The 229,515-nt window shown below is 63.3% G+C and carries 202 protein-coding genes, 1 tRNA gene and 1 pseudogene (2 of these 204 only partly in view); 96 read left to right on the forward strand and 108 right to left on the reverse strand.

The features are described 5' to 3' along the window. The 8 genes from PDMSB3_RS16235 to PDMSB3_RS16270 all read right to left on the reverse strand — a co-directional run. Positions 1-388, reverse strand: the beginning of a protein-coding gene (locus PDMSB3_RS16235) for a M55 family metallopeptidase (protein ID WP_007180653.1). It extends 446 nt beyond the left edge of the window; the window shows 388 of its 834 coding nt (coding positions 1-388); it begins with the start codon at positions 386-388; its stop codon lies off the left edge, out of view. After that, the gene (locus tag PDMSB3_RS16240; RefSeq protein ID WP_007180652.1) at positions 385-1,479 is read right to left on the reverse strand and encodes a DmpA family aminopeptidase; all 1,095 of its coding nucleotides are present in this window, start codon (positions 1,477-1,479) and stop codon (positions 385-387) included. The genes PDMSB3_RS16235 and PDMSB3_RS16240 overlap by 4 nt, the downstream gene beginning before the upstream one ends. Beyond that, complete coding sequence (gene gsiD, locus PDMSB3_RS16245) at positions 1,476-2,381, reverse strand: glutathione ABC transporter permease GsiD (protein ID WP_007180651.1); 906 nt, start codon at positions 2,379-2,381, stop codon at positions 1,476-1,478. Before gsiD ends, PDMSB3_RS16240 begins: the two co-directional genes overlap by 4 nt. 7 nt (positions 2,382-2,388) lie before the next feature. Then, entirely contained in the window at positions 2,389-3,309 is a 921-nt protein-coding gene (gene gsiC / locus PDMSB3_RS16250; protein ID WP_165186959.1) for a glutathione ABC transporter permease GsiC, read from the reverse strand. A gap of 124 nt (positions 3,310-3,433) precedes the next feature. Further along, on the reverse strand, positions 3,434-4,996 hold the full coding sequence (gsiB, locus tag PDMSB3_RS16255) for a glutathione ABC transporter substrate-binding protein GsiB (RefSeq protein WP_007180649.1): 1,563 nt from the start codon (positions 4,994-4,996) through the stop codon (positions 3,434-3,436). 109 nt (positions 4,997-5,105) lie between these two features. Beyond that, on the reverse strand, positions 5,106-7,028 hold the full coding sequence (locus PDMSB3_RS16260) for a dipeptide ABC transporter ATP-binding protein (RefSeq protein WP_007180648.1): 1,923 nt from the start codon (positions 7,026-7,028) through the stop codon (positions 5,106-5,108). Between the two features lie 72 nt (positions 7,029-7,100). Next, positions 7,101-8,093, reverse strand: a complete 993-nt coding sequence (locus PDMSB3_RS16265) for an isoaspartyl peptidase/L-asparaginase family protein (RefSeq protein ID WP_007180647.1) — start codon at positions 8,091-8,093, stop codon at positions 7,101-7,103. Continuing rightward, entirely contained in the window at positions 8,090-9,073 is a 984-nt protein-coding gene (locus tag PDMSB3_RS16270) for a MurR/RpiR family transcriptional regulator (protein WP_007180646.1), read from the reverse strand. The genes PDMSB3_RS16265 and PDMSB3_RS16270 overlap by 4 nt, the downstream gene beginning before the upstream one ends. Positions 9,074-9,282: 209 nt before the next feature. On the opposite strand from PDMSB3_RS16270, the gene PDMSB3_RS16275 reads away from it, so the two are divergent. Then, the gene (locus PDMSB3_RS16275) at positions 9,283-9,993 is read left to right on the forward strand and encodes a pseudouridine synthase (protein WP_165186962.1); all 711 of its coding nucleotides are present in this window, start codon (positions 9,283-9,285) and stop codon (positions 9,991-9,993) included. Positions 9,994-10,160: 167 nt separating this feature from the next. Continuing rightward, the gene (locus PDMSB3_RS16280; protein WP_007180644.1) at positions 10,161-10,349 is read left to right on the forward strand and encodes a hypothetical protein; all 189 of its coding nucleotides are present in this window, start codon (positions 10,161-10,163) and stop codon (positions 10,347-10,349) included. Positions 10,350-10,476: 127 nt separating this feature from the next. On the opposite strand, the gene PDMSB3_RS16285 is transcribed toward PDMSB3_RS16280, so the two are convergent. Beyond that, a complete protein-coding gene (locus tag PDMSB3_RS16285) occupies positions 10,477-11,502 on the reverse strand; it encodes an NAD-dependent epimerase/dehydratase family protein (protein ID WP_165186964.1) in 1,026 nt (341 codons plus the stop codon). Between the two features lie 95 nt (positions 11,503-11,597). Between PDMSB3_RS16285 and PDMSB3_RS16290 the strand changes: the two genes are divergently transcribed. The 3 genes from PDMSB3_RS16290 to PDMSB3_RS16300 all read left to right on the forward strand — a co-directional run bounded on the left by PDMSB3_RS16290 (position 11,598) and on the right by PDMSB3_RS16300 (position 14,772). After that, the gene (locus PDMSB3_RS16290) at positions 11,598-12,629 is read left to right on the forward strand and encodes a CDP-6-deoxy-delta-3,4-glucoseen reductase (protein WP_007180642.1); all 1,032 of its coding nucleotides are present in this window, start codon (positions 11,598-11,600) and stop codon (positions 12,627-12,629) included. Between the two features lie 466 nt (positions 12,630-13,095). After that, on the forward strand, positions 13,096-14,280 hold the full coding sequence (locus PDMSB3_RS16295; protein WP_007180641.1) for an acetylornithine transaminase: 1,185 nt from the start codon (positions 13,096-13,098) through the stop codon (positions 14,278-14,280). 18 nt (positions 14,281-14,298) lie between these two features. Further along, positions 14,299-14,772 (forward strand): GNAT family acetyltransferase, encoded by a 474-nt coding sequence (locus tag PDMSB3_RS16300; protein WP_007180640.1) that lies wholly within the window; start codon positions 14,299-14,301, stop codon positions 14,770-14,772. Positions 14,773-14,854: 82 nt separating this feature from the next. Here PDMSB3_RS16300 and PDMSB3_RS16305 read toward each other — a convergent pair whose 3' ends face one another. The 7 genes from PDMSB3_RS16305 to PDMSB3_RS16335 all read right to left on the reverse strand — a co-directional run bounded on the left by PDMSB3_RS16305 (position 14,855) and on the right by PDMSB3_RS16335 (position 21,890). Beyond that, a complete protein-coding gene (locus tag PDMSB3_RS16305) occupies positions 14,855-15,571 on the reverse strand; it encodes an ABC transporter ATP-binding protein (RefSeq protein ID WP_165186966.1) in 717 nt (238 codons plus the stop codon). Then, on the reverse strand, positions 15,571-16,344 hold the full coding sequence (locus PDMSB3_RS16310) for an ABC transporter ATP-binding protein (RefSeq protein WP_007180638.1): 774 nt from the start codon (positions 16,342-16,344) through the stop codon (positions 15,571-15,573). Before PDMSB3_RS16310 ends, PDMSB3_RS16305 begins: the two co-directional genes overlap by 1 nt. A gap of 18 nt (positions 16,345-16,362) precedes the next feature. Further along, the gene (locus PDMSB3_RS16315) at positions 16,363-17,532 is read right to left on the reverse strand and encodes a branched-chain amino acid ABC transporter permease (RefSeq protein WP_007180637.1); all 1,170 of its coding nucleotides are present in this window, start codon (positions 17,530-17,532) and stop codon (positions 16,363-16,365) included. An 18-nt stretch (positions 17,533-17,550) separates the two neighbouring features. Further along, positions 17,551-18,501, reverse strand: a complete 951-nt coding sequence (locus tag PDMSB3_RS16320; RefSeq protein WP_007180636.1) for a branched-chain amino acid ABC transporter permease — start codon at positions 18,499-18,501, stop codon at positions 17,551-17,553. A 230-nt stretch (positions 18,502-18,731) separates the two neighbouring features. Further along, positions 18,732-19,931, reverse strand: coding sequence for a branched-chain amino acid ABC transporter substrate-binding protein (locus PDMSB3_RS16325; RefSeq protein WP_007180635.1), 1,200 nt, complete (start codon positions 19,929-19,931; stop codon positions 18,732-18,734). A 541-nt stretch (positions 19,932-20,472) separates the two neighbouring features. Beyond that, the gene (ispH, locus tag PDMSB3_RS16330) at positions 20,473-21,432 is read right to left on the reverse strand and encodes a 4-hydroxy-3-methylbut-2-enyl diphosphate reductase (protein ID WP_007180634.1); all 960 of its coding nucleotides are present in this window, start codon (positions 21,430-21,432) and stop codon (positions 20,473-20,475) included. 2 nt (positions 21,433-21,434) lie between these two features. After that, positions 21,435-21,890, reverse strand: a complete 456-nt coding sequence (locus PDMSB3_RS16335) for an FKBP-type peptidyl-prolyl cis-trans isomerase (protein ID WP_007180633.1) — start codon at positions 21,888-21,890, stop codon at positions 21,435-21,437. Between the two features lie 197 nt (positions 21,891-22,087). Here PDMSB3_RS16335 and radC point away from each other — a divergent pair, with 197 nt between their 5' ends. The 4 genes from radC (at position 22,088) to nadB (ending at position 25,348) form a co-directional block, all read left to right on the forward strand. Next, positions 22,088-22,849 (forward strand): RadC family protein, encoded by a 762-nt coding sequence (gene radC / locus PDMSB3_RS16340; protein ID WP_007180632.1) that lies wholly within the window; start codon positions 22,088-22,090, stop codon positions 22,847-22,849. Positions 22,850-23,090: 241 nt separating this feature from the next. Then, on the forward strand, positions 23,091-23,324 hold the full coding sequence (gene rpmB / locus PDMSB3_RS16345; protein WP_007180631.1) for a 50S ribosomal protein L28: 234 nt from the start codon (positions 23,091-23,093) through the stop codon (positions 23,322-23,324). Between the two features lie 10 nt (positions 23,325-23,334). Continuing rightward, on the forward strand, positions 23,335-23,502 hold the full coding sequence (gene rpmG, locus PDMSB3_RS16350) for a 50S ribosomal protein L33 (protein ID WP_007180630.1): 168 nt from the start codon (positions 23,335-23,337) through the stop codon (positions 23,500-23,502). A 247-nt stretch (positions 23,503-23,749) separates the two neighbouring features. Continuing rightward, positions 23,750-25,348 carry an L-aspartate oxidase gene (gene nadB / locus PDMSB3_RS16355; protein WP_007180629.1) on the forward strand — a complete coding sequence of 533 codons (1,599 nt, stop codon included), beginning with the start codon at positions 23,750-23,752 and terminating at the stop codon, positions 25,346-25,348. A gap of 88 nt (positions 25,349-25,436) precedes the next feature. Here the strand turns inward: nadB and nadC are convergent, their stop codons facing one another. The 6 genes from nadC to purN form a co-directional block, all read right to left on the reverse strand. Beyond that, complete coding sequence (gene nadC / locus PDMSB3_RS16360) at positions 25,437-26,336, reverse strand: carboxylating nicotinate-nucleotide diphosphorylase (RefSeq protein ID WP_007180628.1); 900 nt, start codon at positions 26,334-26,336, stop codon at positions 25,437-25,439. Continuing rightward, positions 26,336-27,475 carry a quinolinate synthase NadA gene (nadA, locus tag PDMSB3_RS16365; protein WP_007180627.1) on the reverse strand — a complete coding sequence of 380 codons (1,140 nt, stop codon included), beginning with the start codon at positions 27,473-27,475 and terminating at the stop codon, positions 26,336-26,338. Before nadA ends, nadC begins: the two co-directional genes overlap by 1 nt. Before the next feature lie 130 nt (positions 27,476-27,605). After that, on the reverse strand, positions 27,606-28,802 hold the full coding sequence (locus PDMSB3_RS16370; RefSeq protein WP_165186968.1) for a DesA family fatty acid desaturase: 1,197 nt from the start codon (positions 28,800-28,802) through the stop codon (positions 27,606-27,608). A gap of 203 nt (positions 28,803-29,005) precedes the next feature. Continuing rightward, positions 29,006-30,361: a mechanosensitive ion channel family protein gene (locus PDMSB3_RS16375; RefSeq protein WP_007180625.1), complete on the reverse strand. Its 1,356-nt coding sequence runs from the start codon at positions 30,359-30,361 to the stop codon at positions 29,006-29,008. An 81-nt stretch (positions 30,362-30,442) separates the two neighbouring features. Beyond that, positions 30,443-31,702: an RsmB/NOP family class I SAM-dependent RNA methyltransferase gene (locus PDMSB3_RS16380; protein ID WP_007180624.1), complete on the reverse strand. Its 1,260-nt coding sequence runs from the start codon at positions 31,700-31,702 to the stop codon at positions 30,443-30,445. Continuing rightward, positions 31,699-32,352 (reverse strand): phosphoribosylglycinamide formyltransferase, encoded by a 654-nt coding sequence (purN, locus tag PDMSB3_RS16385; protein ID WP_007180623.1) that lies wholly within the window; start codon positions 32,350-32,352, stop codon positions 31,699-31,701. Before purN ends, PDMSB3_RS16380 begins: the two co-directional genes overlap by 4 nt. A gap of 117 nt (positions 32,353-32,469) precedes the next feature. Here purN and PDMSB3_RS16390 point away from each other — a divergent pair, with 117 nt between their 5' ends. The 7 genes from PDMSB3_RS16390 (at position 32,470) to PDMSB3_RS16420 (ending at position 42,813) form a co-directional block, all read left to right on the forward strand. Further along, entirely contained in the window at positions 32,470-33,465 is a 996-nt protein-coding gene (locus PDMSB3_RS16390; protein WP_007180622.1) for a bifunctional riboflavin kinase/FAD synthetase, read from the forward strand. 172 nt (positions 33,466-33,637) lie between these two features. Next, positions 33,638-36,475 carry an isoleucine--tRNA ligase gene (gene ileS, locus PDMSB3_RS16395; protein WP_007180621.1) on the forward strand — a complete coding sequence of 946 codons (2,838 nt, stop codon included), beginning with the start codon at positions 33,638-33,640 and terminating at the stop codon, positions 36,473-36,475. An 11-nt stretch (positions 36,476-36,486) separates the two neighbouring features. After that, positions 36,487-36,996: a signal peptidase II gene (gene lspA, locus PDMSB3_RS16400; protein ID WP_035518496.1), complete on the forward strand. Its 510-nt coding sequence runs from the start codon at positions 36,487-36,489 to the stop codon at positions 36,994-36,996. A gap of 112 nt (positions 36,997-37,108) precedes the next feature. Next, the gene (coaBC, locus tag PDMSB3_RS16405) at positions 37,109-38,323 is read left to right on the forward strand and encodes a bifunctional phosphopantothenoylcysteine decarboxylase/phosphopantothenate--cysteine ligase CoaBC (protein WP_165186969.1); all 1,215 of its coding nucleotides are present in this window, start codon (positions 37,109-37,111) and stop codon (positions 38,321-38,323) included. Between the two features lie 79 nt (positions 38,324-38,402). Further along, a complete protein-coding gene (locus tag PDMSB3_RS16410) occupies positions 38,403-39,422 on the forward strand; it encodes an LLM class flavin-dependent oxidoreductase (protein WP_165186970.1) in 1,020 nt (339 codons plus the stop codon). Positions 39,423-39,435: 13 nt separating this feature from the next. Continuing rightward, positions 39,436-39,882, forward strand: a complete 447-nt coding sequence (gene dut / locus PDMSB3_RS16415; RefSeq protein ID WP_007180617.1) for a dUTP diphosphatase — start codon at positions 39,436-39,438, stop codon at positions 39,880-39,882. Between the two features lie 420 nt (positions 39,883-40,302). Then, the gene (locus PDMSB3_RS16420) at positions 40,303-42,813 is read left to right on the forward strand and encodes a hypothetical protein (RefSeq protein ID WP_007180616.1); all 2,511 of its coding nucleotides are present in this window, start codon (positions 40,303-40,305) and stop codon (positions 42,811-42,813) included. 66 nt (positions 42,814-42,879) lie between these two features. Here PDMSB3_RS16420 and clpA read toward each other — a convergent pair whose 3' ends face one another. Next, positions 42,880-45,177: an ATP-dependent Clp protease ATP-binding subunit ClpA gene (gene clpA / locus PDMSB3_RS16425; RefSeq protein WP_007180615.1), complete on the reverse strand. Its 2,298-nt coding sequence runs from the start codon at positions 45,175-45,177 to the stop codon at positions 42,880-42,882. Continuing rightward, a complete protein-coding gene (gene clpS, locus PDMSB3_RS16430; protein WP_006050100.1) occupies positions 45,174-45,488 on the reverse strand; it encodes an ATP-dependent Clp protease adapter ClpS in 315 nt (104 codons plus the stop codon). Before clpS ends, clpA begins: the two co-directional genes overlap by 4 nt. A gap of 550 nt (positions 45,489-46,038) precedes the next feature. On the opposite strand from clpS, the gene PDMSB3_RS16435 reads away from it, so the two are divergent. Next, entirely contained in the window at positions 46,039-46,245 is a 207-nt protein-coding gene (locus tag PDMSB3_RS16435) for a cold-shock protein (RefSeq protein WP_007180614.1), read from the forward strand. Between the two features lie 274 nt (positions 46,246-46,519). Here PDMSB3_RS16435 and icd read toward each other — a convergent pair whose 3' ends face one another. Then, positions 46,520-47,776 carry an NADP-dependent isocitrate dehydrogenase gene (icd, locus tag PDMSB3_RS16440; protein ID WP_007180613.1) on the reverse strand — a complete coding sequence of 419 codons (1,257 nt, stop codon included), beginning with the start codon at positions 47,774-47,776 and terminating at the stop codon, positions 46,520-46,522. 332 nt (positions 47,777-48,108) lie between these two features. Here icd and PDMSB3_RS16445 point away from each other — a divergent pair, with 332 nt between their 5' ends. The 11 genes from PDMSB3_RS16445 (at position 48,109) to PDMSB3_RS16495 (ending at position 60,911) form a co-directional block, all read left to right on the forward strand. After that, positions 48,109-48,678: a pseudouridine synthase gene (locus PDMSB3_RS16445; RefSeq protein WP_007180612.1), complete on the forward strand. Its 570-nt coding sequence runs from the start codon at positions 48,109-48,111 to the stop codon at positions 48,676-48,678. Between the two features lie 456 nt (positions 48,679-49,134). Then, positions 49,135-49,329 (forward strand): hypothetical protein, encoded by a 195-nt coding sequence (locus PDMSB3_RS16450; RefSeq protein ID WP_011489640.1) that lies wholly within the window; start codon positions 49,135-49,137, stop codon positions 49,327-49,329. Positions 49,330-49,474: 145 nt separating this feature from the next. Further along, the gene (locus PDMSB3_RS16455) at positions 49,475-49,981 is read left to right on the forward strand and encodes a DUF192 domain-containing protein (protein WP_007180611.1); all 507 of its coding nucleotides are present in this window, start codon (positions 49,475-49,477) and stop codon (positions 49,979-49,981) included. A gap of 332 nt (positions 49,982-50,313) precedes the next feature. Beyond that, positions 50,314-52,419 (forward strand): elongation factor G, encoded by a 2,106-nt coding sequence (gene fusA / locus PDMSB3_RS16460; RefSeq protein WP_007180610.1) that lies wholly within the window; start codon positions 50,314-50,316, stop codon positions 52,417-52,419. A 175-nt stretch (positions 52,420-52,594) separates the two neighbouring features. Beyond that, the gene (locus PDMSB3_RS16465) at positions 52,595-53,107 is read left to right on the forward strand and encodes a cupin domain-containing protein (RefSeq protein WP_007180609.1); all 513 of its coding nucleotides are present in this window, start codon (positions 52,595-52,597) and stop codon (positions 53,105-53,107) included. An 18-nt stretch (positions 53,108-53,125) separates the two neighbouring features. After that, on the forward strand, positions 53,126-54,133 hold the full coding sequence (locus PDMSB3_RS16470) for a HoxN/HupN/NixA family nickel/cobalt transporter (protein WP_007180608.1): 1,008 nt from the start codon (positions 53,126-53,128) through the stop codon (positions 54,131-54,133). 194 nt (positions 54,134-54,327) lie between these two features. After that, positions 54,328-55,992, forward strand: a complete 1,665-nt coding sequence (locus PDMSB3_RS16475) for an ABC transporter substrate-binding protein (protein WP_007180607.1) — start codon at positions 54,328-54,330, stop codon at positions 55,990-55,992. 57 nt (positions 55,993-56,049) lie between these two features. Further along, positions 56,050-57,060 carry an ABC transporter permease gene (locus tag PDMSB3_RS16480; RefSeq protein ID WP_007180606.1) on the forward strand — a complete coding sequence of 337 codons (1,011 nt, stop codon included), beginning with the start codon at positions 56,050-56,052 and terminating at the stop codon, positions 57,058-57,060. Beyond that, a complete protein-coding gene (locus tag PDMSB3_RS16485) occupies positions 57,057-57,935 on the forward strand; it encodes an ABC transporter permease (RefSeq protein ID WP_007180605.1) in 879 nt (292 codons plus the stop codon). Before PDMSB3_RS16480 ends, PDMSB3_RS16485 begins: the two co-directional genes overlap by 4 nt. Beyond that, positions 57,932-60,109 (forward strand): ABC transporter ATP-binding protein, encoded by a 2,178-nt coding sequence (locus tag PDMSB3_RS16490; protein WP_007180604.1) that lies wholly within the window; start codon positions 57,932-57,934, stop codon positions 60,107-60,109. The genes PDMSB3_RS16485 and PDMSB3_RS16490 overlap by 4 nt, the downstream gene beginning before the upstream one ends. A 253-nt stretch (positions 60,110-60,362) precedes the next feature. Next, positions 60,363-60,911 (forward strand): Rap1a/Tai family immunity protein, encoded by a 549-nt coding sequence (locus PDMSB3_RS16495; RefSeq protein ID WP_165186971.1) that lies wholly within the window; start codon positions 60,363-60,365, stop codon positions 60,909-60,911. A gap of 92 nt (positions 60,912-61,003) precedes the next feature. On the opposite strand, the gene PDMSB3_RS16500 is transcribed toward PDMSB3_RS16495, so the two are convergent. Further along, on the reverse strand, positions 61,004-61,849 hold the full coding sequence (locus PDMSB3_RS16500) for an aldo/keto reductase (protein WP_007180602.1): 846 nt from the start codon (positions 61,847-61,849) through the stop codon (positions 61,004-61,006). A 190-nt stretch (positions 61,850-62,039) separates the two neighbouring features. On the opposite strand from PDMSB3_RS16500, the gene PDMSB3_RS16505 reads away from it, so the two are divergent. Continuing rightward, a complete protein-coding gene (locus tag PDMSB3_RS16505) occupies positions 62,040-62,786 on the forward strand; it encodes a GntR family transcriptional regulator (RefSeq protein WP_007180601.1) in 747 nt (248 codons plus the stop codon). 7 nt (positions 62,787-62,793) lie between these two features. On the opposite strand, the gene PDMSB3_RS16510 is transcribed toward PDMSB3_RS16505, so the two are convergent. Next, the gene (locus tag PDMSB3_RS16510; RefSeq protein WP_165186972.1) at positions 62,794-64,185 is read right to left on the reverse strand and encodes a CoA transferase; all 1,392 of its coding nucleotides are present in this window, start codon (positions 64,183-64,185) and stop codon (positions 62,794-62,796) included. Positions 64,186-64,301: 116 nt separating this feature from the next. Between PDMSB3_RS16510 and PDMSB3_RS16515 the strand changes: the two genes are divergently transcribed. Further along, a complete protein-coding gene (locus PDMSB3_RS16515) occupies positions 64,302-65,543 on the forward strand; it encodes a citrate/2-methylcitrate synthase (protein ID WP_165186973.1) in 1,242 nt (413 codons plus the stop codon). 36 nt (positions 65,544-65,579) lie between these two features. Here PDMSB3_RS16515 and PDMSB3_RS16520 read toward each other — a convergent pair whose 3' ends face one another. After that, the gene (locus PDMSB3_RS16520) at positions 65,580-65,885 is read right to left on the reverse strand and encodes a DUF2917 domain-containing protein (RefSeq protein WP_165186974.1); all 306 of its coding nucleotides are present in this window, start codon (positions 65,883-65,885) and stop codon (positions 65,580-65,582) included. 210 nt (positions 65,886-66,095) lie between these two features. On the opposite strand from PDMSB3_RS16520, the gene PDMSB3_RS16525 reads away from it, so the two are divergent. From PDMSB3_RS16525 to PDMSB3_RS16535, 3 genes and pseudogenes are all read left to right on the forward strand, one after another. Then, positions 66,096-67,514, forward strand: a complete 1,419-nt coding sequence (locus PDMSB3_RS16525; RefSeq protein ID WP_007180597.1) for an aminotransferase-like domain-containing protein — start codon at positions 66,096-66,098, stop codon at positions 67,512-67,514. 98 nt (positions 67,515-67,612) lie between these two features. Continuing rightward, positions 67,613-69,085 (forward strand): annotated as a pseudogene (gene mdtD, locus PDMSB3_RS16530) (multidrug transporter subunit MdtD); the annotation flags it as partial. Positions 69,086-69,335: 250 nt separating this feature from the next. Continuing rightward, entirely contained in the window at positions 69,336-70,610 is a 1,275-nt protein-coding gene (locus tag PDMSB3_RS16535; RefSeq protein ID WP_165187497.1) for an EAL domain-containing protein, read from the forward strand. Here PDMSB3_RS16535 and PDMSB3_RS16540 read toward each other — a convergent pair. After that, a complete protein-coding gene (locus PDMSB3_RS16540; protein WP_007180594.1) occupies positions 70,566-71,552 on the reverse strand; it encodes a sigma-70 family RNA polymerase sigma factor in 987 nt (328 codons plus the stop codon). The two genes, PDMSB3_RS16535 and PDMSB3_RS16540, sit on opposite strands and share 45 nt — an antisense overlap. Positions 71,553-71,802: 250 nt before the next feature. Here PDMSB3_RS16540 and clpP point away from each other — a divergent pair, with 250 nt between their 5' ends. Then, on the forward strand, positions 71,803-72,450 hold the full coding sequence (clpP, locus tag PDMSB3_RS16545; protein ID WP_165186975.1) for an ATP-dependent Clp endopeptidase proteolytic subunit ClpP: 648 nt from the start codon (positions 71,803-71,805) through the stop codon (positions 72,448-72,450). 248 nt (positions 72,451-72,698) lie between these two features. After that, positions 72,699-74,138, forward strand: a complete 1,440-nt coding sequence (locus tag PDMSB3_RS16550; RefSeq protein WP_007180592.1) for an NYN domain-containing protein — start codon at positions 72,699-72,701, stop codon at positions 74,136-74,138. Positions 74,139-74,485: 347 nt separating this feature from the next. Here the strand turns inward: PDMSB3_RS16550 and PDMSB3_RS16555 are convergent, their stop codons facing one another. The 7 genes from PDMSB3_RS16555 to xseA form a co-directional block, all read right to left on the reverse strand. After that, a complete protein-coding gene (locus PDMSB3_RS16555; protein ID WP_007180591.1) occupies positions 74,486-76,255 on the reverse strand; it encodes a hypothetical protein in 1,770 nt (589 codons plus the stop codon). Positions 76,256-76,515: 260 nt separating this feature from the next. Beyond that, the gene (locus PDMSB3_RS16560) at positions 76,516-77,073 is read right to left on the reverse strand and encodes a glycine zipper family protein (protein WP_007180590.1); all 558 of its coding nucleotides are present in this window, start codon (positions 77,071-77,073) and stop codon (positions 76,516-76,518) included. A 318-nt stretch (positions 77,074-77,391) separates the two neighbouring features. After that, on the reverse strand, positions 77,392-79,653 hold the full coding sequence (gene katG, locus PDMSB3_RS16565) for a catalase/peroxidase HPI (protein ID WP_007180589.1): 2,262 nt from the start codon (positions 79,651-79,653) through the stop codon (positions 77,392-77,394). A gap of 501 nt (positions 79,654-80,154) precedes the next feature. After that, the gene (locus PDMSB3_RS16570; protein ID WP_007180588.1) at positions 80,155-80,529 is read right to left on the reverse strand and encodes a DUF190 domain-containing protein; all 375 of its coding nucleotides are present in this window, start codon (positions 80,527-80,529) and stop codon (positions 80,155-80,157) included. A gap of 113 nt (positions 80,530-80,642) precedes the next feature. Then, positions 80,643-80,981 (reverse strand): DUF190 domain-containing protein, encoded by a 339-nt coding sequence (locus tag PDMSB3_RS16575; protein WP_007180587.1) that lies wholly within the window; start codon positions 80,979-80,981, stop codon positions 80,643-80,645. A gap of 223 nt (positions 80,982-81,204) precedes the next feature. Beyond that, positions 81,205-81,783, reverse strand: a complete 579-nt coding sequence (sodB, locus tag PDMSB3_RS16580) for a superoxide dismutase [Fe] (RefSeq protein ID WP_007180586.1) — start codon at positions 81,781-81,783, stop codon at positions 81,205-81,207. A gap of 218 nt (positions 81,784-82,001) precedes the next feature. Continuing rightward, positions 82,002-83,381 (reverse strand): exodeoxyribonuclease VII large subunit, encoded by a 1,380-nt coding sequence (gene xseA, locus PDMSB3_RS16585; protein WP_007180585.1) that lies wholly within the window; start codon positions 83,379-83,381, stop codon positions 82,002-82,004. Positions 83,382-83,948: 567 nt separating this feature from the next. On the opposite strand from xseA, the gene lpxK reads away from it, so the two are divergent. From lpxK to PDMSB3_RS16610, 5 genes are all read left to right on the forward strand, one after another. Then, positions 83,949-84,965 carry a tetraacyldisaccharide 4'-kinase gene (lpxK, locus tag PDMSB3_RS16590; RefSeq protein WP_007180584.1) on the forward strand — a complete coding sequence of 339 codons (1,017 nt, stop codon included), beginning with the start codon at positions 83,949-83,951 and terminating at the stop codon, positions 84,963-84,965. Continuing rightward, on the forward strand, positions 84,946-85,149 hold the full coding sequence (locus PDMSB3_RS16595) for a Trm112 family protein (protein ID WP_007180583.1): 204 nt from the start codon (positions 84,946-84,948) through the stop codon (positions 85,147-85,149). Before lpxK ends, PDMSB3_RS16595 begins: the two co-directional genes overlap by 20 nt. Positions 85,150-85,321: 172 nt before the next feature. Further along, entirely contained in the window at positions 85,322-86,122 is an 801-nt protein-coding gene (gene kdsB / locus PDMSB3_RS16600; protein WP_007180582.1) for a 3-deoxy-manno-octulosonate cytidylyltransferase, read from the forward strand. A gap of 213 nt (positions 86,123-86,335) precedes the next feature. After that, a complete protein-coding gene (gene adk, locus PDMSB3_RS16605; protein ID WP_007180581.1) occupies positions 86,336-87,001 on the forward strand; it encodes an adenylate kinase in 666 nt (221 codons plus the stop codon). 269 nt (positions 87,002-87,270) lie between these two features. Then, positions 87,271-88,029 (forward strand): 3-hydroxyacyl-CoA dehydrogenase, encoded by a 759-nt coding sequence (locus tag PDMSB3_RS16610; RefSeq protein ID WP_007180580.1) that lies wholly within the window; start codon positions 87,271-87,273, stop codon positions 88,027-88,029. 112 nt (positions 88,030-88,141) lie between these two features. On the opposite strand, the gene PDMSB3_RS16615 is transcribed toward PDMSB3_RS16610, so the two are convergent. Next, positions 88,142-88,984: a SirB1 family protein gene (locus PDMSB3_RS16615; RefSeq protein WP_165186976.1), complete on the reverse strand. Its 843-nt coding sequence runs from the start codon at positions 88,982-88,984 to the stop codon at positions 88,142-88,144. Between the two features lie 5 nt (positions 88,985-88,989). After that, the gene (gene murJ, locus PDMSB3_RS16620) at positions 88,990-90,540 is read right to left on the reverse strand and encodes a murein biosynthesis integral membrane protein MurJ (RefSeq protein WP_165186979.1); all 1,551 of its coding nucleotides are present in this window, start codon (positions 90,538-90,540) and stop codon (positions 88,990-88,992) included. 524 nt (positions 90,541-91,064) lie between these two features. Here murJ and rpsT point away from each other — a divergent pair. After that, positions 91,065-91,343 carry a 30S ribosomal protein S20 gene (gene rpsT / locus PDMSB3_RS16625; protein WP_007180577.1) on the forward strand — a complete coding sequence of 93 codons (279 nt, stop codon included), beginning with the start codon at positions 91,065-91,067 and terminating at the stop codon, positions 91,341-91,343. 189 nt (positions 91,344-91,532) lie between these two features. Here the strand turns inward: rpsT and PDMSB3_RS16630 are convergent, their stop codons facing one another. Further along, a complete protein-coding gene (locus tag PDMSB3_RS16630; RefSeq protein WP_007180576.1) occupies positions 91,533-91,874 on the reverse strand; it encodes a DUF3579 domain-containing protein in 342 nt (113 codons plus the stop codon). A 441-nt stretch (positions 91,875-92,315) separates the two neighbouring features. Here PDMSB3_RS16630 and argF point away from each other — a divergent pair, with 441 nt between their 5' ends. Both argF and PDMSB3_RS16640 read left to right on the forward strand, forming a co-directional pair. Continuing rightward, complete coding sequence (gene argF / locus PDMSB3_RS16635; RefSeq protein ID WP_165186981.1) at positions 92,316-93,245, forward strand: ornithine carbamoyltransferase; 930 nt, start codon at positions 92,316-92,318, stop codon at positions 93,243-93,245. A gap of 251 nt (positions 93,246-93,496) precedes the next feature. Beyond that, a complete protein-coding gene (locus tag PDMSB3_RS16640; RefSeq protein WP_007180574.1) occupies positions 93,497-94,723 on the forward strand; it encodes an argininosuccinate synthase in 1,227 nt (408 codons plus the stop codon). A gap of 174 nt (positions 94,724-94,897) precedes the next feature. Here the strand turns inward: PDMSB3_RS16640 and murB are convergent, their stop codons facing one another. Then, positions 94,898-95,938 carry a UDP-N-acetylmuramate dehydrogenase gene (murB, locus tag PDMSB3_RS16645; RefSeq protein WP_165186984.1) on the reverse strand — a complete coding sequence of 347 codons (1,041 nt, stop codon included), beginning with the start codon at positions 95,936-95,938 and terminating at the stop codon, positions 94,898-94,900. A 210-nt stretch (positions 95,939-96,148) separates the two neighbouring features. Here murB and PDMSB3_RS16650 point away from each other — a divergent pair, with 210 nt between their 5' ends. Further along, a complete protein-coding gene (locus PDMSB3_RS16650) occupies positions 96,149-96,634 on the forward strand; it encodes a YajQ family cyclic di-GMP-binding protein (protein WP_007180572.1) in 486 nt (161 codons plus the stop codon). A 41-nt stretch (positions 96,635-96,675) separates the two neighbouring features. On the opposite strand, the gene plsY is transcribed toward PDMSB3_RS16650, so the two are convergent. Together plsY and ybaK are read right to left on the reverse strand one after the other, a co-directional pair. Then, positions 96,676-97,317 carry a glycerol-3-phosphate 1-O-acyltransferase PlsY gene (gene plsY / locus PDMSB3_RS16655; protein WP_007180571.1) on the reverse strand — a complete coding sequence of 214 codons (642 nt, stop codon included), beginning with the start codon at positions 97,315-97,317 and terminating at the stop codon, positions 96,676-96,678. Positions 97,318-97,442: 125 nt separating this feature from the next. After that, positions 97,443-97,934 (reverse strand): Cys-tRNA(Pro) deacylase, encoded by a 492-nt coding sequence (gene ybaK / locus PDMSB3_RS16660; RefSeq protein WP_165186985.1) that lies wholly within the window; start codon positions 97,932-97,934, stop codon positions 97,443-97,445. 140 nt (positions 97,935-98,074) lie between these two features. On the opposite strand from ybaK, the gene PDMSB3_RS16665 reads away from it, so the two are divergent. Beyond that, complete coding sequence (locus PDMSB3_RS16665) at positions 98,075-99,637, forward strand: class I adenylate-forming enzyme family protein (protein ID WP_165186986.1); 1,563 nt, start codon at positions 98,075-98,077, stop codon at positions 99,635-99,637. A 36-nt stretch (positions 99,638-99,673) separates the two neighbouring features. On the opposite strand, the gene xerD is transcribed toward PDMSB3_RS16665, so the two are convergent. The 3 genes from xerD to queG form a co-directional block, all read right to left on the reverse strand. Continuing rightward, positions 99,674-100,609 carry a site-specific tyrosine recombinase XerD gene (xerD, locus tag PDMSB3_RS16670; RefSeq protein WP_007180568.1) on the reverse strand — a complete coding sequence of 312 codons (936 nt, stop codon included), beginning with the start codon at positions 100,607-100,609 and terminating at the stop codon, positions 99,674-99,676. Then, the gene (locus PDMSB3_RS16675) at positions 100,606-101,076 is read right to left on the reverse strand and encodes a methylated-DNA--[protein]-cysteine S-methyltransferase (RefSeq protein WP_007180567.1); all 471 of its coding nucleotides are present in this window, start codon (positions 101,074-101,076) and stop codon (positions 100,606-100,608) included. The genes xerD and PDMSB3_RS16675 overlap by 4 nt, the downstream gene beginning before the upstream one ends. A 104-nt stretch (positions 101,077-101,180) precedes the next feature. Then, complete coding sequence (gene queG / locus PDMSB3_RS16680) at positions 101,181-102,437, reverse strand: tRNA epoxyqueuosine(34) reductase QueG (RefSeq protein WP_007180566.1); 1,257 nt, start codon at positions 102,435-102,437, stop codon at positions 101,181-101,183. 17 nt (positions 102,438-102,454) lie between these two features. Between queG and tsaE the strand changes: the two genes are divergently transcribed. Both tsaE and PDMSB3_RS16690 read left to right on the forward strand, forming a co-directional pair. Then, positions 102,455-103,033, forward strand: coding sequence for a tRNA (adenosine(37)-N6)-threonylcarbamoyltransferase complex ATPase subunit type 1 TsaE (gene tsaE, locus PDMSB3_RS16685; protein WP_007180565.1), 579 nt, complete (start codon positions 102,455-102,457; stop codon positions 103,031-103,033). Next, positions 103,015-104,613 (forward strand): N-acetylmuramoyl-L-alanine amidase, encoded by a 1,599-nt coding sequence (locus PDMSB3_RS16690; RefSeq protein WP_165186987.1) that lies wholly within the window; start codon positions 103,015-103,017, stop codon positions 104,611-104,613. The genes tsaE and PDMSB3_RS16690 overlap by 19 nt, the downstream gene beginning before the upstream one ends. Before the next feature lie 116 nt (positions 104,614-104,729). On the opposite strand, the gene PDMSB3_RS16695 is transcribed toward PDMSB3_RS16690, so the two are convergent. Further along, the gene (locus PDMSB3_RS16695; protein ID WP_007180563.1) at positions 104,730-105,632 is read right to left on the reverse strand and encodes an O-acetylserine/cysteine exporter; all 903 of its coding nucleotides are present in this window, start codon (positions 105,630-105,632) and stop codon (positions 104,730-104,732) included. A 188-nt stretch (positions 105,633-105,820) separates the two neighbouring features. On the opposite strand from PDMSB3_RS16695, the gene PDMSB3_RS16700 reads away from it, so the two are divergent. Further along, positions 105,821-106,696 carry a pirin family protein gene (locus PDMSB3_RS16700; RefSeq protein WP_007180562.1) on the forward strand — a complete coding sequence of 292 codons (876 nt, stop codon included), beginning with the start codon at positions 105,821-105,823 and terminating at the stop codon, positions 106,694-106,696. An 81-nt stretch (positions 106,697-106,777) separates the two neighbouring features. Continuing rightward, entirely contained in the window at positions 106,778-107,626 is an 849-nt protein-coding gene (gene trxA, locus PDMSB3_RS16705) for a thioredoxin (RefSeq protein WP_007180561.1), read from the forward strand. A gap of 103 nt (positions 107,627-107,729) precedes the next feature. On the opposite strand, the gene tcdA is transcribed toward trxA, so the two are convergent. Beyond that, the gene (tcdA, locus tag PDMSB3_RS16710; RefSeq protein ID WP_007180560.1) at positions 107,730-108,587 is read right to left on the reverse strand and encodes a tRNA cyclic N6-threonylcarbamoyladenosine(37) synthase TcdA; all 858 of its coding nucleotides are present in this window, start codon (positions 108,585-108,587) and stop codon (positions 107,730-107,732) included. Positions 108,588-108,815: 228 nt separating this feature from the next. Here tcdA and pdxH point away from each other — a divergent pair, with 228 nt between their 5' ends. The 3 genes from pdxH (at position 108,816) to PDMSB3_RS16725 (ending at position 112,204) form a co-directional block, all read left to right on the forward strand. After that, on the forward strand, positions 108,816-109,457 hold the full coding sequence (gene pdxH / locus PDMSB3_RS16715) for a pyridoxamine 5'-phosphate oxidase (protein ID WP_007180559.1): 642 nt from the start codon (positions 108,816-108,818) through the stop codon (positions 109,455-109,457). A 141-nt stretch (positions 109,458-109,598) separates the two neighbouring features. Beyond that, positions 109,599-110,813, forward strand: a complete 1,215-nt coding sequence (locus PDMSB3_RS16720) for an SAM-dependent methyltransferase (RefSeq protein WP_007180558.1) — start codon at positions 109,599-109,601, stop codon at positions 110,811-110,813. A gap of 71 nt (positions 110,814-110,884) precedes the next feature. Next, the gene (locus PDMSB3_RS16725) at positions 110,885-112,204 is read left to right on the forward strand and encodes a DUF72 domain-containing protein (protein ID WP_007180557.1); all 1,320 of its coding nucleotides are present in this window, start codon (positions 110,885-110,887) and stop codon (positions 112,202-112,204) included. Here PDMSB3_RS16725 and msrA read toward each other — a convergent pair. Next, entirely contained in the window at positions 112,201-112,749 is a 549-nt protein-coding gene (gene msrA / locus PDMSB3_RS16730; protein WP_007180556.1) for a peptide-methionine (S)-S-oxide reductase MsrA, read from the reverse strand. The two genes, PDMSB3_RS16725 and msrA, sit on opposite strands and share 4 nt — an antisense overlap. Before the next feature lie 256 nt (positions 112,750-113,005). Here msrA and PDMSB3_RS16735 point away from each other — a divergent pair, with 256 nt between their 5' ends. Continuing rightward, positions 113,006-113,515 carry a flavin reductase family protein gene (locus PDMSB3_RS16735; RefSeq protein WP_007180555.1) on the forward strand — a complete coding sequence of 170 codons (510 nt, stop codon included), beginning with the start codon at positions 113,006-113,008 and terminating at the stop codon, positions 113,513-113,515. Between the two features lie 20 nt (positions 113,516-113,535). On the opposite strand, the gene PDMSB3_RS16740 is transcribed toward PDMSB3_RS16735, so the two are convergent. Further along, positions 113,536-114,051 carry an Lrp/AsnC family transcriptional regulator gene (locus PDMSB3_RS16740; protein ID WP_007180554.1) on the reverse strand — a complete coding sequence of 172 codons (516 nt, stop codon included), beginning with the start codon at positions 114,049-114,051 and terminating at the stop codon, positions 113,536-113,538. 130 nt (positions 114,052-114,181) lie between these two features. Between PDMSB3_RS16740 and kynB the strand changes: the two genes are divergently transcribed. Genes kynB through kynA form a run of 3 tightly spaced genes read left to right on the forward strand, consistent with a single transcriptional unit; the run spans position 114,182 to position 117,046 of the window. Beyond that, positions 114,182-114,820, forward strand: a complete 639-nt coding sequence (gene kynB, locus PDMSB3_RS16745) for an arylformamidase (protein WP_007180553.1) — start codon at positions 114,182-114,184, stop codon at positions 114,818-114,820. A gap of 29 nt (positions 114,821-114,849) precedes the next feature. After that, the gene (kynU, locus tag PDMSB3_RS16750; RefSeq protein WP_007180552.1) at positions 114,850-116,100 is read left to right on the forward strand and encodes a kynureninase; all 1,251 of its coding nucleotides are present in this window, start codon (positions 114,850-114,852) and stop codon (positions 116,098-116,100) included. A 13-nt stretch (positions 116,101-116,113) separates the two neighbouring features. Beyond that, positions 116,114-117,046, forward strand: coding sequence for a tryptophan 2,3-dioxygenase (kynA, locus tag PDMSB3_RS16755; protein ID WP_165186988.1), 933 nt, complete (start codon positions 116,114-116,116; stop codon positions 117,044-117,046). A gap of 170 nt (positions 117,047-117,216) precedes the next feature. Here the strand turns inward: kynA and PDMSB3_RS37890 are convergent, their stop codons facing one another. Further along, positions 117,217-118,965, reverse strand: a complete 1,749-nt coding sequence (locus PDMSB3_RS37890; RefSeq protein ID WP_232064217.1) for an enterotoxin A family protein — start codon at positions 118,963-118,965, stop codon at positions 117,217-117,219. 1,469 nt (positions 118,966-120,434) lie between these two features. Continuing rightward, positions 120,435-121,415 (reverse strand): AraC family transcriptional regulator, encoded by a 981-nt coding sequence (locus tag PDMSB3_RS16765; protein ID WP_007180548.1) that lies wholly within the window; start codon positions 121,413-121,415, stop codon positions 120,435-120,437. 459 nt (positions 121,416-121,874) lie between these two features. Between PDMSB3_RS16765 and dalD the strand changes: the two genes are divergently transcribed. From dalD to PDMSB3_RS16780, 3 genes are all read left to right on the forward strand, one after another. Next, positions 121,875-123,287, forward strand: a complete 1,413-nt coding sequence (gene dalD, locus PDMSB3_RS16770) for a D-arabinitol 4-dehydrogenase (RefSeq protein ID WP_165186990.1) — start codon at positions 121,875-121,877, stop codon at positions 123,285-123,287. A 164-nt stretch (positions 123,288-123,451) separates the two neighbouring features. Beyond that, positions 123,452-124,933 (forward strand): xylulokinase, encoded by a 1,482-nt coding sequence (gene xylB / locus PDMSB3_RS16775; protein ID WP_165186992.1) that lies wholly within the window; start codon positions 123,452-123,454, stop codon positions 124,931-124,933. A gap of 90 nt (positions 124,934-125,023) precedes the next feature. Further along, on the forward strand, positions 125,024-125,971 hold the full coding sequence (locus PDMSB3_RS16780) for a sugar-binding transcriptional regulator (protein ID WP_007180545.1): 948 nt from the start codon (positions 125,024-125,026) through the stop codon (positions 125,969-125,971). Positions 125,972-126,023: 52 nt separating this feature from the next. Here the strand turns inward: PDMSB3_RS16780 and PDMSB3_RS16785 are convergent, their stop codons facing one another. From PDMSB3_RS16785 to PDMSB3_RS16825, 9 genes are all read right to left on the reverse strand, one after another. Continuing rightward, complete coding sequence (locus PDMSB3_RS16785) at positions 126,024-126,320, reverse strand: DUF1330 domain-containing protein (protein WP_165186994.1); 297 nt, start codon at positions 126,318-126,320, stop codon at positions 126,024-126,026. Between the two features lie 224 nt (positions 126,321-126,544). After that, a complete protein-coding gene (locus PDMSB3_RS16790; protein WP_007180543.1) occupies positions 126,545-127,126 on the reverse strand; it encodes a hypothetical protein in 582 nt (193 codons plus the stop codon). 142 nt (positions 127,127-127,268) lie between these two features. Then, positions 127,269-129,023 (reverse strand): cholesterol oxidase substrate-binding domain-containing protein, encoded by a 1,755-nt coding sequence (locus tag PDMSB3_RS16795; protein WP_007180542.1) that lies wholly within the window; start codon positions 129,021-129,023, stop codon positions 127,269-127,271. A gap of 315 nt (positions 129,024-129,338) precedes the next feature. Continuing rightward, a complete protein-coding gene (locus PDMSB3_RS16800) occupies positions 129,339-130,448 on the reverse strand; it encodes an ABC transporter ATP-binding protein (protein ID WP_007180541.1) in 1,110 nt (369 codons plus the stop codon). A gap of 96 nt (positions 130,449-130,544) precedes the next feature. After that, positions 130,545-131,258: an HAD family hydrolase gene (locus PDMSB3_RS16805; RefSeq protein WP_007180540.1), complete on the reverse strand. Its 714-nt coding sequence runs from the start codon at positions 131,256-131,258 to the stop codon at positions 130,545-130,547. After that, positions 131,255-132,088: a carbohydrate ABC transporter permease gene (locus tag PDMSB3_RS16810; RefSeq protein ID WP_232064271.1), complete on the reverse strand. Its 834-nt coding sequence runs from the start codon at positions 132,086-132,088 to the stop codon at positions 131,255-131,257. Before PDMSB3_RS16810 ends, PDMSB3_RS16805 begins: the two co-directional genes overlap by 4 nt. 38 nt (positions 132,089-132,126) lie before the next feature. Next, positions 132,127-133,062 carry a carbohydrate ABC transporter permease gene (locus tag PDMSB3_RS16815; protein WP_007180538.1) on the reverse strand — a complete coding sequence of 312 codons (936 nt, stop codon included), beginning with the start codon at positions 133,060-133,062 and terminating at the stop codon, positions 132,127-132,129. 165 nt (positions 133,063-133,227) lie between these two features. Further along, positions 133,228-134,550 carry an ABC transporter substrate-binding protein gene (locus tag PDMSB3_RS16820; protein ID WP_007180537.1) on the reverse strand — a complete coding sequence of 441 codons (1,323 nt, stop codon included), beginning with the start codon at positions 134,548-134,550 and terminating at the stop codon, positions 133,228-133,230. Between the two features lie 71 nt (positions 134,551-134,621). Then, a complete protein-coding gene (locus tag PDMSB3_RS16825) occupies positions 134,622-135,404 on the reverse strand; it encodes an L-iditol 2-dehydrogenase (protein ID WP_007180536.1) in 783 nt (260 codons plus the stop codon). Between the two features lie 320 nt (positions 135,405-135,724). On the opposite strand from PDMSB3_RS16825, the gene PDMSB3_RS16830 reads away from it, so the two are divergent. From PDMSB3_RS16830 to PDMSB3_RS16845, 4 genes are all read left to right on the forward strand, one after another. Beyond that, positions 135,725-136,204, forward strand: coding sequence for a Fur family transcriptional regulator (locus PDMSB3_RS16830; protein WP_165186998.1), 480 nt, complete (start codon positions 135,725-135,727; stop codon positions 136,202-136,204). Positions 136,205-136,292: 88 nt separating this feature from the next. Continuing rightward, a complete protein-coding gene (locus PDMSB3_RS16835; protein ID WP_007180534.1) occupies positions 136,293-137,276 on the forward strand; it encodes a metal ABC transporter solute-binding protein in 984 nt (327 codons plus the stop codon). Beyond that, positions 137,273-138,220, forward strand: coding sequence for an ABC transporter ATP-binding protein (locus PDMSB3_RS16840; protein WP_007180533.1), 948 nt, complete (start codon positions 137,273-137,275; stop codon positions 138,218-138,220). Before PDMSB3_RS16835 ends, PDMSB3_RS16840 begins: the two co-directional genes overlap by 4 nt. Continuing rightward, positions 138,213-138,995, forward strand: a complete 783-nt coding sequence (locus tag PDMSB3_RS16845) for a metal ABC transporter permease (protein WP_007180532.1) — start codon at positions 138,213-138,215, stop codon at positions 138,993-138,995. Before PDMSB3_RS16840 ends, PDMSB3_RS16845 begins: the two co-directional genes overlap by 8 nt. A 69-nt stretch (positions 138,996-139,064) precedes the next feature. On the opposite strand, the gene fghA is transcribed toward PDMSB3_RS16845, so the two are convergent. The 3 genes from fghA to PDMSB3_RS16860 form a co-directional block, all read right to left on the reverse strand. Beyond that, positions 139,065-139,916, reverse strand: coding sequence for an S-formylglutathione hydrolase (fghA, locus tag PDMSB3_RS16850; protein WP_007180531.1), 852 nt, complete (start codon positions 139,914-139,916; stop codon positions 139,065-139,067). Between the two features lie 29 nt (positions 139,917-139,945). Then, positions 139,946-141,052, reverse strand: a complete 1,107-nt coding sequence (locus PDMSB3_RS16855; RefSeq protein ID WP_007180530.1) for an S-(hydroxymethyl)glutathione dehydrogenase/class III alcohol dehydrogenase — start codon at positions 141,050-141,052, stop codon at positions 139,946-139,948. A 226-nt stretch (positions 141,053-141,278) separates the two neighbouring features. Beyond that, positions 141,279-142,724, reverse strand: a complete 1,446-nt coding sequence (locus tag PDMSB3_RS16860) for a xylulokinase (protein ID WP_007180529.1) — start codon at positions 142,722-142,724, stop codon at positions 141,279-141,281. A gap of 424 nt (positions 142,725-143,148) precedes the next feature. On the opposite strand from PDMSB3_RS16860, the gene PDMSB3_RS16865 reads away from it, so the two are divergent. Beyond that, positions 143,149-144,558 (forward strand): nucleobase:cation symporter-2 family protein, encoded by a 1,410-nt coding sequence (locus tag PDMSB3_RS16865; protein WP_007180528.1) that lies wholly within the window; start codon positions 143,149-143,151, stop codon positions 144,556-144,558. 153 nt (positions 144,559-144,711) lie between these two features. Here PDMSB3_RS16865 and PDMSB3_RS16870 read toward each other — a convergent pair whose 3' ends face one another. From PDMSB3_RS16870 to PDMSB3_RS16880, 3 genes are read right to left on the reverse strand one after another with little or no spacing between them, the layout of a single operon-like run. Further along, positions 144,712-146,259, reverse strand: coding sequence for an efflux transporter outer membrane subunit (locus PDMSB3_RS16870; protein ID WP_007180527.1), 1,548 nt, complete (start codon positions 146,257-146,259; stop codon positions 144,712-144,714). Between the two features lies 1 nt (position 146,260). Continuing rightward, a complete protein-coding gene (locus PDMSB3_RS16875; protein WP_007180526.1) occupies positions 146,261-149,470 on the reverse strand; it encodes an efflux RND transporter permease subunit in 3,210 nt (1,069 codons plus the stop codon). An 18-nt stretch (positions 149,471-149,488) separates the two neighbouring features. Next, the gene (locus PDMSB3_RS16880) at positions 149,489-150,721 is read right to left on the reverse strand and encodes an efflux RND transporter periplasmic adaptor subunit (RefSeq protein WP_007180525.1); all 1,233 of its coding nucleotides are present in this window, start codon (positions 150,719-150,721) and stop codon (positions 149,489-149,491) included. A 432-nt stretch (positions 150,722-151,153) separates the two neighbouring features. Between PDMSB3_RS16880 and PDMSB3_RS16885 the strand changes: the two genes are divergently transcribed. Continuing rightward, the gene (locus PDMSB3_RS16885) at positions 151,154-151,813 is read left to right on the forward strand and encodes a TetR family transcriptional regulator (RefSeq protein WP_007180524.1); all 660 of its coding nucleotides are present in this window, start codon (positions 151,154-151,156) and stop codon (positions 151,811-151,813) included. Here PDMSB3_RS16885 and PDMSB3_RS16890 read toward each other — a convergent pair whose 3' ends face one another. Continuing rightward, on the reverse strand, positions 151,814-152,446 hold the full coding sequence (locus tag PDMSB3_RS16890; RefSeq protein WP_165187000.1) for a cysteine hydrolase family protein: 633 nt from the start codon (positions 152,444-152,446) through the stop codon (positions 151,814-151,816). A 200-nt stretch (positions 152,447-152,646) separates the two neighbouring features. Here PDMSB3_RS16890 and PDMSB3_RS16895 point away from each other — a divergent pair, with 200 nt between their 5' ends. Beyond that, positions 152,647-153,642: a helix-turn-helix domain-containing protein gene (locus PDMSB3_RS16895; protein WP_007180522.1), complete on the forward strand. Its 996-nt coding sequence runs from the start codon at positions 152,647-152,649 to the stop codon at positions 153,640-153,642. A gap of 141 nt (positions 153,643-153,783) precedes the next feature. Here the strand turns inward: PDMSB3_RS16895 and PDMSB3_RS16900 are convergent, their stop codons facing one another. From PDMSB3_RS16900 to PDMSB3_RS16925, 6 genes are all read right to left on the reverse strand, one after another. Beyond that, positions 153,784-154,545 (reverse strand): CoxG family protein, encoded by a 762-nt coding sequence (locus PDMSB3_RS16900; RefSeq protein ID WP_007180521.1) that lies wholly within the window; start codon positions 154,543-154,545, stop codon positions 153,784-153,786. Positions 154,546-154,577: 32 nt separating this feature from the next. Continuing rightward, positions 154,578-154,970 carry a DUF427 domain-containing protein gene (locus PDMSB3_RS16905; protein WP_007180520.1) on the reverse strand — a complete coding sequence of 131 codons (393 nt, stop codon included), beginning with the start codon at positions 154,968-154,970 and terminating at the stop codon, positions 154,578-154,580. Positions 154,971-155,122: 152 nt separating this feature from the next. Continuing rightward, a complete protein-coding gene (locus PDMSB3_RS16910) occupies positions 155,123-155,620 on the reverse strand; it encodes a peptidase associated/transthyretin-like domain-containing protein (protein WP_007180519.1) in 498 nt (165 codons plus the stop codon). 297 nt (positions 155,621-155,917) lie between these two features. After that, positions 155,918-157,429: a DegQ family serine endoprotease gene (locus tag PDMSB3_RS16915; RefSeq protein WP_007180518.1), complete on the reverse strand. Its 1,512-nt coding sequence runs from the start codon at positions 157,427-157,429 to the stop codon at positions 155,918-155,920. Between the two features lie 187 nt (positions 157,430-157,616). Further along, positions 157,617-158,918, reverse strand: a complete 1,302-nt coding sequence (locus PDMSB3_RS16920) for an ATP-binding protein (protein ID WP_007180517.1) — start codon at positions 158,916-158,918, stop codon at positions 157,617-157,619. Positions 158,919-158,922: 4 nt separating this feature from the next. After that, positions 158,923-159,585, reverse strand: coding sequence for a response regulator (locus PDMSB3_RS16925; RefSeq protein ID WP_007180516.1), 663 nt, complete (start codon positions 159,583-159,585; stop codon positions 158,923-158,925). Positions 159,586-159,806: 221 nt separating this feature from the next. Here PDMSB3_RS16925 and dacB point away from each other — a divergent pair, with 221 nt between their 5' ends. From dacB to PDMSB3_RS16940, 3 genes are all read left to right on the forward strand, one after another. After that, positions 159,807-161,498, forward strand: a complete 1,692-nt coding sequence (gene dacB, locus PDMSB3_RS16930) for a D-alanyl-D-alanine carboxypeptidase/D-alanyl-D-alanine endopeptidase (protein ID WP_007180515.1) — start codon at positions 159,807-159,809, stop codon at positions 161,496-161,498. A gap of 187 nt (positions 161,499-161,685) precedes the next feature. Next, positions 161,686-162,651 (forward strand): sterol desaturase family protein, encoded by a 966-nt coding sequence (locus PDMSB3_RS16935; protein WP_007180514.1) that lies wholly within the window; start codon positions 161,686-161,688, stop codon positions 162,649-162,651. A gap of 94 nt (positions 162,652-162,745) precedes the next feature. Continuing rightward, the gene (locus PDMSB3_RS16940; RefSeq protein WP_007180513.1) at positions 162,746-163,993 is read left to right on the forward strand and encodes an SGNH/GDSL hydrolase family protein; all 1,248 of its coding nucleotides are present in this window, start codon (positions 162,746-162,748) and stop codon (positions 163,991-163,993) included. Between the two features lie 94 nt (positions 163,994-164,087). Here PDMSB3_RS16940 and PDMSB3_RS16945 read toward each other — a convergent pair whose 3' ends face one another. The 9 genes from PDMSB3_RS16945 to PDMSB3_RS16985 form a co-directional block, all read right to left on the reverse strand. Next, complete coding sequence (locus PDMSB3_RS16945) at positions 164,088-165,128, reverse strand: L-threonylcarbamoyladenylate synthase (RefSeq protein ID WP_007180512.1); 1,041 nt, start codon at positions 165,126-165,128, stop codon at positions 164,088-164,090. Positions 165,129-165,138: 10 nt separating this feature from the next. After that, on the reverse strand, positions 165,139-166,335 hold the full coding sequence (locus PDMSB3_RS16950) for a 5-(carboxyamino)imidazole ribonucleotide synthase (RefSeq protein WP_007180511.1): 1,197 nt from the start codon (positions 166,333-166,335) through the stop codon (positions 165,139-165,141). Positions 166,336-166,434: 99 nt separating this feature from the next. Beyond that, the gene (purE, locus tag PDMSB3_RS16955) at positions 166,435-166,953 is read right to left on the reverse strand and encodes a 5-(carboxyamino)imidazole ribonucleotide mutase (protein WP_007180510.1); all 519 of its coding nucleotides are present in this window, start codon (positions 166,951-166,953) and stop codon (positions 166,435-166,437) included. A 191-nt stretch (positions 166,954-167,144) separates the two neighbouring features. Next, positions 167,145-168,035, reverse strand: a complete 891-nt coding sequence (locus PDMSB3_RS16960; RefSeq protein WP_007180509.1) for a phosphoribosylaminoimidazolesuccinocarboxamide synthase — start codon at positions 168,033-168,035, stop codon at positions 167,145-167,147. A 133-nt stretch (positions 168,036-168,168) separates the two neighbouring features. After that, the gene (gene fba, locus PDMSB3_RS16965; protein WP_007180508.1) at positions 168,169-169,233 is read right to left on the reverse strand and encodes a class II fructose-bisphosphate aldolase; all 1,065 of its coding nucleotides are present in this window, start codon (positions 169,231-169,233) and stop codon (positions 168,169-168,171) included. A gap of 261 nt (positions 169,234-169,494) precedes the next feature. After that, entirely contained in the window at positions 169,495-170,931 is a 1,437-nt protein-coding gene (gene pyk, locus PDMSB3_RS16970; RefSeq protein WP_165187003.1) for a pyruvate kinase, read from the reverse strand. A gap of 460 nt (positions 170,932-171,391) precedes the next feature. Next, positions 171,392-172,585: a phosphoglycerate kinase gene (locus PDMSB3_RS16975; protein WP_165187005.1), complete on the reverse strand. Its 1,194-nt coding sequence runs from the start codon at positions 172,583-172,585 to the stop codon at positions 171,392-171,394. A gap of 272 nt (positions 172,586-172,857) precedes the next feature. Continuing rightward, on the reverse strand, positions 172,858-173,181 hold the full coding sequence (locus PDMSB3_RS16980; RefSeq protein ID WP_007180505.1) for an AzlD domain-containing protein: 324 nt from the start codon (positions 173,179-173,181) through the stop codon (positions 172,858-172,860). After that, complete coding sequence (locus PDMSB3_RS16985) at positions 173,178-173,924, reverse strand: AzlC family ABC transporter permease (RefSeq protein WP_007180504.1); 747 nt, start codon at positions 173,922-173,924, stop codon at positions 173,178-173,180. Before PDMSB3_RS16985 ends, PDMSB3_RS16980 begins: the two co-directional genes overlap by 4 nt. A gap of 218 nt (positions 173,925-174,142) precedes the next feature. Here PDMSB3_RS16985 and PDMSB3_RS16990 point away from each other — a divergent pair, with 218 nt between their 5' ends. The 6 genes from PDMSB3_RS16990 (at position 174,143) to PDMSB3_RS17015 (ending at position 179,120) form a co-directional block, all read left to right on the forward strand. Further along, positions 174,143-175,066, forward strand: coding sequence for a branched-chain amino acid transaminase (locus tag PDMSB3_RS16990; protein ID WP_007180503.1), 924 nt, complete (start codon positions 174,143-174,145; stop codon positions 175,064-175,066). Between the two features lie 61 nt (positions 175,067-175,127). Further along, positions 175,128-175,322: a zinc-finger domain-containing protein gene (locus tag PDMSB3_RS16995; protein WP_007180502.1), complete on the forward strand. Its 195-nt coding sequence runs from the start codon at positions 175,128-175,130 to the stop codon at positions 175,320-175,322. 393 nt (positions 175,323-175,715) lie between these two features. After that, positions 175,716-176,741: a lipopolysaccharide heptosyltransferase II gene (gene waaF, locus PDMSB3_RS17000; protein ID WP_007180501.1), complete on the forward strand. Its 1,026-nt coding sequence runs from the start codon at positions 175,716-175,718 to the stop codon at positions 176,739-176,741. A 177-nt stretch (positions 176,742-176,918) separates the two neighbouring features. Then, positions 176,919-177,365: a nuclear transport factor 2 family protein gene (locus PDMSB3_RS17005; protein WP_007180500.1), complete on the forward strand. Its 447-nt coding sequence runs from the start codon at positions 176,919-176,921 to the stop codon at positions 177,363-177,365. 35 nt (positions 177,366-177,400) lie between these two features. Beyond that, on the forward strand, positions 177,401-178,552 hold the full coding sequence (locus PDMSB3_RS17010; protein WP_165187008.1) for a YheT family hydrolase: 1,152 nt from the start codon (positions 177,401-177,403) through the stop codon (positions 178,550-178,552). Next, a complete protein-coding gene (locus PDMSB3_RS17015; protein ID WP_165187010.1) occupies positions 178,545-179,120 on the forward strand; it encodes a DUF2946 family protein in 576 nt (191 codons plus the stop codon). The genes PDMSB3_RS17010 and PDMSB3_RS17015 overlap by 8 nt, the downstream gene beginning before the upstream one ends. Before the next feature lie 74 nt (positions 179,121-179,194). On the opposite strand, the gene PDMSB3_RS17020 is transcribed toward PDMSB3_RS17015, so the two are convergent. Continuing rightward, positions 179,195-180,904 (reverse strand): M48 family metalloprotease, encoded by a 1,710-nt coding sequence (locus tag PDMSB3_RS17020; RefSeq protein ID WP_165187012.1) that lies wholly within the window; start codon positions 180,902-180,904, stop codon positions 179,195-179,197. A gap of 272 nt (positions 180,905-181,176) precedes the next feature. On the opposite strand from PDMSB3_RS17020, the gene moaC reads away from it, so the two are divergent. After that, on the forward strand, positions 181,177-181,653 hold the full coding sequence (gene moaC, locus PDMSB3_RS17025; protein ID WP_007180496.1) for a cyclic pyranopterin monophosphate synthase MoaC: 477 nt from the start codon (positions 181,177-181,179) through the stop codon (positions 181,651-181,653). A 64-nt stretch (positions 181,654-181,717) separates the two neighbouring features. Here moaC and PDMSB3_RS17030 read toward each other — a convergent pair whose 3' ends face one another. From PDMSB3_RS17030 to recA, 8 genes are all read right to left on the reverse strand, one after another. Continuing rightward, the gene (locus PDMSB3_RS17030) at positions 181,718-183,502 is read right to left on the reverse strand and encodes a PglL family O-oligosaccharyltransferase (protein WP_165187014.1); all 1,785 of its coding nucleotides are present in this window, start codon (positions 183,500-183,502) and stop codon (positions 181,718-181,720) included. Positions 183,503-183,681: 179 nt separating this feature from the next. Continuing rightward, complete coding sequence (locus PDMSB3_RS17035) at positions 183,682-184,305, reverse strand: pilin (protein WP_007180494.1); 624 nt, start codon at positions 184,303-184,305, stop codon at positions 183,682-183,684. Positions 184,306-184,475: 170 nt separating this feature from the next. Beyond that, entirely contained in the window at positions 184,476-185,180 is a 705-nt protein-coding gene (locus PDMSB3_RS17040; protein WP_007180493.1) for a TerC family protein, read from the reverse strand. A gap of 144 nt (positions 185,181-185,324) precedes the next feature. Then, a complete protein-coding gene (gene sucD, locus PDMSB3_RS17045; protein ID WP_007180492.1) occupies positions 185,325-186,206 on the reverse strand; it encodes a succinate--CoA ligase subunit alpha in 882 nt (293 codons plus the stop codon). Positions 186,207-186,353: 147 nt separating this feature from the next. Then, the gene (sucC, locus tag PDMSB3_RS17050) at positions 186,354-187,523 is read right to left on the reverse strand and encodes an ADP-forming succinate--CoA ligase subunit beta (protein ID WP_007180491.1); all 1,170 of its coding nucleotides are present in this window, start codon (positions 187,521-187,523) and stop codon (positions 186,354-186,356) included. Further along, entirely contained in the window at positions 187,520-188,260 is a 741-nt protein-coding gene (locus PDMSB3_RS17055) for a DUF2889 domain-containing protein (protein ID WP_165187016.1), read from the reverse strand. The genes sucC and PDMSB3_RS17055 overlap by 4 nt, the downstream gene beginning before the upstream one ends. A 148-nt stretch (positions 188,261-188,408) precedes the next feature. After that, on the reverse strand, positions 188,409-189,116 hold the full coding sequence (gene recX / locus PDMSB3_RS17060; protein WP_035518492.1) for a recombination regulator RecX: 708 nt from the start codon (positions 189,114-189,116) through the stop codon (positions 188,409-188,411). A gap of 7 nt (positions 189,117-189,123) precedes the next feature. Further along, complete coding sequence (gene recA / locus PDMSB3_RS17065; protein ID WP_007180488.1) at positions 189,124-190,200, reverse strand: recombinase RecA; 1,077 nt, start codon at positions 190,198-190,200, stop codon at positions 189,124-189,126. 246 nt (positions 190,201-190,446) lie between these two features. Between recA and PDMSB3_RS17070 the strand changes: the two genes are divergently transcribed. The 5 genes from PDMSB3_RS17070 to PDMSB3_RS17090 all read left to right on the forward strand — a co-directional run bounded on the left by PDMSB3_RS17070 (position 190,447) and on the right by PDMSB3_RS17090 (position 195,261). Next, positions 190,447-191,229 carry a response regulator transcription factor gene (locus tag PDMSB3_RS17070; RefSeq protein WP_007180487.1) on the forward strand — a complete coding sequence of 261 codons (783 nt, stop codon included), beginning with the start codon at positions 190,447-190,449 and terminating at the stop codon, positions 191,227-191,229. 9 nt (positions 191,230-191,238) lie between these two features. Further along, positions 191,239-192,786, forward strand: coding sequence for a sensor histidine kinase (locus PDMSB3_RS17075; RefSeq protein WP_165187019.1), 1,548 nt, complete (start codon positions 191,239-191,241; stop codon positions 192,784-192,786). 217 nt (positions 192,787-193,003) lie between these two features. Then, the gene (locus tag PDMSB3_RS17080) at positions 193,004-194,662 is read left to right on the forward strand and encodes an MFS transporter (RefSeq protein WP_007180485.1); all 1,659 of its coding nucleotides are present in this window, start codon (positions 193,004-193,006) and stop codon (positions 194,660-194,662) included. An 86-nt stretch (positions 194,663-194,748) separates the two neighbouring features. Further along, positions 194,749-194,825 (forward strand) — tRNA-Met (locus PDMSB3_RS17085). An 85-nt stretch (positions 194,826-194,910) separates the two neighbouring features. Next, entirely contained in the window at positions 194,911-195,261 is a 351-nt protein-coding gene (locus PDMSB3_RS17090; RefSeq protein WP_007180484.1) for a hypothetical protein, read from the forward strand. Between the two features lie 100 nt (positions 195,262-195,361). Here PDMSB3_RS17090 and PDMSB3_RS17095 read toward each other — a convergent pair whose 3' ends face one another. The 5 genes from PDMSB3_RS17095 to PDMSB3_RS17115 form a co-directional block, all read right to left on the reverse strand. Then, the gene (locus tag PDMSB3_RS17095; protein ID WP_007180483.1) at positions 195,362-197,503 is read right to left on the reverse strand and encodes a phosphocholine-specific phospholipase C; all 2,142 of its coding nucleotides are present in this window, start codon (positions 197,501-197,503) and stop codon (positions 195,362-195,364) included. A gap of 99 nt (positions 197,504-197,602) precedes the next feature. After that, complete coding sequence (locus tag PDMSB3_RS17100) at positions 197,603-197,950, reverse strand: hypothetical protein (RefSeq protein WP_007180482.1); 348 nt, start codon at positions 197,948-197,950, stop codon at positions 197,603-197,605. A gap of 13 nt (positions 197,951-197,963) precedes the next feature. Beyond that, positions 197,964-200,054 carry a LamG-like jellyroll fold domain-containing protein gene (locus PDMSB3_RS17105; protein ID WP_165187021.1) on the reverse strand — a complete coding sequence of 697 codons (2,091 nt, stop codon included), beginning with the start codon at positions 200,052-200,054 and terminating at the stop codon, positions 197,964-197,966. 98 nt (positions 200,055-200,152) lie between these two features. Next, positions 200,153-201,052 (reverse strand): LysR substrate-binding domain-containing protein, encoded by a 900-nt coding sequence (locus PDMSB3_RS17110; RefSeq protein WP_007180480.1) that lies wholly within the window; start codon positions 201,050-201,052, stop codon positions 200,153-200,155. Between the two features lie 122 nt (positions 201,053-201,174). Then, positions 201,175-201,618, reverse strand: a complete 444-nt coding sequence (locus PDMSB3_RS17115) for a MarR family winged helix-turn-helix transcriptional regulator (protein ID WP_007180479.1) — start codon at positions 201,616-201,618, stop codon at positions 201,175-201,177. A gap of 136 nt (positions 201,619-201,754) precedes the next feature. On the opposite strand from PDMSB3_RS17115, the gene PDMSB3_RS17120 reads away from it, so the two are divergent. Then, positions 201,755-203,293: a DHA2 family efflux MFS transporter permease subunit gene (locus PDMSB3_RS17120; protein ID WP_007180478.1), complete on the forward strand. Its 1,539-nt coding sequence runs from the start codon at positions 201,755-201,757 to the stop codon at positions 203,291-203,293. 34 nt (positions 203,294-203,327) lie between these two features. Here the strand turns inward: PDMSB3_RS17120 and PDMSB3_RS17125 are convergent, their stop codons facing one another. Beyond that, positions 203,328-204,005: a FadR/GntR family transcriptional regulator gene (locus PDMSB3_RS17125; RefSeq protein ID WP_007180477.1), complete on the reverse strand. Its 678-nt coding sequence runs from the start codon at positions 204,003-204,005 to the stop codon at positions 203,328-203,330. 235 nt (positions 204,006-204,240) lie between these two features. Here PDMSB3_RS17125 and dgoD point away from each other — a divergent pair, with 235 nt between their 5' ends. The 3 genes from dgoD (at position 204,241) to PDMSB3_RS17140 (ending at position 206,252) form a co-directional block, all read left to right on the forward strand. Continuing rightward, positions 204,241-205,389 (forward strand): galactonate dehydratase, encoded by a 1,149-nt coding sequence (gene dgoD, locus PDMSB3_RS17130; RefSeq protein WP_007180476.1) that lies wholly within the window; start codon positions 204,241-204,243, stop codon positions 205,387-205,389. A 316-nt stretch (positions 205,390-205,705) separates the two neighbouring features. Next, entirely contained in the window at positions 205,706-206,008 is a 303-nt protein-coding gene (locus PDMSB3_RS17135; RefSeq protein ID WP_035517892.1) for a hypothetical protein, read from the forward strand. A 13-nt stretch (positions 206,009-206,021) separates the two neighbouring features. Then, complete coding sequence (locus PDMSB3_RS17140; RefSeq protein ID WP_007180474.1) at positions 206,022-206,252, forward strand: YodC family protein; 231 nt, start codon at positions 206,022-206,024, stop codon at positions 206,250-206,252. A gap of 197 nt (positions 206,253-206,449) precedes the next feature. Here the strand turns inward: PDMSB3_RS17140 and PDMSB3_RS17145 are convergent, their stop codons facing one another. Continuing rightward, positions 206,450-207,379 (reverse strand): CopD family protein, encoded by a 930-nt coding sequence (locus tag PDMSB3_RS17145; protein WP_165187023.1) that lies wholly within the window; start codon positions 207,377-207,379, stop codon positions 206,450-206,452. Then, positions 207,376-207,753: a copper homeostasis periplasmic binding protein CopC gene (gene copC / locus PDMSB3_RS17150; protein ID WP_035517890.1), complete on the reverse strand. Its 378-nt coding sequence runs from the start codon at positions 207,751-207,753 to the stop codon at positions 207,376-207,378. The genes PDMSB3_RS17145 and copC overlap by 4 nt, the downstream gene beginning before the upstream one ends. Before the next feature lie 368 nt (positions 207,754-208,121). Here copC and PDMSB3_RS17155 point away from each other — a divergent pair, with 368 nt between their 5' ends. The 4 genes from PDMSB3_RS17155 to PDMSB3_RS17170 all read left to right on the forward strand — a co-directional run bounded on the left by PDMSB3_RS17155 (position 208,122) and on the right by PDMSB3_RS17170 (position 212,690). Next, positions 208,122-208,853 (forward strand): c-type cytochrome, encoded by a 732-nt coding sequence (locus PDMSB3_RS17155; protein WP_011489774.1) that lies wholly within the window; start codon positions 208,122-208,124, stop codon positions 208,851-208,853. A 21-nt stretch (positions 208,854-208,874) separates the two neighbouring features. Continuing rightward, on the forward strand, positions 208,875-210,173 hold the full coding sequence (locus tag PDMSB3_RS17160; protein WP_007180470.1) for a c-type cytochrome: 1,299 nt from the start codon (positions 208,875-208,877) through the stop codon (positions 210,171-210,173). A 120-nt stretch (positions 210,174-210,293) separates the two neighbouring features. Then, complete coding sequence (gene trhA, locus PDMSB3_RS17165) at positions 210,294-210,914, forward strand: PAQR family membrane homeostasis protein TrhA (RefSeq protein ID WP_007180469.1); 621 nt, start codon at positions 210,294-210,296, stop codon at positions 210,912-210,914. A 213-nt stretch (positions 210,915-211,127) separates the two neighbouring features. Next, complete coding sequence (locus tag PDMSB3_RS17170; protein WP_165187025.1) at positions 211,128-212,690, forward strand: DEAD/DEAH box helicase; 1,563 nt, start codon at positions 211,128-211,130, stop codon at positions 212,688-212,690. Positions 212,691-212,843: 153 nt separating this feature from the next. On the opposite strand, the gene PDMSB3_RS17175 is transcribed toward PDMSB3_RS17170, so the two are convergent. From PDMSB3_RS17175 to ggt, 4 genes are all read right to left on the reverse strand, one after another. Further along, on the reverse strand, positions 212,844-213,368 hold the full coding sequence (locus PDMSB3_RS17175; protein WP_007180467.1) for a hypothetical protein: 525 nt from the start codon (positions 213,366-213,368) through the stop codon (positions 212,844-212,846). 140 nt (positions 213,369-213,508) lie between these two features. Further along, a complete protein-coding gene (locus PDMSB3_RS17180; RefSeq protein ID WP_007180466.1) occupies positions 213,509-214,336 on the reverse strand; it encodes a ferritin-like domain-containing protein in 828 nt (275 codons plus the stop codon). Positions 214,337-214,683: 347 nt separating this feature from the next. After that, positions 214,684-216,048: an MFS transporter gene (locus tag PDMSB3_RS17185; RefSeq protein WP_007180465.1), complete on the reverse strand. Its 1,365-nt coding sequence runs from the start codon at positions 216,046-216,048 to the stop codon at positions 214,684-214,686. 201 nt (positions 216,049-216,249) lie between these two features. Next, positions 216,250-217,887, reverse strand: a complete 1,638-nt coding sequence (ggt, locus tag PDMSB3_RS17190) for a gamma-glutamyltransferase (protein WP_007180464.1) — start codon at positions 217,885-217,887, stop codon at positions 216,250-216,252. Positions 217,888-218,231: 344 nt separating this feature from the next. Between ggt and PDMSB3_RS17195 the strand changes: the two genes are divergently transcribed. From PDMSB3_RS17195 to PDMSB3_RS17205, 3 genes are all read left to right on the forward strand, one after another. Continuing rightward, entirely contained in the window at positions 218,232-219,011 is a 780-nt protein-coding gene (locus tag PDMSB3_RS17195; RefSeq protein ID WP_007180463.1) for a DeoR/GlpR family DNA-binding transcription regulator, read from the forward strand. 303 nt (positions 219,012-219,314) lie between these two features. Continuing rightward, a complete protein-coding gene (locus tag PDMSB3_RS17200) occupies positions 219,315-219,512 on the forward strand; it encodes a hypothetical protein (RefSeq protein ID WP_007180462.1) in 198 nt (65 codons plus the stop codon). A gap of 218 nt (positions 219,513-219,730) precedes the next feature. Next, positions 219,731-220,357 carry a TetR/AcrR family transcriptional regulator gene (locus PDMSB3_RS17205; protein WP_007180461.1) on the forward strand — a complete coding sequence of 209 codons (627 nt, stop codon included), beginning with the start codon at positions 219,731-219,733 and terminating at the stop codon, positions 220,355-220,357. A 69-nt stretch (positions 220,358-220,426) separates the two neighbouring features. Here PDMSB3_RS17205 and PDMSB3_RS17210 read toward each other — a convergent pair whose 3' ends face one another. Further along, positions 220,427-220,801 carry a hypothetical protein gene (locus PDMSB3_RS17210; protein ID WP_007180460.1) on the reverse strand — a complete coding sequence of 125 codons (375 nt, stop codon included), beginning with the start codon at positions 220,799-220,801 and terminating at the stop codon, positions 220,427-220,429. A gap of 200 nt (positions 220,802-221,001) precedes the next feature. On the opposite strand from PDMSB3_RS17210, the gene glpD reads away from it, so the two are divergent. The 4 genes from glpD (at position 221,002) to PDMSB3_RS17230 (ending at position 225,865) form a co-directional block, all read left to right on the forward strand. Then, on the forward strand, positions 221,002-222,531 hold the full coding sequence (gene glpD / locus PDMSB3_RS17215) for a glycerol-3-phosphate dehydrogenase (protein WP_007180459.1): 1,530 nt from the start codon (positions 221,002-221,004) through the stop codon (positions 222,529-222,531). Positions 222,532-222,705: 174 nt separating this feature from the next. Beyond that, positions 222,706-224,205 carry a glycerol kinase GlpK gene (gene glpK, locus PDMSB3_RS17220; RefSeq protein WP_165187028.1) on the forward strand — a complete coding sequence of 500 codons (1,500 nt, stop codon included), beginning with the start codon at positions 222,706-222,708 and terminating at the stop codon, positions 224,203-224,205. Between the two features lie 85 nt (positions 224,206-224,290). Beyond that, complete coding sequence (locus tag PDMSB3_RS17225) at positions 224,291-225,004, forward strand: MIP/aquaporin family protein (protein WP_007180457.1); 714 nt, start codon at positions 224,291-224,293, stop codon at positions 225,002-225,004. Between the two features lie 174 nt (positions 225,005-225,178). Next, a complete protein-coding gene (locus PDMSB3_RS17230) occupies positions 225,179-225,865 on the forward strand; it encodes an HAD family hydrolase (RefSeq protein ID WP_007180456.1) in 687 nt (228 codons plus the stop codon). Positions 225,866-225,989: 124 nt separating this feature from the next. On the opposite strand, the gene ribB is transcribed toward PDMSB3_RS17230, so the two are convergent. The 4 genes from ribB to PDMSB3_RS17250 form a co-directional block, all read right to left on the reverse strand. Further along, positions 225,990-226,709: a 3,4-dihydroxy-2-butanone-4-phosphate synthase gene (ribB, locus tag PDMSB3_RS17235; protein ID WP_007180455.1), complete on the reverse strand. Its 720-nt coding sequence runs from the start codon at positions 226,707-226,709 to the stop codon at positions 225,990-225,992. A 542-nt stretch (positions 226,710-227,251) separates the two neighbouring features. After that, positions 227,252-227,941: a helix-turn-helix domain-containing protein gene (locus tag PDMSB3_RS17240; RefSeq protein ID WP_007180454.1), complete on the reverse strand. Its 690-nt coding sequence runs from the start codon at positions 227,939-227,941 to the stop codon at positions 227,252-227,254. Positions 227,942-228,129: 188 nt separating this feature from the next. Then, complete coding sequence (locus PDMSB3_RS17245) at positions 228,130-229,296, reverse strand: MFS transporter (RefSeq protein ID WP_007180453.1); 1,167 nt, start codon at positions 229,294-229,296, stop codon at positions 228,130-228,132. Between the two features lie 19 nt (positions 229,297-229,315). After that, a protein-coding gene (locus PDMSB3_RS17250; protein WP_035518491.1) for a VOC family protein crosses the window boundary here: on the reverse strand, positions 229,316-229,515 show its 3' portion. Its footprint extends 199 nt past the window's final position; only the last 200 of its 399 coding nucleotides appear in the window; its start codon lies beyond the right edge, outside the window; it ends in the stop codon at positions 229,316-229,318.

A 229,515-nucleotide genomic window follows, 5' to 3' on the forward strand; every position in this document is an offset into this window, starting at 1 on the left:
CGCCGTTCAGCGAAACGCGTGCGAAGGCGAAACTGTTGATCGTATGTGCAAGGACGCCGCGCGTTTGCGACATGGCGTGATAGCCGATCATGAAGACCAGCGCCGCGCCGTATTCGAGCCCGGCCATCATGCCGAGCGTGCGCGGTTTGCCGAGCACCACCTGAGCGCGCGCATCGAGCAGGTCAGGTAGCAGATTGCGAAAGCCGCCATGAGAATCGTTGACCCATACTTGCGTCGCGCCGCCGGCGAATGCGCCTTCGATCGCGGCGTTGGCTTCGAGCGTCATCCAGCGGCGCGCCGCTTCGTATTCGCTGTTGCCCGCGCGCGTTTGTTCGGGATGAAACACGCCGGCAATGCCTTCGATATCGACGGAAATGAGGACTTTCATCGGGGAGCGGGCTTGAGTAGTTGGACGAGATCGGGAACGCTGTCACGCAGCGACAGACGCCGATGGCCATCGCGTCCGGCCACGGAAGCAGCACGCCACAAGGCGTCGAGAATCGCCTGCTCGACGCTGTCCGCGCAGGCGCGAAAGAGCGGGTCAAGACGCTCGTCGGCGAGCAGCGGCGGCAGCGTAATGAAGTCGGCCCCGTGCGGCACGGTATAAGCCGTTGAAAACGCCAGCGCGATATCGCCGCTGCCATGTCCATATACCGAACCGGTGCGCGCGAGACCTGCCCCCGCGCGTAACGAAAGGCGCTTGAGTTGGCGCGCGTCGAGCGGCGCATCGGTGGCGACGATCATGATGATCGAGCCTTGCTCGGGTTTCGTCGCCGGCGTGGCTGACAATGCAGCGGTCTCCACTTTGGCAGCACGTTCGGCCAGCATGCGACCGAGCGGCGTACCGTCGACAGTCAGCATCGGCAGGCGGCCGAAGTTCGCCAGCACGAGTGCGCCGACGGTATAACTGCGACCGGCTGCGCTCACCACGCGCGACGCGTTGCCGATGCCGCCCTTCAGATCGAAGCACGACATGCCCCGGCCCGCGCCGACCGATCCGCTCGCGACATCCGAACTCGTGGCTGCCCAAGCTTCGTCGAAATGCTGCCCGGTGACGGCGAGCGCCTGGATGTCGTTCAGATAGCCGTCATTGCATTCGAACACCAAAGGATTGACCGTCGACCACTCGCGTCCGATCTGCGGATCGGCACGCACCGCCGCGCGAATCTGCGCCTGCGCGACAGCGGCGACGCTGAATGTGTTGGTCAACGCGATCGGCGTTTCCAGCGTGCCGAGTTCTTCGACCTGCACGAGCCCGATGCTTTTGCCGAACCCGTTGATCACCGAAGCCGCCGCCGGCACCTTGTCGAGAAAGGGATCCCCGTCATGCGGACGAATCACGGTCACGCCGGTTTGCACGGCGCCTTCATCGAGCGTGCAGTGCCCGACTGTCACGCCCGGCACGTCGGCAATCGTGCCGAGCGGACCCGCCGGCAATGTGCCGACATGCGGCGCGTTTTGAATCTTTGGCAAATTCATGGCCGGTCTAGCTTCGGATCGAGCGCATCGCGCAGTCCGTCGCCGAGCAGATTGAACGCCAGCACGGTCAGGAAAATCGCCAGACTCGGAAACAGCGCGATATGCGGTGCCGTCACCATGTCGGCGCGCGCTTCATTGAGCATCGCGCCCCACTCGGGCGTCGGAGGTTGTGCGCCGAGGCCGAGAAACGACAGGCTTGCCGCCGTGATGATCGAGGTACCGATACGCATCGTGAAGTACACCACCACCGAAGAAATCGTCCCCGGCAGAATGTGCCGCACGATGATGGTCCAGTCCGACGCGCCGATGCTGCGCGCCGCCTCGATATACGTGAGCTGCTTGAGCATCAGCGTATTGCCGCGCACGAGCCGCGCGAACGCCGGAATGCTGAAGATCGCCACCGCGCAGATCACGTTAATCATGCCGTTGCCGAGAATCGCCACCACGCCGATCGCCAGCAGAATGCCGGGAAAAGCGAACAGCACGTCGGCGACGCGCATCGTGATGCGATCCCACCAGCCTTCGTAATAGCCGGCCAGCAAACCGAAGAGCGTTCCGATCACCGCGCCGATCGCAACGGACAGAAAGCCTGCTTCGAGCGAAATGCGCGAACCCGCGAGAATGCGGCTGAAAATATCGCGGCCCAGCGAATCCACGCCGAACCAGTGCGCGGCGGACGGCCCTGCGTTCAACGCATCGTAGTCGAAGAAATTCTCCGGATCGTACGGCACGATATGCGGCGCCGCAATTGCAAGCGCGATCAATAACAGCACGAAAATGCCGGCGGCAAGCGCCACATGCTGCTTACGGAATTTGCGCCAGAATTCGCTCCACGGCGTGCGGATCGCAGGCTCGGCTTTCACGGTGCTGGCCGCATTCGGCTCGGTGGCGGTCGTGCTCATGCGGGCCTCACTTGAAACGGATGGTCGGGTTGATCACGGCGTACAGCACGTCCACGACCAGATTGATGATGATGAATTCCAGCGAGAACAACAGCACTTCGGCCTGGATCACCGGATAGTCGCGCATCGACACGGCATCCACCAGCAGGCGTCCGAGGCCCGGCCAGTCGAACACCACTTCGACCACGATCGAGCCGCCCAGCAGAAAACCGAATTGCAGACCCATCATCGTGATGACGGGAATCATCGCGTTGCGCAGGCAGTGTTTGACGATCACGAGAGGTTCGGGCACACCCTTTGCGCGCGCGGTGCGCACGAAGTCTTCGTTCATCACCTCGACGAACGATGCGCGGGTGAAGCGCGCCATCACCGCCGCGACAGCCGCCCCGAGTGTAAGCGACGGCAGCACATAGCTCTGCCACGAACCATCGCCGACAATCGGCAGCCAGCCGAGCTTCACCGAAAAAATCTCCATCAGCAGCATGCCGAGCGCGAACGCGGGAAACGAAATGCCCGATACCGCCAGCGTCATGCCGAGGCGGTCGGGCCAGCGGTTGCGCCATACGGCCGAGACGATGCCGATGCCCATACCCAGCACGACCGCCCACACCATGCTGGCGAGCGTGAGCAGTAGGGTCGGCATGAAGCGTTCGCCGATTTCCTCGCTGACCGGGCGTTTGCTGCGCGTGGAGACGCCGAAGTCGCCGTGCGCGATCTTCACGAAGAAGCTGGCGAACTGCTGCGGCATCGGTTTGTTCAGGCCGAGGTCGGCACGCACCAGAGCGACCGTCGCCTCGTCCGCTTCGGGACCGGCGGCGAGCCGCGCCGGATCGCCCGGCAACAGATGCACGAACAGGAACACCAGCACGGCGACGATGAAGAGCGTCGGCAGCAGGCCAAAGAGACGTTTGACGAGGAAGTTCAGCATGGAACCCAATCCGGCAATGATGCGGGCAACGAAAGATCTTGTGCAGCGCGTAGTGGAGCAAAGCAGTGACCGCCCAGTGCGGGCGTGCCAATGAAACGGCACGTCCGCGAGCACAGTCAATTCATTACTTGATCGCGATCTCGTCGAAGTTGAACGAACCGTCCGGAGCCACATAAGCACCCGACAGACGCTTGCTGCGCGCGTACACCACCTTCTCCTTGACGAGGAAGATCCACGGCGCGTCGGCCCAGATGCGTTTTTGCGCGTCGGTGTAGAGTTCGGCTTTCTTCGTGCGGTCGGTGGTTTCGAGCGCCTGCTTCAGATCGCTGTCGACGGCGTCGTTCTTGTAGTACGCGGTATTGACCATCTTGGGCGGGAACGAGACGGATGCGAGCAGCGGCGTGATCGCCCAATCGGCTTCACCCGTCGACGACGACCAGCCCGCATAGTACATCCGCACCGGCGCGGTCGCGGCGTCCTGCGCGCTCTCCACCTTGGCGACCCGTTGACCGGCCTCGAGCGCTTCGACTTGCGCCTTGATGCCCACTTGCGCGAGTTGCTGCTGCACGAACTGGATCACCTTCTGCGCGGTCGAGTAGTTATACGCGGACCACAGCGTGGTTTCGAAACCGTTCGGATAGCCCGCTTCCTTCAGCAGCGCGCGCGCCTTGGCCGGATCGTACGGCCACGGCCCCTGCTTCACCGCATAGTCGACGCCTTGCGGCACCACGCCGTCGGCCGGCGTCGCGTAACCGGCGAACGCGACCTTGGTGAGTGCGTCCTTGTTAACCGCATAGTTCAGCGCCTCACGCACCTTCGGATTGTCGAACGGCTTCTGGTTCACGTTCAGGCTGATATAGCGCTGAATGATCGACGGCGACGCGATCAGATCGACCTTCGGGCTCGACTGCAATTGCGCGGCCTGCTCGAACGGCACCTGGAACGCGAAATCCGCTTCGCCGGTACGCATCAACGCGGCCCGCGTGTTGTTGTCGACCACCGGTTTCCAGTCGATCGCATCGACCTTCGGGTAACCCTTCTTCCAGTAGCCGGCGAACTTCTTCACCGTCAGGTCGCCGGCAGGATCCCACTTCACCAGTTCGAACGGACCGGTGCCGACCGGATGGAACGCAATGTCCTTGCCGTACTTTTTCAGCGCGTCCGGAGAAATCATCACCGCCGACGGATGCGCGAGCACATTGATGAACGCCGAGAACGGCGCCTTCAGCGTGATCTTCACCGTGTACGCATCGACCACCTCGGTCTTCTCGATGCGGTTGAACATGTTGTAGCGCTTGAGCTTGTTCGCCGGATCGGTCACGCGGTCGAAGTTCGCTTTCACCGCGGCAGCGTTGAAGTCGGTGCCGTCCTGGAACTTCACGCCATGGCGCAGCTTGAACGTGTAGACCTTCGCATCGGAGCTGGCTTCGTAGCTGTCGGCCAGCACGTTGACCAGTTTCATGTCCTTGTCGAACCCAAAGAGCCCCTGATAGAACGACTTGGCGACGGCTTGCGAGAGCGTGTCGTTGGCATCGTACGGATCGAGCGTCGTGAAGGTCGAGGCGACGGCCATCACGGCCGTGGTGTCGGCGTGCGCCGCATTGCCCGCGAGCATCGCGAACACCACCGCGCCGCCGCTGACCAGCGCGCGCAAACGAAACGGAGAAGACGGGACCAGCAGGTTCATGAGGTTGACTCCAGGCTGCGAGATGAAAACAGGTTGAGATGCTGCGAGAGAAAGCGTGTGGCTTGGGTTCTTGGTACAGCTCTTTAGTCAGGCTTTTTAGTACCGCTCTTTAATACGCACCGCCCACGCGATGCCGGGCGACGAAATGGTCCGGCCCGACCGCGACGAGCGGCGCCACGACAGGTTCATCGTTCAGCGCGCGGATCGGGCTCGGAATCTCGTCGGCGGCGAGCATGCGTTTCGCGTGACGGCGCGCCGGATCGGCAACCGGCACCGCGCCCATCAGCTTGCGCGTGTAGGGATGCTGCGGTGCTTCGAACACCGCGCGGCGCGGGCCGATTTCGACGATCTGGCCGAGATACATCACCGCGACGCGATGACTGACGCGTTCGACCACCGCCATGTCGTGCGAAATGAACACGTACGCGACGCCGAGTTCGCGCTGCAGATCAAGCATCAGGTTGACGATCTGCGCCTGCACCGACACGTCGAGCGCGGAAACGGATTCGTCGGCGATCACGACTTTCGGATTCAACGCGAGCGCGCGCGCAATCGCGATCCGCTGCCGCTGACCGCCGGAGAATTCATGCGGATAACGCCGCGCGGCTTCGGGAGGCAAGCCGACTTTTTCGAGCAGCCATGCAACACGTGCCTGCGCTTGGGCGCCTTGCGCGACGCCGTGCACGAGCAACGGCTCCATGATCGAGAAGCCGACCGTCAGACGCGGATTCAGCGAGGCGAACGGATCCTGGAAAATAAACTGGATGTCGCGGCGCAGCGCCTGCAACGCGGGACCGGTCAGCGAACTGATTTCCTTGCCGTTGAATTCGATCGACCCGCTCTGACTTTCGACGAGGCGCAGCAGCGAGCGGCCCGTGGTCGATTTGCCGCAACCCGATTCACCGACCAGCGCCAGCGTTTCGCCGGGCCGCAAGTCGAAGCTGACTTTTTCCACCGCATGCACGCGGCCCGTCACACGGCCGAAGAGGCCGCTCCTGACCGGAAAGCGCGTGACCAGATCGCGCACACGCAGAATCGGCGGCGTGGTTTCCAGCACCAGCGGCTGCGTTTCTTCAGCGACGGCAGCTGCGGGACGCACGGCTGCGTCGCTGCCGCTCAGACTCGCCTGTTCGACGGTCAGGATCGGGAACCGGGCCGGTTGATCCGTGCCTTGCATCGCGCCGAGACGCGGCACGGCGGCAAGCAACGCCTTTGTATAAGGATGCGATGGCGCGGCGAACAACGCGTCGGACGCGCCCTCTTCCACCTTCTCGCCGCGATACATCACCAGCACGCGGTCCGCCACTTCGGCGACCACGCCCATGTCGTGCGTGATGAAGATCACGCCCATGTTCATCTCGTCCTGCAAGCCGCGGATCAGTTGCAGAATCTGCGCCTGGATCGTCACGTCGAGCGCGGTGGTGGGTTCATCGGCGATCAGCAGCGCGGGCTTGCACGACAGCGCCATCGCGATCATCACGCGCTGACGCATGCCGCCCGACAGTTGATGCGGAAACCGCGCCGCCACGCGCCGAGCTTCCGGAATGCGCACGAGTTCCAGCAAGCGCAGCGTTTCTGCATGCGCGGCCGAGCCGCTCTTGCCCTGATGCAAGGCGATTGCTTCGCTGATCTGATCGCCTACCGTGAAGACCGGATTGAGCGAGGTCATCGGCTCCTGAAAGATCATCGCGATGTCGGCGCCGCGAATCGAACGCATGGCGCCGGACGACGCTTTCGCGAGGTCGAGCACGCTGCCGTCGCGGCGCCGGAAAGCGACGCTGCCGCCGGCAAGGCGCCCGCCGCCGTGCTCGATCAAGCGCATCAACGCGAGCGACGTCACCGATTTGCCCGAACCCGATTCGCCGACGATCGCCAGCGTCTCACCGCGCTCGACCGTCAGCGACAGATTGCGGACCGCGTTGAACGTGTTCTCGCCGCTGCGAAATGCGACCGACAGATCGTCGACCGCGAGCACGCGTTGCGGCGGCAAGGTTTCGACAAGCGAACGGGTGGTGTGCGATGAAGTCGGCACGATGGTTCCTTTGAATTCGAACGCGGCTGGCGAAAGTTCAGGCGAAAGTCAGGCTTTACGGGGGTGGACGCGCTAGCGGTAAATCGCCGTCACCGGCGTTTCACCGAACCGCGCAAAACCGCGATACATACCTTCGGTATTGAACGGCAGCGCGACGTTGCCGCGCGCATCGACGGCAATCAGGCCACCGTGGCCGTCGATCTTCGGCAGGCGGTTCATCACCACATCGGCGGCGGCCTCCTGCAGCGACACATTGCGGTAGGCCATTTGCGCGGCGACGTCGTAGGCCGCCACCATGCGCATGAACATTTCGCCCGTGCCGGTGGTCGAGACGGCGCAGGTCGCGTCGTCCGCGTAACAGCCCGCGCCGATCAGCGGCGTATCGCCGACCCGGCCGACCTGCTTGTTGGTGACGCCGCCGGTCGAGGTCGCCGCCGCCACATGGCCGTGCCGATCGAGCGCGACCGCGCCGACGGTGCCGAACTTGCGGTTCGGGTCGATCGGTTCGTGCGGCGTCGGATCGTCGTCGTTCGAAGTCGGCGTGGCGGCAAGCGTGGCGCCGTCGTGATCGAGCATGGCGCGCTGCTGATCGCGCGCGAGCAGCCATTGACGATGGCGCGCTTCGGTATGGAAATACTCAGGCTCGACGAGTTCGAGCCCTTGCGCGGCGGCGAAGGCTTCCGCGCCTTCGCCCGTGAACAGCACATGCTCGCTGCGTTCGAGCACGCGGCGCGCAGCCAGAACCGGATTGCGCACGCGCTTCACGCAGCAGATCGCGCCGGCTTCGAGCGTGCGGCCGTCCATGATCGCCGCGTCGAGTTCGTGGGTGCCGGCCGCCGTGTAAACCGCGCCGCGCGCCGCGTTGAAAAGCGGGCAGTCTTCGAGCAGGCGTACGGCTTCACTGATGGCGTCGAGCGCGCTGCCGCCCTCGGCGAGCACGCGCTGGCCGGCGCTCAGCACGGCATGCAAGGCGGCGTGATAGTCGGCTTCGGCGCTGGCCGACATCGACGCGCGCAGGATCGTCCCTGCGCCGCCATGAATGGCAATGACTGCGTTGGAGTTCATCGTTTGGATTTGTTAGTGCGAGGAGTTCGGGCGGTGCGTGCAGTGCGGGTCGCGTTGCGCGTGGGCCGCGCGCTCGCGCCGGCGGCTTCGGCTTGCGGATCGACCAGCCATGGCAGCAGGAATTCGCTGACTTCGGCTGCGGCCTTCACCGAGCGTTTCGTTCGGTACGCCACTGCGTCGCACAGCGCTTCGATCACGGCGAGCACGGCCGAATCGGCGTTCGCCGCGAGCCGCCGATCGGCACGGATGTAAAGCGAGAGGTCGGCGAATTGCGCAAGCGGCGAACGCTGACTGTCGGTGAGCGCGAGCACGCGAGCACCACGGCTTGCCGCGCGGTGCGCGAGCTCGATCGTGTCTTCGACATAACGCGGAAACGCGATGCCGATCACCAGATCGCCCTCGTTGCAGGCAAACAGACGCCGCGCGGCGTGCGACGGTCCGCCCATCAGCGCGAGCGACTGCACGTTGTCGTGATAAGGCATCAGGCCATGCTCCATCAGCCCGGCGAGAAACGCGCTGGCGCCATAACCGAGCACGAACACGCGGCGTGCCGCGATGATCGCTTCGACGGCGGCTTCGGCTGCGGCGCTGTCGATCGCCGTACGGGTAGCGTGCAGATTGTTGGCGGCCTGTTCGAGCGACGCGTCCACTACATCGTCGCCGGCCGCGAGCGACTCCTGCGCACTGCGCAGGCGCTCGACCGGCGCGAGCGTCGCCTCGAAGCCGCGCACCAGCGCTTCACGAAACTGTGGATAGCCGTCGAAACCCAGTGCGCGCGCAAAGCGATTCGCCGTTGCCACCGATGCGCCGACTACGCTGGCAAGCTCGTCGATCCGCATGGTCGCCGCACGGAACAGATTGGCCAGCACGTACTCGCCCATGCGCCGATGAATCGGCGTGAGGGTCGGCATGGCGGCGGCAATACGTGCGGCGATGGCCTGCTCGGCGGGATTAAAAGCAACGGACGGTTGGTGAATCATGCGAGCAAGGCGGTGTGGTGTCGCCCGAGGGACTTCCTTCGGGCGTAATGAAAATGAATGAAAGTATATTTACATAGAAATCCCATCTGAAAAAATTCATTTTCATTTTTGAGGGTTTTCACGGAGGCGCAGCGGATGAACGGATCGCAGTGGTCCGACTCGCGCCGCGGGGCGCGCTCCGCTTCTTGCGGTGTTATTCTTCGCTCGCCATGAATCTCGAAAGTATTCTCTTCACTCAAGGTTTCGGCTCGCGCCGTCAGTGCCGCGCGCTGATCGCCGACGCGCGCGTGAGCATCGGCGGCGCTGTCTGCACCGATGCCGACGCCGACTTCCCCACCGGCGACACCACGTTCTCCTTCACCGTGGACGGTGTAGTCTGGCCGTATCGCGAGCACGCCTATCTGCTTCTGAACAAGCCGGCGGGCTACGAATGTTCGCGCGACCCGCAGCATCACCTGAGCGTGTTCAGCCTGTTGCCGCCGCAGTTCGCCGAGCGCGGCGTGCAATGCGTGGGCCGGCTGGATCAGGACACCACCGGCCTGCTGCTCCTCTCCGACGACGGCAAGTTCGTTCACCTGTTCACTTCGCCGAAACGCAAAGTGCCCAAGGTGTATGTCGCCACTACGCGCCATCCGATCGACGACGTGCAATTGAGCGCACTGCACGACGGCGTGCTGCTGCATGGCGAGTCCAAACCGATTGCCGCAGTCAACGTAGAGGCGCGCGGCGACCACACGCTCGCACTCACCGTGATGGAGGGCAAGTATCACCAGGTCAAGCGGATGATCGCGGCAGCCGGCAACCGGTGCGAGGCGCTGCATCGCGAGCGGATAGGCGGTTTCGCTTTGCCCGGGGCGCTTGCACCAGGCGCATGGCAATGGCTCGACGAAACCCACCTCGGATCTCTACGGAGCGGGTAAACCGGTAGTGCCCCTTTAAGGCCTTGATGCAGCAGGAAAACGCATGCGCGGCTGCGCATACAGCGCGCATGGTCCCCGTCTGGGCGCTGCGTCGCAGCATGATCTTCCTTACACGTCGCCCTATACTCGCTTAAACAAAGACTACAAAGGGTTCAAGGAGGGGCGCCATGGTCATCCACGACAGTTTGCAGATCTCGTCCGTGATGGTTGCTTTTCTATGCCTCGGGCTAGTTCTGATTGGCGGATTGCTGGTCATGATGCGGCTGCGGCACAACTATCATCCGAACCTGATCGGCGCGTTGATCGGCGCGATGCTGTGCTTCGTGCTGCTGGAAGCATTGCCCGCGCTGACGTAGACCTCGCGAAGCCGCGCGACGCTGATGCAGTGGAGCGCCGGGGGAAAGGGATGGTCCGGGCAGTGCCCGGGGCGATGACTTTTTGCCGCGCTTTTCTTCGCTTTCACGCTTTCACGCTTTCACGCTTTCACGCTTTCACGCTTTCACGCAAAAAATCTTCGACGCTTGGGTAGCGCAAGCGCACGCTCAACTCCTGTTTGAGACGCCGGTTCAAAAGCCGTCTCGATTCGCGCATGAAAGACAGCAAGGTCGGCTCGATCTGCTGCTCCGCTTCGTCCCGCGTAATGCGCGGTGCACGCGGGAGTCCAAACGCATCGGCCACCTCGTCGAAGTACTCGCCCATTTTCAGCGACGAGTCGTCGGACGCGTGGACCACGCGCCCCGGCCGCCCGTGCGTGGCGAGCCGCACGAGGATCGCGGCCAGATCGTCGGCGTGAATGTGGTTGGTGTAGACGTCGTCGGCATCGATCAGGGCCGGTGTGCCTTTTTCGAGCCGCGCGAGCGGCAGACGGTTGCCCGCATAGATGCCCGGAATTCGCGCGATGCTGGCCGCCACACTGCCGCGCGCCGTCACGCGCCGCAATTGCCGCTCGGCCGAGACACGGCGCCTGGCGCGGGCGTTGGCCGGCTGCGTCACGCGTGTCTCGTCGATCCACGCGCCGCCGCAGTCGCCATAGACGCCCGTCGTGCTCGCGTACACGAGGCGCACGGGTGCGCGCGAACCGGCGGTCCGGCGCACCCCGTCGGGTACAATACCGGCTGTTTCAGATTCCGCCCACGAGGCGCGAACGCGGCGCAATCGCCCCACCGCCGCCACGGTGCCATGCGCGGCACGCAGCGCTGAAGCGCGGCGCGTGCCCAGCGTAGCGAGCAAGGCACGGGTACGGCGGTCGTCGTCGCCGGTTTTTTGCGGCGGCGCGAGGTGTAGCACCGTCGGCGCGAGGCCCGCGAGTCGTTTCAGGCTGCGGCGCACATCGAGATCGCCGACCAGCGGCGTGACGCCCGCAGCGCGCAATTCGGCGCTGCGCCCGGCATGACTGGTCAGCGCAAAGACATGCGCGCGCGGCTGCAGCAAAGGCACGCAGCGCATGCCGACGTCGCCGCAACCTACGATTAACACGCGCGGCCGGCGGAAGTTTCGTGTCGCTTTCATGGTGGACGCATTGTAGCCGTCAGGCGCGGCAAGTACCGCGCAGTGGATACGGCGAGTCCGATAACGATTACCGACTTTTCGAATTCGAACACTCTATGGCATTTAACGTCACGCTCCGGCAAAGCGGCCGGCAGTTTCAGGTGGAACAGGACGAACCGGTGCTGAGCGCCGCCTTGCGCCAGGGCATCGGCCTGCCGTACGGTTGCAAGAACGGCGCCTGCGGTTCATGCAAGGGCACTGTGATCAGCGGCGAAATCGAGCAGCGTGCACATTCTTCGTCGGCTCTGTCGAACGAGGAAAAAACGCGCGGCATGGCGCTCTTCTGCTGCGCGACCGCCTGCTCCGATCTCGAAGTGGACATCCGCGAGGTGGCCGGCGTCGGCGACGTGCAGGTCAAGAAACTGCCGTGCCGGGTGAACGCGATCGAGCGCAAGGCCGACGACGTCATCGTGCTGAAGCTGCAATTGCCGGCCAACGAGCGTCTGCAATATCTCGCCGGCCAGTACCTTGAATTCATTCTGAAAGATGGCAAGCGCCGCAGCTATTCCATGGCGAATGCGCCGCACACGGAAGGCCCGATCGAACTGCATATCCGTCACATGCCCGGCGGTGCCTTTACCGATCATGTGTTCAACACCATGAAAGAGCGCGACATCCTGCGCTTCGAAGCGCCGCTCGGCACGTTCTTCCTGCGTGAAGATTCGGACAAGCCGATCGTGCTGCTCGCGTCGGGTACGGGCTTCGCGCCGTTGAAGGCGATCATCGAGCACGCAGTGTTCAAGAACCTGAACCGGCCGATGACGCTGTACTGGGGTGCACGCCGCAAGAAAGATCTGTATCTGCTCGAACTCGCCGAGCAATGGGCGCGCGAGATTCCGAACTTCAAGTTCGTGCCGGTGTTGTCCGAGCCGGATGCGGGCGACGCATGGACAGGCCGCGTCGGCTTCGTGCATCGTGCGGTGCTCGAAGACTTGCCCGACCTGTCGGCCTACCAGGTGTATGCGTGCGGCGCACCGGTGATGGTGGAGTCGGCGCAGCGCGATTTCACGCAGCATCATGGACTGCCGGAAGACGAGTTCTACGCGGATTCGTTCACGAGCGCAGCGGATCTGGCGAACGCGGTTTGATGTTAGGGGGCGGACCCCCGGCTTCCTGATTCAGAATGGGCGCTCGGTGGAGCGCCCATTTGCATTTTCAGCGGCCGTTCTTCGTGACCTGCCCTGCCCGTCGGACCAACGGTTTGAACCAGCGCCGTCACATTTTAGTCAGCCGGACCTCTCATAATCGGCAAGCAGCATGGCTTTGCACGACGGAAAAAATATCCGTCCAACGCAAATTCATGGTTTACACCAGCGCTTTCCTTGTCGTATTCTTTCGCGCATGAACCGCATCCAGTCCGAACTTCGACGTCGCCGCTCGCCGCTTCCCTAGGGACGCCGCTGGCTTCGTCACGGATTCGCGCCACACAAAGGCGCAAGCTGTTCGAATCATGAAAGCCACGGCATGCCGTGGCTTTTCTGTTTTTTCGGCTCTTATTTTGTAGTTGGCCAAACTTCATCCACCCTTTACCCCCGTTGTCTGGAGCCTGCCGTCATGAATTTCAATGAGTATCCGATCGAGTCGCTGATGTACATCACGAACCGGCCCGAAATCGTTTTCACGCACGGCAAAGGCTCGTGGCTCTACGACAACAACGGCAAGCGATATCTGGACTTCATCCAGGGCTGGGCGGTCAACAGCCTCGGCCATTGCAACGACGGCATGATCGAAGCGCTGAACAAACAGGCGCAATTGCTGATCAACCCGTCGCCGGCCTTCTACAACGAGCCGATGGCGAAACTCGCCGGCCTGCTCACGCAACACAGCTGTTTCGACAAGGTGTTCTTCGCGAACAGCGGCGCCGAAGCCAACGAAGGCGCGATCAAGCTCGCGCGCAAGTGGGGCAAGAAGTTCAAGGACGGCGCGTTCGAGATCATCACGTTCGATCACAGCTTCCATGGCCGCACGCTGGCCACCATGTCGGCCAGCGGCAAGCCGGGCTGGGACACGATCTACGCACCGCAAGTGCCGGGCTTTCCGAAGGCGGACCTGAACGATATCGCGTCGGTGGAAAAACTCATCAATGCGAAGACCGTGGCCGTGATGCTCGAACCGATTCAGGGCGAAGGCGGCGTGATTCCCGCCACGCGCGAGTTCATGCAGCAACTGCGCGCGCTGACGAAAAAGCACAACCTGCTGCTGATCGTCGACGAAGTGCAAAGCGGCTGCGGCCGCGCGGGCACGCTGTTCGCGTACGAGCTGTCGGGCATCGAACCGGACATCATGACGCTCGGCAAGGGCATCGGCGGCGGCGTGCCGCTCGCGGCGCTGCTCTCGAAAGCGGCCGTCGCCGTGTTCGAAGCGGGCGACCAGGGCGGCACCTACAACGGCAATCCGCTGATGACGGCAGTCGGCTACTCGGTAATCTCGCAACTCACCGCGCCGGGCTTCCTCGAAAGCGTGCGCGCGCGCGGCGAGTATCTGCGCTCGAAACTGCTGGAGTTGTCGGAAGAACGCGGCTTCCTGGGCGAACGCGGTGAAGGCCTGTTGCGCGCGCTGCTGCTCGGCAAGGACATCGGCAACCAGATCGTCGAAAAGGCGCGCAACATGCAGCCTGACGGCCTGCTGCTGAACGCGGCGCGTCCGAACCTGCTGCGCTTCATGCCAGCGCTGAATGTGACCAACGAAGAAATCGACCAGATGATGGCGATGCTGCGTTCGATTCTCGACACGCTGTAATCGGACGGGACTGCGTGTATGACGTCGAGCGCAACGCTGTCGATCCGATGCTTCGAAGCGCGCGACACCGATGCCGTGGTCGCGCTGTGGCAGCAAGCCTTCCCGGAGTATCGGGACGTCACGAGGCCGCAGCGCAATCCGCATCTGTCGATCGCCAACAAGCTGGCGACGCAGCCGGAACTGTTCTTTGTCGCGGTACTCGGCGAGCGGATCGTCGGCACGGTGATGGGCGGCTACGACGGCCATCGCGGCTGGCTGTATTCGCTCGCGGTGGATGAATCGCTGCGTCGTCATGGAATCGGCACGCGGCTCGTCGCGCATGTCGAACGCGCGCTGACGGAGCGTGGCTGCCCGAAACTGAATCTGCAGGTATTGTCCGCGAAGGCCGACGTGCGCGCGTTTTACGAGGCGCTCGGTTATCGCGCCGACGCCGTGATCAGTCTCGGCAAGCGTCTGGGTGAATTGGCGGACCCGGTGGCAACGACCACCTAGACGCGCGCCTCGCCAAATAGAAAAAGGTCGCATGCGAAAACGCATGCGACCTTTTTTCATACGTATAGCAAACTAACCGGGTTCATTCACCCAGATACGCTGCCCGCACCTTCGGATCATCCAGCATCTGCTTCGCGTCACCCGACATCGTGACCAGACCCGAGTCCATCACGTAGCCACGATTCGCGGCCTGCAACGCGAGCCGCGCGTTCTGCTCGACCAGCAGCACGGTCATGCCTTCAGCCGAAATCGCCCGCACCACCTCGAAGATCTTCTCGACCATGATCGGCGACAGCCCCATCGACGGCTCGTCCAGCAGCAGCAACTTGGGACGCGAGATGATCGCGCGCGCCATCGCCAGCATCTGCTGTTCGCCGCCCGAGAGCGTGCCCGCGTATTGCGTCGCGCGCTCTTTCAAACGCGGGAAGAAGCCGAACATGCGATCCACGTCCGCCTTGATGCCGTCCGTGTCGGTACGCAGATAGGCGCCCATCTGCATGTTCTCGATGATCGACATGCGCGCGAAAATACCGCGGCCTTCCGGCACCATCGCGAGACCGCGCTTGAGCAGCAGATGCGGCGGAATGCCCTTGATCGACTCGCCCATGTACTCGATGTCGCCGATCGTGTAAGGCTTCAGACCCGTGATCGCCTTCATCGTCGTGGTCTTGCCCGCGCCGTTCGCGCCGATCAGCGTGACCAGTTCGCCCTGCGCGACTTCGAGATCGATGCCCTTGACTGCCTGAATGCCGCCGTAATTGACCTGCAGGCTCTTGATTTTCAACATTGCCGTTGCCATTAGTGGACCCCCGCACCCAGATAAGCTTCGATCACCTTCGGATCCTTCTGCACGTCCTGCGGCAGACCCTGGGCAATCACCTTGCCGTAGTCGAGCACCGTCATCTGGTTGCACAGACCCATCACGAGTTTCACGTCGTGTTCGATCAGCAGGATCGTCTTGCCGTCAGAGCGGATCTTGTCGAGCAGCTTGGTCAGTTCGACCTTCTCCGTCGCGTTCATGCCGGCGGCCGGTTCGTCCAGCGCCAGCAGTTTCGGATCCGTTGCCAAAGCACGCGCAATTTCCAGCCGACGCTGGTGACCGTACGACAGATTGCGCGACGTGTAGTCCGCGTACTGCGCAATGCCGACGTACTCCAGCAGTTCGATCGCGCGCTCCTTGATCTCGCGCTCTTCCTTGCGCTCGGACGGTGTCTGGAACACCGCGCCGATCAAACCGTGCCTGGTGCGCACGTGACGGCCAACCATCACGTTTTCCAGCGCGGTCATGCCGCCAAAGAGGCGGATGTTCTGGAACGTACGCGCAATGCCCGCCTTCGCCACCTGATAAACAGCGGTCGGCGTGTACGGCGTGCCGTCGAGCTTGAATTCGCCCGAATCCGGCGTGTACAGGCCCGTGATCACGTTGAAGAAGGTGGTCTTGCCGGCGCCGTTCGGGCCGATCAGACCGTAAATCTGCCCGGCCTTGATCTCAAGACCGACATCGGACAGCGCCTGCAAACCGCCGAAGCGTTTGTTCACGCCTTTGACGGACAGTCGAATGTTATCGCTCATATTTATTCTCCGTGTCCGTTAGACCCGCACCGGCTTCTTGCCATTGCGCTTCGACAGTTTCGCAATCTTGTCTTCATGCTTGGGCGACGGCCACAAGCCTTCCGAGCGGTACAGCATGATCAGCACCATCGCGAGTGCGTAGACCAGCTGACGGATCACTTCCGTGTCGACGATTTCATGGCCGAAGATCATGTTCTGCAGCGGACCCATCGTCGAGCGCAGGAATTCCGGCAGCACGGCGAGCAGCACCGCGCCGAGAATCACGCCCGGGATGTGGCCCATACCGCCCAGCACCACGCACGCCAGCACCACGATCGATTCCGGCAGCGTGAACGATTCCGGCGACACGAAGCCCTGGAACGAGCCGAACATCGCGCCCGACAGACCGCCGAACGAAGCGCCCATCGCGAACGCCAGCAGCTTCACGTTGCGGGTGTTGATGCCCATTGCCTTGGCGGCGATTTCGTCTTCGCGGATCGCGGCCCACGCACGGCCGATACGCGAGTGCTGCAAACGCGTACACACCCAGATCACGACCAATGCGGCGATCACGAACAGGTAGTAGTACGAGTACACCGACGGGAACTGGAAACCGAACAGCGAGTGCGTCTGCGCCAGGCTGAAGTCGCCCAGGTGCACCGGGTCGATCGCCGTGATCCCCTTCGGGCCGTTGGTGATATTCACCGGACGGTCGAGGTTGTTCATGAAGATCCGCACGATTTCCCCGAAGCCCAACGTCACGATGGCGAGGTAGTCGCCACGCAGACGCAGCGTCGGCGCGCCGAGCAGCACGCCGAACAGCGCGGCTAGACCCATCGCGCACGGCACGATGATCAGGAACGGCACGTGCAGCCCGTTCGGCGCGAGGTGCGCAATCCACTCGAACTGCGTGGACAGGTGCGGCGAACTCAGCAGCGCTGCAACGTAGGCGCCCACCGCGTAGAACGCAATGTAGCCCAGGTCGAGCAGGCCGGCGAAGCCGACCACCACGTTGAGGCCGAGCGCGAGCATCACGTACAGCATCGCGAAGTCGAGCACGCGGACCCAGTAGTTGCCGCCCGCCGTGCCGATGATCATCGGCGCGGCGATCACGCAAATTGCGGTGATGATGCCGACCGTCAGCGTCTTGGTCAGGTTCTTTTCAGGGATGAGCGTCGTGGACGGCTCGATCGGTTGAATTGAGGTCATGTTTGCTTTCTCCCAGGATCAGGCGCGATCCGCCACGCGTTCGCCGAGCAGGCCCGACGGACGGAACACCAGCACGATGATCAGCACGATGAAGGCGAACACGTCCTGATAGTTACTACCGAACACACCGCCGGTGAGGTTGCCGATGTAGCCAGCGCCCAGCTGCTCGATCAGGCCGAGCAGCACGCCGCCCACCATCGCGCCGCCGAGATTGCCGATACCGCCGAGCACTGCTGCGGTAAAGGCCTTCAGGCCGGGGATGAAGCCCATATAGAAGTGTGCGTTGCCGTATTCCGATGCGATCATCACGCCGGCCAGAGCGGCAAGCGCCGAGCCGATCATGAAAGTCGCCGAGATCACGAAGTTCGGGTTCACGCCCATCAGCGACGCATTGCCCGGGTTCTCGGCGATGGCTCGCATCGCGCGGCCGAGCTTGGTTTTGTGCACGAGCAGCAGCAGGCCGCCCATCACGAGGAACGCCACCACGATGATCACGATTTCGGTCATCGAGATCACGGCTCCCGGCGTCGTGTCCGTGGCCTTGATCACGTTGAGCGGGTCGGTGGGCAACAGCTGCGGGAACGGCAGCGGATTGCGCGACCAGATCATCATGGCCAGCGTCTGCAGCAGGATCGACACACCGATCGCGGTGATCAGCGGGGCGAGACGCGGTGCTTTACGCAACGGCCGGTAAGCCACGCGCTCGATCGTGTAGCCGACAACCGCGCACACGATGGCCGCGATGATCAGCGCGATGACGAGCGTCGGCACATTGCCGAGGCCGGGGAAGTGGTTCTGCAGCACGCCTATGGCTGAGAGCGCGACCATCGCGCCCACCATCAACACATCGCCATGCGCGAAGTTGATGATGCCCAGAATGCCGTAAACCATCGTATAGCCCAGTGCGATGATGGCGTAAACGCTGCCAAGCACCAGCCCGTTGAGAACCTGCTGGATGAAAATATCCATTTAATGCTCCTTAGCCCGTGCGACTGGATTCGCGTTCTTCATCAGCCGGTGGGCGGTGATGCGGTACGCCAATCTCAACGGCACTGCGGGTACTGATGTAAAAGACCGGTAAGGGTTATCCGCTGCCGGTTCGCCTTGGCAACTGGATGACAGTCGCGGGCTCGCCTTGGGCGGATGCAAAAACGGCACCGTTGGGTGGTTTCGGTGCCGTCAGGCTGAACGTCCCGTCATCACATCTTCACGACGTCGAGGACCGCTTTTTTGCCGTCCTTGAAGTCGTAAAGCGTAATGGCGCCCTCTTTCAAATCACCCTTGTCGTCGAACGCGATGTGACCGATTACCCCGTTGTAATCGGTCGATGGCATCGCAGCCAGCACCTTGGGCGCCTCGATAGAATTAGCGCGCTTCATTGCATCGACAATCACGTACACAGCGTCATACGTGAACGGCGCGTAAATCTGCACCGGCGTGTGGAAGCGGTCCACGTACTTCTTCTCGAAGTCCGCTCCCTTGTCCATTTTCGAAAGCGCAAGTCCCGCCTCCGAACAGACCAGGTTTTGCACGGCGGTTCCCGCCAGCTCACCCACCTTGTCGGTACACACACCGTCGCCGCCAAGGATTTTTGCCCTGATACCGAGCGCCGCCGCCTGTTTGGTAAACGGCCCGCCCGTCGCGTCCATGCCGCCGAACATGATCACGTCCGGCTGAACACTTTTGATCTTTGTGAGGATGGCCCGGAAATCCGTGGCCCGGTCGTTCGTCGCTTCCCGCGCGACGATCTTCGCTCCGCTCGCCTCTACGGTCTTCGCGAATTCGTCCGCGAGCCCCTTACCGTAGGCGGTTGCATCGTCCACTATGGCGATGCGTTTGGCGCCCAACGCCTTCGTGGCGTAATCGGCGAGCGCCGGACCTTGTTGCGCGTCGGTGGCGACGACCCGGTAGGTCGTCTTGAAACCCTGCAGCGTGTACGCCGGATTCGTCGACGACGGCGAGATCTGCACGATGCTCGCATCGCTATAGATCTTCGAAGCCGGAATCGACACGCCCGAATTCAGGTGGCCGACCACCGCCACCACGTGATCGTCGACCAGCTTCTGCGCGACCGCCGTTCCCGTTTTCGGGTCCGCGGCATCGTCTTGCGCATCGAGCTCCAACTGGATCTTGTGGCCGTCGATGGTCAAACCCTGCGTATTGATTTCCTCGACTGCCAGACGCGCGCCGTTTTCGTTGTCCTTGCCCAGATGCGCAATACCGCCCGTCAAAGGGGCCGCATGACCGATCTTCACGATAGTCGCTTCACTCGCCGGTGCCGCTGCCGCCACAGCCGCAGATGCACCCGCTCCCGCCTCACCATCCTGTTTCTTGCCGCACGCGGTCAGCATCGCAACCGCGGCCGCGATGGACACGGCGTAAGCAAACTTGACTCGCATTAAATAGGTCTCCTGCGCCTTGCAAAATCTATTGTCCGGAGACCCTGAGGCCTTGAGAACGCGCGCATTGTAACTCCAATTTTGCGACGGGCAATATTGTTGAACCGCTGGGGTTTTCCTGCATTGCAACCTTATTTTGAGAGCGAAGACGATCAAAAGGCGCAACCGGGTTGCGCCTATTTTTCGTGCATCAGTTGCACCACCGTTGCACCCAATGGCATCAAGTGTTGCAGCGAATTTCCCGTGCGCCCGATTGCACCGGGGCTGGCGTTACGTATTACGTTTCTGCGGATATCGGGATATACGCACTATCTTAGTGCGTCAAAAAAACACGCAACCTGTTTAGCCCTCATTAAACGGGGACGTATCATGTTTAAATCTATAAAAACCCGCATCACAATTCAAAGAAATTTGTGTGAGAGGACACCAAAATTGGTCCCACGCGATGATCTGACACTTTATGTAGAGTGCAGTTGCCAGGCGGCGAACATAAAAAAAGCGCGCCCTCGGGCGCGCTTTTCTTTCAGCAGTCAGCGAATTGTCAGGCGGGCAGACCCAAACCGCGTGGCAGCGGAAACGCGATGTTTTCCTCGATGCCCTCTAGCGCGCGCACATTGCGCACGCCGAGTTCACGCAAACGGGCGATCACCGCCTGCGCCAGCACCTCCGGCGCCGAGGCGCCAGCCGTTACGCCGATGCGGCGCTTGCCCTCGACCCAGACCGCATCGATCTGATCGGGCGAGTCCACCATATAAGCAGGCACGCCGAGCTTCTCGGCCAACTCGCGCAGCCGGTTGGAGTTCGAGCTATTCGGGCTGCCGACCACGATCACGACGTCGCACTGCGGTGCCATGAACTTCACCGCGTCCTGGCGGTTTTGCGTGGCGTAGCAGATATCCTGCTTTTTCGGTTCGCGGATGGACGGGTATTTGGCCTTCAAGGCGGCAATGATCTGGGCAGCGTCGTCGACCGACAGGGTGGTTTGCGTGACGAACGCGATCCGCTCGGGGTCGGCCAACTGCAAGGCCTGCACGTCTTCGATGTCTTCCACCAGATGCATGCCCTCGCCCGCCTGGCCCATCGTGCCTTCGACTTCGGGATGGCCCTTGTGACCGATCATGACGATGTCGAAGCCGTCCTGGCGCATCTTCGCGACCTCGATATGCACCTTGGTCACGAGCGGACATGTGGCGTCGTACACGCGCAGCCCGCGAGTCTCGGCTTCGGAACGCACTGCCCTCGACACGCCGTGCGCGCTGAAAATAACCGTGTTGCCGGGCGGCACCTCTTCAAGCCGTTCGATGAAGATCGCCCCCTTCTTGCGCAGATCCTCGACCACGTACGCGTTATGGACGATTTCGTGACGCACGTAGATCGGCGAGCCGTGCAGCTTGATAGCCCGCTCTACGATCTCGATCGCCCGGTCGACACCGGCACAGAACCCGCGCGGCTGCGCCAGCAGGATCTCGGTTTCAGCAAGAGTCGTATCCATAATGCTCATGTTTACAGAATCCCGATGATTTTCACTTCAAACGCCAGCGCCTGGCCGGCAAGCGGGTGGTTGAAGTCGAACAGGGCCGACGTTTCACCGACTTCTTTCAGAACGCCGGCATAGCGGCCGCCACCCGGCGCGTTGAATTCGACCAGGTCGCCCGGAGAAAAATCCTCGCCGATCATGCTGTTTTCGCGCAGCGTGGCGAGCGATACGCGTTGGATCAATTCCGGATTACGGGGACCGAACGCCTGGCCGGACGCTAGCTGAAAGGTCGAATGGTGGCCGACCTTCAAACCCAGCAGAATATCTTCCAGCGGCGGCGCCAGCTGGCCGGCGCCGAGCAGCAGCGTGGCCGGCTTGTCGTTGAAGGTATTGATGACTTCGGCGCCATCGGCAAGGGAAAGCCGGTAGTGAAGCGTCACGTGTGAACCCGGTTTCACTTCGGAAATGTCGATGATGCTCATGCAATGCTCGCTCGGTCGAAGCGCGCTGCACGCGTGCGCCGCTGGCGCAGTCGACGCGTGTGGCAAACCGTCGGGGTGCCGTGCGCAAAGCGCCTATTGTAAGCCACATAGCGGGCGGCGGCTGTGTCCGTCGCGCGCATCGCCGCGCGGCCGCCGCATTGCCGCACCACCAACCCGAAGCGGAGGATCCTGTATATATGGCAGATCACGCCACCCCGATTGACGAAGCAAATCTTGAAACCGCCGCCCCCGACCTCGCGGCGCCTGATGCAGCGCCCACGCCACTCGTGCGAGGCAAATGGCTCAAAAACGACATGCCGCGCGAGCGGCTGATCGAACAGGGCGCCAGCGTGCTGTCGGATACCGAACTGATCGTGCTTATTCTAGGCTCGGGGCTGCCGGGCCACGACGTCTTCGATGTGGCGCGCGCGTTGCTCGAGCGCTTCGGCTCGCTGCGTGCGATGCTCGACGCAACCTACACGGATTTCGCCGACCTCCGCGGCATTGGCCCCGCGAAAAAGACCCAACTGCTCGCCATCATGGAGATGGCGCGGCGCTCGCTAGTCGATAAAATGCGCATGCGCTCGCTGATCAATTCGCCCGAGGCCGTAGAAAATTACCTTCGCCTACGGATCGGCGGGCGTCCACAGGAAATTTTTGTGTCGCTTTTCCTCGACGCCCGGCATCGGCTGATACGCTGCGAAGAAAGCGCACAGGGCACGCTCACGCGCATGGCGGTATATCCACGCGAGATCGTGCGGCGCGCGCTGAGTCTGAATGCAGCCAGTCTGATCGTCGCGCATAATCACCCGTCCGGCGCCGTCCAGCCGAGCGCGAGCGACTGTCGCCTGACTCATACGCTGCGCGACGCGCTCACCCTGATCGACGTGCAACTGGTCGATCATCTGGTGATCGGCACCGATAGCGTCTACTCCTTCGCCCGCGCCGGCTGGCCGTGACACGGCCCGAACACAGGTCGCGCAGGCGTTGTGCCGTGGCCGGCATCGCAAATAAGGTTTGATTTTGCGGCTTTTTTTCTGCTAGAATTCCGGTTTGCCTATTTCCAACCCCCTGTTCCGAAGCCACCAAGGCGTTCCGGAAAGGAAACGTGCCTGGAGTTGTGTCATCAGCTCAGCGCCGCTCTTTTCGGGAAACTTTCACGGCGTTCGAACTCAGAATTAGCGTATTAGGAGTGCTCTCATGGCACGCGTATGCCAAGTAACTGGGAAAGCGCCGATGAGCGGCAACAACGTTTCCCACGCGAACAACAAAACCAAGCGCCGGTTCCTGCCGAACCTGCAAAACCGCCGCATTTGGGTGGAAAGCGAAAACCGTTGGGTGCGTCTGCGCGTTTCGAACGCCGGCCTGCGCCTGATCGACAAGAACGGTATCGACGCTGTGCTCGCAGATCTGCGCGCACGCGGTGAAGCCTAAGGAGTAAATCATGGCGAAAGGCGCACGCGACAAGATCAAGCTGGAATCGACCGCAGGCACGGGTCACTTCTACACGACGACGAAGAACAAACGCAACATGCCGGAAAAGATGCTGATCAAGAAATTTGATCCGGTCGTCCGTAAGCACGTTGAGTACAAGGAAACCAAGATTAAGTAAATCTTGGCTCCTGCCTGACGAAGGCAAAGACATACAAAAAAAGCCTCGCATTCGTGCGGGGCTTTTTTGTTTTCGGCGCACGCCTCTTTATCTCTGTGTCGCTGCTTGTCCATGATTCGCCAGTCCGAATAGTCTTATGCCGTTCGGCCAGCTTTCCCTCATCCGTCGCGGCGCGTATCCTTTCTCGTTTTAGCGGCGAGCGAATCGCACGCCGTCACCGCAAAACGAAAAGACGGAGATGTACGCAATGGAATTCGATGTGGCGATTGTCGGTAGCGGTCTGGCTGGTTTGAGCGTCGCGCTCAATCTGGCGGAGACCCGGCGGGTTGCGGTGGTCGCCAAGCGATCGATTACCGAAGGCGCAAGCGACTGGGCACAAGGCGGCATCGCCGCAGTACTGGATTCGGCGGACAGCATTGAGAATCACGTGCGCGATACGCTGATCGCGGGCGGCGGCCTGTGCGACGAAGCGGCAACGCGCTTCATCGTCGAACATGGGCGGGCCGCGATCGAATGGTTGATCGCGCAAGGCGTGCCGTTCACCAAAGACGACGCCGCCGAGCTCGGTTTCCACCTGACGCGCGAAGGCGGCCACAGCCACCGGCGGATCATTCACGCTGCGGATGCAACGGGCCACGCCGTGGTGGCCACGCTCAGCGAGCGGGTGCGCCGTCACCCGAACATCACGCTGCTCGAAGATCACTACGCAATCGACCTGATCACGTCCGACCGCCTCGGCTTGCCAGGACGGCGTTGTCACGGCCTGTATGCACTCGATCTGCAAAGCGGCCGCACCGTGACGATCGAGGCACCGCATACCGTGCTCGCCACTGGCGGCGCCGGCAAGGTTTATCTCTACACCACGAATCCCGACACCGCGACCGGCGACGGCATCGCGATGGCGTGGCGGGCCGGCTGCCGCGTAGCCAATATGGAATTCATCCAGTTCCATCCGACCTGCCTGTTCCACCCGTACGCAAAATCGTTTCTGATCTCGGAAGCCGTGCGCGGCGAAGGCGGCATTCTCAAGCTCCCGGACGGCACGCGTTTCATGCCGAACCACGACGAACGTGCCGAACTCGCGCCGCGCGATATCGTCGCGCGTGCGATCGACTTCGAAATCAAGAAGCGTGGCATCGATTGCGTGTATCTGGACATCAGCCATCAACCGTCCGAATTCCTGCGCGAGCACTTCCCGACGATTCTGGCGCGCTGCCTGGAATTCGGCATCGACATCACCAGGGAAGCGATTCCGGTCGTGCCGGCCGCACACTACACCTGCGGCGGCGTCGTGACCGATCTGGCGGGGCGGACGGACCTGGCCGGCCTCTATGCGGTCGGCGAGACGTCATGCACGGGTTTGCACGGCGCGAACCGGCTTGCCAGCAACTCCCTGCTCGAATGCATCGTCATTGGACGCTCCGCGGCACAAGCGATCGAAGAAGAAGGTTTTAGCGCTGCCGTTCACGCCCCGCTGCCGGATTGGGACGAAAGCCGCGTGTCCGATCCGGACGAAGAAGTCGTGGTCGCGCATAACTGGGACGAACTGCGCCGGCTGATGTGGAACTACGTCGGCATCGTACGGACCGACAAGCGGCTCGCACGAGCGAAGCATCGGCTCGCCCTGCTGCGCGATGAAATTCACGAGTATTACGCCAACTTCAAGGTGAGCCGCGACTTGCTCGAATTGCGCAATCTGGTCGATGTGGCGTCGTTGATCGTCGAAGGCGCGCGTTCGCGGCGTGAGAGCCGCGGTTTGCACTTCAGCCGCGACTGGCCGGCCACTTTGCCCAAAGCGCTGCCGACAGTGCTCTCGCCGGAGCATGTACGCAACCGCAACGTGTGATCGAGACGAGCTGAAACAGAAAGGGCTATCGCCAGATCATCCCGGCGATAGCCCTTTCCCGATCGACTGCGACCGGTGTGCTCAAACGTCAGACGATCCGCATCGAGTAATCTGTTGCGCGCACGTCTTTGGTCAACGCGCCGATCGACACACGATCGACACCGGTTTCGGCAATCGTGCGCACGGTATCGAAGTTCACACCACCCGACACCTCCAGCACCGCCCGCCCCGCTGTGATGCGCACCGCTTCGCGCATGGCGTCGAACGAAAAATTGTCCAGCAGAATGGATTGCGCGCGATGAGCCAGCGCAGTTTCCAGTTCTTCGAGTGTCTCGACTTCGACCTGGATCGGCACGCCCGCATTCAGCGCCAGCGCGGCGTCCATCGCAGCGCCCACCCCGCCAGCCGCGGCGATGTGGTTTTCCTTGATGAGAATACCGTCGTACAGCGCGAGACGCTGGTTCGCACCACCACCCACGCGCACCGCGTACTTTTGCGCGAGCCGCAGGCCCGGCAAAGTCTTGCGCGTATCGAGAATGCGCGTTCGCGTATGAGCGATGGCATCGACATAACGGCGCGTCGCGCTCGCCACCCCCGACAGTAATTGCAGGAAGTTCAGCGCGTTGCGTTCCGCCGTCAACAAGGCGCGCACGGGTCCGCGCAGTTCGCAGACCGTTGTGTCGGCTTTCATCCGGTCGCCTTCACGATAGCGCCACTGGACCTCGATACGCGGATCGACCTGGCGCATCACCGCGTTGAACCACGGCACGCCGCACAGCACCGCATCCTCACGCACGATGATGCGCGCGCCGCGCAGGTCGTCCACTGGAACCAGGCGGCCCGTCTGGTCACCGGTGCCGATGTCTTCGGCCAGTGCGTCGGCGACGTTGCGCGCCAACGCGGCTTCGAATGCCGTGCCGTACTGCGCTTGAATTTCAGCCAACAGCGGCGACACCGCCTCGACTTGACTGCGCTCAACCGCCCCCATCACGCTGCTCCCACGTTCGAATAGAGTTGCGCGTCGCGCGCCAGATCGCCGCTCGCCTGCACGCGCTTCTTGTGACGCGCCGCGAAATCCAGCATCCGGTCGATCGGCAGACGCGCCCGCTCGCCGATCGCACGGTCGACGAAGATTTCGTTGTGACCGCGCTCGAGCACGTCGGCCAGATTTGCGAGGCCATTCATTGCCATCCACGGGCAGTGCGCGCAACTCTTGCAGGTCGCGCTGTTGCCGGCCGTCGGCGCGGCAATCAGGGTCTTGCCGGGCGCGGCGAGCTGCATCTTGTGCAGAATGCCGAGATCGGTCGCCACGATAAAATGCGTCGCGTCCAGCTTTTGCGCCGCGTCGATCAATTGTGTAGTCGAGCCCACCACGTCTGCCTGCGCGACCACATTGGCCGGCGACTCAGGGTGCACCAACACTTTGGCGCCCGGATATTCAGCGCGCAGCAGGTCGAGTTCGATGCCTTTGAATTCGTCGTGCACCAGACATGAACCCTGCCACAGCAGCATGTCCGCGCCGGTCTTGTTCTGGATATAACTGCCGAGGTGGCGGTCCGGCGCCCAGATGATCTTTTCGCCGCGGGCGTGCAGGTCGGCAACGATTTCCAATCCGATCGACGACGTCACCATCCAGTCCGCGCGCGCCTTCACGGCTGCGCTCGTGTTCGCGTACACGACCACCGTGCGATCCGGGTGCGCGTCGCAGAAAGCCGAGAACTCATCGACCGGGCAGCCCAGATCGAGCGAACAGGTTGCGTCGAGATCCGGCATCAGAATGCGCTTGTCCGGACTCAGGATTTTCGCCGTCTCGCCCATGAAGCGCACGCCCGCAACGACCAGCGTTTGCGCGTCGTGATCGCGTCCGAAGCGCGCCATCTCCAGTGAATCGGCCACGCAACCGCCAGTCTCGTCGGCGAGCTCCTGCAATTCCGCGTCGACATAATAGTGCGCGACAAGCACCGCTTTCTCGCGTTCGAGCAATTTGCGGATGCGTGCCTTCAGCGCCAGCTTCTCTTCGGCCGACGGCATGTCGGGCACCTTCGCCCACGCCTGCCCGATCCCGCAGGTCGTACCCTGCGCTTGTGGCCGGTCGTATTCGACGGTCCTGATCGCCTGCTGATCCATGATCTCCTCTGCCTTCGCTCTGCCGCCGCGGACTCTCAATCGCGTGTCGTTGCAGTTTCCGCGGCCCAAAAAGCAAAACCCCGCCAACGCGGGGTTTTGTGACGTACTGAGATTTTAATGGATTTCGCTATCAGGCATAACGGCGCAATCGCATCGCAAACTCTTGCAGCGTTTTGATGCCGCTTTGTTCAGCGCGATGACACCAGTCCTGCAACTGAATCAGCAACTGATCACGCGAAGCATTGGAGCGCTCCCACATGGCCGCCAGTTCGTTGCGCATGTCGATATACGTCTTGAGCTTCTGGCTGCTCGCGAAAATTTGCGGCAACTGACGCTTCTGCGGTTCGTCGAGACCCGCTTCTTCCTTGTGGAACCAGCTACGCGCACCGCGCATGAGTTGATACTTCTCGCGCGCGCCGACTTCCTTCAAATGCGCCAGTTCCTGACGATAGGCGCGCTTGAGCGCCTTGCCGTAACGCGCCATCACTTCGTAGCGATTGGCCAGCACGGCTTGCAGCGTGTCCTGATCGAGCACCAGCTTGCCGGTGGTGAGGCGCGGCGTAGGCGCAACCTTCTTCACCTTCGCGAGACGGAACGCCGACATGATGCGGATATACATCCAGCCGATATCGAACTCGTACCACTTGTTCGACAGCTTGGCGGACGTCGCATACGTGTGGTGATTGTTATGCAGTTCCTCACCGCCGATGATGATGCCCCACGGGAAAATGTTGGTGCTGGCATCCGCCGAGTTGAAGTTGCGATAGCCCCAGAAGTGCGCGAGACCGTTCACCACACCGGCGGCCCAGAACGGAATCCATACCATTTGCACGGCCCAGATCGTCAGACCGACGACGCCGAACAGCGCGACGTTCAGCACCATCATCAGGCTCACGCCGAGGATCGGGTATTTGGTGTAGACGTTGCGTTCCATCCAGTCGTTCGGCGTGCCGTGACTGAACTTGCGCATCGTTTCTTCGTTTTTCGCTTCAGTGCGGTACAGTTCCGCGCCTTCGAGCAGCACCTTCCAGATGCCGCGCGTTTGCGGGCTGTGCGGATCTTCTTCAGTCTCGCACTTGGCGTGGTGCTTGCGGTGAATCGCGGCCCATTGGCCGGTCAGCATGCCGGTGGTCATCCACAGCCAGAAACGGAAAAAATGACTGACGACCGGATGCAGTTCCAGCGCGCGGTGCGCCTGGCAGCGATGCAGATAGACTGTCACGCCGATGATCGTGATGTGCGTCGCGATCGCCGTGTACAGCACGAGTTGCCACCACGAGAAGTGCAGCAGACCGTGGGCAAGAAAATCGAGCAAAGAATTCAACAAGGCAATTTACCTGTGGAACGAGAGGTACGAGATACACGCAGATTGCGCGTGTCAAGAAAGTGAAAGCATACAGCTGGATTGGACGATATTCTACTTGAACCGTTCCAAGTGTTTGTAACAAATAGGGATTTTTTGTGCCGCATCAACGGAACGCAACACACCGAACGTCTATATAAGACTCGCCGGCGCGTCTAAAGCGCCCGTCAATGCGCGCCGTCCGCCTGATTGGCCGAGGGGGCGGTCATTATTACCGGCTGCGGTACCCCGGCGCCAACATTGCCGACGATTCGCACTTCGCGTTGCGCGAACGGAATCGAGATGTCGTGCTCCGAGAACAGACGCCAGATATTCCGGTTGACGGCCGAGCGCACGCCCGACGTTCCGGTGGCCGCGTCCTCGACCCAGAACCCGAGTTCGAGGTTGATGCCGTCCGCACCGAAACTCGCCAGATAAGGCGTCGGCGCAGGTTCCTGCAGTACTCGCGGCACGTCCCCGCCAGCCTGCACTAGCAGCGCCATCGCCTGCTCGACGTTGGACGTGTACGCGACCTGCACGGCCACCTTCGCATAGCCGCGCGTCAGGTACGACGACTGGTTCTGGACCACATCCGTGATCAGCTTTTCGTTCGGAATCAGCGTCTCGATGCCGTCCAGTCCACGCACGACGGTATAGCGCGTGCGGATCTGCGTGACCATGCCCTGCAGGCCGCTCACGTTGATCGTGTCGCCAATGCGCAGCGACCGGTCGATCAGGATGATGAATCCCGACACGTAGTTGCTGGCGATCTTCTGCAGACCGAAGCCCAGCCCAACGCCCAGCGCGCCGCCGAACACGCCCAGCACGGTGATGTCGATGCCGACCAGCGACAGGCTGATCAGCACCGCCGCCAGCACGAACGCCGCCCGGCCGACCCGCGCCACCACCACCTTCAGGTTGGCATCGAGCGTTTTCGAACGCATCAGACGGTCTTCGAACGTGGAACCGAGCCACATCGCGACAATCATCGTCACGCATACCCACAGCAGTCCCGAGATAAGCGAGAGCAGCGTCATGTGCGCGTTGGCGACGCGGAACTGGACGCTCGCCATCCACGTGATCACGCCGTCCTGAATGCCCATGACCGTGAGCACCATGCCGACCCAGACGACCAGCGAAACGATCTTTTCGACGAGGAACAGCCACGGATGCGTCGCGCCGTCGTGGCTGAAAACCCGCCGCGCAAAGAAAAACACAATGTAAATCAGGCCAATGCCAAATAACGGCACCAGCGCCAGATCGAGCAGCGCGGTGTGCATGAACTGGCCGGTGACCGACCGCGCGAGCCAGACGAGGGTCGCGCCGATCAGCGGAAAGAACGCGCGATTCAGGCTTTCCGCGCCGAAGCGCAGGGTCTGGTAACGCGTCTGGCGACGCAGATCCAGCGCCCGGCGCAACAGGCGCGCGAGCAGCCACGCGATCGCGAGCGTCCCGAGCAGGACGCCGACCTGCCACAACATCACCGGCTGACCGAAATCGCGCGCGAGGTCGCTGAACATATGAGGGAAAAGACGGTTTTGCATGATGTCGCGGAAATCGCCGGCGCCCTGCCGGGTTCAGGAATCGAACCCGCGCGCGCCGGCAGAAGCCTGTTACGCCTGCGCCTAACTTTGGCGTTCCAGCACGGCGGCGAAGAAGCCGTCGGTAGCGTGCCGGTGCGGCCACAGCGAAAGGTAATCGCCCATTTCCAGATCGATGCGCTGCTCGGCCAGCACGTCGCGCGCGGGCACCAGAGCGAAATCGGGATGGCCGGCGAGGAACTGCTCCACCACGGCTTCGTTTTCGGCTTCCAGAATCGAGCAGGTGGCGTAGACCAGGCGGCCGCCCTTCTTTACCAGGCGCGCGGCGCTCGCCAGAATCGACGCCTGCTTCGGCGCCAGTTCGGCCACCGATTCCGGCGACTGGCGCCACTTCAGGTCCGGGTTGCGACGCAGTGTGCCCAGGCCGCTGCACGGCGCATCGACCAGCACGCGGTCGATCTTGCCCGCGAGGCGCTTGATCTTGGAATCGTGTTCACTATCGATCAGCACCGGATTCACATTCGACAAGCCGCTGCGTGCAAGGCGCGGCTTGAGCTTGGCGAGACGCCGCTCGGAGATGTCGAAGGCGTAGAGCCGACCGGTCGAGCGCATCGCCGCGCCCAGCGCCAGCGTCTTGCCGCCCGCGCCCGCGCAGAAGTCGACGATCATTTCACCGCGCTTGGGCGCGACCAGCGAGCACAGCAACTGGCTGCCTTCGTCCTGCACTTCGACCCAGCCATGCTGGAACGCGTCGAGCTTGGTGAGCGGCGGCTTGCCGACCACCCGCACGCCGAACGGTGCGAACGGCGTGGCGCCAGCCTCGATACCGGCCTTCGACAGCGCGTTCAGCACGTCGTCGCGGCTCGCCTTGATCGGGTTGGTGCGCAGATCCAGCGGCGCCGGGTAGTTCAGCGCCGCGGCCAGTTGCGCCAGCTCATCGGGTTCGAAACGCTTGCTGAGCGCCTGATAGATCCAGTCGGGCAGATTCAGGCGAATCCGCAACGGCAGGCTTTCCGGGTCGATCTTCGAAACGTGTTCAAGCCAGCTCAGCTCCTGTTCCGACACAAACGGCTTGAGCGCGTTACGTCCCGCCGTCTGCATCAGGCCGAGCAACGCCATGCGGCGCGCCGGGCTGCCGGCGCCGCCTTCGGCCAGATGGGCGAATTCCATCCGGCGGCGCAGCACCGCGAAAACCGCCTCGGCGATGACCCCGCGCTCGCCGTGCCCGAGCTTCGGGTGCGCGCGGAAGAAACGGCTCGTGGTAGCGTCGGCCGGGCCGTTGAGTTTTAGGACTTCAGCCAACAAAGTCTCAGTTTGTCCAATCAAAAAACCATGCAATCTCATGCGCCCTCTCCGGCGGTGTGACCGGCAAAGAGCCATTGCGGCTCCGGCGGCGTAAGCGTGACACGCAGGCCTTCGAGAGCAAGGCGCCCTTCGACGAACCAGCGCACCGCGCGTGGATAAATGATGTGTTCAGTTGCCAGCACGCGTTCGGCGAGCGTGGCGGGAGTGTCGCCCGTCTCCACGGGAACCGCCGACTGTACGACGATCGGCCCGTGATCCAGCTGGGACGTGACAAAATGCACGGACGCGCCGTGCAGCCGCACGCCCGCGTCGAGCGCCTGCTGATGGGTTTTCAGGCCCGGAAAGCTTGGCAGCAGCGACGGATGCACATTCAGCATGCGCCCGGCGTAATGATCGACGAAACCGGCCGTGAGCACCCGCATGAAGCCGGCGAGCACCACCAGATCGGGCGCGAAACTGTCGATTTGCTGAGCGAGCGCGGCGTCGAAGCTGTCGCGGCTGGAAAACTGGCGGTGGTCGACCACCGCCGTGGCAATGCCGTGCGACGCCGCGAACGCAAGGCCCGCGGCATCGGGACGGTTGGCAATCACGGCGGCGACTTGCGCGGGCCAGGCTTCGTCCGAGCAGGCTCGAACAATGGCTTCCATGTTGCTTCCCCGTCCGGAAATCAGGATGACGAGTTTTTTCATCCGCGGATTTTATCATTCGGGGACACTGAAACCGCGACGCTCCGCCGTCCACCGCGCTGAACGTTTATAATCGTTCGTTTTGCGGCACCCCGGCCGCTCCACCTCAAACCCGCTATCGTGAGAGTCTTCCGCGGTCTTCCCAATGCTGAAAGCCGTGCGCCCTGCGCACTGACCATCGGCAACTTCGACGGTGTCCACCGCGGCCATCAGGCTCTGCTCGCCCACGTGCGGGCGGCTGCCGATGCACGCGGCCTGCCTGTCTGCGTGATGACCTTCGAGCCGCACCCGCGCGAATTCTTCAACCCGGCGGGCGCGCCGCCGCGCATCGCCATGCTGCGCGACAAGCTCGAGGCACTGCGCACCAACGGCGTCGACCGGGTAGTGGTCGAGCATTTCAATCACACGTTCGCGAGCCAGTCGCCGGACGCGTTCGTCGAACGGATCATCGTCAACGGGCTGCATGCGCGCTGGGTCATGATCGGCGACGACTTCCGCTACGGCGCAAAACGCGCCGGCGACTTCGCGTCGCTCAAGGCCGCGGGGCAGCAACACGGTTTCGAAGTCGAACAGATGGCCACAGTGGCCGATCCGTCGGGCGCGCGCATTTCCAGCTCGGGCGTGCGCGCGGCGCTGGTGGCGGGCGACCTCGACTCGGCACGCGCCGCACTGGGCCGCGACTACGTGATCAGCGGCCACGTCGTGCACGGCATGAAGCTCGGCCGCGATCTCGGCTTCCCCACGCTGAACCTGCCGATCGCCCACAAGCGCCCGGCGCTCGCGGGCATTTTCGTGGTGCGCGTGCATGGCGTGGGGGATGAACCGCTGCCCGGCGTCGCAAGCCTCGGCCTGCGCCCCACGGTGGACGATTCCGGTCGCGTGCTGCTCGAAGTTCACCTGCTCGACTGGCATGGCGACGCGTATGGCAAACTCGTGCGCGTCGAATTTCTGAAGAAGCTGCGCGACGAGGAAAAGTACGTCGACCTCGAAACGCTGACCGCCGCCATTGCGCGCGACGTAGCCAACGCGCGCGCGTGGTTCGCGGCCGTCGGCGCCGGCACGCCGGGCAGCCGCTCCACCGGCTTCGCCACCTCGGCCACCGACCGAATTAGATAACCGCCGTGGTCCACGCAAGCGCTTAAGCACCGCATGCGTGGACCTTCGCCGCGCGCATCGAAGGGCGTCCGTGAGTCACGCGACATGCCTGCCGGGCGCGCCCCACGCCCCTCGCGCATCGTGCGCATTCCGCGCCCTGCTGCGCATAGAAAGAATTCACCGCGACCTCATCATGAGCAACAAGAAAGCCGATTCGAAACCGCAGTCACGCTACCCGCTCAACCTGCTCGACACGCCGTTCCCGATGCGCGGCGATTTGCCCAAGCGCGAGCCGCAATGGGTCAAGGAATGGCAGGAACGCAAGATCTATGAGAAGATCCGCGCCGCCTCCAAGGGCCGCAAGAAGTTCATCCTGCACGACGGCCCGCCGTATGCGAACGGCGACATCCACCTCGGCCATGCGGTGAACAAGATCCTGAAGGACATGATCGTCAAGGCGCGCAATCTGGCGGGCTTCGACGCGGTCTACGTGCCGGGCTGGGATTGCCACGGCATGCCGATCGAAATCCAGATCGAAAAGCAGTTCGGCAAATCGCTGCCGGCCGCTGAAGTCATGCAGAAGGCGCGTGCCTACGCGACCGAGCAGATCGAGAAGCAGAAGGTCGGCTTCCGGCGTCTGGGCGTGCTCGGCGACTGGGACAATCCGTACAAGACCATGAACTTCACCAACGAAGCCGGCGAAATCCGCGCGCTCGCGAAGATCATGGAAAAAGGCTACGTGTTCCGGGGCCTGAAGCCGGTGAACTGGTGTTTCGACTGCGGCTCGGCGCTCGCCGAAGCGGAAGTCGAGTACAAGGACAAGACCGATCCGACCATCGACGTGCTGTTCAGCTTCGCCGAGCCGGGAAAGACCGCTGAGGCGTTCGGCTTGAATGCGCTGCCGCGCAACGAAGGCGGTATCGTGATCTGGACTACCACGCCGTGGACCATCCCCGCCAACCAGGCGCTGAACCTGCATCCGGAAATCGTCTACGCGCTGGTCGATACGCCGCGCGGGCTGCTGATCCTCGCGGAAGAGCGCGTCGAAGCGTGCCTGAAGCAATACGGTCTGGAAGGCACGATCGTCGCCACCACGCCGGGCGCGAAGCTCGTCAATCTGCGTTTCAACCATCCGCTTGCGTCCGCGCATCCGAGCTACAAGCGCACCTCGCCGGTCTATCTCGGCGACTACGTGACCACTGAATCGGGCACGGGCGTCGTGCACTCGTCGCCGGCGTATGGCGTGGAAGACTTCGTGTCGTGCAAGGCGCACGGCATGTCCGACTCCGACATCATCAATCCGGTGATGGGCGACGGCCGCTATATCGAATCGCTCGCGCTGTTCGGCGGCTTGTCGATCTGGGCGGCCAATCCGCAGATCGTCGAAGCGCTGCAAGGCGCCGGCACGCTGATGCGCACCGAGAAGTACACGCACAGCTACATGCACTGCTGGCGCCACAAGACGCCGATCATCTACCGCGCCACGTCGCAATGGTTCGCCGGCATGGACGTGAAGCCGAACGATACCGACAGGACGCTGCGCGAGACCGCGCTCGAAGGCATCGAAAACACCGCGTTCTATCCCGCGTGGGGCAAGCAGCGCCTGTTCAGCATGATCGCGAATCGCCCGGACTGGACGCTGTCGCGCCAACGCCAATGGGGCGTGCCGATGGCGTTCTTCGTTCACAAGGAAACCGGCGAGCTGCATCCGCGTACGCTGGAGTTGCTCGAAGAAGTCGCGCAACGCGTCGAGAAGGCCGGCATCGAAGCCTGGCAGTCGCTCGACCCGCGCGAGCTGCTCGGCGACGACGCCAACATGTACGAGAAGAACCGCGACACGCTCGACGTGTGGTTCGATTCGGGCACCACGCACTGGCACGTGCTGCGCGGCTCGCACAAAGACGAACTGCAATTCCCGGCCGACCTCTATCTGGAAGGCTCGGACCAGCACCGCGGCTGGTTTCACTCGTCGCTGTTGACCGCCTCGATGCTCGACGGCCGCCCGCCGTACAACGCGCTGCTCACGCACGGCTTCACCGTGGACGGCGAAGGCCGCAAGATGAGCAAGTCGCTCGGCAACGGTATCGATCCGCATGAAGTGGCGAACCGCCTCGGCGCGGAAATCATCCGCCTGTGGATCGCCTCGACCGATTACTCGGGCGAGCTGGCGATCTCGGAAGAAATCCTGAAACGCGTCACGGAAGGCTATCGCCGTATCCGCAACACGCTGCGCTTCCTGCTCGCGAACCTGTCGGACTTCGACTTCGCGCAGCACGCGCGTCCGGTCGAAGACTGGCTCGAGATCGACCGCTATGCGGTGGCGCTGTCGGCGAATCTGCAAAACGACATCCTCTCGCACTACGAGAAGTACGAATTCCACCCGGTGGTCGCCAAGCTGCAGACGTTCTGCTCGGAAGACCTCGGCGGCTTCTATCTGGACGTGCTGAAAGACCGTCTGTACACGACCGCCGCGGACTCCGTCGCGCGCCGTTCGGCACAGACCGCGCTGTATCACATCGCGCACGGCCTGCTGCGTCTGATGGCGCCTTTCCTGTCGTTCACCGCAGAAGAAGCGTGGAAGATCTTCGAGCCGAACAGCGAGACGATCTTCACCGAGACGTACCACGCGTTCCCGGCCGTGCCGGAAACCGGCGCGCTGCTCGACAAATGGACGCTTCTGCGCGCCGCCCGCAGCGACGTGACCAAGGCGCTGGAAGAAGCGCGCGTGGCCAACCTGATCGGCTCGTCCCTGCAGGCGGAAGTGGAAATCCGCGCCAGCGGCGCACGCTACGACGCACTCACGAGCCTCGGCGACGACCTGAAGTTCGTGCTGATCACGTCGGCGGCGAGCGTGGTGAAGGTGGACAGCGAAGCGGAAGAAGGCGTCGAAGTGATCGCCTCGAAGTATCTGAAATGCGAACGCTGCTGGCACTATCGCGCGGATGTCGGCGCGAACGCCGAACACCCCACGCTGTGCGGCCGCTGCTTCAGCAATCTGTTCGGCAACGGTGAAATCAGGAGCGCGGCATAATGGCGAGAACCATGTCGAAAACCGCGTCGAAAACATCTGCCGCAAACGGGTCGCTGGCGCCCTGGCTTGGGGTTGCGCTGATCGTCATTCTGTTCGATCAGTTGACGAAAATCGCAGTCCAGAAGGTGTTCGCCTACGGTGTCGCGCATGAGGTCACGTCGTTTTTCAACCTGATCCTCGTGTACAACCGCGGCGCGGCGTTCAGCTTCCTCGCAATGGCGGGCGGCTGGCAACGCTGGGCGTTCACCGCGCTCGGCGTGGTGGCCGCGCTGGTGATCTGCTATCTGCTCAAGCGCCACGGCGGGCAGAAAATGTTCTGCACGGCGCTCGCGCTGATTCTCGGCGGCGCGCTCGGCAACGTGATCGATCGGCTCGCGTATGGCCACGTGATCGATTTCCTCGATTTTCACGTGCGCACGTGGCACTGGCCGGCGTTCAATCTTGCCGACAGCGCGATCACGGTCGGCGCGATCTTGCTCGTGCTCGACGAGTTGCGGCGCGTACGCGGCAGCGTACGCTAAGGCCGCAGTCGCTCGCGCTCAGGTTCGCGCGCCAGTACGGTTTGAAAGGCGCGGCGGCGGGATGCAACGCCCCGCCCCGCTGAGCGCCACCACGCTTTGTCGGAGGCTTTCGTTGGCAACCGCAGAACTCGCAGGAAAACACCTCGTCCTTGGCATGACGGGCGGCATTGCCTGCTACAAGATCGCCGAACTCACGCGTCTGTTGACCAAGGCCGGCGCGACCGTGCAGGTCGTCATGACCGAAGCGGCCACGCAGTTCATCACGCCTGTCACCATGCAGGCGCTGTCCGGCCGTCCGGTCTATACCAGCCAGTGGGACGGGCGCGTGCCGAACAACATGGCGCACATCGATCTGTCGCGTGAAGCGGATGCGATCGTGATCGCGCCCGCCTCCACCGATTTCCTCGCCAAACTCGCGCACGGCATGGCCGACGACCTGCTGTCGACGCTGTGCGTCGCGCGCGATTGTCCGCTGCTGGTCGTGCCGGCCATGAACCGGCAGATGTGGCAGAACCCGGCCACCCAACGCAACGTCGCGCAATTGCGCGCGGACGGCGTCGAAGTGCTCGGCCCCGATTCCGGCCCGCAAGCGTGCGGCGAAGTCGGCGACGGGCGCATGCTCGAAGCCGCCGCCACCTACGAAGCCGTCGCCTCGTTCTTCGCGCCGAAAATCCTCAGCGGCCGGCGCGTGCTGTTGACCGCCGGGCCGACCTTCGAACCGCTCGATCCGGTGCGCGGCATCACCAACCGCTCCAGCGGCAAGATGGGTTTTGCGCTGGCGCGCGCCGCGCAACAGGCGGGCGCCGAGGTGCATCTGGTCGCCGGCCCCGTCGCTCTGGAAACGCCTTGGGGCGTGTTCCGCCAGGACGTGCAAACCGCCCAGCAGATGCACGACGCGGTAATGCACTCGATCGCGGACGCCGACATCTTCATCGGCGTGGCCGCGGTGGCGGACTGGCGCGTCGATCACGCCAGCGAGCACAAGATCAAGAAGACCACGGATCGCGCGCTGCCGAGCTTCACGTTCGTCGAAAATCCGGACATTCTGGCTTCGGTGGCAAAACTGCCGCATCCGCCGTTCACGGTCGGCTTCGCCGCGGAAAGCGGCGACCTCGAAGTCCACGGCGAAGAAAAGCGCGTGCGCAAAAATGTGCCGCTGCTGATCGGCAATCTCGGCCCGCAGACTTTCGGCCTCGACGATAACGAAGTGATCCTGTTCGAAGCAGGCGGCACGACCAGGCTGCCACGCGCCGACAAGCAGACGCTCGCGCGCGCGCTGATCGCGGAGATCGCCAGGCGTCTGCCCGACACAAGTCTGATTCGCTGAACCGTCCCGGCCGCACGCACGCCGATGCGCTCGCCGTGAGTCGCGCAAGCGAATTGGAATCATCTGGAGCGGTACAGACATGACGCGACTATCCGTACTCGATCAAACGCCGGTGATCGCCGGGCACTCGGTGGCGGACGCGATTGCCGCCACGGTTGAACTCGCGCAATTCGCCGACGACCTCGGCTACACGCGTTACTGGTGCGCCGAGCATCATGGCCTGCGCGGCGTGTCGAATCCCTGCCCCGAGGTGATGCTGGCGCGCCTGGGCAGTGTGACGAGCCACATCCGGCTGGGCTCCGGCGGCGTGATGCTGCCGTATTACAGCCCATTCAAGGTCGCCGAGCAATTCATGATGCTCGAGGCGCTGTTCCCCAATCGTATCGATCTGGGCGTGGGACGTGCGCCGGGTGGCGACATGCGCACCGCGCAAGCGGTCGCCGCCGGCGACTACAATCGCGGCGATATTTTTCCGCAGCAAGTGGCCGATCTGCTCGGCCTGATGCACGGCACGTTGCCCGCCGATCACATTGCGAGCGGCGTGCTGCTGCAACCGCAAATCGATACGCGTCCGCAAGTGTGGATGCTGGGGTCGAGTGAATTCGGCGGACTGCTGGCCGCGCAACTCGGCATTCCGTTTGCGTTTGCGCACTTCATCAACGCGCATTTCGGGCACCAGGTCGCGCATGCGTATCGCGAGCGCTTCAAGGCCGGCCACGGGTTACAGCAGCCGTATCTGGCGGCCGCCGTGTTCGTGATCTGCGCGGACACCGAACAGGAAGCCGCGGATCTCGAAAAAGCCGTCGACCTGCGCCGCGTGCAGATGGCCTATGGCTTGAACGAACCGATTCCGTCCATCGAACAGGGCATCGCGCAGGAGTACGGCGAGCGCGAGCAGCTCGTGATCTCGCGCGAAAAGCCGCGCAGTATCATCGGCACGCCGGCAACCGTCACTGAACGGCTTCATGCGTTGCAGGAGCAGTTCCAGGCGGACGAGCTGATCGTGCTCACCGTTGCGGGCAGCTATCGCGCCCGGTTGCGCTCCTATGAACTTCTTGCCGAGGCGTTCCAACTCGAACGCCCGGCGTCCACTCCTTAACCTTCCAACCTGCATGAAACTCGACCTGAAGATCCTCGACGCGCGCATGCGCGATCAGCTCCCGGCTTACGCCACCACCGGCAGCGCGGGCCTCGACCTGCGCGCGTGCCTCGACGAACCGTTGACGCTGAAGCCCGGCGAGACCGCGCTAGTGCCGACGGGTCTGGCGATTCACGTCGGCGATCCGGGCTATGCCGCACTGATTCTGCCGCGCTCGGGATTGGGACATAAGCACGGGATCGTGCTCGGCAATCTCGTCGGTCTGATCGATTCGGATTACCAAGGCCAACTGATGATCTCGACGTGGAACCGCGGCGAGACCACCTTCGTGCTGAACCCAATGGAGCGTCTGGCGCAACTGGTTATCGTGCCGGTCGTGCAGGCGGAGTTCAATATCGTCGACGACTTCGAAACCAGCGAGCGTGGCGCGGGTGGTTTCGGCAGCACGGGCAAGCATTAAGACAGATTTCCCCCAAACCCGTGCTGGTTGAGCCCAATCCAGCACGGCTCTCTCCCTCGTTTCAAACCCTCCTCGCGTCTTTCTCCGACGACCCAGATTCGGAATTATCCGATTTGGACCTTCACTTCTCCCACCTATAAATCAACCACCAGCCTCTCCGATCCATCCGGCCACACTTGCTGATTGATTGCTGGCCACATCACGTTCCCGTTTTCCAGTTCCTGCTTTCGTTTCCCGTTTCTGAGTTCCCCTCAAAGCCAGACAAAGGAGGTTTATATCATTATCTTCAATTCATAGATTTACTTAGTTATCCATACCATATCCAATCTGGTACGGATGCATTGCTCTCCGGACAGAACTTTTTCTTCGCCCATCCGGGCAAGCAGCCCAAGTTCACCGGACAACCTGAATGGAGTCACCATGAAGATCGAATATGATGCAATCGTCGGCCCGGGTGCCAATGAATGGTATGGCACGATCATCGTCTCCAACCTGCGCTATGAAGACGGCAGCGCTGTCAACGTCAGCGAGTTCCTCGCATTCAACTTCCATTCGCCGGCCAATCTGGATGCCACGGCCATCCAGCCGCAGTTCATCAGTTGGGTGGTGGGCGAGACTTCCGTGCAAGCCTCGCAAATTGGCGACGGCGACTTCGACGTCACGGTGACGATACCGTTCACCACGTCCTATACGATGCAGCCGCCCGATCAGATCACGATCGGCATCAACGGCAACCTTGTCGCCCATCCGGACACCTGGCTCGACTCATTCGTGTTCGCGGCCGATCACGAGCCGACAATCTTCGGCACGGTGTCCGCCGCGTGCGAGACGGCGCCGGACCCGGCGCTGGCGAACGTGACGCCCGTTCTCACGCTCGCCCAAGGCAGCATGGTCACCACCTTGCCGCTTAGCTACAGCGGGAGCGTCACCGCGAGTCTCGAACAGGGCGGCTACACGGTGAGCGGCGACAGCATTGCTACTGTCGATGAGACTGTCGTTGCGCCGCTTGTCATCAGTCCCACTTCGGTGGAAGTCACCGCAGGCAATACCTCGACGATCAAAGTGACATTCGGGCCGGTAGAGCGATATTGCGCGCTCGACATTTCGATCGGGTCGCTCGCGGGTTTGTCGAAGGAAACGCTCAGTGTTACGCTGACCGACAGCAAGACCGGCAACACCCTCGCTGCATTCGACGCAACGACCAACAGCGTGACGTCGCTGCGAAAACTGCCGCCGTCGGGCACTGCGCGCGTATCGATACAAAAGGTCGCACTGAACGACGTCAACTACTCGTTCGCGGTGCCGGATATCACGCTGACAGACGCACTGCACAAGGTGGTTATCGACGACTCGACGATGGCGAGCAAGCCAGTCAATACGTCGGGATACGTCAAGGTCGCGATCGAGGTCACTGCCGAACAGACGCTCGATCGCCAGATCGACTTGCGCCTGATCGCCAGCGACATGAACTATCTGCAGACAGTTGCCGTCGAATCGCAGCAAACCGCTTTCTCGGCACTCGTCCGGCCGGGGCATTACACGGTGGAGACCGCCGACTTCCTGTCGGCGGGCGTCGTATATGCGGTCAGCGGGCCAGCGCAGTTGGACGTGAACGGTGACGGCCACATTGAACTCGACGTGACGGTCGGCGCATCCGCCGATCTGCACGTGCGCGGTTTCCCCGAGTATCTATGCTTCGGTGGCTGCGCCGATTTGCAGCCGAGCAATCTGGCCGACTTCGCGGCGGCGCGCGCGACGTCGGTCTTCGATTACGCCGGCACCGACGGCGCCGGAGACTCGAACGTGTTCCTGAGCGACGACGTGCAGACCAGAACGACGATCACCCTCGCTCGCAACGTCGAAACGCAACTGGGCAAGGGTCAGCCCGTGCTGCCCGTGATGGTCTCGTACACCTGCAACCTGTCGCTCGGCGACACGCCGACGATCCTCGCCAACGCCGACGCGCACGCGCACAGCTTCGCGAACTACATCCTGGCACTCAACATCGCCACGGAGGCGATCGACAACGATCACCCGGTGCCGGCAGGTTTCATCGTGAACCCGGACTTTCTCGGCGCGTGCGAGCAGGCCAACTTCGGCGCGACCTACGCCATGCCGGTGCGCGGTCCGCTGCAAACCGCGCTCGACCATTGGTCGCTCTCCGCAGCCATTCCCGACAATATCACCGAGGACATTGCGGGCTACGTCCTCGCCGTGAACTGGCTGACCCGCACGGTAGCGCCAAGCGTGACTTTCGGCTGGCAGATCAATCTCTGGGGTGTCGGCTACTCGGAGTGGATTTATGAGGACACCGACAAAACGGCGCAGATGGCGCAGCAGACGTCTGACTATGTTGTCAGCCTCGGCGTGTACGACGGTCCGTACGCGCCCGACTTCCTCGCGATCGACCGCTACGAAGCGGACGACTTCACGCAGCGCGCGTACGTGAACGGCTACTGCTATGGTCCTCGCGAATGGAAACGCTACTTCGATTTCTGCAAGACAGTGAGCCGCGCACTCAAATTGCCGGTAATGCCGTGGCAGATTCCCGCGAGCCGCATTCCGAATACGACCGACCCGGTCGCGGCTGATTTCGACTCTCAGCATTGGGGAACCGGTGGCAGTTGTTTGCTGGGCGATCCGACAATCGGCTCCGACTATCGCAACGTGCATCCGACTATTCTGGCGCTTCAATTCCCGCCGGCGTTCCAGCAATCCATGGGTGTCACCGCCGAAGATATGTTCCTCCGGTCCGAACCATTCGACATTTCGAATCCGCTGTATGGCGACTTCCCGCTGCGCGGCATCTTCACCGTCCTGCTGGGCGGCGGCGCGACAACCGGCATTGTCTCGGCGATCGGCAATCCCGAGGCCTGGGCGAGAGAAAAGCTGAATGCCTACATGGACGATCCGATCAAGTTCGATCAATAGCATCGGCCCAAAAAAAACGGCGTGGACCTATGAGTCCACGCCGTTTTTTAGTACTAACGCTTACGCTTATTCGACTTCCACCGCTTCCGGATTCGGATTGCGCGGAGCCGGATGCTCGTCGAACGTCAACTGGACCTTGTCTTCCGCATCCACGTCGACCGTCACGCGACCGCCGTTCATCAGCTTGCCGAACAGCAGTTCGTCCGCCAGTGCACGACGGATCGTGTCCTGAATCAGACGCTGCATCGGCCGTGCGCCCATGAGCGGATCGAAACCGTGCTTGGCGAGATGCTTGCGCAGTGCGTCGGTGAAGAGCGCATCGACCTTCTTCTCGTGCAACTGATCTTCCAGCTGCATGAGGAACTTGTCGACCACGCGCATGATGATTTCTTCATCCAGTGCGCGGAAGCTGATCGTTGCATCCAGACGGTTGCGGAACTCCGGCGTGAACATGCGCTTGATGTCGACCATTTCGTCGCCGGTTTCCCGACGATTCGTGAAGCCGATCACCGACTTGCCCATTGCCTCGGCGCCCGCATTCGTCGTCATGATGATGATGACGTTGCGGAAATCCGCCTTGCGGCCGTTGTTGTCCGTCAGCGTGCCGTGGTCCATCACCTGCAGCAGCACGTTGTAGATATCCGGATGCGCCTTCTCGATTTCGTCGAGCAGCAGCACGCAATGCGGCTTCTTCGTGACAGCTTCGGTCAGCAGACCGCCCTGGTCGAAACCGACATAGCCCGGCGGCGCGCCGATCAAACGGCTGACCGCATGACGCTCCATGTATTCCGACATGTCGAAGCGGATCAGCTCGATGCCCAGCGTGAACGCCAGTTGCTTCGCCACTTCGGTCTTGCCGACGCCCGTGGGGCCGGAGAACAGGAATGCGCCGATCGGCTTGTCCAGCTTGCCCAGACCCGCACGCGCCATCTTGATCGCGGCCGACAGCGCGTCGATAGCCGGGTCTTGCCCGAACACCACGCTCTTCAGATCGCGATCCAGCGTTTGCAGCTTGCTGCGATCGTCTTGCGACACGCTTTGCGGCGGGACGCGGGCAATCTTCGAAATGATTTCCTCGATCTCGTTCTTGCCGATAGTCTTCTTCTGCTTCGACTTCGGCAGGATGCGTTGCGCCGCGCCGGCTTCGTCGATCACGTCGATCGCCTTGTCCGGTAGATGACGATCCGTGATGAAGCGTGCCGACAACTCAGCCGCCGCCGACAGCGCGCCCGACGAATACTTCACACCGTGGTGCTCTTCGAAGCGCGACTTCAGGCCACGCAGGATCGCCACCGTCTGTTCGACGGTCGGCTCGGTCACGTCGACCTTCTGGAAACGGCGCGACAATGCCGCGTCTTTTTCGAAAATGCCGCGATATTCCGTGAACGTGGTCGCGCCAATGCACTTCAACGTGCCCGACGACAGCGCCGGCTTGAGCAGGTTCGACGCGTCCAGCGTACCGCCCGACGCAGCGCCTGCGCCGATCAGCGTATGAATTTCGTCGATGAACAGGATGGCGTGCGGACGTTCCTTCAATTCCTTGAGAACCGTCTTCAGGCGCTGTTCGAAGTCACCGCGATACTTGGTGCCGGCGAGCAGCGCGCCCATGTCGAGCGAATACACCTGGGCATCCGCCAGAATGTCCGGCACTTCGCCGCGCGTAATGCGCCACGCGAGACCTTCGGCGATCGCGGTCTTGCCGACGCCGGCCTCACCGACCAGCAGCGGATTGTTCTTGCGACGACGGCACAGCACCTGCACCACACGCTCGACTTCCGACTCGCGCCCGATCAGCGGATCGATGCGGCCGTCTTTCGCCATCTGGTTCAGGTTCTGGGTGAACTGCGCGAGCGGGGTTTCTTTCTGCGCGGCGGCTTCGTCGGACTCGGCATTCGCGTCGCTCGCTTTCGCGGCGTCGGTGCTGCTCGTCTTGGCGATGCCGTGCGAGATGAAATTGACCACGTCCAGACGCGTCACGCCCTGCTGCTGCAGGTAGTACACCGCGTGCGAATCCTTCTCGCCGAAGATCGCGACCAGCACGTTGGCGCCGGTCACTTCCTTCTTGCCATTCGAGGTGGACTGAACATGCATGATCGCGCGCTGGATCACACGCTGGAAACCCAGCGTGGGCTGCGTGTCGACGTCGTCCGTGCCAGGCACGGTCGGCGTGTTGTCATGAATGAAGTTGCGCAGGTTCTGGCGCAGATCCTCGATATTGGCCGCGCATGCACGCAACACCTCCGCTGCTGTCGGATTGTCCAACAGTGCCAGCAAAAGATGTTCGACCGTTATGAACTCGTGCCGCGCCTGGCGTGCTTCCATGAACGCCATGTGCAGGCTGACTTCCAGTTCCTGGGCAATCATGCTTCCTCCATCACACACTGCAGCGGATGCCCGGCCTGCCGTGCGTGGGTAACGACTTGCTCGACTTTGGTCGACGCGATGTCCCGCGTATAGACCCCACAAACTCCCCTGCCCTCGCGATGCACCTTCAACATTACCTGTGTTGCGGTTTCTCTATCTTTATTGAAGTATTCCTGCACGATCATCACGACAAATTCCATCGGCGTGAAGTCGTCATTCAGCAGCACCACCTTGTACATGGATGGCGGCTTGAGCTTTTTCTCCTGCCGCTCCAGTACGGTGCCGTCCTGCTTGTCCGGGATAATCGCCATACACCCATTCTAAACAACTAGGACAGGCCCGCAATCCTGTCAAAACCCGGCCAACCGGCCAGTAAGCCCGTTCGCGACCGCCTGATGGGCGATTCCCCGCCACGCGTGCGTTAAATCGACGAGCCGATTTGCGGAGCCGGCCCCTATCCTGTGATGCTTGCGGCCGTGCTGCGCCGCAGTCGGATCGAGTATCGCACAACCTGCCGTAGCTGGCTGACGGCTCGCCTGGCCCAGTCTTCGCCGAGGCGACCCGCTGAACAGCAGGTGAGTCGATTATGCGACTTTTCAAGACGGCCCGCTTGCGCAACCGCACATAACGAAAGCGGGAAAAACCCTGGAAAGTGCCTGTTTGCAACGCGGCAACGGCATCTCAAAATTTTCTTGACACCCGAATAAAGAGCCTCAACAATCAAGCTGGCACTTTTTTCACCAAGCCATAATTTCGAAAAAATGCCGATGGTGAGCTTGTGAGGAGGGAGCGGCTGCATCGCGCGGTCGTCGAGCTTTTCGAGGGCTCGTGGTAGTGACATGAGTTACAGGGGAAGTTGGAATGGCAACTGGTACGGTCAAATGGTTCAATGACGCAAAAGGTTTCGGATTCATCACGCCTGACGAAGGTGGCGAGGATCTGTTTGCACACTTCTCGGCCATCCAGATGAATGGGTTCAAGACCCTCAAGGAAGGCCAAAAGGTAACCTTCGAGGTCGTGCAAGGCCCGAAAGGCAAACAGGCATCGAACATTCAGGCGCCTGCCTGAAGCTGCTCGATACCCGTCCTTTGAAACCCGGCTCCGTGCCGGGTTTCTTTTTTTGGGTTTCGTCCTCTGGTCGCTCCGAGGCTTGTTCTGGTTGTATCCGGCGCGCACATGTCCCATATATCGGGTAATTTCTTCGGTCTGCTGCCGAGTGTCACGTTTTGCGCTTCAGCTCGCGCGTTACGAAAACATCGCGTGAAGCCACAAACACACAACCCCGGCCGCCTCCCGGCGCCGGGGTTGTACATGCGAACCAGTTCGGCCCAACGCAAGCTGCTTACAGATTCTCGATCAGCACCTGGCCGAAACCGGAACACGACACCTGCGTCGCGCCTTCCATCAGGCGCGCGAAATCGTACGTGACGCGTTTTTGCAGAATCGATTTTTCCATCGACTTGATGATCAGATCCGCTGCCTCGGTCCAGCCGAGATGGCGCAGCATCATTTCCGCCGAAAGAATTTCCGAGCCTGGATTCACGTAGTCCTTACCGGCGTATTTCGGCGCAGTGCCGTGCGTGGCTTCGAACATCGCGACCGAATCCGACATGTTCGCACCCGGTGCGATACCGATACCGCCGACCTGCGCGGCCAACGCATCCGACACATAGTCGCCATTCAGGTTCAGCGTGGCGATCACGTCGTATTCAGCCGGACGCAGCAGAATCTGCTGCAGGAACGCATCCGCGATCACGTCCTTCAGGACGATGTCGCCGCCCGTCTTCGGATTCTTGATCTTCATCCACGGGCCGCCGTCGATCAGTTCCGCGGCGAATTCCTTTTGCGCCAGCGCGTAACCGTAGTCGCGGAACGCGCCTTCGGTGAACTTCATGATGTTGCCCTTGTGCACCAGAGTGACCGAACGGCGATCGTGGTCGAGCGCGTACTGGATCGCCTTGCGCACCAGACGCTCCGTGCCTTCACGCGACACCGGCTTGATGCCGATCCCCGACGTTTCCGGGAAGCGGATCTTCTTCACGCCCATTTCTTCGCGCAGGAACTTGATGATCTTTTTCGCCTGCTCCGATTCGGCCGGCCACTCGATACCCGCGTAGATGTCTTCCGAGTTTTCGCGGAAGATCACCATGTTGGTTTTCTCCGGCTCGCGCACCGGCGAAGGCACACCCTTGAAATACTGCACCGGACGCAAGCACACATACAGATCCAGTTCCTGGCGCAGCGCGACGTTCAGCGAACGGATGCCGCCGCCCACCGGCGTGGTGAGCGGGCCCTTGATCGAGACGACATACTCCTTGAGCACCTGCAGCGTCTCTTCGGGCAGCCACACATCCGGGCCGTACACCTTGGTGGACTTCTCGCCGGCGTAGATTTCCATCCAGTGGATTTTTCGCTTGCCTGCATACGCTTTTTCCACAGCGGCATCCACGACCTTGATCATGACCGGCGTGATGTCGATGCCGGTGCCGTCGCCTTCGATGTACGGAATGATCGGCTGGTCCGACACGTTGAGCGAGAAATCGGGATTGACGGTGATCTTGTCACCGCCGGTCGGAACCTTGATGTGCTGATACGGCATGATCGGACTCCAGTGAAGGCTATGCTGAAAGCTGATGGGAGACTGCGAAAACGGGGGCGCTCCTCGCTACGCGCAATGCCGCACGCCGGCAAGCGGCCTGGCCGCTATTCTAGCCCACGCGAACGCTGCGCCGAGGCCGCGGCGGCTCGGGGTTTTCCAACATGGACGAAGTCAATCCAGCGAGGCACAACTCTTATGTCTTATATAAGACAACGAGCTTAGCGTCGCGCATTATGCTTTATTATCCCGCCATTTACTATTGGCCCGACGCCTCCCGGGGCTGCGCGGCATGAGCGCCGCAACGGCGCGTCGCGACTCTCATTTCATCCACTATGCGCCTTCTCGCTCTGAACAAACCGTTCGGCACTATCTGCCAGTTCTCGCCGCACGAAACGCGCGCGTCGCTGGCCGACTGGGTCAAGGTGCCCAACGTGTATCCGGCAGGCCGGCTCGACTCCGATAGCGAAGGCCTGCTGCTTCTCACCGACGACGGCGCGTTGCAGGCGCGCATTGCCGAGCCGCGTCACAAACTCGTCAAACGTTATTGGGCGCAAGTGGAAGGCGCGGTCGATGCGGCCACACTAAAGAAGCTCGCACGCGGCGTCGATCTCGGCGACTACGTGACGCGGCCCTGTCGCGCCGAGTACGTGGAACCAACCGACACCCTCTGGGTACGCACGCCGCCGATCCGCTATCGCGCCGCGATACCGACCACATGGATCGAATTGTCGATCACCGAAGGCAAGAACCGCCAGGTGCGTCGCATGACTGCCGCCGTGGGGTTTCCGACATTGCGCCTGGTGCGCGTGGGCATCGGCGCACTCGACGTGTTTTCGCTCGGGCTGCAACCGGGAGAGAGCGTCGATTTACCGCCGGATGCGCCGTGGAAAGGCATGATGTGATCATGCGCCCACGCATGACCGAGTGCTCGCCGAATCCGCTCAACGCCTCCACTTCACACCGCGGCACAATACCTAACTCGTTGTATCCGCAAACAAAATAGCGCGTGAAACCACTGTGAAAAACGCGTGAAACAATGACACCCATGACAACGTCGTGGCACGTGATCTGAATCAATCCATCGGCTTATAAGTTTTCCACAAATTTCGCGTCAACCGCTGCGCGAGCTCAGGCGTTATTCGACGCAGATGCCGCCCGAAGCTATCCGGCATTCAGCCTTAAGGGCCTTTGTGCAAGCCGCTCTTGCGGTAAGTGCGGGGAGTCTGAGCGCTAACGCAGACGTGTCGAAAATTTGTTCGATGCGGCTGTCAACCGAAAGGTGGATGGCACGTTTACCGACATGACTCCATATATAACCGGGTCATTTGGTTAATTAACTAAAGCTGAGGATTCACAAAATGAACAAACTGATCGCCGCTCTGGTCGCTGGTCTCTTCGCAACGGCAGCATTCGCACAAGCTTCGGCACCGGCAGCAGCTTCGGCAGCTCCGGCAGCAGCAGCTTCGTCGGCAAAGAAGACCACGAAGCACGCTCACAAGAAGTCGCACAAGAAGGCAGCAGCAGCAGCTGCAGCTTCGGGCGCTTCGGAGTAAGTTTGTTGTAAAAACGCAGTCAAGAACTAGCTTCATTGCCGTTCTTACGGCGTTGAAAGGCAGATCACCGCAAGGCGATCTGCCTTTTTGTTTTTGACGCGCTCGCGTAACATTCGCGGGTTAATTTCCAGCAAGGAGTCATGCCGTGCGATTTCCCATGCGCTCGTTGATTGCGCGTTTCGCCATTGCCGTTGCATTGCCGCTCGCCGCGTTGACATTCACCGCCACAACCATCGCACCTGCTCACGCGCAGCAGATGCCGGCCGGCGCTAAACAGCCTGGCGAATTTCCGCGCGCGAAACTGACCGCGGGCATGTTCGTGATCGACGCCGCTGTCGCTGCGAACGACGCGGACCGCGAGCAAGGCCTCATGTATCGCACGAACCTCGCGCCGAACGAAGGCATGCTGTTCGTCTTCAATGAAAACGCGGTGCATTGCTTCTGGATGAAGAACACGTTGATCCCGCTGTCGATCGCATTCATGCGCGCCGACGGCACGGTCACCGACATCGACGAGATGCAGGCCGAGACCACCAACAATCACTGCCCGAAGAACAACGGCGTGTATGCGTTGGAAATGAGCAAAGGCTGGTTCACGTCGAAAGGCATCAAACCGGGGATGAAGATCCAGGGCTTGCCCGCCGCGCAATAAAGCGCGCCGTCCGCAGGAGCGCGCCGCCGCTCGCCTCACCACTTTGCTTCACCGCTTTCCGCAAGCCGGTGCCTTGTCACGAGGCGCCGGCTCTTTTATTTGCGCGCCGCGGCATGAGCACCCTGTCACGCCGTATCGCGTCGCACCAAAGCACGCCGCACGGGCAGCCGAAGCCCTGCCAGCACCCGTTCGCGGCCAACCGGGAAGATTCCTGCAAAAGACGGGCCGACGCGCTATCCTAGTAATCTTAGTAAAGCAGCACCCAGGCTCCCCGGACAGCACAGACTGCTGCCCGGCAAGCGTTTCAGGCGCGCCATTCCAAGGAGGTTCACGTGCCCCGCAAGACTCCCATCGAGCGCTACCGGAATATCGGCATTAGCGCTCACATCGATGCCGGCAAAACCACCACCACTGAACGCATCCTGTTCTACACCGGCGTGACCCACAAGATCGGCGAGGTTCACGACGGTGCGGCGACGATGGACTGGATGGAACAGGAGCAGGAGCGCGGCATCACCATTACGTCGGCGGCCACCACTGCTTTCTGGAAGGGTATGGCCGGCAACTATCCGGAACACCGGATCAACATCATCGACACGCCGGGCCACGTCGACTTCACGATCGAAGTGGAGCGCTCCATGCGCGTGCTCGACGGCGCGTGCATGGTGTACGACTCGGTCGGCGGCGTGCAGCCGCAGTCCGAAACCGTGTGGCGTCAGGCGAACAAGTACAAGGTGCCGCGCATTGCGTTCGTCAACAAGATGGACCGCGTGGGCGCGGACTTCTTCCGTGTGCAGCGGCAGATCGGCGATCGCCTGAAGGGCGTCGCGGTGCCGATCCAGATTCCGGTCGGCGCGGAAGAACACTTCCAGGGCGTGGTCGACCTCGTCAAGATGAAGGCGATCTTCTGGGACGAAGAGAACCAGGGCATCAAATTCGAGTACCGTGATATTCCGCCGGAACTCGCGGCGACCGCAAAGGAATGGCACGACAAGATGGTCGAGGCCGCAGCCGAAGCGAATGAGGAACTGCTCGACAAATACCTCGGCGGCGAAACATTGACCGAAGAGGAAATCAAGCACGGCATTCGCGTGCGCTGCATTGCCAACGAAATCGTGCCGATGCTGTGCGGCAGCGCGTTCAAGAACAAGGGCGTGCAAGCCATGCTCGACGCGGTGATCGACTATCTGCCGTCACCGGTGGACGTGCCCGCCATCACCGGCCACGACGAACACGACAAGGAAATCGAGCGCCATCCGACCGATACCGATCCGTTCTCGGCACTCGCCTTCAAGATCATGACCGACCCGTTCGTCGGCCAGCTGATTTTCTTCCGCGTCTATTCCGGCGTGGTGAATTCGGGCGACACGGTCTACAACGCGATCAAGGAAAAGAAGGAACGCCTTGGCCGGATCCTGCAGATGCACGCCAACGAACGCAAGGAAATCAAGGAAGTGTACGCGGGCGACATCGCCGCGGCTGTCGGCCTGAAGGAAGCGACCACGGGTGACACGCTGTGCGATCCGAACCACGTGATCATCCTCGAAAAGATGATCTTCCCGGAGCCGGTGATCTCGCAGGCCGTCGAGCCGAAGACCAAGGTCGACCAGGAAAAGATGGGCATCGCGTTGAACCGTCTTGCCCAGGAAGATCCGTCGTTCCGCGTGCAGACCGATGAAGAATCCGGCCAGACCATCATCTCGGGCATGGGCGAGCTGCACCTGGAAATTCTGGTCGACCGCATGAAGCGCGAGTTCGGCGTCGAGGCAACGGTCGGCAAGCCGCAGGTTGCGTATCGCGAGACGGTGCGCAACAAGGTCGAAGACGTCGAAGGCAAATTCGTCAAGCAGTCGGGCGGCCGCGGTCAATACGGCCATGCGGTGATTACGCTCGAGCCGGCGCCACAAGGCAAGGGCTACGAATTCGTCGACGCGATCAAGGGCGGTGTGATTCCGCGTGAATATATTCCGGCCGTCGACAAGGGCATCCAGGAAACGCTGAAGGCCGGCGTGCTCGCGGGCTATCCGGTGGTCGACGTGAAGGTGACGCTCACCTTCGGTTCGTACCACGACGTTGACTCGAACGAAAACGCGTTCCGCATGGCCGGCTCGATGGCCTTCAAGGAAGCGATGCGCAAGGCCAAACCCGTGCTGCTCGAACCGATGATGGCCGTCGAGGTGGAAACGCCGGAAGACTTCATGGGCAACGTGATGGGCGACCTGTCGAGCCGCCGCGGACTCGTGCAAGGCATGGAAGACATCGCCGGGGGCGGCGGGAAGCTGGTGCGCGCCGAAGTGCCGCTCGCGGAGATGTTCGGTTACTCCACGTCGCTGCGCTCCGCGACGCAAGGCCGCGCGACCTACACGATGGAGTTCAAGCACTATGCGGAAACGCCGAACAACGTCGCTGAAGCCGTGATCAACGCGAAGCAGAAGTAAGCACTACGCCAAAGGCATTCATGCCAACGGCTCGAAGCCCGTCCCCGGTGGACGGGCTTTTTTTCGTCCGCTGCAACGCGCCCAGGGCTTCTTCACACGCACGTTTTTGAACGTGCAAAAATGCCGGAAGGCGCCGTGCCGAACGCCGGAACTCACGCCCACGAGGAGACACATCATGAGCCACGATCACGAACATCCGCATTACAAAGACGTGCCGCCCACCGCGCCCGATTGGCGCGAGCACGGCGTGAAAGTCATCAAGGGCGACCAGCTCGATAGCAACACGGCGCAAACGCCGGGCATGAATCGCGCGGCGGCGATCAATGCCGCACGCGTGGGCGCGCAGAAGATCTGGGCCGGCACCGTGACGATCCACCCGAATGCGAAGACCGGCGCACATCATCACGGCGCGCTCGAAAGCGTGATCTACGTGGTACGCGGCCAGGCGCGCATGCGTTGGGGCGAGCATCTGGAGTTCACCGCCGAAGCCGGTCCCGGCGACTTCATTTTCGTGCCGCCGTATGTGCCGCATCAGGAGATCAACGCGAGTACCGACGACCCGCTCGAATGCGTGCTGGTGCGCAGCGACAACGAAGCGGTAGTGGTTAATCTGAACATCGACGCGGTGGAACAACCCGAGACGGTGTTCTGGGTCGATCCGATTCACAAGCATCCGCACGATCATTAACTCCCGCCCACGCAACTCATGACGCCGACCGCTTCGCTGCGCCCTCGCCTCTTCACGCTATACGCCGTGCTGATCGCCGCCAATCTCGGCGCGTGGGCGTGGGCCCTGATCGCGTTTCGCCACTACCCGCTGCTGCTCGGCACCGCGCTGCTCGCCTACGGCTTCGGCCTGCGCCATGCGGTCGACGCCGATCACATCGCGGCGATCGACGCCGTCACACGCAAGCTCATGCAAGCCGGCAAACGGCCGCTCGGCGTCGGGCTGTCGTTTTCGCTGGGGCATTCGACCATCGTGATCCTCGCGACGATCGGCATAGCGTGGACCGCGCATTCGCTGCATGGCCGCTTCGAGACTTTCAAGGCCGTGGGCGGCACCATCGGCACGCTCGTCTCCGCGAGCTTCCTGCTGGTGCTCGCAGCCGTCAATCTCGTGATTCTGCGTGACGTCTGGCGCCGTTATCGCCATGTCCAGCAAAGCGGCGAATTGCCTGCTAAAACGCCGGACTCGATTGCGCCGGCAGGTCTGCTGTCGCGCGCGTTGCGTCCGCTCTTCAGGCTCGTGACGAAAAGCTGGCACATGTACCCGGTCGGCGTGCTGTTCGGCCTCGGCTTCGATACCGCGACCGAGATCGGTTTGCTCGCGATCGCCGCTTCCGAAGCCGGCAAAGGTCTGCCGCTCTATTCGATTCTCGTGTTTCCCGCGCTCTTCACCGCCGGCATGACGCTGGTCGATTCGACCGACAACGTGCTGATGGTGCATGCGTACGGCTGGGCCATGGACGACCCGAAACGCAAGCTCTACTACAACGCGAGCATCACCTTTGTCTCGGCGGTGGTGGCGATCGTGATCGGCGGCGTTGAAGCGTTGGGGCTGCTGTCGGACAAGCTCGGTCTGAACGGCGGCGTATGGGATGCGATCGCCAGCGTGAACGACCGCTTCGGCGTGCTGGGTTACGGCATCGTCGCGGTGTTCATGGCGTGCTGGATCGGCTCGGTGCTGTTCCATCGCTGGCGCCGGGCGTTGTGATGGCGATACACACCGGTCCTTTTATCCGCCAATCGGCAACCCGGTAACGCCGCGAGCACGCCGAACCCGCCAGCAATCCTTTACACTAAAACCGCTTCGCTCGCCGCTTTCGTCATTGCACTACCGTCGCCGGGTCGCGCGCATCCGGCGCGGCCTTTCAGAACCGGCAACAGAACGGACTGGACACTCCATCGATGAAGACTCCCGCGAACCGATTTCCCGCACTCGACGCAGCCCGCCTCACCGCCGACGCCTACGGCAACCACGCCATCGACGAATTCGTCGCCGGCCGCATCACGCGCCGCGATCTGCTGCGCTATGCAAGCGTGATCGGTTTGTCGCTGGCCGGCGCCGGCGTGCTGAATGCGCCGCAAGCGCGTGCGCAAGGCACCGCGGCCGCGTCGAATCAGACCATCCGCGTGGCTCACCTGACACCGGCCGGCGCGGTCGATCCGCTCACCGTGACGGATGCCGCCAGCCTCGCGCTGCTGAACCAGACCGGCGAATTCCTGATCGACGACGACGGCGAAAAGCTCGTACTCAAGCCGGCACTCGCGTTGTCGTGGAAACCGAACGACAAAGGCGACGTGTGGACCTTCAAGCTGCGTCCGAACGTCAAGTTCCACGACGGCCAGTTGTTCAGCGCCAAAGACGTGGTCGCCACGTTCGACCGCCTGGCCGATCCGGCGAGCGGCTCGGCGGCGCTTTCCGTGCTCAAGGGCGTGCTGTCGAAAGGCGGCGCCAAAGTGATCGACGACCACACGGTCGCGTTTCATCTGGACGCGCCGAACGGCAACTTCCCGTATTACGTTTCCTCGGACAATTACAACGCCGTGATCCTGCCCGCGAACTACGCGGGCGGTTATGAAAAGAGCTTCATCGGCACAGGTCCGTTCAAGCTCGAAAAGTATCAGGCGAAGGTGGGCGCGTCGTTCGTGCGCAATCCCGATTACTGGGGCGAAAAAGCGTTACCGCAACGCGTACAGTTCTCGTTCTACGCCGACGAACAGGCACAATTGCTTGCGCTGCAAGGCCATCAGGCCGACGTGATGGGCACCTTCACCGTGCAGGGCGGCGCCGGCATTCTGAACAATCCGGATTACAAGGCCGTGGGCGTGAAGTCAAGCGCGCACCGGCAGATTCACATGCGCAACGACAATCCGCTGTTCAAGGACAAGCGCGTGCGCCAGGCACTGGCGTTGTCGATCGATCGCGACGTGCTGGTGCGCGGCCTGTTCAAAGGGCGCGCGCAACTCGGCAACGACAGTCCGTTCGCGCCGGTGTTTCCGTCTTCGGATGCGGGTGTTCCGCAACGCAGGATCGACGTCGCCAAAGCGAAGCAGCTGCTTGCGCAAGCCGGCGTGCCGAACGGCTTCGAAGTGACGCTGACCACCGAAAAATACATGGAGATTCCCGATCTCGCGGTGGTCGTGCAAAACGCGGCGAAGGCCATTGGCGTGCGCATCAATCTGAAGATCGAAAGCCAGTCGCTGTATTACGGCGCGGGCACGCCGGGCAAATCGGATTGGCTGGACTCGCCGCTCGGCATTACCGACTACGGTCATCGCGGCGTGCCGAACGTCTTCCTGAATGCACCGCTTACCAGCACCGGCACATGGAACGCCGCGCACTTCAGGAATCCGCAATACGATCAACTGGTCGCACAATTCGTTGCGGCCATCGATCTCGGCTCGCAGCGGAAAATCGCCGGGCAGATCCAGACGCTGCTGCTCGATGAAACGCCCATCATCATTCCGTTCTTCTACGATCAGCTGATCGCCATGCGCAAGGGTGTGAACGGCGTGCGCTTCACCGCGCTCGCGCAACTCTACTTCGACCGCGCGGTGTTGAGCGCGTAATGCTGGACGCCCGAGGTTGAGCGCCCGAGCACCAGCGCGTTTCGGCAGGAGAGCATGATGTCGAGCACGGTGACCCCTTCCACTTCCTCCATGTCGAGCGGCAACGCGGGCCGCGTCGTGCGTTTTCTGGCTACGCGTGTCGGCTTGTCGCTGATCACGCTGTGGCTGCTCTCGGTGATCGTCTTCGCCGGCGGACAACTGCTGCCGGGCGATATCGGCCGCGCGGTGCTCGGCCCGCTCGCCGATGCGCGCGCGGTCGCCGCGCTCAATCATCAACTCGGCGCCGACCGTCCGCTGATGACGCAATACGTCGACTGGATTTCGCATTTCGTGCGCGGCGACATGGGACTGTCCTATGCGTATCGCGAGCCGGTCGGGCCGTTTATCGCCAACGCGCTCGCGCATTCCGCGAAGCTCGGCTTGCTCGCGTTCGTCGTCGTCGTGCCGCTCGGCATTGCGGGCGGCGTGTGGTCGGCCATGCACGCGGGGCGCTGGCTCGATCGCACGATCAGCATCGTGGGGTTGTCGGCCACGGTGGTGCCGGAATTCGTTTCGTCGATCGTGCTGATTCTGGTGTTCGGCGTGTGGCTACGCTGGCTGCCGATCGAAGCGTCGTATCCGCCCGAAGCGAGCGCACTCGAACAGCTGCGTCATCTGGTGCTGCCGGTGCTGCCGCTCGTGCTGGTGTTCTTCGGCTACATCGCGAGGATGGCGCGCGCCGGCACCGTCGAGGCGCTCGACGCGGACTATACGCGCACCGCGATTCTCAAGGGCCTGCCGCGCCGTATCGTGATCTGGCGGCACGTCTTGCGCAATGCATTGCTGCCCACCATCACGGTCGCCGCCACGCAACTCGGTTATATGATCGGCGGGCTCGTGGTGGTCGAGACGCTGTTCCACTACCAGGGCATCGGCTCGCTGATCTACAACGCCGCGAAGGCCAAGGACTTCCCAATGCTCGAAGCAGGCGTACTGACGATCGGCGTGGTCTACACCGTCGCCAATCTCGTCGCCGATGCGCTGCACGTCCTGCTCAATCCACGCTTGCGAGTGAGGAGCGCCGAATGAGCACGATCGTTCCGCCGGCCGCGCCCCCAACGCCGCGTCCGGTTACCGAGCCCCGCTTCGACCAGTTGCGCGTGCTGCTGCGCTCGCCGACCTTCGTGGTGGGCGTGGTGATCGTCGCGTGGTGGATCGTCTGCGCGATCGCCGGGCAATGGATCGTGCGGATCGACCCTTATGCGTCCGATCCGCTCAACTCGCTGATGCCGCCTGATCGCACGCACTGGTTCGGCACCGATCAACTCGGGCGCGACGTGTTCTCGCGCGTGATCGTCGGCGCGCGCGACATTCTCACCATCGCGCCGCTCGCCACCCTGCTCGGCACAGCGGCGGGCACCGCGCTGGGATTGATCGTCGGCTACTTCGAAGGCTGGGTCGACAACGTGGTCGGACGCGTCATCGACGCCGTGCTCGCGCTGCCACTGGTGATCGTCGCGCTGCTCGCGCTGGCCGCCGTCGGCGCGTCGAACTTCACCGTGATCCTCGTGATCGGCATCACCTTCACGCCGATCACTGCGCGCACCGTGCGCGCCGCCGTGTTCGCCGAACGGCATCTCGACTACGTCGCGGCAGCGCAGCTACGCGGCGAGCGCGCGCCGTACATCATGTTCGCCGAGATTCTGCCGAACGTGCTGCCGCCCGTCATCGTCGAAGCGACGGTGCGGCTCGGTTACGCGATCTTCGCGGTCGCCACGCTGTCGTTTCTCGGCTTCGGCATCCAGCCGCCGTCGGCCGACTGGGGGCTCGCGCTGTCCGAGTCATACACGCTGATGGCGGGCGGCGCATGGTGGACCGTGGTGTTCGCCGCCGGCGCGATTGCCAGCCTCGTGGTCGGCGTGAATCTGATCGCCGACAGCGTGCAAGGCGTGCTCGACCGATGAACGGCCCGCCGCCCTCCTCGTTCCCCGCCTTCGATGTCTCGAAGAGCGATCGCACGGACGCGCTGACCGTCATCGGTCTGACGGTCACGTACCGCGTGCGCGGACGCGATCGCGAGGTGCTGCAGGACATTTCGTTTCGCGTGCGGCGCGGCGAAGCGTATGGTCTCGTCGGCGAGTCCGGCTGCGGCAAGTCGACCGTTGCGATGGCGGCGCTGCGCTATCTGCCGCGCAACGGCAAAGTGAAGGCCGGCAAGATCATCGTCACCGGCGAGGACGTGCAGAAGCTTGACGCCGACGCGTTGCGCAACATGCGCGCCAGAACGATTTCAATGGTCTACCAGGATCCGGGGCGCGCGCTGAATCCGTCGCTGACGATCGCGCGGCAAGTCTCCGAAGCGTTCGAAGCCGCCGGCGTCGCGCGCGACGAAGCCTTGCGGCGCACGCTGGAGATGTTGCAGCGCGTGCGCATCGCCGCGCCCGAGCGGGTGATGGAGAGTTATCCGCATCAACTGTCGGGCGGCATGCAACAGCGCGTAGTGATCGCGATGGCGCTCGCCTCGAACCCCGCGCTGCTGATTCTCGACGAACCGACTACCGGCCTCGATGCTACCGTCGAGGCCGAAGTGCTCGACCTCGTCGCGCAGTTGCGCGAGGAACTCGGCACGGCTGTGCTGTTCATCAGCCACAACCTCGCGGTGATCGGGCGGATGTGCGAACGCGTCGGCGTGCTTTACGCGGGAAAACTGGTCGAGGAAGGCGCGACGCAAGATGTCTTCACGCGGCCGCGCCATCCCTATACGGTCGGACTGTTGCGCTGTCTGCCCACGGCCGGGCGCAGCAAGGACAGCGAGCGGCTCGACACGATCGCCGGCAGCCTGCCGTTGCCGGGTGCGGTAACGCAGGGCTGCATCTACGCAGAGCGCTGCCGCCTCGCCGACGACCGCTGCCGCCGCGAAGCGCCGCCGCCGTATCGCGTGAGCGCCGCACACGGCGATCAGATGTCACGCTGCCATTACCACGAACGCGCGATCGAATTGCCGCGTGCAAGCGCGCAAGCCTTGCCGGAGTGCAACGGCGCGTCGTTCGACGGCAAACCGCCTGCTCTCGTCTTGCGCGCGGAAAAACTGTCGAAGACGTTTCACGTGTCCGGCGCGCCGCTGCGCGCGGTGGACCACGTCTCAATCGATCTCGCCAGCGGTGAGACGCTCGGCCTCGTCGGCGAATCGGGCAGCGGCAAGACGACGCTCGCCAAACTGATGCTCGGCCTGCTCACGCCGGATGCAGGCAGCGTGCTCGAACTGGATGGCGAGCCGCTCGCGGCGCGCGTCACACGACGCAGCGACGATCAGGTCAAGTCGCTGCAGATCGTTTTCCAGAATCCGGACTCGGCGCTCAATCGCGCGCATTCGGTGAAACGGCTGATCGGCCGCGCGCTGTCGCGCCTCACCACGTTGCGCGGGCCCGCGATCGACGAACGGCTTGCCGCCTTGACCGCCGCAGTGCGTTTGCCGCAGCGCTATCTCGACTCGCGTACGCGGCAACTGTCCGGTGGCCTGAAACAGCGGGTGGCAATTGCCCGCGCGTTTGCCGGCGAACCGCGCGTGGTGGTTTGCGACGAACCGACTTCCGCGCTCGACGTTTCCGTGCAGGCCGCGATCCTGAATCTGCTCGCCGATCTGCAGCGCGAGCGTGGCGTGAGTTACGTTTTCATCTCGCACGACCTGCATGTGGTGCGCTATCTGTCGGATCGCATCGCCGTGCTGTATCTGGGCAGGCTGCTGGAAATCGGCCCGGCGGCGGCTGTGTTCGGCGGGCCGCACCATCCTTATACGGAAGCGCTGCTGTCTTCGGTACCGACACTCGATGGCCGCGGCGGCGCAACCCGCATCCGGCTATCCGGCGATCTGCCGAGTGCGGTATCGCCGCCATCGGGCTGCGTGTTCCACACGCGCTGCCCGCGTAAGCTCGGCGCGATCTGCGAACAGCAGGATCCGCCGTTCCTCGACGCCGGCGCCGCGGCAGGGCCGTCCGCGCATCGAATCCGCTGTCACATTCCCGTCGACGAATTGCGCGCGCTGCAAGCCGCTTCACGCGACGATGCGGACAACGTCGCGAGGAAGGTTCCGGGCAACGGTTCGGAAAACGCGCCCGAGAATGCCGGGCGCGACGAATAGCGTGGCGTGATGCAGGACGACGGGCGGCAGAACGGTATCGGGAAAAAGCGATGGGCGGGCTCGGGTAGCGGCAACTCCGGTGAAGCGGGTGCGGCAAGGGGAACGGCAAGGGGCGTGGTAATGGAAGCAGCGGAGCGCGCCCGCAAAGCAGCTGCACCTCAAACAATCGGTCGCTCATGGGCGCATGACCGGAACCAAACCGGGGCGATTGCCTCATATCAGATATCAACGTTCGATATGAGGGCACCACAACATGCAACGAAACGTCCCACCCGCCGCGGCACACGCGGTCAACGGCCTGTTGATGGCCGCCGCGCTCAGCCTCGCATCGCTCGCTCATGCGCAAACGGCAGCGCAAACGGCAGCGCAAACGCCCCCACAGACGGCACAGACGGCACAGACGGCACAGGCGACACAGGCGACACAAACAGCACAAGCGGCACAGCCGCTGTCGCCCACGCTCTCGCAAGCCGCACCGCCGGTCGATCCCACCTTCTCGGCCTATTCGCTTGCGCAGACCTGCAAGCAGAAAAACGATAACGTCGCCCAAGGCCAATGCGTCGGCGCGATTCGCGGCATCATCCACGGCTATCAGTACGGCGTGCTATTCCTCGGTCAGCGCGCCGCCCTGCCGGCCAATGAAACGCAGCGAGTGTCGCTGTGTCTGCGCAATACGCAGGTGTCGTCGATCGTCGACGAATTCGTCGCGGACGCCGCTCAGGTCAACGAAGATTCGCTCAAGCACACCCCCGCTGAAGTCGCGGTGCTGGGTTCCGTGCACATGCACCACAGTTGCAATTGATCAGGCGCCTGCAACGGCCGTTGCGTGTCCGACGGAATCGACGACCCGCCGCCCGCACCGTGCCGTCGCGCGCCAAACGGGCGCCGCTGCACTTACAGCATTTCGAGCGGCCGCTTGCTGCGCGGTGGTTTGAAATACGCGTCGATAGCGGCCAGTTCATCCGCGCCGAGTTGCAGTTGCGACGCGCGATAGTTGTCGCGCACATGCTCGACGCGGCCCGCCTTCGGAATCGCGAACACGCCGGGCTCGAGCAACACCCATGCGAGCGCCACCTGGAACACCGAGACGCCGCGCGCGTCGGCGATATCGTCGAGCGGCGAGCGTTTCGGCAGGCGTGCGTGATCGACCGGGCTGTACGCCATAGCCGGCATCTTGCGCGCGGCGAGCCACGGCAGCAGATCGAATTCCGGCCCGCGGCGCACCACGTTGTAGAGAATCTGATTGGTCGCGCACGCATCGCCGCCCGGCGTGGCGACGAGTTCTTCCATATCCGCGGTGTCGAAGTTGCTGACGCCCCAATGGCGAATCTTGCCCGCCTGCCGTAACGCCTCGAAGCCCTCGACCGTTTCCGCGAGCGGCACCGAGCCGCGCCAGTGCAGCAGATACAGATCGAGCTGATCCGTCTTCAGACGCTTGAGGCTCTGCTCGCAGGCTGCGATCACGCCGCGCCGGCTGGCGTTATGCGGATACACCTTGCTGACCAGAAACACCTTGTCGCGCAACCCGGCCAAAGCAACGCCCAGCAGAGATTCGGTCGCGCCGTCGCCATACATTTCCGCCGTGTCGATCAACGTCATGCCGAGTTCGATGCCGCAACGCAGCGCGTCGATTTCGGCGGCACGCCGCGCCGGCACTTCACCCATCTCCCAGGTGCCCTGCCCCAGTTTCGGAATGCGTTCGCCGTCGGGCAGGCTCACGCTTGCGATGTCGCTCGTCATGCTGACTCCTCGAAGTGGCTCAATGGTCGGCAATGCCGCAGCGCAGGCGAATGCGCGGCGTATGCCACGAAAAACATAGCGACGAGTTTAGCGGTTCAACGGACATTCGATCGGCCACCAGGCAAAAGCCCGCTATAACATAGCGCGCCGATGTCATAGAATTGCCGCTTGCCCTTCTTGCGTGAGTTCCATGACCTCTGCCTCGGAAGACCGCTGGCGCGACCTGCGCCCGGACCCGGAAAACGACACGCCGCTCTACCTGCAACTTGCCCGCAAGCTCGGCGCCGCCATCCACGAGAACCGCTGGAACGCCGGCGAGGCGCTGCCCTCGGAGCGCGTACTCTCGGAGGCGCTGGGCGTATCGCGAATCACTTCACGCAAGGCAATTGCCTTGCTGGTCGAGCAGGGATTGATTCGGCGCACTCAGGGCGCGGGCAGTTTCATCACGCCACGCTACGAAGATCCGCTATCGCGTTTGTCGAGCTTTAGCGAAATGCTGCGTCGGCGGGGTTTTACGCCGAGTTCGAAGTGGCTGTCGCGCGAAATCCTGCCGGCAAACCGCGACGAGGTGATTCAGCTCGGCTTGTCGCCGGCCGCGGCGGTAACGCGCTTGCGGCGCTTGCGCCTGGCCGACGGCATCGTGATGGCGGTCGAGAATTCCACGTTCCCCGCTGCGGTGATTCCCGATCCGCAAGCTATCGGCGATTCGCTGTACACGTACCTGGAGAATCGCGGGCTGACGATTGTCCGCGCGCTCCAGCACTTTCGCGCGGTGAACGCGAGCGAGGAAATCGCGCAGCAGATGAGCATCGCCCCGAACGAGGCGCTGCTGTTGATTACCCGTGTGGGCTATACCGCCGATCAGCGGGCGATCGAGTTGACCGACACGTACTGCCGCAACGATTACTACGACTTCGTGGCGGAATTGAGGAAGTAAGGGCACCTCACTCCCACCTGGCCTCGTGCGCGCCCACCCGGCTCGGCGGCAGCGCGAAAAACGCAGGCGTCTCGCCCAGCACCTCGGCCGGCTGCACTCCCAGCACGCGGCCAAACTCCGACTCCACGCTCGCGAGGCAATCGCGCACATCATCAAGCGCCACGTCGGGCGCTTTCCAGCCCTCGGGAATCTGCCCGAACGACTGCAGCCACCGGCCCGTTTGCGCGAGCGAGACGCGCACATGCCAGCTTCCGCCTTCGGTTGCCCGCCGTGCCAACGCGGCCATCGCACCGAAAGCCGCCAGATACCCGGTCGCATGATCCAGCGCCTGACACGGCAGATGCTTTGGCTCGTGCCACCCCGCCGCCTCACGTTCGGTAAAGGCAATTCCGCTCGCCGACTGCACCAGGCTGTCGAACCCGCGCCGCTGCGCCCAAGATCCCTCGTGACCATAGGCCGACACCGAAACGTAGACGATCCCCGGCCGCACACGCGCCAGTTCCTCGGGACCGAAACCGCGCGCGGCCAGCGCTCCCGGGCGATATGCCTGTAGAAATACATCGGCATTACCGGCAAGGCCGCGCAAAACCTCGCGCCCCGCCGCTTCGCGCAGATCGACCAGCGCCGAACGCTTGCCGCGCCCGTTGTCGATCACCAGCGGCGCAATATTCGGCAGATGCGGCCCGTTGATCATCAGCACCTGCGCGCCATGCTGCGCGAGCGCGCGCCCGGCGACGGGCCCGGCAATGATGCGCGACAGATCCAGCACGCGCACCCCCGCCAGCGGCCGGTCCGCGCCACGCTGAGCGGGCGGCTCGGCCGGCGCGTCGCCGATGCGCTCGATCTCGAAGAGCGGCAAGCCCGCAATCGCTTTGGCCTGATCGAGCGCGGCCCACTCATCGGGCGTGCGAATCAACGCGGCGCACAGACCCGCGTCGGCGAGCGTCTGGTCGAGCGTCGCACCGTCCCAGCCGCGAATCGCGGCGGCCACCGCGTCCCGATCGTTCGCGCAGCCAAGTACGTTCAATACCCCCTGCAGATGATGCGGGAAGTTCGTGTGCAGTTGAATCCAGCGGCCATCGCGCGTCTCGTAGAAGCCCATCACCGGATCGCGCAGGGCGGGCGGCGGGCCGTCGTTGATACGCAAATAGCGTTCGCTGCGAAACGACGCCAGCGCGCGCCGCATCTCCACCGTCACGTGTTGCCTGCGCCCGGTGCGCAGACGGTGATATTCGGCAGCCGCGAGTCCGGTCGCGGCGATGCTCACCGAAGCCAGGGTGCCCACCCGGTAGACGGATGGCAAGCCGGGATCCGCGCCCGCGAGCGTGACAGACCTCAGCGCGCTCGGGTCGCACCCGGCGAGAGTCCAGATATGTTTGAGAGCGAATTCAGGCGTCATGGCGTTCCATAACAGAGCAGAAGGAAGTGCACCGAGTCTAGAAGTCCGCCACGCCGCAATCAATCTTGATTATGATAATCAATATATATTGATTTCTTCGGTTTCCGCGCCTTTCCATGTCGACCTCGAATTCCCTGACCGCTGCTGAAGCCGCCGCCACGCTCGGCATCAGCCTGCCTACGCTCTACGCCTATGTGAGCCGCGGCATGCTGAGTTCGTCGCCGGATGCGCAAGGCAAGCATCGTCTCTACGACGCCGGCGAAGTGCGCCGTCTCGCGCGCCGCAAGGAAGACGGCAAACGCGCCGGCAAGGTCGCGCAGAAGGTGCTCGACTGGGGCGTGCCGGTGCTCGAATCGTCGATCACGCTGGTCGCCGAGGGCCGGCTGCTGTATCGCGGGCACGACGCGATGGAACTGGCGCAAAGTGCCTCGCTCGAGGAGATTGCCGCGTTGCTGTGGGAATGCAGCGCGAGGCGGATTGCCGATGCGCCGGCCGTGCCGTTCGCCACCGCTCAGTGGGCCGCGTGGCTCAAGCTGTGGAGCGACAGCACGCCGCTCGATCGCGCGCTCGTGCTGTTGCCGGCCGCGGCGGCGCAAATGCCGCGGGTGTGGGCGCTCGGCCGTGACGCGCAACTCGATACGGCCTGCGCCGTCATGCGTCTGCTGACCGCCGCGACGATCTCGGCGGCGCCGTCGAACGAGCCGCTGCATCGGCAGTTGGCTTCAACGTGGCATGTGCGGAACCGGCAGCAGGCTAACGTGCTGCGCGCGGCGCTGGTGGCCTGCGCGGATCATGAGTTGAATGCGTCGACCTTCACCGTGCGCTGTATCACCTCGACGGGGGCGCACCTGTTCGGCGCGGTGGCCGGCGGCCTCGCCGCATTGTCGGGCCCGCGTCATGGCGGCGAAACGGTGCGCGTCGGCGCGCTGCTCGAAGAAGCGTCGCGCGCGCCCGATCTCGACCGTTATCTGGCGAACCGCCTCGCGCGCCACGAACACGGCGTGCATGGGCCGATCCTGTCGGGCTTCGGTCATCCGCTTTATCCGGAAGGCGACCCTCGCGCGCGGCTACTGTTAGGCATGCTCGCCGACTGCGCGCCCGCGCGTTCGCCGCTGGCTGAAGTGCTGGGATTGGCGCGCACGGTCCGCGATACGACCGGCGCCGAGCCGACCGTGGATTTCGCGCTCGCCGCCATCGAGCGGGTGCTGGCGCTGCCGGCCGGAGCCGCTTTCACGCTGTTCGCGGTGGGCCGGACAGTCGGCTGGATTGCCCACGCGATGGAACAGACGCGCGACGGCCGGTTGATCCGGCCGCGGGCGCGCTACATCGGGGAATACGAGGCCGCCGGGCGCGATTGAGACGCTGCCGACTCGACGCACCCACTCGACGAATGGTCAGGCCGCACCCAGCCAGCGCGGCAGCCAGTTCAGCACCGGCATACGCGGCGCCGGCCTCGTGGCGGAACGCAAGGAGCCGCTCGCCAGCGCAAAACGCGCCCCGGCCTGTCCTGCGCTGATCCACGCCACCGTCTGGCGCGGCAGCTCGATCGACTCGCCTGCAGCGAGCCAGTGATCCTTGCTGTCACCCTCGACAGTCAGCCAGATTTCGCCCGAGATCACCTTGAAGATCGACGGACGCGCGACACGCCAGGCCGCCGTGGGCTCGCCATGTTCCAATTCGAAAATCCGCACTTCACGCATCGCCTTTCCCCTTCGAAGAACTTTTCTGTTGTACCGATTATTGACGTGCGATGATCGAATACCCATGCACAGTTCAGAACACTTTAGTCGGAACTGTTCAGTCGAAAAACCGGACAGTTGGCGGGAAGCGTGTGCCGTTCGTGGTGTGGCGTTCGTGAATGGAAAGCTCGGGAGCACCCGCCGCGCCGCCCGGTGAAGGAAAAGATCCACATGAAACTCGAAATTCAACTCGATCGGGACAACGGCGTACCGCTGACCGAACAGATCGTCGCGGGCGTCACGACGTGGATCCGGTCGCGTACCGCGCACCCGGGCTCGAAGTTGCCGTCGATCCGCCAGTTCGCCACCGATTACGACGTGAGCCGCTTTCCAGTGATCGAGGCTTACGACCGGCTGGTGTCGCTCGGCTATATCGACTCGCGCCACGGCTCCGGCTTCTACGTCTCCGACCGGCAGCCCGCGGGCACGCATTGCCAGGGCACCTCGGACCCGCGCCGCGCCGAAGGCGAATCGGACCATCTCTTGCAGCAGTTCAACCACCCCGGCGAAACGCTCAAGCTGGGCAGCGGTTTTATCCCCGAAGCGTGGCGCGACATGGATAGCATCGCGCAGGCGATTCGCCACGTGTCGCGCACCGACCCGGCGAGCATGGTCGACTACGCCACCCCGCTCGGCAACCTGACTTTGCGCGAGCACCTGCAAAGCCGCATCGGCCAGTTGGGGATACAGGCGGATGCGTCGCAGATTCTGATCACCAACGGCGCAAGCCAGGCATTCGATCTGCTGATGCGCTACATGCTCAAGGCAGGCGACACGATCTTTGTCGAAGACCCCGGCTACTACAACCTTTACGGGCTGCTGAAGCTGCACGGCGTGAAATTGATCGGCATTCCGCGCACGCGTAACGGCCCCGATCTGGACGTGATGCAGGAACAGTTGAAGTCGCACCGGCCCAAGCTGCTGTTCATCAACACCGTGTTCCACAATCCGACCGGCACCACGGTGGCGCCGCCGGTGGCCTTCCGGCTGTTGCAACTGGCGCGCGAGCACGGCTTCTCGATCATCGAGGACGATATCTATGCCGACTTCCAGACCGACCTCACCGATCGCCTCGCCACGCTCGATCAACTCGAACACGTGATCTACGTGGGCGGCCTGTCGAAGACGCTGTCTTCGTCGCTGCGGATAGGCTGTGTGGTGGCGAGCCACGCCATCATCAAAGATCTGGTCGACATCAAGATGCTGACGAGCATCGGCGGTTCGCGGTTCGCCGAAGCAGTGGCCGTGTCGATGCTGGAGCGCGGCGCGTATCGCAAGTATCTGGAGCGCCTGCGGCGGCGTATGCGCGACGCGCTCGGCTCGACGATCCAGACGCTCGAGGACGCCGGCTGGGACATTTTCGACAAACCCGTGGGCGGGAAATTCGTGTGGGCTCGCGTGCCGCATGTGGCCAATGCGGAGCGGCTGGTGGAGTGCGGTGCGCCGCTTGGGGTGACCGTCGTGCCGGGCAATTACTTCCGGCCGAATATGGAGGTCAGTCCGTGGACCAGGATTCACATTGCGTTCGGAAACGACCCGCGTGCGCGGGCGTTCTTTCGTGCGGCGGCGGCGTTGCCGGCGTCGGGGTGAGGCGTCGGGGTCTGCAATCACCGCGCTTCTGGCCCGATCCCAACTCCACGCCCTCTGCGCACGGTGGCGCTTTTCCCTAGAATAGCGAGTCCCACCCCGTCTCGCGCGCCCAGCCGCCCTCCATGTCCACGCCGACTCCGTCCGCTCCCACGCCCAGTACCCCTTCCCCACGCTCGCTCACGGTGATGCTGTGGGTCGTCGCTACCGGCTTCTTCATGCAGACGCTCGACTCGACCATCGTCAACACCGCGCTCCCCGCGATGGCGACGAGCCTCGGCGAGTTGCCGCTGCGCATGCAATCGGTGGTGATCGCCTATTCGCTGACGATGGCCGTGATGATCCCCGTGTCAGGCTGGCTCGCCGACAAGCTCGGCACGCGCCGCGTGTTCTTCAGCGCGATCCTGGTGTTTGCAGTCGCCTCGTTGCTGTGCGCGAACGCGCATACCCTGAATCAGCTCGTGGCTTTCCGCATCATGCAAGGCGTGGGCGGCGCCATGCTGTTGCCGGTCGGCCGGCTCGCGGTACTGCGTACCTTTCCGGCAGAACGCTATCTGCCGGCGCTCTCGTTCGTGGCGATCCCCGGTCTGATCGGACCGCTGATCGGCCCCACGCTCGGCGGCTGGCTCGTGAAGATCGCCTCGTGGCACTGGATCTTTCTGATCAACGTGCCGGTGGGCATCGTAGGTTGCATCGCCACGTTTATCTTCATGCCGGATAGCCGCAACGAGCACGTCGGCAAGTTCGACATGAAAGGCTACTTGCTGCTGATCCTGGGCATGGTGGCAATTTCGTTCGCGCTCGACGGCCGCACCGAATTCGGCATTCAGCACGCCACAGTGCTGGTGCTGCTGATCCTGAGCCTTGCCTGCTTTGTCGCCTACGGCTTGCACGCCGTGAGCGAGCCCTCGCCGATTTTCTCGCTCGACCTCTTCAAGATCCACACCTTCAGCGTGGGCCTGCTGGGCAATCTGTTCGCGCGGATCGGCAGCGGCGCGATGCCTTATCTGATTCCTCTGCTATTGCAGGTGAGTCTCGGCTATAGCGCCTTCGAAGCCGGCCTGATGATGCTGCCGGTGGCAGCCGCGGGCATGGCGTCCAAACGTCTCGTGACGACGCTGATCATCAAGTACAGCTATCGGCGCGTGCTGATCATCAACACGGTGCTGGTCGGCTTGACGATGGCAAGCTTCGCGCTCACCGCCGCGAACCAGCCGCTGTGGCTGCGGCTTGTGCAACTGGCACTCTTCGGCGGCGCCAACTCGATCCAGTTCACCGCGATGAACACGCTGACGCTCAAGGATCTGGGCACCGGCGGCGCGAGCAGCGGCAACAGCCTGTTTTCACTGGTCCAGATGCTGTCGATGAGTCTCGGCGTGACGGTGGCCGGCGCCCTGCTCGCCACCTTCACCGGCCTGCTGCCGCGTGTGACGGCCGCCAATTCGCTGCCCGCATTTCACGCGACGTTCCTGTGTGTCGGCATCATCACGGCGGGCTCGTCGTGGATCTTTGCGCAACTGTCGCCGGACATCCGCACGCCCGCGAAAAAGACCGATCCCTCCGAACGAACCTGATGTTCGCTGGCCCGCAGCCGACCCGCAACGGGGCGCGGGCCGCACCAGCGAAGTGCGAATCGTCGCGCTCGCGCCCGCGCTGGCGCACAATCGTCTTATCTGAGGGTGATCTGACTGGGACACTCGGGCATGCGTGCTGTGTTTCCGCACGCGCATAGTTCTTGCTCGGCTATCCTGTAAACTCACATTTTGCGCATGCGGACTCGTGTCGAGCATGCAGGCGCGCCGCCACCTCCACACGACTGACATGATGAGCATGATCGAACTCGATCCTCCCGGCTTCCAGCCGCCGCGCCCAATGGCCGGCGACGAGGGCTCCCGGCGCACCGTTCTGTACGGCGGCTACACTGTTTTCAGCGTGTTCCAGCCGGTTTTCTCCGTGTCGCACCGGCGCGCGATCGGTTATCACGCTTCGCTGCGCGCCCGCGACGAACACGGCTTGCAAGTGCCCTCGCACGAAGTTTTCACGCAAGCCGCGCGGCGCGGCGACCTGCTCGAACTCGGACGGCTCGCTGAATCGCTGCATCTGGGCAACTTCAACGCGTTCGACAGCCACGACGAATGGCTCTTCCTGAGCCTGCACCCGGCCGCGCTGATGGACACCAGCTACGGCGACGCGCTGCTGGCAGGCCTCAAGGCGCTCGGCCTGCCTCCGCAGCGCGTGGTACTCGAAGTTTCCGAACAGGCGGGCGGTGAAACTACGCGTTTTGCCGAAATCATCGATGCGCTGCGCAAATCCGGCTTCCTGATCGCGCTCGACGGCTTTGGCGCGAAGCATTCGAACATTGACCGTGTGTGGAATCTGCGGCCGGACATCGTCACGCTCGACCGCTGCATTCTCGCGCAAGCCAGCGAACACTCGCATATTGAACGCGTGCTGCCGGGCCTCGTCTCGCTGCTGCACGAATCCGGCCAGCTGGTGCTGATGGGCGGCCTGACCACCGAACGCGACGCGCTGATCGCCCTCGAATGCAACGTGGACTTCGTGCAAGGCGCGTTTTTCGCGGGCCCGAGCGTCGAACCGGTCAAGCCGCAAGCGGCGGCCGGCTTGATGGACTCGCTCTCCGCAGCGCTGCGTGAGCGGGTCGCCGCGCGCGAGCGTGCACAGTCCGCACGGCTCGCGCCGTACGTCACCGCGCTCGAGACGGCAGCCGCGCAACTGGTGGCCGGCGAGTCGGTCGCGCAAGCCACCGCATCGCTCCTCACGCTCGGCGAGACGGCACGCTGCTTCGTGCTGGACGGTTCGGGCCGGCAGATCGGCGACAACGTGCTGCCGTCGGGGCGCGCCTCGCAACGCGCCAAGCGTTTCCGCCCGCTGCTGCATTCGGAAGGCGCGAGTTGGGAGCGCCGGCCGTACTTTATCCAGGCGATGCGCGTGCCCGGCCAGGTGCACCTCACCCCGCCCTACCTGTCGATCAATGAAGCTCACCTGTGCGTGACCGCCTCGATCGCCGCGCATACGCCGACGGGCACACAGGTGCTATGCGTGGACATCAACTGGGAAGTCGCCGCCCACCGGAATTGACGTCAAGGCGCTCTGCTGGATCCGCGCAAGCAGTTGCCTGACTGCGGCGCGGCCCAGCATGCGGTTGGCGGCCCGCAAGCGCGCCGAACTGGTCACCACGCGCATGGCGACGATCTTTGCGGAGCCATCCGCGAAGCTGTTCGTGGATATGTCGAGAACGCCGACCACCTCGCCCTCGAAGAGCAACGCAACACACAATGTGCCCGCGACCGACACCGTCTCGGCGTTGCTGGCATGCTCGACGAGCGACGTTACCGTATCCATCCACCCGGCCATTGCCGGTTCCGGCGCGCTCACCGGCGTGCACAAAGGCGCGTCGCTGACGACCTCCGGCGCGTCACTAAAGAGCCGCAGCAGGCCGGCTCGATCCTGCGCCTCAAGCGCTGTGCGCAAGCGTTCCACGATCCGCGCATGCGCGGCCGGGTCGGGCCGCTCCACCGGCGCACCCGCCCGTTGCAGACGCGCTTTGGCCCGATGGACGATCTGCCGGCAGGCGGCAGGCGTGCGCTCGAGAATCGCCGCGATCTCAGCGTAATCACAGTCGAAGGCTTCGTGCAGCACGAATGCCGCGCGTTCGTCGGGTTTCAGCCGCTCAAGCAGCAGCATCACGCCATAGGACATCTCCGCCGCGCGCAAGGCCAGTTCCTCGGCCGATGGCGCGACTTCGTCGAGCCACGGTTCCGGCAACCAGCCGGCGGCCTGCGACGCGCGTTCGCGCTGCACATGACGCAGCCGGTCGATCGCCGCGCGCGTGGTGATCGTGGTAAGCCAGGCGGCCGGTGTCTGCACCTCCTGCGTGTCTGCGAGGTGCCATTTCAGGCCGACGTCTTGCACCACGTCTTCTGCTTCGGCGCGGCTGCCGAGCATTCGGTACGCCAGCGCGAGCAGGCGGGCGCGCACGGCCTCGAAGCTGGATGCCTTCTCGATTGCTTTTTCCGTCATAAGTAGACCTCCAGATCGTGAGCGGTGAAAAGTGCGCGGCGCCTTGCCTGCGATCTTGTCCGGGCGCGCGCCAGCAGCGTCATTCCTTTCGACTTGACGGCTGGGCACGGATCGATGTGACAGCGTCGCGCAAAAATATTTCTGTCACATCGTTCCGTGCCGCGCCGTCATAAGGGCAACAACCGGCGCATTGAATGCGCGGGTGCTCCGCACAACTCACCGTCACCCGGGCGGCATACGCGAGGTCAACATGCATAGCAGCTACCCAACCATCACCGGCCTTGGCCTCGTGCCCACCGTGATCGAACAGTCCGGTCGCGGCGAGCGCGCCTATGACATCTATTCGCGTCTGCTGCGCGAGCGCATCGTATTTCTCGTTGGGCCCGTGAACGAGCAGTCGGCCAGCGTGATTGTCGCGCAGTTGCTGTTTCTGGAATCCGAGAATCCCGACAAGGATATTTCTTTTTACATCAATTCGCCGGGCGGTTCCGTATACGACGGCCTCGCGATCTACGACACCATGCAGTTCATCAAACCGGAGGTCTCCACGTTGTGCACCGGCTTTGCCGCGAGCATGGGAACCTTCCTTCTGACCGCCGGCCAGCGCGGCAAGCGGTATGCGTTGCCGAACGCACGCATCATGATCCACCAGCCGTCAGGCGGCAGCCAGGGCACGGCGGCAGACGTCGAGATCCAGGCGAAGGAAGTGCTCTATCTGCGAGAGCGCCTGAATGCCATGATGGCCGAGCGCACCGGCCGCAGCATTGAGGAAATTGCCCGCGATACCGACCGCGACAACTTTATGTCGGCACACGCGGCCAAAACGTATGGTCTCGTCGACGAGGTGCTGGAAACGCGCGCAGCGTTAGATGCGTCTCCGTATCTCCACGACAGGTAGCGCGGTGACGCCTGGCAGATCCATCGCACACCGCCGGGCTAGCGTGTCGAATTGTTTCGTCGCAAGGCGCGCCTCGGCGTGAACCGCCCTGAAAAACCGTGGAAAACGTCGCAGAGAGCCGGCGTCATTCCGGGTTCAGGCCGCCTACACCGGCACGCGCGCTGAACACAAAAACTGATCACCTCCGCTGGAATCGCTATCATGGTCGCGATTCGTCGAATTTGACGATCGCTTCAATGGAGATATACATGGCGTCATCCAACGAAACCGTCAGCATGGCGCTGTTCTGCGATTTCGAAAACGTCGCGCTCGGCGTGCGCGACGCGAAATATGACAAGTTCGATATCAAGCTGGTGCTTGAACGGCTGCTGCTCAAGGGCAGCATTGTCGTGAAGAAAGCGTACTGCGACTGGGACCGCTACAAGAGTTTCAAAGGCGCGATGCACGAAGCCAATTTCGAATTGATCGAAATTCCGCACGTGCGCCAGTCGGGCAAGAATTCCGCCGACATCCGGCTCGTGGTCGACGCGCTCGACCTTTGCTACACGAAATCGCACGTCAATACGTTCGTCATCATCAGCGGCGACTCTGACTTTTCGCCGCTGGTGTCGAAGCTGCGCGAGAACGCCAAGCAGGTGATCGGCGTCGGCGTGCAGCAATCCACGTCGGATCTGCTGGTCGCGAACTGCGACGAGTTCTTCTTTTACGATGACCTCGTGCGGGAAAGCCAGCGCACGGTCGCCAAACGCGAGTCGTCGCGTCCGCCCCAGGCCGCCCAGCCGGCGGCCAAACGCGCACCCGACGAAGAGAAAACCCGCAACAAGGAAGATCTCGAAAAACGCCGCACCAAGGCCGTCGAGATCGCGGTGCAAACGTTCGACGCGCTTGCGTCGGAACGCGGCGATAGCGGCAAGATCTGGGCGTCGGTACTGAAGAACGCGATCAAACGCCGCAAGCCGGATTTCAACGAGACGTACTACGGTTTTCGCGCCTTCGGCAATCTGCTGGAAGAAGCTCATGCCCGCGGACTGCTCGAATTCGGCCGCGACGAGAAGTCCGGCGCATATGTCTATCGGAGTTCGGTTGCGAATGCGGCTGGCGAGAACGCGAGCGAGGCCGCCGAGGCTGCCGAGTCGGCGGAACAGTTGTATGAGGCGCAGGTCGCAGAAACGGTGAGCGCCGAGTCGGGCGGCAAGCACGAGTCGCGCCGCCGAGGGCGAGGCAATCGCAAGGCAGGCCGCGGCCAGCAGGAAACCGTTCACGAAGAACGTCATGCTACCGAGCACGGTGGCAGCGCTCAGGCCCAAACGGACAACCTGCACGCGCAAACGCCGAAAAACAGCGAGTTCGTTTTTGAACTGCCGGAAGCGCCGACGGCGTCGCCGGAAACTCTTGCGGCCGAAGTGTCGGGCGGCGTTGACAGCGGAGCCAACGAACCGCATACGGGTGGCAAACAACCCGCGCGCCGTAAAGAACGCGCACCTCGCAAGACGGCTGCGAAAAAAGCAAAGAAAGCCGAGCCGCGAAGCATCGATGATATTCCGGAAATCGCGGCGCCTGCTGAAACGGCGGCGGCCCCTTCTGCCACGGCGGAAGAAGCGTCCGCGCCGGCAAAAAAGGCCGCACGCAAAGCTGCGCCGCGCAGTCGTCGTCCGCGCAAGACCGCTGCCACGGGTGACGTGCAGTAAGCGTCGCACGTCAGCGCGGCGGCCGGTGTCGCTGCCTGCCTGGCATCGCTGCCCCAGCATCGCGGCCTCGGCATCGCGGCCCGGCGTTTAATGTGCGCCCGGCGGCAAAAGAATGCGCCCGCTCCCTGCGAGCGGTACGCTTCCCGCACTGAGCAATGCATTACGACGCGCGTGAACCCAGCGTGAAACAGAAAGCCCCTGTATCCGGAAAACCGGACACAGGGGCTTCTTTTCACACGCGATCCGAACCGTCGCAGGCTAACCGCCAACACTACGTCCCACCGCCTACGCGAACACGCTCAGCAACAACCGCATCCCGCCAAACGCAATACAAAAACCTCTTCCACTCACAGCAACCCAAACACCGCCACACCATTGGTAGCGCCGACATACACCTTGCCGCGCGCGATCATCGGCGTGATGAATTTGTTGCCCGCGCCCCATTGATCGCGCGTGCCGGCCTGGTTGCTGTTGTACAACTCGATGGCGAGATTGCCTGCGTTGTACGCGTGCAAAGCGCCGGTCGTGCCGTTTTCCGCCGCCCAGACAATGCCGTTGCTCGCGCCGTTCGCCGACACAGCCGGCGTCGCCCCCGGATACGCAAAAGTGGTCGGACTCCTCGATGCGGCAGTGGTCGCGAGCAACGCCCCCGAGACTGGCAGCGCCTTCAGGTTGTCGTTCAGGCCGCCGTAGTAAACCACGCCGTTGTAGTAAGCCGGCGATCCCCAGATGCCGCCCGCCAGCGTGCCGATCAACTCCTGCCAGATGTTGTTGGCGGCCGGGCTGAATTTTCCCATCGAATCACGATCGACGACGTAGATATGGTTGTCCTTGCCGGCCGCCACCGCGAGATGCTTGACAACGCCGCCCGCGGTCGTCTGGTCCGGCAGCACCATCGCGCCGCCCGAGCCAAAATCGTTGTCCGTGCCCGCTTCCTCGACGACGTTGGACATCGCGAAGTAATCGGTAACCTGCAGGTTGCCCACGGAGAGCTTCATCATCGAGTTGCCGAAGTCGCCATCGACAGGAAAGCCCTGTGCATTCAGCGTGGTGCCGAACGTGCCGTTGCCATCCACCACGTAGAGCGAGGTGCCGTCCGATGCCATGCCCGAGCCGGCCATCCAGATCGAGCCCTGACTGCCGTTCGGCGTGATGTTGAGCACACTGGTCTGTTTCAGCGTGTCGGCGCTATAGGCCATCAGCCAGCCCGTGTACGCGCCCGACATGCAGTGCGCGGTCCAGCCCATGTAGATGTTGCCGCCAACCAGCGTGAGTGCCGCGCGCTCCGTATGCAGCGACGGGTTGAAGGTAATCACACCGTTCACGCTGCCCGCGCCGTTGCCCGGGTACGTTGCCGCAATTTCCGTCGGACCGCCCAGTACTTCGGCGCCGGTCGCGAGGTCAAGCGCATGCAGCCGGTGATGGTAGCCGCCACTCCCGTCTTTCGTCATGGCCACGGCGTACAGCACGCCATTCGTGCCGCGATTGCGGTCGATCACCGGCGTCGACGTAATGCCGATCTCCGGCGTGATGTCCTGGCAACCGTGGTCGTCGCTGGGCGTTTCACCGCTACCGATCAACGAGACCTTCCACAGTTGCGCGAACGACGTCGCGTCGTAGGCGTAGACGCTATCGTGTTCGGTGACCACGTACACCACATCGTGCGACGTACCGCCGATCGCCAGACTGGTGACGAAAAGCGGTTCTCCGTCGACCTTGCCGTCCGCGGCAAGAAACGCGACTTTGCCGAAGCTGGCCGAATTGACGTTGGCCGGCGTGAGGGTCGTCTCGGCGAGCATCTGACCGGTACGGCCGATATCGTTGTGATGCATGAGGACGTCGGTGGCGTAGGCTGTACCCGCTGTACCGGTCGATCCAGTGCCGGTGCTGCCCATTCCCGAACCGGTCCCGGCGCCACTGCCCGTGCCGCCCGAGCCTGAGCCCGAACCGCCCGCGGTGCCGCTCCCGCCAGCCGCGCCCGACGCCACGACGGGCGCGCCACCACCCCCGCCGCACGACACGAAACAGGAGGCGACGGCGATTAACGCCGCCACCGTACCCCGGCGGGACCATACACCCAGCCCGGACGTCTCAACGCCAGCTTGCGAGATTCGCATTTTCGCCTCGTCTCATGAACGATGCGACGGTCAACTCCGCACAACGAACGGTGCGCGTCGTGAATCACGTCGCGTGCCGCAAGAGAGGAGTTCGCCACGTGCGTCTTCCGATCGCTGGATGCGCTGGTCGCCCTTACGGATGATTAACCGTACGCTGTTTGCAAAGGCGTTTGCCGCCATCGTTTCGCCTCCCTCCGCCATACGTGGCAATACTTGAGGACGACGCGGCCTCGCTACAGCAGGCGTTCGATCGAACTCGATCAGTAGTACGGATAAGGGGCATAGATTACCGGCGGCGGCCCGTAGTAACGAGGCGGCGGCGCAACATATACCGGCTGCGGCGCGTAGACCGGCATCTGCGGCTGCGAGATCGTATTGCCCTTCGACGTCATGCATTGCGCGTACGCTGCGTCGTATCGCGCCTGCATGCTGTTGGCCGAATACTGCGCGCCGTTTGCGCCGGCCGCGCCGCCGAGCAGCAAGCCGCTGCCCGCGCCAATCGCAGCACCCGCGCCGGCATTGCCCGCCGCCGCGCCGATGAGCGCGCCGACAGCGGCACCGCCCAGCGTGCCGACGGCCGCGCTATTGACGCTGTTCGTAGTCGAACTCTGCGCGGCACCGGCCGCGTCCGACGCACGGTAGGCGTAATCGCGGCAGGAGTAGTCGTCCTGCTGGAACTGATTGAGCGGCTCGCCGCTGCGCGGCAGCGCAACAATGGAAGGACCGCTCGGCGGCACGACTGCGCAGCCGCCAAGGAGCGCCAGTGCGAGCGCGCCTGCCGGCAGGGCGACGCGTGTCGATTTGAGACTTGAGATCATAGGGGCGCACGTTTCTTCATGGGAGAAACATACGTTAGGCCAATTTGCGTGCGGCTTGTTTACGAGATAGTTACCGTATTTTTTCTTTATCTATCCGGACACGCCGCCGACGGGCTGAAAGCACGTGGTGAGCATGGACGCGGTTACCAACTGTGACAAAGAGTCATCCGTCGCAGAACGCCCGATAAAGACGCGCCCGGCCGGTCCGGTTCCGCAAAAACCAAAGCCTTTGCGACCGGGACCACGTCATCGATCTGAGTCGGCAGACGCTTTGCGAGGCCCCGCCAGGAACATGCTCCGGCGGGGCTCCTCGACCAGTCAGGCAATCTCGAACCGGTCCAGATCCATCACTTTGGCCCAGGCTGCAACGAAGTCGCGGACGAATTTCTCCTGCGCGTCCTCGCTTGCATAGACTTCGCATAAAGCCCTGAGCTGAGCATGCGACCCAAAGACCAGATCGACACGCGTGCCCGTCCATTTGAGCTCGCCGCTCTTGCGATCTCGCCCCTCGAACACGTCCCTGGCCAGCGACAGCGGCTTCCATTCCGTGCCCATGTCGAGCAGGTTACGGAAGAAGTCATTGGACAGCGTCTCCGGCCGGTGCGTGAATACACCGTGCGAATCCTGCCCTGCGTGAACGTTCAAGGCGCGCAAGCCGCCGATCAGCACCGTCATCTCCGGCGCCGTCAGCGTCAGCAATTGCGCCTTGTCGATCAGCAAGGCCTCCGCCGGAGCGCGATACTTGCCCTGGAGGTAGTTGCGGAAGCCATCGGCGAGCGGTTCGAGCGCCGCGACGGATTGCACGTCGGTCTGCTCCTGCGAGGCATCCATGCGGCCCGGCGAGAAAGGCACGCTCACCTGCTGGCCGGCGCTCTTTGCCGCCTGTTCGATAGCGGCGGCGCCACCCAGCACGATCAGGTCGGCCAGCGAAATCTTCTTGCCACCAGACTGCGAGCCGTTGAACTCGCTCTGAATACCTTCGAGGACTTTCAGCACCTTCGCCAGTTGCTCAGGCTGATTGACTGGCCAGTCTTTCTGCGGCGCGAGGCGAATGCGCGCACCGTTGGCGCCGCCGCGCTTGTCCGAGCCGCGGAAAGTGGAAGCCGAAGCCCACGCCGTCGACACCAGCTGCGAGACTGACAGCCCCGACGCCAGAATCTTCTGCTTGAGCGAGGCGATATCCTGCCCGTTCACCAGCGGATGGTCGAGCGCCGGAATCGGGTCCTGCCAGATCAGTTCTTCGGCCGGCACTTCCGGGCCGAGATAGCGGGTGCGCGGTCCCATGTCGCGGTGGGTCAGCTTGAACCAGGCGCGGGAGAAGGCATCGGCAAGCTCGTCCGGATTCTCCAGAAACCGCCGCGAAATCTTCTCGTAGACGGGATCGAAGCGCAGCGAGAGGTCGGTGGTGAGCATGGTCGGCCGCAGCTTCTTCGAGGGGTCGTGAGCGTGCGGGATCGTTTCGCCGGCGTCCTTGGCAACCCACTGATGCGCGCCTGCGGGGCTCTTGGTCAGCTCCCATTCGTACTTGAACAGGTTTTCGAAGAAGCCATTGCCCCACTTCGTGGGCGTGGTGGTCCAGGTGACTTCCAGACCGCTCGTGATCGTGTCGCCGCCCTTGCCGGTGCCGAAGCTGTTCTTCCAGCCCAGCCCCTGGTTCTCGAGATCGGCCGCCTCGGGTTCGGGGCCGACGTTGTCGGCGGGACCGGCGCCGTGCGTCTTGCCGAAGGTGTGACCACCGGCGATCAGCGCGACAGTCTCTTCGTCGTTCATGGCCATGCGAGCGAAGGTTTCGCGAATGTCGTGCGCCGCGGCGAGCGGGTCCGGATTGCCGTCGGGGCCTTCCGGGTTGACATAGATGAGGCCCATCTGCACGGCGCCCAGCGGATTTTCGAGGTTTCGCCCGCTGTTGTCGCGGCTCACCTCTTCGCCGTGTTTTTCTTCGTCGGCGACGATCACGCCACCGTCGTCGTTATCGCCGGCCGCGCCTTTGCCGTAGCGGACGTCGCCGCCCAGCCAGGTCTTCTCGTTGCCCCAGTAGACGTCCAGATCCGGCTCCCACGTGTCCTCCCGGCCGCCCGCGAAACCGAAGGTCTTAAAGCCCATGGTTTCGAGCGCGACGTTACCCGTGAGAATCAACAGGTCGGCCCAGGAAATCTTCTGGCCGTACTTTTGCTTGATCGGCCAGAGCAGGCGGCGCGCCTTGTCCAGGCTGACGTTGTCCGGCCAACTGTTGAGCGGCGCAAACCGTTGCTGACCGCGCCCAGCGCCGCCGCGGCCGTCGCCGATGCGATACGTGCCGGCGCTGTGCCAGGCCATGCGGATGAACAGCGGCCCGTAGTGGCCGAAGTCCGCGGGCCACCAGTCCTGCGAGTCGGTCATCAGAGCGGCCAGGTCTTTCTTCACGGCAGCCAGATCGAGGCTCCTGAACGCCTCGGCATAGTTGAAGCTGCCATCCATCGGGTTGGACTTGCCGGAGTGCTGGCTGAGCAGATCCAGTCGCAACTGCTTCGGCCACCAGTCACGGTTCGTGGTGCCGCTGCCGGCGGCATGGTTGAACGGACACTTTGCTTCGCTTGACATGCGATACCTCCTTGGGGAGACGTACACTTGGGTGTTCTACTGTGGCGTCAGACTTCCGGACGCATCGGCCATCCGGCGCCGGTGGGCCTGTCTGAAAACCTCGTGGTGCACGCTTTCTGGTGTGCCGCTGCCGATCACCCGACGCACATAATCGTGCTGCGACGCGGGATGTTCGTAGCGGGAATTGGACGAGAATGGCTCACCTCTTCAGACCTGCTGCGATCTGAAATATACGTGAGAGTCTCTCGCAATAGAAAGCGGTTCTTGCAATGTCATCGATAGGTCGTGACTATAACTTGGCCGTCGGAAAATCGCTTGCTCGGTGCCGGGAGAGCGCCGTTGTGATCGACGCGAAGAGTGGGTAGAAGTTCGACAATCACGCACGCCCTGGCGAGCGAATGCAGATAGTCAACCGCGTGGATTGACGCAAGGCAACTGGCCCGGGTTATTTACTTAGGTATCCGATGGTTTTTCGATGTGCAGGCGCATGCAAGGCCCATGTCACTCCTCATCCGTCGATCGGCCGAACAGCGAAAAAAGCTTCGACGGTTTATGCGGAACGTCTTCGCCGATGACACCGAACTCGACCGGCAAACGCATGTAGAAAACGTGCACGTTTTCGGCGCGCACCAGATCGAGAAGCTGCTCCGCTTCGGTTTCGGTCACGGCAAGAATGATCTGCACCGGCTGATCGTCGAGTTTGAGCATGCGGGCCGCGTGACGCGAACCGGCGTGGCCGATGCCTTCGGCGCAATTGATGACGGTCGCGCCGCTGATCCCGAGCCGCCGGACCTCGTGCAGCAGCCATTCGCACACGGTTTGATGGCCGTGCTTCCTGTTCTGCTCTGTATAGAACGTCAGTTGATAGCCGTTCATCGTATATCTCCGCCGCCCGACGCCGGGCCGCACCCCATCGCCTGATTCATTCTAGCCCATGACCCACGAGACAGATGCGCGAGCGTAGCATCCCGGCACCGGCGCGGCCCACGCTACTCACCGCCCTCTTCCGCGCTTGCGCCAAGCACTTCGTATTCGACAGGACAGCGCGTGTAGAAGAGCTGAACGCCGCCGTGCCGGAGAGTATCGAGCAGCGCGTCGATGCGTTCATCTTCCGCCGCCACCGTGACGACGACGGGCTGGTCGACCAGTTCAAAAAACCGCGCCGCATGGTACTTGCCATGCGCGTCGATGCTTTCGCTCACCTCGATCACCGTGGCGCCCTCGATGCCGGCTTCCTTCGTCTTCTCCAGAATCCAGTCGATGACGGTCATGTGACTCTTGCGGTGACTCTGATTGGCTGCAAACAACGTCAATTGACTGCCTTTCATGAGGAACTCCGATCGGTCCATGAAGAATGCGCGAGTGGTCTGCGCGCAGCATGCCGGGCCTGCCTGGCAAACTCATACTAACCCCCGGGCAAAACGCTCGCTCGAATGTTGCCCGATGCGAAAGGCAGGCACAAAAAAGCCCTCGCGCGGAGGGCTTTCATCCAGGCTACGGCTTGCAAAGTTTATTGCGGGAGACTGCGTTCGCCTTTGCGCAACCGCAAACTCACGCGAAGTTCTTCGACGCGAATTCCCAGTTGACGATATTCCAGTACGCTTCGACGAACTTCGGACGCGCATTGCGGTAATCGATGTAGTAAGCGTGCTCCCATACGTCGATCGTCAGCAGTGCCTTGGCGTCGGTGGTCAGCGGCGTGGCGGCGTTGCTGGTCGACACCAGGTCGAGCGAACCGTCGGGCTTCTTCACGAGCCATGCCCAACCCGAGCCGAACGTGCCGACTGCGGTCTTGGCGAATTCTTCCTTGAACTTGTCGAACGAACCCCACTTGGCGTTGATCGCGTCAGCGAGTGCGCCGCTCGGAGCACCGCCACCTTGCGGCGACAGGCTGTTCCAGAAGAACGTGTGGTTCCACACTTGAGCCGCGTTGTTGAACACACCGCCCGATGCCTTCTTGACGATTTCCTCCAGCGACAGATTTTCGAACTCCGTGCCCTTGATCAGATTGTTCAGGTTGGTCACATAGGTCTGGTGATGCTTGCCGTAGTGAAACTCGAGCGTCTCTTCCGACATGTGCGGAACGAGTGCGTTTTTCGCGAACGGCAGCGGTGGGAGCGTATGTTCCATGGTGCTTTCCTTCTCAGTATCTGTTGTGGGGGGAGTCTGCGGATAACGCTATAGAGCACTCGATTGTAGGCGACTTGGAATAACCCCGCAAACCAACGGACTTTATGTCCGGCATCGGCAAACATGCTGCACACATAGCGTAATTAATGCATTCGCACACCGTGTGCCAGGGCACTGCAAGCGTCAAAAGTACTGGCGCCCGCCCCGTGGGGGAAGTGTCAGAATCCGTCGGTCAGGCGCGGCTGCACATCCGCGAGCGCGATGTCCGCGGCGCCTTCCGCGAGATGCACCGTAAGGCGCCGCCCGGGTTTCAACGACGACGGCGCACGCACCGCGCGCCCGCTCTGCGCATCGAGCACCGCCGCATAACCACGCTCGAGCGTGCGCTGCGGGCTCAGCACTTCGAGACGCGCGGCAAGCGTGTCGATGCGCGCGGTCTGACGTTCATGCTGGCGTAACAAAGCCATGTCCAGACGCTGCGCGAGATTGCCGAGCTTCGCCTGATGCCCGGCGAGATCAGGGCGCCAACGTTGCCAGCGCATCTGTAGCAGCGAAAACCGCGCTCTTGCATCACGTACCGGGCGCGTGCCCGCCGACGCGAGCCGCACGCTCAGTTGCTGCAAATGAGTGCGTTGCCGCGCGAGACGCTCAGCCGGCGACACCAGCCTGCGCGCGAGCCAGTCGAGTTGCTGCGCGCGCCGCTCCATCATGCGGCCGAAACCGCGTGCGAGTGTCGCGTGGCGATGGTCGAGCTCGCGCAACAGCAGCACGCGCTGCGGACTCACCAGTTCGGCGGCGCCGGTGGGCGTCGGCGCGCGCACATCGGCGGCGAAATCGGCGATCGTGAAATCGGTTTCGTGACCCACGCCGCTCACCACCGGAATGGCGCTTTCGGCGATCGCGCGCGCCAGCACTTCTTCGTTGAACGCCCACAGGTCTTCGATCGAGCCGCCGCCACGGCAGACGATCAGCACGTCGACTTCGCGCCTTGCGTTGGCGGCATCGACCATCGCGGCGAGCTTCGCGCTCACGCCTGCGCCCTGCACCGGCGCCGGATAGACGATCACCGGAATGTGCGGCGCGCGGCGCGACAGCGTGGTCAGGACATCGCGCAAGGCGGCGGCCTGCAAGGACGTCACGATGCCGATTGCTCGCGGATGCGACGGCAACGGGCGCTTTCGTTCGGCGGCAAAGAGACCCTCGGCTTCGAGCTGCGCTTTCAGCCGCAGGAACGCTTCATAGAGACGCCCCTGCCCTGTGCGCCGCACCGCCTCGACATTCAGTTGCAGCTCGCCGCGCGGCTCGTACATTGTCACCAAGGCGCGCACTTCAATGCGATCGCCTTCGCGCGGCGTGAATTCGGCGTATTGCGCTCGCCCGCGGAACATCACGCAGCGCATCTGCGCCTGCGCGTCCTTGATCGAGAAATACCAGTGGCCGCTCGCGGCGCGCGTGAAGTTCGACACTTCGCCGGCAACCCAGACCAGCGGGAACGAGCGTTCGAGCATCGTGCCGATTGCGCGATTGAGCGCCGAGACGGGGACGACGACTTCGCCGCCGGGCGCGGCCGACGAGAAAAAAGGGCTTTCGGGATTCATGCGAGGAATATGTGTGGCTGGCCGGACAGACGATAGACCGAGCGGCCATCGGCGTCCAGCGCGGCACTCGAATTGTTAAAAGTGTCCACATGGCGGGACCGAGCGGACGAAACCCGCCGGATTGCCCGCGCGGCCGCATGAATCGAAAGCATGTCTTTGATTTATATGGAGTTTATATCTCACTAAAGAGAATGATTGCCGATACCGGGCGCGCGGACCGGCCTTCTCCGCCCGTCCGATGGCAGGTTCTCCACAAAGTTATCCACAGGCCGTGGGCAACGCCGCTACTGCCGTTCCGGCGCGCGACGCACGGTTCGCGACTTGCCGGGCGGGACGCACGCGCGCTAGAGTGGCGGGTTCGACGGCATGCCGGATGGTGCGTAGCACCCGGCATCGCGGCACCTGCGCACGCGCGTCCGGTGCGGCACCTGTTTCACCTTTTGCCTCATTTTCGACAGTCCGGAGAACCGCGTTGATGCTTGCCCCGCGTATTGCGCCTAGCTCCTTCATGCCGCCGTGCCGGCGCTTTCCGGCGAGCGGCGTGCCGCTCGTCCGAGCAATCTGCCCATGAGCGAAATCAGCAACCGTCTCGAAGCGCGCCTTGCGCGCGAATGGCAACAACGCGGCCCGCTTGCATGGGCGCTGACACCGTTCGCCTGCGTGTTCGGCGCGATCGCCGCCGCGCGGCGCGCCGCCTTTTCGTTCGGCTGGTTGAAGTCGGTGCGCGTCGGCGTGCCCGTGGTGGTGGTCGGCAATGTGACGGTCGGCGGCACGGGAAAAACGCCGACCGTGATCGCGCTGGTCGAAGCGTTACGTGTCGCGGGCTTCCACCCCGGCGTGGTGTCGCGTGGCTACGGCGCGCGCGTGACGACGCCGACGCCGATCACGCCCGCATCGGCGGCGAGTGCGGGCGGCGACGAGCCGCTGCTGATCGCCCGCCGCACCGGCGCGCCGGTCTGGGTCTGCCCGGATCGCGTGGCCGCCGCGCAGGCACTGTGCGCCGCGCACCGCGATGTCGACGTGATCGTGAGCGACGACGGCTTGCAGCACTACCGGCTCCAGCGCGATGCCGAACTGGTCGTGTTCGATCACCGGCTCGGCGGCAACGGTTTTCTGCTGCCCGCCGGACCGCTGCGCGAGCCGCTGTCGCGCCGCCGCGACGCCACGCTCATCAATGATCCTTACGCACGCACGCTGCCCGCGTGGCCGAACACCTTCGCGTTGCAACTCGCGCCCGGCGACGCGTGGCATCTGGACAATCCCGCGTTGCGCCGTCCGCTCGCGCAGTTCAGTGGCGATCGCGTGCTGGCCGCGGCCGGCATCGGCGCGCCGGAACGCTTTTTCGCCACGCTGCGCGCCGCCGGCCTGACGCCGGCCACCCGCGCCCTGCCGGATCACTACGCGTTCGAGCGCAATCCGTTTACCGACGTGGACGCCGACACCATCCTGATAACAGAAAAGGATGCGGTAAAATTAGGGTCCTGGCACGACGCGCGCATCTGGATAGTCCCGGTTGAAGCCGCGCTCGATCATCGCCTCATTGCATTAGTTGTGGAGAAAGTCCGTGGACGCTCGCCTGCTTGAAATTCTCGTCTGCCCGATCTGCAAGGGCCCGCTCAGCTACGACCGCGCCGCGCAGGAACTGATCTGCAATGCGGACAAACTCGCCTATCCGATCCGCGACGGCATTCCCGTCATGCTCGTCGACGAGGCGCGGCAGACCGTGGAAGGCACGCCGGTCGATCTGAATCCGGGCTCCGTAGCTTAGGTTCGGCTCGCTCGCGCAGGGCGGCCGCCATGCGTGGTGTCCCGCATGTTGCGATCCGCCTGCGCCGTCTTTCCGGTCCGCCCCGCTGTCACGGCTACCGTGTATGCGCTGCCGCCTTCCTCCGGTTTCATCGCCGCCCGCTTTTCCGCCCGTCTTTGCGCCTGTCTTGCCGATGACCCACGCCAACACCACCACTCCTCCGTTCATCGCCGTCGTGCCGGCTCGCCTCGCGTCGACGCGTCTGCCCAACAAGCCGCTCGCCGACATCGGCGGCAAGCCGATGGTGGTGCGGGTCGCCGAACGCGCGCGCGAATCGGGCGCGCAGCAGGTGCTGGTCGCCTCGGACGCGCAGGCGGTGCTCGACGCCGCCCGCGATCACGGCTTCGAAGCCGTGTTGACGCGCGCGGACCATCCGTCCGGCACGGACCGTCTCGCGGAAGTCGCGGCGCAATTCGGCTGGAGCGACGACACGATCGTGGTCAACGTGCAGGGCGACGAGCCACTCATCGATCCGGCGCTCGTGTGCGGCGTCGCGTCGCACCTCGCGGCGAGCAGCGGTTGCGCGATCGCCACCGCAGCCCATCCGATCACCGACCCCGCCGAGATTTTCAATCCGAACGTCGTCAAGGTCGTGCTCGATGCGCGCGGCGTCGCGCTGTACTTCTCGCGCGCGCCGATACCGTGGGCACGCGACGCTTATCAGCCGCACTGGCCCAATGTCGCAGCGATGCCCACGCCTCCCGCGCCCGCGGTGGTCCACCGGCATATCGGCCTGTACGCGTATCGCGCGCAATTCCTGCGCACTTACCCAAGTCTCGCGATCTCGCCGATCGAACAGGTCGAAGCGCTCGAACAACTGCGCGCGATGTGGCACGGCGAACGGATCGCGGTACTCGTCACCCATGACGTGCCCCTGCCCGGCGTCGACACGCCCGCCGATCTCGCACGCGTGCAGGCTTTATTCGGGTCTTGAGCGGAAAAACCCGTGGCATAATCGGACGGTTGTGCGCGCCTCCCGAGACAAGCGAAAGTCAGGGTTTGCCCCGGTCGCGCCGTTGCGGTCCTGCAGCGCCGTCCAGTCGACGTGCAGCGCGAGACTCGTACCGGCAGCCGACGCGGAGCCTTCGACGCATCGTGGGACGGCTGCTGCGCCACCAAAGAATTCACATAGATCTGGAGATATCACATGCGTTTGATCCTTTTGGGTGCGCCCGGCGCGGGTAAGGGTACTCAGGCCACCTTCATCAAGGAAAAGTTCGGCATTCCGCAAATTTCCACCGGTGACATGCTGCGCGCAGCCGTCAAGGCAGGCACGCCGCTCGGCCTTGAAGCCAAGCGCTTCATGGACGCTGGTGAACTGGTCACGGACGAACTGATCATCAATCTGGTGAAAGAACGTCTGCAGCAGCCGGACTGCGCGAACGGTTATCTGTTCGACGGTTTTCCGCGCACCATTCCGCAAGCCGAGGCGATGAAGCAGGCCGGCGTCGCGATCGACTATGTGCTGGAAATCGACGTGCCGTTCGAGGAGATCATCGTGCGCATGAGCGGCCGCCGCTCGCACGCCGCGTCGGGCCGTACGTACCACGTCAAGTTCAATCCGCCGAAGGTCGAAGGCGTGGACGACGTGACCGGCGAACCGCTGATCCAGCGCGACGACGACAAGGAAGAAACGGTCAAGAAGCGTCTGGAAGTGTATGAGGCGCAGACCAAGCCGTTGATCGAGTACTACACCAACTGGGCGAAGAACGGCGATTCGTCGACCCCGCTGAAGGCACCGCAGTATCGCCGCATTTCGGGCCTCGGCAGCGTCGATGAAATTCGTGAACGTGCGTTTGAGGCGTTGAAGTAAGCTCGCTTCGCCCTGTGTTTGCCTCAGTGAAACCCGCCCTTGCCGGCGGGTTTTTTATTGCATCTCGCCGCGTGGATACGGCGTAGCTTGCTTCCCCGCTACGCCTTGAATTAGTTAGCCATCCATAACTGTCTGCTTTCGCGGCGCACGAATCGGGCGCCTTCAGGCAGCCGCCCGCAGCGCTTTCCGCGTTGCAGCATAGTCGTTACAATCGATCATCGAAAAAATATTCGATCCGGACATTAGTGAACCGTAGCAAAGGAGAAGACATGGAGATTCGTGACAATGTATTCCTGATCACCGGCGGTGCATCAGGTCTCGGCGCGGCCACGGCGCGCCTTCTCGTCGAAAACGGCGGCAAGGTGGTGCTCGCCGACCTGAATGTGGATGCCGGCGAAGCGCTCGCGAAAGAACTCGGCGGCGTGTTCGTCAAATGCGACGTCAGCCGCGAAGACGACGCCACTCAGGCCGTCGAAGCCGCCACCAGGCTCGGCACGCTGCGCGGTCTCGTCAATTGCGCGGGCGTTGCGCCCGCCATCAAAACGGTCGGCAAGGACGGCCCGCATCCGCTCGACTCTTTCACGCGCACCATTTCGATCAATCTGATCGGCACCTTCAACATGATCCGGCTCGCTGCCGCGGCCATGTCGAAGAACGAGCCGAATGCAAATGGCGAGCGCGGCGTGATCATCAATACGGCGTCCGTGGCGGCGTATGACGGCCAGATCGGCCAGGCGGCTTACGCGGCATCCAAGAGCGGCGTGGTCGGCATGACGCTGCCTATCGCACGTGACTTGTCGCGCAACGCGATCCGCGTGATGACCATTGCCCCGGGCATTTTCGAAACGCCCATGCTGCTCGGCATGCCGCAGGAAGTGCAGGACGCGCTCGGCGCGATGGTGCCGTTCCCACCGCGTCTCGGCAAACCGGCGGAGTACGCGATGCTGGCCAAGCAGATCTTCGACAACCCGATGCTCAACGGCGAAGTGATCCGTCTGGACGGCGCGATCCGCATGCAGCCGAAGTGACCATCATGCAGGCTGCTGCCTGATACGGGGCGCCAATAAAAAACGCCTGCACATGAATATGTGCAGGCGTTTTCTGTTTGAGCCGTTCTTTCTGACAGGCGTTGCACGGCGGCTAGTCGCGGTCGTTGTGTTGAGTACGCTGACGCAATTCATGCAGTTGCGACTCCACTACGGTCGCGTCTTCGGCATCCGGCTGGTCGCCGAGATAGCGCTCCAGGTCTTCGAGCGCGGGCCGCAGGTAATCGAGCCGCGCATAAGCGAAGCCGCGATCGCGCACTTCTTCGATACTCTCCGGCAGCAGGATCACGAGACGCTGCTGCACTGCCAGCAGGCGCTGCCAGCGTTCCGTCTGAAGATAGGTGGACTTCAGATTGCGCAGCATACGCGCGATGATCTCGCGGCGCGTGGCCGGCTGCAGCAGCATGCGCAGCGCCCTGCTCACCGATTCCCCAGCCGACGCCACATACGGTTCCAGCATCTCCACCATCTCCGACTCGGACAACGAGTGTCCGCTGGTCGGATCGAGCATCACGTCGCCGTCGGGCGTTGTCACGCGCAGCAGGAAGTGGCCGGGAAACGACACGCCGCGCGCCGGAATACCGATCTGCTCGGCCATCTCCAGATACAGCACCGCCAGCGAAATCGGAACGCCGCGGCGGCGCTTGAGCACCGCGTTCAGATGACTGTTGTCGGGGTCGTAATAATCGTTCAGATTGCTGGCGAAACCGAGCTCACGGAAGAAGAACCGGTTCAGTATGCCGACCTTCTGCTTGATGTCGGCGTCGTCCGGCATGCGCCGCTGCAGGCGCACCACCAACTCGTCGATCTCGGCGAGCGTGCCTTGCAGATCGAGATCGGGGTAAGCGTCCTGCGCGAGCGAGAGCGCCGCCTCGGTCAGCGGAAGACTGTCGTCTTCGGCGACCAGCGTGCTGAAATAGTCGAGAACTCGCGTCATCGTGATCACTTCGCTCGCCTTTTGAAATACGCGTACTTGAAGCCCATCAGCCAAAGCATACCGAAATATAGCGCGGCGAACAGAACGAGGCACGCGGCGAGCAACACCATGCGGTCGACCGGCCGGCTGTGCATGCCGATCCAGTCGAAGCTGATCGCCAGCCAATGCATGGTGCCGGCCAGCACCAGACAGGCGCCGAACAACTGCACGAAGAATTTGAGCCAGCCGCTCGACGGCGTATAAATGCCGCGCTTGCGCAGACCGAGAAACAGCAGCAGCGCATTGCCGCAAGCGCCAAGCCCCACACTCAGCGTCAAACCCGCGTGCGCGAAAATCGGCACGAACACATAGTTGCTCAACTGCGTGAGGATCAGCACGACGACACCGATCTTCACCGGCGTCTTGATGTCCTGTTTGGCGTAGAAACCTGGCGCAAGGATCTTGATGAGAATCAGGCCGATCAGCCCCACGCCATAAGCCGCCAGCGCGCGGGCGACCATCACCACCGAGTTGCCGTCGAACTTGCCGTAGTTGAACAGCGTGGCGGTCAGCGGCTGCGCGAAGAAAAACAGCGCGACGGCGCTCGGCGCGGCGAGCAGGAAGGTGACACGCAAGCCCCAGTCGAGCAGCGACGAATACTCGAGCGGATCGGCGTCGACGTGGGCCTTGGAGAGGCTCGGCAGCAGGATCGTGCCGAGCGCGACGCCCAGCAGCGCGGTCGGAAACTCCATCAGCCGGTCGGCGTAGTTGATCCAGGACACGGCCCCCGGGCCGATCCGCGACGCGATATTCGTGTTGATGATCAGGCTGATCTGCGCGACCGAGACGGCGAACATCGCGGGTACCATCTTGGACAGCACGCGCTTCACGCCGCGATGCGCGAGCGCCTTCACCGGGTTCAGGCCGATGCGCGGAATCATGTCGATCTTCTTCAGACCCGGCAGTTGCACCAGGAACTGCAGCACGCCGCCCGCGATCACCGCCCAGGCGAGCGCATAGACCGGCGTTTGCAGGCGCGGCGCAACGAACACCGCGGCGACGATGAACGCGACGTTCAGCAGAACCGGCGCGAACGCGGGCAACGAGAAGTTCTTGTACGTATTCAGTACGCCCGACGCCAGCGACGTCAGCGAAATGAAAATGATGTACGGGAACATGATGCGCGTCATGGTGACCGCGAGCGCATACGCCTGACCCTCATGCGCAAGGCCCGAGGCAACGACGAACACCACGCCCGAGGCGCCCACTACGCCGATCAGCGAGAGGACCGCGAGCGCCCAGGCGAGCACTGTCGACGTGGCGTCGACCAGTGCCTTGGTGGCGTCGTGGCCTTGCTGGTTCTTGAACTCGGCGAGAATCGGCACGAAGGCCTGCGAGAACGCGCCTTCGGCAGAGATGCGGCGCAGCAGGTTCGGAATGCGGAAGGCGACGTAAAACGCGTCAGTGTATTGACTGGCACCGAACGCGCGTGCGATCAGCGTTTCGCGGGCCAGTCCGGTCACGCGCGACAGCAGCGTGAAGCCGCTGACCGTCAGCAGGGCTCGGAATAGATTCATGGGGCGCTTATTATACGGGTGCCGCAAGTGCGGACGACGAGCCGGAACGCGATTCGGACCGATTTGCCGCGCAGACGTTCGATACGACAGGCGCATCGGCGCGGTTTCCTGGCATGCCGCGCGGCGCCGTCCCGCTCGGCATGCCGCCGCAACCGCCCTTCTTGCGCGGACTTCGGCACGACGCCGCACAATGGCCGCCGGCCGGGCGCCGGACTTTACACAACGGGGCGGCACGGCGTCATAGCGCTTTCCCGTTGCCACGTGCCTGATTTTGTTGCTATAATCGCCGGTTTCGAAGCTCGCTCAACTTTCGGACCATTTCCGTACGAGGTCGGGGTCGGCCCCACGCCGCCTGCGAACACCCTCGAATAGCCCGAAAACACAGGCCTGCCTTCGCGTAGTCCGAGCGATTTTTTCGACACTTTTGCGCTCTTGGGCAATCGCTTCCAAGAGTTCGATCTAAAAGCAGCACCTCACCACTTGAAGGTCAGGTACTGGAAACAGGAACAGGATAAGGAACCGTCATGGCTAACTCCGCACAAGCACGCAAGCGCGCCCGCCAGGCCGCCAAGGCAAACTCGCATAACTCGGCACTGCGCTCGAAGTTCCGCACGGCTATCAAGGCTGTCCGCAAGGCGATCGACGCCGGCGACAAGGCCAAGGCCGCTGAGATCTTCCTGGCATCGTCGAAGACCATCGACATCATCGCCGACAAGAAAATCGTTCACAAGAACAAGGCTGCTCGCCATAAGAGCCGCCTCGCTGCAGCCATCAAGGGTCTGCAAGCGCCCGCAGCGCAGTAATTCCGGTCAGCCCGCTTCGGCGGGCTACCTCCTGTTTCCGCTGCACAGAAAGGCCCGCCTCGGCGGGCCTTTCTGTCTGGAACCGGTGCAACCGAATGGTCCGCCCCACTCGCCGATGCCCGTGCTTCGGTCATGAAAAAACCCGCTGCTGGCGGGTTTTTGTTTTTGCCGATTCAACCGGCCTGCGCCTTAGCGCGTATTCTCGGAGCGCTGCGTGCCGTGCTCCGGCGGCAACTCGCAAGCTTCAGTCACGACGAGGTCGTTGTCTTTCGCGAAGTTGAGGACGAAGTCGAAAGCCATTGGTTCGATGTCACGCAAACGCGAATCGAGAATCACGCATTTGAGGTCGCCGAGCATGGTTGGCCGGACATAAAGCGAGTACTGCATGTAGGCGTTCGGCCCCTTCCTTGCACCGGGGCCGAAGCACGCCATGACGCCTGCGAGGCGCTCCGACCAGTCGCTCGGCCGAAACTTTTTTCCCGTCGACGTGATGCCCTGAATGAAATATTCGGTTGGAGCTGCTTCGGCCATGTAGGAATACCTGTGTGACTGCCCAGCGGGATGACGGCAAAGCTGACAGCGGAAACGGCTTTGAATTGCCCGGACCCGCCGACCATGCCGCGATGGCGAACCACGCGCCACCAGAACCGCGAAGGGCTGGCTGAGCCGCCTTTTGCGCTTGTCATGACGGCGCACCGCGAGCAGGCTTTTCCGAGCCGCGCGAGCCGTGTCCCGCAAGCGAAATACCGGCCTGCTGGGCTTTGGGATAACCCGTAGATTATAGCGCAGCGGACCTTTTTCCGCAGCGCACACAAGACATGTCCGAGCTATCGATGAGCCTTTCAGACCGCTTGAGCGGCCTTTTGGCCGACTCGTCAAACCGGGCGAAATCCTTTATGCTGCATTGAGTTACCACAAACGACGGCGGCGCCGTCCGGCAATCCTGCCGGGTGAGACCGCCGTATTTGTTTCATGACCGCCAAGAAAATTCGCCACTACCTGCAGTTCAAGGATTTCTCGCTGGAAGACTACGAGTACGTGCTGGAACGCGCGCGCATTCTGAAACGCAAGTTCAAGAACTACGAGACCTACCATCCGCTGCACGATCGCACGCTGGCAATGATCTTCGAAAAAAATTCGACACGCACGCGCCTGTCGTTCGAAGCCGGCATCTTCCAGTTGGGCGGCCACGCCGTTTTCATGAGCACGCGCGACACGCAGCTCGGTCGCGGCGAACCGATCGAAGACGCAGCGCAAGTCATCTCGCGCATGGTCGACATCATCATGATCCGCACGTTCGGGCAGGACATTCTCCAGCGCTTCTCCGAGAATTCGCGCGTGCCCGTGATCAACGGGCTGACCAACGAATATCACCCGTGCCAGGTGCTGGCGGACATCTTCACGTACTTCGAGCATCGCGGCCCGATTCGCGGCAAGACGGTCGCGTGGGTCGGCGACGCCAACAACATGCTGTATACGTGGATCGAAGCCGCGCAAATTCTCGGCTTCAATCTGCGCCTGTCCACGCCGCCGGGCTACAAGCTCGACCGCGCCATGGTCGCCGCCGAGAGCGCGCCGTTCTACGAAGAATTCGACGATCCGAACGAGGCCTGCGCCGGCGCCGACCTCGTGACCACCGACGTCTGGACCAGCATGGGCTTCGAAGCCGAAAATGAAGCGCGCAAGAAAGCCTTCGCTGACTGGTGCGTCGACGCCGACATGATGGCGCGCGCCAATGCAGACGCGCTCTTCATGCACTGCCTGCCCGCCCACCGCGGCGAGGAAGTCAGCGCGGAAGTGATCGACGGGCCGCAAAGCGTCGTGTGGGACGAGGCGGAAAATCGTCTGCACGTGCAAAAGGCCTTGATGGAATATCTGCTGCTCGGCAAGCTGAATCACTGAGCGAGCTGCCCGGTCAGCAGGTTGAGCAGCATCTGCGTGAAGCGCGACGGGGCCTTGAATACGAGGCAAGGCATCCACGTTTAGCGCCACGCATCGAGCCGGAGTCCACTGCGTCAAGCGGACCCGGCTTCGTCACCGCACTGCCCCAAAAACGCGGGCAACCGGCGGTTTAGTGTCAAAATAGTGGTTTTCCGCGCTCCGGGACCGCCGGCGCGCCTTGTTTTCCCGCTTTCTCCAGCTACGAGTTCACCATGAGCGATATCAAGAAAGTCGTGCTCGCCTATTCGGGCGGCCTCGACACCTCCGTCATCCTGAAGTGGTTGCAGGACAATTACGACGCCGAAGTCGTCACGTTCACGGCCGACATCGGCCAGGGCGAAGAGCTGGAACCGGCGCGCAAGAAAGCCCTGCAACTCGGCATCAAGCCGGAAAACATCTATATCGAGGATCTGCGCGAAGAATTCGTGCGTGATTTCGTGTTCCCGATGTTCCGCGCCAACACGATCTATGAAGGCGAGTATCTGCTGGGCACGTCGATCGCGCGTCCGCTGATCGCCAAGCGTCAGATCGAAATCGCGCGCGCCACCGGCGCACAAGCGGTTTCGCACGGCGCAACCGGCAAGGGCAACGACCAGGTTCGCTTCGAACTCGGTTACTACGCGCTGGAACCGGGCATCAAGGTGATCGCGCCGTGGCGCGAATGGGATCTGCTGTCGCGCGAAAAGCTGCTCGCGTATGCCGAAAAGGCCGGCATTCCGATCGAAATGAAGCACAAGCAAGGCGGTGCGCCATATTCGATGGACGCCAACCTGCTGCACATTTCGTTCGAAGGCCGTCACCTGGAAGATCCGAAAGCGGAAGCGGAAGCCGACATGTGGCGTTGGACCGTGTCGCCGGAAGAGGCGCCGGACCAGGCTGAATACCTCGATATCGAGTACGAGCACGGCGATCCGGTTGCGATCAACGGCAAGCGTCTGTCGCCTGCGGAAATGCTCACCGAGCTGAACCGTCTGGGCGGCAAGCACGGTATCGGCCGTCTCGACCTGGTGGAAAACCGTTATGTCGGCATGAAGTCGCGCGGCTGCTATGAAACGCCGGGCGGCACGATCATGCTGAAGGCGCACCGCGGCATCGAGTCGATCACGCTCGACCGTGAAGTGGCTCACCTGAAAGACGACCTGATGCCCCGCTACGCCGCACTGATTTATAACGGCTACTGGTGGAGCCCGGAGCGCCGCGCGCTTCAGGTGCTGATCGACCATACGCAAGAGAAGGTCAACGGCTGGGTGCGTGTGAAGCTGTACAAGGGCAGCGTGTCGGTTGTCGCGCGCGATTCGAAGGAAACGCTGTTCGACAAGACCATCGCAACGTTCGACGACGACGGCGGCGCCTACAACCAGGCCGACGCCGGCGGCTTCATCAAGCTGAACGCACTGCGTATGCGGATTGCGGAGAACGCGCGTCGTCAGCGTGGCTGACCAGGTGCGTTTGGTCGAGGATAACTTCGCGCCAGCGAAGTTATCAAACGCCTAGGAGCGCGGCCGAAGCCAATCGCAGACGCAAAAAAGACGCTGGGAGATTTTCTCCCGGCGTCTTTTTTATCAGCATCAGCGTCAGCAGTAAATCGGCAACAACCAGCCCGACTCAAACCATCACAAACAAACCGGCTCCGCCTCCAGTTCCACCCCAAACCTCTCACGCACATCGCGCTGAATCGCTTTCGCGAGTGCCAGCAATTCGGCGCCGTTCGCTCCGCCGCGGTTCACCAGCACCAGCGCCTGCCGTTCATGCACGGCCGCCGCGCCCATCGCGCGACCTTTCCAGCCGCATCGATCGATCAGCCAGCCGGCGGCAAGTTTCACCCGTCCGTCTGCCTGCACATAAGACACGACGTCCGGCTCCCTGAGCTTCAACGCCTCGAACTGCGCCGGCCCGATCATCGGATTCTTGAAGAAGCTGCCCGCATTGCCGAGTTCCAGCGGATCGGGCAGCTTGGCGCGCCGCACCGCCACCACCGCATCGAAGATGGCCTGCGCGGTCGGCGGCGTGCCGGCATGGCCGTTCGCGGCCAACTCGCGAGCGAGATCGGCGTAGCCGGCGCGCGGCTCCCAGACCTTCGGCAACCGGAACGTCACCGACGTAATCACGAAACGGTCGCGTCCTTCACGCTTGAAAAAGCTGTCGCGATAGCCGAAGCCGCACGCCTGCGGGCCCAGTTCGACCACGGCGCCCGTGGCCAACTCCAGCGCGCGCAGCGACGCAAAGCGCTCGCACATCTCCAACCCATACGCGCCGATGTTCTGGATCGGCGCCGCGCCCACCGTGCCCGGGATCAACGCGAGGTTTTCGAGACCAGGCATGCCTTGCGACAAAGTCCAGCCGACAAACTCATGCCACGGCTCGCCGCCGGCCGCTTCGACGTACCATGCATCATTGTCTTCACGCACGACGCGGCGGCCCCGCAGCGCGATCAGCAATACCAGACCGCCAAAGTCGCCGGTCAGGACGACATTGCTACCACCGCCCAGCACGAGGCGCGGCAGGCCGGCCGCGCGCGGATCGCGCACCGCGGGCATCAATTGCTCTTCACGCTCGATGCGGCATGCAAACTGCGCGCGAACATCGAAGCCGAAGGTGTTGTGCGCCTTGAGCGGATAGCCGGCAATGAACGCGGCGGATTCGGTTTGGGGCATCGGAATGAGAACGGTGGAACTGTCGAATGAAACAACGAACAAAGCAGCCGATCAAACCGGCTTGCGGCGCCGGCCGGGCGACAATGCGCGGCGGCCTTGGGCAAAAGGGAGTGGCGTCGGTAAAATGACGTCCGGTCCGTGATTATAGCGAGTGCCTCGCGAGCAGCCGGCCGGTTGCGTCGCGCACCGCAGCACTATTGGGAGAAAGCAATGCCATCGTTTGACGTCGTCTGCGAAGCGAACATGATCGAAGTCAAGAACGCGATCGAGCAGTCCAACAAGGAAATTTCAACGCGCTTCGACTTCAAAGGGTCGGACGCGCGCGTCGAACACAAGGAAAACGAAATCACGGCCTACGCGGACGATGATTTCAAACTCGGCCAGGTGAAAGACGTGCTGCTGTCGAAAATGGCCAAGCGCAACGTGGACGTGCGCTTCCTCGACTACGGCAAGATCGAGAAGATCGGCGGCGACAAGGTCAAGCAGGTCATCAAGATCAAGAAGGGCGTGTCGGGCGATCTGTCGAAGAAAATCGTGCGCCTCGTGAAGGACAGCAAGATCAAGGTTCAGGCGAGCATTCAAGGCGACGCGGTGCGCATCACCGGCGGCAAGCGCGACGATTTGCAAAGCGTGATCGCCATGCTGCGCAAGGACGTGACGGACACGCCGCTCGACTTCAACAACTTCCGCGACTGATGCATGGGCGCGCGAACGCCGCGCGCCCATGCATCAACCCGTCAGACGTCGCTCCCCGCCGCCGGCTTTGCCGCCGCGTCTGCCTTCTTGTCGCCAATCCGGCTTTCCTGCCCGCGCATCAGCTTGGCAATGTTGCCGCGATGGCGCCACACCAGCAATGAGCTCATCACGACGATGGCCAGCGCGATGATATGCGGCCCGAACAGAAAGCCGTCGAAGATCGGCGCGAACACTGCCGCGGCCAATGCCGCCAGCGACGAATAGCGCGTGAAGAATGCCACGATCAGCCAGGTCAGCAAGGTAGCCGCGCCCAGGATCGGATTGATCGCGAGCAGCACGCCCGCCGCGGTCGCCACGCCCTTGCCGCCCTTGAAGCGAAAGAAAGCCGGATACAGGTGGCCGAGAAACACGGCAACCGCCGCGATCGCCACCGACGTGTCGTCGAGCCCATAGCGCGTGCCGAAGTGCACGACGAACCACACCGGCAGCCAACCCTTGAATGCGTCGCCGATCAGCGTGAGAATCGCGGCCTTCTTGCTGCCGCTGCGCAGCACGTTGGTGGCGCCCGGGTTGCCCGAGCCGTACGAGCGCGGGTCGTCGAGGCCCATCGCGGCGCTCACGATCACGGCGAACGACACCGAACCGATCAGGTAGGCAACGACAGCAACGATCAGGTTTTGCATCTGGGACTCTTATAAGGATCGGCGGTCTGAAACTCGATACCCCAACCGCAACAGGGCGCGCAACTCGGAACGAAGCGGCGCACATTCTACCGAACCGGCGCGCCCGGAAAACATTCAGGCAAACGTCAATCGACGCTCGCGCACTGAACCGCCTTCGCCGCCAGCAACTCCGTCAACACCTTCGGCTCGATGCTGACCAGAAAACCGCGCCGGCCACCGTTCAGCCAGATCTTATCCATTTCGAGAATGCTCGATTCGACGTACACCGGCATCTGTTTCCTTGTGCCGAACGGCGAGGTGCCGCCGATCAGGTAGCCGGAATGCCGGCTCGCCACTTCGGGCTTGCACGGCTCGACGCGCTTCGCGCCGATCTGCCGCGCGAGGTTCTTGGTACTGACGGTGCGATCGCCGTGCATCAGCACGATCAGCGGCTTGACGTGCTCGTCTTCCATCACCAGCGTCTTCACCACGTGATGTTCGTCCACGCCGAGCTGGCGCGCCGATTCCCCAGTGCCGCCATGCTCGACATAATCGTAAGGATGCTCGCCGAAAGTGACGCCGTGGCGGCGCAGAAACTGCGTGGCCGGCGTTTCGGAAACGTGTCTGGATTTGCTCATCGGCGCATTGTAATGGCGACTTTACGCAACGGCTATTTGCCGAATGGTCGATTGTGCCGGCCCGGCGATTATGGCACGATCGTTCTAAAATCCTCCGGCGCACCGCACGCCGGGCCCCGAATCGTTCCTGGGAGACAGCGTTGAGCCTCGATTCATCCACCCGTTCCACGATCGACATTCCCGCGCTGCTGGCTGCACTGCCCGCGCGGATCGCCGACATTCCGGCGCTCGCTGCCGCGCGCGATCCACAACATATCGCATTGATCGAGGATGCGCGCCGCCTGACCAGCGCGCAACTCCTGCAGGCCGTCGACGCCGCCACCGCGCTGCTGCGCGAATGGGGCGTGCGCGGCGGCGATCGCGTGATGATCGTCGCGGAGAACAGCATCGCGCAGATCGTACTGCTGTTCGCGACCGCGAGGCTCGACGCGTGGGCGCTGGTGTCGAACGCGCGGCTGTCGGCGGCCGAACTCGACTCGATCCGCGCGCATGCGCAGCCGCGCGTGGTCGCGTATGCCACGGAAAGCTCGGCCGACGCCGAACAGCACGCTCGGCGGCATCAAGCCACCACGGCGCCGGCTATCACGCCGGACATCGGCAACTGGTCGTACACCGTGGATAACGCGGCGGTAGCCGAACCTGTCGAAGCCGCCAACCATCGCCAATGCGCCGCGTTGATCTACACCACCGGCACGACCGGCGCACCGAAGGGCGTGATGCTCTCGCATCGCAATCTGCTCTTCATCGCCGCAGTGTCGAGCCGCTTGCGCAAAGTCGGCCCGGACGACGTCGTCTACGCCGTGCTGCCGATCTCGCACGTGTACGGCTTCGCGTCCGTGTGTCTGGGCAGCCTGCATGCGGGCGCGACCTTGCGGCTCGTGCCGCGCTTCGCGCCGGAAGCCGTGCGCCGCGCGCTTGCCAAAGAACGCGTGTCGATCTTCCAGGGCGTGCCGGCCATGCACGCCAAGCTGCTCGAGCATCTGAAAACGCACGGCCACCCGTGGTCCGCGCCGCAACTGCGCTTCGCCTACTCGGGCGGATCGCCGCTCGACGCCGCGTTGAAAGCGCAGGTGGAAAGCGTCTACGGTCTGCCGCTGCACAACGGTTACGGCATGACCGAGAGCAGCCCGACCGTGTCGCACACCATGCTCGATGCGCCGCGCAGCGACTGCTCCGTCGGCGAGGTCATTCCGGGTGTGGAGGTGCGTTTCGTCGGACTCGACGGCATCGACGCCGCGAAGGGCGAGATCGGCGAGCTATGGGTGCGCGGTCCGAATGTGATGCTCGGCTACTACCGCAGCCCCGAGCAGACCCGCACGGTCGTGACCGAAGACGGCTGGCTAAAAACCGGCGATCTCGCGCGGCAGGACGCGGACGGCGCGTTGCATATCGTTGGGCGCAGCAAGGAGTTGATCATCCGTTCCGGTTTCAATGTGTATCCGGCCGAGGTCGAGCATGTGTTGAACGCGCATCCGCAAGTCGTGCAGTCGGCGGTGGTTGGGCGCGCGGTGGGGCGTAACGAGGAAGTAGTCGCGTTCGTCGAACTGATTGCGGGTGCGACGGTGACGCCCGGCGAATTGATCGACTGGTGCGGCGAGCGTCTCGCGCCGTACAAGCGGCCGGCCGAAGTCAAAGTGCTCGCCGCGCTGCCGGCCGCATCGACTGGCAAGATTCTCAAGCATCGGCTGCGCGAGTTTCTCTGAGCGAAGGGTAAGCGCAAGCGCTACCGCGAGCGCAAATCAGCCTCGCGGATGATGCTGCGCATGCAGCGACTTCAACCGTTCACGGGCCACGTGCGTGTAGATCTGCGTGGTTGAAATATCCGTGTGGCCGAGCAGCAGTTGCACGACACGCAGGTCGGCGCCGTGATTGAGCAGATGCGTGGCGAACGCGTGCCGCAAGGTATGCGGCGACAACGGCGCATTCACACCGGCCGCCGCCGCGTGACGCTTGATGATGTTCCAGAACTGCTGGCGCGTCATGCCCTCCGCGCGGCTCGTCACGAACAGCGCGTCTGTCGCGCGCGCGCCGAGCAATACGGGCCGCGCCTCGCGCAGATAGCGTTCGATCCAGCCGTGCGCCTCTTCGCCGAACGGAATCAGGCGCTCCTTCGAGCCCTTGCCCATGACGCGCACCACGCCCTCGTTCAGGCCCACTTCCACTGTTTTCAGCGTGACGAGTTCGGTCACGCGCAAACCGCTCGCGTACATCAGTTCCAGCATCGTGCGGTCGCGCAGACCCAACGGCGTATCGACGTCGGGCGCGCCGAGCAGCGCTTCGACTTGCGCTTCGGTAAGCGTCGACGGAAAACGCGGCGGCTGTTTCGCCGAGCGGATGCGCACTGTCGGGTCGATCTTCGTGCGATGCTCGCGCACTGCCCAGCTGTAGTAGCGGCGAAACACCGAGAGCCGGCGGTTCGCCGAGGTCGATTTGTCCTTCTGCCGTGCGGCGCTATACGCGTTCAGATCGGCTTCGCTCGCGGTGTCGAGCGAAGCATTGCGGCTCTGCGCGAGCCATTCGCAAAAGAGACGCAGATCGCGGCGGTACGCGTCGAGCGTGTTGCGCGACAGACCATGCTCGAGCCACAGCGCGTCGCAGAATGCATCGATCGACGCCGAGCTGGCAACAAAGAGAGGTGACGCGGCGGGCGCGTCGTCGATCAAGGTATCGCTCATGCGTAGGGAATGCCTTCATGCGCCAGCAGCCAGCGCTTCACGTTGCGGAAGAAACCCTCTTCGGCGTGATTCGCAAAACCGCCGATGCCGCTCGAACTCACCACCCGATGGCATGGAATCACAATCGGAAAGTAATTCGCGCCGCACGCCTGACCGACCGCGCGCGGCGCGCTGCCGAGCTGCCTTGCCAATTGCCCATAGGTCAGCACGACGCCTGGCGGAATGTCGCTGATGGCCTGCCAGACGCGCTTCTGAAATGCGGTGCCTACCGACGCAAGCGGCAACGCGAACTTCGCCGAAGCACGCTCGAAATATCGCTCGATCTGTTCGGCCGCCTGCCTCGCCAACGGCGTGTCGGGCGCGACGTTTTGCATGGAGTCCGGCAGATAGACGATCTCGCGCACGGCCTCGCCTTCGAGGCGGATGCCGACCTTGCCGAACGGTGCATCGATCACTGCGTTGAACATGATTGCCTGCTCCTCACTGGCGCGGCGTTCCGCTGCACAAGCTGGCGCACCTGCATATCGTGCAGATGCGCTGCACACGCCGCGCCCAATAGTTTGCCGCTACTTTACGCCGCTTCCAACGCCCATTCCACATGCTCGCGCACAACTGCGGAGGCGTCGCCGGCACGCAGTCTGAGCGCCTGCACGATTGCCTCGCGAGCCGCATCGCTCAAACTGTCGGGCGACGCACGCAGCGCGTTGCCCATGCCCACCGCGAGATTGCGCAGCCAGCTCTCGTAGCCGATCCGTCGAATCGCACTGCCCTGCATGCGCGTATCGAACTCGTCCGCGCTCCACGCGAAAAGCTCGACGAGCGACGCGCGATCGAGCCCATGCCGCACGTCGAAATCGGCGACCGGCGCGGCCTGCGCGAACTTGTTCCATGGGCACACGAGCTGGCAATCGTCGCAGCCATACACGCGATTACCGATCAGCGGCCGCATTTCCAGCGGAATGCTGCCCTTCAACTCGATCGTGAGATAGGAGATGCACAGCCGCGCATCGACCTTGTAAGGCGCGACGATCGCGCCGGTCGGACAGGCGCCGATGCAACGCGCGCAACTGCCGCAGTGCGAGCCCGGCGTTTCGGGCGCGAGCTCGGGCGATGTGTCGGCGTCCGCCGGCAACGGCACATCGACATAGATTTCGCCGAGGAAAAACAGCGACCCGGCGTCGCGCTGCAACAGCAGCGTATGTTTGCCGCGCCAGCCGATGCCGGCCTTCTGGGCAAGTTCTACCTCCAGCACCGGCGCCGAATCGGTAAATACGCGGTAGCCGAACGCGCCGATCTCCGCCTCGATTTTTTCGGCGAGATGTTGCAGACGGTTACGCATGACCTTGTGATAGTCGCGGCCGCGCGCATAGATCGACACCACCGCTGCGCACGGGTCCGCGAGCCGCGCGTGCTCGGCCGCGCGCCAGTCCTGCCTGGCGTGCTTTTCCTGCATGAGCGGCCCCTCCTGCAAAGCGCTTTCATGCGCCTTTCCGCTCATTGTCCCGGCGGGCAGATAAGCGATGCGCGCCGTAATCACACGTCGCGTGCCGGCCACAAGCTCGGCGGGCCGCGCGCGTTTCATGCCGTGTTTCGCCATATAATCCATCTCGCCGTGGCAACCCGCTTCCAGCCAGGCTGCAAGCGGCGCTTCGGCGGCGGAGAGATCGGTGTCGCTAATGCCGATCGCTCCGAAACCCAGTTCACGGCCCCACGTTTTGATGTTCAGCGCGAGCGCGTTCAGCGCCGTTTCATCGAAATGACGCTCGGCACGCGCATCGTCGTCAGACGCAGGCGTGCAGGAAACAGGGGACTCCGGACTTCGGTTCATCACGCCATTTTACGAGAATGCCTGTCAATCCCAATCTCGCGATCCAACCGCCCGCCAACGTCCTGCTCGAACGCACCTTCGCGCTCGCGGACGAAGCCGCCACACTCGCGTTCGGCGAGCGCTTCGCGAAGGCGATCGAAAGCGTGCGTGAAGCGTCGCGGCACACGCCGGGCGTTCAGGACCGCACGGCATTCCACGGACTGCAAGTGCAACTCGTCGGCGACCTCGGTGCCGGCAAAACCACTCTCGTGCGCGCGACCTTGCGCGGCCTCGGCCATACCGGCCGCGTGCGCAGTCCCACTTACACACTCGTCGAACCTTATGTGCTCGCGCGCCCCGCCGGGGAACTCGCGCTCTATCACTTCGATCTGTACAGATTCACCGATCCGGCCGAATGGGCCGACGCGGGCTTTCGCGAGTACTTCGACAGCGGCGCGGTCTGCCTCGTCGAATGGCCGCAACGCGCGGGGCGTCTCTTAGGCGTGCCGGATCTCGTCTTCTCGCTCGACCTCGATAACGAGAACCAGGGCGGTGGCCGTGTGCTCGTCGCACGGGCATACAGCGAACCAGGAAAGGCATGTCTCGAAAGATGTTGATCAAACCGTTCCGCTCGATCGAATCGGCGGCCACCGCAACGCATAACTGGCGGCGCCGGCAGATTCTGCGCGCGGGTGCGTCCACGCTCGTGCTCGGCCTCGTCGCGCCGCGTCTCGCGTGGGCGAGTTCGGTGCTCGGCGTGCGGGTCTGGCCGGCGCGCGACTACACGCGCGTGACGATCGAATCCGATCAGCCTCTGCAGAACGCACAGCAGTTGCTGCAGGGACCCGACCGGCTGGTGGTCGATCTGAGCGGCCTCGATCTGGACCAGGCGCTCAAGGATCTCGTCTCGAAGATCACGCCGAACGATCCGCAGATTCAATCGGTGCGCGTCGGGCAATATCAGCCGCATGTGGTGCGCATGGTGTTCGACCTGAAGGGCTCGGTGAAGCCGCAGGTGTTCACGCTGCCGCCGGTCGGCGCGTACAAGTACCGGCTGGTGTTCGACCTGTACCCCGCGGTCGCACCTGATCCGTTGATGGATCTGCTCGCGCAGACAGAACGCAAGCAACAGACGCTGAACGAAGAGAATAGCGCGCCGCCGCCTGCCACGCTGAGCGGCCCCGGCACTACGCCGCCCACCGCCGACAACAGTGAGGCGTTCTTCGAGCGTTACGCGCAGAACAGCGGCAGCGGGTCCGCGCCGAGCGTGCCGCGTCCGACCGCGCACGTCACGCCAACGCCCGCTCCGCCGATCCTCGGCAAGCCCGCCACGCCGACGGCACCGGTGGCGCCGCCCACGGCCATCGCACGCAACAAAGGCAACAGTGGCAACAGTGGCAACAGCGCCAGCACGCTGGGCGCGGACGACGCCGCCAGCGACGATACCTACGCGTTCACCACGCCCAAGTCCGGCAAGAGCAACACGGTGCGTCTGTTGACCGTCGCGATCGACCCCGGTCACGGCGGCGAAGATCCGGGCGCGATCGGCGGCTCGGGCACGTATGAGAAACACGTCGCGCTGGACATCGCGAAGAAGTTGCGCGCGAAGATCGACGCGCAACCGAACATGCGCGCCATGATGACGCGCGACGCCGACTTCTTCGTGCCGCTGAACGTGCGCGTACAGAAGGCGCGGCGCGTCGGCGCGGACCTGTTCGTGTCGATCCATGCCGACGCGTTCACCACGCCCGACGCGAAGGGCTCGTCGGTGTTCGCGCTGTCCGAGCACGGCGCGTCGAGCGCCGCGGCGCGCTGGATGGCGAACAAGGAAAACTCGTCGGATCAGATCGGCGGGATCAACATCAAGTCCGCCGACGCTACCGTGAACCGCGCGCTGTTCGATATGTCAACCACCGCGCAGATTCGCGACTCCATGCGCTACGGCAACTTCGTGCTGAAGGAGATCGGCGGCATCAACAAGCTGCACAAGGGCTCGGTCGAACAGGCGGGGTTCGCGGTGCTGAAGGCGCCGGACATTCCGTCGATCCTCGTGGAGACGGCGTTCATCAGCAACCCGGACGAAGAGCGCCGCCTGAACGACGACGCGTATCGCGACAAAATGGCCGACGCGATCATGACCGGCATCAAGCGCTATTTCGCGGCGAATCCGCCGCTCGCGAAAAGCCGCATGACGTGATGACTTCGCTTGCGACGATGCGATGAAATACGGCCGCTCGATGCGGCCGTATTTTCGTCGTCGTTGTGCGCGTTTTCGTGCGTATTTTCGCGCTCGCCTTCGCCCCGTTTTCGCGCTCAATCGGACGCGCCGGTTGCCCGACGCGCCGGTGAAAACCGCTGCACGACCCAGCCGCCGAACACATTCACGGCCAACCCCGCCATCACCAGCAACGCACCGCCGATCTGCGCCGCAGACAGTTGCTCATCGAGAAACAGCGACGCCGACGCGAGCCCGACGATCGGCACCAGCAGCGAAAACGGCGCGACCTGGCTTGCCGGGTAGCGCGACAGCAGTCGGCTCCACAACCCGTACCCGAGCAGCGTGGCAATGAACGCGAGATACACGATCGCGAAAATCGACATCGCGCTGATGCCGGCGAGCGCCGCGACGATCCGCTGCGGGCCCTCGAACGCGTACGACAGCGCGAAAAACGGCAGCGGCGGGATCAGGCTGCCCCACACCACGAGTCCGACGAGATCGACCTTGCCGACCTTCTTCGTGACGATGTTGCCGAGCGCCCATGAACACGCGGCGCACAGCGTGAGGACGAAACCGGCCAGCGTCATGGCACGGCCCCCCTGCATGCCGATCACGGCAAGCCCGGCCGCCGCGATCGCCAATCCCGCGACATTCGGCAAGCGGAACCGCTCATGCAGGAAGATGGCCGCGAAGATCAGCGTAAAAAACGCCTGCGCCTGCAACACCAGCGACGCGAGTCCGGCGGGCATGCCGACATACATGGCCGAAAACAGAAAAGCGAACTGCCCGAACGAGATCGTCGCGCCATAGGCGAGCAGCCAGCGCCACGGCAGTTTGGGCCGCTTGATGAAAAACACCGCCGGCACCGCGGCGAGCGTGAAGCGCAGCGCGCCGAGCAGCATCGGCGGCACGCCATGCAGGCCGACTTTGATCACGACGAAGTTGACGCCCCACGCCACGACGACGACCAGCGCGAGCAGCAAGTCCCTGGGCGACATGCGGTCTCCAATTGATTGTTCGATCCGGCAGTTTAGCGGAGCGGGCAGAAGCGAGCGATGGACCGCCCGATGGACCGCATTACGGATTCCCGGAACGACGGCATGCCGCCCAGCCATCGTCATGGCGCCCTCCGCAGTAGAATCGTCCATTGAGCCGAATCTCCCCCATTCTTCCAGCCGAGCCCGCCATGTCTTCCTCGATCAAAGCAGTCCTCAAGCCGCATCTGCGCGACGTCGGCAATCTGACCGTGCGGCGCGTGCTGCCGGCCATGCAGGCGCGCCTGATCGGCCCGTTCATCTTCTTCGACCACATGGGCCCGGCCACCCTCGAACCCGGCGTCGGCCTCGACGTGCGGCCGCATCCGCATATCGGCCTCGCCACGGTGACCTATCTGTTCGAAGGGGCGGTCATGCATCGCGACAGCCTGGGCTCGGCGCAGAAGATCGTCCCCGGCGACGTCAACTGGATGACAGCCGGGCGCGGCATTGTCCACTCCGAGCGCACGCCGGACGAGGATCGCGCGAGCGGCCTGACCATGCACGGCATTCAGACCTGGGTCGCCCTGCCGCTCGAAGACGAAGAGATCGAGCCGTCGTTCGCGCATCACGCGGCGAACACGCTGCCGGTGGTCGAGCGCAACGGCGTCACGCTGCGGGTGATCGCGGGCACGGCTTTCGGTGCAACCTCGCCGGTCGCGACGTTCTCCGGCACGCTGTATGTCGCCGGCGAATTCGCGCCGGGCAGCGCCTTCGCGCTCGAACCGGAACACGAGGAACGCGGCGTCTATCTCGTGGACGGCGATCTGGAAATCGACGGCACGCCGCTCGAAGCCGCTCAGATGGCCGTGCTCGCGCTCGACGAAACGGTCACGCTGGCGAGCACCCACGGCGCGCGCGTCATGCTGCTCGGCGGCGAGAAGCTGGATGGCGAGCGCTTTATCGAGTGGAATTTCGTCGCCAGTTCGCGCGAGAAAATCGAAGCCGCGAAGCTGGCGTGGACCCATCAGGAAATGGGCAAGGTGCCGGGCGAAACCGAATGGATTCCGCTACCCCAGCGCAAATGAGCACCGGCGGGTTCAGGCAGCATTGAATCCGTGGCGTTTGGCCCCAAATAACCGTCAAACCGTTTTATCGACGAGGACGCAATGGACACCACTCTGGCCACTTTCGAACAGGACGTCATCACGGCGTCGACACTGGCCCCCGTGCTGGTCGATTTCTGGGCGCCCTGGTGCGGCCCCTGCAAGACCCTCGGCCCGATGCTCGAAAAGCTCGAAGCCGAAGCCGCCGGCAAATGGAAGCTGGTGAAGGTCAACGTAGACGAGAACCAGGAACTGGCCGCGCACTTCCAGGTGCGCAGCATTCCGCACGTCATGGCATTCGCCGACGGGCGGCCGGTCGATCAGTTCGTCGGCGTGCTGCCTGAAGGTCAGTTGCGCGAATTTATCGAGCGGCTCGTGCCGCAAGGCGCGGATGCCGCGCGTCTGGAGGCGCAAACCGCGCTCGCCGAAGGCCGCCGCGAAGATGCCTACGACGCGCTGCAAGCCGCCCTCGCCTACGACCCGGGTTTCGACGAAGCGCGCATGGACCGCATTGAAATGCTGCTCGAAGACAACCGTATCGACGAAGCCCGCAACGAAGTCGATCTGCTGTCGCCGAAAACGACGCAAGGTATCGACGCGCGCTTCAACGCGATCAAGACGCGTCTCGACGCGGTGGACGCCGCCGCGGCCTTGCCGCCGACCGATGCGCTGGAAGCGAAGGTCGCCGCCGACCCAACCGATCTCGAAGCGCGCTTCGATCTGGCCAGCGCGTTCATCGCCCGCCTCAAGTATGCGGAAGCGCTCGAACAGTTGCTTGCGATCGTGCAGCGCGACCGCGCGTTCCGCGACGATATCGGCCGTAAGACCATGCTGTCGGTGTTCGATCTGGCCGCGCATCAGCCGGAGCTGGTGTCGCAATGGCGGCGCAAGCTGAGCGCCTCGCTGTTCTGATCTGCCCAGTCGGTATTCAGGCGCCGCCGGTGTGCCGCCGCCTGAATACCTGAATACCTGAATCTTCGGCTTTGCCGCGGCACCTGCCGCAACGTGAATCACCTCAAGCCGTCGCCTGCTTCGCCAACGCCCGCAGCACATGCGCAGCCGCGGCAAAGCCAAAGCTCGCCGTCACGCACACGCTCGAACCGAAGCCCGCACAGTTCAAACCGACCGGTCCCGTGTGACCCGGCGACGTGCTCACGTGCTCGGCTTCCATGTCTATATCGCAGACGGCGGCTTCCGGGTAGATCAACGGCTCGTCGGAATACACCGCGCTCACCTTGAACTTCGCCTTCGGCCCGCGCGGAAAGCCGTGCTGTTTGCGCAGTTGTCCGCGCACTTTCGACAACAACGGGTCTTGAATGGTCAGCGCGAGATCGTCGATGCGAATGCGCGTCGGATCGAGCTGGCCGCCCGCGCCGCCGACCGTGATCAACGGCTGTTTCTTTTCCACACACCATGCGATCAACGCCGTCTTGGTGCGCACGCTGTCAATCGCATCGACCACGTAATCGAAGCCGCCGCCGAGCGTAGCCTCGAAATTGTCCGGCTCGACGAAGTCTTCGATCAGGCGCACGTCGCAAAACGGATTGATCGCCGCGATGCGTTCCGCCATTGCTTCGACCTTCGGTTTCCCGTAGTTGCCGTCGAGTGCGTGGATCTGCCGGTTAGTGTTGCTCTCGGCGACGTTGTCGAGATCGATCAGCGTCAGCGTGCCGACCGCGCTGCGCGCGAGCGCCTCGGCCACCCACGACCCGACCCCGCCAATGCCGATCACCGCCACGTGCGCGCCTTCGAACGCAGCGAGCGCCGGTGCGCCGTACAGGCGGGCAATGCCGCCGAAGCGCCGCTCGCGGTCGGCGGTTTCACTCCCGTCGAGGCTGGTAGTAAGATCGGATGGCGCGGTGGTGCTGGACATGATGGCAGGGCTCACTGGTCAGGCAAAAATACAGAATGGCGACGCTCACGCGTACGCAACCCCGTATTCTGCCTGAACGCACCAGCTTGCATCGGCGCGCAAAGAGCAGCGCCGTGGGCCACAGCGCGTCGGCATGCACCACAGCACCGCGTGAGACCTTGACCTGGCTACGCGCAAAAAATTAGCGTCTTAGCTATACTGATTGGACTGTAGCGTTCGCATAAGAACATGACCTCACTCGCCGAACTTCGAAAAAACTATTCGCTGGGTTCTTTGGACGTCGGCGATGTCGACCGCAACCCGTTTCGTCAATTCGACATGTGGTTCAAACAGGCGGTAGACGCCCAACTGCCCGAACCGAATACCATGACGGTGGCCACGGTCGACTCGCGCGGCCGGCCATCGGCGCGCATCGTGCTGATCAAAGGCGTCGATGAGCGCGGCTTTGTGTTCTTCACCAATTACGAGAGCCGTAAAGGCCGCGAACTGGCGGCCAATCCCTACGCCAGCCTGCTGTTCTACTGGATCGAACTGGAGCGCCAGGTGCGCGTAGAGGGACGCATCGTCAAGACCAGTGCGGAAGAAAGCGATGGCTATTTCGAGTCGCGCCCGCTCGGTTCACGTATCGGTGCGTGGGCATCCAATCAGAGTCAGGTAATTGAAAGCCGTTCGCAGCTCGAAACACGCGAACGCGAATTCAGCCTGTTATACGGCGATCAGCCGCCGCGTCCGCCACACTGGGGCGGCTATCGTTTGGTACCCGAAGCAATCGAGTTCTGGCAAGGCCGGCCGTCGCGTCTGCACGACCGCTTGCTCTACACCCGATCGGACGAACAGAGCGACTGGCAAATCTCCCGCCTGTCGCCTTGAACTGGAATACAACACCGGCAGTGCGTTGCCAATGCAGCAGCGCGCGCCGGCCGGACGGCATCTCGCGGCATAGGAGTTGCGCCGCATCGAGCTGCGGTCCACACAAGCTTTGCTTTAATTCAACGGACACGGAGAGATCGCATGTTCTGGGAGAAGAAGCTGGCGCAGTGGGTGGAAGATGTAAAAACCAAGGCTAACGTTCCAGCACGCCTCGTGCTGTGGGACGGTCAGCAACATGACTTCGGGCAGTTCGCCGCGCCCCAGGTCACGCTACATGTCAAAAGCGCCACGGCGCTGCCGTATCTGCTCGAACCGAGCCTCGACAATCTCGGCGAGGCGTACGTGAAGGGCAAGATCGACATCGAGGGCAAGCTGTCGGACATCATCAACGTCGGCTACCAGTTGGCGCGCAACACCGTCACCAGCGCGGGCAAGCTGGCGCGCGTGCGGCGCTACTTCAGTCATTCGAAGGCGTCGGACAAGAAGGCGATCCAGTATCACTACGACGTCTCGAACGAGTTCTACAAGCTGTGGCTCGACGAGAACATGGTGTACTCGTGCGCCTACTTCGAGAACGGCGACGAAGATCTCGCCACCGCGCAGATCAAGAAGATCGACCACATCCTCACCAAGATCCAGTTGCAGCCGGGGCAGCGCCTGCTCGATATCGGCTGCGGCTGGGGCGCGCTCGTCCTGCGCGCGGCGCAGAAGTTCGGCGCGAAGTGTGTGGGCGTGACGCTCTCGCAGAATCAATTCGACCTCGCCACCGCGCGTGTGAAAGCCGCGGGCCTGGAAGGCCAGATCGAGATTCGTCTGCAGGATTACCGCGACGTCGAAGGGCAATTCGATCGCATTACGAGCGTCGGCATGTTCGAGCACGTCGGCCGCAAGAATCTGCCGGGCTACTTCGAGAAGATTCGCGATCTGCTGGTCGACGACGGCGTCGCCATGAATCACGGTATTACGTCGAGCGATTCGGACAGCGGCGAGACGGCACTCGGCGGCGGCGAATTCATCGACCGTTATGTGTTCCCGGACGGCGAACTGCCGCATATCAGCCTCGCGCTCGAAGCCATGCAGCGCGGCGGGCTCGAAGCAGTTGACGTCGAAAGCCTGCGCCGTCACTATGCGCACACGCTGGACATCTGGGCGGATAATTTCGAAACACACGCGGACGAAGCCCGCAAACTGGTCGACGACGAAAAATTCCGCATCTGGCGCGTTTATCTCGCGGGTTGCGCCTACGCGTTCGAGAACGACGACGTCTCCATCTACCAGGTGGTGTGCCGCAAAGCCGGCCGCAGCGCGAAAACCCTGCCGTGGTCGCGCCGCTATATGTACGACAAGCCGCTGTAATACGGTTGCGCCGCGGCGCCGTGCATGAGCGGGCGACGCGGCGCAACCTTTGAACAGCAGGCCGAACACCGATGGACCAGAGCAGGACAAGCGAAGTTGAACAGCCCGAAGTTGAACAGCCGGTAGAAGGCGAGGCTGACGTTGCGGGCAAAGCCGTGCAGTTCGATCTGTTCGGCATGCCGGTGGAAACGCCGCCGCCGAAGGACGAGGCCCGGATCAACCCGTCACGTTCGAAGAGCGCCACCACCCTATCGCAACCGGACGACGCCGGTGCCGCGCCTGAAGCCGACACCGCGACCGTCCCCGCCGTCACCAAAAAGCGCCGCGCCCGGGAAATCCTCGCCGCCCCGCCCTCGCCCGAACTGCTCGCACTCGCGGCCGAACTGCCGCCGCAAATTCATCTCGGCACCTCGACGTGGTCGTTTCCGGGCTGGAACGGCATCGTCTATGGCGACGAATACAGCAACAGCAAGCTCTCGCGCGAAGGCCTCACGGCCTACGGCGCGCATCCGCTGCTCAAGACGGTCAGCATAGACCGGTCGTTTTATCAGGTGCTCACGGTCACCGAGTATTTGCGCTACGCGCAGCAAGTGCCCGAGCACTTCCGCTTCATCGTCAAGGCGCCGATGACGATCACCGACGCCACCGTGCGCGCCGAACGCGGCGAGCCGGTCTCGATGAACCCGTGTTTTCTGAACGCGCAAATGGCGATCGACGACTTCGTCACGCCTTGTCTCGAAGGCCTCGGCGCCAAGGCCGGCGCGCTGGTGTTCCAGCTTTCGCCGCTGCCGGATCAAATGCTCGCACATCCGGCGGCATTCATCGAACGGCTGGCCGAATTCCTCGCGGCCTTGCCGAAGCTGCCGGACGGCACCTGCTACGCGATCGAAATCCGCGATGCGAGCCTGCTCACGCCGCGCTTCATCCGCACACTCAAAACGGCGGGCGTGCGCTATTGCGTGGGAATTCACGCCCGCATGCCCGACCCGCTGCGCCAGGCCGCAGCGCTCGCGCTGCTGGACGGCGAGCCGGCCGGACCGTTGATCGTACGCTGGAGTCTGCACGGCGGCTTCAAATACGAACAGGCAAAGGCCAAGTACGAGCCGTTCAACCAGCTGGTCGATCAGGATCCGGCGACCCGTGCTTCACTCGCCGAACTGGCCGCGCGCTACGCGCTGGCCGGCCAGCCGGTGGTGATTGCGATCAACAACAAGGCGGAAGGCTCGGCGCCGCTGAGTTGTGTGGAGTTGGCGCGCGCAATCATCGAGGCGTATGCGCGGCTGGCTCATGAACACGAGCACGACCATGAGCCCCCGCCGGCCGACGAGAACGAGAGCCCGCCTCACCCCGACGCCTATGAAGGAACCTCACCCAGACGCTTGCCGTGTTAGCTCGCCTTGATCCGGTGAGCAAACTTCTGACGAAACTTCGCCACCTTCGGCGCCACCACGAACGAGCAATATCCCTGATTCGGATGGTGCGCAAAATAGTTCTGGTGATAAGCCTCGGCGGGCCAGTAGTTGCCGTCCAGCGGCAGCACCTGGGTGACGATCTGGCCGTCGTAAATCTGCTGTTCGCCAATCTCGCGGATCGCCTGCAGCGCGATCTCCCGCTGCGCGTCGGAATGCGTAAAGATCACCGAGCGGTATTGCGTGCCGACGTCGTTGCCTTGCCGGTTCAACTGCGTCGGATCGTGGATCGCAAAGAAGATGTCGAGAATCTCGCGATAGCTGATCTTCGCCGGATCGAAGTCGACGTTCACGACTTCCGCGTGGCCCGTTTCGCCGTCGCACACGTCTTCGTAAGTCGGCTGCCGGGTCTGGCCGCCCGCGTAGCCCGACTCCACCGCGTTCACGCCTTCGACGCCCAGATACACCGCTTCGAGGCACCAGAAACAACCGCCGCCGAGAGTGGCGACTTCGCCTGTCTGACTCATGCTGCCCGCTCCTTGAACTCATAATCGGCCGATGCCGGTCCACGCTTCGCCTCAACGCTCGTTCCACCACCCGATTTTCCAGCTTAGCGGGTTTTTCACTCACCGGCTCGCGGTCACGGCCAATCCGCCGCGATTGCAGTTAAAATTGGGACAAATCGACGATTTTCACTATGACTTTCGAATCATTTGTTTTCAGCCGCACGCGCGACAGGTTCATCCCGGGCTTCGGCCGGTTTGCGCCAGGGGCTCGCGCCCAATGAAGCGCGCCAGCCCGCCCAACTTCGACCAGAGCGCCTTTAAACAGGCGCTCAGCCAATTCGCCACCGGCGTCACCGTCATTACAACGCGCGCGGCGTCCGGCCAATTGATCGGCATCACGGCCAGCTCGTTCAATTCGGTTTCGCTCAATCCGCCGCTGGTGTTATGGAGCCTTGCCACACGCTCGGCGTCCATGCCCGTGTTCCGCGCGAACAGCCATTACGTGGTCAATGTGCTGGCCGCCTCGCAACTCGATCTGTGCAAGCGCTTTGCGACCGTGAAGGGCGACCGCTTCGAAGGCGTGTCGCATGCGCAAGGCGACACCGGCATGCCGGTGCTGGACGGTGCGCTCGCCTGGTTCGAATGCCATAACCGCAGCCGTTACGAAGAAGGCGACCACGTGATTTTCGTCGGCGAAGTGGAGCGCTGCGGCGTGCACGAAAATGCCGCCGGAATCTCGCCTCTGGTGTTTCAGAACGGCCAGTTTCACGGACTCAAGCCGCTTTGAACGCGCGGCCGTATTTGCGCTCAGCGATCGTTGTGCGCGGCGCCGTGCCCGCTGGCTTTCTTCACTAACGACACGGGCACGCCCGAATCTTCCTTGAGTGTCTGCAGCACGATATTCGAACGAATATCCATCACGCCCGGCGCCTTGTAGAGCCGCTGCAGCACGAAATCCGAATAGTGCTTGAGGTTGTGCGCGAGAACTCGCAGCAGATAGTGAGTCTCGCCGGTCACGACGAACGCGCCGACCACTTCCGGCCAGTCGCGCACCGCTTCCGCAAAGCGCTCGTGCCAATTCTCCTGGTCGTTGCGCATGGACACCTGCACGAACGCTTCCAGTTCAAATCCCAACACTTCGCGGTTCAGACACGCGCGGTAATGTTCGATGACACCCTGCTCTTCGAGCAGGCGCAGGCGTCGCAGACAAGCTGACGGCGAGAGCGAGATGCGCTCCGCGAGGTCGAGATTGCTGATCCGTCCTTCTTGCTGAAGCACCGTCAAGATACGGCAATCGGTGGCGTCGAGCGAGATCGCGTTCATATTCGGTCTCCCTTTCCCATTTATCTCAAATTATGTTCCAAGACACGGCGTAGAAGGAGATTTTTTCGCAATCACATTTCGCGTCAAGCCACCTATCATTCCCGGATAGACACGAACCGCCGATGCGACTATGCGAACACTTTGGGACATCACACCCGCCGTCGATGCCGCCACGCCCGTGTGGCCAGGCGACACGCCGGTGGGTATCGAGCGCGTATGGCGCATGGAGGCGGGCTCGCCCGTCAATGTGGCGCGGCTCACGCTGTCGCCGCACACCGGCGCGCACACCGATGCCCCGCTTCACTACGACGCCGAAGGCGCCGCGATCGGCGAAGTGCCGCTCGATGCCTACCTCGGCCGATGCCGCGTGATTCATTGCATCGGCGCATCACCTGTTGTGACGCCACAACACTTGACCTGTTCGCTCGATGACCTGCCGCCGAGAGTCTTACTGCGCACTTACAGAAACGCGCCGACCACCGTCTGGGACAGCGGGTTCTGCGCGGTCGCGCCGGACACCATCGATCTGCTGGCGTCGCGAGGGGTGAAGCTGATCGGCATCGACACACCGTCGCTCGACCCGCAGGAATCGAGGACGATGGACGCTCACCACCGCATCCGTGCGCATCGCATGGCGATTCTCGAGGGCATCGTGCTCGACGACGTCGCCGCGGGCGACTACGAACTGATCGCGCTGCCGCTCAAGCTGACCACACTCGACGCAAGCCCGGTGCGCGCGATATTGCGCACACTACCCGAGTCTCACTGAATACCCCTGATCTGACTGACGGAATCACCATGAACCACCGTGACGAAGCACTGGCGCTCGACAGCGCCGACCCGCTGGCGGCGTTGCGCGATCAATTCGCGCTATCGCCGACGACCATCTATCTCGACGGCAACTCGCTCGGCGTGCCGCCGGCCGCCGCCGCGCAGCGCGCGCAGACCGTGATCGGCGCCGAATGGGGCGAAGGCCTGATTCGCAGCTGGAACACCGCGGGCTGGTTCGCGCTACCGCGCCGCCTCGGCAACAAGCTCGCGCCGTTGATCGGCGCGGCGGAAAACGAAGTGGTCGTCACCGATACGATTTCGATCAACCTGTTCAAGCTGCTGTCCGCTGCGCTGCGAGTGGCGAATGCGCGCGATCCGAAGCGTCGCGTGATCGTTTCCGAGCGCTCGAACTTCCCAACCGATCTGTACATCGCGCAAGGACTGATCGAACAGATCGACCGTGGCTATGAATTGCGTCTGGTCGCCGATCCCGCCGAACTGCCCGCCGCGATCGGCGATGACACCGCTATCGCGATGATCACGCACGTGAACTACCGCACCGGCTACATGCACGACATGGCCCCGCTCACCAGGCTGATCCACGACAAAGGCGCGCTCGCGCTGTGGGATCTTGCGCATTCGGCGGGCGCGGTGCCGGTCGATCTGAACGGTGTCGGCGCGGACTACGCGGTCGGCTGTACATACAAGTATCTGAACGGCGGCCCGGGTTCGCCAGCGTTCGTGTGGGTGCCCAGACGGCACCAGAATGAATTTGCTCAACCGCTGTCCGGCTGGTGGGGTCATCGCGCGCCGTTCAGGATGGACCCGACGTATCAGCCCGACGACGGCATCGGCCGCTTTTTGTGCGGCACGCAGCCGATGGTGTCGATGTCGCTCGTCGAATGCGGGCTCGACGTGTTCCTGCAAACCGACATGCAGGCGGTTCGCAAAAAGTCGCTGGCGCTGACCGATCTGTTCATCGAACTCGTCGAAACGCGCTGCAGCGAGTTTCCGCTGAAGCTCGTCACGCCGCGTGAGCATGCGCAACGCGGTTCGCATGCGAGCTTCGAACATCCGCATGGTTATGAGGTGATGCAGGCGCTGATCGCACGCGGCGTGATCGGCGACTATCGCGAACCGCATGTGCTGCGGTTTGGTTTTACGCCGCTGTACACGCGCTTTGTCGATGTCTGGGATGCCGTGGAAACGTTGCGCGATGTGCTGACGCAAGAGACCTGGCGGGCGCCTGAATTTGCCGCACGCGGCGCTGTGACCTGAGGAGTACGACGCGATGACCGATCATATGCAAACACCGGGGTTGCCGGAAGAGAAACCGGCGCAGGGATGTCCGTTTGGGCACGGGAGTGCTGCTTCTCATGCGGCGGCCCCAGTCGCCGATTCAGGTGATGGCTGGCACGACGCGCAGCTCGATTTTTCGGAGTCGATGAGTTACGGCGATTATCTGTCGCTCGGAACGGTGCTGGATGCGCAGCATCCGTTATCGCCCGATCACAACGAGATGCTGTTCATCATCCAGCATCAAACGAGCGAGTTGTGGATGAAGCTCGCGTTGTATGAGTTGCGGGCGGCGCTGCAGGCCGTGCATCACGATGAGTTGCCGCCGGCGTTCAAGATGCTGGCGCGCGTGTCGCGGATCATGGAGCAGCTCGTACAGGCATGGAGCGTTCTCGCGACGATGACGCCGTCCGAGTACACGGCGATGCGGCCTTATCTGGGGAGTTCATCCGGGTTTCAGTCGTATCAGTATCGGCAGATCGAGTTTTTGCTCGGCAACAAGAATGGGCTGATGTTGAAGCCGCATGCGCACCGGGCTGACGTGTTTGCCGAGGTGAAGGCTTCGCTGGAGGCGCCTTCGTTTTATGATGAAGTGGTCAGATTGCTGGCGCGGCGTGGATTTGCGATTTCGCCTTCGCGGCTCGACAGGGACTGGACGCAGCCTACTGCTCACGACGCGTCCGTTGAAGCGGCCTGGCTCGAGGTTTATCGGAATCCTTCGCAGCATTGGGAACTGTATGAGATGGCTGAAGAACTGGTCGATCTCGAAGATGCGTTTCGGCAGTGGCGGTTCAGACATGTGACCACGGTTGAGCGGATTATTGGTTTTAAGCAAGGCACCGGTGGGACTAGCGGGGCAACTTATCTGCGGAAGATGCTCGATGTGGTTTTGTTTCCCGAGCTTTGGCATGTGAGGACGATGCTGTAGGTCTTGTTTTTTTGCGCTGCGCTGGTTGCGTTCCCCGGCATCCTGGCCTTTGCCTGAGGTCGCTATCGTCTATTCGCATTGCACCCGCGCGCGGCGTGAGTGATCACCTGAACAACCAGGACGGGGCACGCAGCACCGTCCCGGCCCTGGACGACGCAAGGCCGTCCACTTCAGACCGTCTCGTTCCGCTGTTCGAAAGCCGCGCGTCTGGTCGTGTAACTCTGCATCTGCGCCCACAGCGCGTCGGGTACCCGATAGGTGCGTGGCGGCTCCCCTAGCACGTTGGTTTGAGCCACGCCATCCAGGTTGTACAGCTTCAGTTCGCCCGATTCACCTGGCACCACGTAGGAACCGTCCCGGTACAGCAACGCGGCGTTGTGATCTTTCAGCCACGCGTACATACGCGGACCGGTTCCCCTCGGCGCTTCGACCAGCCAGTCCTTAAAGCTGCCGTAGTCCGGTTCGCCCGGCACCCCGGTCACGAACGACGTCGTGCCAGACGGCAATACCGAATCCGGATCCCGCTCGAAACGGTATTGCGTGTCTGCACGGCCCGCGTCATTGTCCGTGTATGACCTCGGATCCGCCGCCGGCGTCACCGTCTTGCCGTCGCGATCCACGATGTCCCACCGGCTCTTCGTTTCCTCGAACGGCCCCGGATTCTGCGTCGCGGATAGCCGTGCGTACCCGTTCTCGTCATAAGTCACCCTCTGACCGTTTTCGTTGCTGACCAGGTGATGATCCTCGTCGTAGTGAAACGAGTCGCTCTTGTCGGTCGCCCTGTTGCCGGGGCCGTCCGCATACAGAAACCCTCCACTATCCGGACGCATCACGCTCCCCTTGCAAGACGGGTCCGTGAACTCGATACGCCCGTCCGGGGTGATGATCGCGCTGCCAGCGTCTTTGTCCGGCCTCTGCGTGTTGCGCACGCCCACACGGTCGTGCGGGATGCCAGACGCCTCACCGGGCGCGAGCGGGTCTTTTACTCCAACGAGCGGCGTCAGCACGCCGAACGCTCCGCCCGCCCAGCCGTCCTTCGCACGAATCGCAACGGGGCCCGCGTAATGCTGCCCATTCGCCAGGGCCTGGATTTTCTCCAGCGCGTGCCCGTAAAACTGCGCCTGCGACAGATTCGGATCCTGCTTCGGCGTATAAATCGTCTTGCCGTCGCGCAAGCTCGTGGCGCCGATGAACGGCTTGTGCAGCGCGTCGCTCCACGCCGGGTCGTCGCCCGCGAAGCCTGCTAGCTGCGGCTGCGCGCCGGCCGTGCTGGTCTGGTCATAAACGTCCCACCGATAGTCTGGATTGGCCGTGTAGTCGCCCACCTCGCCGTTCTTCATCCCCCACCAGCCGCGCACCTGGTTGTAGTCGATACGGCCCATTGCCGCCACCTCGCCCAACCCCGGGTTGCGCGCATGCGCACCCAGCGAGCCGTCGACATCCACCATGTTCGGCGAAGGCGCCACGTCGTAGATGTAGCCGTCCTTCGCCGGCATCTTCTGCTGCGCTGTCAACGCCCTCCGGTATGTGCCCAGATAGCCGCCGCCATCGCTGTTGTGCGGATCCTTCGCGACCGCCGAATCGTGCAGATCCAGATTGACGTTGCGCAGCGGCGTGTCTTCGCTATTGAAACCGCCGCGCGCCTTTAACTCCTGCGGACTGACCGTCGACGGACGGTAAAGCCCGCCCGACTGCGTGTCCGTGCTGCGCTTCTTCAATTCATCACGCCACGACGGCCCCGGCCGATCCCAGTCCGGCCGTGGCAAGTCCGCGCGCGGCGGCGTCAGCGTCGCGTAGCCGCCCGGCTGCGCGGGCGGAGGGATCCCATAGCTGCCGCCGACAGCACCAAGGTTAAGGTCGCCGAGTTCGTGCTGCCTCACGTGAATCATGGCTTGATAGTCGAGTCCAAAAAACTTCACGCGACCGGACCTTGGCGCCGTTGCATCAAGGTAGCCGGTCAACGCAGCGGATAGCTGGTTGAAGTTGGAGTACCGAAACGCCCCGTAGTTGTTGTCGAAAATCTCATATCCGTCGCTCCGGTAGTCGCCAGTTTGGTGAAGTCTTTGAATACCGAAATAATGGGCGCAAATGTCGTCATCATGTGCGTTCAGCTCTGCCGGCGCACTCATTTCAGTTGTCACTCCTACGAACTGGACCGGTGTGCCGTATGTCTCTCCCAGCGGGTTGAAGGGCCTGGAAAAACGGTTTGCCAGCTCTGTGATTATCGAACGGGCGACTTCTCCAGCGGTGTGCTGCCCATCGTCCCAATCCCGTCCAGGTATCTCGACATGATTGGCAAGAGGTACGTGCCCAACACTGCCATACCGAATCTGTAAATCGGACATTTCCGCCTCAGTGCGTTTGCGGACGTCCTCCCCCCTTCTTCCTTCGAGTCTGGCGGCCACCTCAGAGGAAGCCGCCATCAAGTCCTGGCCGCTTTGCGCTGCTACAGACTCGACATATTGAGTACTGCCAAGGCAGCCGCTCCAATCTTCATAGCCTCGTCTCGTTTGGAACAGATACTCGTTGTTGTTTTCCGCTGATGGCTGATATAACGCGTTGTAGTGGCGCAAGGCAATAGGGAGGTAGGTGTACGGATGGAATGGCTGCGGAAGCGACGTGACTGGCGGCTTCATTACAGCGCTGGGTGAAGCATTACGTCCCTCTTCGCCAGCCGGCGGCGCCTCCGTGGGGGACCGCCTGGCTCTACGTTGCAACGCCTGAATCTTCAGCATCCCCTCCTGGCTAGAGCAAGGCCTCTGACCGTTACCCGAAAGCCGGTCTTGCGTCGGCTGCCGGCCCGCGCGTTTGTCGGGCAATGGGTGGCCCGATCCAGATTGCTGCGACGGTGTCGATCCTTCTGTCTGTTGATCGCGAGAATCATGGTGGCCGCCCCTGCCTTGCAAATTGTCCGGATAGGACAAGTACGCGGATGAAGTACCGTTCACGGAAGACGTTGCCATGCTTGCCTCTCGATAGAATAGTTGAATCAGTTGGTATCCTTGCCCCTATGACGAGGGAAGGATACGAAGATTCCAACGCCGTTCCCTGCTATTTTGTAATACAACTGTATATTTTTATTTTGCAGTCCCGATAAATATAGCTGGACCATCCGGGATTCTCCCGGGATGACGCAAGCCATTTCGGCAGCGCCTTCACTCTTCGAACCGGTAGACGAATCGAGCGAACCGTTGGCGTTCGCATTCACGGTGACCCGCGCAACGCCCGTCTTCATAGCTGGGGGCGTCGCGTAACAACAAGGCGTGGACAACCGGCATGGCGATGAACGGACACGCTGAAGACATGTGTTGCCACAGCCGCCATACCATGCGCCGCAATTTTTCAACGGGAGGAATACGCCACTTCGGCTGAAAGCCTGCGCTTGAGACTACGTTGGCGGATAAGCTGCGGCGACGCTGTGCGACAGGCCCGGCGCGGACACGAGAGCGGGCGCGTCGTCGACACCCACGCCGCGCGCCGCCGCTTGTTCGGAGGCTTCACGGCTCGCGTCGTTCAGTTGCTGAAAGCGGCGGAATCTGGAAGGCGCCATGCCCTTGACCGCGAGAAACTGCCGGTTGAAGTTCGACAGGTTGTTAAAACCCGCCTTGAAGCAGACATCAGTCACGCTCAAGGCCTCGTCGGCGAGCAATTGGCACGCGAGATTGATACGCATGCGGTTCACGTATTGCACGAACGGCAGCCCGGTATGGCGGCGGAAATAACGCGAGAATGCACTGACGCTCTGGCCCGCGAGTTGCGCGAGGTCCGACTCGCGCAATTCGTTCGCGAGGTTTTTGCCGATATACGACAGCACGTGATTAATGCGGGTCGAAGCGAAACCTGATGGGTCGGTCCGATAAGCGGGACTCGCCAGCGTCTCGCGATCCGCGGCGTTCGTCAGAATCTCCAGCATCGACATGAACAGAACCAGCCGACGCAACCCGCGCGCCGCCAGCAATTCAAGAAACAACGGCCGGATCGCCGCGCTCGTCTGCGCACCGAACGACACACCGCGCCGTGAATCGACGAGCAACGCCTCAACCTGACGCCATTCCGGAAAACTCTCGACGCAGTTCGACACGAACTCCTGCCCAAACTGCACCACCAGATTGCGCTGCGCGACGCTCTGGCCTTGCGGCATTTCGCTCACCCAGTTGTGCGGCAGGTTCGGCCCGATCAGCACCAGATTGCCTGGCGCGAAGTTGCTGATGTGATCGCCGACGAACATCTTGCCAGTCGTCGCCACGATCAGATGAATCTCGTATTCGGGATGAAAGTGCCAACGCACGGTGCGATACGGATAGCCGTGCGACCACACTTTGAACGATTCGTCGCGGCGTACGGCCACGAGTTCGAGATCTGGTTGCACTGTCTGCCTCCATGAAGCGGCCTGCCAAAGGCGCCGCCGGTCTTTCTCTTGTATAGCGAAACGTAACCCTCAAACGCACGCTTCACCACTGGAAATGAGACCGCGGATCGATACTTTTTTGCATTCGGGTTAGTCCTGACGCATCGCATGTCAAATTTGATGCAATGCAATACGCGCGACAATGGCCCGCCATCACGCAAAGGCGCTGCGCGACACGCGCGGAAAAGCCACGCCGCGCCGCGCTGCGCCACAAAAAAGCCTGCTGTGCCGCCTTGACTTTCGTTTCATCGGGTACGATCATTCGCTCACATGCAGAGCAAATGCTCCATTTCAGGAAAACGCTGGGCCACCGCGGGTTTTCTTGCTTCCCAAGGGGGCTGAAGGGAAGCGCCGGGGCGGACACTCACGAGAAAAACGCACGCGTCGAGTCGTGCGAGCAAAGACATTCAGGAGACGCACATGAACAGCGGGCAAGGCAGCGGCGCGGCCGCACACGTGATCCTGCACATCGGCGCGGGATCGTTTCATCGCGCCCATCAAGCGTGGTATCTGCATCGGTTGAACGAGGCCAAAGTGCCCGGCGAACCGCATTGGTCGCTGACGGTCGGCAATATCCGCAGCGATATGAATGCGGTGCTCGAAGCGCTCGCCGCGCAAAACGGCGTGTACACGCTCGAGACCGTCACGCCCCAAGGTGAGCGCGCGTACGAAACGATTCGCTCGATCGAGCGCGTCGTGCCGTGGACCGAAAGTCTCGACGCGCTGATCGAAGCGGGCGCGGATCCGGCCTGCAGGATCATCGCGTTCACCGTTACCGAAGGCGGCTATTACCTCGACGAAGAGGACGAGCTCGACATCGCCAACGCCGATCTCGCCGCCGACCTCGACGGCGGTCACACCACCATTTACGGCGCGCTGGCAGCGATTCTCGACGCGCGCATGAAGCGCGGCGCGGGCCCGGTCACGCTGCAAACTTGCGACAACCTGCGCAGCAACGGCGAGCGCTTCCATGCGGGCATGAGCGAATTTCTCGAACGGCGCGGCGCGGACGAACTGGCGCAATGGTTCGACGACAACACGGCCTGTCCCAGCTCGATGGTCGACCGCATCACGCCGCGTCCCACGCCGGACGTGCGTGAACGCGTCAAGGCCGCCACCGGCGTCGACGACGCCTGCCCGGTGATGGGCGAAGCGTTCATCCAATGGGTGATCGAAGACCGGTTCATCGCGGGCCGTCCGGCCTGGGAAAAGGTCGGCGCGGAACTGGTCGACTCGGTGATGCCGTACGAGGAAGCGAAGATCCGCATTCTCAACGCGCCGCACAGTTGCATCGCGTGGGCGGGCACGCTGGTCGGGCTGAACTACATTCACGAAGGCACGCTCGATGCGGACATCCGCAGATTCGCCTTCGACTACGTCACGGAAGACGTGATTCCGTGTCTCACACCGAGTCCGCTCGATCTCGAACGCTATCGCGACGTGGTGCTCGAACGTTTCAGCAATCCATATATCCAGGACACGAATCAGCGCGTCGCGGCGGACGGTTTTTCGAAGCTGCCAGGCTTTATCGCGCCGACGTTGGCAGAGTGCTTCGAGCGCGGCGTCACGCCGGCGGCGACGGCGATGCTGCCCGCGCTGTTCTTCCGCTTTCTGGAGCGCTGGAACGCCGGCAAGCTGCCGTACACGTATCAGGATGGCGTGATGGATGAGCGCGTCGCGCGGGGCTTTTTCGCAGCGTCCGACCCATTGAAGGCGTTCGCCGCCGACCGGCTGCTATGGGGCAGCATGGCTCAGACGCCGGAACTGGAATCGGCGCTGGGGGGCGCGCTGGCGCGCGTCGACGTATGGCTGGCCAAACGCGGCGCGGTTTGAGCGCCGGCCACATAAACGTCACGCCAACGCCACATTCAATCAGCTCAGCAAGCGCCGCGCAACGCGCGGCATCGAAGCGCGCCGGTGCCAGGCTTAATGCGCATGGCACCGCGCGCCATGTGCGGCTAAAGTAGCGCATCTCTAACGACGAAGGTTCCGCGCCCATGTATCTCGGCATCGACCTCGGCACGTCCGAAGTGAAAGTTCTGCTGCTCGCCTCCAACGGACGCGTGATCGGCACCGCAGGCTCACCGTTTACCGTGTCGCGCCCGCATCAACGCTGGGCCGAGCAGAATCCCGAAGACTGGTGGGCAGGCACGCGCGCAGCGCTCGCCGCCCTGCGCGCCAGATATCCCGACGAGTTCGCGCAGATTCGCGGCATCGGCCTGTCGGGCCAGATGCACGGCGCCGTTCTGCTGGATGCGCAGGATCGCGTGTTGCGGCCCGCGATCCTGTGGAACGACATGCGCAGCGACAAGGAATGCGCAGAACTGACCGAACGCGCGCCGGAGCTGCATAGCGTGGCCGGCAACCTCGCCATGCCCGGCTTCACCGCGCCGAAGCTACTGTGGGTCGTGCGCCATGAGCCCGACATTTTTGCGCGGACCGCCTGCGTACTGCTCCCGAAGGATTACTTGCGCCTGCAACTGACCGGCGGCAAGGTGTCCGACCCATCGGACGCGGCCGGCACGCTGTGGCTCGACGTCGCCAGGCGCGACTGGTCCGATTCGCTGCTCGCGGCCTGCAACATGTCGCGCGCGCAGATGCCGAGCCTGTGCGAAGGCAGCGAGCCGTCGGGCACGCTGCTGCCCGCGGTGGCGCGCGAATTCGGCCTGAGCGACGGCGTGATCGTCGCGGCCGGCGGCGGCGACAACGCCACCAGCGCGATCGGCATCGGCGCGACGCAACCCGGCGACGGCTTCGTTTCGCTCGGCACGTCGGGCGTACTGTGCGTGGTCGGCGACAGCTTCCGGCCGAATCCGGCGTCCGCCGTGCATGCGTTCTGTCACGCGATTCCGGATCGCTGGCATCAGATGAGCGTGGTGCTGTCCGCCGCGAGTTGTCTGCGCTGGGTCTGCAAGCTCACCTCTACCGACGAGCCGACCCTGCTCGCCGAAATCGAGGCGCTCCCGGCCGACGCATTGAACACCGCCCCGCTCTTCCTGCCCTATCTGTCGGGCGAACGCACGCCGCACAACGACCCGTATGCGCAAGGCGTGTTCTTCGGCATGAACCACGCAACCGATCGCGCGCTGCTCGGCTACGCGGTGCTCGAAGGCGTCACGCTCGCGCTCACCGACGGCCTCGACGCGCTGCGTGCGGCCGGCACCGAAGCGAAGGCGCTGTCCCTGCTCGGCGGCGGCGCCCGCAGCGACTACTGGGCGCAGTTGCTCGCCGACTCGCTCGATACCGCAACGCGCAAGCACGGCGGCGGCGAAACCGGCGCGGCGCTCGGCGCGGCTCGGCTCGGCTGGCTGGCGGCCGGCGGCGATCCGGCCACGGTGCTGACCAAGCCGCCAATCGAAAAGGAGTTCACTCCGAACCCGCGCCGCCATGCCGAACTGCGCGTACGGCTCGAAGCGTATCGCGCGCTTTACCGCCATGTGCGGCCGCTGTTCGACCCCGCACGGCAACCGCTTGCCTGACCGGCAATCCGCAGCCAGCTCACGCGCGAGCCTCAGTCAAGGCGCGCGAACCGGCTGCTATCATCGGCGCACTTCAAGCGAACCGTCACCGTGCCCAAGTCCACCGAAAAATTAGACCTTGCTACCCGCGCCGCGTGGCTCTATTACGTCGCCGGCAATACCCAGAACGAGATCGCCGAAAAGCTCCAGGTGTCGCGTCCGGTCGCGCAACGGCTGGTCGCCTTCGCGGTGGAAAAGAATCTGATTCGCGTGCGCGTCGATCATCAATTGGCCGACTGCCTCGCGCTCGCCGATCAACTGTCGAAGCGCTACGGTCTGAGCATGTGCGAAGTGGTGCCGGTCGACAGCGATACGTCAGAGGAAGTCGACCGCAAGCTGGCGGTAGCGGGCGCACAGGTGATGGAGCGCTATCTCGGCGAGGAAAAACCGATGGTGGTCGCGGTGAGCAGCGGCCGCACGCTGAAGGCCGCCGTCGATCAGATCGCGCAGCTGGACCGTCCGCAGCACCGGCTGGTATCGATGGTCGGGGCGATCGCCCAGGACGGCTCCTCGAACCGCTATGACGTCGCGCTGCACATTTCGGAGAAGACGGGCGGCAAGCATTTTCTGCTGCCGGCGCCGCTGCTCGCCGATAGCGAAGCGGAGCGCGCGCAGTGGTGCAATCACCGGCTGTACCGGATCGTCGAATCGCTGTCGGCGCAGGCCGACGTGGCGTTCGTCGGCATCGGCAATATCGGGCCGAATTGTCCGCTGCACGAAGACGGCTTCATTACGTCGGCGGAAGTGAACGAATTGACGCAGAACGGCGCCGTAGCGGAAATGCTCGGCTTGCCGATCGATTCCGCCGGCGCCCATGTCGAATCGCCGATTGGCCGACGCGTGACGAGCATCGCGCTGGATTCGCCGCCGCGGCGCCCCACCATCGGTTTCGCCGGCGGCGAGCGCAAGCGCGAGGCGCTGATTGCGGTGCTCAAGGGCGGCTGGCTCTCGGGACTGGTCACCGACGAATCGTGTGCGCGGGCAGCGCTCGAAGCCTGAGCAGACGGTTGCCGGCCACCTGACACAGCGCCGAAAGCGGCCCACCGTCGCCTTACATGACCGGCAGGCCTTCGGTGATGATGATGCGATAGTCGGCCCCTTGCAGGCGCGTATCGCTGACGGCCTGATACTCCGGGCTGTGATACCAGGCGAGCGCCTCGTCGTAGCTGGTGAATTCGAGGATCAGGATGTCTTCGATCTCCGGACCTTCCACCACTTCCCTGCGCCCGTGGCTCGCCAGCATCATCACCGGATGCTGCTCGAAGGTTGCAGGCGCAACCTGTTTATATTCTTCCAGTTTGGTGGGATCGAGCGTTTTCTCGCGCGTAATGACGACATAGGCGGGCATGAGCGTTCCAGAGCGTGATGGAGCGGAAAACTACCAGGAAAGCGGCGCGCCCGCCGCTTTCCCATCGTCACGCGGCGAGCACTTCGACGATCTTACGCTGGAATGCTTTCCCTGCGCTGTCGAACAAATGGCAATGCCCGGACGTCGCGCCGAGTTTTCGCGTCTTGCCGGTTCGCGGCGGAACGGCGCAGTGTCGCGCGTGACCGGCTACGTATGCCGAAAATTCAGGTCTGTTTCGGAGACGATCCGCCGCGCAACCACTCGTGTTCGAAGTGGTAGTCCGGCGAGCCGGTGCCGCCAAGCGCCTTGCCAACGCCGGCGACCATTCTGGAAACCGCATAACCCCCGAGATCGGGTGCGAGGTGACAGAGTTTCCCGCAAAGGCCGAACTTGTTGAATATCTGACCCACCGACGAAACCAGCGGCGTATTCAGCAGGTCATTGCACTTCGACACGCCGCCAATGATCGCTGAACCAATCGAACTCATCGCACCCTTGGCGCTTGCGTCAGCAGATTTATCGGACTTGCCGCATGCAGGAAAAGATGAAGACGTCGACTTCCCGTTCCGGCCGGTGAGCATCGACATCGAGTTCACGGTTGCCGAGTTGGCCAACCGTTCGCCACGTGCCCCAGCGATTGTGCCGACGCCAGCCGTGCTGCTGAATGTGGCGCTGAACCCCGACGCGTACCGCTCAAGTCCATGTCCGCCGGAACGGAGTTCGGCGCGCGGCGCTGCCGAGGCGTTCGAATACATGAATCCCGCGCTAGAAAATGCGTCGATTTTTGTCGAAGTCAGTTGTTGCATATTGATTTCCTTCGTCGATTTACATGCCAGATGGCCCGTCTGGCCGGGTATTGGTCAGCGGCTCGATGACGAATCGCCGCTCAATGGTGTTGCCTGTCGATGTCCAGTACAACTGACCTCGCGGACAGGCTTGCCGCACGGGTCAGGGAAGCAGCGTGTCAAGCAAAGCGGAAGAGAAGACGCGATACGGGTCGTAGCGGTTGAGCGTATTGCGCGCCGTGCTCCAGCTACTCCCCGGCGGTTGACCCTCGGAGTGCAGATTGGGAATCGTGGTGCCGATCATCATGCTGTCCTGCCAGGGCGCGGCATTTGTGTAGGCCCAGCCTTTGGACCATTCGGGACGCACAGTCGCATATGAACCAGCGTAGTTCGACATCATCCATTGCTCGATTTCCCGATAAAAACTGTTCGCCAACGGGGTGCCGGGCAACGTCAAAATGTCGAAGTAGACGGCAATGTTCCACTCGGGATGGTCGGGACGCGGCTTGAGCGCGGCAAGCGACGGCGTAACGGCACCAGGCCCGGCGTCGGCCGTCTGGTCGAGCCCGGTCACGCGGATTTCGACAGGGCCATTCATCGGAAATTCGCCGCGTTGCCTGTAGACGTCGACCCGGTTCTGGTAGAACTGGACGAACTCATAGATGACGCGTTGCACGTCGGCACGCCGGGCAAGCACCGCGTAGCCGTTTGCGGTCACGCGCAGCGTCGAAGGACGGATGTATTGCAGAACGTTGCGCGACCAGCCCCAGATATCGCTACTGAACGTGACACCCAGCCCCGCGACGACGATCCCCATCTGTAGTTGCCCAAAAAGCGGCGTCAGGTAGCGTTCGCCGTCGATCACAATACGTTTGACCAGGTCCGCCAGCGGCTGCGAAATAGAATCCGAAAATGGGTAGTTGTAAGGCTGCTTCACCTCACGCGAGAAGAACGGCCTGCTGGGCTGCACGGACCACACCTTGAGCCACGGGCAACTCGTGAACGGAAACCAGATCGCCTCCATCCGGCCCGAGCGGTCCAGGAACGATTCGATCGTACGCCCCCCTGACTTTGCCGAGGCGAACAGTTCGGATGCCGGAATATCCACATAACTCTGACAGCGCAGCCTCTGGTTGACACCCGCTTCGAGCGTCGCCTCGACGATCAGCGCGCGGCCCAGGTGAACGAGGAACGCCCCGATGTCGGGCTCGGTACGCTTGAAGGTGCGCAGCACATACTGCTGTTTCCGGTCATCGAACACGACCGCCGTAAGCGACAGGATCAAATTGCTCAGCGAACCATAGGTATGCCCCTTCAATGGAGCCTCGCCGGAAGCGGGTATCGCTGTTCCGTGAGCGCCGATCGCAAGAGCGCCGCCTAGCGTGATGTCGCCTGGAGCGGGCGAGGCCGTGACACCCAAACCGGATTGTTCGAGCGTTGCCAGTAGCACTTCCATCGAAATGCCGGCTTGAGCCGTGAAGCGTGCAGGCTGAGATGACTTGTCCACCGATATGGCGTTGAGCGACTTCGTCATGTCGAGCAGGACGACTTGGGAGGCTCCGGTGGTCCGGTCGATCGTCAGCGGCGACCAGTTGTGCATATAGCCGCGAGGCCGGATGCGATAGCCGTTTGCGCGCGCCCAGTTGACGATCGTAACCACGGCGGCGGGCGTATCGGGCGACGCTGTCCAGACATCGGCTACCGCAATTTCACCGCTCCAGTTCTGGAATGCCTGTTTATATAGTGGAATGCCGGCGGGGAAATTTGCCGGAACGCGCGCGGTGTCTTGCGCGCGCGCGGCAATCTGATAGACCGGCGTCCATCCGGTCACGACTCCGGCCACCGAAAGCCGGGCGATATCGGCAATGAATTTGCGACGGGTCGGTGGCTTAAAAGTATCTTGAAGGTCTTTGATCATGTGCGCTCGAGTACCTGTTGCCAGGAAGGGATGTCAGTTCCCATGCTATTTTTTTGAGGCGTACGCGAGGTGATGACTATTCATTACATGGCCATGCCGATCACATTTAAGACTGTTGGCCGGTTGCGACGAATGGTGAGGCAGAGGGGCTAGGCGGGGCATCAACGCGTGCACATGATTCAACCCATCAGGGTTGGCCGAGCAATGAAGGCACGCGTTCCTGATCGATAAAAAAATGCCGCGCTCGACGGCGCGGCAGGGACTCATTGCACAGCTCGGAGGGAGCGAAGCCGCATGGACGCGGCCCCCGGAAACTCACGCAGCTAGCACTTCGACGATCTTGCGCTGGAATGCTTTGCCTGTGCTGTCGAACAGATGGCAATGCTCGGGCGTGGCGCCGAGTTTCTGCACCTCGCCCTTGGTATGCCGCTCAAGCGGTGGAATCCGCGCGATCAGTCCATCCGGCGCGACGCTCGATTCTGCATACAGATACGCCGAGTCGCCGAGCGATTCGACCGCCATCGTGCAGGCCGAGACGCCGTCGTCGGCCATGCCCACATGCAGATGCTCGGGGCGGATGCCGACCGTCACCTTGTCACCCTGCTTGACCGAGGCCGGTTCCACCGCCACGCGCTGCGTCTCGCCGGTTTCGTAGCGTACCGTGACGCCGTCGTGCGTAACCGACTGCACGACACCTTCCATGAAGTTCATCTTCGGCGAGCCGATGAATCCTGCGACGAAGCGATTGGCCGGCGCGTGATACAGCATGGTCGGGCTGCCGACCTGCTCCAGATTGCCCGCCGACAGCACCACGATCTTGTCCGCCAGCGTCATGGCTTCGACCTGATCGTGCGTCACATAGATCATCGTGGTCTTCAGTTCGTCATGCAGACGCGCGAATTCGAGGCGCATTTTCACGCGCAGCGCGGCGTCGAGATTCGACAGCGGTTCGTCGAACAGGAACACTTTCGGCTTGCGCGTAATCGCGCGGCCGATCGCCACGCGCTGACGCTGGCCGCCGGACAACTGCTTCGGCTTGCGATCGAGCAGATGGTCGATGTGCAGGATCTTCGCCGCATTGCGCACGGCGGCGTCGATTTCAGGCTTTTTGGTGCCGGCGAGTTTCAGGCCGAACGCCATGTTGTCGTACAGCGTCATATGCGGATACAGCGCGTACGACTGGAACACCATCGCGATGCCGCGCTTGGCGGGCGGCACATCGTTCATGCGCGTGCCGTCGATGGTGAGATCGCCGCCGCTGATATCTTCGAGGCCGGCGATCATCCGCATCAGGGTCGATTTACCGCAACCGCTCGGGCCCACGAACACGACGAACTCGCCGTCGGCGATATCGAGGTTGATGTCGCGCATCACTTCGTTGTCGTCGTACGCCTTCCGGATGTTGCGCAGAGTTACGCTTGCCATGATGTGTCTCCGTGTAATGCTATGTGTTGCTTGTCCGTTGCTTCGGTAACCTGAGTTTCACAGGATGCCGCATTGATTCGTTGCTCGATGCCGTGCTTACGGCGCGGCCGCCGTCGCGCTCAGCGTCCATTGCGCGACCAGTTCCGGCAACTGCTGCATGTCGTCGAACACGTGACGCGCGCCGGCCGCATGCAGCTTGTCGATCTGCGCGTCGCTCGCATGGCCGCCGCCGATGAAACCGAGCACCGTCATACCCGCCGCGCTCGCCGCAGTCACGCCCGTGACGCTATCCTCCACCACTAGACACCGCGAGGGCGCGAGTCCGAGGCCTCTCGCCGCGGCCAGATAGACATCGGGCGCGGGCTTCGGATTCGGCACCGCGTCTGCGCAGAACAGACGGTCGCCGAAAAACCTCACGAGCCCCGTGCGCACCAGCACCGATTCCACATACGGGCGGAAGCTGTTGCTCGCGCAACCTTTGGTAAGCGGCACCTGAGCGAGTGCGGCTTCGATGCCTTCGACCGTCGGGGCCTGCATCGCGGCGGCTTCAACCGCGCGGCGGATCGCATCGATATCGTCGAGCGTGAGGCTTTTGCCGAGTTGCGCTGCGGTGCCCTGCAGCACTTTCTCGATGCGCAGTCCGAGCAGCGGCAGCACCACCGGCTCGACATCGGTGCCGGGCCAGCGCGTTTCGAGTTCACGCACCAGCATGCGCGCCGCCACGGCTTCGCTGTCGATCAGCACACCGTCGCAATCGCAGATCAGCGCGAAATTAGCCACCGTCGTGCTTCCACTCGTGCCAGCCGTCATTTGACCGCCCCGAACGTGAGGCCGCGCACCAGTTGCTTCTGCGACAGCCAGCCGACAATCAGGATCGGTGCGACCGCCAGCAGCGAAGCGGCGGACAGCTTGGCCCAAAACAGGCCTTCAGGACTCGAATAGGAGGCGATGAACACGGTCAGCGGCGCGGCGTTCGAGCTCGACAGGTTGATGCTCCAGAATGCTTCGTTCCACGACAGGATCACGAGCAGCAACGCGGTGGATGCGAGCCCAGGCAGCGACATCGGCATCAGTAGATAGACGATTTCCTGCCACGTCGCCGCGCCGTCGATCCGCCCGGCTTCGAGAATGTCGCGCGGAATTTCGGCGAAGTACGTGAACGACATCCACACCGCAATCGGCAGATTGATCAGCGTATAGACGATCACGAGACCCGACACCGTATCCAGCAGCCCGCTGTTTTTCCACAGCAGATAGATCGGCACCAGCACGCCGACCGAAGGCATCATCTTGGTCGAGAGCATCCATAGCAGCACTTTCTGCGTGCGGCGGGTCGGGAAGAATGCCATCGCGTACGCGGCCGGCACGGCGAGAATCAGGCACAGAATCGTCACGCCCGCGGAGATCAGCACCGAATTCAACGCGAACGAAAAGTAATTGCTGCGCGCGAACACCTCGCGAAAGCTATCGAGCGTCGGGACGAAAAACAGCGACGACGAATAGGCCTGCTGCTCCGTCTTGAATGCGGTGATCGTCATCCAGAAGATCGGAAAGAACAGCAGCAACGCGACGAGCCACGCGATCACGCCCGGAATGGCGCGGCGAATCGCGGCGAACGGCGACGTCGCCGGCACGGTCATGGCAGTCGAATTCGACACTGGGTTAGAGGCAACATGGCTCATTTTTCGTACTCCCCTTTCAGGTTCTTCGCGAGCATCCGCACGAGGAAGAACGACACGATATTGGCCAGCACGACAGCGAGAATGCCGCCCGCGGAGGCGAGACCGACGTCGAACTGTTGCAGGCCCAGCGAATAGATCAGGTACGACAGGTTGGTGGTCGCGGTGCCCGGACCGCCGCCCGTGGTCGTATAGATTTCGGCGAAAATCGACAGCAGGAAAATCGTTTCCATCATCACCACCACCGCAATCGCCCGTTTCAGGTGAGGCAGCGTGATATAGAAAAACATCGAGAACGGACCCGCACCGTCGATGCGCGCCGCTTCCTTCTGCTCCTGATCGAGCGACTGGATCGCCGTGAACAGAATGAGGAAAGCGAACGGCAGCCACTGCCACGCAACGATCAGGATCACGGCGAAAAGCGGATACTCGGCGAACCAGTCGATCGGCGTCATGCCCAACGCGCGCATGCCCTGCGCAATCAGGCCATATACCGGATGCAGGATCATGTTCTTCCAGATCAACGCGCTCACGGTCGGCATCACGAAGAACGGCGCGATGGCGAGCAACCGCGCAATACCCTGGCCGTAGAACTTGCGATCGAACAGGATCGCCATCAGCACCCCGCCGACCACCGTGATCAGAAGCACCGAGATGATCAGTTCCAGCGTGTGTCCGATCGAAGGGCCGAACGACGGATCGCTGGCGAGATATTTATAGTTGTCGAAGCCGGCGAAGCCTTTGAGATCCGGGTTCAACAGGTTATAGCGCGAGAACGAAAACCAGATCGTCATCGCGAGCGGAATCGCCATCCACAGCACCAGCACCGCGACTGACGGCGAGACTAGCCAGCGGGCGGAATTGGCCTTGCGAGTTTCGCGTTCTTTTTCTGTCTGGGGATGGGCATGCATGAGAGGTAGGCGCAAAGGACGCATGATTGACCACCTGTTCGGTAATGCGCGGGCCGCTGCCTGAAACCGCATGAAAACCGCGGCGACACCCTGCGATGTCGCGGCGCATGCGCAGGCGAAAACGGCCCGCTGTGCTGCGTGGGCCGGCTGACGGGCGTCAGCCGGCGCGTGCCACGTCAGTGACGCGGCTTACTTCTGGTAGCCGGCCTGCTTCACCGCGCGATCTGCCGTGGCGTTGCCCGCTGCCAGCGCCTGGTCGACCGTCATCTGACCGGCAATCGCGCCGGAGATGCTCTGACCGACCACGGTGCCGAACGACTGGAACTCAGGAATCCCGACGAACTGCACACCGGTGTACGGCACCGGCTTGAGCGTCGGATGATCTGGATCCGCCGTTTCGATCGCCTTCAGCACGAAGTCGCCGAACGGCGCGGCCTGCTTGTACTCCGGGCGAGCGTACGTGGATTGACGCGTTCCCGGCGGCACCGAGGCCCAGCCTTCGTCCTTCGCGACCAGTTCAATGTACTGCTTGGACGTGGCCCACGTGATGAACTTCTTCGCCGCGTCGGTCTGCTTCGACGACTTCGGAATTGCCAGCGCCCAGGCCCACAGCCAGTGCGATCCCTTCGGCGTGACCGCGATCGGCGCCGCGGCGAAACCGACCTTGTCGGCGATCTGCGATTGCTGCTTGTTGTAGAGCATGCCGGCTGCAACCGTAGCGTCGATCCACATTCCACACTTGCCGGACGACATCAGCGTGAGGTTTTCGTTGAAGCCGTTTGAGCTCGCTCCCGGAGGGCCGTCTTTCTTCAGCAGGTTGACGTAGAAGGTGATCGCCTTCTTCCATTCCGGCGAGGTGAGCTGCGCGTTCCATTTCTCGTCGAACCAGCGGCCGCCGAAGGTATTCACCACCGTCGTGCCGTAAGCCATGTTCTCGCCCCAGCCAGCCTTGCCGCGCAGACAGATGCCGTAAATGCCGTTGGCCTTGTCGGTGAGCTTGTCGGCGAATTGCGCGATCTGGTCGTAGGTGGGCTGATCGGGCATCTTCAGACCTTTGGCCGCGAACAGGTCTTTGCGGTAATACGTCATCGAGCTTTCGACGTAGAACGGCAGCGCATACAACTGACCGCCGCTCGATAGGCCGTCGCGGGCCGTCTTCACGACGTCGTTCAGATCGTAGTCAGCGGGCAGATTGGTGAGCGGCGTGAGCCAGCCGCGCTTGCCCCATTGCGGCGTTTCGTACGCGCCGATCGTCATCACGTCGAACTGGCCGCTGCCGGTGGTGATGTCGGTGGTGGCGCGCTGGCGCAGCACGTTTTCTTCGAGAATCACCCAGTTCAGCTTGATGTCCGGATTCGCCTTTTCGAATTCGGGCGAGAGCTTCTTCAGCTCGATCATGTCTGGATTGTTCAGCGTGGCGATCGTCACCGTGGCCGCCGACGCGTTCAATGCAAAGCATGCGACAGCGCCGGCACTGACCGCCTTTAGCGTGGATTTGAGGGCTGGCTTCATGTTGTCTCCTTTCTCGTACGTTATGTGGTGCAGCGTTTGTTCTACGAAAATGACGATGAACGGGCGCGGGTTCAACTCATCCAGTTGCCGCCGTCGACGTTCAGGGTTTGCGCGGTGATGTAGTCCGCGTCCGCCGACGCGAGGAACAGCGCGGCGCCGGTCAGATCGTCCGGCACGCCCATGCGGCCGAGCGGCACTGCTTCGCCGACAAGGCGTTTCTTCTCGCCGAGCGGCCGGTTTTCATAGCGGGCGAAGAGCGCGTCTACTTCGTTCCACATCGGCGTATCGACAACGCCCGGTGCAATGCCATTGACATTGATCTTGTGTGGCGCGAGAGCCAATGCCGCAGATTGCGTGTAGCTCAGCACGGCGGCCTTGGTCGCGCAATAGTGCGAGACGAGCGCCTCGCCGCGCCGGCCGGCTTGCGACGACATATTGATGACCTTGCCGCCGTGACCCTGCTCGACCATCTTCCGCGCGACGGCTTGCATCAGGAAGAACATGCCCTTCACGTTGACGGCGAAGAGGCGGTCGAACACGTCCCAGGATTCGTCGAGGATCGGGCGCATATCGAAGAGCGCCGCGTTGTTGAACAGAATGTCGAGCTGGCCGAAACGCTCCAGCGTGCTCGCCACGATGCGCTCGATATCGTCGCGGCGCGTGACGTCGGCGCTCACGGTCAGCACACGATCGCCGTAAGCGGCGCGTAGCGCGTCGCCGAAACTGTCCGCCGGCTTCACGTCGACCAGCACGCAGCGCGCGCCTTCATCCAGATATCGGCGGGCCACGGCTTCACCGATTCCGCTTGCCGCACCCGTCAGAATGGCCACCTTGTCTTGCAATCGTGCTGCCACTGCTTGTCTCCGGTTCGTTTCGCTTCTTGAGGCGCGGTGAGCGAACGCTCGTTGCGCGAACAATTGCTCTGTTTGTGATCGAATGATCGGATACGCACCGGGTCATGTCAAGGCGCCGGAGCAGATTTCGATGGTGCAGCGCGGCAGGAGATGCGCCCGCTTTTTGCTGCCTTGAACCCGCTAATACGAGAAATCGAAGACGGCCCATCTGCTTTCCACTTACCCGCTGACAAAAAATCGAGATACGTTATATCATTGCGACCTCACTTCGCTTCGAAGCCTTTGCCGCTTGATCGCCTTTTCGTCAGGAGCACCTTGCGATGGCTACATCGATTGCAGAACGCCATGCCGTGCGGCTCGCGCATGCCGAAGCACACGCCGCGTTGCACGGACTCGCGCTGACGCCGCTGCGTCGCCAGGTGTATGCGGCGATCGTTGCCAGCGAGCGGCCGATCGGCGCTTACGAACTGCTTGACGCGCTCGAACCGCAGCGCGGCCGCATGCCGCCCACGACCGTCTATCGCGCGCTGGACTTCCTGCTCGCGCATGGCTTCGTCCATCGGATCGAATCGAAGAACGCGTTCGTGGCCTGCTGCGAAGTCGGCGTGCCGCATCGCAGCCAGTTCCTGATGTGTGACGGCTGCGGCGCGACCGTCGAGATTCCCGGCGACGACCTCGCCGAACAGTTGTCGCATAGCGCGCCGGCGCACGGCTTCGAAGTGCATCGCCAGGTGATCGAACTGAGCGGGCTATGCGCGCGGTGTGTGCGCGCGGCGCGGCCCGCCGGTGCTTCGGCGTGAAGTGATGCGCCAAGCCAGCCGGCATGAAGCCGGCGCGCTCTTCCCAACGTTTGTGATTCTTTCAACTCTCACGCAGCAGGACACAACAATGCAGAAATTCGGCTCGATATTGAACGGGGCGCACCGCGCGCTGAAATTGTCGAAGTACGTCGCCGTGAGCGTCGCCGTGCTCGCGTTCGGCCACGCGGCAATGGCCGCGGATGCCAGGATTCCAGTGGTCGCGGCGGAGAATTTTTACGGCGACGTGGTGCAGCAACTAGGCGGCGATCGCGTCGACGTGACGAGCATCCTCAGCAATCCGGACCAGGATCCGCATCTGTTCGAAGCCAGCCCGAAGACCGCGCGCGCGTTGCAGCATGCCAGCCTTGTGGTCTACAACGGCGCCGACTACGATCCGTGGATGGCAAAATTGCTGGCTGCGTCGAAGGGCACGAAGCGCGTCACGATCGTCGCCGCGGATCTCACCGGCAAGAAGAGCGGCGACAATCCGCACCTCTGGTACGACCCGGCGACCATGCCGAAAGTGGCGCGCGCGGTGAGCGAAGCGCTCGTCGCGGCTGACCCGGCGCACAAGTCGGCGTACGATGCGAACCTCGCGAAGTTTCTCGATTCGCTGAAACCGGTCGACGCCAAAATCGCCGAGCTGCACGGCCGCTACGCGGGCGTGCCGGTCACGGCTACCGAGCCGGTGTTCGGCTATATGTCCGACGCGGTGGGCCTGACAATGCGTAATCTGCGCTTCCAGCTTGCCACCATGAACGACACCGAAGCCAGCGCGACCGATATCGCCGCGTTCGAAAGCGATCTGCGCGAAAAGCGCGTACGTGTTCTGATCTATAACAGCCAGGCAACCGAGGCCCTGACCAAACGCATGTTGAAACTCGCGCAGCAATCCAAGGTGCCGACCATGAGCGTCACCGAGACCGAACCGGCCGGCAAGACCTATCAGACGTGGATGCTGTCGCAGCTCGACGCGCTGGGCAAGGCGCTGGCCGTGGGCGAGGCAAACGGCGCAAACGGAGCGGGCGGCGCGAATGCGGCGGCGCCAGGCGCGAAAGGAAAAACTCAATGACTCTGACTGGCCGCAGCGCATCTGCGCGCGCCCCCACCACCGCACCCGTGCTCGAACTCGAGCAGGTGACGCTCGAACTCGGCGAGCGCACGATTTTGCGCGACACCGGCTTCGTGGTGAATCAGGGCGAATTCATCGGCGTGCTCGGGCCGAACGGCGCGGGCAAGACGACGCTGATGCGCGCTGTGCTCGGTCTCGTGCCGGCCGCCCACGGCGTAATCCGCGTGCTGGGCCAACCCGTGGAGCGCGGCAATGCGTCGATCGGCTATATGCCGCAAACGCGCAGCGCGCTCGCCGGACGCCGCGTGCGCGGCCGCGATTTCGTCGCGATGGCCGCCGACGGTCATCGCTGGGGCTTGCCCTATGCGAACGCCGCCACCCGCGCCGATGTCGAGCGTGTGCTGGATCTGGTGGACGGACGCAAGCTGGCTGAGCGTCCGCTGTCCGAGCTGTCGGGCGGCGAGCGTCAACGGCTGCTGCTCGCGCAATGCCTGCTCGGCAATCCGAAACTGCTGTTGCTCGACGAACCGCTGATCAGCCTGGACCCGCATCATCAGAAGAGCGTGGTCGAACTGGTGCGGCACGTGCAGCGGGAACTCGGCATCGCCGTGCTGTTTTCGGCGCATGAGTTGAATCCGCTGCTGAACTCGATCGACCGTGTGCTGTATCTCGGCAGCGGCGTGGCGGCGCTCGGCACCGTCGATGAAGTGATCACCCGGCCGGTGCTGTCGCGTCTCTACGGTTCGCCGATCGACGTGATGCGCGTGAACGGCCGCATCTTCGTGATGTCGGGCGACGTCGAAGTCGAGAAACACGATCACGAGCACGAACACGACGAAAACGGCGGCCACAGCCACTCGCACGCTCATTCACATGCGCATGGCCACTCGCACGGCCACTCGCACCAGCACGACTCAAGCGACGGACACACGCACGATGTTTGAATACGATTTCATGGTGAATGCATTCGCGGCGTCGGGGATCGTCGCGGTGCTGGCCGGCGTGGTCGGGTATTTTCTGGTGATGCGCGGACAGACCTTCGCGGGCCACGCGCTCTCGCACGTCGGCTTCACCGGCGCGACCGGCGCGGTGCTGATCGGCATCTCGCCGATCTGGGGGATGATCGGCTTCACGCTCGCGGCCGGCGTCGGCATGGGCGCGCTCGGCGAACGCCTCGCCGGCCGCGATGTGGCGATCGGCGTGATTCTCTCGCTGTCGCTCGGCTTCGGCTTGCTGTTTCTGCACTTCTTCACCGCGTACGCAACCCAGGTCACCGCGCTGCTGTTCGGCAACGTGCTCGGCGTGAACGCGTCGACGCTCGTGGTGCTGGCGGCCCTGGGCGTGGTGAGCCTGCTCGCGCTCGCCGCAATCATGCGGCCGCTGCTGTTCGCTTCGTTGCAGCCGGAACTGGCCGAAGCCAAGGGCGTGTCGTTGCGCCTCGTGTCCGTGCTGTTTCTCGCGATTGCGGCGCTCGCCGTGGCGGCGTGTACGCAGATCGTCGGCGTACTGCTGGTGTTCACGCTGATGGTCGGGCCGGCCGCCGCCGCGCAAAACGTGACGACGCGGTTGTCGGCCGGCCTCGTGCTCGCCGCCGTGTTTGCGCTGCTGCAGGCGTGGCTCGGTCTGACTCTCGCGTTCTACACCGATTGGCCGACGAGCTTCTGGATCACCGTGCTGTCAGCGCTGGTGTATGGCGGGAGTTTGTTGAAACGGCGTTGAAGCAAGACGAAAACGAGGACGAAGGCGGCGGAGCATCTGCACGCCGCCGCCTTCGTCCCGCGAAAGACTTCAACCGAGCAGCACCTTCGCGTGATGCGCGAGATGATCCTCGATGAAAGTCGTGATGAAGTAGTAGCCGTGGTCATACCCCGCGTGACGGCGCAGCGTCAGCGGCTGACCCGCGGCCTGGCAGGCGGCTTCGAACACGTCCGGGTTCAACTGCTCCGCGAGGAACTGATCCGCGAGCCCCTGATCGACCAGAATCCCTGCCGAAAACTTGCGCGCCGCATGCGCGACCAGCTCGCTCGCGTCGTACTGCTTCCACGCTTCGCGGTCTGCGCCCAGATAACCGCTAAACGCTTTCTCGCCCCAGGGGCAGCGCGTCGGCGCAGCAATCGGCGCGAACGCCGATACCGACCGATAGATCTCCGGATTACGCAGCGCCAGCATCAACGCGCCGTGACCGCCCATTGAATGTCCGAAGATGCCGAGACGCGCGCCATCCACCGGCAGATTCGCGAGCACCGTTTCGCGCAGCTCGTCGCGCACGTACGAGTACATGCGATAGTGCTGCGCCCATGGCTGCTGCGTAGCGTCGACGTAAAAGCCCGCGCCCACGCCGAAGTCCCACGCCGCGCTTTCGCCCGACACGCCCGCGCCGCGCGGACTGGTGTCCGGCGCGATGAGCGCAATGCCGTGCTGCGCCGCGAAGCGCTGCGCGCCGGCCTTGACCGGGAACGTCTCTTCCGTGCACGTGAGACCCGCGAGGTAGAACAGCGCGGGCACGTTCGCATTGGCTTGCAAAGCCTGCGGCGGCAGATAGATGGAGAAGCGCATCGGCAGGCCGATGGTCTGCGAGTCGTGCCGATAGATGCGCTGCTCGCCGCCATGACAGGCGTGCGACGACAGAAGTTCAAGCATCGCCATGCTCCTCGTTGTGCTGCATTGGATCAGTACAGCACGACCGAGCGGATCGACTCGCCCTTCTTCATCAGATCGAAGCCCTCGTTGATACGTTCGAGCGGCAGACGGTGCGTGATCAGGTCGTCGATATTGATCTTGCCTTCCATGTACCAGTCGACGATCTTCGGCACGTCCGTGCGGCCACGTGCGCCGCCGAACGCCGAGCCTTTCCACTCGCGGCCCGTCACCAGCTGGAACGGACGCGTGCTGATCTCCTCGCCCGCCGCCGCCACGCCGATGATGAACGACTGGCCCCAGCCCTTGTGCGTGCACTCCAGCGCCTGACGCATCACCTTGGTGTTGCCGATGCACTCGAACGAATAGTCCGCGCCGCCATCGGTGAGTTGCACGATGTGGTCGACCACGTTCTCGACTTCGTTCGGGTTGATGAAGTGCGTCATGCCGAACTTCTTCGCGAGTTCGACGCGGCCCGGATTGAGGTCCACGCCGATGATCCTGTCCGCGCCTACCATTTTGGCGCCCTGGATCACGTTCAGGCCGATGCCGCCGAGACCGAACACCACCACGTTCGCGCCGGCCTCGACCTTGGCCGAATACACGACCGCGCCCACACCCGTCGTCACACCGCAGCCGATGTAGCAGATCTTGTCGAAGGGCGCGTCTTCACGCACCTTGGCGACCGCGATTTCCGGCACGACGATGTAATTCGAAAACGTGGACGTGCCCATGTAGTGGAACAAAGGCTTGCCGTCGATCGAGAAACGCGAGGTCGAGTCGGGCATCAGACCCTTGCCCTGCGTCGAACGGATTGCCTGACAGAGATTGGTCTTGCGCGACAGGCAGAACTTGCACTGCCGGCATTCCGGCGTGTACAGCGGAATGACGTGGTCCCCCTTCTTCAGCGTGCCGACACCCGGACCGGTGTCGACGATCACGCCCGCGCCTTCATGGCCGAGAATCGCCGGGAAAATGCCTTCCGGATCCGCGCCGGAGAGCGTGTAGTAATCGGTATGGCAGATGCCCGTGGCCTTCACTTCGATCAGGACTTCACCGGCGCGCGGACCTTCCAGATCGACTTCCTCGATCGTCAACGGTGCGCCGGCTTTCCATGCGATTGCTGCTTTGGTCTTCATCGTGAATGCTCCTGTGAGTCTGTCAATGCAAGGCGCGTTGCGTGCCCAGAACCCTGCGGCGCGCACGTGCTGCGATTCGATACTGCGGTTGATGCGTGTGCCACCCCGGGGGCGAACCTTGCCGCCGCCACCCGGCGCAGTGCGCCGAGCTACACCTTAGCGTGCGAAACACGTAATGGTATTGCAAAGTGCGTCACTGCATTGTCTGAACCTGACATGAATTCGCTCACCGCGAATGCGTGCCGGCGAACCATGTTTCGACGCGCCCGTAGAGATCGAGAAAACGTGCGTAGCGTTCGGCGAGCGCTGCATCGTCTTGCGGACCGGCAACACGTACCGCGCCGGGCGCGAGCGCGGCGAGATCGCGCGCGTGCCAGTGTCCGCTCGCAAGGCCGCCGAGAATGGCCGCGCCACGCGGCGCCGCGTTCGGACAATCGACCGCATGCAGCTCGACGTTCAACGCATCGGCGAGCAACTGGCGCCAGTGCGCGTCGATGGAACCGCCGCCCGCCAGCTTCAATGTTGTCACCGTCGCGCCGCTCGCGCGAATCGCGTCGAGGCCGGCGCGCAGCGAGAACGCGACGCCTTCGAACGCGGCGCGCATCATCGTGCCGCGCGTGTGATCGAGGGCAAGGCCGAGCCAGCCGCCGCGCGCCATCGGGTTGAGCCAGGGTGTGCGCTCGCCCGTGAGGTAAGGCAGGAACGTGAGGCCGGGTGCAGCGGTTGTGCTCGCGCCGGCTGCGTCGCCGAACGCGTCACGATACGCATCGGCCCATTCATACGATAGCCAGCCGCGGACCCGTTCGAGCGCAATGCCGACGTTCTGCATTGCCGCCATCCGATACCAGTGATCGCTCGCCGCCCGATAGCGATGCAAGCCTCTGACCGCCGCGGGCGCACACTCGGCAAGCACGACGATTTGTCCGCCGGTGCCGGTGCTCAGCAAGGCGTCGCCGTCGCGCGCGAGTCCGCTGCCGAGTGCGGCGCACGGCGTATCCGCTGCGCCCGTCGCGAGCACGATGCCGGCGCGCAAACCCAGAGCCTGTGCCGCCTTTTCCGATAGCACACCACCCGCGGCATAAGACGGCGCCAGCGGCGCGAACCACTCGCGCGGAATGGCGAGCCGATCAAGTAGCGCCACGTCCCACATGCCGGCCGGATCAGCGAGCGCGGTGGCGCAGGCGTCGGAGGGATCGGTCACGACCGCGCCGCCCAGCGCGACGCGCAGCCAGTCTTTCGGTTGCAGCGCCCAACGCGTGCGGCTCGCGGACTGCGGTTCGTGCAACACGATCCAGCGCAGCAGCGGACCAGCCATGCCCGGCGCAACCGGATTCGGCTGCGGCTCGGGCCACGCGTCGAGCAAGGCCAGCGCGCGGGTATCGGGCCACAGCATGGCGGGCCGTACGGCCTCGCCCGTTTCGTCGATCAGCACGACGCCGTGCATCTGGCCGGAAAAGCCAATGGCCCGCACCTCGCGGCGCAGACCGTCAGGCAAACGCGCGGCGGCTTCGCACAGCGCGCGCCACCACGTTTGCACCGACGTCTCCGCCCAACCCGCGTGCGGCGTTTCGATTGCATAAGCGACGCTCGCCACTGCCTGCTCGCGACCGTTTTCGTCGACGATCGCTACTTTGAGAGAGCCGGTGCCCAGGTCGATGCCGAGAAAACTCATGGATGATCGAGCGTGAAATTGGAATCGAGATGAGCGCGCGAAAGCGTGCCCGAAAGCTGTATTTTTTCACCAGCGCAGCGCTTCGGAAACGCATGCAGATGCCCGCCGGCAATCCTGAATCGCGGGTTAACCCACCCGCGCCGCGAGCCGCATCAAAACAGGACTATGCGGCGAGCGGGATACACCTCATTGATTCTCACACATATCACGCGAAGCCGGGCTTGCGCGACACACGGCCTCGCAGCCCCCCTGCAAGGGGCTGACCGCCAATGAACCCGGTCCGCACATTGATATTGGCTTTCAAAAGGCGCGCACGCATATCGTCACCGGGAATGCCGGAATAGGCTCCAGCGGTCTTGTTGCGCCTTTTCGTCCCCGATACCTTGGAGCCATCCCAAAAACCAAGATGGTGGAGACAGACGATATGCAATCGAACACGGTTCACCCGTGCGACGAGCGACTGCCCGCAGGCCAGTTGCTCACCCTCGGCATCCAGCACGTTCTGGTGATGTACGCCGGCGCGGTCGCGGTCCCGCTGATCATCGGCGCGGCACTCAAGTTGCCGAAGGACCAGATCGCCTTCCTGATCAGCGCCGACCTGTTTTCCTGCGGCATCGCCACGCTGATCCAGACACTCGGCCTGTGGATCTTCGGCATCCGCCTGCCGGTCATCATGGGCTGCACGTTCGCGGCCGTCGGTCCGATGGTCGCGATCGGCACCAATCCTTCGCTCGGCATTCTCGACATCTTCGGCTCGACGATCGCGGCCGGTATCGTCGGTATCCTGCTCGCACCGGCGGTCGGCAAGTTGCTGCGGTTCTTTCCGCCGGTCGTGATCGGCGTGGTGATCTCAGTGATCGGTCTGTCGCTGATGGAAGTCGGCATCAACTGGGCGGCCGGCGGCGTGGGCAATCCCGATTACGGCAATCCGGTCTATCTCGGCCTCTCGCTGATCGTGCTGATGCTGATCCTGCTGATCAACAAGTTCGCCCGGGGCTTCCTCGCCAATATCTCGGTGCTGCTCGGCATTGTCGCGGGCTTCGTGATCGCGCTGGCGCTCGGCCGCGTCAACATGGAAGGCGTGACGCACGCACCGTGGGTCGGCTTCGTCATGCCGTTCCACTTCGGCCTGCCGCACTTCGACCCGCTGTCGATCGCGACGATGGTCACCGTGATGTTCGTCACCTTCATCGAATCGACCGGCATGTTCCTCGCGGTCGGCGACATGGTGGATCGTCCGGTCGATCAGAAGACGCTGGTGCGCGGTCTGCGCGTGGACGGCCTGGGCACGCTGATCGGCGGCATCTTCAATTCGTTCCCGCATACCTCGTTCTCGCAGAACGTCGGCCTGATCGGCGTGACCGGCGTGAAGAGCCGCTTTGTCTGCGCGATGGGCGGCGTGATCCTGGTGCTGCTGGGCCTGTTCCCGAAGATGGCGCAAGTGGTCGCGTCGGTGCCGGCCTTCGTGCTCGGCGGCGCGGGCATCGTGATGTTCGGCATGGTTGCGGCGAACGGCATCAAGGTGCTCTCGAAGGTCGACTTCGTGAAAAACCACCACAACCTGTTCATCGTCGCGGTCAGTATCGGCCTGGGTCTCGTGCCGGTGGTGTCGCCGCACTTCTTTTCGAAGCTGCCGCCGGCGCTCTCGCCGCTGCTGCATAGCGGGATTCTGCTGGCTTCCGTGTCGGCGGTCGTGCTGAACCTGATCTTCAACGGCGTGAAGAGTGAGAAGAAGGCACGCTGCGAGATTCGCACCGCCGGACACGATTTCGACGGACGCGGCGACAACGAACCGCGACGCGACGAGATGCTGCGCGCAGCGGATCTGCACTGAACGGTACGCAATCCGGCGCCGCGCGAGCAATGTCGCGCGAGCGCTGAGCACAAAAAAACGCCACGGCATGCCGTGGCGTTTCTCATGTGACTGGCTGCGCAAAACGGCTTCATTGAAACAGAAACCCGCCTTGCACGCCTGAGGCTACAAAACTCAACCCGCCGTAGCGGCCGAAGCCGCCACCGGCGCACTCGCCGCACCGTAGTCGACTGGCGCGTCGGCCGGACGCGGCTGCTCGCCGTCGTGCTCGATCCAGCCGCCGCCCAGGGCCTGATACAACGTCACGAGGTTCTGCAGACGTTCCATCCGGGCCGTGACCAGCAACTGCTGCGACGAATACAGATCCGTCTGCGCGGTCAGCACCGACAGATAACTATCGACGCCATTCGTATAGCGCAGATTCGACAGGTCCAACCGGCGTTGTTCCGCAAAGGTATTGCGCTCCAGCGCCTGGATCTGCTGATCGTACGTGCCGCGTGCCGCGAGGCCGTCCGCCACTTCGCGGAAGGCCGTCTGGATCGCCTTTTCATACGTGGCGATCTGGACTTTCTTCTGGATGTTGGCGAGATCGAGGTTGGCGAGATTCTGCCCGCCCTCGAAGATCGGCAGCGTGATCGACGGCGCGAAACTCCACGCCGCCGAACCCGGCTTGAACAGACCGCCGAGCGACGGGCTCAGCGTACCGAAGCTGCCGGTCAGCGAAACCTTCGGGAAGAACGCGGCCCGCGCTGCGCCGATGTTCGCGTTGGCGGCCAGCAGATTCTCTTCGGCCTCCATGATGTCCGGACGACGCGTCAGCAGATCGGACGGCAGACCCGCCGGAATATCCGTGAGCAGATTCTGGTTGTCCAGCGTCATGCCCGGCGGCAGATCGTCCGGCAACGGCTCGCCGAGCAGTAGCACGAGCGCGTTATCCGCCTGAGCCCGCAGCCGCTGCTGCTGCTGCAGATTGGCCGAAGCCTGCTCGACCACTGTTTGCGACTGACGCAGATCCAGTTCCGAACCCGTACCGTTGTCGAACTGCAGCTTGGCAATCCGATACGATTCCTGCGAGGTCTTCAACGTGTTCTCGGTGACCTTCAGCAGGTCGTCGAGCTCGAGCACCGTCATGTACTGGTTCGCCACCTGCGAGACCAGCGTGATTTCCGCTGCCTTGCGCGCCTGAGCCGTGGCCAGGTACTGCGCCAACGCCTGATCCTTCAGGCTCTGAATCCGCCCGAAGAAGTCGATTTCCCACGACGCGTTCAGCCCGACCGAGTACGAGTTGGAAATCGTCTGGTCGAAGAACGACAGGTCTTTCGGCGTACGCGATTTGCTTTGCGAAGCCGCGGCATCGAGCGTCGGCAACAGACCGGCGCGAACGATCCGGAACTGCGCAGCCGAAGCCTGCATGTTCAGCACCGACACGCGCAGATCGCGGTTGTTCTTCAGCGCGATCTCGATCAACCGCTGCATGCGCGGATCGACGAAGAAATCGCGCCAGCCGATGTCCGCCGCGGCCTGGCCGTTCGCGGTGCGCGCGGCGCCTGTCGTGCCGGGCTGCTGCTGGCCCGGCTGGGTCGCGCCCGGCTGCGTGTCGTACACGCCGCCGGTCGGGAAGGTCGCCGTTACCGGTGCGGCCGGGCGCTCATATTTCGGCGCCATTGTGCAACCCGCCGCGAACAGCGCGACCGCCACTGCAATCAGAGAGTGTTTTTGCATCTCAGTGTCCGTCCTTGCCCGAGCCTTCATCAGCCGCCCCGCCGCCCTGGCCGTCATGCGGATGGTGCTGGTTGTAGTGTGCGAGCGCCTCATCCGGGTCTTCCTTCTCGCCGCCGAATTTCGCGCGGATCACGACGAAGAACATTGGGATCATGAAAATCGCGAGGAAGGTCGCCGTCAACATCCCGCCGATCACGCCGGTACCGATCGCGTGCTGGCTGGCCGAACCCGCGCCGTTACTGATGGCGAGCGGCATCACGCCGAGAATGAACGCGAGCGAGGTCATCAGGATCGGACGCAACCGCAGACGCGCTGCTTCCAGCGCGGCCTCGATCGGCCCCATGCCTTGACCTTGTTGCAGCTCGCGGGCGAACTCCACGATCAGAATCGCGTTCTTCGCCGACAGACCCACCGTGGTCAACAAACCCACCTGGAAGAACACGTCGTTCTCGAGCCCGCGCAGCGTGGCCGCCAGCAGTGCGCCGATCACGCCGAGCGGCACCACCATGATCACCGAGAACGGGATCGACCAGCTTTCATACAGCGCCGCGAGACACAGGAACACGACGAGGATCGAGATGCCGTACAGAATCGGCGCCTGCGAACCGGACTGGCGCTCCTGCAGCGACAAGCCCGTCCATTCGTAGCCGACACCCGCCGGCAGCTTCGCCACCAGTGCTTCCATCGCCGTCATGGCCTGACCGGTCGACTTGCCCGGTGCCGCCGCGCCCTGGATTTCCACCGCGGAAATACCGTTGTAGCGTTCCAGCTTCGGCGAACCGTAGGTCCATGTACCGCTCGCGAACGACGAGAACGGCACCATGTTACCCGCGCCATTACGCACGTACCACGCGTTCAGGTCTTCCGGTTTCATGCGGAACGGCGCATCGCCCTGCAGGTACACCTTCTTGATCCGGCCGTCGGTATCGAGGAAGTTGTTCACGTACTGCGACGCCCACGCGATCGAGAACGTCTGGTCGATCGCGGACAGCGAGACGCCGAGCGCCGAAGCCTTCTCGTGGTCGATGTCCACCTTGAACTGCGGCGTGTCGTTCAGGCCGTTCGGACGCACCTGAGCCAGCGTCGGATCTTTCGCCGCCATGCCCAGCAGCATATTGCGTGCTTCCATCAGCTTTTCGTGACCGACGCCCGCGCGATCCTGCAATTCGAAGTCGAAGCCCGCGGCCGTGCCGAGTTCAGGAATCGACGGCGGATTCACCGGATACACCAGCGCGTTCTTGTAGCTGCCGAAGTGCATGAAGAGACGGCCCACCAGCGCCTGCACCTTCTGATCCGAGTGCTGGCGAACCGAGTAGTCCTTCATCCGCACGAACACGAGACCGGCGTTCTGGCCGCGACCGGCAAAACTGAAGCCGTTCACCGTGAAGGTCGATTCGACAATGCTCTTCTCGGTATTGAGCAGATAGTCGGACACATCCTTCAGCGCGCGCGCCGTGGTTTCCTGCGTGGAACCGGACGGCGTTTGCACCAGCACGAACATCGTGCCCTGGTCTTCGTCAGGCAGGAACGACTTCGGCAACTTCACGAACAGCAGGCCGACCGCGAAGATCACCACCATATAGATGATCAGCCAACGGCCCGAGCGCTTGATCACGTGGTGCACGCCAGAGTGATACTTGTCGCGGCTTCTGTTGAAAGTGCGGTTGAACCAGCCGAAGAAGCCAGTGGTTCTTTCCTGGTGACCCTTTTCGATCGGCTTGAGGATCGTCGCGCACAACGCGGGCGTCAGAATCAACGCCACCAGCACGGACAGCACCATCGCCGCCACGATCGTCAGCGAGAACTGCCGGTAGATCGCGCCGACCGAGCCGCCGGAGAACGCCACCGGCACGAACACCGCCGACAGCACGAGCGCCACGCCGACCAGTGCGCCGGTAATCTGATCCATCGCCTTGCGGGTGGCGTCACGAGGCGATAGCCCCTCCTCCTGCATCACACGCTCGACGTTTTCCACCACCACGATCGCATCGTCCACCAGCAGGCCGATTGCCAGCACCAGCCCGAACATGGACAGCGTGTTGATCGAGAAACCGACCAGCCCCATGATCGCGAACGTGCCCAGCAGCACCACCGGCACGGCGATCGTCGGGATCAGCGTGGCGCGCAGATTCTGCAGGAACAGGTACATGACCAGGAACACCAGCACGATACCTTCGAGCAGCGTCTTGACCACTTCTTCGATCGACAGGCGCACGAACGGCGTGGTGTCGTACGGATACTGCACGACCAGACCGTGCGGGAAGTACTTGGACAGTTCGGCGACCTTCTCACGCACCGCCTTGGCGGTAGCCAGCGCGTTCGCGCCGGTAGCGAGCTGAATACCGAAGCCCGCCGTCGGCTGGCCGTTGTACTTGGTGTCGAAGTTGTAGTTTTCGCCACCCAGCTCGATGCGGCCGACGTCCTTGATACGAACCTGCGAGCCATCCGGGTTCACCTTCAGCAGCACGTTGCCGAACTGTTCAGGCGTATTCAGCAGCGTGGCTTCCGTGATGGTGGCCTGCAGCACCTGGCCCGGCACCGACGGCGTGCCGCCGAGCGAACCGCCCGCGACCTGCACGTTCTGCGCGGTCAACGCGGTTTGCACATCCACCGGCGTGAGGCCGAAGTTGGTGAGCTTGTTCGCGTCCAGCCAGATCCGCATGGCGTACTGCGAGCCGAACAGCGTCACCGTGCCCACGCCGTCGATACGGCTGACCGGATCCTGAATGTTCGACGCGACGTAGTTCGCCAGGTCGTACTTGTTCATGCTGCCGTCTTCGGACACGAACGCCATGACCAGCAGAAAGCTGCTGCTCGACTTCGTGACCTTGGTGCCCAGTTGCTGCACGGCTTGCGGCAGGAGCGGCGTGGCCAGCTGCAGCTTGTTCTGCACCTGCACCTGCGCGATGTCAGGATTGGTGCCGGCCGCGAAGGTCAGCGTGATGGTTGCCGTACCCGAGTCGTCCGACGTGGACGACAGGTACAGCAAGTGGTCGAGACCACTCATCTGCTGCTCGATCACCTGCGTGACGGTGTTTTCCACCGTCTTCGCCGAAGCGCCCGGGTACGTTGCGCTGATCTGCACGGCCGGCGGCGCGATGGTCGGGTATTGCGCGATCGGCAGTGTAAAGACCGACGCGATACCCGCGAGCATCAGAATAATGGCGATCACCCATGCAAAAATCGGGCGATCAATGAAGAACTTTGCCATGAGGCGGGCTCCCTGTTATTACGCGCCCGATGCAGCGGAGGCAGGTTGAGCCGTCTGCGCAGCACCGCTGGCGGCCGGCGCGCCCTGAGCGGAGGCGTCGGAAGCGGGTGTGGCGGGGAGTTGCGCGGCAACGGTCTTGACCTGCATGCCGGGCTTCGCCTTGTCGGTGCCCTGCACGATCACGCGGTCGCCCGGATTCAGGCCGCTTTCGACCACCCAGTTCGAACCGTACGTGCCGGACGTAACCAGTTGACGCAATACGACCTTGCCGTCGTTGCCGACGACGAGCGCGGTCGGCTGACCCTTCTGGTCGTGCGTCACGCCGACTTGCGGCACCACGAGCGCGTTGTCGTTCACGCCTTCGTCGATGCGCGCACGCACGAACATGCCCGGCAGCAACACCCGGTCGGCGTTCTTGAAGATCGCGCGCACCGTGACCGAACCGGTGCCCTGGTCGACCGTCACGTCGGTGAACTGCAGCTTGCCTTTTTCCGAATAGGTGCGGCCGTCTTCGAGAATCAGCGACACCTTGGCGGCGTCCGGACCCGTCGTTTTCAGGCGCCCTTCCTGCATCTCGCGGCGCAGCTTCAGGCCGTCGAGACTCGATTGCGTCAGGTCCACATAGACCGGATCGAGTGTCTGCACAGTGGCCATCAGCGTGGCGGCGCTGGCTTGCACGTAGGCGCCCGGCGTGACCTGCGAGATGCCGACCTGGCCGCTCACCGGCGACACGACGTCGGTGTAGCCCAGATTGATCTGCGCCGTGTCGACCGCCGCCTTGCCCGCGGCGACGTCAGCCGCCGCCTGGCCTTCTGCCGCGACCGCATTGTCGTAGTCCTGCTTGCTGACCGCGTTGGCGGCCACCAGCACCTTGTAGCGATTGGCCTGCGCCGTGGTGGACACGAGGTTGGCCTGCGCCTTCGCGAGCGTCGCCTTGGCGTTATTCAACGTGGCGATGTACGGCGCCGGATCGATCTTGTACAGACGCTGACCGGCCTTGACCTCACTGCCTTCCGTGAACTCGCGGCGCAGCACGATGCCGTCGACCCGTGCGCGCACTTGCGCGACGAGGAAGGCACTGGTGCGGCCGGGCAATTCGGTGACGACGGGCACGGCCGTCGGCTGAACAGTGACAACGCCGACTTCGGGCGTTTGTGGCGGCGGCGCAGATTGTTTTGGTCCGCACGCTGCCAGCAATACGGCAGCCGTCGCGGCACTGATTAAGCGGAATGGAACCCGTTCGACGCGCATGGAGCGACCTCTGTCTAAGACTGAGAGAATGAAAAAGTGCGAGCATCCCTACGCCGGGGACAGCAGCGCACGCATGCGTCTCGCGACGCCTGACCGGATGCCCGTGGACGCAAACCGAACCTGCAGGGCATCCTGAACGAAATGCGCCATACCGGGGAAATGCCGCACGGCGCCGCCCATTCCGGCACGGCGCAAAGAGCGTTTTGAAAGGCAACAGTGACGGATATTAACGTTTCGTCACGGCTTGGGCTATCCGATCGTGGGATGCTATTATATATACATTCACGAATGCATGTAAAAGTGCGTTTACATCTCTTGCAGGCGGGGGGCTTGCAAGATTGCTTCACAATTCGCTCAGGCGTAGACGGATTGTCATCGGGCGTACTTAAAAGCGCCTAGGAACCCCCCACAATCAGGGCAGGTCATTCCAACATGGTCCGAAGAACCAAAGAAGAGGCGCTGGAGACGCGCAATAGCATTCTCGACGCGGCCGAGCGCGTTTTCTTTGAGAAGGGCGTTTCGCGCACGTCGCTTGCCGACATCGCGCAGGCCGCCGGTGTCACACGCGGCGCGATCTACTGGCACTTCGCACATAAAAGCGACCTGTTCACTGAAATGTTCGACCGCGTGCTGCTGCCGCTGGACGAACTCAAAGCCGCCTCGCAAGACCCCAACGAGCCCGATCCGCTCGGTCGCCTGATGGAAATCTGCACAGTCTGCCTGCGCGACACCGCGAACGATCCGCGCCGCCGGCGCGTGTTCGACATCCTGTTTCTGAAGTGCGAACTGGTCGAGGAAATGGGCCCGGTGATGATCCGCTATCAGACCAACATGCGCGAAGGGCTCGCGAAAATCGAAGGCGGCCTGCGCAACGCCATCTCCAAAGGGCAAATGCCCGTGGATCTGGATACGAAGCTGGCCGCGGCCATGGTGCACGCATTTGTCAGCGGTTCGCTGCGCGACATGCTGTTCCTGCCCGACGCCACGGATTTCGGCGCTCACGCCGTGCAGATGGTGGAAGGCATGTTCGACGCGCTGAAGCTGAGCCCGGCGTTGCGCAACGGGCATGCACGGCGAACAGCCGGTGGTTAGTTACGCTACGGCCCGTTTGGCCCGCGCCTTCTGATTCGACGCATAGATATTGCCGCGCTCCAGCGGCGCCCCGCCCTGCACTGCCGCGATCCACTCGTCCGTGCTCGTCACCGCCGCGAAACGCGATTGCAGCACCACACTGAACACGCGGTGAATGTCCTCGGCGCTGGCGAACCCCGCGCTGTTCTCGTAGGGCACCGAACCGGTCGCGTCGTGCAGAAATTCGACGGCAAGCCCGGAGTGAACCGCGTGGTTGATGGTCGACGCGTCGCAGTTGTGCGTCATGTAGCCGGTGACCGTCAGCGTGTCGATTTGACGCGCAGCGAGCCAGCCCGCCAGATCGGTCCCGGTGAAGGCGCTCGACAGCGACTTCTCCACGTAATGATCGCGCGCCCGCTCGCTCACCACCGGATGCAGCTCCGCCCCATTGCTGCCACGCGCGAACAACGGCGAGTCGGCCGGCGCGAAGTTCTGCACGATCACCACCGGCACGCCGGCAGCCCGCGCCGCATCCATCGCGCGGCCGATGTTGGCGAGCGAGGTTTGCACGTCCGGGTATTCGATCGGCAGATCGCCGCTCACGTATTCGTTCTGCACATCGATGACGATCAGCGCACGGCGCGGTGTGGTCATGGCAAGACTCCTCGGTAAGGTAACGGGATGGAAATGGCTGGCGCCGCTCGGCGGGATGCTGGTCCGGTCTGGCTCTGGCTCTGGCTCCGGACGAGCCGCGGCGATGACTGCATTGTTCCCCCACGGCCAATTCCCCGACAGCGACCCGAATGACAAGATTCGCTAGAATCGGGCCATCGTCGGATCTCACGAGGTGACTGATGGCCACGCCCGCTTCCTCCGCCGCGACACTCGGCGAACCGCCCCGTCACGTCGTCGCGGTGGTCGCGTTCGACCGCATCAGTCCGTTCCACCTGTCGGTGCCGTGCGTGGTGTTCGGCGAGGATCGCAGCGGCGGCGGCGTGCCGGACTTCGACTTTCGCGTCTGCGCCGCCGAAACGGGCGCGCTGACTACCACGGCGGGCTTTTCGATCGCCGTCACGCATGGACTCGAAGCGCTGGCCGATGCCGATACGATCATCGTGCCGAGCTGGCGCGATCCGGCCGAAACGCCGCCCGACGCGCTGCTCGACGCGCTGTGCGCCGCCCATGCGCGCGGCGCGCAACTGGTCGGGCTCTGTCTGGGCGCGTTCGTGCTGGCGGCCGCCGGCCTCCTCGACGGCCGTCCGGCCTCGACACATTGGGCCTGGGCCGACGACTTCGCGCGCCGTTACCCGCGCGTGCGCCTCGACCCCAACGTGCTCTATGTCGACGACGGCAATGTGCTGACCTCGGCCGGCACCGCCGCCGGTCTCGACTGCTGTCTGCATGTGATGCGCAAGATGTGCGGCGCGCAGGTGGCCAATCACGTGGCGCGCCGGTTGGTGGTGCCGCCGCATCGGCAAGGCGGCCAGGCGCAATTCGTTCAGCAGCCCATGCCGCCGAATGTGCGCGGCAACCGCCTGTCGGGCCTGCTCGACTGGGTGAGCGGCAATCTGGCGTTGCCGCATACGCTCGACACGCTCGCCGGGCGTGCGCTGATGAGCCGCCGCACCTTCACGCGACGCTTCCGGCTCGCAACCGGCACGACTGTGGGCGCATGGTTGCTGGCACAGAGGCTTGCGCGCGTGCAGCAACTACTGGAAAGCACCGACGAGTCGGTGGAAGCGATCGCGGGAATCGCGGGTTTCGGCTCGGCCGCTTCGCTACGGCAGCATTTCGCGGAGGCGTTCCGCACGTCGCCGTCCGCATGGCGAAGGGAATTTCGCGGCGTGTGAGTGCACGAGTGGCGCGGCGCGGTGCTGACCGTCCCGTCCGACGGCGTTTCGTAGCAAGCCACCGGAATTTCGTAGTCGCGCTGGCGCGACAGCAGCAGCGCTACAAGTCCTGCGTGCGCCCGCACGACCCAACCGCAAAAATCAACGTTCGCTGATCCAGCGCGCTACATACAACAGCAGCGCCACCAGAAAGATCATCGCAGCCCAGGCCCAGTTCGGGACTGCGTGCGGACTGGGCTCGTGGTGCGAGACCCCGTGCGACACGCCATGCGAGGTGCCGTGCGACGCGCTCGCCGCGCGCCCCGGCAACGCACTGCCGTGATCCGGGCGCACGCGCCGCGCCATGCCGCCGAGCGTGATCGGCCGCAGAAACACATGCTGGCGGCGTACCGCCGAACCTCGCGCCCGATTCGGACCTTGCCCGTGCTTGGCGCGTACGACCGCGTCGAACTCGGTGAAGAAGTCGTCGGCCAGTTGATGCAGCGCGTTTTCGAGTTGGCGCGTCGGCAGTTCGGCGAGCGGGCCGGACGAGGTCGCCCAGATCGTGTAATCGATCCGCGTGCCGCGCGCCTTGTCACCCGCCTGCGCGCCTTCGTCCGCGCGCACGCGCACTTCGATCTGGCCGCGCAATGCGCCGATCCCTTCGGCACGGGCTTTGAAGTTGATGGTGCGGCGCTGCGCGTCCGCCGGTCCGGAATCCTGACCGGCAACGTGGGCACGCGCTTCATAGCGCGCGCGCAGCGGGCCGAGCGGCACGGTCATGACCAACTCGTATTCGCCGTGCGCGAGGCGAGTGAACGACTCACAGTTGTCGAGGCTGGCGCGTAGCAACGCGAGGTCTTGCAACGCCTCCCAGACGTCGGACGGCGCAAGCGGAATCCGTAACGCGTCGTTCAGTTCCATGGCAGCCTCCCCGATGAACGCGCGACAGCGGATCAGGACGTCTGATCGATGCGGTCGACGCGCGATGCGTAAAACGCGAGATACCCTTTGATCTGGCCCGCCGACTCGAGCGGCGTTTCGTAACTCCACACGGCGTTTTCGATCAGGCCGTCTTCCGTGCGCAGATGGAAGTACGACGCGTCGCCCTTGAACGGACAGTGCGACGTGTGTGCCGAACGTTCGAGCCGGGCCATGTTCACATCCGAACGCGGAAAATAGAACACATCCGGCAAACCGGTTTCCGCCAGGGTCAGCCCCGCCTGCGTATCGGCCATGGTCACGCCGCCGTGTATCACGCGCACCCGATGGTTGTTGCCGGTGATCACGATGGTATGCCCACCCATACTTGCGCTGGGGCTTCCGTGAGGTGTCAAGGCATCGCTCATGTCTCGGCTCCGTGATGGGATGCGGTGCTGCAAACAGTAAAAGCCACGGGGCATGCCCGTGGCTTCATTATCGGCCAAAGTCCGGCCGATTGCGCGGCGTTCCTGCATGGAGTACGAGGCGCGCCGCAACGCCGTGCAAACCGGCACTGCGCTTATTGGGTGTTCCAGTAGAACGCGGCCTTCGCGGTGCCCTTGGCCGGCACCGTCACCGCTTTAGACTGGTCGCGATCCTTGTATTGCGCATGCACCGTGTAGCGGCCGGGGCGCAGTTTGACCAGCATGTAAGGTCCGCGGGACGTGGTGCTCAGCACCTCGCCGTTGTGCGCATCGACCACGCGCACGTGCACGTCGGCGAGAAAGTCGGAACCGGGGCCGGTAAAGCGCAACGACAGCGGCCATTGGCTTTGCGCCTGCTGCAACGCCTTCGATTCGTCGAGACCGACGCCGCCCGACACGAACGAGACATCGCCTTGCTGCTGGATTTGCGGCAGGCCGCCACCGTTGGCGTTGCCCGCGCTGGTTTGATCGGTGGTCGTGCCGCCGGTCGTATCGCTCGCCTGCTGTGCATACGCGCCACCCGCCAGACCGAGCGTGAGCGCTGCGCATACCGCAGCGGCTACGATCCTTCGCTGATTGCGTTGGGTTTTCATCGGTTCGCTCCTTCCTGATTAGGACTTATCCCTGCTTATCCGGTCTCCCCACAATGGGCCCGGATCAGAGCAGACGCAACCCGCATGCCAGGCAACCGGCGCGTCCACCGGGAAGTTGCCGCGCGCCACGCCGGGTAGCGCACAGCGCCCTTCTTCGATAGCAGGTTCCAAATGAAAATTGCCGGTCCGCTGGCAGTAAATGCAACGGGCCGGCAACCATTACTTCAATTCGCGGGCGGAGCAACGAGGCCGTCGGTCAACCCGCCGGTCGGTTCATCTGCCCCGCACGCCTTCTTCTCAGCCCAGATCGACCGGCACGAAGATCTGCGCGTTGTCGCGCTGGATCAGCAATGCGATGCTGTTGCCGGCACTGGCGATCATCTGCTTCAATTGATCGACGCTCGAGATGGGCCGGCCGTTAACCGCCAGAATCACGTCGCCGGGCTGGATGCCCGCGCTTTCCGCCGCGCCGCCCGACTGCTGCACCAGCAGACCGTGCGAGATCGACGCGCCGCTCTTCTCTTCTGGCGTCAGCGGCCGCACTGCCACGCCGAGACGACCCTGCAACTGGGTCGGCTGATCGGTCTTGTCCGAGGCAACCTTCGCATCCGACAACGAACCGATGGTCACTTTCAGATCCTTGGTGGCCTTGTCGCGCCATACCTGGACGGTTGCCGAGCTGCCCGGCGCCAGACCCGCGACCTGCGACGGCAGATCGGCCGAATCGCCGACCGGCTCACCGTTCACCGACAGAATCACGTCGCCCGGCTGCAACCCGCCCTTGGCCGCGGGGCCGCCCGGATCGACCGAACTCACCAGCGCGCCTTGCGGCTTCTGCATGCCGAACGAATTGGCGAGTGTCTGGTTCATGCCCTGCACCGCCACGCCGAGTCGTCCACGGCTCACGTGGCCGGTCTTGACGATGTCGTCCTTGACCTTGATCGCTTCATTGATCGGGATGGCGAACGAAAGCCCCTGGAAGCCGCCCGTCTGCGAATAGATCATCGAATTGATCCCGATCACTTCGCCTTGCAGGTTGAAGAGCGGACCGCCCGAGTTGCCCGGGTTCACCGGCACGTCGGTCTGAATGAACGGCGTGTAGTTTTCGTTAGGCAACGAACGCGACTTGGCGCTGATGATGCCCGAGGTCACCGTGTTGTCGAAACCGTAAGGCGAACCGATCGCCACGACCCACTGGCCGACCTTGCTCTGGCGCGGGTCGCCGATCTTCACGGTCGGCAGGTTGCTCGCGTCGATCTTCAGCACGGCGACGTCGGACTGCTTGTCCGCGCCGACCACCTTCGCGCGGAATTCGCGCTTGTCGGTCAGCTTCACGGTGACGACGTTGGCGCCGTCCACCACGTGTGCATTGGTCAGGATGTAGCCATCATTGCTGACGATGAATCCCGAACCCAGGCTCGCGCTCGGCTGATCGGGCGCATCGCCGCCGTCGCCGCCCTGCATGCCCGGCATGCCGCCGAAGAAGTGCTTGTAGAACTGGTAGAACGGATCGCTAGGATCGATCGGCAACTGGCTGCCGCCACCGTTGCCGGGATTACCGCGCAGCGCCGTCTGCTTGACGACGTGCTTCGCGCTGATGTTGACGACGGCCGGACCATACGTTTCGACGAGGCCGGAGAAGTCGGGAATGCCGGTTTTGGCGGCGGCTTCGGCGGGCATCATCGCGGCTTGCGCCGGCGTGATCACCTGCGGCGCGGGCACGTCGCGATGCCCCGCCACATAGCCGGCGGAGAGCGCTACGGCGACAGCCACTGCAACAGCGCTGCGGGACAAGGTTTTCGCGTTCATCGTGTACTCCTGACTGGGAGAAAGAGACTTTGGATGTCTCGAAGCGTACGTGGCATCGCTTAAAAGAGTCTTAAGCAGCGACAGATCGCTTTCATCCTGTTTTTTAGCGCTGCTTGTGGTCCGTTTGTGGTCCGTTTGTCGCCTGCGAGCCCGGCCCAAGTCTCTTTACAATCGGAAAGCCCCGCCTTCAAAAGCGCACGTTGACCTGCAACCCGCCCGCCGGCGATTCGTCGAGCGACACGGCGGCATGATGCTGCACGGCGATGCGGCGCACGATCGCAAGTCCCAGACCGCTGCCCGCCACGTCGGTACGCGCGCGATTCGCGCTGGCGCCCGCGCGATAGAAACGATCGAATACGCGATCGCGTTCGGCCGGTTCGATCCCCGGCCCGCTGTCGGCGATCCGCACGACCGGGTGCCCTTCTTCCACGCGCAGACTGACATCCACGTGACCGCCGCGCGGCGTGTATTTGGTTGCGTTATCCACGAGATTGTTGAACATCACGCGCAGTGCGTCGGCGTCGCCGATCACGGTGGCGGACTCCGTTGCCTCGATGCCGAGATCGACGCCGCGATTCTGTGCAAGCGGCGCGTAAGCCGCCACGCACTCCTGAAGCAGCGCGCGCAGATCGATCGCGTCGGTGGCGGCGAGTCCGTCCGGTTCGGAACGCGCGAGCGCCAGCAACTGTTCGGCAAGACGCGTGGCGCGGGTCACGCCCGCTTGCAGATCGGCGAGCGCTTCGCTGCGGCCGGCTTCGTCTTTCGCGCGCGCCACCAGTTGCGCCTGGATCTGCACGGCGGCCAGCGGCGTGCGCAATTCGTGCGCAGCGTCGGCGACGAATGCCTTCTGGATATCGAGCGCGGTGGCGAGCCGCTCCAGCAGACCGTTCAGCGCGCGCACGAGCGGTTGTACTTCGAGCGGCAGACGCTGGTCCGGCAGCGGATCGAGCGCCTCGGGGCGACGCGCGTCGAGCGCGCTGGTCACGCGCCGCAACGGCCTGAGTCCGCGCCCGACGATCACCCACACCGCGAGCCCCAGCAACGGCAGCAGCACGATCAACGGCCACAGCGTGCGTAGCGCGACGTTCGCGGCGAGCCGGTTGCGCACGGACACCGGCTGCGCCAGCTGCACTACGTTATCGCCGACGATCGCGCCATACACACGCCACTCGCCGCGATCCGTGTGCTCGGTGGAAAAGCCGAGTTCGGCGCGCGGAGCGAGCGGCGCACGCGGACGCGAGTAGTACATCAGCACGCCGTTGCGATTCCAGATCTGCAGCACGATGCCTTCGTCGCCGGTATCGCGCGAACCCAGCACCTGGGAGAACGGCTCCGACGGCAACGCCGCGGCGATCTGCTCCAACTGGTAATCGAAAAGTTCGTTGGCTTCGGCAAGCGCCTGCCGGTAGATCAGCCAACCCGCGATACCGACGCCGAGCAGCACCAGCGCCAGCAGCCAGACCAGCAATTGACGGCGAATCGAACGCATCGGCTCAGGCGTCCTTCGCGATCATGTAGCCGAGACCGCGCACGTTGCGGATCAGATCCGCGCCGAGTTTCTTGCGCAGCGCGTGAATGTAGACCTCGACGGTATTGCTGCCGATCTCCTCGCCCCAGCCGTACATTTTTTCCTCGAGCTGGCTCTTCGAGAGCACGGCGCCGGGACGCGCGAGCAACGCCTCGAGCAGCGCAAATTCACGCGCCGACAGCGCGACCGGCGCGCCGTCGAGCGTGACCTGATGCGAGGCCGGATCGAGCGTTAGATTGCCGAGGCGGATGGTCGAATCGCTGCGCCCGGATTGACGCCGGATCAGCGCGCGCATGCGGGCGCCGAGTTCGTCGAGATCGAAAGGTTTGACGAGGTAATCGTCGGCGCCGGCATCGAGACCTTTGACGCGATCCGCCACGGCGTCGCGCGCGGTGACGATCAGCACCGGCAGCGCGTGGCCGCGCGCGCGCAGCGTGCGCAGCACGTCGAGACCGTCACGCCTCGGCAGGCCCAGGTCGAGCAGCACGAGATCGTAAGGCTGGCTGGCTGCCGCGCTGAGCGCAGACTCTCCGTCTTCCACCCAATCGACCGCGAAGCCTTCGCCGCGCAGCGCCTTGCGCACGCCTTCCGCGATCATCCGGTCGTCTTCGACTAGCAAGATGCGCATGGTTATCCGTTCCGAATCGTTCGATGATGCCGCATTCTAGCGCCCGTCCCCGACATGTGCGGCGCGTGGCGCATTTTCCACCGCAGCCCGGCAGCATGTCTCTACAATGGGCGCTTTGCGTCGCGCGGCCGGCGTTTTCGTCCGCGCACCGCGCGATGCATTGCCGCAGCCTGGAAGACCGCGTGCCCCACCGCCCTGACATTTTGCTTTTTCGCCCGTCCATGACGCACGCTTTTCTGAGTTCTCTCGCACGTCGCGTATTCCATGCCGCGCAGCTTCCGCGTTGCTCGTCTGCTTCTGAGTCTGCTTCCGACACTCCCAACGCTTCCACGCCTCGCCTGCCTCGCCGGTTCGCGCCGCGCGCGAGCGCCTGGCTGCTCGCCTGTATCGCGCTAGGCTGCGGCGCATCGCTGCCGCTCGCCGCGCAGGCTCGCGTCAAGGCCACGCATCCGAGCGTCAACGTCACCACGGTATTGCCGCCGCCGGTGATGGCCGGCTTGCAGCGTGCACACGTGCCGTTGACGTCGATCAGCGTGGTCGTGGAGAAAGTCGGCGACCGCACGCCGATCGTCGCCCTGAACGCCGGCAAGCCGATGATGCCCGCCTCGACCATGAAGCTCGTCACCACGTACTCAGGCCTGTCGATACTCGGCCCCGAGTACCGCTGGCGCACCAGCGCCTACGCGGACGGCACTGTCGACGCCAACGGCGTGCTGCACGGCAATCTCTACATTCAGGGCACGGGAGACCCGAAGCTCGTGCCGGAAGAACTGATCGATCTCGTGCAGAAGATCCACAAGGCGGGCATCAACGGCATCGACGGTGCGCTGGTGCTCGACAAGCGCTACTTCGATCCGTCCACGCGCGACCTGCCGCCGTTCGACGACGACGCCACCGCGCCGTACAACGTCGGCCCCGATCCGCTGCTGTATGCGTTCAAATCGCTGTCCTTCACGCTGACGCCGTCGCCCGACGGCAGCGTCGCGATCGACGTGCTGCCCGCGCTCGCGCAATTGCAGATCGACAACCAGATGCACGCAGTCAACGGACCATGCCGCGGCGACGCGGCCTCCGTGTCGCCCACCGTCACGCCGCAGCCGAACGGCACCGTCGTGGCCTCGTTCGACGGCGACTATTCGGTGCGCTGCGGCCCGCGCACGATCAACGTCGCGGTGCTCGATCACTCGGCGTTTTTCGCGGGCGGTTTTCTTGCGCTGTGGCAACAGACCGGCGGCACGTTCAGCGGCGCGACGCGCGAAGGTGCCGTACCGGTGGGCGCGAAACTGGTGGCGACACACCAGGGGCCGATGCTGTCCGACATCGTGCGCGACATCAACAAGTTCAGCAACAACACGATGGCGCGCAATCTGTTCCTGACGATCGGCGCCACCGAGGAAAAGGGACCCGCCACGCCCGCCAAATCGGCGCGCGCGATCGAAGCGTTTCTGCGCCGCGACAGCATCAACATGGAATATCTGACGCTCGACAACGGCTCGGGCCTTTCGCGCGACGAGCACATCACCGCGCTCGCGCTCGCCGATCTGCTGCAGCGGGCCAACGCGAGTCCGGTCGCGCAGGTGTTCGTGGAATCGCTGCCGATCGCGGGGGTCGACGGCACCATGCGCAACCGGCTGACCAACCAGGGTGCGGGCGGCAACGCGCACATCAAGACAGGCACCTTGCGCGATGTGCGAGCAATTGCGGGCTATGTGGCCTCGGCGGACGGCAATAGTTACGTGGTCGTCAGCCTGATCAACGATCCGCATTCAGAAGCCGCGCGCGCCGCGCACGATGCGCTGCTCGAATGGGTGTACCAGGGTCCGTCGCAAGGCTTTACCAAAGTCTCCGATCCGGTCGTCGAACCGCGTGGCAGCAAGCCCAGGAAAAACCCGCACCAGCGCGGCGCTCACTGAGTGTTCCTTCTAGCGAAGCCGCGCGCGGCAACGTCCTAAGCGTGTACGCTGTCGGGCAGTGTTTGAGGCGCGCGTAAAACGCTGGACGCGGCGCCGGGACCGCCCACCGTTGATGGTCCCGCTCAAACAATAACGACAACACCGTCTGCGCACGGCGCGACGGCCAGGGACCACGGAGGAAGACACGATGCAATTCGATGCCGAATTGCTGCTGCTCGGCATGGCGCCAGTCTTTCTCGCATGCATCGGCTGGGAAGCCTGGCACCTGAAGCGCACGCGCCCGGGCGCGCAACTCTATAGCTGGCACGACACGCTCTGCAACGCCGCGCTCGCGCTGATGCAGCAAGCCGCCGACAAGCTCGCGTGGCTCGCCATCATCCCCGTCTACGCCTTCTTCTACGACCACTACCGCGTTGTCACGTGGCAGGCGAACCGGGTCTCGTTCGTCGTCCTGTTCGTCGCTCAGGATCTGCTCTACTACGTGTTTCACCGTTGCAGCCATCGTGTGCGCTGGCTGTGGGCCGCGCATGTCGTACACCACTCGTCGGAACGCATGAATTTTTCGACCGCGTTTCGCCAGAGCCTGATGTATCCGGTTGCGGGCATGTGGCTGTTCTGGATTCCGCTTGCCGTGCTCGGCTTTGCGCCGAAGCAGATCGTCGCGATCGTGCTGATCAACCTGGGCTTTCAGTTTTTCGTGCATACGCAGGCCATCGGCAAACTCGGCTGGCTCGAATACGTGTTCAACACGCCGTCGATCCATCGCGTTCATCACGCGCGCAACGACCGCTATATCGACCGCAACTATGCCGGCGTGCTGGTGATCTGGGATCGCCTGTTCGGCAGCTACGTGGAGGAAGACCCGCGCGATGCGCCCGCCTACGGCATCGTCGAGTCGCTTCACACATACAACCCGCTGAAGGCGACGTTTCACGAGTGGGCGTCGATGGCCGCCGACTTCGCAAGCGTATCCGGCTGGCGCAACAAGCTGCGCGCGCTGTTTGCGCCGCCCGCGTGGGCCGCGGATTATCATGCGCGGCGCGGCGGCGCCGGTGCATCGGTGTCGCGTGCGGACTCAAGTGAAAATTCAGGCGAAGCGATTCGCGTGAAGCAGGACCATACGGCCGCGTTTCGAGCACCACGCAGGCCGTAGAAGATTCTGTAAGCTGTCGTCACGCCGCTCAAGCGGTGGGCGCTGCCTGCAGCACATGGCATAAGGGCCACACATACGAGGAGATGTAGTCAACATGAAGCAAACAGCATCGAGGAAACAACATTGGCTGCGCGTGACGCAGATCGCCGTCGCCAGCACGGCTTTTGCGTTGCTTGCGGCTTGCGGCGGGGGCGGCGATAACAACAATGCGAGCAGCACGCCTGCCGGCGGCGTCAAATTGCAGGTCGTGTCGTTCGGCGACAGCCTGTCGGATGTCGGCACGTACGCGCCGGTGATTCAGGGGAGCTTCGGCGGCGGCCGCTTCACGACGAACCCGGGTGAAGTGTGGACACAAAAGGTCGCGGAGTATTACGGCGACACGTTGAAGCCGGCGTATCTCGGCGGCTTCGGCCAGCCGCTGGTCGCAGCGGGCGGCTACGGCTACGCGCAGGGCGGCTCGGACGTCGTCAACGCCCAAGGCCAGGGTTGGGCGCCCAATAACATGGCCGCGACGACCGTGCCGGTGGTGGCGCAGGTGGCCAACTACCTGGGCGAGCATACGAGCTTCAACGCGAACCAGCTCGTGCTGATAAACGGCGGTGCGAACGACATCTTCCAGTTCGCGGGAACCACCGCCAATCTGACCGCGCTCGGCGCCGCGCTGCAGACGCAGTACCCGCTGCTCGTGCAGGCCGGCAAACTGCCGAACTCGCAGGCGGGTCAGGTGGCGTTCATCGTCGGCTACCTGCAGCAGCTGGCCAACCCGCAGATCGCGCAGGCCGCCACCCAGCTCGCCGCGCAAGTGCAGACCATCGTCAACTCGGGCGCGACTCACGTGGTGGTGTCGACGGTGCCGGACATCGGCAATACGCCGCTCGGCGTTGCAGCCAACGCGAGCACGCCTGGCTCGGCTGCACTGCTGACCGGGATTACCGCGGCGTATAACTACCTGCTGGTTCAGAACATGACGGCCCTTGGCCTGATGGGTACGGGCAAGGTCATCGTGGCCGATGCGTTCACGTGGCTGGATCAGCAGTTGCCGAACTACCAGGCGCTGGGCTTCGCGGTGTCCAACACCGGCACGGCCTGTAACCTGACGTCGATGCAGAACAATGCGACCGCGTACGCCACCGCCAATCCGAGTGCGACGAACGGGCTGACTCCGGCCCAGTATGGCGCCCAGTTCGGCTCGTCGCTGTTCTGCTCGCCGCAGACTTATACGGTGGCTGGCGCTGACCAGACGTACATGTTCGCGGACACGGTCCACCCGAGCTCGCACCTGCATGCGTTGTTCGCGCAGTACGTGCAGCAGCAGATCGCGGCAACGGGATTGGGGAAGTAAATTGAGGATGGCCGCGTCGCAGGTTTGGGCCAGCGGCGTGGCCCTGTTTGTTGGGCTGGCTTTTTTGGTCTTTTCTTGAGTTGTTAATGGTCTATCAGTCTTGCGCTGCAAACGCAGCCGCAGCCCGCCCCAACCGATCATTAACAGCAATCCACTCAATCGTATCCGGCAGCTTCTCGATAAGAATTCGCGAAACGTTCGCGTGGTCGAGAACCCTCAGCAGGCCGTACAGTTCACGCGCATAGACATGCGGATCTTCAGGCGCTGCGATGAAATGCACGCCCTCGGCATCGGCCCAATGTCCCGCACGCGAAGCGCGCGCCACCAACGCCACGCGCTCATCCGCTTGCCGCGCGGCAAGCAAAGTCTCCAGCGCGCCAAACGGCAATAGCGCCAACGGCGTGCGCGGCGCATAGTGCGCCTTCAATGTACCGGACGCGCGCGGCGCAGTCGCGTCCGAACCGTCGGGCAAGCGCGGCGCCTCGCCGAGCACGTCGGCGATATCTTGCGGCGTGACGCGCCCCGGCCTCAACAGCGCCGGAAAGCCGCGCGACAAATCCAGAATGGTCGATTCGATACCGACATCCGACGCGCCGCCGTCCAGCACATGAATCGTGTCGCCGAACTCGTCTCGCACATGTTGCGCCGTGGTCGGGCTCACATGCCCGAACCGGTTCGCCGACGGCGCCGCCACACCGCCATGTCCACTGCGCAATGCGCTGAACGCCTCCAGCAAAGCTTGCGCAACAGGATGCGATGGACAGCGCAACCCCACCGAATCCTGCCCGCCGCTCACCGCCGCCGGAATACGGGCGGCGCGCTTCAGTATCAACGTGAGCGGCCCCGGCCAGAACGCGTCGATCAGCCGCTGTGCTTCCGCAGGCAAATACTCGACCCAGTAGTTCGGATCGCCTTGCGGCGCAAGATGCACGATGACGGGATGATTCGCCGGCCGGCCTTTCGCCGCATAAATACGCGCGACCGCGTCGGGATTCTCCGCGTCGCCGCCGAGACCGTACACCGTCTCCGTGGGGAATGCGACCAGCTCTCCCGCATCGAGCAAGGCCGCCGCGTGTTCGATCTGCGCGGCGCTCACAGGCAATGCGCCTTCGGCGGGTTTCTGTTGATCCGGCATGGCTTTCGTATCAGCTCGTGATGATGTGCAGAAGCCGTGCGCAATCGCGCGCAGCGGTACGGGCTTCTTCGAGCGTAGCCGCCGTGAAGTTCACGTGGCCCATCTTCCGGCCACAACGCGCCTCTTCCTTGCCGTACAGATGCAAACGCGCCGCCGGCATCGCGGCGACCTCCTGCCAGGGCGGCGTGACCGCCGGGCGCTTCGGCCCGTCCGGAAACCACACATCGCCGAGAATGTTCAGCATCACCGCCGGCGAATGCTGACGTGTATCGCCCAGCGGCATGCCGGTCATGGCGCGCACCTGCTGCTCGAACTGACTGGTCGCGCAGGCGTCGACGGTGTAATGGCCAGAATTGTGCGGACGCGGCGCCATTTCATTGGCGACCAGCGAACCGTCTTCGAGAATGAAGAACTCGACGCACAGCACGCCCACGTAACCGAGCTTGTCGGCGATTTGCAGCGCGGCCTGTTGCGCCTGCTGGACGAGCGTCGGGCTCGCGTCCGGCGCCGGGACGATGGTGTGCGACAGCACGCCGTCGCGATGCGTGTTCTGCGCGAGCGGATAGACCACCGAGGCGCCGCTCGCCGCCCGCGCAATCAGCGCGGACACTTCGAACTTCAACGGCAAACGCTTTTCCAGCACGCACGGCACGCCGGCGAGCGAAGCATGCGCCTCGCGCACTTCCTCGGCGTTGCGCACGCGAATCTGGCCTTTGCCGTCGTAGCCCATGCGGGCGGTCTTGAGAATGCCCGGCAGCACGGCTTCGAGTTTGGCGTCGTCGAGCGCGGCGAGCGCATCCGACGACTCGATCACCACATGCGGCGCGACCGTCACGCCCGACGACGCAATGAAGCGTTTCTCGGCAATACGGTCCTGCGCCACGGCGACGCAGCGGCCAGCCGGACTCACGAAGGTGGTCCGCGCGAGGAAGTCGAGGCTCGCGGCCGGCACGTTCTCGAACTCCGTGGACACCGCCGCGCACAGCCGCGCGAGTTCGATGAGCGACGCTTCGTCGTTGTACGCCGCGCGCAGATGGCGATCGGCAACGGCGCCCGCCGGACTGTTTTCGTCCGGATCGAGCACGGCGACGCGATAGCCCATAGCCTGAGCGGCAAAGCAGAACATGCGGCCGAGCTGGCCGCCACCGACCATGCCAAGCCATGCGCCGGGCAGAATCGGTGAAACCGGTGTGTTGTCTGGGTTCATCTTAGTAGTCGGTCGCGGCCGGGTGTGCATGCAATGCGATGGCAGGCACCCGGCCGGGGGTCGGACAGGGGGACGTCTTGAAGCAATCAGTCTGTGCGCTTACAGCGCCGGCAACACCATAGCGTGGGCCGCTTCGTTCTGGCGCACGCGGAATGCAGCCAGCTTCTCCGCGTATTCATTGCTCGTGCCGCTCAGCAGCGACACGGCGAACAGTGCCGCATTCGCCGCGCCTGCTTCGCCAATCGCAAACGTAGCGACCGGCACGCCCTTGGGCATCTGCACGATCGAATGCAACGAATCGACGCCCTTCAGGTACTTGCTCGCCACCGGCACGCCGAGCACCGGCACCGTGGTCTTGGCCGCCAGCATTCCCGGCAGATGCGCCGCGCCGCCCGCGCCGGCGATGATCGCGCGAATGCCGCGCTCACGCGCGCTTTCAGCATAGGCGAACATTTCGTCGGGCATGCGGTGCGCGGACACGACCTTCGCTTCGTAGGGCACGCCGAATTCCTGCAGAATGGCCACGGCGTTTTTCATGACTTCCCAGTCGGAACTGGAACCCATCAGCACGCCGACAACCGGCGCGCCGTGCGTATGGGCGGTTTGAGCTTCACTCATGTTACGGCTTCCTTGTTTCTCGAGAGCGCCCCGGAACCGGTCGCTTCGCGCCAGGTCCAGAGAGGGTGATTCCCCAATCCCTTCCGGGACTTCCTTCGGGGCGAGGTACTTTCCCTGGCGAAGGACTTCCTGCGGCACGGAACCGTTGAGGCGGCCTTTTCAGGCGGCGCGAATCCAACCGGTGCGCGGAATCAGGCGAGCTTGTGCCCGGTCAGGCGTTCGAGCGCTTCCTGGTATTTCTCGCCCGTCTTCGCGACCACGTCGTCGGGCAGCTTCGGTGCTGGCGGCTCTTTCTTCCACGGCTGGGTTTCGAGCCAGTCGCGCACGAACTGCTTGTCGAACGACGGCGGATTGGTGCCGACCTGATATTGATCGGCCGGCCAGAAACGCGACGAGTCCGCGGTCAGCGCCTCGTCCATCAGGTACAGCTTGCCGTGGTTGTCCAGCCCGAACTCGAACTTCGTATCCGCGATGATGATGCCGCGCGTGGCCGCGTAATCTGCGGCTTCCTTGTACAGCTTGATCGAGATGTCGCGGATCGTGGCCGACAGTTCGGTGCCGATGCGGCGTTCCATCTCGTCGTACGTGATGTTTTCGTCGTGGTGGCCCATTTCCGCCTTGGCCGCCGGCGTGAAAATCGGCTCGGGCAGCTTCTGCGCGTTCTGCAGACCCGGCGGCAATACGACGCCGCACACCGAACCGGTAGCCTGGTAATCTTTCCAGCCGCTGCCGGCCAGATAGCCGCGCACCACGGCTTCGACGAGGATCGGCTCGAGACGCTTCACGACCACCGCGCGGCCCTTGACCTGCTCCACTTCGTCTGCCGCCACCACGGATTCGGGCGCGACGCCCGTGAGGTGGTTCGGCACCACGTGCTTGAGTTTTTCGAACCAGAAGTTCGCCATTTCGTTGAGCACACGGCCCTTATTCGGAATCGGCTCGCCCATGATGACGTCGAACGCCGACAGACGGTCGGTCGTGACGATCAGCAACTGGTCGTTGCCCACCGCATAGTTGTCGCGGACTTTACCGCGGCCGAGCAGCGGCAGCGAGTGGAGCGTGGATTCGTAGAGGGTAGACATCGTCGTGGTTCGCTAAAAAATGGGACAAAAAGTGTGACCGGAACAAAAGGGAAACGCCGTTCCCCGGATGATGCGGGAACGGCGATCTAACAACAACCTGGCCAAACGGCCAGGCGCAGTGCATGTTGACAGCTTAGCGGACGACTTGCGCGAGCTCGCCCGACTTGTACTTCTCCGCGATTTTATCAAGCGTAACCGGCTTGATCTTGCCTGCCTGGCCTTCGCAGCCGAATTGCGTGTAGCGCTCGATACAGATCTTCATCGCCGCTTCGCGCGCCGGCTTCAGGTAATCGCGCGGATCGAACTTGCCCGGGTTGGTCGCCATGTAGCGGCGGATCGCGCCGGTGATCGCCAGACGCAGGTCGGTGTCGATATTGACCTTGCGCACGCCGTTCTTGATGCCTTCCTGGATTTCCTCGACCGGCACGCCGTAGGTTTCCTTCATGTCACCGCCGAATTCGCGGATTTCAGCCAGCAGTTCCTGCGGCACCGACGACGACCCGTGCATCACCAAGTGCGTGTTCGGAATGCGCTGGTGGATTTCCTTGATGCGCTGGATCGACAGAATGTCGCCCGTGGGCTTCTTGCTGAACTTGTACGCGCCGTGCGACGTACCGATCGCGATAGCCAGCGCGTCGCACTGGGTCAGCTTGACGAAGTCGGCCGCCTGCTCCGGATCGGTCAACAGCTGCTCGCGCGTCATCGTGCCTTCCGCGCCGTGGCCGTCTTCCTTGTCGCCCTTCATGGTTTCCAGCGAACCGAGCACGCCCAGTTCCGCTTCCACCGTGATGCCGATCGAATGCGCCGCTTCCACGACCTTGCGCGACACATCCACGTTGTACTCGTACGAGGCGACCGTCTTGCCGTCGGCTTCGAGCGAACCGTCCATCATCACGCTGGTGAAACCGCTGCGGATCGCCGCCATGCAGACCGCTGGCGACTGGCCGTGGTCCTGGTGCATCACGACCGGAATATGCGGATACGACTCGACCGCGGCTTCGATCAGGTGGCGCAGGAACGCCTCGCCCGCGTACTTACGCGCGCCGGCCGAAGCCTGCATGATGACCGGTGCGTTGACCTTGTCGGCGGCCGCCATGATCGCCTGCACCTGCTCCAGGTTGTTCACGTTGAATGCCGGAAGGCCATAGCCGTTTTCAGCGGCATGGTCCAGCAGTTGACGCATTGATACGAGAGGCATGCTTAACTCCTTAGATTGAAACGAATTCCTGGGCCGTCGGCATCTTTTGGGCGATTTTATCGCGAAGCAAGCTGCATACCCGTCACACACGCCCTGAAGCGCGGAGCGGTGCTGCCCGCTGCAACGCGCGACTGGAGCCTGTGCGCCGCCTCTCGCGGGGCACGGCAGCCTGCTTCGGCCAATCAGCCGGGTGCCGATCGAGCCGTGTGCGTCGATCCGGAGGAAGGGCTTCAGCACTTCCTCCGTTGCCACGCAGCACGATCAATACGGCTCGCCGACCCGTACGATCTTCAGCGTATTCGTGCCGCCGGCCTGCCCCATCGGCTCGCCGACGGTCAGCACCACCATGTCGCCGCGCGACGCGTAGCCCTTGCTCACCACGGTTTCCAACGCCTGCTGCAACGCGGTGTCGCGGTCTGTGTTGGTATCGAGGTGCAGCGACGTCACGTTGCGGTACAGCGCCATTGCCCGTTCACTGCCCACGCGCGGTGTGAGCGCGAAGATCGGCACGTGAGTCCAGTGACGCGACATCCACAACGCGGTCGAGCCGGATTCCGTCAACGCCACGATCGCCTTCGCGCCGAGATGGAACGCTGTGAAGAGCGCGCCCATTGCGATCGACTGGTCGATCCGCGTGAACGTGCGGTCGAGGAAATCCTTGTCCAGCTCCGACTGCTCCGACTTCTCGGCTTCGATACAGATCGCCGCCATGGTCTCGATGGTCTGCACCGGATACTTGCCCGCCGCCGATTCCGCCGACAGCATCACCGCGTCCGTGCCGTCCAGCACGGCGTTGGCGACGTCCGACACCTCGGCGCGGGTCGGCACCGGCGCGTGAATCATCGACTCCATCATCTGCGTGGCGGTGATCACGAATTTGTTCGATTCGCGCGCCATACGAATCATGCGCTTTTGCAGCGCCGGAACTGCGGCATTCCCCACTTCCACGGCCAGATCGCCGCGCGCAACCATGATGCCGTCCGACGCGTCGAGAATGCCTTGCAGCGCCGGAATCGCTTCGGCGCGCTCGATCTTGGCGATCATCTTCGGCTTGACGCCGAACGGCGCGCCGGCAATGTTCGCCAACTGGCGGGCCATTTCCATGTCGGTCGCGTTCTTCGGGAACGATACCGCGACATAATCGACGCCGAGCGACATGGCGGTGCGAATATCTTCCATGTCCTTGGCGGTCAGCGCCGGCGCGGAAAGACCGCCGCCCTGGCGGTTGATGCCCTTGTTGTTCGACAGCTCGCCGCCGATCTTGACGACCGTGTGGATCTCGTTGCCGATCACGCGCGAAACGCTCAGCACGATCAAGCCGTCGTTGAGCAACAGCACGTCGCCCGGTTTCAGGTCGCGCGGCAGGTCTTTGTAGTCGAGGCCGGCGCGTTGCTCGTTGCCGAGTTCGCAGTCGGCGTCGAGCACGAACGGCTCGCCGGCGACCAGCATGATCTTGCCGTTTTCAAATTTGCCGACCCGGATCTTCGGGCCTTGCAGGTCCGCCATGATGGCGACTTCGCGGCCGGCCTGGCGGGCCGCCTCGCGCACGAATTCGGCGCGCTGGCGGTGGTCGTCGGCGGTGCCGTGCGAGAAATTGAGCCGCACCACGTCCAACCCCGCCTGAATCATTTGCAGCAGGATTTCCGGCGTATTGGAAGCCGGTCCGATGGTAGCGACAATCTTGGTGGCGCGATGCATGAGTCTCCTCGTCTGGGTGAGATCGCTGGAAAGAACGCTGCGAGTCGGATGCGGAGGCTGCGCACCGAAGGATGCTGCCGGGGGCTGCGCGCCGGTTGAAACCAGCGTCGCTTTATAGGGTGAAGCGGTGTTCGATGCCAGCACGGGGGGTGCCGGTGGGGAGATGAGCGTGATCTCGTCGTCCGGGAGTTCCGCGGGAGAGGGGGCGCTTTGCACAGCGTTTGTGCTGGACGATTCCGCAGCCTTCCCTGCAGTGGTCAACTCCACGCGCGCGAGCGGCGAGCCGGATTCTTCGTGTTGCTTGCCAGCTGGGCCGCTCGCGGACTCAACCGCGGAGCCGGCCGCCGCCGGAGTGGCGGCAGAGCGCGCCGCGCGCTCCCCTGCCGATGCCGCTGCGCTGTTGCGCGGCTTGCCGCCACGCGCTTTCGCAGACTTTGCCGTGGGGGAGCGCGTCGCCACGTTAAGCCCGCGATTCCAGAACTTCGACCGCCGGCAGCTTCTTGCCTTCGAGGAATTCAAGGAAAGCGCCGCCGCCCGTGGAGATATAGCTGACTTTGTCGTGGATGCCGTACTTGGCGATCGCAGCGAGCGTATCGCCGCCGCCGGCAATCGAGAACGCCGACGATTTGGCGATAGCCTCCGCCAGCGTCTTCGTGCCGTTGCCGAACTGGTCGAATTCGAACACGCCGACCGGACCGTTCCAGACGATCGTGCCGGCCTTTTCCAGTTGCGCGGCGAGCACCCTGGCGGTTTCCGGCCCGATGTCGAGGATCAGGTCGTCGTCCTGAACGTCGGCGACGGCCTTCACTTCTGCCTTGGCGGTCGGCGAAAACTCCTTGGCCGTGACCACGTCGGTCGGGATCGGCACCGAGGCGCCACGCGCTTTCGCGGCGTCGATAATGGCTTTGGCTTCGCTCACCAGATCGGCCTCGGCGAGCGACTTGCCGATCTTCAGGCCCGCGGCCAGCATGAACGTGTTGGCAATGCCGCCGCCCACGATCAGTTGATCGACCTTGTCGGCGAGCGACTTCAGAATGGTCAGCTTGGTCGACACCTTGGAGCCGGCGACGATCGCCACCAGCGGACGCTTCGGCGCGCCCAGCGCCTTGCCGAGCGCTTCGAGTTCGGCCGCGAGCAGCGGGCCTGCGCACGCGACGGGCGCATATTTGGCGATGCCGTGCGTGGTGGCTTCGGCGCGGTGAGCGGTGCCGAACGCGTCGTTCACGTAGATGTCGCAGAGCTTCGCCATTTTTTGCGCGAGTTCGTCGGAATCTTTCTTTTCGCCCTTGTTGACGCGGCAGTTTTCCAGCAGCACGACCGAGCCCGGCGCGACGTTCACGCCGTTTTCGACCCAGTTCGCCACCAGCGGGACGTCGCGGCCGAGCAGTTCGGCCAGCCGCTTCGCGACCGGCGCGAGCGAGTCTTCAGGCTTGAAATCACCCTCTGTGGGACGGCCCAGGTGCGACGTGACCATCACGGCGGCTCCCGCGTCGAGCGCAGCTTTGATGGCCGGCACGGAAGCGCGGATACGGGTGTCTTCAGTGATGCTGCCTTGATCGTCCTGCGGCACGTTCAGATCGGCGCGGATGAACACGCGTTTGCCGGATAGCTTGCCTTCGGCGATCAGATCGGAGAGACGCAATACCTTGTTCATGGGCGTGTGTGTGCGAGTTGATGGGAAGGCGGTGGCGGACGGCGCGCGGCACTCGGGCGCGGTGAACTCCAGCGCTCAGGCACGGCAGCGGCTCCACTGAATCGGGTGCCGGCGGCTGGGCCGCGGCTGCGCGCGCCTTGCAGCGGCGCGGTTATCCCGGAAACGACCATTTTAACTGATCCACACTGCCTTCTGACCCGCAACGGGGCGAATGTCCCGTATTTGAAGGATGCGGCGCGCATGCCGCGGCGCAGCATTTCCTGCCTCGTCCATCACATGAAGAGGCGCAACAGCGTGAACACAACCATTCCGACCACAATGGTGCCGAGCATGGTGCGCCGCCACAAAAACCATCCGAGACCCGACAGCGTGGCGTAGAACTCATGGTTCGACAGCGCGAACGACAGGCCCTCCGGGGTCGCCAGCACGTCCGGCAACACCACGGCGGCGAGCGCCGCGGCCGGTGCATAGCGCAGCATCCGCTGGATCCGCGCCGGTAAAACCGTGCGCTCGCCGCCGATTAGAAACATGGCGCGTGTCAGGGTGGTGACGAAGGTCATGCCGAATATGGCCAGCCAGATCTGCGTAGAGGTCATCGGGAGCCCCCGGTGCTGTTACGGATGCGGCGCAGGTCGGCGCGTTCGACCATCAGGTCGGCGGCGCTGCCGGCAACGATCGCCGCGATTACCGCGAGCGGCAGCCCGAGCCGGTACGGCAGGTCGAACGCGAGCAGCGACACCACACCGGCGATCGTGACCGCAACCAGCGTGGAGCGCGTCGCGATCGCCGACACCATGATGGGCAGCAAGGCCAGCGTGCCCGCCAGCGCGAGACCCCAGTTGTCGGGAATCAGGCTCGCCAGCAGAATCCCGACGATCGACGACACTTGCCACGACAGCCAGCTGCACAGCGCCATGCCCCAGTAGTACGCCTCCTTGCCCGGTACATATCCGGTCGGGAAGCTCTTCTTCTGGAACAGCAGATAGATCACGTCGCCGTTGAAGTAGCCGAGCACGATGCGCCGCCACATCGACAGATAGGAGAAGTGCGGCGCCAGACCGACGCTGAAGATCACGAAACGCGTATTGACCATCGCGGCGGTAAGCAGCACGGTCCAGACCGGCAGCTTGGCGGCGAGCAGCGGCAGCACCGCCAGTTGCGACGAACCGGCATAGCACAGCAGCGACATGGTGAGCGCCTGCGGCAGCGTGAGCACCGATTTGCTCATGGCAATGCCGGTGACAAGCCCCCAGGAGAGGATCGCCATCAGCGTGGGCGAATAGTCGCGCGCGCCCTCGCGGAAGGCACGGCGATCGGTTTCTGACAGGCGAGCGAGCATGAGGCGAAACGCGGGCGCGAGAGGCGTCGTAACGAAGGGAAGTCGGCGCCAGGTCGTCAAGCACCCGCTGGCGCATCCGGATTTGAATTATGCGTGCGCCGGATTATAGCGTCCGGAATGCGGCCAAATGCTCGTTCCGCGCGCAAAAGACGCTAAAATGCCGGTCTTGGCTATGCCTGTCATAGCTATGCCTAACAACGCACCTGCTGGAGAATCGTATGTCAATGGCCGACCGCGACGGCAAGATCTGGATGGATGGCAAGCTTATCGACTGGCGCGATGCCAAAATCCACGTGCTCACCCACACGCTGCATTACGGCATGGGCGTCTTCGAGGGCGTACGCGCCTATAAGACGGTGGACGGCAGCACCGCGATTTTCCGTTTGCAGGAACACACCAAGCGCCTGCTGAACTCGGCCAAGATTTTCCAGATGGACGTGCCGTTCGACCACGAAACGCTCGCCGCCGCGCAATGCGAAGTGGTCCGCGAAAACAAGCTCGAGTCCTGCTACCTGCGCCCCATCATCTGGGTCGGTTCGGAAAAGCTCGGCGTGTCGGCCAAGGGCAACACCATCCATGTGGCGATCGCCGCCTGGCCGTGGGGCGCTTACCTCGGTGAAGAAGGCATTGCCAAGGGCATCCGCGTGAAGACCTCGTCGTTCACGCGCCACCACGTGAACGTGTCGATGGTCCGCGCCAAGGCGTCGGGCTGGTACGTGAACTCGATCCTCGCCAATCAGGAAGCCATCGCCGACGGTTACGACGAAGCCCTGCTGCTCGACGTGGACGGCTATGTGTCCGAGGGCTCGGGCGAGAACTTCTTCCTCGTGAACAACGGCAAGCTGTACACGCCGGACCTGGCGTCGTGCCTCGACGGCATTACGCGCGACACGGTCATCACGCTGGCGCGCGACGCGGGCATCCAGGTGATCGAAAAGCGCATTACGCGCGACGAGGTCTATACCTGCGACGAAGCGTTCTTCACCGGCACCGCCGCCGAAGTCACGCCGATCCGCGAACTCGACAACCGCACGATCGGCTCGGGCGCACGCGGTCCCATCACCGAGAAGCTGCAATCGGGCTTCTTCGATATCGTGAACGGCAAGAGCGACAAGTACGCGCACTGGCTGACCAAGATTTAACGTGCGTTGCGCCGGCACAGCCAGCGCAACGCACGCCCCCTGCATACAACGAGAACCCCTCATGAGCGAAATCAAGGAAATGCCGCTGGTCGAACTGTCGGCAAAAGATCTGCCGGCTTACTGCCCGAACCCGGCCATGCCGCGCTGGAGCGCCCATCCGCGCGTTTTTATCGACGTCACGCACGGCGAAGCCAAGTGCCCGTACTGCAGCACGCGTTACAAGCTGCGCGACGGCGAAGTGGTCAAGGGTCATTGAGCCCCGCGCACTGAGTACTGATTGCTTGTGGTGGCGCTTGCCGGGCCGGCTGCGTGCTTCGTCGCGGGTTGCGTTTCGGGTCGCGCTGCGGTTTGCGTTGCGGAGGTCGCTTCGTGACCTGCCGCGTGTTGCGCGGCCCGGTTCGCTGTTCGACAGGCCGGCCGTGATCGTGCTGCACACGGTGGTCACGCCGACGCGAAAGCAAACGCGACCGCGCACCCCAATCCGACAGCAGCCACGCCACAGCAGGGCCGCCGCCGCGGCGCGTCCGGCCACGCCGGAATCGCGCTACGCGGCTTGCGGCTTTACCCCTGGCTTTACCCCTTTTACCTATCCGAATGCCACGCGCATGGCTCGCGCGAGGTTTCGTTTCGACACCGGACACTCATTCTGATGCGTCGCGCGTTGGTTATCGCACCGAACTGGATCGGTGACGCATTGATGGCGCAGCCGCTGTTTGCGCGCCTCGTGAAATTGCATCCGCGCATCGTCATCGACGCGGTCACGCCCTCCTGGGTCGCGCCCGTACTTGAACGCATGCCGGAAATCCGCGACGTCTACGCCACGGATCTCGCGCACGGCAAGCTGCAGATGCTGCGCCGCTGGCAGCTGGCGAGCGACCTGCGCGACGTGGGCTACGACGCCGCCTACGTGCTGCCGAACTCGCTCAAGTCGGCGCTGATTCCGTGGATGGCGGGGATCCGGCTGCGCATCGGCTACACCGGCGAAAGCCGCTACGGCCTGTTGAACGTGCGCCACGCGAATCCGCGCAAGGACGAGCGCCCGCCAATGGTCGGCCAGTACGCCGCCCTCGCCTACGCGCCCGGCGCCAAGGTGCCCGACGACCTGCCGATGCCGCGCCTCGAAGCCGACCTGAACGAAGCGGCGCGCGTCTCGGCGCGCTTTAACCTCGATACGCGCGTGCCGCTGCTGGTGTTCTGTCCGGGCGCCGAATACGGCCCTGCCAAGCGCTGGCCGCCCGAACACTTCGCGGCGCTCGCGCAGATGGTCGGCCAGTCGTTCCCGTACACGCAGATCGTCGCGCTCGGTTCGCCCAAAGATGCGCCGCTCGCGCAGGCTATCGCCGAGAAAGCGCCGAACGTGCGCAACCTGTGCGGCCAGACCGCGCTGGGCGAGGCGTGCGCGCTGATCTCGCGCGCCAACGCGGTCGTCACCAACGACTCCGGGCTGATGCACGTGGCCGCCGCGCTGCGCCGGCCGCTGGTGGCCGTGTACGGGTCGACCGATCCACGCCACACGCCGCCCTTGTCCGAGCTTGCGAAGGTACAATGGCTTCATCTCGAATGCAGCCCCTGTTTTGAGCGCGAGTGTCCGCTCGGTCATCTGAACTGCCTGAAGCAGTTGAGCGCCGAGCAGGTATTCGGCGATTTGCGCGGCATGTTGCTCGCGCAACGCTGAGTCTGTCGGCACCGCTGACACTTGCACGCAACACCGCACGCCCCTGAGCGCGTCGCGTCATGTTCGCGCCTTGCGGCGCGGGCATTCTGGCGCTCGGGTGCGATTGTCCGGTGCTCCGGACTGTCCCGCTGACCGCTGCCCCGCAACCGCGCGCCGCGCACAAGAGACTGACGAGCCATGCCACGTTTTGCCCATATCTTCGAAGCCGCCGCCGATACCCTGAACGCCTATTACCAGGCCGTCGCCGAGGTCAATATCGACAGCTTGATGGGTCTGTGGATCGATGAAGAGTTCGTCAGTTGCATCTGCGCCGACGGTTCGCACCTGCACGGCCTCGAGAGTATTCGCGCCGGCCTGCAGATCCAGCTCGAAGCCGCGCCCGTTTCCATCGAACCGCTCGACATCCGCGTCTACGACAGCCTCGGCACGGTGGTCTACGCGATTGCCGAAGCACACCGGCCGGCCGATCCGAAAGCCACGCCCGCAATGGTGTTCACTACTTACGTGATGGTTCACGAACGCGGCGAATGGCGCATTGCGCACATTCACGCGAGTCCGATGCCCAATGAAGCCGCCAGCCAGTTCGCCACGAAAATGCGACATGGCCAGGGTTCGCTGCACTGACGCGTTGCACGCGTTTTACCTTTTTCGAAGCAGGCATGAGCACGCCCCGCAGGAAGTCCTCCACACCGAAAGAAGTCCCCTTGGGGGATTGGGGGACGGCGCACGACAAAGCCGCGTCTTCGGGCACGGCACGCGCCGCGGCCGCCGTCGAGGCTGCCGTCGGTGCCACTGTCGAGATGCTCTACCGTGCACCGCTCTGGCTGCCGAACCGGCACGTGCAGACCATCGTCCCGTCGCTGTTCGCACGCCGCCCCGCGGTTTCGTTTCGGCGCGAGCACTGGGACACGCCCGACGGCGACTTCATCGACCTCGACTGGGTCGAGCATGACAGTCAGGCCCAGTCAGCGCTCGCGCGCGGCGCCGTACCCCGGATTCCCGCCGACACCGCTCCGCTCTTCGTGCTGTTTCACGGCCTGGAAGGCAGTTCGGGCTCGCACTATGCCGCCTCGTTGATGGCAGCCGCACGCGAGTACGGCTGGCACGGCGTGGTGCCGCACTTTCGCAGTTGCAGCGGACCGATGAACCGGATGCCGCGCTTCTATCATCTCGCCGACAGCAACGAAGTCGACTGGATCCTGCGGCGTTTGCGCGCCGCGCATCGCGGGCCGGTCGTCGCGGCCGGCGTGTCGCTCGGCGGCAATGTGCTGCTGCGCTGGCTGGGCGAGCGGCGCGAGGACGCGGCGTCGGTGGTCTCGGCCGCCGCGGCGATTTCGACGCCCATCGACGTGCATGCCGGCGGGCGCGCATTGTCGCAGGGTTTCGGACTCGTCTACACGCGCAGTTTCCTCAAGACGCTCAAGCAGAAAGCAGAGCAGAAGCTGATCCAGTTTCCCGGCCTGTTCGATCGTGACGCGATGCTGGCGAGCCGCACCATGTACGAATTCGACAACGTGGTGACCGCGCCGCTGCACGGCTTTCGCAATACCGACGAGTACTGGAGCACGGCGACCACGCGCCCGCTGCTGCCGCACATTCAGGTGCCGACACTGGTGCTGAACGCGCGCAACGACCCGTTTCTGCCGGCTGAGGCGTTGCCGGCGCGGCATGAGGTATCGGCGGCGGTGGAACTCGACCAACCCAGGCACGGCGGCCACGCCGGCTTTATGACCGGGCCGTTTCCGGGCCGCATCGACTGGCTGTCGCGGCGCGTGTTCGGCTATCTGGAGCGGCACGTCGATCATGGATGACATCGTCAGGCAGGCCCTGGCCAAGTGGCCGAATGTACCCAGTTGCACGGGGTGGCTGATGCTGGATCGGCGCGGCAACTGGCGCCTGCGCGACGAGGCCGCGCAGGCGAGCGGTTCGCCGGGCACGCCGATCCGCCATGAAGCATTGCTCGGGTTCATCAACCGGAATTACGACGCCGACGAACGCGGGCAGTGGTTTTTCCAGAACGGCCCGCAGCGCGTGTACGTGGAACTGGGCTATACACCGTGGGTGGTGAGGTTGTCGGCCGATGCCGACGGCGCGCTCGCGTTGCAGGATCAGGCCGGCGGCGCTTTTGAACCCGCGGCCGTGTTCGTGGATGAAGAAGGCGGAATACTCTTTGCCGACGGCTCGGCGCAACCGAGAGTCGCGGTCTTGCACGATCACGATCTGGACGTGTTCTCCGAGCACGCAACGCTCGCGGACGACTCGATGAGCGGCGAGTTTCGCTGGAACAACGGGATGACGTTGCCGCTGCAGGCCGTACGGCGAGGCGATGTTGCCAGCCGGTTCAGGTTTGTGCCGAGTCCGGCAGCCGCGGGCGCTTAAGTACCATAGCGGCTTGCGCCGTGGCCTGTTTCATCGGGCAAGGTCGGAGAAACGCAGCGAACCGTGAGCAACAGCTAGCTCTTTTCGTCCAGCCGCTCCTCCTTATAGCGGCTCTCCATCTCATGCAACCTCGCGTCGACGGTCGCGAGATCATAATAGCCAATCGCCTTCAGATCGCGCGCGTCCTTCAATTGCCGAATCGCCGAAGGCCATGCTCCTTCGAGCGCGAACTTTTCAGCCATCGCCCGATGCTGCGTCAACGCGTCGCCCGTGCCGGCGCTGGCCTGCGCGAGATACAGCCACCAGGCAGGCTGATCGGGCTCGGCACGCGTCTCTTTTTGCGCGAGCGCCTGAGCATCGGCAAAGCGGTGCAACGTCAGCAAGGTGCGGATATGCATGTCGATTGCGGCGTTCGACTGCGGCCAGCGCTTCTGCGCGAACTCGGCCAGACGGGCGGCCTCGTCGTCGCGGCCGGCACGCCGCGCGATGTCGGCGGCTAGCACGTCCAGGCTCGGCGAACTCCGCGCGGTTCCGCCCTCGGCCTGTTCGCCCGCCGCGAACGCCGCACGACACGACGCCAACGACGCCACTGCATCGTCGTAACGTTCGAGCAGCATCTGCCCGTATGCAATGCCATACCAGTTCGCCGCGACGTTGACCGCCGTGCGGCCCTCGATCTCGGAGCGCAGGCGCGAAATCCCATCCCCGTACTCGCTGCGCGACTGGTCCTGCAGCAGCCGCGAGCGAGCGCGCACAAAGCCATACTCGGCCGATTGATGCGGCTGCCGGTAAGGCGCTCGGCGCGCACGGTCCTCCATGTCGGCAATCCGTTCGCCGGTCAGCGGATGGGTACGTGCGTAAGCCGGGATACCCGTGTCACTCATCGCGGCGCGATCGAGCCGGCCGAAGAAGGTCGTCATCGCGTACGGATCGTAGCCGGCGCCGGCGAGCAGCAGAAAACCGACGCGGTCTGCCTCCTGCTCGGCGGAACGCGAGAAACGCAACTGGTTGTCGACCGCATACGCCTGGCCGCCGATCGCAATCGCGCTGCCCAGATCGCCGCTATGCGCAAGCACGCCGGCGAGCACACCGAACAGCAGGCCGGCGAGCGCGGCATAGGTGCTACGCTCGCCGGCCGTGATCATGCGCGAGATGTGCCGCTGCAACACGTGTCCCATTTCGTGACCCAGCACCGACGCCAGTTCGGATTCCGTCTGCGTCGCCACGATGAGGCCGGTGTTCACGCCGATAAAACCGCCCGGCAGCGAGAAGGCGTTGATCTGCGGATCGCGCACCGCGAACAGATCGAAGTCCGGACGATACCCGCCGATATAGAGCGCGCTCGCCGCCGCAGCAAGTTTCGCGGCGACCGAGTTCAGGTAGTCGCGTACCAGCCAGTCGTCGAGATAGTCGGGATCGCGGCGCAGTTCGCGCATCACACGCTCGCCGAGTTTGCGCTCGGCCTGCGGCGTGAGCGAGCCCGAACCGCCGTTGCCCAGATCGGGTAATTGCTGCGTGACGATCGGCGCCCGCCAACTGGTGTTCGCGCCGGAATTGCCGGAGAAGCGGCTCTGCGCCCCGCCATACACGCCGAACACACCTTGTGCGATGTCGGAGGGGATGAGCGGATCGGCGTAAGTATCGGCCGGGCCACTGACCAGCGGTGGTTCCGCGGAGAGCGTGCTGGGCGCCGCGCCCGAAATACCCTGCGATTGCGCGAACGCGCCCGGCGCCGTCGCCAGCGCAACAGACAACAACGCAGCAAGGAACCGTTTCGGGCGCATCGCGAGGTCGATATGACGAAGTCGAAAGCGAAGCCCGCCGCTCGGACTAAGATAGCGGGCATGGGGCAATTGTAATCAGTCGTCGTGCGAATTCGTGTGATTCACGTCATGGCGATTCGGGCGTAGTCGGGCCTTCCAGGCGATCGCCGCGCCGCAAGCGCCGTGTAACTACAAACCGACGATGCCCTTGCGCAACGGCGCGCGCCAATGCACTGCCGCCGCCGTCCGGCCGCGCCGCTGCTATGATAGGCGCCCTCTGAAGGAGCCCGACCATGTCTGAACTCACTCATTTCGACGCCGCCGGCCAGGCGCATATGGTGGATGTCGGCGGCAAGCAGGAGACCAAACGCATTGCGGTTGCGCGCGGCTCGATTCGCATGCTGCCGCAGACGTTCGCGCTGATCCGCTACGGCAACGCCAAAAAGGGCGACGTGATCGGCATCGCACGGATTGCCGCGATTCAAGGTTCGAAGCGCACCGCCGATCTGATCCCGCTCTGTCATCCGCTCGCGCTCACGCGCGTCAAGGTGGATTTCGAGCTCGACGAAACGCTGCCTGGCGTGCATTGCACGGTTCAGGTCGAAACGCTTGGGCGAACCGGCGTGGAGATGGAGGCGCTGACCGCCGTGCAGGTCGGGCTGCTGACCGTGTACGACATGTGCAAGGCGGTGGATCGCGGGATGACGATTACTGATGTGCGCGTGCTGGAGAAGCACGGCGGGAAGTCGGGCGATTGGATGGCGGGTTGACGACCTTCTGGACCGTCGCCCCGCGTCACCTTCACAACCCTTTGAAACGAAGATAGCGAGCGGCTCAATCCTCGTCGCTGTCGTCGTCCTCATTCACGTCACCAGGCGGCGCACCGTAGCGCTTGACCAGCTCCGCCTTGAAACCGGCCAGCGTTTTCTGCTCGTCGCAGAGTTCGTACAGATAGCTCAGTTGCGACGGCCAGTCCTTCAACTCCTCGGCGAAAATCTTCAGGCGTTCGACAGTGTCGAACGCCGCCGTCTGGTCGCCGCTCAACGCCTGCAGCACCGCATAGCGGCGCAACACGGTTTCGCCCGGCAGCAGCGCAATCGCCTGTCTGTGCATAGCGAGCTTGTGCTGCAGATCCATCGAGTTCATCGGCAAAAGCGTCGCCATTCCATACTCGCCCCACGCCTGGAACAGGAACGACGGATCCGCACGATACTGCTCGGCGGGACGCGAGCCGTAGTACAACACCTCGGCGCGCGCGTAGTCGCGATACACCGGATACAACGCGGCCAGCCCGCCGAACACCACCACGGCAAACGCGCCGAACGACACGCGTGCGGGCACGAGGCGCAGCGGCCGCGTTTCCAGCAAGCCGAACACGAACATTGCCGGCAACAGGAAGAACATGTACTGCTGCGGATATTCGACCAGTGCGTGCATAGCCAGCACACCGATCAGCGCAATGCCGAACACGCGCGCCGAGCTTTGCGGCGCGCGCACCGCACGCACGAGCCATGTGATCAGGCCGAACAGCACGATCGCGAGGCCGATCAGGCCGGTCTTCGCGAGCAGGTCGATGAAGATGTCGTGCGAATTGTTGGCGATCTCGACGCCGCCAAGCGACTTCACAAACTCGTACTGGTAGCTCGGAAATTCGCCCCAGCCGACACCCAGCAGCGGATGCGTCCTGAACATCGTCCAGCCGTACTTCCACAGCGCGAGACGCGGCGCGATCTGGCCGGCGTCCTTGAAGCGCTCCGCAGCGGACTGTCCGAGTTCCAGGTGATAGTGAACGTTGGCCCAGCGAATCAGCGCGTTGACCACAAAAAACAGCACGGCCAGCACAATTGGAATAATCCACTCGCGGTTGCTGCGGCGTAGCTGTAACTGATTGCGGGTCTGCGCGAATGCCATCCAGAAACCCGCCACCACGATCACGCCCATTTGCAGCCATGGACCACGCGATACGGTCAGAGCGAGACCAATCGCGAAAATTGTCGACACGAGGAACCAGATGCTGACGGCGATCCGCCGCGTCTGCACGAGAAACAGTGCGCCCGCCATCGCAAATGCAATATAGGTAGCGAGGTGATTGGCCTGTGCCATATTGCCGAACGGCCGGCGCTCGACGGTCACGTTATAGGCAACGACGAGCGGCGAAACGCGTGTTTCGAGGTGAAACAACTGGATAACCTGGCAGAACACCGCGAACAGCCCACCGACGATCAATGCCCCGGCCGCCCAGCGCAACGCGGTCTCGTTGAGCTTGGCCCGCGTGAAACCATAACCGGCATGGGTCGCCATGAAGGCCGCCAGCAGATAGCCGCCGCCGAGCCAGTTCATCGACGGCTGCGAAATCGGCAATACCACCGATTGCGCCACTACCAGCAGCCCGAACAGCAATGGCACCAGCGCGACCGTCGGCGAGGCGAACGTCACGCGCGGCCTCGCGCTCGCCACCAGCAGCACGACGCCCGCGCCGGTCAGCAAATACAGCGCGAGTGCCGTGAATTCAGCGTAAAACGTCGGAATCGGATACGTATGGTTGACAACTGCATAAGGCAGCACCAACGCGAGAGGCAGCAGAATGAAGGACAGGTAGCGCGCAAAAGGGGTGGGCATCGAATAACCGGTGGGCGTCAGCAACCGGCGCACTATACAAAAAAATTCTCCTGCTGTGCGCCGGCCGGGCTGAAATATCCCGGAAATCAGCCTTTTACGTGCAAACGGCGCGGGCGGCCACGGACTGGCCGGCGCTCGCGGTCATCGCGCGCTTAGCTGCCCCTCATCTCTTCATGACCTCACGAGCGGCACTCCGGCGGGGCAAGATTCGACGCCAGGCTGGGTGCATCGGCAGGTGCCGGCCCGGCGCCCGGCGCCGGCAGCGAGGACGCCGTTTTGCCGCCCGCGAAGCATTCCCACGTGAGCGCGCCCGCCTGCACCGCACCCTTGCTCAACGCAACACGCGCAGTCGGCGCATCCACATTGTCAGGAACCGACGGCACGAGCGTGAGCGTGTTCGAACCCGCGGGCGCGACGCGCGTCGTGAAAGCGACGGTGATCTGGCCGGTGTCGTCGTCGACCCGGATGGACTCGACGTTGCGGGTAGCGGGTGGCGATGCATAACCGCCGCTGAATGCATTGCCGCTCGCGGCGTTTTCAGATACGGCGAGGCGCGCGGAAGCCGCCAGCGACAGCCCTTCGCCGACGCGGCTGCGAGCCAGATAGTCCTGATACGCGGGAATCGCATAAGCGGCGATCACACCGACGATCGCCAGCACGATCATCAGTTCGATCAGCGTGAAACCGACGCCGAGGCGCCGGCAGGCACGGGCGAACCGCGCGGACCAGGCGGCACGGCCCAATCTCGAACGCGTGGCCAGCGAGGACTGGGAGTAAGGGGAATACGGCAAGGTAACGATCATCGGCAGGCTCCTGAAACGAAAAACGCCTGCTCCACGGATCGGGAACAGGCGTTTCAATCGTAGCCAGCGGCGCTCGTGTCGGACAGTCAGCCAAATGGCTAACGTTGCAGCGTGGTTCGGCTCAGGTTCACACCACCTGAAATTCAATCGTGTCGGCACCAATCGCAGTCTCAAGCCGCCGCGCGACTGGCATTGCGGCGCTTGAGCAGATACCCGAGTATCACGACGAACAGTGCGCCCGCGATGCTCATGCCATATTCGGCCAATGGCGTATCGAGAATCGGCCAACGGTCGCCGGCCGGGTCGTTGATGATCAGCCCGCCCGCGATCCAGCCCAGCAATGCGGCGCCGAGCGTGATCACGATCGGGAAGCGGTCGAGCAGCTTGAGAACCAGCTGGCTGCCCCACACGATCAACGGAATGCTCACCAGCAGGCCGAAAATCACCAGCGCGAGACGGTGTTCGGGATCGGCGGCCTCGGCCGCGCCCGCAATCGCGATCACGTTGTCGAGGCTCATCACCGCGTCCGCGACGATGATGGTCTTGATTGCCGACATCAGCTTGTCGGCCGGCTTCACGTTCTCGTGCGCGTCGTGCGCGGGCGCCATCAGGCGCACGCCGATCCACAGCAGCAGCAAGCCACCCGCGAACTTCAGCAACGGCACATCGAGCAGCACGACCGCGAACGCGATCAACGCCACGCGCAACACAATGGCGCCGGCCGTACCCCACAGCACGCCCTTCGTGCGCTGCGACGGCGGCAAATTGCGGCAGGCCAGCGCGATCACGACGGCGTTATCGCCACCCAGCAGAATGTCGATGACGATAATCTGAATGACAGCGCCCCAATGGAGCGTGGCGAAGAACTCGAGCATGATTGAAAGAATAAGAAGAAGTCCGGCGCGCGGCCAATAAAAAAGCGGAGGAGTCTGCACTCCCCCGCTTTTTGAACCGCACGCTCACGAAAGGGTCTCGTAAGCGTATCAAAAAAAACGCCGTGACTGCGCGTGAATTTCGATTTACAGCATCGCCTTCAGAAGACGCGCCATTTCCGACGGGTTCTTCGTGACCGTGATGCCGCAGGCGTCCATGATTTCCAGCTTCGCTTCGGCCGTATCCGCACCGCCCGAGATCAGCGCGCCGGCGTGGCCCATGCGCTTGCCCGGAGGCGCCGTGACACCGGCGATGAAGCCAACCACCGGCTTCTTCATGTTGTCCTTGATCCACTCAGCCGCATTCGCTTCGTCCGGACCACCGATCTCGCCGATCATGATGACGGCGTCCGTTTCCGGATCGTCGTTGAACATCTTCATCACGTCGATGTGCTTCAGACCGTTGATCGGGTCGCCGCCGATACCGACCGCTGACGATTGGCCGAGGCCAATCGCCGTCAATTGGCCGACTGCTTCGTACGTCAGCGTGCCTGAACGCGACACGACGCCGATGCGGCCCTTGCGGTGGATGTGACCCGGCATGATGCCGATCTTCAGCTCGTCCGGCGTGATCGTGCCCGGGCAGTTCGGACCGAGCAGCAGCGTCTTGCGGTTTTCAGCGCGCATACGAGCCTTCAGCTCGATCATGTCACGGACGGGAATGCCTTCCGTGATACAGATCGCCAGATCCAGATCGGCTTCGACGGCTTCCCAGATCGCAGCAGCAGCGCCTGCCGGCGGCACATAGATCACCGACACGGTCGCGCCCGTTTCAGCCTTGGCTTCAGCGACGCTAGCGTAGATAGGAATGCCTTCGAAGTCTTCGCCGGCACGCTTCGGGTTCACGCCCGCAACGTACGCTTCGCGGCCGTTTGCATATTCACGGCAAGCACGCGTGTGGAACTGACCGGTCTTGCCGGTGATGCCCTGCGTGATGACCTTGGTGTCTTTGTTAATCAGAATCGACATGTATTGACCTCTGTTCGTTTGGCGTCGCGCTATTGCGCCGCGCGGCGGGATGTTCTTCGCCTGCCCCGCTCATGCGCCATTCCCGCGCCGCCATTCGTAATCCTGGTTACCTGGAAAAAGCGTCTCGCAAAAACTTGCGGACCAGGCTTAAGCCTTGCCCGAAGCGGCCGCGACGACCTTTTGAGCCGCTTCTTCCATGCTGTCCGCCGCAATGATCGGCAGGCCGGATTCAGCGAGCATCTTCTTGCCGAGGTCTTCGTTCGTGCCCTTCATGCGGACCACGAGCGGCACCTTCAGCGAAACGGCCTTCGACGCCGCGATCACGCCTTCCGCGATCACGTCGCAACGCATGATGCCGCCGAAAATGTTGACCAGAATCGCGGTCAGGTTCGGGTTCTTCAGCATGATCTTGAACGCTTCCGTGACCTTCTCGGTCGTGGCGCCACCGCCCACGTCCAGGAAGTTCGCCGGTTCGCCGCCGAACAGCTTGATGGTGTCCATCGTTGCCATGGCGAGGCCGGCGCCGTTCACGAGACAGCCGATGTTGCCGTCGAGCGAGATGTACGCGAGGTCGAACTTCGACGCTTCGACTTCAGCCGGATCTTCTTCGTCCAGATCGCGATACGCGACGATTTCCGGATGACGGAACAGTGCGTTCGAATCGAAGTTGAATTTCGCGTCCAGCGCGATGACCTTGCCGTCGCCGGTCAGGATCAGCGGGTTGATTTCGGCGAGCGATGCGTCCGTTTCCCAGAATGCCTTGTACAGGCCTTGCAGGATCGCGCGAGCTTGCGGCAGCGAAGCGGCGGGCACGCCGATCTTCGTTGCGAGCTCGTCGGCTTCGGCGTCTTTCAGACCGGTTGCCGGGTCGACAGCGATCTTGTGGATCAGCTCAGGCGTCTTTTCCGCGACTTCTTCGACGTCCATGCCGCCTTCGCTCGATGCCATCACGACGATCTTCTGCGACACGCGATCGATCACGAGGCCGACATACAGTTCCTTCTTGATGTCAGCGCCTTCTTCGATCAGCAGACGATTCACCTTCTGGCCTTCCGGGCCGGTCTGGTGCGTGACGAGCTGCATGCCGAGGATCTGGTTCGAGTATTCGCGAACCTGTTCCAGCGACTTGGCGACCTTCACGCCGCCGCCCTTGCCACGGCCACCCGCGTGGATCTGAGCCTTCACGACCCATACCGGGCCGCCGAGCTCTTCCGCGGCCTTGACCGCATCATCCACCGAGAAGACCGGCTTGCCGCGCGGTACCGCGACGCCGAATTTCCGCAGGATTTCCTTACCCTGGTACTCGTGAATCTTCATGCGTGATTCCCTTCAGTCTGAGAGTTGGATTGAACTTCGTTTCCGCTGCCGTCGTTCATGCCGGACGTGTCGCCGCCTTCGGCTGTCTGGCGAACTGCTCCGTCGCCCGACGATGCCACGCGTTCCGCTGAACGCGGTGCGTGACCATACCAGCGCGGATAAAACTGCTGCACCGCCTCGCCGTCGAAACGCAGCGCGTGGCAGCGTCCCAGCTGGAATGGCGGTTTATCGTTGGAATGCTCACCTGTGCTGTTAGACGATTCGTCTCCTGAACCCGCTTTCGCGCCCGGCGCGCTGTCACCGGTATTCCACACTTCGCCGGCGAATGCCTGAATCGCGGCGGTCGGCAGGATGGCGCACAGCTCGGTGAGATGCGTGCAACCCACCGTGCCGCCCAGCAAACGGGCAGCTTCACGACGGAAGTTTTGACGGAGATTGAGCCCGATGAGGGCACGATAGGCGGGATTGCTGACTTGGCACAAGCCAGGATAGGGCACCCAGTCGGACGACGCCTCGGCGTCGACGACATTGAGCTTGCGATCGATGGTGATGCGAAGCCAGAGTTCATGGATCGGCTGACCATTGGGCCGGACGCCCGACGCCAGCACCACGTCGCGCGGTTTTTCGTCGGTCAAGCACGCTTCCACGTCCCACAGGCCATCGGCTCGCTCATAGGCTTCCGCTCTGATTGCGCGACGATGGCGCAACTGACGGGACACTGGCGGGGAGAGCGGCATGCGGGAAGGGAAGGCCGGATTGGAAAACCCACGAATTTTAGCATACTGAGTATTTGAGACAGATTGGAATGCGCTCGGCCGCGCTACAGGCGGCTGAGCGCGCAAGACGCTGTCCCAACGGCTTGTACGCGGACAAAAGACGACGCGGCTACTCGCCAGCCCACTCCTCGTCGATCCCCTTCAGGACTTTGCCGATCGTGGCGCCCGAAAATCCGCGCGAGGCCAGAAAACGCGCCTGCTTCGCCCGCTCGGCGGGCGTTTCGGGAAGCCGGCCGAATTTTCTCTGCCAGACGGCCTGGGCACGGGCGAGCTCCGTTTCGCGCAATTGCGCGCTCGCCTCTTCGACGAGGGTCCGGTCGACCGCGTGCTGCTTCAATTCGCCGACAATCCGGCTCACGCCCAGCCGCGACGACCGGCGATGAATCAGGCTTTCCGCGAAACGTGAATCGGATAGCCAGTTTTCGGCTTCGAGCGAATCGAGCAAGGTGTCGAGCGAATCGGTTTCCTCGACGAACGGCTTCAGCTTGCGCGCGAGTTCGGTGCGGCTGTATTCGCGGCGGGATAAATAGCCGAGCGCGCGGCCTTTTAGCGACCGTGCCGGACGTTGGGATTTTTTGGCTTCGTCCTGCTCGGGTTTCGCTTCGCCTGGAACGCGACGCGAGCGGGTGTAGGTGGTTTCCGAAGGATCGGAACCGGAGGACGGGGAGGTTTCAAACTGAGCGCGCTGTGGATTGCGGCCCGCAGCGCGATCGTGTGCGTCGAACGATTCGAACGGATCGAACGACTCGTCGTTTTCATCACGCGGGCCGGCCGCATGGCGTCCGGTATCGGACAACGGCCGGCCCTTGCGTATCACGTGATGGTTACTCTTCTTCGTCCGCGACTTCAGCGCTTGCGACAGTCGCGGCTTCAGCCATAGCATTCACACCCAGCGATTCGCGGATACGGTTTTCGATCTCGCGAGCGATATCCGGATTTTCACGCAGGAATTCGCGCGCGTTGTCCTTGCCCTGACCAATACGTTCGCCGCTGTAGCTGTACCACGCGCCGGCCTTGTCGACGATCTTGGCTTGTACGCCCAAGTCGATGATTTCGCCCTGACGCGAGATGCCTTCGCCGTACAGAATGTCGAAAATCGCTTCCCGGAACGGTGGCGACACCTTGTTCTTGACGACCTTCACACGCGTTTCGTTGCCGATCACTTCGTCGTTCTTCTTGATCGAACCAATGCGGCGAATGTCCAGACGCACCGACGCGTAGAACTTCAGCGCGTTACCGCCCGTGGTGGTTTCCGGATTGCCGAACATCACACCGATCTTCATGCGGATCTGGTTGATGAAGATCACGAGACAGTTCGTGCGCTTGATCGTGCCGGTGAGCTTGCGCAGCGCCTGCGACATGAGACGCGCTTGCAGACCCGGCAGCGAGTCGCCCATTTCGCCTTCGATTTCAGCCTTCGGCACGAGTGCCGCGACCGAGTCGATCACGATCATGTCGATCGAGCCCGAACGCACCAGCGCGTCGGCGATTTCGAGCGCCTGCTCGCCCGTGTCCGGCTGCGAAACCAGCAGATCGTTCACGTTCACGCCGAGCTTGCTCGCGTACTGAATGTCCAGCGCGTGTTCCGCGTCGATAAACGCCGCCGTGCCGCCGATCTTCTGCATTTCGGCGATGACTTGCAGCGTCAGCGTGGTTTTACCGGATGATTCCGGGCCATAGATTTCGACCACACGGCCACGCGGCAAACCGCCGACGCCCAGCGCGATGTCGAGACCGAGCGATCCGGTTGAGACCACCTGAATGTCTTCGATTACCTCACCCGCGCCGAGCCGCATGACCGACCCTTTGCCGAACTGCTTTTCGATCTGCGCGAGTGCGGCAGCGAGTGCCTTGCTCTTTTCAGCAGTCAGTCCAGCCGAGCCTTTCTTGCTTTCTTCCATGAATCGTCCTTTGCTATGATGAACGGCGTCTGAGGCGGATGTGCGACCCCGAGTTTCAACCTACTCGCAAAGGACAGCACAGGAAACCCAGACACTGTATAAAAAAACAGTAGTTTTGGCAAGCGCGATTCTCATGCGAACACGCATTTTTACCGTCGCGCGGCCCAAACCACCCACAATAATTTTCGGAGACCGCTGTGCGCCGGGGGACACCCCACGGTGCCGGCAATGCCAGGCTGGCGCACCATGCGAATTCTTATTGCCGAAGACGACAGCATACTCGCGGACGGTCTGGTTCGATCACTCCGCCAATCGGCCTATGCTGTCGATCACGTGAAGACCGGCGTCGAGGCCGACACCGCGCTGTCGATGCAGACTTTCGACCTGCTGATTCTCGATCTGGGCCTGCCGCGCATGTCGGGGCTCGAGGTGCTGCGCCGCCTGCGCGCCCGCAATTCCAATATGCCGGTGCTGATTCTGACCGCCGCGGACAGCGTCGACGAACGCGTCAAGGGTCTCGACCTCGGCGCCGACGATTACATGGCCAAGCCCTTCGCGCTGAACGAACTCGAAGCACGCGTGCGCGCCCTGACACGGCGCGGCGCGGGCGGCGGCCCGACGGTCGTGCGGCACGGCTCGCTGTCGTTCGACCAGGTCGGGCGGATCGCCTATGTCAACGAACAGGTGATCGATCTGTCCGCGCGCGAGTTGGGCTTGCTCGAAGTGCTGCTGCAACGGATCGGCCGGCTGGTTTCGAAAGAACAGCTCGTCGACCATCTGTGCGAATGGGGCGAGGAAGTCAGCAACAACGCGATCGAGGTCTACGTGCACCGCCTGCGCAAAAAAATCGAACCGAGCGGCGTGCGCATCATCACCGTGCGCGGGCTCGGCTACTGCCTCGAGAAAGCGGCGGCGCCGGCTAGCGCGAACCCGAGCGCCAACGCCCTGCCCACGCCCCCGCCCGTCGAACCCGAACCGCCCCCATCGCCGCCGTCCGGCGCGATGCCGGCGAGCCACCACTACAAATAGAGGACGCCCATGTCCGCACGCGCAGACCGCGCTACGGCGCACGCGGCGGACCTCGACGAGGCGCGCGACGAGCGCTACGCCAACCCGTTCGCCCCGCCCGACGAAACCGAAGCCGCCGCCGAGGCTCGCCCGCGTTCGCTGTTCGGTGAGATTCTCGACTGGATGCTGGCGCCGCTGCTGCTGCTTTGGCCGATGAGCCTTGCCGTCACCTATCTGGTCGCCAAGTCGATCGCGAACGGCCCGTTCGACCGCGCGCTGGAAACCGACGCTTACGTGCTTGCCCGGCAGATTCATCCGGTCAACGGCGTGGCGGAGTTGTCGCTGCCCGATTCCACGCGCGACTTTCTGCGCGCCGACAATGTGGACAGCGTGTTCTACCAGGTGCTCGGCACGCGCGGCGAACTGGTGGGCGGCGAGCGCGACATGCCGCTGCCGCACGAGGAAGACCGGCCGCAGCCGGGTCTCGTCGAATTTCGCGACGATGTGTTGCGCGGCAACGATATCCGCGTCGCCTACACGACCGTCGAGTTTCCGCAGACGCCCGGCGCGCAGCCCGTGCTGGTACAGGTGGCAGAAACGCTCGACAAGCGCAGCCAGCTTGCCAACGACATCATCAAAGGCGTGATCCTGCCGCAGTTCGTGATTCTGCCGCTCGCAATCCTGCTGGTGTGGTTCGGCCTCTCGCGCGGTCTCGCGCCGCTGCACGCGCTGCAAGCGCACATCCGCGCGCGCCGCCCGGACGACCTTTCGCCGCTGGAAGCGCGCCGCGCGCCGCCCGAAATCGAGCCCCTCGTGACCTCGTTCAACGATCTGCTGACGCGCCTCGAACAGAACATGGAGTTGCAAAAGCGCTTTATCGCCGACGCCGCGCATCAGATGAAAACGCCGCTGGCCGGCCTGCGCACCCAAGCCGAACTGGCGTTGCGCCAGGACGCCTCCACCGAAGTGCATCGCTCGCTCGAACAGATCGCCACCAGTTCGGAGCAAGCCGCGCGACTCGTCACGCAGTTGCTGGCGCTGGCGCGCGCGGAAAATCGCATGTCGGGGCAGATCTTCACGCCGGTCGAGGTGACGGAAGTGGCGCGCAGCGCCGTGCGCGACTGGGTTCAGGCCGCACTCGCCAAGCAGATGGATCTGGGCTACGAAGCGCCTGACGAACCCGTCGAAGTCGACGGCAATCCGGTCATGCTGCGCGAAATGCTGTCGAATCTGATCGACAACGCCATCCGCTATACGCCGCCGGGCGGGCGCATCACGGTCAGGGTGAGGCACGACGCGCCAGAGAGGCTCGTGCATCTGGAAGTCGAGGATACCGGGCTCGGTATTCCGGTGGCCGAGCGTTCGCGGGTGATCGAGCGCTTCTACCGGATTCTCGGACGCGAGGGCGACGGCAGCGGCCTGGGGCTTGCGATCGTCCGCGAGATCGCGACCATGCATGGCGGCGAGCTGATGATCGACGACAACGTCTATCAAACCTCGCCGCGGCTGGCCGGCACGCTCGTACGCGTCAGTTTGCACGTGCATGAGCGGGGCGGGACTTACCCTAACGCGTCCTGATCACGCAAACGCGCAATCTCAATATTGAGATAATTAAGCGGTCTGTTAGGCGAATTTAAAGTCAGGTTAGCTGATTTTTAACGAAATCCGCCGATACACGTCAAACCACAATTTCGCCCCGCCACGTCAGTACACCGTAAGTTTCCACTCCAATAATCGGTTTCACGGGAACGCCGTCACCGGCAGACCGCGTGCATATCAATATTGGAGATGACATATGGCTACCGTTGGCGGGCAAATCTCGCACGTGCCGATGACGAACGAAGAGAAGCGGGTAATCTTCGCCTCGTCGCTGGGTACGGTTTTCGAGTGGTACGACTTCTATCTGGCCGGTTCGCTTGCGGCCTTCATCAGCAAGAGCTTCTTTTCCGGCGTCAATCCGACCGCCGGCTTCATCTTCACGCTGCTCAGCTTCGCCGCCGGCTTCGCGGTCCGGCCGTTCGGCGCGATCGTGTTCGGGCGGCTCGGCGATCTGGTCGGACGCAAGTACACGTTCCTCGTGACGATCGTGATCATGGGTCTGTCGACGTTCCTCGTCGGTTTTCTGCCGGGCTACGCGGCGATCGGCATTGCTTCGCCGGTGATCTTCATCGCCATGCGGATGCTGCAGGGCCTCGCGCTCGGCGGCGAATACGGCGGCGCGGCCACCTACGTGGCCGAACATGCGCCGGCGGGACGCCGCGGCTTCTATACGGCCTGGATCCAGACGACCGCCACGCTCGGCCTGTTCCTGTCGCTGCTGGTGATTCTCGGCGTGCGCACGCTAATGGGTGAAGACGCGTTTGGTGCCTGGGGCTGGCGCATTCCGTTTGTCGCGTCGATCATCCTGCTGGGCGTGTCGGTGTGGATTCGTCTGCAACTGCATGAATCGCCGGTGTTCGAGCGCATCAAGGCCGAAGGCAAGACCTCCAAGGCGCCGCTGTCCGAAGCGTTCGGCCAGTGGAAGAACCTGAAAGTCGTGATTCTCGCGCTGATCGGGCTGACCGCCGGCCAGGCCGTGGTCTGGTACACGGGCCAGTTCTACACGCTGTTCTTCCTGACGCAGACGCTGAAGGTGGACGGCAGCAGCGCCAACATCATGATCGCCATCGCGCTCCTGATCGGCACGCCGTTCTTCCTGTTCTTCGGCTCGCTGTCGGATCGTATCGGCCGCAAGCCGATCATCATGGCCGGCCTGCTGATCGCCGCATGCACGTACTTCCCGCTGTTCAAGGCGCTGGCGCACTACACCAACCCGGCGCTGGAAACCGCAACGGCGAAGGCGCCGATCGTCGTGATCGCGAATCCGGACGAGTGCTCGTTCCAGTTCAACCCGGTCGGCACCTCGAAGTTCACGAGTTCCTGCGACATCGCCAAGAGCGCGCTCTCGAAGGCCGGCCTGAACTACGAGAACGTCGCCGCGCCGGCGGGCACGCTCGCGGAGATCAAGGTCGGCGATACGGTGGTCAACACGTATGACGGCAAGGCCGCCGACGCCAAGGATCGGGGCAAGGCGTTCGACACGACCCTCGCGACGACGCTGAAGACCGCGGGTTATCCGCCAAAGGCCGATCCGTCGCAGATCAACTGGCCGATGAGCGTGGTGATCCTGACGATCCTCGTGATCTACGTGACGATGGTCTACGGTCCGATCGCGGCCATGCTGGTGGAAATGTTCCCGACGCGCATTCGCTACACCTCGATGTCGCTGCCGTATCACATCGGCAATGGCTGGTTCGGCGGCTTCCTGCCGGCCACCGCGTTCGCGATCGTGGCGGCGAAGGGCAATATCTACTCCGGGCTGTGGTATCCGATCGTGATCGCGCTCATTACCTTCGTGATTGGCATGCTGTTCGTCAAGGAAACCAAGGACTCGGACATCTACGCGAGGGACTGAAACGCCTGATGCCCACAGCAACCTGAAAAAGTTGCGCGCCGGGGGTTGACAGCCTCCGGCGCCATCCGCATAATCTCGCTTCTTTCGGCGAATTAGCTCAGTTGGTTAGAGCGACGGAATCATAATCCGCAGGTCCGGGGTTCGAGTCCCTGATTCGCCACCAGTTGCAAAAAAAAGCCGCTGATCCGCAAGGTTCAGCGGCTTTTTTGTTTTGGCTTTCCAAATCGCAACTTCAAGGAGGTTTCTTGATGACGTTCCGCACCGCCATGCTCGCCGTGGCCGCCGTTTCCATCACGTTTCTCGGCGGCACTGCCGCGTCGGCCGCCCAGGCCCAGACACCGTCCGACAGCCAGTGGCGCACGAGCGCGACCACCCTCTCCACGCTGCTGCAGGACGGCTACAAGATCGTCGCGGTCGTCAACGGCGCCCACGGCAACGCCGGCCCGGCCGAAACGATTTTCGTCCAGCGTGATCAGAGCGCCTTCAAATGTATCGACCCGCAGCAGCCTGACGCGAAAACGAAAACGTCCGTCGCGCCGCCGGCATGTTTCGAACTCGTGCCGCCGTCGGGAGCGGCCGGAGTCTCCGGAACGAACTAGCCGCGCTTATCCAGGCATGACGCAAAAAAGGGAGTCAGCGCGAGGCTGACTCCCTGTGAAGTGCCACTTCTTGCGCTCCTCGCGCGGTCCTGCTGCTGCCTTAACTCGTCACGCCCATTGCCGGGTCGCTGACGCTATCCTTGCCGGTTTCGATACGGCCGGCAAAACGCCGCGAAAACCCACCGGCCGCGCTCAGCGTGAAGTCGTACCAGCCACCCACGGCGCCGGTCGACCAGTACGGCTCGACCTGCATCCCCGCCGGCACCGCATACGTCCACGGACCGTCGCTGCGATACGCGTTCGACGTCACCGTGACGTTGGCGACCGCATTGCCCGTATTCATGATCGTCAGATAGACGGCGTTGTTGACCACGTCGTAGCAGACGCGCACTTCCGGATTCGGTCCGGTCGCCACCGTGGCGACATTTCCCTGAAACGAACGATGGAACCCGTTCGGTCCTAGCACCCATAGACTGTAGTTACCATGGTCGTCGGCGAGCGCGCTCCATGAGTCCGACAGTTCCTTGCCGGCTTCGACGGTATAGCGGCGCGGCACGCGGTCGAGATGCAACTGGTCGTACACATGGAAAACCGCGCCCGCCGTGCCCGTGTTGCTGAAGACCAGCCAGATCAGGCCATCCTGCACGTCGGCGTTGGCACTCACATGCAGCAGATACGGCAGCGCGCGCGACGGTCGCGACATCAGCACCTGCTGCGGCATCTGCTGACTGGCCGCCGACGGCACCGGCACCGCGCCGAGCGCGCTCTGCTGCGTGTTCTGCGCGTCCGCCTGGGCCTTGCTCGGGGCCGCTGGCAGCGAAGCCGGCGGCGCGTCGTTCGGATTGCGGAAGTTGAACGCCGACGTGAGGTCGCCGCACACCGCGCGCCGCCACGGGCTGATATTGGTTTCGGTCACACCGAAACGCTGCTCGAGGAAACGCAACACAGAAGTGTGATCGAACACCTGCGAGTTCACCCAACCGCCGGTGCTCCACGGCGATACGACGAACATCGGCACGCGCGGCCCTGGGCCGAAACATTGTCCGTCCGGCACGATCGGCGACGAATCACCCGGCGGGTTGGCTTTCGTGAAATATTCGTACTGCGTGTCCACGGTCGACTTGCCGGCAAACGTGCCGTCCGCATTTTTGCTCGGCGCATCGGGCGGCGGCATGTGATCGAAGAAGCAGTCGTTCTCGTCGTAATTGACGAACAGCACCGTCTTGCTCCACACGTCGGGGTTCGCGGTCAACGTGTCGAGCAGCAGTTGCAGATAGTAGGCGCCCTGCCCCGGCGTCGAGGCGCCCGGGTGTTCACAGTACGCCTGCGGCGACACGATCCAGCTCACTTGCGGCATTTGCCCTGCGGCGATGTCGTCTTTCAACGCCTGCAGGAAACCGCCGTCGGGCATCGTATTACCGATGCCCTTGTACAGCGGCGCCACCGCTTCGAGCGACTGCGTGTACGGCAGCAACGGCGAGCCGGGCAGCGTCTCGTTGACCTTGCGATAGGTCGCGAAGCCGGCGAGCGAATTATCCGTATAGTTGTCCGGCATGTTCTGGTAGACCTTCCAGCTCACGCCCGCTGCCTGCAGGCGCTCGGGATAAGTCGTCCACGTCAGGCCGGTGGCGGAAGCGCCGAGGCCATCCCAGCCGTCGTTGTTGACCACCGGATTGGCGCCCGCGCTCGCGCCGTTGGTGCCGGTCCACAAGAAAATGCGATTGGAGTTGGTGCCGCCATGCAGCGAGCAGTGATAGGCGTCGCAGATCGTGAACGCGTTCGCCAACGCGACATGGAACGGCACGTCGGCCTGGTTGAGATAACCCATCGACACATCGCCCTTGGCCTTCGGCCATTGCGTCATGCGTCCGCTGTCCCAGGCCTGATGCGCGTCGCTCCACGAATGCGGACCACCGGCGAGCAGCGCGTTGCCTTGCGTGCTGTCGAGATGGAACGGCAGCACGGTGCGCGTACCGTCGTTCTGCTGAAACACGGTCGTGCCGCCGAGCTGGGGAATCGCGAAGCGGTCGCTAAAGCCGCGCACGCCCGGTAGCGTGCCGAAATAATGGTCGAACGATCGGTTCTCCTGCATGAAGATGACGACATGCTGCACGTCGTTGATGGTGCCGGTCGTGTTGTTCGCGGGAATCGCCAGCGCGCGGCGAATCGCGGGTGGGAACAGGCCGAGCGCGGCAGCGCCCGCGGCGCTGCGCAGGAAGGTACGGCGGTCCAGTGAGGTCATGTTTGGTGTGTTGGGATCGTCAGAATCTGTGCGCTTGCGTGGCCGCCGTATGGGACGGCCGGAAGGTCGACATAACAGGCGCACGCGGCAGGGGTCGCGTCAGGGCGCGCAGACAAGCTGCGTGTTCTGCAACGGTTGCACGGCACTCGCCCCCGACGCGGCGCACGCGCCGGAAGCGGGTGCCGCGACGATCGCCACCGCTGCGCTCGCGCCGCCCGCGCCGGCCGGCGCGCTGTTGGCTGCCGGGGCAGCGCCGTTCGCGGCGCTGGTGCCGTTGCCGCCGCTTGAGCCGCTTGAGCCGCCATCGCAGCCGGCCAGCGTGACGCACACCGCGCACAAGGCCGCCGCTGCAAGCAGCCCGCGCTTCGCCGCCTCGCCGCAGCGCGCGAGAGCCTCACCTATCTCATGCGCCTCGCGCACCTTCGAACAGGAAGTGGTCGGGTTCATTGCGGAACTCCGTTTAGTGGATCAGGGTGGAGAGCGGTTGCCCGGAACCGTAGACCGACTGCAACTCGGCTTCAGTGACGATACGGGTCCAAAGCGCGAGATCGCTGAATGCCTGTACGTCCGGCGGCGTGGCCGCGCACTCGCCAACGGTGTACGGTGGGCTGTCGTTACAGGCATTCATGTAGTAGCGGCCCGTGCCGTCCTCGTTGAGCCCGAACACGCCGAGACCCGGCAGCTTGGCGATGTTCACGCTCAACGTCTGGCCCAGCACCTTCTGCTCGCCTAGCACCGGGTCGAAGATGTACGCGTTGATCGTCTTCGCGGCGGTGTCGATGCTCAGCGCGAGATACGTCCATTTGTTCGCACTGACGTTCAGGCTGTTGATGTCGTTGCGCGTACTGCCGTCGCCGACATTGAAGCGGATGTTGCAGCTCGTGCCCGAGCCGGGGAACAGACCGATCGCGATGCCCGCATTGCCGCCCGAGTAGTAGTTCTTGTTCGAGAACACCGGCGTGCCATTGCCCGTGAGATTTGCGCACGACGTATAGAACCAGAAGCCGATCGTGAACTGCGCATGCGTCGTCACGTCGTCGATCTGCGCGAGCTTGTAGCCGTCGAAACCATTGCTGTCGACCGTGTGCGTGTCGATCTGCAGGCCCTTGCCGCCGAACGGGTCGGCGACGAGTGTGCCGGCGTCGGCGTCCGCGGCCCACGGAGCCATCGTGCTGGCATTCAGACGGTCCGCCGGCGGCAGTGCGCCGAACGGGTAGTAGCTGCTCAACCCCGTGGTCAGCGTGGTGGCCAACGGCGGCGGCGGGGGCGGCGGAGGCGGAGGTTGCACGTACACGACCTGGGTGATGGTCGAGAGCGGCGCGCTGCCGGCCACCACGGTGTAGTTGAACGGGTACACGCCGGTGGTCGTCAGACCGAGCTGGTTGTCGGTGTAGGTTGCCGTGCCGGCAGGCAGGCTCGCAATCACGCTACCGTTGCGCAGCACGCTGATCGCGCCGCTGGCCGGCGCCGTCCACTTCAGCACGAGGCTGGCGTTGTCGCTGCCGGTCGTGCCGAGCAGTTGCGAGACCGGCGTGGCGCCGAGCAGTTGGCCGCCGTCGAGCGCATAGGACGCAGCGTCCGGCAGTGCGCCCTGATAGGCGAGCAGCGTCGGCGTGACGTCTGCGATGCTGGCGCGCGTGTAAAGCGCGGCCATCGTCGCCGGCGCGGCGGTGTTGCCGAGGCGCGCGTTCGGCGTCTGGTTCAGCGCGATAAAGCTGGTCGACTCCGGCGGCAGCGGCAATCCGTCGGTGCCGCCGGCCGCGTTCAGCCCGTGACCGGCGGTCACCATGACGAGCCAGCTCTCGTTGCTGCGTTTGGCGGTTTCGCCGATCAACGTGCCGACCGCGGCATCCAGTTGCACCAGCGTGTTCGCATAGTTCGTCGATGCGAGGCCGGTGTTGAGCGCGGCGTCCTGCGCCGAATGGTATTGCGCGACCACGAACGAATAGCCGTTGCCGATCATGCCGGCGCCGGTCTGTGTCACACAGGTATCGACCGATGCGCAGTTCACCAGCGTGTTCAGGTAGCCGGCATTCTGATCCGGGCTCAACAGGGCCGCGAGGCTTTCCGAATCGACGACCGCGCCCGTCGAACCGGCGCCCGCGCTCTTGAGCCTCTGGAACACGGTACTGCTGTGCAGAGCCTGATTGGGCGCGTCGGAATTGATCTGGTGACGGTCCGCCCATGTGCCGGTGAGCACCGAGGCCCAGCCTGGCGTGTCGAGGTTCGGCTGCTGCGACAGCGTGCCGTTGACGCCGCCGCTATAGGCGGGCGCCACGGTCAGTTTGGCGAGGTTCGGCAGCTTGCCACCGGCGATGCCCGCACTCAGCGCGCTATACGTCACGCCGTCCAGTTCGATCAGCAGCATTTTTCTGGCGGGCGGCGCCGTGCCTGCCGCCGGTGTGCTGGCGGGCGTGCCGCCCGCACCGTTGTTGACGTTACCGCTGCCCGACTGCGAAGCGCCGCCGCAGCCGCTCAGCGCTGCCGTTGCGCCGAGAGCGCCGAGCAACGCCAGGCCGCATGCGAATTGCGCGACGGTGTGCCGTGTCATGTTGGTCCTCTCTTCGATGCCGATGTGCGCCGGACCATCCGGCGAGTCGGTGCAACGATAGGGACCGCGGACGACGCGGGTATGTCGTTCTGCGCAAGCTAGCCGATAACCGCATCAGCTTTTTTTGTGGGCTGCCGGGTACAGGCGTCGACGTTGGCCATGAACGAGGTAATCAGACGCGAACCGGCTCGCGCTTGCAGGTAGTACAGATACTCCTGCAGGATCGGCGCATCGGCTTCGAGAGGAACTTGTCGCAGATCGGGATGCGCAGGCGCCTCGCCGAGTGGCATCAGCGTGCAGCCCATGTTGTGGCGGATCGCTTCGTAGATTGCTTCACGGCTGCCGATCTCGATCAGCACGGCCGGCTGCACGCCGATTCGCTTGAGCGCCATCTCCGTCGCCTCGCGAGTGCGCGACCCGGGTTCGCGCAACAACAGCGTATGCGCGGCGATATCGGCGAGCCTGACCGTTTTCTGCGCGGCGAGCGGATGCCTGCAATGCGCGACGACGACAAGCGGGTCGTCGGCAATCGTGCGGCGTGCGAAACGCGGGTCGTCAACGCGCTGCGACGACACAGCCAGATCGACGCGGAAGTCGAGCAGCGCATCGAGAATCTGCTGCGAATTGCCGATCTCGACGCAAATCTTGACGGCGGGATAGAGGCGATGAAACGCCGCGATGGCCGGCAGAATGTAATAAGGCCCGGTCGCGCCGACCCGCAGATTGCCGGCCGCCAGCTCACGCTCGTTGCGCAGCGTGAAGTCGATGTCGCTCTCGATCTGCTGCATCCGGTCGATCAGCGGCATTAACGCGGCGCCCGCGTCGGTCAGATCGAAGCGGCTGCCGCGCCGGTGGAACAGCTCGACGCCGTACTGCTTTTCGAGTTGCTGGATACGCGCCGTGATTGTCGGTTGACTGACTTCGAGACGCTTCGCGGCGGCGGTCACGCTGCCCTGTCGGACAGTTTCATAAAAAGCGACCAGTAGCGGAGCGAGCATGGAAGAGTCGAAAGAAAACTTTCAATCTATTGCCGCGACGTGGCAATTTCGTTACGAACGGCTTTTATTTCCGTAAGCTGGTCCACCGGCCGGTGCGCTCCGCCGCGCGCGATATTCATACATCAGCGATCCACCAGCCGGCTCAGATTGCCCCGCACCCGCTGCAACAGCGCAATCAACTGCTTCGCCTCTTCGTCGGTGAAGCCGTTCAACGCTTCGAGCGCGACCTCGTCACCCACCTTGCGGGCCTTGCCGAGCGTGCGCTCGGCCTTAGGCGTCATGTGCACCTGGCGTTCGCGGCGGTCCTGCGGATTGGCGGTCCGCTCGATCCAGCCGCCCTCTTCCATCCGGTCGAGCAGACGGCCCGCCGAAATCGGCGCGACTTCGAGCAGATCCGCGAGCCGCGCCTGATTGGTGTCGCCATAATGCGCGAGATAGGCCAGCACGCGGCACTGCGCGCGCGTCAAATCGACTGAAGACTTCGCGAGATCGTCGAAACGCTTACCGGTCAGCCGGCCGACGTCGGAAATCAGGAAGCCGAAGCGCTCATCGAGTTGGGTTTTCATGCGCGAATTATACGAAAGGCCTTCGTTCTTCAGCGCTGAAACTGGCGAATTCAGGCTCCGCATAATTCCCGATGGCGCGCACGCACGCAACCGATATACTAAGCATGCTTACTATATCGACGACCTCCGCTCATTCATGTCTTCCGACACCCCGGCGGCCAACACCGCCGCGCCGCTCAACCGGCCGATGATCACCATCTCGATCATGCTGGCGACGTTGATCCAGACGCTCGACAGCACGATCGCCAACGTGGCGCTGCCGCATATGCAGGGCACGCTGTCCGCGTCGCAGGACGAGATCACGTGGGTGCTGACCTCGTATATCGTCGCCGCCGCGATCGCCACGCCGCTCACCGGCTGGCTCTCGGACCGGCTGAGCGTCAAGCGCCTGCTGATCGTCGCGATCGGCGGCTTCACGGCGTCGTCGGCGCTGTGCGGGTTGTCTGAGACGCTTACGCAGATCGTCGCGTCGCGTTTGCTGCAAGGCGTTTTCGGCGCGTCGCTGGTGCCGCTGTCGCAGTCCATCCTGCTCGACATCAACCCACGCGAAAAGCAGGGCCAGGCTATGGCGGTGTGGGGCATGGGCGTGATGGTCGGACCGATTCTCGGCCCGACGCTCGGCGGCTGGCTCACTGACAGCTACAACTGGCGTTGGGTGTTTTTTATCAACGTGCCGATCGGCGCGTTCGCGCTGTTCGGCGTGGCGACCTTTCTGCCCTCGCGCGAACCGAAGCACGACGTGAAGTTCGACGCGTTCGGCTTCGCCACGCTCGGTCTCGCCATCGGCGCATTGCAGGCCATGCTCGATCGCGGCGAGCAACTCGACTGGTTCGGCTCGAACGAGATCGTCATCGAGGCACTGACCGCCGCGATCAGCTTCGCGTTCTTTCTCGTGCACACGGCAACGGTCGGCAAGAAGTCGTTCTTCAAATACGAACTGTTGAAAGACCCGAACTTCGCCACCGGCACGTTCTTCATCTTCGTGATCGGCGCGGTGATGTATGCGACGCGCGCATTGCTGCCGCCCATGCTGCAAAACCTGATGAACTATCCAGTCGCGACCACCGGCCTCGTCACGGCGCCGAGCGGCGCGGGCACGATGGTCGCCATGCTGTTCGCGGGGCGCCTGCTGAAACGGATCGACGCGCGGATCCTGCTGCTCACCGGCTTCCTGATCTCGGCGTTCGCGCTGTGGCAGATGATGCATTACACGATCGTGCTGTCGGCGTCGGACATCGTCTGGCCTGGGGTGGTTCAGGGCTTCGGGCTCGGTCTGGTGTTCGTGCCGCTTAGCGCGCTGACCTTCTCGACGCTCACGCCCGAACTGCGCGCGGACGGCACCGCGACGTACAGCCTGATGCGCAATATCGGCAGCAGTATCGGCATTTCGATCGTGCAAACGCTGATGACGCGCAACACGCAGGTCTCGCACGCGGACCTCGCGGCGAATATCACGGCCTTCAATCCCGCGGTCCAGCCCATGCTCAATACCGGCTCGAACTACGACATGGCCGCGCTGAATGCGTCGATCACCCAGCAGGCGTCGATGATCGCCTATCTGAACGACTTCAAGCTGATGTTCATGGCGACGCTGCTGGTCATTCCGCTGCTTCTGCTGATCCGCCCCACGCACAAGGCGCCGGACGCGTCGGTGGCGCACGCCGCGATGGATTGAAGCGCGGCGGCGTAGTCAGCCGCGAGGCTGACGCCTAAGCCTCGATGCGCGCGCGTGTCACACCTAAAAGTCCCGCCATCGCTGCGCGCGCCGCAGAGGCGTCGCGATCGCGAATGGCTTCGAATACCGCCGTATGCTCGGCCAGCGACGCATTGAACACGTCCGCGCGTTTCGCGTTCAGGCGCAGTTGCGCTTCGAGCGTCCGCTCGATCAGCGTGCCGAGTGGAATCAGCAATTCATTGCTGCACGCAATCAGCACGCTCAAATGAAACCGCAGATCGGCGCGCACCCATTCGTCGACATTGCGCGCCGCGATCATGGCCGCATGAGCTGCGTCGAGTGCGCGGAAAGTGTCGTCCGTGTGCGAGGCCGCCGCCAGACCCGCGGCGTACGGCTCGATCATCTCGCGCATTTCCTGCAGCTTGAGTGCGAACGCCATCGGCTCGGCGACCCGCGAGTACCAGTCAAGCACATCGACATCGAGCAGATTCCACGCACGCTTCGGCCGCACCCGCGTGCCCACGCGCGGACGCGATTCGATCAATCCTTTCGACGTGAGCGTGCGCAACGCTTCGCGCAACACCGTGCGGCTCACGCCGAAGGTCTCCATCAACTCCGCTTCGCGCGGCAGGATCGACTCGGGCGCATAGTCGCCGCGCAGAATCGCGGTCGCCAGCAGATGGGCGACACGCCCATGCAGATCATGCTGAATAGCTTTCTCCTAGCTGCCTTGCGGCGCTATTGATATCGGAACCGAGCCCGGCAGGGGCGCGATTATCCGGCACCTCGACCGTGACACCCACTGCTTCGACAAAGCCATGTCGAGGAGATGACGTCGCCACTATGTGGCCAATAGTACTATTAATAGTACTTAAAAGCGCTTTTGTTGTAGCATGTGAATCCTCGAAATATTTCGCAGGCGCCCAAGCCGCAAGGAGACGCACACCATGAAAATCACCAGGCTCGAAACTTTCATCGTCCCGCCGCGCTGGTGCTTCCTGAAGATCGAAACCGACGAAGGCATTGTCGGCTGGGGCGAGCCGGTGGTCGAAGGCCGCGCGCATACGGTGGCGGCCGCGGTGGAAGAACTGTCCGATTATCTGATCGGCAAAGATCCGCTTCTGATCGAAGACCATTGGCAGGTGATGTACCGCGCGGGCTTCTATCGCGGCGGCCCGATTACGATGAGCGCGATCGCCGGCGTCGACCAGGCGCTGTGGGACATCAAGGGCAAGCATCATGGCGTGCCGGTTCATGCGCTGCTCGGCGGCCAGGTGCGCGACAGGATCAAGGTGTATTCGTGGATCGGCGGCGACCGTCCGAGCGACGTGGCCAACAACGCGCGCGCCGTGGTCGAACGCGGCTTCAAGGCCGTGAAGATGAACGGCTCGGAAGAACTGCAGATCATCGACACCTTCGACAAGGTGCAAGGCGTCATCAACAACGTAGCGGCGGTGCGCGAGGCGGTCGGACCGAACATCGGCATCGGCGTGGACTTCCACGGCCGCGTGCATAAGCCGATGGCCAAGGTGCTGGCGAAAGAACTCGACCCGTACAAGCTGCTCTTCATCGAAGAGCCGGTGCTGTCGGAAAACGCCGAAGCGCTGCGCGACATTGTCAACCAGACCAATACGCCGATCGCGCTGGGCGAGCGGCTGTATTCGCGGTGGGACTTCAAGCATATTCTGTCGGGCGGCTACGTCGACATCATCCAGCCGGACGCGTCGCACGCGGGCGGCATTACCGAATGCCGCAAGATCGCGTCGATGGCCGAAGCCTACGACGTCGCACTCGCGCTGCATTGCCCGCTCGGCCCGATCGCTCTGGCGACCTGCCTGCAGATCGACGCGGTGAGCTACAACGCATTCATCCAGGAACAGAGTCTCGGCATCCACTACAACCAGGGCAACGATCTGCTCGACTACATCAGGAACCCGGAGGTCTTCAAGTACGAAGACGGCTTCGTGTCGATTCCGCAGGGCCCGGGGCTCGGCGTCGAGGTCAACGAGGAGAAAGTGCGGGAGATGGCGAAGGTCGGCCACCGCTGGCGCAATCCGGTGTGGCGCCATGAAGACGGCAGCGTCGCCGAATGGTAATCAGGTGAAAGAACGCCGCCCGTGGGCGGCGTTTCCGATTGGCGCGGACGTTCGTGTTTTGACGTCGGCGTTTTCAAGCGTTCTCGTGAGACGCGCCGAGCGCGTTACGGTGACGTGACGCGCCTGGCGTCGCAGTTACGTAACATCCCGGACCGAAGGGCCCGAAACAGGCGCTTCCCAGCCCTTCCCCGCCCTGCAAACCTCCCCATAAAGCCTTATCCATCAAGGCTCTCGCACCGTTTGTTCGGCATCGGACATACGCATGGCCCACTCCTTGCTCAAATGCATTCAAACGACAAATGCATCGGGGTACATCATGGGCGAATTCCTTCCTGACTATCTGTTGCGCGAACAGGCCGCCGTCGGCGCGCTGGTGGTGTTCGGCGTGCTGCGCATCATCGGCGCGGCGCTGGCATTCGAGCGCGGCTGGCGCATCTCGACCGTCGAGAAATGCTTCATCGGCGCCGCGGTGGTCTACTGCCTGCCGCAACTGTTTGATCTGCTGACACATACGTACGGGATGCGCGCCGCCGGCGCCGAACTCGAAGGCAAAGCCGCGGGCTGCGCCATCGCGCTCTTTTGCGCGCCGATCCTCGGACATCGGCTCGGCTTCGAATAAGCGGAGGGCCATCATGCGGCTGCCCAGGCGTCTCACGAAGCGCACGAAACCCGCGTATCGCTCGGGCGACGTCCTGAAGCTCAAGTCAGGCGGCCGCCCGATGACCGTGACCTGGAGCGGGCCCGTGCTGTTCGCGCCGGGCAACTGGCTGATCTGCCAGTGGTTCAGCGACGCCGGCGAGTTGCAGCAGGAGATGTTTCCGGAGGAGACACTGGAGCGGGCAAGCCACATGGTCGCCGCCTGAAGAGCAGTAACGGATTGCCGGCGACCGCGAGGCGATTCCGTGGATTGCGCCGCACGTGTTTGCCGTGCGGCGCTTTTTGCGGCTTGCAGGACGCGTGCGAGTCTTCGCAGCACCGAGCCACGGCGGACGCGCCTGCGGCCCAGGCGGCATGGCGGCCTTCATGCCACGTGAGCCGCCCACCCTCTCGCGCCACGGCCTCAACCGAGCGCAGCAAACGCCGGCACGCTATGCGACAGCGCGGCCGCCACGACGAATGCGCCGATCATTGCCAGCGCTTCCAGATACAACACGTTGACGAACGTATGGGCGTCCATTGTCGAAGCCGTCCGGCGCAGGCGCGGCAGCGCCGAAAAGCGGTTGAGTCCGCCGAGCACGAGCGCGAGTGCGACAAGCGCGAGCTTGAGCATCAGCACATGGCCCCACGCGCTCAGCTCGATCGCCTCGAACGAGCCGCCCGAACCCCGCACCGCGTTGAAGATGCCGGAGAGCAGCACCAGCGCAACGGCCACCACCGAAACGTTCGACACCTGAGTCGCCGTGCGGATCAACATGCCGCGCGCGGTCGAAGTACCGAGCGCCGGCAGAACCGCAAGCCCCGCCGCCATCGCCAGCCCGCCCCACACGCTGGTGACGAGCACGTGCAGCGTTTGCATGGCGATTGCGGCCGAGGCGGGCCCGGCATCGGCCGCATGCCCTAGTGACGCCTTGCCCGCGGCGACCGCGATCACGGCCAGCCACAGCAGCGCATTGCGCAGCATGCCGGTATGACTGGCCATCGCCGTGCCGAGCAGCATCAGCGCGCCGGCAAACGCGAGGCTCCAGCCATAGCCGACATGGGTTTGCGTGAGCACGGTCGGCACCACGCCGATCGCGGCCGGCAATGCGACACCGCCCATCGACGCCGCCTGATACAACAGCCAGCCGAGATCCGCGAGCACCAGCACGACCGTGGCCGTCAACATCGAGCGTTGCGCGCGCAACCACGCGGGACGCGCGGGTGAGATCTTCTGCTGGGCGTCCTTCGCGAGCCACGCGCCGAGCAACGCGGAACCAACGGCAAACGCAAACGCGACATTCATGAGCGCGGCCATTGCGACCTGCCCGATCGAGAGTCCGTCGATGCTCATTTGACGATGAACGCAAAGTCGCCTTGGGTACGGTGGCCGTCCGTGGCTACCGCCGTCCAGTGCACCGCATAGCGCCCGGCGCCCAACTGCGGCAGCGGCAGATGCATGGCCCTGGCGTCGCTCGCGTCGACCTGCGACGCAGCCGGCGCGGCCGCGTTACCGCTCGCGTCGGCAAGCGCGATCTTGCTGAAAGCCGGTTCGAGCGGCTCAGTGAAATGGATCGTCACTTCGGTAGGCGCGACGACTTCGGCGTTTGCCGCGGGCTGGCTCGAGATCAGATGTGCATGGGCGAACGCCGTGGACGTCACGACTAGCGCCGCGGCGCCGAGCATCGACGCTCGCAGCGCCGGACGGGAAAATTTCGGTAGCTTCATGTGAGGCCGATAGGGGATGATCAGGAAAACAGTGGACGTTGGACCCGGGGCATTCCCGGCCGGGTGGAGGCCAGCGGGCCTGGAAGTGTACGCTTCGATGGCTGGTACGGGCATCGGTTCCACCTGCTTTGTGGATAGATCGTCTGCATTCGGCGCTTGCCCCTTGATTGCGCAGGCAAATTCAGATGATCGACAGGTAGCCCGAAGCAGCGCTGCGCGTCAAACTGTCGCATAGCTGTGACAGCCGGAACCTTCTCTAATGAGGCAAATAGTCACCATCACCCTTCGATGATAGAATGCTGCGTCGCCGCAGCGCCGGCTGCCCTTCACACCGAGCCGCTCGAAGTTCGGTCAGGTCCCCGATTTTGATGGAGTTACGCGTGTCTTCAAGACGCATTTTCCGCCCGTTGCTTGCCCTTCTGCTGATCGGCTCCGCGGGTGTCTATAGCGCTGCGAAAGCGCAGACTCAACCGAAGGCCCCCGACACGATGGAAGCGCGCGTGCAAGGCTGCACGGCCTGCCACGGCACTCACGGCCAAGGTACCGACAACGACTACTTTCCGCGCCTCGCGGGCAAGCCGGCCGACTATCTGTACAACCAGTTGCAGAACTTCCGCGAAGGGCGCCGCAAGTACCCGCCCATGAACTACCTCGTCACGTATCTCTCAGACGACTACCTTCATCAGATCGCCACGTACTTCTCGCAGCAGCGTCCGCCGTATCCGCCGCCGGCCAAGCCGACGGTGTCGGCGAGCACGCTCGCGCGCGGCCAGCAGATCGTGCTGAACGGCGACGCCTCGAAGCAGATTCCGGCTTGCGCGGCTTGCCACGGCAAGGGTTTGACCGGCATGGAACCGGCTATTCCGGGTCTGGTCGGTCTGCACTCCGACTACATCAGCGCGCAGCTCGGCGCATGGCGCTCGGGCTCGCGTCACGCCATTGCGCCTGATTGCATGCACACCATCGCCACGCGCCTGACTGATGAAGACGTGAACGCCGTTGCTGCATGGCTTTCCACGCAACAGGCTCCACAAAACCCCGTGCCGGCTCCGGCCCGCTCGATGAAGACTCCGCTTGCCTGCGGCAGCGAACCGCAATAAGGCACCGGGAGAGACACTCAAATGAAACGCAAGTCTTTGTTCGCCCTCTCGGCAGTCGTCGTCGTTGCGGCTGCCGCACTCGTTCCCGTCCTGTGGTCGGGCGGCGACAACCTGCATAACGGCACGGCCATGGCGGCAACGCCCGCCGACCAGGCCGCGCTGATCAAGAAAGGCGAGTACCTCGCCCGCGCCGGCGACTGTATCGCCTGTCACACGGTGCGCGGCGGCAAGCAGTTCGCCGGCGGCCTGCCCATGGCTACGCCGTTCGGCACCATGTTCACGCCGAACATCACGCCTGACGACCAGTACGGTATCGGCAAGTGGACGCAGGACGACTTCTACCGCGCCATGCACACCGGCCGTTCGAAAGACGGCAGCCTGCTGTATCCGGGCTTCCCGTTCACCAGCTACACGAAGGTCACGCGCGCCGACTCGGACGCGATCTACGCGTATCTGCGTTCGGTCACGCCGGTCAACGTGCCGAGCCGTCCGCACGAACTGAAATTCCCGTTCAACCAGCGCAACATGCTGATCGGCTGGCGTACGCTGTTCTTCCGTGAAGGCGAGTACAAGCCGGATCCGACCAAGTCGGTCGAGTGGAACCGTGGCGCTTACCTGATCGAAGGCCTCGGCCATTGCGGCATGTGCCACACGTCGATCAACGCGATGGGCGGCCCGGTCAGCTCGGCCGCGTTTGCCGGCGGCCTGATCCCGCTGCAGAACTGGTACGCGCCGTCGCTCACGTCGAACAAGGAAGCCGGCCTGGGCGACTGGGAAACCAAAGACATCGCCGATCTGCTGAAGACCGGTGTGTCGAACCGCGGCGCCGTGTTCGGTCCGATGGCTGAAGTGGTTCACAACAGCCTGCAATACATGTCGGACGAGGACATCAACGCGATGGCCACGTACCTGAAGACGATTCCGCAGAAGAGCGAAGCACCGGAACCGTTGCAGCTCGAAACGTCGGAAAAGTTCGGCGGCGAACTGTTGAAGCAAGGTCAGAAGATCTACGCTGACAACTGCGCGAAGTGCCACGCGGAAAACGGCCTCGGCATGCCGCCGGCCTTCCCGCCGCTCGCGAACAACCAGTCGATCCAGATGCCGTCGGCGGTCAACCCGATCCGTATGGTGCTGAACGGCGGTTACCCGCCGAGCACGGACGCCAACCCGCATCCGTACGGCATGCCGCCGTTCGCGCAAGCGCTGTCGAATCAGGAAGTGGCAGCCGTTGTGACGTACATCCGTATGTCGTGGGGCAACCACGGTACGGCCGTGTCGCCGCAGCAAGTGTCCGATTTGCGTTCGGCGCCGCTCGACTAAGCAGCGTTCGTTGCACCCGGGGCGCGGCCTGCGGAATTCGCGGCCGCGCCCTTCGTTTTTTCAGGACCGGTATCATATGGATATATATGTCCTTATGAAACCGCGCAGGAGGAAAGAGTCGTGCATGTCGGTGAGCGTTTCAACAGCATTACCCACCTCGTCGGCGCCGTGCTGTCGGTGGCGGGTCTTGCAACGCTCGTCACGATGGGCGCGCTCGACGGCGACGCGTACAAGGTGGTCAGCTTCAGCGTGTACGGCGCGATGCTGTTCGTGCTGTATGCTATCTCCACGCTTTACCACAGCGTGCGCAGTCCGCGCGTGAAAGCGGTCCTGCAGAAATGCGACCATTCGGCGATCTACCTGCTGATCGCCGGCAGCTACACTCCGTTCACGCTCGTCACATTGCGCGGACCGTGGGGCTGGTCGCTATTCGGCGTAAGCTGGGGGCTCGCCGCTCTCGGCATCGTGCAGGAATTGACGCTGGGGCGACGCACCCGCAGCGTTTCGATGGTGCTGTATGTGTTGATGGGATGGCTCGCGCTCGTTGCCGTCCGCCCGCTGGTGCAAGCCTTACCGGCAGCGGGTACCGCCTGGCTCGTGGCCGGCGGAGTCATCTACAGCGCCGGCATCTACTTTTTCATCAACGACGAGCGCATCCGGCACGGACATGGTATCTGGCACCTGTTCGTACTGGCGGGCAGTCTGTGTCAATTCGTCAGTGTTGCGCGCTACGTCGCGTGACATCCCACGGCGGCGAAATGCAACTTAAGGCCAGTCAACGTGTCTGCATAGCGCGTTGAAGCATTCGGCACGCGTTTCCCGCGTGCCGCCGATTTCTCTGCGACCGGAAGTGGGCTTGGGCCTCGAACACGCCATGCGGGCGTGTTCATGCCGCTTTTATGCCTGCCTTGGCCCATTTGTGCCGTTCGCGAAACTGCATTGCAAAGAGCTTTTATGTCTTTTGATTCTCTCGGCTTGTCCGAACCGTTAGTCCGCGCTGTACACGAACTTGGCTACACCACACCGACTCCGATCCAGACGCAAGCGATTCCCGCTGTGCTCAACGGCGGCGACCTGCTGGCCGGTGCGCAAACCGGCACCGGCAAGACCGCCGGCTTCACGTTGCCGATCCTGCAACGTCTGAACTCCTCACCCGCCGTTGCAAACGGCTCGGGCAAGCGCGCCGTGCGCGCGCTGATCCTCACGCCCACGCGTGAACTGGCCGCGCAGGTGGAAGAAAGCGTGCGCGCTTACGGCAAGTATCTGAAGCTGAAGTCGACCGTGATGTTTGGCGGCGTTGGCATCAATCCGCAGATCGGCGCACTGCGCAGCGGCGTGGATATCGTCGTCGCGACGCCGGGTCGTTTGCTCGACCACATGCAGCAGAAGACCATCGACCTGTCGCATCTCGAGATTCTCGTGCTCGACGAAGCCGACCGTATGCTCGACATGGGCTTCATCCACGACATCAAGCGGGTGCTCGCCAAGCTGCCGCCGAAGCGTCAGAACCTGCTGTTCTCGGCCACCTTCTCCGACGAGATCAAGACGCTCGCCGACAACCTGCTCGACTCGCCCGCGCTGATCGAAGTCGCGCGCCGCAATACGACGGCGGAATCGGTCGCGCAGAAGATTCACCCGGTGGATCGTGACAAGAAGCGCGAATTGCTCACGCATCTGATCAAGCAGCACAACTGGTTCCAGGTGCTGGTGTTCACGCGCACCAAGCATGGGGCCAATCGTCTTGCCGAGCAGTTGACCAAGGACGGCATCAACTCCCTGGCGATTCACGGCAACAAGAGCCAGTCGGCCCGCACACGGGCGCTTGCCGAGTTCAAGGACGGCACGCTGCAGGTACTGGTCGCGACCGACATCGCCGCGCGCGGCATCGATATCGATCAATTGCCGCACGTGGTCAACTACGATCTGCCGAATGTGCCGGAAGACTACGTGCACCGCATCGGCCGCACGGGCCGCGCAGGCGCGACGGGCGAAGCAGTCTCGCTGGTATGCGTCGACGAACTGCAACTGCTGAAGGACATTGAGAAGCTGATCAAGCGTCCGGTGCCGCAGGAAGTGGTCGCCGGTTTCGAACCGGACCCGACCGCGAAGCCGGAGCCGATCCTGCGTCGCGGCCAGGGTGGTGGTGGCGGCGGTGGCCGCTCGCCGCGTCAGGGTCAAGGCGCACCGAAGCGTGACGATGCAAGGCGCGGCGGAGCCGGTTCCGCGAAACCGGCGCAGCGGTCGGGTCAGCGCCCAGCGAACGGTCAACAGCAGCCGAAGCCGCAGGGTGCGAAGCCGGCCGGCAACGACGGTCAGCCGCGTCGTGACGGCCAGCGTCATGACGACCGGCCGCGTGCCGTCGCGCATGAAGGCAGCGCTGCGCAGCATGCGCCGCGCAAGCCGCAGGCTGCGAAGCCGCAAGGCGGCAATCCGGGTGCGTTGCTGGGTGGCACTAAGCCGCGCAACGACGCGCCGCGCGGTGGCCAGCCCACGCGCAGTGGTCAGCGCGGGCGTTGAGGTTCTGCGCTGAGCCTTTGCGTTGAGCCTTTCCGCTGGGCCTTTGCGTTGAGGTTCCGTGTTGGGGCTCCGCTTCGAACCTTTGCGTTAAGCCTCTGCACTTAGATCCCAAGCGGCCGCCTTCCCCGGCCGCTGCCCTCACGCGAAGAAGGACTACCGGCCGGCCGCAGCCGCGGCTTGCTTCAGGTGCTCGATCTGCTGTTCCCATCGATCGAGCACCGCCTTTCCCTCCCCTTCCAGTTCGAACGTAATGCCGCTAGTCAGGCGCGCATAACGGACGCTTTGCGCCTCCGCGGTGTCGATCGAACCGTGCAGATAGACGAGCCCGCTGGCGTCGCCGGCAACGCTCGCCAGCGGCGTCATCAGCAGTTGCACCTGATAGAACGCTTCGTCGCAGACAAAGGTAAGCGCCGCCCGTCCGCTTTGCGCTATGGCGCGCGTCGCCCTCGCTTGCGGCCACAACGCGATGCATAGCGTGCGCGAATCCGGCGCATACAACTCGCCGACGCCGAGCAGCGACGTGCGCACATGGCCATTCGCATCGACGCTCAGCAACGACGCCGTAAAACCCGTCTTGCTCGCAAGCGACGAACCGTCGAACAAAACGCGCACGGCATCGGGCCATTCATCGAACACGTTGTGTTCGAGCGGACGTTCGGGGGCAGGAGTATCGCTCATCGTCTCGATCCGGTTAGAGGTGGACAAGTCTGGTCAACAAGTCCGGGGGAACAAGCCCGCATCATGCACCGGGAAGCAAATGGCCCGCATGAGCGGGCCATTTGCAACGCCGTACATCGACGCCGGACATCGACCGTGAATCAGCGGAAGAACACGTGCTGCGTAATCTTGGCGAGCGGGTAATGCACACCCGGCTGGATCCTCGCCGGCAGATCGAGCGGCTTGAGCAGCATCTTCACACACATGTCGGCCGACAGATTGCGCCGCACCAACGCATTGATACGTGCCGCGCGCTCGCGGTTATAGGCCGAGTCGTGCACGCGCTCCGGATAACGAACCGCGAAGACGTGCCGCAAGGCGATCTCGGAGTCCTCGTTCTTGATCTCTATGACGCGGCGCATCAGCGCGCCCAGCACAGCAAGCCGGCCGTTGCCTTCGATCTTGTTGTACTTCTTGAAGTACTTGAAAAAGTGCTTGTAGTGACGGACTTCGTCGGTGCGGATGTTGTCGGTGATCTGCTTGAGCACCGGCTCGTCCGAGCATTCGCCGATCGCGCGATACAGCGTTGCCGTACCGGTTTCCACCACGCAGCGCGCGACCATCTCGAGCGCGCGGGTCTTTTCGAAATCCTCCACTGAACAGGTCAGCGAGTACTCTTCCATGAAATTGCGAAACGCCGTGTCCCAGTCGAACTCGGGCCACACGTAAGCGATATACGTCTTGAGCGCGCGGCCGTGCTGCAGTTCTTCGGGCTCCCACTCCTGGTTGAGCCAGGCCGAGACTTCGGGATCGCCGTTGAAAAACGTGCTCAGGTTGCTGGTGTACAGATCGGAGCCGCTTTCGATAAACGAAGACGCGCACAGCAGCAGCAGCAAGTCTTCGTTAGCGACGGCCTTTTGCCGATCGATGCGGGTGAGGTCGATATCCTCGATCCGCCAGGGCATGACATGGTTCAGCTCAGTGTGCATCGTGTCTTGCTCCGAAAGCTGTATCGACTCGTGGAGCGTGCTCGAAACAGCCCGCTCTCGCCCGAACGGTCTGCCGTGTCAGATACAGCGCCTTGAATTAGAGTTAACCCCTTGTATCTTGCATCTTAGCCGGTGTTTCACAACTCTGCAGATAACCCAGCACAGACCATGCCGGTCCGCCGCAGTTCCAATTCCTCGATAGTCGAAACATTCAGTCGGACAAAATAGCGGCGTCAAGGCACAAAAAAAGCCAGCTCGAAGAGCTGGCTCAAGTCTGCAACGATGCCTCGCCGATCATGTCAGGCAGGCCCGTCGGCGCCTCGGTTCGGCGCCGGCCGCCTTGCCGGTCAGGCGGGCTGAACGCCCTGCATCAGACGCATGCGGCGCATACGCCAGGCTACGACGACGAGCGAGAGGCCCGACAGCACCGCGGCAATCAGCACGTAGTAACTTGGCGCAAGTTTGTCGCCGGTCAAATGAATGAACGTTTCGACAATCGTGGGCGCAAAGCCACCGAAGATCGTCACGCCAATGCTGTAACCGATTGAAAGACCCGTCGAGCGCACTTGGGTAGGAAAGATCTCCGACATCAACGCGGGCATGGGCCCGGAATAGGCCGCCTTGAAAATTCCTGCGGTGCCCTGCAACAGCAGCAGCCAGCCGATGGTCGGATGAGTCTGCAGCAGTGCGAACATCGGATAGATCAGCCCGCCCATCAGGATCGACGTGGTCAGCATGATGCGAATCCGGCCGATCCGATCGGACCATGCGCCCATGACTGGCGAAAGCAGGAATTGCAGGCCGCCGTTGAGCACCACCACGCCGAACGATGCCGCCGCCGGCATGTGCAACTGCTTGACCGCATACATCGGCATGTAGAGTTGCAGCACATACACACCGACCGTGGATTGCGCGACGATACCAACGGCGAGCAGCAGGTTGACCCACTGGCTGGCGAACGAGGCGTCCTTCTCGCCGCTCGCCTCCGTGCGCGCACCGCCAGCCTCACGCGCCTCGCGCAGCGCGAGGAATTCGGGTGTCTCGTCGAGATGCGAACGGATGTAATAGCCCACCGGGCCGACCAGCAAGCCGAACACGAACGGCATGCGCCAACCCCAGTCGTTCAGTTGCGCGGGCGGTAGCCACGCGGTCAGCAGCGAGCCGAACGCGGCCGCCGTGATCGCGGCGAGACCCTGGCTCGCGAACTGCCAGCTGGCGTAGTAGCCGCGGCGCGACGCGCTATGTTCGACCATGAAGGCCGTCGCGCTGCCGAACTCGCCGCCCACCGCGAAGCCTTGCACGAGCCGCGCGAGCAGAATCAGGATCGGCGCCGCCATGCCGATGGTTGCATATGGCGGCATCACCGCCATCGTGAAGGTGCCGACCATCATGAGCGCGATGGCGAGCGTCAGCGCCGCCTTGCGGCCTTTGCGGTCGCCGTAGATACCCAGTACGACCGCGCCCAGCGGCCGCATCAGGAACGAAATGCCGAAGGTGGCAATGGCGAGCAGCGTGGAGAGCCACTCGTCCTGCATCGGGAAAAACTCTTTGGCGATGATGGTCGCGAAGTATCCGTAGACCAGAAAGTCGAACCACTCGAGCGCATTGCCGACCGACGATGAAAACACGATCCGCCGTACCATCGCTTTGGAAAGCGGCGCAGTCGGGGAATGCGCGGAAGTGGTCGCCGACGGCGACGCGGGGGTCTGCATGATATCTCCTGCCTGTCTGATGCTGATGCCCGATACCGGGTGTGCCAGAAGCGCCGCTGGCGTCCGGTGTAGCTGATTCGCGCGATACCTTGCCGCGGCAGTCGATCAATCGCGCCGCCGCGAGCGATGCACGAAGCCTCGCGTGCGTGCGCGGCGAAGCGCCGCCTCAACGGGCGGCCGTTTCGCTGATGGATGCCTTTTCTAGAACCCGGCGGCCAACCCGTCGCGGCGGCTGTCGCTCGCCGCCACATAGCCGCGCTCCGGATCGTTGCGATCGAGCTTCCAGATGTACTGGCCGGAGCCGAAGTCCATGTACGGATCGTCGACCGACTTGATGGTGTGGCCGAGCTTCTGCAAGGCCTCGGCGGTCTTCGGATCGAGCGTCGATTCGATGTCGATCGTGAAGTCGCGATTGACCTTCCAGCGCGGCGCGTCGCACGCGGCCTGCGGCTGCTGACCGTAGTCGAGCATCCGCACGATGGATTGCAGATGACCTTGCGGCTGCATGTCGCCGCCCATCACGCCGAAGCTCATCACCGCTTCCTGCTGCCCGTTCACCTGCTGCGTGAGGAACGACGGGATGATCGTGTGGAACGGCCGTTTGCCGCCTTCCACCACGTTCGGCGACTTCGGATCCATCGAGAAACCGCAGCCGCGATTCTGCATGGCGATACCGCTATCCGGCACCACGATGCCCGAGCCGAAGCCCATGTAGTTCGACTGGATGAAGCTGACCATCATGCCGCGCTCGTCCGCCACCGACATGTAGATGGTGCCGCCGGCCTTCGGCATGCCGAAGTTGAAGTGCGTGGCGCGCTTGTGATCGATCAGTTTCGCGCGCGAGGTGAGGTATGCGTCGTCGAGCATCTGCTCGGGCGTGACGTCCATCGAACGCGGATCGGCAACGTAGCGGTAGACGTCGGCGAACGCCAGCTTCATCGCTTCGATCTGCAAGTGCTGCGACTCGACGTTGTCGACCGCCAGCTCCTTCACGTCGAATTTTTCGAGGATGCCCAGCGCGATCAGCGCCGCAATTCCCTGCCCGTTCGGCGGAATCTCGTGCACCGTGTAGCCGCGATAGTCCTTGCCGATCGGTTCGACCCAATCCGCGCGGTAGTTGCGCAGATCGTCGGCGGTCAGCGCGCCGCCGCCTTCGCGCGAAAATGCGGCGATCCGTTCGGCGATTTCACCCTCGTAGTACGCGCGCGGGCCCTGCTCGGCGAGCTTGCGCAGCGTCTTCGCATGGCCGGGAAAGCGCACCAGCTCACTCACTTCCGGCGCGCGGCCGCGCGGCATGAAAGTTTGGGCGAAGCCCGGCAGGTCCTTCAGTTCCGGCACGGCTGCCGCCCACTTGTAGGCGACGATGCTCGCCACCGCATGCCCGCGCTCGGCGATTTCGATGGCCGGCTCCATCAGGTCGGCGAACGGCAGCGTGCCGAATTTCTGATGCAGCGCCTCCCAGCCGGCGATCACGCCCGGCACCGTCACCGCGTCCCAGCCGCGCTTGGGCTGCTTCGCGAGACCGTTTTCCTCGCCGTATTTGCGCTTGAAGTAGTCGACGTTCCACGCCGCCGGCGACACACCCGAGGCGTTCAGGCCATGCAGCTTCTTGCCGTCCCACACCAGCGCGAAGGCGTCGCCGCCAAGCCCGCACGATACCGGCTCGACCACCGTGATGGCGGCGGCGGCCGCGATCGCCGCATCGACGGCATTGCCGCCTTTCCACAGCATGCGCAGCCCGGCTTGCGCGGCGAGCGGATGCGAAGTCGAAACGATGTTGCGCGCGAACACAGGCAGACGCGGTGTCGGGTAAGGGTTTTGCCAGTTGAAGCCAGTCATGTCGAACACTCTAGAAAGCGCGGCCCGGCTTGCGGAACGCGGAACCAATGGAAACGGGGCGAATGGGGTAGATGGAGTGAAGCACAAGTCAACGCGGAATTCGGGATTGCATCGTGATCCGGCCCAAAAAACAAATTCATTTATCAAATGAATAAATGCGCAAAACGCCTGAATGGATCGTACCGCCGTCGTGTTGCATCTCATGCATGTCGCACGACTTGGCAGACAGTGCGCGTGATGGTCTTACAATACGCTCACCCCGTTCACGCATCACCCGCCCACCGGTCGAGCCCTGGCGCGCCGGCGGCGGGCAGCGCCGACAAAAATCCCACGAACCGAGACACATGACCCGAGACCCCCGCCTGACTCTCAATGCCCGGCAACAGGAACTGCTGGAGTGGGTGCAACGCGACGGCTTCGTGACCGTGGACGACCTCGCGGCGCACTTCGACGTGACGCCGCAGACGATCCGCCGCGACGTCAACTGGCTCGCCGACATGAATCTGCTGCGCCGTTATCACGGCGGCGCCAGTCTTCCGACCAGTTCCGAAAACGTCTCCTACACTGCGCGTCAGCGCATGTTCCACGAAGAAAAGCGGCGCATTGCGGCGCTAGTGGCCACTCACATTCCCGATCAGGCCTCGCTCTTCATCAACCTCGGCACCACCACGGAGGAAGTGGCTCGCGCGCTCAATCGCCACCGCGGGCTGCGCGTGATCACCAACAATCTGAACGTCGCCAGCATGATGAGCGGCTATCCGGATTGCGAGGTGCTGGTGACGGGCGGCATCGTGCGGCCGTGGGACAAAGGGATTGTCGGCGAACTGGCGATCGATTTCATCCGCCAGTTCAAGGTGGACTTTGCGATCGTCGGCACGTCGAGCATCGAAACGGACGGCACGCTGCGCGACTTCGACACGCGCGAAGTTCGCGTGGCCGAAGCGATCATCCAGCACGCGCGCACCGTTTTCCTCGCCGCCGACAACTCGAAATTCGGCCGCCCCGCGCTGGTTCGCCAAGGCCATCTCGATCAGATCGACGCCCTGTTCACGGACATGGCGCCGCCCGCCGCGATGACCGAAACGCTCGCCGCCGCCAACTGCCAGGTATATGTGGCCGAGTGAGGCCAGGCATTCTCCGCCATGCTGCAGCGCACGAAAAACTTCGAGTGAAATCAAGGAACTGACGGCGGCTCCCAACCGCCGCTGAGGCGCCCAATTGTCAAAGGGAAAATTTACTGGGGCCGATTTGGTGTTTAACGTGCGGTTGACTACACTCCAGTTCCCCGGCGTTCGTTGCGCGTTCCGCGTAGCGCCGGTTGCGTGAAACTGTCGTGAGCCGTACCTCCCGCCTGATCCTTTGCGGACTCACTGGCTTGAGCCAGTCGCCGGCAAGGCCGTCCGCGTTTGCCTGACATGGAGAGAACGATGCTGAGTCCGCATGAATTCGCTACGTTGTTGCTCGTCAAGGACGCTCCCAATCAGGTCGACATGGAGCGAGAAGAACTCGACGCCCTGCTGGAACGTCAGTTGGTGGAACTGGAACGGCTCGCGTCAGGCAACGAACAATGGCGCGTGACTGAAACCGGCGACAGCGCATTGCGGGCCATCAAGCGTCTTTCCTAGTTTTCCCGGTTTCACCGCGTCTCTCCGTTGAACGGGCAGTTTATGTCCCAAAAGGGGAGAGGCGCGCAGCACACGGCGCTTTGATCGTGCGGTTGTGCTGCGTTGAGACCGCCCAAATATTCTTCGCGTGAAAAGCAGGACGCCACCTAGCGTCCTGCTTTATTGTGCCCGCCTCATTTACGCAGTAAATTGACGCGACGGACTTTCTGCCTTCGCGCATGCCCAAAACGCTCTCCCCCGACGACATTCGCCAATTCCGCGAAGCCATGCGGCATGTGGCCGAGAATGCGTTCGCCACGCGCGGCGCCGAGGGCGTGACGATGCGCGAACTGGCAAAAGAACTGCGGTGTAGTGCCATGACGCCCTATCGCTACTTCCGCGACAAGGACGAGATTCTCGCGATGGTCCGCTCAGCCGCATTCAATCGTTTCGCGGCACGCCTCGAAGCGGCAGCGGAGGCCGCCACGGAAACGGATCATTCCGTGGTGAGCGAAGCCTACGTCGCTTTCGCACTCGACGAACCGCACGCCTACCGTTTGATGTTCGACCTGACCCAGCGGGACAGCGTCTACCCGGAACTCGCCGCGGCGTCACAGCGCGCGTGGCGCATGCTCGGCGCGCATTTCGAGCGGCTCGTCGCGGCGGGCATTCTGGAAGGCGATCCACGGCTGATCGGCTACGCGTATTGGGCCAGTCTGCACGGCTTCACCATGCTGGCGCTGGCCGATCAGTTGCCGTTGCCGCAGGCGCAACAACCCGACGCCCTCAATACGCCGACGCGCGAAGCCGTATTCGCGCAAATTCGCCGCATGCTGTGGCGCGGCGCGCAGCCGCAGCGCGGCTAGCGCCGGCTACGCGCAACGCCGTTCAGCCAACGGCGGCGCTCGGCAAGACAGCAGGCGCACGCGCCAGGCTCAGCCGTTACGCAAGGTCGGATCCACAGCCGCGCGCCAGCTCAACGCCCTGGCGCGCTGGTCGGTGAAGAACGTCACCCACTGATTACGGATTTGCGGATCGGTGCTCGCGCCCTGGCTCGTGTAACGCTGCGCGATCGACGTCTGGAATGCACAGAAATCGTCCTTCGACAACTTGCCGTGCCGGTTCGCCACATACGCGTCGAACATGGCCGCGTAGACGCCTTGGGCGTCGTTGCCATAGTCGACTGTCTGGGCGCTGCACATCTGTTGCAACGACACGAACGACGGTGCGCCCCTCGTTCCGCTCAGGCTCGGCGAGCTGACGCACCCCGCGAGAAGCGCTGCGGCGCCGATCATCAAAAGTCCACGCATGAATTCACCTCGAAATGGCTGCTGCCGAGAGTATCGTCCGTGGCTGCGCGTTGCGCCACTACCCGGACGACCGTTAGAGGGTCAGCCAGACAATCCGAACTTTACTTTTTCGAATATGTTCATTAAAGTTCGCAAACGAACACTATCGGTTCGATAGATTTTCCAAACGGCTTTCCAGATCGACGTAGGGGACACAGCAGGTGACGCAAGGCTCAAGATACGATTTGCTCGTGGTGGGCGGCGGGATCAACGGCGCCGGCATCGCTCGCGACGCGGCGGGCCGCGGCCTGTCGGTTCTGCTGTGCGAACAGGACGATCTGGCGGCGCATACGTCGTCGGCCAGTACCAAGCTGATTCACGGCGGGCTGCGCTATCTGGAATACCGCGAGTTCGGGCTGGTGCGCAAAGCCCTGCAGGAGCGCGAAACGCTGTTGCGCGCCGCGCCGCACATCATGTGGCCGCTGCGCTTCGTGATGCCGCACATGCCCGACCTGCGCCCGGCCTGGCTGATCCGCGCCGGTCTGTTCCTGTACGACCATCTGGCCAAACGCGAACTGCTGCCCGGCTCGCGCGGCATCGTGATGCGCAACCATCCGGCGGGCGCGCCGCTCGTCGATTCGATCAAGCGCGGCTTTGTGTACTCGGACGGCTGGGTCAACGACGCGCGGCTGGTCGTGCTGAACGCGCTGGATGCCGAGGAGCGCGGCGCGAAAATTCTCACCCGCACGAAACTGTTGAGCGCCGTGCGCGCCGGCGGCGAATGGCGCGCGCAACTCAAACGCGCCGACGGCACGATTCTGGACGTGCGCGCCGCCTCGATTGCGAATGCCGCGGGGCCGTGGGTCGGCGAACTGCTGCAAGGCGCGCTCGGCCGCGCGGCGTCGCACAGCGTGCGGCTCGTGAAAGGCAGCCACATCGTCACGCGGCGTCTGTTCGAACACGACCACGCGTACATCTTCCAGAATCCGGACAAGCGGATCATCTTCGCGATTCCGTACGAACACGATTACACGCTGATCGGCACAACGGATCTCGAATATCGCGGCGACCCGTCGCAAGTGGCGATAAACGCCGAAGAAACGCAATACCTGTGCGACTCGATCAACCGCTATTTCAAGCAGAAGATCTCGCCGGCCGACGTGCGCTGGACCTATTCGGGCGTACGCCCGCTGCTCGAAGAAGAAGGCGCGGACAACCCGTCCGCGGTCACGCGCGATTATTCGCTTGAACTCGACGCGCCCGCCGGTGAAGCGCCTCTGCTGTCGGTGTTCGGCGGCAAGATCACCACCTTCCGCAAACTGGCGGAAGAAGCCGTCGACCAACTCGCGCATGCGCTGCATCACGACGCATCGTCATGGACAGCCGGCGCGCCATTGCCCGGCGGCGATATGCCCGGCGCCAACTTCGAGCGCTTTCTCGGCGAATTCAGGCAGCAGCATGCATGGTTGCCGGCCGACCTCGCGCACCGCCTCGCCCGCGCCTACGGCACACGCGTCAAGCATGTGATCGGCAATGCGCGTTCCGTGGCCGAGCTCGGCCGCGCCTTCGCGCCCGGTCTTTACGAAGCGGAACTGACTTACCTGCGCGATACCGAATGGGCGCGCAGCGCACAAGACGTGTTGTGGCGCCGATCGAAACTCGGCTTGCACGTCGAACCGGGCACGCTCGATTCGATCACACGCGATATCGACGCATGGTTCGCCCGCGAACCCGCGCGACAGAGCGCATAGTCAGACATCGGCACGCGGCGCGCGCTGCATTTGAACGAACCGGATTGCTTCACCCCTCGGCTGCAACAAGCCGGGACGCATCACCACAAACTGTTGCAGCCCGCTTAAAACAACAAGCCGTTCCCGTCGCCGGTTACCCCGCTGGCGATTCATGAAACGCATGGAGAAGAGACAATGCAGGATCAGTACATTCTCGCGCTTGACCAAGGCACCACCAGCTCGCGCGCGATGCTGTTCGATCGGCTCGGCAATATCATGTCGACCGCCCAGAAGGAATTCCGGCAAATCTACCCGCGCCCGGGCTGGGTCGAACACGATCCGCAGGAAATCTGGTCGACCCAGGCCGGCGTCGCCGCCGAGGCCGTGACGCGCGCCGGCATGAACGGCACCTCGATCGCCGCGATCGGCATCACCAACCAGCGCGAAACCACCATCGTGTGGGATCGCGAAACCGGCCATCCTGTCTATAACGCGATCGTCTGGCAGGATCGCCGCACCGCGGACTTCTGCGACCTGCTCAAAGAGCAGGGGCTCGAAGAAAAAGTTCGCGCAAAAACCGGCCTGCCGATCGACTCGTATTTCTCGGCCACCAAGATCCGCTGGATTCTCGACAACGTCGAGGGCGCGCGCGAAAAAGCCAAACAGGGCCGTCTTGCGTTCGGCACCGTCGATAGCTGGCTGGTGTGGAATTTCACCAAGGGCGGCCTGCACATCACCGACGTCACCAACGCGTCGCGCACGATGCTGTTCAACATCCACTCGCTGAAGTGGGACGACGAACTGCTCGAAGCGCTCGACATTCCACGCAGCATGCTGCCGGAAGTGCGTGCTTCGTCGGAAACGTACGGCCCGACCAAGACCACCGTGTTCGCTTCGAAGATTCCGCTCGCGGGGATCGCCGGCGATCAGCACGCCGCGCTCTTCGGCCAGATGTGCACGGAGTCGGGCATGGTGAAGAACACCTACGGCACGGGCTGCTTCCTCGTGATGAACACCGGCGACAAGCCGATCGAATCGAAGAACAATCTCGTCACCACGATTGCCTGGCAGATCGGCGACCAGATCAATTACGCGCTGGAAGGCAGCATCTTCATTGGCGGCGCGGTAGTGCAATGGCTGCGCGACGGCCTCGGCATCATCAAGAACGCCGCTGAAATCGAAACGCTGGCGCGCAGCGTGCCGCATTGCGACGGCGTGTATCTGGTGCCGGCCTTCGCCGGCCTTGGCGCACCGCACTGGAATGCGCGCGCTCGCGGCACGCTGTTCGGCGTGACGCGCGGCACGTCGTCGGCGCATATCGCACGCGCCGCGCTCGACTCGATCGCCTATCAATCGCTCGACGTGTTGAAGGCGATGGAAGCCGACTCCGGCATTCGCATCGGCGAATTGCGAGTGGACGGCGGCGCCTGCGCGAACAATCTGCTGATGCAATTCCAGGCGGACATTCTCGGCGTCGACGCCGTGCGCCCCAAGGTGTCGGAAACGACCGCGTTGGGCGCCGCTTATCTGGCCGGTCTCGCGGTGGGTTACTGGAAAGATGTCGACGAGCTGCAAAGCCAGTGGAAACTCGACCGCCGCTTCACGCCCGCCCTGCCGCACGCCGAGGTCAAGGCATGCCTCGACGGCTGGAAGCGCGCGATCCGCGCCGCGAAGGCCTGGGCCGATACGCCCTGAGCGCGTTTTTCCAGCACGCCTGTCTCGACATAAGAAGCCGCTTATCCCGCGGCTTCCCCGACAACTATAGTTCGGATAACCAACGATGCATCCTTACATTGCGGAATTCATCGGCACGGCGCTCGTGGTGCTGCTCGGCGACGGCGCCGTTGCCAACGTGCTGCTTGCGCGGACCAAAGGCAAAGGCGCGGATCTGATCGTGATCGTGATGGGTTGGGCGATGGCCGTGTTCATCGCCGTCTACGTCACCGCGTCCTTCAGCGGCGCGCACCTGAATCCTGTCGTGACCGTCAGCCTCGCGCTGGCCGGCAAGTTCGCGTGGGCCAAAGTGCCGGGCTATGTGGCCGCGCAGATGCTCGGCGGCATGGCCGGCGCGCTGCTCGTGTGGGTCGCCTATCGCCAGCACTTCGCGAAAGAAGGCGATGCCGACGTAAAGCTCGGCGTGTTCTGCACCGCGCCGGCGATTCGCAGCGTGCCGCATAACCTGCTCACCGAAATGATCGCCACCTTCGTGTTGATTCTCGGCGTGCTGTATCTGGCTTCGCCGCAAGTCGGCCTCGGCGCGCTCGACGCGCTGCCGGTCGGCCTGCTGGTGCTCGGCATCGGCATCTCGCTCGGCGGCCCGACCGGCTACGCGATGAGTCCCGCACGCGACCTGTCGCCGCGTTTGATGCACGCGCTGCTGCCGATTCCGGGCAAGCGCGATAGCGACTGGCACTATGCGTGGATTCCGGTTTGCGGTCCGCTGCTGGGCGGTGCGGCGGCAGCGTGTCTGTATTTGTACCTGCACGTGCATTGATCCGGGCGCGCGCTTAAGACCCGCCTCAGGGGCATGTCAAGGACGCGCCCGAGGCGCGACGGAAAGCGGCGGCGCCGCGCGGGCGGCGCCAAAGCACGTATCATGACGCTTTCACTCTGTGCGCATGCGCTTGCAATCGCCTTGCCCCATGCGCTTCGCTTTCCGTTTCCAGGCATGATCGACCACCTCATCTGTGACTGCGACGGCGTGCTCGTCGACAGCGAAATCATCGCTGACCGCGTAATGCTCGAAACGCTGAGCGCCACGTTCCCCGGCCTCGAATTCGAACCCATCGTCAAAACGGCCTTTGGCCAGCAAACGTCGCGCTTTCTCGAAGGCATCGAGAGGTCGTTCGATATCACGCTGCCCGCCAATTTTTTCGACACTATCGAACACAACGTCGAGCTCGCGCTCGCGGCTTCGCTCAGCCCGATCAACGGCGTGCGCGACGCGTTGCAACGAGTCGCCTTGCCGGCCGCCGTCGTCTCGAACAGCCGCATGACGCGCGTGAATGCATCGGTGCGGCGCGCGGGTCTGCAGCAGATTTTCGGCGAACGCATTTTCAGCGCGGAACAGGTGGCCCGCCCGAAGCCTTATCCCGACGTGTATCTGTTCGCCGCGAAGACGCTGGGCGTGGAGCCGTCACGATGCGTCGTGGTGGAAGACAGCGTGGCGGGTTTGAATGCAGCGCGGGCGGCGGGTATGAAAACGATCGCTTTCGTCGGCGCGAGCCATATTCCCGATGGCTACGCGGACGCGCTGCGCAAGATGGGCATGACGCGCATCATGCAGCATATGGATGAATTGCCCGCGCTGGTCGAAGCGGGCATGCGCGGCGAATTCGGTGACGTGCAGTCGTAGCCGTTCGCGGCGATAAGAAAGCCGGTAGTTCAATGAAGACTGCCGGCTTTTTTTGCCTCAACGCATGAGACGAGACGCAATAACGTATGCACACGTCACCTCACGCCCGCACACTCCTCGCGTATCAAGCCTCGTCGGCCACGCATTCGCGCGCCTGCGCCAGCGCCTGACGAAACTCCACCAGCTCGGCGATGGTCAGCATCGGCAGATTGTGTTGCGTGGCGAAGCGCTCCACGTCCGCGCCGCGCGTCATCGTGCCGTCCGCGTTCATCAGCTCGCACAGTACGCCGGCCGGCTTCAGACCCGCGAGAATCGCCAGGTCCACCGTGCCTTCGGTGTGACCGCGGCGCGCGAGCACGCCGCCGGGTTGCGCACGCAACGGGAACACATGGCCGGGACGCACGATATCGGCGGGCTTCGCCGTATCGGCAATCGCGGCGCGAATCGTCGTCACGCGATCGAGCGCGGACACGCCGGTGGTCACGCCCTCGCGTGCTTCGATAGAAACCGTGAACGCGGTGCCGTGACGGCTTTCGTTGTTGACGGCCATTGGCGGCAGTTCGAGCGCGCGGATCTTCTCGTCGGGCAGGCACAGGCACACAATGCCGCTGCATTCGCGGATCAGCAACGCCATGGTTTCGACGGACAGACGCTCGGCGGAGACGATCAGATCGGCTTCGTTCTCGCGGTCGTGGTCGTCTTGCAGCACGACGGCGCGGCCATCGCGCATTGCTTGCAAGGCGGCGGCGATACGCGGCGGAACGGCTTCGGTGTCGAGCAGCGGGAGATCGAGGAATGCGCTATCCGCAATCGTCGAAGGAGCAGGAAAAGTAGCAAAAGACATAGTTGAAACGCTCATCGCAAAAGTTGGGCGAGAAACGTTTCAGGGCATTGCAAACAGACAAAGACGCACCGTTGAGCGCCGCGCAAGGCAGCGTTCGCGCACCGCCCGAAGCTGCAAGCGGCGCCACGGAAACGAACGTGACTATCTGCACATCTTCTTCCATCCGGACTCTAACCGTCGGCTCTGGCTTCTCACCAGATCTGCTGACCCCATGTCGACCAGAGTTGGTGCTTTAGCTGTCGGCCGGAGTTCACGCTTTAGCGCGTTACTCCGGTCCCATGCAAAGCACTGACTCGGGTCCCATGCAACGTAGTTGCACAGATCCAAACACCTTGACGACGCGGGCGCTCGCGGGCTCGCCGGCTCACGCTCTCGCGTTGCCGGCATACCGCCGGTGGGGAATTTCACCCCGCCCTGAAGACGCACTGATTGCCGGATCAACCGGCTGGCAAAGCATACAACAGTCGCGCCGCCCATGCAGCGCAACCCTACTGGTCAGACGGTAATCCCGGATTGCGGGCTCACGCGTCTGCGAACACGAGTCAAACCGGCGCAGCCTCGCGGGCCGGCTCGGCGTGCGCGGGCACGTCCCAGCGCGGCGGCGTCTCCGCCTTCAGCGTCACGCGAAACGCGCGCGCTTCCGTGTCGCCGGGATTGCGCAGGCTGTGCGGCTGGTCGGCGTCGAACACGATCGCGTCGCCGGTGGCCAGCAACTGGCGCTGATCGTGCACGCTGACTTCCAGCGTGCCTTCGCTCACCACCAGATTCACCGTCGTGCCCGGCGCGCGGCGCGTGCCGGCCTCGGTGTGCAACGGCGCGATACGCAACTCGTGAAACTCGGCGGCGGTCGGCTCGGCGTCGGGGTAAAGCGGCCGTGCCGAATAGCGGCCGTTCGAACTGACGAGGCGCGACGAACGCTCCGCCGGCAAATGCTCGAAGCCGTTGGTGGCGTGACGGCGCAGGAAGGCCGCCACCGACACCTTCAACGCGGCGGCCACCTTGCACAGCACCTTGATGGACGGCACGCTGCGCGCCGACTCGATTTGCGCGAGCATGGCGCGCGAGACGCCGGACGCGCGGGCGAGAGCGTCGAGCGACAGTTGCCGTTCGGCGCGTAGGCGGGCGAGATTCACGCCGACCAGATGTTCCAGTGCATCGAAGGGTTCTGCGGCACGCGGCGACGCATCGGTGTCAGCCGTGGGATCGCGAACCAGCGCAAGCGGGGAATGCATGATTGCCTCCAGAAGCGCCGCCGGACGGCGGGCAAGCGGTTAGTGCAAGCAAGATAGCATTGCGTCCCGCCGCGCCCAACGAAGTTATCTTCACACTGTTATCAGCATTGCGGAGGACGTTTTCCGCAATGCTTGTGCGAATTTTTCATAAGGGCGTCCCCACGGTCGATTCACCGGCCGTCACGCGTTCACGCGCCCTGCGCCACGCTCGCCGCCGGTGCATCCATGCGCGCCGCCAACCACGTCAACAACAGCGCCGCCACGCTGACAGCGGCCGCGACCCACGGCAGGGTATCGAGCGAATGGCCGTGATTGATCACGAGTCCGCCGAGCCACGCGCCGCCCGCGTTGCCGACGTTGAACGCACCAATGTTCAATGTCGAAGCCAGATTCGGCGCCGCGGCGGCCTTCTCGACCACGCGCATCTGCAAAGGCGGCACCGTCGCGAAGGCGGCAATGCCCCACACGAAAATGGTGATCGCCGCCGCTACCTGCGAATGACTGGTGCGCGCGAAGATCGCCATCACCACCGCGAGCGCGACCAGAATGCCCATCAGCGAAGGCATCAGCGCGCGGTCCGCCAGCTTGCCGCCCACCGTGTTGCCGATCGTAAGACCCACGCCGAACAGCACCAGAATCAGCGTGACGCCGCGCGGCGAGAAGCCGCTCACCTGTTCGAGAATCGGCGCGATATAGGTGAACACGACGAACACGCCGCCGAAGCCGAGCACCGTCATCGCAAGCGCGGTCCACACTTGCGGATCCTTCAGCACGCGCACTTCGTGACCGAGCCCGGCCGGACCGGCATCGTGACGATTCGGCAGCAGCGCCGTGACGCCCGCGAGCGACAGCACGCCGAAGCCGCTGACGATCCAGAACGCCGCGCGCCAGCCGAACTCCTGACCGATGAAGGTGCCGAACGGCACGCCGAGCACGTTCGCCAGCGTGAGGCCGGTGAACATCAGCGCGATCGCGCTCGCGCGCTTTTCGGCCGGCACGAGCGAAGCCGCCACCACCGCGCCGATGCCGAAGAACGAACCGTGCGCGAACGAGGTCACCACCCGCGCGATCATCAGCACGGAATAGCTCGACGCGATCGCGCACAACGTATTGCCGACGATGAACACGCCCATCAGCAACTGCAACGCCAGCTTGCGCGGCATCTTGCTGGTCACCACCGCGAGCAGCGGTGCGCCGACGGCGACGCCGAGCGCATAACCGCTCACCAGCAGGCCCGCCGATGGAATCGACACGGCCAGATCATGCGCGACCTCGGGCAGCAAGCCCATGATGACGAATTCGGTCGTGCCGATCGCGAATGCGCTAATCGCCAGCGCCAATAATGGAATGGGCATTTGTCTTCTACTCCAGCGTTTAAGGTTGAGCGTGATGCAGCGCCGTCACGAATTCGACGACGACGCCCGGCGCGAGCGCCACGAAGAGTTGCGCCTGCGCCTCTTGCGGACCCATCTGCGGCACATGCGCCGTTTGATAGTCCACGCCGTGTACGCGCAAACGGCCGAGCAGCGCCTGCCATTCGGCGGCGCTCTCCATCCGGAACGCGATGTGGTCGA

The sequence above is a fragment of the Paraburkholderia dioscoreae genome (genome assembly GCF_902459535.1).
GTDB classification, from domain to species: Bacteria; Pseudomonadota; Gammaproteobacteria; order Burkholderiales; family Burkholderiaceae; genus Paraburkholderia; species Paraburkholderia dioscoreae.

What these genes read in the sequence shown, in the direction of transcription:
- PDMSB3_RS16925 (WP_007180516.1), bottom strand. Translation starts at nt 159,585, where the DNA reads ATGCGCATCTTGCTAGTCGAAGACGACCGGATGATCGCGGAAGGCGTG.
- gsiD (WP_007180651.1), bottom strand. Translation starts at nt 2,381, where the DNA reads ATGAGCACGACCGCCACCGAGCCGAATGCGGCCAGCACCGTGAAAGCC.
- PDMSB3_RS16295 (WP_007180641.1), top strand. Translation starts at nt 13,096, where the DNA reads ATGAATTTCAATGAGTATCCGATCGAGTCGCTGATGTACATCACGAAC.
- PDMSB3_RS16305 (WP_165186966.1), bottom strand. Translation starts at nt 15,571, where the DNA reads ATGGCAACGGCAATGTTGAAAATCAAGAGCCTGCAGGTCAATTACGGC.
- PDMSB3_RS16910 (WP_007180519.1), bottom strand. Translation starts at nt 155,620, where the DNA reads ATGAAAACCCAACGCAATCAGCGAAGGATCGTAGCCGCTGCGGTATGC.
- PDMSB3_RS17245 (WP_007180453.1), bottom strand. Translation starts at nt 229,296, where the DNA reads ATGCCCATTCCATTATTGGCGCTGGCGATTAGCGCATTCGCGATCGGC.
- sodB (WP_007180586.1), bottom strand. Translation starts at nt 81,783, where the DNA reads ATGGAACATACGCTCCCACCGCTGCCGTTCGCGAAAAACGCACTCGTT.
- PDMSB3_RS16485 (WP_007180605.1), top strand. Translation starts at nt 57,057, where the DNA reads ATGAGCACGATCGTTCCGCCGGCCGCGCCCCCAACGCCGCGTCCGGTT.
- PDMSB3_RS16870 (WP_007180527.1), bottom strand. Translation starts at nt 146,259, where the DNA reads ATGCAAAAACACTCTCTGATTGCAGTGGCGGTCGCGCTGTTCGCGGCG.
- PDMSB3_RS16630 (WP_007180576.1), bottom strand. Translation starts at nt 91,874, where the DNA reads ATGGCCGAAGCAGCTCCAACCGAATATTTCATTCAGGGCATCACGTCG.
- katG (WP_007180589.1), bottom strand. Translation starts at nt 79,653, where the DNA reads ATGTCAAGCGAAGCAAAGTGTCCGTTCAACCATGCCGCCGGCAGCGGC.
- PDMSB3_RS16785 (WP_165186994.1), bottom strand. Translation starts at nt 126,320, where the DNA reads ATGCCCGCCTATGTCGTCATTACGCGCGAGAAAACGCTCGATCCCACC.
- pyk (WP_165187003.1), bottom strand. Translation starts at nt 170,931, where the DNA reads ATGCATCGCGCCACCAAGATTGTCGCTACCATCGGACCGGCTTCCAAT.
- PDMSB3_RS17170 (WP_165187025.1), top strand. Translation starts at nt 211,128, where the DNA reads ATGTCTTTTGATTCTCTCGGCTTGTCCGAACCGTTAGTCCGCGCTGTA.
- PDMSB3_RS16950 (WP_007180511.1), bottom strand. Translation starts at nt 166,335, where the DNA reads ATGAACCCAGACAACACACCGGTTTCACCGATTCTGCCCGGCGCATGG.
- PDMSB3_RS17030 (WP_165187014.1), bottom strand. Translation starts at nt 183,502, where the DNA reads ATGCCCACCCCTTTTGCGCGCTACCTGTCCTTCATTCTGCTGCCTCTC.
- PDMSB3_RS16695 (WP_007180563.1), bottom strand. Translation starts at nt 105,632, where the DNA reads ATGTCGCCCAGGGACTTGCTGCTCGCGCTGGTCGTCGTCGTGGCGTGG.
- waaF (WP_007180501.1), top strand. Translation starts at nt 175,716, where the DNA reads ATGCGTCGCGCGTTGGTTATCGCACCGAACTGGATCGGTGACGCATTG.
- PDMSB3_RS16940 (WP_007180513.1), top strand. Translation starts at nt 162,746, where the DNA reads ATGAAGCAAACAGCATCGAGGAAACAACATTGGCTGCGCGTGACGCAG.
- PDMSB3_RS16510 (WP_165186972.1), bottom strand. Translation starts at nt 64,185, where the DNA reads ATGACGCCTGAATTCGCTCTCAAACATATCTGGACTCTCGCCGGGTGC.
- tsaE (WP_007180565.1), top strand. Translation starts at nt 102,455, where the DNA reads ATGCCTGTCAATCCCAATCTCGCGATCCAACCGCCCGCCAACGTCCTG.
- dalD (WP_165186990.1), top strand. Translation starts at nt 121,875, where the DNA reads ATGAACAGCGGGCAAGGCAGCGGCGCGGCCGCACACGTGATCCTGCAC.
- argF (WP_165186981.1), top strand. Translation starts at nt 92,316, where the DNA reads ATGACCGCCAAGAAAATTCGCCACTACCTGCAGTTCAAGGATTTCTCG.
- PDMSB3_RS16375 (WP_007180625.1), bottom strand. Translation starts at nt 30,361, where the DNA reads ATGCAAAACCGTCTTTTCCCTCATATGTTCAGCGACCTCGCGCGCGAT.
- PDMSB3_RS16995 (WP_007180502.1), top strand. Translation starts at nt 175,128, where the DNA reads ATGAGCGAAATCAAGGAAATGCCGCTGGTCGAACTGTCGGCAAAAGAT.
- pdxH (WP_007180559.1), top strand. Translation starts at nt 108,816, where the DNA reads ATGACCTCACTCGCCGAACTTCGAAAAAACTATTCGCTGGGTTCTTTG.
- PDMSB3_RS17160 (WP_007180470.1), top strand. Translation starts at nt 208,875, where the DNA reads ATGAAACGCAAGTCTTTGTTCGCCCTCTCGGCAGTCGTCGTCGTTGCG.
- PDMSB3_RS17110 (WP_007180480.1), bottom strand. Translation starts at nt 201,052, where the DNA reads ATGCTCGCTCCGCTACTGGTCGCTTTTTATGAAACTGTCCGACAGGGC.
- PDMSB3_RS16520 (WP_165186974.1), bottom strand. Translation starts at nt 65,885, where the DNA reads ATGCGTGAAGTGCGGATTTTCGAATTGGAACATGGCGAGCCCACGGCG.
- PDMSB3_RS16610 (WP_007180580.1), top strand. Translation starts at nt 87,271, where the DNA reads ATGGAGATTCGTGACAATGTATTCCTGATCACCGGCGGTGCATCAGGT.
- PDMSB3_RS16900 (WP_007180521.1), bottom strand. Translation starts at nt 154,545, where the DNA reads ATGGAACTGAACGACGCGTTACGGATTCCGCTTGCGCCGTCCGACGTC.
- PDMSB3_RS16515 (WP_165186973.1), top strand. Translation starts at nt 64,302, where the DNA reads ATGTCGACCTCGAATTCCCTGACCGCTGCTGAAGCCGCCGCCACGCTC.
- PDMSB3_RS16490 (WP_007180604.1), top strand. Translation starts at nt 57,932, where the DNA reads ATGAACGGCCCGCCGCCCTCCTCGTTCCCCGCCTTCGATGTCTCGAAG.
- dut (WP_007180617.1), top strand. Translation starts at nt 39,436, where the DNA reads ATGAAACTCGACCTGAAGATCCTCGACGCGCGCATGCGCGATCAGCTC.
- clpS (WP_006050100.1), bottom strand. Translation starts at nt 45,488, where the DNA reads ATGGCGATTATCCCGGACAAGCAGGACGGCACCGTACTGGAGCGGCAG.
- PDMSB3_RS17180 (WP_007180466.1), bottom strand. Translation starts at nt 214,336, where the DNA reads ATGCACACTGAGCTGAACCATGTCATGCCCTGGCGGATCGAGGATATC.
- PDMSB3_RS17035 (WP_007180494.1), bottom strand. Translation starts at nt 184,305, where the DNA reads ATGATCGTTACCTTGCCGTATTCCCCTTACTCCCAGTCCTCGCTGGCC.
- PDMSB3_RS16890 (WP_165187000.1), bottom strand. Translation starts at nt 152,446, where the DNA reads ATGACCACACCGCGCCGTGCGCTGATCGTCATCGATGTGCAGAACGAA.
- PDMSB3_RS17075 (WP_165187019.1), top strand. Translation starts at nt 191,239, where the DNA reads ATGTCCGCACGCGCAGACCGCGCTACGGCGCACGCGGCGGACCTCGAC.
- PDMSB3_RS16615 (WP_165186976.1), bottom strand. Translation starts at nt 88,984, where the DNA reads ATGACGCGAGTTCTCGACTATTTCAGCACGCTGGTCGCCGAAGACGAC.
- nadA (WP_007180627.1), bottom strand. Translation starts at nt 27,475, where the DNA reads ATGGATCAGCAGGCGATCAGGACCGTCGAATACGACCGGCCACAAGCG.
- PDMSB3_RS16985 (WP_007180504.1), bottom strand. Translation starts at nt 173,924, where the DNA reads ATGCTCGCTCGCCTGTCAGAAACCGATCGCCGTGCCTTCCGCGAGGGC.
- PDMSB3_RS17155 (WP_011489774.1), top strand. Translation starts at nt 208,122, where the DNA reads ATGGAGTTACGCGTGTCTTCAAGACGCATTTTCCGCCCGTTGCTTGCC.
- PDMSB3_RS16310 (WP_007180638.1), bottom strand. Translation starts at nt 16,344, where the DNA reads ATGAGCGATAACATTCGACTGTCCGTCAAAGGCGTGAACAAACGCTTC.
- PDMSB3_RS16465 (WP_007180609.1), top strand. Translation starts at nt 52,595, where the DNA reads ATGAGCCACGATCACGAACATCCGCATTACAAAGACGTGCCGCCCACC.
- PDMSB3_RS16525 (WP_007180597.1), top strand. Translation starts at nt 66,096, where the DNA reads ATGAAACTCGAAATTCAACTCGATCGGGACAACGGCGTACCGCTGACC.
- xylB (WP_165186992.1), top strand. Translation starts at nt 123,452, where the DNA reads ATGTATCTCGGCATCGACCTCGGCACGTCCGAAGTGAAAGTTCTGCTG.
- PDMSB3_RS17205 (WP_007180461.1), top strand. Translation starts at nt 219,731, where the DNA reads ATGCCCAAAACGCTCTCCCCCGACGACATTCGCCAATTCCGCGAAGCC.
- gsiB (WP_007180649.1), bottom strand. Translation starts at nt 4,996, where the DNA reads ATGAACCTGCTGGTCCCGTCTTCTCCGTTTCGTTTGCGCGCGCTGGTC.
- purE (WP_007180510.1), bottom strand. Translation starts at nt 166,953, where the DNA reads ATGAGTGAAGCTCAAACCGCCCATACGCACGGCGCGCCGGTTGTCGGC.
- icd (WP_007180613.1), bottom strand. Translation starts at nt 47,776, where the DNA reads ATGCCGTATCAGCACATCAAGGTTCCGACCGGCGGTGACAAGATCACC.
- PDMSB3_RS17230 (WP_007180456.1), top strand. Translation starts at nt 225,179, where the DNA reads ATGATCGACCACCTCATCTGTGACTGCGACGGCGTGCTCGTCGACAGC.
- PDMSB3_RS17040 (WP_007180493.1), bottom strand. Translation starts at nt 185,180, where the DNA reads ATGCTCGAGTTCTTCGCCACGCTCCATTGGGGCGCTGTCATTCAGATT.
- kynU (WP_007180552.1), top strand. Translation starts at nt 114,850, where the DNA reads ATGAACCACCGTGACGAAGCACTGGCGCTCGACAGCGCCGACCCGCTG.
- ybaK (WP_165186985.1), bottom strand. Translation starts at nt 97,934, where the DNA reads ATGAGCAAATCCAGACACGTTTCCGAAACGCCGGCCACGCAGTTTCTG.
- PDMSB3_RS17010 (WP_165187008.1), top strand. Translation starts at nt 177,401, where the DNA reads ATGAGCACGCCCCGCAGGAAGTCCTCCACACCGAAAGAAGTCCCCTTG.
- xerD (WP_007180568.1), bottom strand. Translation starts at nt 100,609, where the DNA reads ATGAGCGATACCTTGATCGACGACGCGCCCGCCGCGTCACCTCTCTTT.
- copC (WP_035517890.1), bottom strand. Translation starts at nt 207,753, where the DNA reads ATGAAGCTACCGAAATTTTCCCGTCCGGCGCTGCGAGCGTCGATGCTC.
- PDMSB3_RS17210 (WP_007180460.1), bottom strand. Translation starts at nt 220,801, where the DNA reads ATGCGTGGACTTTTGATGATCGGCGCCGCAGCGCTTCTCGCGGGGTGC.
- PDMSB3_RS16835 (WP_007180534.1), top strand. Translation starts at nt 136,293, where the DNA reads ATGCAGAAATTCGGCTCGATATTGAACGGGGCGCACCGCGCGCTGAAA.
- lpxK (WP_007180584.1), top strand. Translation starts at nt 83,949, where the DNA reads ATGAGCGAAATCAGCAACCGTCTCGAAGCGCGCCTTGCGCGCGAATGG.
- kynB (WP_007180553.1), top strand. Translation starts at nt 114,182, where the DNA reads ATGCGAACACTTTGGGACATCACACCCGCCGTCGATGCCGCCACGCCC.
- PDMSB3_RS16815 (WP_007180538.1), bottom strand. Translation starts at nt 133,062, where the DNA reads ATGCGTCCTTTGCGCCTACCTCTCATGCATGCCCATCCCCAGACAGAA.
- PDMSB3_RS17080 (WP_007180485.1), top strand. Translation starts at nt 193,004, where the DNA reads ATGGCTACCGTTGGCGGGCAAATCTCGCACGTGCCGATGACGAACGAA.
- PDMSB3_RS16555 (WP_007180591.1), bottom strand. Translation starts at nt 76,255, where the DNA reads ATGCGAATCTCGCAAGCTGGCGTTGAGACGTCCGGGCTGGGTGTATGG.
- PDMSB3_RS16865 (WP_007180528.1), top strand. Translation starts at nt 143,149, where the DNA reads ATGCAATCGAACACGGTTCACCCGTGCGACGAGCGACTGCCCGCAGGC.
- PDMSB3_RS17090 (WP_007180484.1), top strand. Translation starts at nt 194,911, where the DNA reads ATGACGTTCCGCACCGCCATGCTCGCCGTGGCCGCCGTTTCCATCACG.
- PDMSB3_RS16380 (WP_007180624.1), bottom strand. Translation starts at nt 31,702, where the DNA reads ATGAGATTGCATGGTTTTTTGATTGGACAAACTGAGACTTTGTTGGCT.
- dgoD (WP_007180476.1), top strand. Translation starts at nt 204,241, where the DNA reads ATGAAAATCACCAGGCTCGAAACTTTCATCGTCCCGCCGCGCTGGTGC.
- PDMSB3_RS16675 (WP_007180567.1), bottom strand. Translation starts at nt 101,076, where the DNA reads ATGTTCAACGCAGTGATCGATGCACCGTTCGGCAAGGTCGGCATCCGC.
- PDMSB3_RS17115 (WP_007180479.1), bottom strand. Translation starts at nt 201,618, where the DNA reads ATGAAAACCCAACTCGATGAGCGCTTCGGCTTCCTGATTTCCGACGTC.
- PDMSB3_RS16315 (WP_007180637.1), bottom strand. Translation starts at nt 17,532, where the DNA reads ATGACCTCAATTCAACCGATCGAGCCGTCCACGACGCTCATCCCTGAA.
- PDMSB3_RS16885 (WP_007180524.1), top strand. Translation starts at nt 151,154, where the DNA reads ATGGTCCGAAGAACCAAAGAAGAGGCGCTGGAGACGCGCAATAGCATT.
- tcdA (WP_007180560.1), bottom strand. Translation starts at nt 108,587, where the DNA reads ATGTCCAGCACCACCGCGCCATCCGATCTTACTACCAGCCTCGACGGG.
- PDMSB3_RS17020 (WP_165187012.1), bottom strand. Translation starts at nt 180,904, where the DNA reads ATGCGCCCGAAACGGTTCCTTGCTGCGTTGTTGTCTGTTGCGCTGGCG.
- PDMSB3_RS16740 (WP_007180554.1), bottom strand. Translation starts at nt 114,051, where the DNA reads ATGAACGCGATCTCGCTCGACGCCACCGATTGCCGTATCTTGACGGTG.
- PDMSB3_RS16735 (WP_007180555.1), top strand. Translation starts at nt 113,006, where the DNA reads ATGAAGCGCGCCAGCCCGCCCAACTTCGACCAGAGCGCCTTTAAACAG.
- xseA (WP_007180585.1), bottom strand. Translation starts at nt 83,381, where the DNA reads ATGAATCCCGAAAGCCCTTTTTTCTCGTCGGCCGCGCCCGGCGGCGAA.
- recA (WP_007180488.1), bottom strand. Translation starts at nt 190,200, where the DNA reads ATGGAAGAAAGCAAGAAAGGCTCGGCTGGACTGACTGCTGAAAAGAGC.
- PDMSB3_RS16880 (WP_007180525.1), bottom strand. Translation starts at nt 150,721, where the DNA reads ATGCGCGTCGAACGGGTTCCATTCCGCTTAATCAGTGCCGCGACGGCT.
- PDMSB3_RS17095 (WP_007180483.1), bottom strand. Translation starts at nt 197,503, where the DNA reads ATGACCTCACTGGACCGCCGTACCTTCCTGCGCAGCGCCGCGGGCGCT.
- PDMSB3_RS16320 (WP_007180636.1), bottom strand. Translation starts at nt 18,501, where the DNA reads ATGGATATTTTCATCCAGCAGGTTCTCAACGGGCTGGTGCTTGGCAGC.
- adk (WP_007180581.1), top strand. Translation starts at nt 86,336, where the DNA reads ATGCGTTTGATCCTTTTGGGTGCGCCCGGCGCGGGTAAGGGTACTCAG.
- PDMSB3_RS16560 (WP_007180590.1), bottom strand. Translation starts at nt 77,073, where the DNA reads ATGATCTCAAGTCTCAAATCGACACGCGTCGCCCTGCCGGCAGGCGCG.
- PDMSB3_RS16990 (WP_007180503.1), top strand. Translation starts at nt 174,143, where the DNA reads ATGTCAATGGCCGACCGCGACGGCAAGATCTGGATGGATGGCAAGCTT.
- murB (WP_165186984.1), bottom strand. Translation starts at nt 95,938, where the DNA reads ATGCCCCAAACCGAATCCGCCGCGTTCATTGCCGGCTATCCGCTCAAG.
- PDMSB3_RS16790 (WP_007180543.1), bottom strand. Translation starts at nt 127,126, where the DNA reads ATGCAACAACTGACTTCGACAAAAATCGACGCATTTTCTAGCGCGGGA.
- PDMSB3_RS16325 (WP_007180635.1), bottom strand. Translation starts at nt 19,931, where the DNA reads ATGCGAGTCAAGTTTGCTTACGCCGTGTCCATCGCGGCCGCGGTTGCG.
- PDMSB3_RS16275 (WP_165186962.1), top strand. Translation starts at nt 9,283, where the DNA reads ATGAATCTCGAAAGTATTCTCTTCACTCAAGGTTTCGGCTCGCGCCGT.
- PDMSB3_RS16570 (WP_007180588.1), bottom strand. Translation starts at nt 80,529, where the DNA reads ATGAACGGCTATCAACTGACGTTCTATACAGAGCAGAACAGGAAGCAC.
- PDMSB3_RS16285 (WP_165186964.1), bottom strand. Translation starts at nt 11,502, where the DNA reads ATGAAAGCGACACGAAACTTCCGCCGGCCGCGCGTGTTAATCGTAGGT.
- lspA (WP_035518496.1), top strand. Translation starts at nt 36,487, where the DNA reads ATGTCGAAAACCGCGTCGAAAACATCTGCCGCAAACGGGTCGCTGGCG.
- PDMSB3_RS16810 (WP_232064271.1), bottom strand. Translation starts at nt 132,088, where the DNA reads ATGACCGTGCCGGCGACGTCGCCGTTCGCCGCGATTCGCCGCGCCATT.
- PDMSB3_RS16335 (WP_007180633.1), bottom strand. Translation starts at nt 21,890, where the DNA reads ATGAGCATCATCGACATTTCCGAAGTGAAACCGGGTTCACACGTGACG.
- PDMSB3_RS17135 (WP_035517892.1), top strand. Translation starts at nt 205,706, where the DNA reads ATGGGCGAATTCCTTCCTGACTATCTGTTGCGCGAACAGGCCGCCGTC.
- PDMSB3_RS16945 (WP_007180512.1), bottom strand. Translation starts at nt 165,128, where the DNA reads ATGCCGGATCAACAGAAACCCGCCGAAGGCGCATTGCCTGTGAGCGCC.
- fghA (WP_007180531.1), bottom strand. Translation starts at nt 139,916, where the DNA reads ATGCTTGAACTTCTGTCGTCGCACGCCTGTCATGGCGGCGAGCAGCGC.
- PDMSB3_RS17185 (WP_007180465.1), bottom strand. Translation starts at nt 216,048, where the DNA reads ATGCAGACCCCCGCGTCGCCGTCGGCGACCACTTCCGCGCATTCCCCG.
- kdsB (WP_007180582.1), top strand. Translation starts at nt 85,322, where the DNA reads ATGACCCACGCCAACACCACCACTCCTCCGTTCATCGCCGTCGTGCCG.
- ribB (WP_007180455.1), bottom strand. Translation starts at nt 226,709, where the DNA reads ATGTCTTTTGCTACTTTTCCTGCTCCTTCGACGATTGCGGATAGCGCA.
- PDMSB3_RS16690 (WP_165186987.1), top strand. Translation starts at nt 103,015, where the DNA reads ATGTCTCGAAAGATGTTGATCAAACCGTTCCGCTCGATCGAATCGGCG.
- PDMSB3_RS16980 (WP_007180505.1), bottom strand. Translation starts at nt 173,181, where the DNA reads ATGACCTCTACGCAGATCTGGCTGGCCATATTCGGCATGACCTTCGTC.
- dacB (WP_007180515.1), top strand. Translation starts at nt 159,807, where the DNA reads ATGACGCACGCTTTTCTGAGTTCTCTCGCACGTCGCGTATTCCATGCC.
- PDMSB3_RS16290 (WP_007180642.1), top strand. Translation starts at nt 11,598, where the DNA reads ATGGCATTTAACGTCACGCTCCGGCAAAGCGGCCGGCAGTTTCAGGTG.
- rpmG (WP_007180630.1), top strand. Translation starts at nt 23,335, where the DNA reads ATGGCGAAAGGCGCACGCGACAAGATCAAGCTGGAATCGACCGCAGGC.
- PDMSB3_RS16975 (WP_165187005.1), bottom strand. Translation starts at nt 172,585, where the DNA reads ATGAACAAGGTATTGCGTCTCTCCGATCTGATCGCCGAAGGCAAGCTA.
- PDMSB3_RS16300 (WP_007180640.1), top strand. Translation starts at nt 14,299, where the DNA reads ATGACGTCGAGCGCAACGCTGTCGATCCGATGCTTCGAAGCGCGCGAC.
- PDMSB3_RS16860 (WP_007180529.1), bottom strand. Translation starts at nt 142,724, where the DNA reads ATGAGTTTTCTCGGCATCGACCTGGGCACCGGCTCTCTCAAAGTAGCG.
- PDMSB3_RS16420 (WP_007180616.1), top strand. Translation starts at nt 40,303, where the DNA reads ATGAAGATCGAATATGATGCAATCGTCGGCCCGGGTGCCAATGAATGG.
- rpsT (WP_007180577.1), top strand. Translation starts at nt 91,065, where the DNA reads ATGGCTAACTCCGCACAAGCACGCAAGCGCGCCCGCCAGGCCGCCAAG.
- PDMSB3_RS17005 (WP_007180500.1), top strand. Translation starts at nt 176,919, where the DNA reads ATGCCACGTTTTGCCCATATCTTCGAAGCCGCCGCCGATACCCTGAAC.
- kynA (WP_165186988.1), top strand. Translation starts at nt 116,114, where the DNA reads ATGACCGATCATATGCAAACACCGGGGTTGCCGGAAGAGAAACCGGCG.
- PDMSB3_RS17240 (WP_007180454.1), bottom strand. Translation starts at nt 227,941, where the DNA reads ATGCATTCCCCGCTTGCGCTGGTTCGCGATCCCACGGCTGACACCGAT.
- sucD (WP_007180492.1), bottom strand. Translation starts at nt 186,206, where the DNA reads ATGTCGATTCTGATTAACAAAGACACCAAGGTCATCACGCAGGGCATC.
- trxA (WP_007180561.1), top strand. Translation starts at nt 106,778, where the DNA reads ATGGACACCACTCTGGCCACTTTCGAACAGGACGTCATCACGGCGTCG.
- PDMSB3_RS17070 (WP_007180487.1), top strand. Translation starts at nt 190,447, where the DNA reads ATGCGAATTCTTATTGCCGAAGACGACAGCATACTCGCGGACGGTCTG.
- PDMSB3_RS16475 (WP_007180607.1), top strand. Translation starts at nt 54,328, where the DNA reads ATGAAGACTCCCGCGAACCGATTTCCCGCACTCGACGCAGCCCGCCTC.
- PDMSB3_RS17100 (WP_007180482.1), bottom strand. Translation starts at nt 197,950, where the DNA reads ATGAACCCGACCACTTCCTGTTCGAAGGTGCGCGAGGCGCATGAGATA.
- sucC (WP_007180491.1), bottom strand. Translation starts at nt 187,523, where the DNA reads ATGAAGATTCACGAGTACCAGGGTAAGGAAATCCTGCGGAAATTCGGC.
- murJ (WP_165186979.1), bottom strand. Translation starts at nt 90,540, where the DNA reads ATGAATCTATTCCGAGCCCTGCTGACGGTCAGCGGCTTCACGCTGCTG.
- PDMSB3_RS16845 (WP_007180532.1), top strand. Translation starts at nt 138,213, where the DNA reads ATGTTTGAATACGATTTCATGGTGAATGCATTCGCGGCGTCGGGGATC.
- PDMSB3_RS16920 (WP_007180517.1), bottom strand. Translation starts at nt 158,918, where the DNA reads ATGCGTTCGATTCGCCGTCAATTGCTGGTCTGGCTGCTGGCGCTGGTG.
- msrA (WP_007180556.1), bottom strand. Translation starts at nt 112,749, where the DNA reads ATGAGTCAGACAGGCGAAGTCGCCACTCTCGGCGGCGGTTGTTTCTGG.
- PDMSB3_RS16960 (WP_007180509.1), bottom strand. Translation starts at nt 168,035, where the DNA reads ATGTCTACCCTCTACGAATCCACGCTCCACTCGCTGCCGCTGCTCGGC.
- nadC (WP_007180628.1), bottom strand. Translation starts at nt 26,336, where the DNA reads ATGGGGGCGGTTGAGCGCAGTCAAGTCGAGGCGGTGTCGCCGCTGTTG.
- PDMSB3_RS16410 (WP_165186970.1), top strand. Translation starts at nt 38,403, where the DNA reads ATGACGCGACTATCCGTACTCGATCAAACGCCGGTGATCGCCGGGCAC.
- PDMSB3_RS16270 (WP_007180646.1), bottom strand. Translation starts at nt 9,073, where the DNA reads ATGATTCACCAACCGTCCGTTGCTTTTAATCCCGCCGAGCAGGCCATC.
- PDMSB3_RS16640 (WP_007180574.1), top strand. Translation starts at nt 93,497, where the DNA reads ATGAGCGATATCAAGAAAGTCGTGCTCGCCTATTCGGGCGGCCTCGAC.
- PDMSB3_RS16575 (WP_007180587.1), bottom strand. Translation starts at nt 80,981, where the DNA reads ATGAAAGGCAGTCAATTGACGTTGTTTGCAGCCAATCAGAGTCACCGC.
- PDMSB3_RS16265 (WP_007180647.1), bottom strand. Translation starts at nt 8,093, where the DNA reads ATGAACTCCAACGCAGTCATTGCCATTCATGGCGGCGCAGGGACGATC.
- queG (WP_007180566.1), bottom strand. Translation starts at nt 102,437, where the DNA reads ATGAACCGAAGTCCGGAGTCCCCTGTTTCCTGCACGCCTGCGTCTGAC.
- PDMSB3_RS16700 (WP_007180562.1), top strand. Translation starts at nt 105,821, where the DNA reads ATGTCTTCCTCGATCAAAGCAGTCCTCAAGCCGCATCTGCGCGACGTC.
- ileS (WP_007180621.1), top strand. Translation starts at nt 33,638, where the DNA reads ATGAGCAACAAGAAAGCCGATTCGAAACCGCAGTCACGCTACCCGCTC.
- PDMSB3_RS17225 (WP_007180457.1), top strand. Translation starts at nt 224,291, where the DNA reads ATGCATCCTTACATTGCGGAATTCATCGGCACGGCGCTCGTGGTGCTG.
- PDMSB3_RS16935 (WP_007180514.1), top strand. Translation starts at nt 161,686, where the DNA reads ATGCAATTCGATGCCGAATTGCTGCTGCTCGGCATGGCGCCAGTCTTT.
- PDMSB3_RS17200 (WP_007180462.1), top strand. Translation starts at nt 219,315, where the DNA reads ATGCTGAGTCCGCATGAATTCGCTACGTTGTTGCTCGTCAAGGACGCT.
- PDMSB3_RS16535 (WP_165187497.1), top strand. Translation starts at nt 69,336, where the DNA reads ATGAGCATGATCGAACTCGATCCTCCCGGCTTCCAGCCGCCGCGCCCA.
- radC (WP_007180632.1), top strand. Translation starts at nt 22,088, where the DNA reads ATGGCAGATCACGCCACCCCGATTGACGAAGCAAATCTTGAAACCGCC.
- ispH (WP_007180634.1), bottom strand. Translation starts at nt 21,432, where the DNA reads ATGAGCATTATGGATACGACTCTTGCTGAAACCGAGATCCTGCTGGCG.
- PDMSB3_RS16830 (WP_165186998.1), top strand. Translation starts at nt 135,725, where the DNA reads ATGGCTACATCGATTGCAGAACGCCATGCCGTGCGGCTCGCGCATGCC.
- rpmB (WP_007180631.1), top strand. Translation starts at nt 23,091, where the DNA reads ATGGCACGCGTATGCCAAGTAACTGGGAAAGCGCCGATGAGCGGCAAC.
- PDMSB3_RS16540 (WP_007180594.1), bottom strand. Translation starts at nt 71,552, where the DNA reads ATGACGGAAAAAGCAATCGAGAAGGCATCCAGCTTCGAGGCCGTGCGC.
- nadB (WP_007180629.1), top strand. Translation starts at nt 23,750, where the DNA reads ATGGAATTCGATGTGGCGATTGTCGGTAGCGGTCTGGCTGGTTTGAGC.
- fba (WP_007180508.1), bottom strand. Translation starts at nt 169,233, where the DNA reads ATGCCTCTCGTATCAATGCGTCAACTGCTGGACCATGCCGCTGAAAAC.
- clpP (WP_165186975.1), top strand. Translation starts at nt 71,803, where the DNA reads ATGCATAGCAGCTACCCAACCATCACCGGCCTTGGCCTCGTGCCCACC.
- PDMSB3_RS16840 (WP_007180533.1), top strand. Translation starts at nt 137,273, where the DNA reads ATGACTCTGACTGGCCGCAGCGCATCTGCGCGCGCCCCCACCACCGCA.
- PDMSB3_RS17140 (WP_007180474.1), top strand. Translation starts at nt 206,022, where the DNA reads ATGCGGCTGCCCAGGCGTCTCACGAAGCGCACGAAACCCGCGTATCGC.
- PDMSB3_RS16800 (WP_007180541.1), bottom strand. Translation starts at nt 130,448, where the DNA reads ATGGCAAGCGTAACTCTGCGCAACATCCGGAAGGCGTACGACGACAAC.
- PDMSB3_RS16280 (WP_007180644.1), top strand. Translation starts at nt 10,161, where the DNA reads ATGGTCATCCACGACAGTTTGCAGATCTCGTCCGTGATGGTTGCTTTT.
- PDMSB3_RS17015 (WP_165187010.1), top strand. Translation starts at nt 178,545, where the DNA reads ATGGATGACATCGTCAGGCAGGCCCTGGCCAAGTGGCCGAATGTACCC.
- PDMSB3_RS16445 (WP_007180612.1), top strand. Translation starts at nt 48,109, where the DNA reads ATGCGCCTTCTCGCTCTGAACAAACCGTTCGGCACTATCTGCCAGTTC.
- ggt (WP_007180464.1), bottom strand. Translation starts at nt 217,887, where the DNA reads ATGACTGGCTTCAACTGGCAAAACCCTTACCCGACACCGCGTCTGCCT.
- moaC (WP_007180496.1), top strand. Translation starts at nt 181,177, where the DNA reads ATGTCTGAACTCACTCATTTCGACGCCGCCGGCCAGGCGCATATGGTG.
- PDMSB3_RS16720 (WP_007180558.1), top strand. Translation starts at nt 109,599, where the DNA reads ATGTTCTGGGAGAAGAAGCTGGCGCAGTGGGTGGAAGATGTAAAAACC.
- PDMSB3_RS17120 (WP_007180478.1), top strand. Translation starts at nt 201,755, where the DNA reads ATGTCTTCCGACACCCCGGCGGCCAACACCGCCGCGCCGCTCAACCGG.
- PDMSB3_RS16495 (WP_165186971.1), top strand. Translation starts at nt 60,363, where the DNA reads ATGCAACGAAACGTCCCACCCGCCGCGGCACACGCGGTCAACGGCCTG.
- PDMSB3_RS17145 (WP_165187023.1), bottom strand. Translation starts at nt 207,379, where the DNA reads ATGAGCATCGACGGACTCTCGATCGGGCAGGTCGCAATGGCCGCGCTC.
- PDMSB3_RS17195 (WP_007180463.1), top strand. Translation starts at nt 218,232, where the DNA reads ATGACCCGAGACCCCCGCCTGACTCTCAATGCCCGGCAACAGGAACTG.
- PDMSB3_RS16505 (WP_007180601.1), top strand. Translation starts at nt 62,040, where the DNA reads ATGACCTCTGCCTCGGAAGACCGCTGGCGCGACCTGCGCCCGGACCCG.
- purN (WP_007180623.1), bottom strand. Translation starts at nt 32,352, where the DNA reads ATGAAAAAACTCGTCATCCTGATTTCCGGACGGGGAAGCAACATGGAA.
- PDMSB3_RS16725 (WP_007180557.1), top strand. Translation starts at nt 110,885, where the DNA reads ATGGACCAGAGCAGGACAAGCGAAGTTGAACAGCCCGAAGTTGAACAG.
- PDMSB3_RS16895 (WP_007180522.1), top strand. Translation starts at nt 152,647, where the DNA reads ATGGCCACGCCCGCTTCCTCCGCCGCGACACTCGGCGAACCGCCCCGT.
- PDMSB3_RS17055 (WP_165187016.1), bottom strand. Translation starts at nt 188,260, where the DNA reads ATGCCGCTCTCCCCGCCAGTGTCCCGTCAGTTGCGCCATCGTCGCGCA.
- glpK (WP_165187028.1), top strand. Translation starts at nt 222,706, where the DNA reads ATGCAGGATCAGTACATTCTCGCGCTTGACCAAGGCACCACCAGCTCG.
- PDMSB3_RS16500 (WP_007180602.1), bottom strand. Translation starts at nt 61,849, where the DNA reads ATGACGAGCGACATCGCAAGCGTGAGCCTGCCCGACGGCGAACGCATT.
- PDMSB3_RS16820 (WP_007180537.1), bottom strand. Translation starts at nt 134,550, where the DNA reads ATGAAGCCAGCCCTCAAATCCACGCTAAAGGCGGTCAGTGCCGGCGCT.
- PDMSB3_RS16650 (WP_007180572.1), top strand. Translation starts at nt 96,149, where the DNA reads ATGCCATCGTTTGACGTCGTCTGCGAAGCGAACATGATCGAAGTCAAG.
- PDMSB3_RS16855 (WP_007180530.1), bottom strand. Translation starts at nt 141,052, where the DNA reads ATGAAGACCAAAGCAGCAATCGCATGGAAAGCCGGCGCACCGTTGACG.
- PDMSB3_RS16550 (WP_007180592.1), top strand. Translation starts at nt 72,699, where the DNA reads ATGGCGTCATCCAACGAAACCGTCAGCATGGCGCTGTTCTGCGATTTC.
- PDMSB3_RS16915 (WP_007180518.1), bottom strand. Translation starts at nt 157,429, where the DNA reads ATGAACGCGAAAACCTTGTCCCGCAGCGCTGTTGCAGTGGCTGTCGCC.
- PDMSB3_RS17175 (WP_007180467.1), bottom strand. Translation starts at nt 213,368, where the DNA reads ATGAGCGATACTCCTGCCCCCGAACGTCCGCTCGAACACAACGTGTTC.
- PDMSB3_RS16480 (WP_007180606.1), top strand. Translation starts at nt 56,050, where the DNA reads ATGTCGAGCACGGTGACCCCTTCCACTTCCTCCATGTCGAGCGGCAAC.
- PDMSB3_RS16795 (WP_007180542.1), bottom strand. Translation starts at nt 129,023, where the DNA reads ATGATCAAAGACCTTCAAGATACTTTTAAGCCACCGACCCGTCGCAAA.
- PDMSB3_RS16470 (WP_007180608.1), top strand. Translation starts at nt 53,126, where the DNA reads ATGACGCCGACCGCTTCGCTGCGCCCTCGCCTCTTCACGCTATACGCC.
- PDMSB3_RS16905 (WP_007180520.1), bottom strand. Translation starts at nt 154,970, where the DNA reads ATGAGCGATGCCTTGACACCTCACGGAAGCCCCAGCGCAAGTATGGGT.
- PDMSB3_RS16875 (WP_007180526.1), bottom strand. Translation starts at nt 149,470, where the DNA reads ATGGCAAAGTTCTTCATTGATCGCCCGATTTTTGCATGGGTGATCGCC.
- PDMSB3_RS17105 (WP_165187021.1), bottom strand. Translation starts at nt 200,054, where the DNA reads ATGACACGGCACACCGTCGCGCAATTCGCATGCGGCCTGGCGTTGCTC.
- PDMSB3_RS16435 (WP_007180614.1), top strand. Translation starts at nt 46,039, where the DNA reads ATGGCAACTGGTACGGTCAAATGGTTCAATGACGCAAAAGGTTTCGGA.
- clpA (WP_007180615.1), bottom strand. Translation starts at nt 45,177, where the DNA reads ATGATTGCCCAGGAACTGGAAGTCAGCCTGCACATGGCGTTCATGGAA.
- gsiC (WP_165186959.1), bottom strand. Translation starts at nt 3,309, where the DNA reads ATGCTGAACTTCCTCGTCAAACGTCTCTTTGGCCTGCTGCCGACGCTC.
- PDMSB3_RS16240 (WP_007180652.1), bottom strand. Translation starts at nt 1,479, where the DNA reads ATGAATTTGCCAAAGATTCAAAACGCGCCGCATGTCGGCACATTGCCG.
- plsY (WP_007180571.1), bottom strand. Translation starts at nt 97,317, where the DNA reads ATGCAAAACCTGATCGTTGCTGTCGTTGCCTACCTGATCGGTTCGGTG.
- PDMSB3_RS16805 (WP_007180540.1), bottom strand. Translation starts at nt 131,258, where the DNA reads ATGACGGCTGGCACGAGTGGAAGCACGACGGTGGCTAATTTCGCGCTG.
- PDMSB3_RS16450 (WP_011489640.1), top strand. Translation starts at nt 49,135, where the DNA reads ATGAACAAACTGATCGCCGCTCTGGTCGCTGGTCTCTTCGCAACGGCA.